We start from the raw sequence: 230,686 nt of genomic DNA on the forward strand, positions 1-230,686 counted from the left end.
GATCAAAATAGCCCTCACTTTCATTAAAAATCTTTTGAGAGTATTTAAAAACCTGCTGGAAATGGCTATCAACCTCAATATCTTCAGCCCCTGAATTTATTCTGGAGATATCAGAATCGGTTTGATAAGTACTCATGGAAGAGTTAATCATCTCAAAAATTGAATCTAAAGCTTTTTTAGTATTAAAGTCTTCTGAAGAAAAATATTTCACCTGGTACGTTGTTCCCAATGCTTTACCGGTTTCAGTATAGACTTGAGGACCATCACTCGTACAGGAAATAAAAAATAAAACGACAAGGAAACTAAGCGCAACTTTTTTCATGGAATAGGTTAATTCTATTTAATTAAATTTCCTGCCAGGATTCATAATTCACTACATATTCTTCCCCGTGCATCACAGGCTTCTCGTAATCTGCCGAGTTAGCCAATCCTACACCGGCATAGAAAGTTCTGGCATTAAATTTAAGGGCATGTTCTTTTATAGATTTTAAAAAGGCAATATCATAGTCCCTGGGGTCGTGTGGATATTCTATAGCCCTAACAATAACAAAATGAAGCTTTTTATCTTTTAAAGCTACAAACTGCGGATCTCGTTTAAACTCACTATTTACCCCAAGAAATTCGTAACCATTTTTCTCGAGTTCATTTCCAACAATATTCATTGCCAGGTTATGTAATTCCTGATCACTTAATTTACCCATAGTACAAAAATAAAAAATCCCGCTTTAGAAAGCGGGATTTAATTTTTTATCCTCCAAAATCATCAAATCTGATGTTCTCATCTGGTACGCCAAAATCTTCGGCCATTTTCTGTACCGCTTTATTCATAAGTGGCGGCCCACAGAAGTAAACTTCAATATCTTCAGGTTCTTCGTGATGGCTTAAATAGTTGTCTATTACTACCTGGTGAATAAACCCTACAAAACCGTCTCCTTCCGCATCAAGGCTATCCTTCACTTTCCAATTATCTTCCTCCATAGGCTCAGAAAGCGCTAAATAGAATTTAAAGTTTGGAAAATCTCTTTCTAATGCTCTAAAATGTTCTGTATAAAATAATTCTCTTTTAGATCTACCTCCATACCAGTAAGTAACTTTTCTACCGGTTTGCAAAGTACGGAAGAGGTGATATAAGTGTGAACGCATAGGCGCCATTCCGGCTCCTCCACCTACATAAAGCATTTCAGCTTCACTTTGGTTTATAAAGAATTCTCCATAAGGTCCAGAGATAGTTACTTTATCTCCTTTTTTTCTTGAAAATATATAAGAAGATGCTATTCCAGGATTTACATCCATCCAACCATCTTTAGCTCTATCCCAGGGCGGAGTTGCAATACGTACATTAAGCATAATTTCACGTCCTTCTGCAGGATAGGAAGCCATTGAGTAAGCACGCTCCACTGTTTCAGGATTTTTCATAACTAGAGGCCAAAGCTTAAACTTATCCCATTCAGCTTTAAACATTTCTGGACTATCGTGCTCTTCCGGGTGAGCAGTAATATCCATATCTTCAAATTTAACCTCGCATTTAGGAATTTCAATTTGAATATATCCTCCTGCTTTGTAATCCATATCTTCAGGAATTTCTACTACAAATTCCTTGATAAAAGAGGCTACGTTATAATTTCTCATTACGGTAGCTTCCCATTTCTTAATACCAAAAACCTCTTCAGGAATGGTAATTTTCATATCTTCTTTAACCTTTACCTGGCAACCAAGGCGCCAACCCTGGGCGATCTCTTTTCTCGTAAAATGAGGTTCTTCAGTGGGCAAAATTGCGCCTCCACCTTCTTTTACGATACATTTACATTGCACACAGGTTCCACCACCACCACAGGCAGAGGGTAAGAATAATTTATTATCACCTAAAGTAGAAAGTAAAGTTCCTCCAGAACCTACTTCCATATCTTTTTCCCCATTTACGTTTATGGTAACAGGTCCCGATGGCGCTAATTTGGCCTTCGCTCCCAGTAATACAGAAACCAATATGAGTATTAATGCTAAAAATACTAGTACACTTGCTATTATAACTGTCATAATCTTTCTTTTGCGATTATAATTTAATTCCCATAAAACTCATAAAACCTAAAGCCATAAGCCCGGTGATAATGAATGTAATTCCTAATCCTTTTAAAGGAGCAGGCACATTAGAGTAAGCTATTTTTTCACGAATAGCTGCGATTCCAAGAATTGCGAGGAACCAACCAATACCACTACCAAAACCATAAGTTATAGCTTCTGTAATAACACTAAAGTCTTTTTGTTGCATAAATAAGGCTCCACCAAGAATTGCACAGTTTACTGCGATAAGTGGTAAGAAAATACCCAATGCACCATAAAGTGCGGGAGCAAATTTCTCAACAATCATTTCTACAAGTTGTACCATAGATGCAATAACTGCAATAAACATAATGAAACTTAGAAAACTAAGATCTACGTTTGCAAATTCATCTCCTAACCAGGTTAAAGCACCAGCCTTAAGAAGATAGTTATCTAAAAGGTAGTTGATAGGTACTGTAATTGTAAGTACAAAAATTACTGCGGCACCTAAACCAACAGCTGTTTTTACTGTTTTTGATACTGCCAAATAGGAACACATCCCTAGGAAGTAGGCAAAAATCATATTTTCTATGAAAATACTCCTGACAAATAAGTTTATATAATCCATTCTATATTTTTTAGCTGTTTATGCTTTTAGTTTTCCTCTATTAGTTTACGGTTTCTTGCACGTTGTACCCAAATAAGTAGGCCAACTACAATAAGCGCCATTGGTGATAACAGCATAAGCCCATTATCTACATATCCCAGTGCATATAAACCGGTAGATTCAGCATCGGTTACACCTTTGTGACCTAATACTTCAAAACCAAATAATTTACCAGAACCTAAAAGTTCACGAAAGAATGCTACAATGATTAAGATCAATCCATATCCGGCAGCATTTCCAACCCCATCAAGAAAAGATTTATAAACACCATTTCCTAAAGCAAAAGCTTCTAAACGTCCCATTACAATACAGTTCGTAATAATCAATCCAATAAATACGGAAAGTTGTTTACTCACATCATAGGCATAAGCCTTTAAAACCTGGTCTACAAGAGCCACAAGAGAAGCCACAACTACTAGCTGTACAATAATCCTAATTCTACTCGGAATCATATTCCGCAGCATAGAAACAATCATATTACTAAATGCCATAACCGCTACTACGGCAATAGCCATAACCACTGCAGGTTCTAATTGAACGGTAATTGCCAAAGCAGAACAAATACCAAGTACCTGTACCGTAATTGGGTTATTGTCATCCAATGGATCTGTCAATAATTTCCTGTTTCCTTTAGAGAGAAAATGTTCTTTTTCTTCTGAACTGGATAAGAACAGAATCATTTCTTTCTTCTTTTTTTCCTTTTCTTCGGAAATATTTAATTTTTCTTTATCCATAATTATTGAATTGCAACTTTAATATCTTTCTGCTGTTCAAAATAAGGCAGGTAATACTGAAGCCTATTTGAAATCATATCTGAAACCCCATCTCCTGTAATTGTAGCACCAGAGATAGCATCTACCTGATTATCGTCTTTATCTGAAGGATCTATATCACCTTTAACTACAGAAACTCCAACAAGATTTCCACTTTCATCAAAAATCTTTTCATCTGCAAAGCTTTCCTTAAACCATTGTTTGGTGATTTCGGCTCCTAAACCTGGAGTTTCCCCAAGGTGATCAAAAGTAGCCCCCTTAATAGTATTTACATCGTCCTTAAGGGAAATATATCCAAAAATAGCATTCCAAAGTCCATTACCACGAAGTGGTACAATGTAATACTTCTCACCCTCTACATCGGCAACATATAAGGGGAAAATTTGTTCATTATCTTCCCTCTTTATTTCCTTTGCAAGGTCTACTGTAAAAGCATCTACATCTTCTGCTACAGAGCCGTCATACATCAAAGCGACTTCTTCTGTAATATGTTTATCATATAATGCCTCGGCCCCGGCTCTATCGGTTTCAATACCAATAGTTGCAAGAATACTTTGCATTTTTTCCTGGCGTACATTCTCTCGTTGTATTGGTTGAAGAGAAGTAGCGGTAAATGATAATACAACGGCAACCACCAACACCATAACTATGGCGAATATAAACGTGTAGCCGTTACTGTTTGTTTTATTTACTGATTTTTCTTCCATAACTAAACTGCTGTTTCCACTTGACCGGTGGCTGTTTTTACTCTATTCCTTCTGCGCTTAACATTAGACTGTATTACGTAATGGTCTATTGTTGGAGCAAATACATTCATCAATAAAATAGCCAACATTATCCCTTCCGGATATGCCGGGTTAAAAACCCTGATCATTACTGCCAGAAAACCTATTAGAAAACCATAAATCCATTTTCCTTTTAAGGTTTGTGCTGCAGAAACTGGATCTGTCGCCATAAATACAATTCCAAAAGCTAAACCTCCAACAATAAGATGTTGGTACCAGGGGAAGTTGGTTAAATTATTACCCTCAATTCCCATAGATGGCAATGCATTAAAAATCAAGGCCATTGCTGCTGCACCTAAAATAGCACTTACAATTATTCGCCAGCTACCTACTTTAGTCAACACCAGAAGCAATGCTCCGGCCAGTATACATATCGTAGAAGTTTCGGCAATAGAACCGGGGATTACCCCAGAGAACATCTCCATTGCTGAATAGCTCGCATTTTCTCCAGCTGCTAAAGATCCTAATATTGTTTCTCCAGAAATTGCATCTACATTATAAGCTTCACTAACCCATACCTGGTTTCCAGACATATAGGTTGGATAAGCAAAAAATGCAAAAGCCCTGGCTGTTAAAGCCGGGTTTAAAATGTTCATTCCTGTACCTCCAAATGCTTCTTTACCAACTAAAACAGCAAATACTACTGAAAGTCCTACCATCCACAATGGGATATCAATAGGCATAATCATTGGGATTAACAAACCGGTTACCAAATAACCTTCGTTTACCTCGTGCCCTCTAAAAATTGCAAAAGCGAATTCAATTCCTAAACCTACCCCGTAAGAAACGGCTACCATAGGAAGAATCTTCAAGGCTCCGTGACCAAAAGCTTCCCAAAAAGTAAAAGCTTCCCCTAATTGGGAGTAATGCTGATATCCAGCATTCCACATTCCAAATAAAAGTGCTGGTATAAGTGCAACTACAACTGTAATCATAGTACGCTTTAAATCTACCGCATCTCTAATATGAGCTCCCTTTTGAGTGGTATGATTAGGAGTAAATAAGAAAGTATCCAGAGCGTTTACTGCCGGTGCATACTTCTCATATTTTTTCCCCTTCCCAAAGGGTTCTTTTATTTTATCTAATCTTTGTCTTATCCATTCCATATTCTAACTTCTTTTTAACCTACTTCAGTAATCATTAAATCCAAACCTAAACGAATAACTTCCTGAATTTCGATTTTGGAAGTATTTACATATTCTACAGCTGCAAAATCTTCAGGAGCTACTTCATAGATCCCAAGGTTTTCCATCTTTTCAATATCTCCCGCCATACAAGCTTTAATTAGCTGCATAGGAAAAAGATCCATTGGCAAAACCTCTTCCATTTCTCCAGTTACTACCAGGGCTCTTTCTTCCCCGTTTAAATTGGTAGTAGGTTTGAATTTCTTATTTGGAAACATCCAGGATAAAGAAGTTTTTGAATTTGAATGAATGTTATTATAAGTAAATGGTAACCATCCAAACATTCGGTAATTATTCCCTTCAGGAATAAGTGTTAGAGCGTTATCAAAAAATCCAATATATTGATTATTTGACAGTTTAGTACCCGTTAGTACATTCCCAGATATAATTCTAATATCATCTGGAACCTGCCCAATAAGGTCTGCAGCACTAGCACCAATTAAAGTATCGTAGTATTTTCTATCTTTTGCTTCACTTCCAGTTAAGGCAATGGTTCTTTTAGCTAGATATCTTCCAGTTAGGAACAAATCACCAATTACGCTAACATTTTCCGGATTAACCGTCCAAACGCGCTCCCCCTGATTAATAGGGTTAATTTTATGAATTTGAACACCAACATTTCCTGCAGGATGCGGTCCAGAAACGTGATGAAGCTCCACACCTTTAATATCTGAAAGATATTGAGCTGAAGATTTATCTACTGAAAGATGCACTTTACCCGGAGTTAATTTCTTCAACGCATTTATTCCTTCCTGAAAAGAAGCCACTTTATCTTTAAGAATAAAACCCCAGTCTGGAGCTAATGGCGCTGTACTAACAGCAGAAATAAATATCGCCTTTGGAGTATCTTTTGGATCAGCTACAATATCGTAAGGACGTTGATTAATAAAGGCACCACATCCACTTTCCAGGATACGAGCTTTAATTGCTTCTGCATCTGTAGAAGAAGCATCTAACTTACCAAATTCTTTATAGCCATCTTCAGGATCCGCCTCTATAATCACCTCCATTACTCTACGTTTATCACCGCGCTTAATTTCTTTAAGCGTCCCGCTAACAGGACTGGTAAAACGTACTTCTTCAGTGTATTTAGAAAAGAATATTTCATCGCCTGCAAGAAGTTTCGCTCCTTCTTTTACTACCATTTTTGGTACTACTGCATGAAAATCTGGCGGTTTGATAGCGTAGGTTTTAGATCTTGGAGCTTTTACAAGTTCCTTTTCTGCCTCTCCTTCTAATTGTAGAGATAAACCTCTTTTAATTCGAATGTCTTTTGACATAGGATGGAGTGTATGTTAAAAATTTTTTGTTTTAAAGTCGTGCAAATTTAAGAATTTTAACCGCACATATCCCAAGAAATCAAAGAATTTTCAACGACTGAAACTGTTAAAATGAAATGTTAAAAATTTCGGAATAAGATTTGTAAGTACATTTGCATAGATTCTACTTCTAATGAAAAACTATTTCCTGCTTCTTTCCCTTACAATGCTATCGCTAAAACTGGTAGCTCAGGCTGTTGAAGAAAACATTGCACCAAACTACATTAGAAGCATACAGTTATACGGGAACTCACAAACCAACACCGGAAATCCAGTATTGAGACTGGGGGAAGGTCTAACTTTGAAATTCGATGATATTATTGGTGACGAAGCCGATTATTATTACACTATAGAACATTACAACTACGACTGGACACCTACCCCACTTGCAAAATCTGAATATTTAACAGGCTTTGATGATATTAGAATCTTTAATTATTTGAATTCCTATAACACGCTACAACCATTTTCCCACTACGAACTCAAAATACCTAATGAAGATACTGGCGGATTCAAGGTAAGCGGGAATTACATGATCAAGATCTTTAACAGCGAAAAAGAACTGGTTTTCTCCCGAAAATTTATGGTTTACGAAAATATAGCCCAGGTTAGGGTTAATCTTCGGCGTTCCAGAAATCTTGAATTTATTGATGAAAAACAAGTGGTTAACTTTAGTATAGAATCTTCAGACCTAATTCTTAAAAATCCTGATAATAATGTTAAGATTCTTATCACGCAAAACCACAATTTAAAGACTGCGATCAAGAATATAAAACCACAATATAATATTGGGAATGAACTGGTTTATAGATACGATAATGAAACGGCCTTTTGGGGCGGCAATGAATATACTCAGTTCGACAATAAAGAACTAAGAGCCACTTCAGCCGATATCTCATCGGTTGCATTAAAGGAACTCTACCACCATTATTTATTTCCAGACCGTACTCGGGCTAACGAACCCTACACCTACAATCCAGATATAAACGGGCAGTTTGTAATAAGAAGCTTACCCGCTGAAAATCCCTCCATTGAAGCAGAATATGTTTGGGTGCATTTTAATCTGGAAAACTATTCAGAATTAGACGGCGGCGAAGTACATATTTACGGGGGTTTCAATAATTTTATTTTAGATAAAAGCACCCAGTTGGATTATAACGAAAATTCCGATCTTTACGAAGGCGCCAGACTTTTTAAGCAGGGGTTTTATAATTACAAATATGTACTGAAACGTACTGATGGAACGATTGATGAAGGATTTTTTACCGGAAATTTTGACGAAACCGAAAACTCCTACCAGGTTTTAGTCTATTACCGAAGTCCCGGCTCAAGATACTACCGATTAATAGGAACTGGCAGCGCAAATTCTACCGGAATAACCAACTAAGCGACTAACCAATTCATCACAATGATGACACGCAGTAGATACGATCTAAAGCATAGGGGCTCTAAATGTCTTAACTGTGAGCATCCGCTGGATAAAAGTGATAAATATTGCCCCAGCTGTGGACAATTAAACAGCACTAAAAAATTAAAATTCGACGATTTTTTTTCTGAATTTTTCTCAGGAATTTTCGCCTACGACTCCAGGTTTCATCGTACACTGCGGGTTTTGCTATTTTCCCCTGGAAAGATTTCCAAAGAGTATATTGAAGGAAAGAGGATGCGCTACGCCAATCCTTTTAAATTTTATTTAAGTGCCTCGATTATCTTTTTTCTAATTTGGGGTTTTGGAAATTCTTTTCAAAATTTAGAACCTATAGTCGATAATGCCGAATTAGAGCAATTTGCACAAGACAGCCTCGCCACACCAAACCTAATTCCCACCCCGGGCGGTGGTGAAATTAATTTAGATTCTTTAATTACCAATCAACAAAGAAATGCAAAACGTTCCTACAAAGAATTGTATGTGCCCACAGAAGATATAGATACCATGACCTACCTGGATGCGGGAAGTTTAAAATTCGATATTTATTCAAGATTTTATAAAGAAACGACTATTAGAAATGCGGAAACTGCGATGGACAGTCTTTCATATCGCCAAACCGCATACAACCATTGGCTCTACAAGAAAGCGGTAGATTGGAATACTTTAAAAGAAAACCCGGGAATCTTTTTAAACTATTTCATCAATAAAATGCCTTTTATTATTTTCTTCTACCTGCCGGTTTTCGCCCTCTTTATTTGGTTTCTATACATTAGGCGCCCTTTTAATTATATTGAACATTTAATTTTTACTTTTCACGTACAAACTACGTTTTTCATTCTTCTAAGTTTAGAGCTTTTTCTAGATTATATTTTTCCCGGAAACTGGGCCTTTACTCTTTTCAATTTTATTTTCGCTTTTTATTTATATAAAGCATTGCGTGGTTTTTATAACCAGGGACGTGTTAAAACGATTGTAAAGTTTATACTGCTAAACTTTATATTTTTTATTTTAGCAGGAATTGCAGCAATAATTTCAATTTTAGCATCTTTCGCTATATATTAATATATGATTCAGCAAGTTACAAGAGGCATAAAAATTTCGGTTAACACCAATTTTGAAGGTACTTTCTTAAAGAACCTTGGCTCTCGTTTTGCTTTTTCCTATCATATAACTATTGAGAACCAAAGCAACGACTCGGTGCAGTTAACTTCTCGTTTTTGGAAGATCAAGGATGCTTTAAATAATACCGAAATTGTACAGGGAGAGGGCGTAATTGGGCAAAAACCGGTTTTAAAACCCGGCGAATCGCACACCTATCAAAGCGGCTGCCTCTTAAGCTCACCTTTTGGCTCTATGAGTGGTTATTACAATATGATAAGTTTCACCTCAACCCGAAAATTTAGAGTTAAAATCCCAACTTTTAAACTAAGCGCTCCTTATGCTTTAAATTAAAGTCCCGGAAATTCTTTATTATTTATTTCTCCTTTTTGAAGATCTTCATATTTAAAATTTAATTTCTCAGGTAAAAATTCTATTTGCGAAATACTTTTCGTTTTCAGGAAACCACGGTCAATAATTAGATCGATTTCCTTATCCCCTTTCCCGGCGGAATGATGAAATTCCCAAAGATTCTTAGCCGAAAGATCTTTTTCCTTCTGAAAAGTAGAAAACCATTCTTCCCTAAGTTTTTTCATTTCTGCATCATATAAAGGTGAAGAAGACCAAATTTGTGGCTGAAGCGGTAATCTCTTAAAATGCTTCTTTCTACCATCCCACACAAATTCAGCAAAAAATAAATCGGAAGACCAATCGGCTATAACCACGGTAAAGGGTTCAATATTTTCCAGGTTATAGTTGCGAATTTCAGAATCAATATTATCAGCACTAAGCCAGTCCTTTAAAACAACACCCCTGCTTTTTCGGTAAGAATCTTCACGTTTATGCGCTAAAAAACCACCATTCATTAAGCATAATACTCTTTTCTTTTCACTTACCCCAATCCAGCTTCCTCCGGCCACTGCATCTTCAGGTAAAAGCAGGCGAGTATTATTTTCTTGCTTAAAATCGGGCAAATAGGTTTTTCTTTCAGTCGCTTCGTCGCGGTTAGATGTTAAGATAAATCCGTTAGTATTCTCAGGATGAGTTGTAAGGCTTATAGTGCACATAAAATTTTCTTAATAAAAATGCTTAATTTACAAAAATAGTTAAGCTTTCGTGAATGCGCTTTCTGAAGGAATAAAAATCACCTAATTTTTTTACCTTTATGCTCAGAATAATTAAAAACCAAAAAATATATAATTACTATGGGAAAAGGATTTTTTCACGTTCCACAGGCGGTTAACGAGCCAGTAAAATCTTATGCGCCGGGAACCCCGGAAAGGGAAGAAGTTTTACTCACTTATAAAGACTTATACAATTCCAATATGGAAGTACCTCTTTATATTGGATCTGAAGCTATAAAAACTGGAGATACGGCAGATATTCGTCCTCCACATGATCACAAACATAAAGTAGGAACTTACCATCTTGCCAAGAAAAAGCATATAGAGCAAGCTATAGATGAAGCTCTAAAAGCCAGAGAAAGATGGTCTAAATTGGAATGGGAACAGCGTGCTGCCGTATTTTTAAAAGCAGCCGATCTTATTGCAGGACCTTACCGTTCCAGAATTAATGCTGCTACAATGATTGGGCAGTCAAAAAATATCTACCAGGCAGAGATAGATGCAGCTTGTGAGTTATGTGACTTTTTACGTTTTAACGTAGAATACATGTCAGATATGTACAATGAGCAACCAGAATCTTCTGATGGAAACTGGAACCGCGTTGAATATAGACCGTTAGAAGGTTTTGTTTATGCAATTACCCCTTTTAACTTTACCGCTATTTCTGGAAATCTTCCTTCGAGCGCTGCCCTTATGGGTAATGTTGCTGTTTGGAAACCTAGTGACAGCCAGATCTTTTCTGCACAGGTGATTATGGAAGTATTTAAAGAAGCTGGCTTGCCAGATGGTGTTATTAATATGGTTATGGGAGATCCAGAGATGATCACCAATACTGTACTTGACAGCCCTGATTTTGCTGGAATTCACTTTACTGGGAGTACCAATGTATTTAAAGGAATTTGGGGTAAAATTGGAAATAACATCCAGAAGTATAAAACCTATCCAAGAATTGTGGGAGAAACAGGTGGAAAAGACTTTATCGTAGCCCACCCAACTTCAAACCCAAAACAAGTAGCAACTGCAATTTCACGTGGTGCTTTTGAATACCAGGGACAAAAATGTAGTGCAGCTTCTAGAGTTTACCTACCAAAAAGTCTATGGCCAGAGATTCAGGAATTTGTAAGAGAAGATTTAGAATCTTTTAAAATGGGATCTCCTGAAGATATGACGAACTTTATCAATGCAGTAATCCACGAGGGTGCATTCGATAAATTAGCTAGTTATATTGATAAAGCTAAAAAAGACAAAGACGCAGAAGTTGTAATTGGAGGAAATTACGATAAATCTGAAGGTTATTTTATAGAGCCAACTGTAATTCTTACTACAGATCCTCATTATACAACTATGGAAACCGAATTATTCGGTCCTGTAGTAACTATATATGTATATGATGATAAAAATTATAGTGAAGAAAAATGGAGAGACTTGCTAAAAACCGTTGATAATACAAGTATCTACGGACTTACAGGCGGAGTTTTCTCTGGAGACCGTTATATGGCCGCTGTTGCCACAGATGTATTACAAAATGCAGCAGGTAACTTCTACATTAATGATAAGCCAACCGGTGCCGTAGTAGGGCAACAACCATTTGGTGGAGCTAGATCTAGTGGTACTAACGATAAAGCCGGTTCTAAAATGAACTTGCTAAGATGGGCCTCAGTTAGATTAATTAAAGAAACTTTTGTTCCAGCAACAGATTACAGATACCCATTTTTGGGAGAGTAGTTTTGTAGGAAATTAACTTACAGTAAGCCACAGCTTCAAAAGCTGTGGCTTTTTTTTGTTTAATAGGCGCTTACTGGAATAATATTAATTTATTTAAGCTATTATTCCTGAAGTAAGTTTGATTCCTGGTAAACCAAAGATTTCAGATCATAGAGAGAATAGGATCGAAATTCCTATACCGGCTCCCGCCATTTGTTGTGATAGGCTATTATTAGATAATCCTAAGCTATTAAGTGGACTTAACACCCCGATTATTAGTAAATAACGCCCTTTTAATTGATGGTATCCCGGAAGATATATTTCGGTTAATTTAAAATAAGAATTTATAATAAAGATAATACCAACTTCAATTTAAAGCAAGTTCTAAAATTGGAAATCAAATTAAGGAAAAAGCTAAACTTAGGATTGAAATTGAACTCTCGAAGATTCCCGTCACCCAGCCCTTATATTGGAATGATAAGTTAAGTGATAGCATCAAAAATCTTAGGCAAGGTGGATACCTCGCAACGTCGAAATCGAAAACTGATAGGTTCTAAATAGTTTTAGCAATAAAAAGCTATGAATAGATTCTATCTGACTTAGGAGTAAGACTAATTCAAACTTAAAATAATATACCCCATCAAAAACAATATACAATCAATATAAGAGAAATGCATACTAACTTCTTTAAGGTAAAACTGATTACCGAAAATGGAAATAAGGAAAAGAAGTTTATTATGATCTAAGAAAGATTTTTCCTACAATAAATAATGACAGTATTATGAATATCGCCTTTAAACTGGTTTTTAGACATTTAAATCTTTATTTTGTATTTAAATTCTTGTTAAAATAGATTTTTTATATGTAATTTTACTCTCTAAAAGCAATTATTTGCCTATGGGTAAAATTACTCCCCGGTTTTTCTTAGCGGTTTTTATTTTCGGATTGTGCCTACTTTCCGCTAGTTCTTTATTTCCCAATATCAATTATGGGCCAGATAAACCTGTATCCGAAAAGCAAATCCAAAATAAATCATTTTTTGTAGGTTTTCTTTTGCAAGAAACACCAACGGTCTCTTTTATAGAAAATTCCCCGGCAACTTGTATCGATAAAAAAGATGGAGTTTTAAAGGTTAGTGCTTCTGGAGGTACTTCTCCTTACAGCTATTCCTGGTCAGGACCTAATGGTTTTACAGGATCAGGAGAAGAGTTCAACAATCTTGGACAGGGAACTTATACCGTAACGGTTACCGATGCAAATGATGAAACAAATTCAGATAGTTTTAATTTAGGCTTTGAAGATAATATAAACCCAGAAGTAATTACCCAAAACATTACTGTTCAACTAGATTCTAATGGACAGGCCGATATAACCGCTACTCAGATTGATAACGGTTCTAACGATGCTTGCGGCATTCAAAATCTTAGTTTAAATATCAGTAGTTTTGATTGTTCCAATATTGGAAACAATACTGTTACTTTAACTGCTAGAGATGAAAATGGAAATTCAGATTCAGATACCGCAATTGTTACCGTACAGGATAATATAGATCCTACTGCAAATGCCCAGGATATTACTATTCAACTGGATGCTTCTGGAAACGCAAGTATCACGGCAAATGATATCGATAATGGCTCTTCCGATAATTGTGGAATTTCAGACCTTTCTATTGATAAATCCAGTTTCGACTGTGATGATGTAGGAGCCAATACGATTACACTCACTGTTACCGATGAAAACGGAAGAACAGATTCAGATACCGCAATTGTTACCGTACAGGATAATATAGATCCTACTGCAAATGCCCGGGATATTACTATTCAATTGGATGCTTCTGGAAATGCAAGTATTACGGCAAATGATATCGATAATGGCTCTTCCGATAATTGTGGAATTTCAGACCTTTCTATTGATAAATCCAGTTTCGACTGTGATGATGTAGGAACCAATACAATTATACTCACTGTTACCGATGAAAACGGAAATACAGCTTCAGACACGGCTACCGTTACTGTGGAAGACAAAATAAATCCGCAAACACCAACCATACCTGATCTTGAATGGACGTGTGAAGATCAAATCACCAATTTCCCTACTACCGTCGACAATTGTAATGGAGAAATAACAGGAACTACCAACGATCCATTATCTTACGACACTTATGGAACTTACACTATTACCTGGATATTTACCGATGATTCAGAAAATTCTGTTACCGCTACGCAAAAAATTATTATCCCTGAACCCACGGTAGAAATACCGACTATAAATAACAGTACATTCTGCAATACAGAAACAGTCCCCGAAATTAATTTTTCAGGAGCAAATGCTACCTCGTATCAATGGTCTTACCAAAAAAGTAGTAATACAGATATTGGTCTGGCTTCAAGCGGGACCGGTAATATCTCGGCCTTTACTGCGAAAAACAATAGTAGCGACCCGGTAGTTGTTGAATTTACAGTAATCCCCTTTGGTGGAAACTGCCAGGGTGAAGAAAAAAATTTCCAAATAACTATTAATCCAACTCCTACTATTACAACGCCCAATGATATAGAAATTTGTGAGGGCGAAACCATTAATGCTATAGATCTTTCCAATTTTTCAGTAGATGGAAGCATTGTTGAATGGATCAATAACAATCCGGGGATAGGCCTCAATGCAAGCGGAAACGGTAATATCACCTCATTTACAGCTACCAATGAGACCAACCAAACACAAATTGCAACCATTTCCCTAATCCCTTCCGCAAATAATTGTACTGGGGAAACCCAAACATTCACAATTGAAGTTAAGCCTAAGCCTCAGGTTGAGGTTCCGCAAATTCCAGAATTTTGTAATGGGGCACCCACTCAGGCAATAGCACTAACCGGAAATTTTAGTGGAATTACCTATGACATAACCGGTGGTTCCTCAATTGGACTTTCCAATAAATCTGGAGTTTCAGAAATTCCGATTTTTACTCCGGCAAATAACACGAATTCACCTATAAATGCTACAATTAAAATAACCCCAAAAGCTAATGGCTGTATTGGAAAACCTGTTGAAATTCCTGTTACGGTAAAACCAAGTCCGGTGGTAAACTCATCCTATTCAAATCAAATCTGCTCAGGAGAAATCACGGACATTGCCTTATCCAGCCCTGTTACAAATACCGGTTTTAGTTGGACGGTTGAAGCACCTGCAGGGATTGAGGGTGCGATTAATGGAAGTTTAGATGCTGAAGGAATAATAGAACAAGAACTTATTAATACTACCTCACAAACTCAAACTGTAATTTATCGAATTACCCCGGAAGCAGATAGTTGTACTGGCGCGACAATTCCGGTAACAATTACAGTAAATCCCAATCCGGAGTTTGAAATAAACCTGCCAGAATGTGTTACGGCAGTTAACCTTATAGATACTTCTATAAAAAATAACAACTCATTAACTTACACCTATTGGGAAAATGAAGAAGCCACTATCCCCCTTTCCAATCCCTCTGAAGTAGGTTTAGGAATTTATTATATAAAAGGTAGCAGCTCTGCCGGTTGTTCGGTTGTTCAGGAAGTTACTGTAGATAAAATTCAACCTGTTATCACCAATATAGTGGAGGCACCTACAGAGATCTGTAGCGGCGAAGCTTTTGATTTTTTACCAGAGAGTAATTTGGAAGAAACTTCGATAAGTTGGTCCCGGGCCGCTCTTGGTGAAAATGCTGCTACAAATTCATCTGATAGGAATAATACAAATCCTAACGAATCACTAGTAAACAACAGTGGCAATACTATAACAGCCAAATACATTTTTACTTTAGAAAATAATGGTTGCACAAATAATTTTGAAGTTGAAGTTGATATTTTCCCAGCTCCGCAGTTAATTCAGGAACCCATTGAGGATATTTGTAACGGTAGCAGCATCAGTTACACACCGGAAAGTTCTTTACCAAACTCAAGCATATCCTGGCGGAGAAATGCGTTTGAAGGTAACGCAGCCTCCTCTGGTTCAGGAGCCATAAATGAAATTCTTTATAATGATTCAGGAGTTGAAATTGGTGTCACTTATTTTATAACGATTACTTCAGCGAAAGGATGTTCTGTTGAAGAAAGTGTTAGTTTTTCACTATTGTCAGGCCCTAAAGTAATAGCTACCGCTTCTAAAAATAATTTTTGCGCAGGGGAAACTATAGATTTGTATTCAACCTTTGAGGGCGAGCAATCTGTAGATCCAGTACTAATTGAAGAAAATTTTAATGGATCAGGAAATAATTGGACAAGTATTAATAATTCCACGGGAGGAAACTCTCAAGCACCCCAATGGCGGTTAAGACCTAACAATTATACCCCAAATTATAATGATATTATTCGCTCTAACGATGGAAGCCAGTTTTATCTCTCAAGCAGTGATGCTCAAGGTAGAAACACATATACGGAAACTATTTTACAGTATAATCAAAGTATAAATACAGTTGGTTACAGCAGTCTTGAATTTTCATTTTGGCAATATTATAGATTTTATAATAGTTTGGGTGAAGTTGAAGTTTCTACTGATAACAATAATTGGGAAAGAGTTTATGCCACCCCGGGAGCAACCAGAAAAGGCCTCGTTAGCTTTGATTTAAATGGCTGGACAGGAAATGAAAATTTATATATACGATTTAAATATAGAGCATATTGGGGATACTGGTGGGCAATAGATAATGTAAAGCTAACTGGTGAAGGCTCTACTGTTCCCGATGTAACTTGGACTTCCTCAACTAATCCAGACTGGAGTTCTAATGAACCTAACCCTACAAATATATCAGTATCTCAAAATACGGTTTTCACAGCCACCTATACCGACCCCGACATCGAGTGTCCAGGAGTAGGTACAGTTGAAGTTGAGGTAAAAGATCCATTGCAACCAGAAATTATTGCAAATTACTGTTCTTTAGATCAAACAAACCAGGTTCTATTATCTTCAAGTGAGGTTTATGATTCTTATAGATGGGTGGCTTCCGGACAAAATATTTCCACCGAGGAGTCTATACAGGTAAGCTTAGCGCAAACATACACTTTATACGTTACCAAGGAAGGCTGCGAAGCTTCAACTTCAATTACGCCCAATGAAAATTTAATAATCAATGGAGATTTTGAAGATGGAAACACCGGCTTTAACACTGTATATAATTATGTAGTGGATGATCCTAATTCTCGAAGAGAAATGTACCCGGAAGGCACTTATGCAGTTGGCGAAGATGCTTATAACTATCATAATAATTTTAGTGGATTAGGGCATGGTGGCCGAGGTAATTTTATGATTGTTAATGGAGATGTGTCTGTAGGTAATGTAGTTTGGGAATCTAATCCCCTGGAAATAATTCCAGATACCGATTATTATTTTAGTGCCTGGACAACCAATGTAAACCCAGCGAGCCCAGCTCGTTTAAGGATTCAGATATTAGTAAATGGTACTGTAGAAGTTGAAAGCACATTGGGCGACCTAACTAACGAACCCGTAGGAAATTGGATTAATTTTTATAATCCTGAATTATGGAATTCTGGTAATAATACAATAGCTACTGTAAGAATTGTTAATGAAAACCCTACCGCTGGAGGAAACGATTTCGGGATAGACGATATTTCTTTTGCTGCTTTTAGATCTTTCGATTTTGAATTTACGCCGGAAAATAATGGCCCTATTTGCGAAGGTGAAACTATAGAATTAACCGCAAATCTCGATGGTGGTCGTTTACCTATAACTTTTGACTGGACAGGCCCCAATGGTTTTAGCCACTCTACCACAATTACAGAACAAGAAGACTTAGCTGCAGCAGATACGCTAAGTATTCCCAATGCCACCCCAGAAATGGCAGGTGAATATTCTTTGGAAATTACTGATTTCTATGGCTGCAACCTGGAATCGAAAACCACTACCGTAGAGGTAATCGAAAAAGCGGTAGTTTTTGCAGGTGAGGACTTAGAAATATGTTCTAATGATCCTTTAATTGATCTTTCTCAAGCTTCTATTAGCCATCCGACTATTAATACAGGGGTTTGGACAACGGCAGATGGGGATAATTCCAGATTTACAGATTCTAATAGTATAAATACAACCTATAATCCAAGCCCAGAAGAAATTTCTTCCGGAGAGATTGAATTAATTTTAACTTCAGATCCTGATTCGGGGGCAATTTGTGAAGTTGTGAGTGACACTTTAAACATTATTTTCAATATTAGCCCGGAGGTAGAACTTGTACCACAAGATGTTACTTGCTTTGAAGGAAACAACGGAAAGATAGAAATTAACATAGCTGATAATACCGGCACAAGTCCTTTATCTTATTTATGGAGCAATGGGCAGACAGGAAGTGTGGCAGAAAACCTGGTAGCGGGAGATTATTATGTTGATGTTACAGATGCCAGGTCCTGCGTTGTAAGGTCAGATACCATAACAATCAATCAACCAGACAAATTGCTGGTGGAAAACCCAATACAGCTAGAGGAAGCTTCTTGTTTTGATGAATTTGGTACATTAGTAGCTATTCCTGTAAGCGGTGGACTGTTTACAGATGAAGAAATCGACGCTGATAGCATTCCATACCTGCTGGAAATATTGGATTCCGGAGGGAATTCAATAAGTTTAGGTCAAGATCAGGTGACCTATGATACAACTGCTGGACGTTTTGTGATATCAGGACTCCAGGGAGGAAAAGCATATACATTTCTAGTGAGTTCAAGTGAAAACTGTGCTGCTGAAGTTAAAACATTTACCACGCTTACTCCACCGGAAATCAATGCCGGGGAGGCTCCTGAAATTTCAGAATGCGGTGTAAAAACTTTATGGCTCTCCGCAACCCCTATAGATCCTGAAATTGGCACTGGAAGCTGGTCTTATAATAACGGAGAAACTGAATTATTGGGAGACCCAACTAATCCTAATACAAGTTTCACAGGACAGGCTGGCACACCTTACACTTTAACCTGGAGTGCTACATCAGTTGCAAATCCAGCCTGTAACGTTTCTAGAGATATTGAAGTAACTTTCCCACCATCTTGCAGCCAATTAAACTTTGACGGTATAGATGATTTTGTAGACCTGGGCAATCACTACAATATTAATTCTGCTTTTTCAATAGAAGCCTGGATAAAACCCCATTCAACTTCTGGAACAAAAACTATTTTTTCTAAAAGACCTACAGAAAATCTAAATGCAGGTTATGACATTTTTCTTAATAATGGTTCTCCTACATTTCGGGTAAACGAGAAAAGTGTAGTTTCGGGAAGTAAAGTCAATTCAAATCGTTGGTTTCATATTGCAGCTGTTTATAATCCAGGTTCAGCACTTAAAATTTATGTAGATGGTATTGAAATTCAAACCAATGCCAACAACATTCCAAATTCAGTTGGAACAACAGATACTCCAGCATTAATTGGAGCAGCTTATGCTCCAGGTGAAATTATAGAAAGCAAAAATCATTTTGAAGGCTACATTGAAGAAGTACGCATTTGGAAAGGAGCAATTTCATCCACACAAATTAGGTTTTTTATGAACCAGCGCCTGGAAAAAAATGGAACAAATGTAAGCGGTGCAATATTGGGCAATAATTTAAACCTCCCTAATGCCCCAGAACTTCCAACATGGGATAATTTACTAGGTTATTATCAGCTTCTAGCTCAGGATAATCTTATTTCTGATGGTTTCACTGATAATCTTGGAAGTATTGGCCAAAATGCCAATGGCTTACTAAAAAATATTCAGACTATGCAGGATAATACTGCACCAATGCCTTATGAGTCGACTAATGATGGGGCTTGGCACAATAAAAATAGCTGGGATCCAAGCTCGGCTAAATTCTGGACATTCCCTAATGACAAAGGTATTAACGGAGAGGAGATAAACTGGAATATTGCAATTCAAAAAGACAATTTAAACTCAAACAATAAAGACATAAAATTATTAGGCTTGTTTTCCGAAAATGGAACCCAAATTATAATGAATGGCACTAATAATAGTTCTGGAAACGAGTTACGCATTACGCATTACCTTGAACTAAACGGACATATAGATCTAAACGGTGAATCTCAATTAGTACAAACTGAAGGCAGTAAAATAGCTGGTTCAGGAAGTTTAGAACGCGATCAACAAGGAACGGCGAGTAGTTTTAACTATAATTATTGGAGTTCTCCTGTATTACCTAATGCTACAAGCACGAACTACAAAGTGAATCAGGTTTTATACGACGGGTCTACTGTGGGAACTAATACCTTTAAAAGCATTAATTTCCAGTGGGCTCATACTCATGCCGATGGGCAAAAATCTAATCCCATTAAAATTAGCGATTATTGGATAAATGCTTTTAGGAAAAAGATGGCTAACCAATATTCGGCTTGGGAACAAATTGGAAGCTACACTGCTATAAAACCCGGTGAAGGCTACACAATGAAAGGAACAGAAAATGTTGATATCGCTGAAGGAAAGCTACAAAATTATACCTTTAAGGGTTTCCCTAACAATGGCGATATAGAACTTACTGGAATTTTACCAAATCAAAATTATTTAATTGGTAATCCTTACCCCTCAGCTATAAATGCTTACGAATTTATTCTAGACCATATAAGGGCTGGAGAAGGCAATCATACCCAAAATGTATTTAATGGATCCTTATATTTTTGGGATCATTATTCAGGAAAAACACATTTTTTGGCTGAATATATAGGAGGTTATGCCACTTATAATTTGTCTGGTGGTTTAAGAGCTATTTCAACTGATGAAAGAATAAACAATCAAACTAGCCTTACAGGCACTAAAGAACCGGGACAATTTATTCCTGTGGGACAGGGATTTTTTATTAACACGGCAGCCGGGGATCCTAATGCAGAAACCAACAATAACATTGAGGGCGGAACGATAACATTTAAAAACAAATATCGTTATTTCTCATCTGAAGAAAATGCGAATAATTCTCAGTTTTTAAGGCCCGAGGAAATTAATAAAGAAAAGGATATCAAAAAATTATCTGAAGATTCAAGATATAAAATCAGGTTAAACTTTTATTCTCCTACAGGATATAATCGTCAAATTTTAGTTACGGCTGATGCCAAGACCACGAATCACTTTGATCTAGGTTTTGATGCACCTTTGTTAGATAATGCCAGGGAAGATATGTATTGGATGATTGGTGACCGAAAATTTGTAATCCAGGGTGTACCTCATTTCAATTTAGATCAAAGATTACCAATTGGTCTTAAAATTACCGAAGAAAAAGAATTCACCATAGAAATTGGGGAACTCGAGAATGTTCCTGACATTATTAACATCTATCTACGTAATAAAAGCGACAGTACATATTACAATTTAAGGAAGGATAATTTTAAAGCCAGTTTACCTGCAGGAGAATACCAGGATTTATATGAAATCGTTTTTCAAGATGTGACTTCTACGAGAAAAGATAAAGAACCCGGTGAAGGACCTATTGATTATTATTACTCCTTAGATAATAGGGAATTTGTAATTAGCAATCCAGAACTTCATAAAATTGAACACATCAATATTTATAATATCGCAGGCCAATTAGTAGATCAGCATTTTGGAATACCAGATATTAAGGAGATACATGTTCCGCAGGAAAAATCATTAAGCTCAGGCGTTTATATTGTAAAAATTTACACTAGCGCTGGAGATTATGCTAAGAAAGTGATTATTAGAAAAGATTAAGGCTTATATTTTAAAGGCAGGTAAACAACTTTTTTTGTATCGAAAAATTCCTCTTCAAAGTAATCGGGCAGATTATAGATCGTTGCTTTGGGATAATCTTTTAATTCTTCAGAAAGGTCTCCGCCTTTTAGATAAAGAATTCCATTCTTAAGCTCGTGCTCGCTTTTCTTTGCAATTTTGCCTTTTGTCCAATGCACAAAGGTTGGCATTGCTGCTACTGCCCTACTAACTATAAAATCATAGGTTCCAGAAATCTCTTCTACGCGGGCATTTGTGGTCTTTACGTTAGTAAGGTTTAAACCTTCCACAACTTCATTTACCACTTTCATTTTCTTTCCTATAGAATCAACGAGATGAAATTTAGTTTCAGGAAATAATATTGCTAATGGAATTCCTGGAAATCCACCGCCGGTCCCAACATCTAAAATTTTGGCTCCAGCCTTAAATTCCTGAATTTTCGCGATGCCCAGAGAGTGTAGAACGTGCCTAAGGTAAATTTCATCAATATCCTTACGCGAAACCACGTTAATTTTAAGATTCCAGTCTTTATAAAGACCCTCCATTTGCTCAAATTTCGTGTATTGGTCATCGGTTAAATTGGGGAAATATTTCTTTATTAATTCCAAAGTTTTCAAATTTGTTGTAAAAATACATAATTTGGTGCTGAAATTGCACCATAGATTAATTAGCTTATAGTATAGATTGATATTATAAAATTTTACCTTTACCACTTACAAAAAAAGAAATGGAAAATATTCAAAATCATATAAAATTCTCCCGAAAAGATTCTACCAAATTCTTTAGGATACTCAATAAAAGAGTAAATAGTTATTTTAAAGAAAATAACATTAAAAAAACCGGAAATTGGAAACTGCATCTAAAAGCAGTAGCAATGTTTTCTTTATTTTTAACCCCATACTTTTTAATTCTATCCCTTGATATTTCACAATGGTGGATGCTACTTCTTACCGTGGTAATGGGCGCAGGAATGGCCGGCGTGGGGATGAATATTATGCATGATGGTAATCACGGTTCTTATTCGTCTAAAAAATGGGTTAATAAATTTATGGGAGGCACAATCTATGTTCTGGCCGGTAATGTTTACAACTGGCAGGTTCAGCATAATGTTTTACATCATACCTACACCAATATCCACGGGCACGATGAAGACCTAGACGCTGGAAGAGTAATTAGATTTTCTCAACATTCAAAATGGTATAGTTTTCACCGTTTTCAACATTATTATTCTGTTTTTTTATATGGGTTGCTAACCTTTAATTGGGCATTAACTACAGATTTTAAACAGACTAAAAATTACTTAAAGCGGAAATTATCTTACGGAAAAATGCCAAATCCTGTAGCACAATGGAGTATTATCGCAATCACGAAACTGATTTATGTTTCTATTTGGATTGTGATTCCTATGTTAATTTTATCAATTTCCTGGTGGAAGATTTTAATTGGATTTTTCGTGATGCACTATACTGCAGGATTAATTCTTAGTATAGTTTTTCAGTTAGCCCATGTAGTAAAAGAAACCGAAATGCCCTTACCCGATGAAACAGGCTCTATGAAAAACACCTGGGCCATTCACCAGTTGTTTACCACCGTTAATTTTGCAACCAAGAATAGAATTGTGAACTGGTTTACCGGGGGATTAAACCACCAGGTAGAACATCATATTTTTCCAAATATTAGTCACATCCATTATTCAAGGATAGCCAAAATAGTAAAGGAAACTGCAGCAGAATGCAATCTTCCTTATCATGAATATAAAACCACACGCGCAGCTATAATTGCCCATTTCAAACATTTAAAAGAAATGGGTGCGAAACCTGCAATTTCGTCTTAATAACTAATTAGTAACCAATTAAAGAATGCAAGAACAATTATCCAACCGAATTAACAATTTAGCTACTTCCCAAACCCTGGCTATGGCTGCCAAAGCGCGTGAACTTAGAGCAGAAGGGAAAGATATTATTGGATTAAGTCTGGGAGAACCAGATTTTAATACTCCAGATTTTATTAAAGATGCCGCGATAGAAGCAATCAACGATAACTATAATTCTTACACTCCGGTAGACGGTTATGTTGAATTAAAAGATGCGATAATTAATAAATTTAAGCGGGACAACAATCTAACTTACAATCATTCTCAAATTGTGGTGTCTACGGGAGCCAAACAATCTTTAGCCAATGTGGCTATGGTTTTATTAAACCCTGGAGACGAAGTTATTCTACCTTGCCCTTATTGGGTTAGTTATGCTGAAATAGTGAAGCTTGCTGAAGGCGTTCCGGTAGAAGTTCCAACTTCTGTAGAAACCGATTTTAAAATGACTCCAGAGCAGCTTGAAGCAGCGATTACTCCAAAGACTAAAATGATTTGGTATAGCTCTCCCTGCAATCCAAGCGGGATGGTGTATAGCAAAGAAGAACTAAGAGGCCTGGCTGATGTATTGAAAAAACATCCAGATATTATAATTGTAAGTGATGAAATTTACGAACATATTAATTTTGTGGGTGGTCATGCCTCTATGGCTCAATTTGAAGATATGTATGATCGTGTGGTAACCGTAAACGGTGTTTCTAAAGCATTTGCTATGACTGGCTGGAGAATTGGTTATATTGGCGCCCCTTCCTGGATTGCCCGTGCCTGTAATAAAATGCAGGGCCAAATTACCAGCGGTGCCAATTGTATTGCTCAACGTGCGGTAATTACTGCCCTGGAAGCTCCGGTAAGCAAAATTAGTTTTATGGTTGATACCTTTAAGAAAAGGAGAAAACTTATCATAGATCTTTTAAATAATATTGAAGGTTTTGTAACCACAGAACCAGAAGGTGCTTTTTATGTTTTCCCGAATGTTTCTCAATTCTTCGGAAAAACAATTAAAGGTCATAAAATTGAAAACGCTACAGATTTCTCTATGTTTTTATTAGAAGAAGCTCTTGTAGCCACCGTAACCGGTGACGCTTTTGGAAATCCAGAATGTATAAGAATTTCCTATGCGGCCAGCGAATCTCAAATCGAGGAAGCAATGAAACGAATTAAATCTGTGCTTTCTGATGCGTAGAATTTCGGTTTAATAGGTCCATTTAAACTATATATATATAACATCATACTCGTCATTGCGAGGAACGAAGCAATCTTCAGTAATTAACTAAAGATTGCTTCACTCCGTTCGCAATGACGTTTTTTATCAAAATCACAGCTTATTTCTTTGTTTCAGAGCCTACTCCGAAATTTATCCAGAGATCTAAAATGTTGGAGAATTAAAAACATTTTAGAAACCCGAAAGGAAATTCGGGATAAAGTCTGAAATGAGTTCAGCTTGCCAGAAAGATATCTTTTCAGACAACTTTTCTATTTTCTAGAATTGAATATTAGAATTATCTATTCCTCCAGAAGAACGGAGTAAATAGGATAAGCACCGTAAATAGCTCCAACCTTCCTATTAGCATTAAAAAAGCACACCACCATTTACCAAGTGGCGGAAGAATATCAAAGTTATTTACAGGGCCAAGAGCTCCAAAAGCAGGCCCCACATTACCCAGCGAAGAAGCAGCGCCCCCAATAGCAGTTTCGAAATCAAGTCCAAGACCCCCTAAAACTACGGCGCCGATAATAAAGGAAAGCATATAAAGAATAAAAAAGCCAAGAATATTAAATGTCACTCCTTTTCCAATAGATTTTCGATTAAAACGTACCGGAAGGATTGCATTAGGATGAAGCGCACGTTTAAACTCTATTACGCCATTTCTAATCATAATAATATGGCGCATCACTTTTACCCCTCCTGAAGTGGATCCTGCAGAGCCTCCTAAAAAGAACATTCCGAAAAAGAAAATGGTTAAAAAAGGGGTCCACATGGTATAATCGGCAGTAACAAAACCTGTAGTGGTTATTATAGCTAAAACCTGAAAAAGACCGTGCCTAAATGCACTCTCAGCCTCACCCCAAACCATGGGATGGTCTATTTGCGACAGCGCAACATCAGCTTCAAAATAAATAAGCAAAGAGGCAACCACAGTAAACGAGCCTATAAAGTAGAAATACCACTTAAATTCATCGTCATGTAAGACTTTTTGAACTTTTCCTTTGAAACTATAATAGCTTAATACAAAGTTAGTTCCCGCCAAAAACATAAAAAGTATAATGATATATTGTATTACCGGCCTGTCGTTCCAATAGGCAACACTTATATTTTTAGTAGAAAAACCTCCGGTAGAAAGCGTACTAAGTGAGTGGTTTATTGCGTCAAAAAAGCTCATTCCTGCTACTTTAAGCAAGATAGTTTCTGCTACTGTATAACTTACATAAATCAACCATAAACGCTTGGCAGTATCTGTAATTCTTGGTTTTAATTTATCGGCACTTGGGCCGGGAGCCTCTGCAGCAAATAACTGCATCCCTCCTATTCCTAATAATGGTAAAATGGCAATTGCCAACACTATAATTCCCATCCCCCCAATCCAATGTGTTAAACTACGCCAGAATAAGATGCCTTTAGGAATGGATTCAATATCATTTAAGATTGAAGCACCAGTAGTGGTATAACCAGACATTGTTTCAAAAAAAGCATCGGTAAATGCAGGAATGGATCCGCTTAAAACGTACGGCAGCGTTCCACTCAAAGCCATGAAAATCCAGCCAAAAGTAACTATAATGTACCCTTCCCGCTTTTTAACTTCTTTACGGTGTCCTCTTGTAGTAAACATAAAAAGCACACCTAAAAACAGGGTGATAAAAGCTGCAGTTAGAATCTCCAGGGTAACCCCGTCTTCATAAAACCAACTAAATAAAACTGCTAAAAGCATAAAACCGCCGTTGCATAAAAGCAACAGCCCCATAACGTGCAGAATAATCTGATTGTTAAGTCTTGGCATTAGAGAAAGAGTTTTTCAACCTTTTTTATAGACCTTGGTAAGCAGCAAACCACAATACGATCGCCGCGGGTAATTCTAAAATCACCTAAAGCAATTATACCTTCTCCATCTCTAATAATCCCACCAATAATAGCCGATCTAGGAAAATCAAGATCTTTGATTCTTTTATTGCATACCTGTGAATTTGGTTTTACAATAAATTCCAGTAATTCAGCATTCATATTATTGATCTTGGTCATTGCCACTACTTCACCTTTTCTAACATATCTAAATATGTTATTGGCTGCCAGTAGTTTTTTATTGATCAAAGTATCAATTCCAATAGAATGGCTTAACTGGTAGTAATCCATATTCTCAACTAAAGAGATAGTTTTCTTGACACTCTTTGATTTTGCAACCAGGCAGGACATGATATTGGTTTCCGAATTTCCGGTAACTGCAATAAATGCATCCATATCATGAACATTCTCTTCTTCCAGTAATTCTACATTTCTACCATCACCATGGATAATAAGTGCATTTGGCAGTTCATCGGCCAGGTCATAGGCTTTCTCTTTATTTGTCTCTACCAACTTTACATTAAAGTTATTTCTGCATAAGTCTATAGCGGTTTTTTTACCAATTTTACTTCCGCCCAAAATCATTATATTCTTAATGGCATGTTTGGTTTTCCCCGTAAGCTTGTAAAGGTTTTCCACCCCTCTTTTTAGGGTGATAAAATTTACCTGGTCTCCTTCTTTAAATTGGGTATCTCCACGCGGAATAAGCGTGTACTGCGTTCCATAACGCTGAATTGCAATAGGTACAAAATTTAGATCTGGGAAAATATTTGCAGCTTCCTTCACTGTTTTGCCCACAAATAGGGCATTACGAGAAAGGCTTAGCCCGATCATGGTTAAAGCTCCATTTTCAAATTCATAGCTATCATTAAAAGCAGATTGATTTAAAAGCAGCGCAATCTCTCTTGCTGCTAGAGCTTCTGGAGAAATCAATTCATCAATCCCAAAACTCGTAAAACCAATTTCCTCCTTATTTTCAAGAAATTCAGTATTAGAAATTCGAGCTATTGTTCTCTTGGCACCTAATTGTTTCGCCAAAACACAAACTGTAATATTGGTGGCTTCACTAGAAGTTACGCTTATAAGCATATCTACATGCTTTACCTGCGCATCTTTTAAAATGCTAATTGAGGTTGCATCTCCCTTTATCGTCCTGATATCTAAATGAGTATCGGCGTAGGTAAGATTGTCCCGGCTGGTATCAATTAGAGTGATATCCTGGGACTCAAAAGAAAGCAATTTTGCCAAATGAAAGCCTACTTCACCTGCTCCGGCAATAATTATCTTCATATAACAGCTTGAAATTGAAAAGAAGAACAAAGGTACGGTATTTTCAACAAACCTAAAACCGAAGTCGCACTTAACAAATTCTAAAAGTTCAACCTCAATTATTTCATATCGTGTATCTTTGGCACAAAATTGTTATTATGAGTAAAAAGGTTACTCCATATCAGGATTCCGGATTAAATAAGAAAAAGCAGGTTGAACAGATGTTTGATAAAATATCTGGCAATTACGATGGTCTAAATCGGGTTATTTCTATGGGAACCGATGTAAAATGGCGAAAAAAAGTGATTGCGCTGGTTAAAGCGCAAAAACCAAAAGCGGTTTTAGACATTGCTACCGGCACAGGCGATCTTGCCATACAAATGGCCGATATTAATGCTGAAAGAATTGTTGGTCTCGATCTTTCTGAAGGTATGCTTAAAGTTGGGCGTAAAAAAATTGCAGCAAAACAATTAACCGATAAAATTGAAATGGTGCAGGGAGACTCTGAAGCGCTGCCTTTTGAAGATAATTCTTTTGACGCTATAACCGTGGCATTTGGGGTTCGTAATTTTGAAAATTTAAAAAAAGGACTATCTGAAATTCAAAGAGTTCTAAAACCCGGCGGAATTTTTGTAGTTTTGGAAACTTCTGTCCCTACCAGATTTCCGTTCAAACAAGGTTATAAATTATACTCAGGCGCAGTATTACCGCTAATAGGGCGTGTATTTTCTAAAGACCGGGAAGCTTATTCTTACTTAAGTAAAAGTGCAGCTGCATTTCCTTATGGAGAAGCTTTCAACAATATTTTAAAGAAAACGGGGTTTATAAATGTAGAAGACAAACCTCAAACATTTGGGGTTGCCACCATTTATACTGCTTCAAAATAAAACTATGAAGAAATTTTTTGTTATTGTCTTACTTTTTTGCGTTCAATTTGGTTACGCACAAATTTTTGGAGGAGATAAAATTATTAACAACGAGAACTTTGACAAACAACAGTGGTCCTGGGGATACTACCTTGGATTCAATACCTACGATTTCAAGTTTAAATATAATGATGAAGCAACACCTAATGGTAACGACCTCATTATAGAAAAAACTTTGGGCTTTAATGTTGGTCTGGTTGGTAATTTAAGATTAAACAACAATCTTGATCTTCGATTAGAGCCGGGAGTTACTTTTAATACTCGTAATTTTAGGCCACCGTATACTCAAGAAGTTTACGAGATTAATTCTACTTATGTACATATACCACTTTTGCTAAAATTCTCGGCAGATAGAAACAATAATTTCAAACCCTTTGTGGTTGGCGGTTTATCTACTTCTATCAACTTATCAAGTAATGAGAATAACCCCGATGAGCAATTTAGGTTTAAAACCAATAATTACCATTATGAAGTAGGTATAGGAGTAGATTTATACCTTTATTATTTTAAATTCTCTCCTTCCCTTAGAGGTGTCTTCACTATAAATAATGAGCTGTTTGAATCTACTAACGAAACTGCGTCAAGCATAGATGCTATGAGATCAAATGCGGTATTCATTAATTTCACCTTTCAATAAAATCTTTATTATTGTTAATGGAATAAATAGTAAATTCGACACCAACTGGAGTGGTCTCGATCGAAAATATAGCGCAATTACCCGGCAAAATCATTTCTCTTAAACTCACTGAAAAGAATTGCCGTTGCTGTTGCGACATTGAGGCTTTCAGTTTCCTGCACTTCACCAAAACGTGGAATACTTACTCTTTTCCCTATCATCCCTTCTATTTCTGCTGAAATCCCATTCGCTTCATTACCCATTACAAGAATGGCTTTCTCTTCAGTTTTACTTTTATAAATATTTTCTCCTTCCATAAAAGCACCATAAACCGGTAGTTCAGAATTTTCAAGAAAGGTTTTTAAATCGCAGTAAGAAATATTTACCCTCGCCAAAGATCCCATCGTGGCTTGAACCACCTTAGGATTGTAGCAATCTACCGAGTCCCTTGAACAAACAAGGTTTTTTATGCCGAACCAATCACAAAGGCGAATAATTGTACCTAAATTTCCTGGATCCCTAATCCCATCCAATGCTAGAATCAAATTTTCATCTTGTACATTAACTTCTTCCGGTATTTCAAATAATGCAAGTGCAGCTTGAGGTGTTTTCAAAAAGCTTATTTTCTTAAGTTCGCGCTCATCAATATTTTGAATTTTATCTGCCTCAATTCCAAAATCTTCTTTTAAAGTAAAAAGCCGATTCAGCTTAAATTTAGAATAAATAAGCTCGTTAATCGTTTTAAAACCTTCGGCTACAAAAAGTCCGTTTTTATATCGGTATTTTTTTTGTGCAAGACTGGTTATTAACTTAATTTGGCTTTTACTAACCATACAAAAAATGTAATTTTGATCTCTTAAAAATGTGTATTTGAATCGGCATTTCGCAAAAATATCATTATTTTTTTTAAGCCTGCTTTTTTTAATTTCCTGTAATGCCGTTAAACGCGTAGAGGGTAATGATAAACTGCTCACTAACAATGAAATTTTCGTAAATAACGAAAAGATCAATGAGGCCAGAATTTATAACCAACTCTACCAGGAACCAAATACCAGTTTCCTGGGGCTTCCCTTAAGACTTCATTTTTATAATCTTGCCCGTCCCGATATTGATTCTATTTTAACTGAAAAATATATGGAGAATGAAAGCAAGAAAAATACTTTAGTAGATATTCTTTCCTATAAACAGTTTGAAAAATATTTAAATTCCCGAAAATCTTTTAATACCTGGATTAAAAAAACTGGAGAAGAACCGGTAATTGTGAACGAAGAAGACACTAAAAAATCGGTTAATCGCCTCAACTCCTGGTATTGGAATAACGGCTGGTTTAATGTTGAAACCGATTACGAGATTATTACTTCAGAAAAAAAGCAAAAACGTGCCCGGGTGGAATATGAAGTTACTACCGGCCCTCCCTATCATTTGGATTCAATAACCACTGATATTGCTTCAAAGGTCATAGATTCCTTATATGAGTTAAATAAAGCTGAATCGATTATAAAGGAAGGAACACAATACAGAACATTAGACATTAATGAAGAAAGGGACCGGTTGACTTCACTTTTCAGAAATAATGGGGTTTATAATTTTGACCAGGAATATATAAGTTTTGATGCCGATACGATTAACACAGATAATAAGGTAAATACCACGCTAATTATCAAGAATAGATTCGCTTCAGAAGACGATACAACTTCCAGAGTGCCTTTTAAAATTCACGAAATTAGCAAGGTGAATATTTTTACCGATTATAAATATGCAAACCGAAATCAGCCAATAACCGATAGTATTACAACCGAAGATGGTTATACGCTTTATAGTTTTGAAGAATTACAGTATAAACCAGAGGCAATTACAGATGCCATTTTTATTAGACCCGGAAATACTTATAGCGATATTTCACGATCCCGCACATACAATAGACTAAACTCGTTACGAGTTTTTAAGTATCCAAACGTTCAATTTACCCCAGACCCCGCAGATTCTTTACGCACCGATTTAATTGCGAATATTTTTCTTACGCCTCAACCAAAATATTCACTTGGTTTCGATTTTGATATTTCGCAAAGCAACATTCAGAAATTCGGAATTGGTGGCGGCGGCTCCCTTTTAATAAGAAATGTTTTTGGTGGTGCTGAAAATTTTGAAATTTCCGGGCGGGGCAGTATAGGTTCTTCTACCGATGCAGCGATAAGTGGCGATGATGATCGCTTTTTTGATATTTCTGAAATTGGAGCCGACCTTAAACTTACATTCCCCAGGATATTTCTACCTTTTGATACCGAAAGTTTTATTCCTAAATATATGCAACCTTTCACTGCACTAAGTTTGGGGGTTAGTACGCAAAACAATATAGGGCTGGATAAAAGGAACCTTACTGGAATAATGAACTACCGTTGGAATCCTTCCCGGCAACTTTCTAACCGCTTAGATCTTTTAAACATTCAATACGTAAGAAACCTTAATACCGATAATTACTTCAACGTTTACCGTAACTCTTACAACGATCTAAATGAAATTGTACAATCGGGAAGTATTGTGACAGATCCTGCTTATTTAAACGAAGAAGGCCTGCTAAGCATTCCAACCGGTGCCGAAAGTTTTATTCGGGATATTTCTAATAATACTGGCGGAACTACCGGTTTAGATGAAGAACAAATTCAGCTTGTAAATAATATAGGAGAGCGTAAAAATCGTTTAACTGAAAATAACCTAATTTTTGCCTCTAACTATACGTATCTATGGAATACAAAAAAGAATCTTTACGACCAGGAATTCACGCGATTCAGGTTTAAAATAGAAACCGCAGGAAATGTTCTTGCCGCCGTCTCAAACATTGCTGGTTTTGAGAAGAATGAAAATGGCAATTACGATTTGCTAGGGGTTAATTTCTCACAATATATCAAAACTGAACTGGATTTTATTAAACACTGGGATATGGGCCAGAGTAATATTTTAGCTTTTCGTGCTTTTGGTGGAGTGGCTATTCCCTATGGTAACGCTAACAGTATTCCATTTGTTAGAAGTTTTTTTGGTGGTGGTCCTAACGATAATCGTGCCTGGAGAGCTTACGATTTAGGTCCAGGAAGTAGTGGCGGAAGAAATGAATTCAATGAAGCTAACATGAAACTTGCTTTCAATTTAGAATACCGGTATAATCTTTTTGGCGCCCTCAACTCGGCTGTTTTTGTAGATGTGGGAAATATCTGGAATGTACTGGATATTGTTGAAGATGAAGACGCTACTTTTGAATCGCTTTCAGACCTAAAAAATATTGCAGTAGGCTCCGGTTTCGGACTTAGATATGATTTTAACTTTTTCGTGCTTAGGTTTGATATTGGCTTCAAAACCTACGACCCTGCCCAGCCAGATGACAAACGCTGGTTCAGGAATTACAACTTTAATAACGCCGTGTATAATGTAGGGATCAATTATCCTTTCTAAGCCAACATATTTTCTTATTTTTGTAGTTCTAATTCAACTAAAATTATGAGTCACAACATTAAACCAGGCGTAGCCACAGGAAAAGAAGTACAGGAAATATTTAATTATGCCAAGAAAAAAGGCTTTGCCCTTCCAGCTGTAAACGTAATAAGTTCCAGCAGCATGAATGCAGTAATGGAAACTGCAGCAGAACTAAATTCACCCGTTATTATTCAATTCTCAAATGGAGGTGGCCAGTTTAACGCTGGAAAAGGACTTTCAAACGATAATGAAAAAGCAGCGATCGCTGGATCTATTGCAGGTGCAAGACATATTCACGAACTTGCTGAAGCTTACGGTGCAGTAGTAATTTTACATACAGACCACTGTGCGAAAAAATTATTACCCTGGATAGATGGTTTACTGGATGCCAGTGAAAAACATTTCGAGCAATTTGGAAAACCACTATACAGCTCGCATATGATAGATCTTTCAGAAGAGCCTCTTGAGGAAAACATTGCAACCTGCAAGAAGTATCTTGAAAGAATGAGTAAAATGGGAATGACACTTGAAATTGAACTTGGTGTTACAGGTGGTGAAGAAGACGGTGTTGATAATACTGATATCGACTCTTCAAAATTATATACTCAACCAGAAGAAGTGGCCTATGCTTATGAAGAATTAAGCAAAGTAAGCGACCAGTTTACTATCGCTGCCGCTTTTGGAAATGTACACGGAGTTTATAAGCCAGGTAACGTAAAACTTACCCCGGTAATTCTTAAGAATTCTCAAGAACACATTACTAAAAAATACGGTGTAGAAGAAAATCATATTGACTTTGTATTTCATGGAGGTAGTGGTTCTACGGTTGAAGAAATTCGCGAAGGAATTAGCTACGGAGTAATTAAAATGAATATTGATACCGATCTTCAATACGCTTACCTTGAAGGTATTCGTGATTATATGGGAGAAAAGAAAGATTATCTTGCTGCTCAAATTGGTAATCCTGAAGGTGATGGCGTACCAAATAAAAAATATTACGACCCAAGAAAATGGTTGCGTGAAGGTGAATTAACTTTTAAAGCCCGACTTAAAAAGGCATTTGAAGACCTTAACAACGTAAACACTTTATAGAATTAATTTTTGGAACAGCTGGAGTTTTTAAATTCCGGCTGTTTTTATTTTAAGTAAAACATTCGGTTTATTAAAGAAATGAACTGAAACCTGAAACCTGAAAATAAATGGCTTGGTTTAAAAGAACACAAAAAGGAATTCAAACACCCACGGAACATAAAAAAGATGTTCCTAAAGGGCTTTGGTATAAATCCCCAACCGGCAAGATTGTAGATGCTGAACAATTAGAAAGCAATTTTTATGTAAGCCCTGAAGATGGTTATCACGTAAGAATTGGCAGTAAAGAATATTTCAAGATCCTTTTTGACGATAATGAATTCAAGGAACTGGATAAAGACATGACTTCCAAAGATCCTTTGAATTTCAAGGACACAAAAAAGTACACCGATCGTTTAAATGCAGCCCAGGAAAAAACAGAACTTAAAGATGCGGTTCGCACCGCTGTTGGAAAGTCTAAAGGAAAAGATCTGGTAATTGCATGTATGGATTTTAGGTTTATTGGAGGTTCTATGGGATCTGTAGTAGGCGAGAAAATTGCACGTGCAGCAGATTATGCACTAAAAAATCAAATTCCACTAATGGTTATTTCCAAATCTGGTGGAGCTAGAATGCAGGAAGCAGCCTTATCCTTAATGCAATTAGCTAAAACCTCGGTTAGACTGGCACAACTTGCAGAAGCAAGAATTCCTTATATCTCTTTAGCAACAGATCCTACAACTGGAGGAACTACGGCTTCTTTTGCAATGCTTGGCGATATTAATATTTCAGAACCAGGAGCTTTAATTGGTTTTGCAGGACCAAGAGTAGTAAAAGATACTACCGGAAAAGACCTGCCAAAAGACTTTCAAACTTCAGAATTTCTTAAAGAAAAAGGGTTTTTAGATTTTATAACTAAAAGATCTGAACTTAAAAATAAAGTGAACCTGTATTTGGATCTTATTCAGAATCAACCAGTAAGGGCTTAAAAAAATATTTTCTTTCCGTAGGTAATTATATAGAAAGTAGTATCTTTGCCGACTGATGGAAAAACTGTCAATACATAAAAATCATTAAAATTAATATTGGAATGTATTTAGCCAAAGAAAGAAAAGAAGAAATTTTTGAGAAGCACGGAAAAAGTAAAACCGACACCGGTTCTGCTGAAGGACAAATTGCTTTGTTCACTTACCGAATCTCTCACCTTTCAGATCACTTAAAAAAGAATCGTAAAGACTACAACTCAGAGCGTTCTTTGGTAATGTTGGTTGGTAAAAGAAGGAGCTTGCTTGATTACTTAATGAAGAAAGATATTATGAGATATCGTGCGATCGTTAAAGAGTTAGGATTAAGAAAATAAATTTCAAAGGGGGCTATACGCCCCCTTTTTTTATATAAGATTAATTTGTAAATATTTACATTCCCAATATTTATTGGGTTTAAATCTCGATTATCGAGTAAAATTGTCGCTCAAAGAGAGTAGTTTTTCATTGGTCTACACAACACACAACAACACAACTCCCGGCCGCCCGGTATTATAGGCGGAGACCATTGTATAACAAAAGATCTGGTGAAGTTATTCAGATCAAACGAAGAATTCAAAATTATGATTCCACAAACATTTAAAGAGGTTATCGATTTAGGAGATGGAAGAGAAATCTCAATCGAAACCGGAAAATTAGCAAAACAGGCCCACGGGTCGGTTGTTGTTCAAATGGGCAACGCCATGTTGCTTTGTACTGTAGTATCTTCTTACAAAGAAAGTACTATGGATTTCTTTCCATTAACTGTAGATTACAGGGAAAAATTTGCTGCCGCAGGTCGTTACCCGGGCGGTTTCTTTAAAAGAGAAGCAAGACCAAGTGACGGTGAAGTTTTAACAATGAGAATTGTAGACCGCGTATTGCGTCCACTTTTCCCATCAGATTACAGAACTGAGACTCAGGTGATGATCCAGTTGATGTCACATGATGAAGAAGTTATGCCAGATGCTTTGGCAGGACTTGCTGCTTCTGCCGCTATCCAACTTTCAGACATTCCTTTTGAAACCGCTATTTCTGAAGCTCGTGTAGCCAGGATAGATGGTGAATTTGTAATTAACCCAAGCCGTAGCCAGTTACAAGAATCAGACATCGATATGATTATTGGTGCTTCTTCAGATTCTGTAATGATGGTTGAAGGTGAGATGAAAGAAATTTCAGAAGAAGAGATGGCCGAGGCTATTCAATTCGCTCACGAACACATTAAAAAACAAATAGACGCTCAATTGCGTTTAGCTGAAGCTTTTGGTAAAAAACCGGTTAGGGAATATGCCACTGCTGAAGAGAAAGAAGATATAGAGAAAAAAGTTCGCGATGCGGCTTACGATAAAATTTACGAGATCGCTAAAGGTGGTCACGGTAAAAAAGAACGTAGCGAAGCTTTTTCTGCAGTGAAAGATGAAGTTTTAGCTTTATTTTCTGAAGAGGAATTGGAAGAAAATGAAAAGCTGATCAAAAAATATTATAGCAAAACTGAAAAAGAAGCGGTAAGAGAACTTACTCTTGCTGAAGGTATTCGTCTTGATGGTAGAAAAACCGACGAGATTAGACCTATCTGGTGTGAAACCGATTATTTACCATCGGTACACGGTTCGGCTATCTTTACTCGTGGGGAAACTCAGGCTTTGGCAACGGTAACTTTGGGTACTTCCAGAGAAGCAAACACCATAGATATGCCAACTCACCAGGGGGAAGAAACTTTCTATTTACATTATAACTTTCCTCCATTTTGTACCGGAGAAGCTTACCCGATTAGAGGAACTTCAAGACGTGAAATTGGACACGGAAATCTTGCACAACGTGCATTAAAAGGAATGATTCCTGAAAATAATCCTTACACTGTAAGAATCGTTTCTGAAGTATTGGAATCTAACGGATCATCTTCTATGGCAACGGTTTGCGCCGGAACTATGGCAATGATGGATGCCGGGGTTAAAATGAAGAAACCAGTTTCTGGTATCGCAATGGGATTAATTTCTGATGGTGAGCGTCACGCTGTACTTTCAGACATTCTTGGAGATGAAGATCACCTTGGTGATATGGACTTTAAAGTAACCGGAACGGCTGACGGGATTACCGCTTGCCAAATGGATATTAAAGTAAAAGGACTTCCTTACGAGATTTTAGTAAAAGCACTAAAACAAGCTCGTGCAGGTAGACTTCATATTCTAGAAAAACTGACTGATACTATTGCTGAGCCAAACGAAAATGTAAAAGCTCACGCTCCAAAAATCATCACCAGAAGAATTCCTAACGAATTTATTGGTGCAATGATTGGACCTGGAGGAAAAGTGATTCAGGAACTTCAAAAAACTACAGGAACTGAGATCGTAATTAACGAAGATCCCGTAACCGAAGAAGGTATTATTGAAATCCTTGGAACTAGTCAGGAAGGAATTGATAAAGTTCTTGCTAAAATAGACTCGGTAACTTTTAAGCCAGAAAAAGGAAGTGTTTACGAAGTAAAGGTTATCAAAGTTCTTGACTTTGGTGCCGTAGTAGAATATCTTGATGCTCCCGGCAATGAGGTTTTACTTCACATATCTGAACTGGCGTGGGAACGCACAGATAACGTAACCGATATTGTAAACCTTGGTGATGTAATAGATGTAAAATACTTTGGTGTAGACCCTAAAACCCGTAAGGAGAAAGTTTCAAGAAAAGCTTTGCTTGAAAAACCTGAAGGTTACCAGGCAAGACCACCAAGAGACAACGATCGTAACGACAGAGGTCGTGACAACCGCGGTTCTCGAGACAATCGTGGCCGTGATGATCGAAGAGGTAGAGACAACAGAGATCGTAAAGACAACGATTAATTAGTCTTAAGCTTTATAAATCTAAATCCCCGAAAAATTAATTTTTCGGGGATTTTTTTATGCAGTTTGTTAGGAGTCTTTTTAATCGTCAAGCTGAACTTGTTTCAGCTTCTAGCATGATATTAAGTTAGATATCCGAATAAATTTCGGAGCAAGCTCTGAAACCATACCGAAGCTTCGCAAAAGGATGACGAAAAGATGATATTTTTATTTTTTTCTGCGTTAGGAATTATAGCGTAAAGCCCACAGCGAGTGGAACGAGCGAGGACTTGCAGCGTAAAACCCGACCCGCAGGGTAACGCCCAAATAAAATTAATTAAGATTTTTTGTAACATTTCGACTACTCCTTGCGTATAAACTAGTACAAGAGCTATTCATAATTAAAATCCAAGGAGACGATAGATGAGACAACTTAAGATTACGAAGCAGGTAACAAACCGTGAGACTGCTTCGTTAGACAAGTATTTGCAAGAAATTGGTAAAGTTGATCTAATTACTGCCGATGAAGAGGTAGAATTAGCACAACGAATTAAAGCGGGTGATGACCGCGCTTTAGAAAAATTAACTAAAGCGAATTTACGTTTTGTGGTGTCGGTAGCAAAACAATATCAAAATCAGGGGTTAACCCTACCCGACCTTATTAATGAAGGAAATTTAGGATTAATTAAAGCTGCGAAACGTTTTGATGAAACGCGTGGTTTTAAATTTATCTCCTATGCTGTATGGTGGATTCGCCAGTCTATTCTTCAGGCACTGGCTGAGCAGTCGCGTATTGTTCGTTTACCATTGAATAAAATTGGATCTATTAACAAGATCAACAAAACTTTTGCTTTCTTAGAACAATCTCATGAGCGCCCTCCAAGTGCTGAAGAAATTGCGAAAGAGCTGGACATGACGATTAATGATGTGAAGGAATCTATGAAGAATTCTGGCCGTCACGTCTCTATGGATGCTCCTTTGGTAGAAGGTGAAGATTCTAACCTTTACGATGTATTACGTTCCGGGGAATCTCCAAATCCTGATAAAGAACTTTTACACGAATCTCTAAGAACCGAGATTGAGCGTGCTTTAGAAACCTTAACTCCGCGTGAAGCAGATGTTATTCGTTTGTATTTTGGTCTTGGAGACCAGCACCCAATGACACTTGAAGAAATTGGTGAAACTTTTGATCTAACAAGAGAAAGAGTTAGACAGATTAAAGAAAAAGCGATTAGAAGATTGAAACATACTTCTAGAAGCAAAATCCTAAAAACGTATTTAGGATAAGATATTTAAGATGACAACAGTTAATGCCGGCGACGGCCGGCTAACATAACTGTTCGTTTTTTGATTGATGAATGACCCCGGCGTGATGAACCGGGGTTTTTTTGTTTAAGTTCTTTGATGCTATGCCTATTATTTTTAAACTTAACTTAAACAGTTATTAAAATTTATTATTTTTGCACGATCAACATCAAAATATAATATGCGATACGCCATAAGTTATGTTAGTACCGTAAACCCGGCACTTTCGGAAACTGAGATCCAGGAAGCTTTAGACTTTAGTAAAAAATGGAATAACGATAACCACGTGACCGGAGTACTTTTATATTCCCAGGGGAATTTTTTCCAGGTTTTAGAAGGCGAAGAAAAATTATTAAAAGATCTTTTTGAGAGAATTAAAGCCGATGAAAGGCATCATAATATTATTACTATCTTCCAGAAACAGATTCCTGATATCCAGTTTGATGGTTACGAAGCCGATTTTATTTCGCTTGACGATCGTTTTCAGCCAAAAAACATCAACACCTATACCAACCAGGTGAGTCTGCTTAATCCTGCTATTCAAAGCTCTGTAAAGTACATTTTAAATAAATTTACAGAAGGCATCAAATAAGTATAATCTTGTTATTTTTGCGTGCACACTTTCAATAGCACAACAACTATGACAACAAAACTTATTGCTCCATCTATTCTTGCTGCAGATTTTGGAAATCTTCAGCGTGATGTTGAAATGGTAAACCAAAGCGAAGCCGATTGGTTTCATATTGATATTATGGACGGTGTCTTTGTTCCAAATATCTCTTATGGAATGCCGGTACTTCAAGCTATTACCAAACACGCTGAAAAAACTATTGATGTTCACCTTATGATCGTAGATCCAGATAGGTACATTAAAGAGTTTGCCAGACTGGGAGCCGATAATCTTACCGTGCATTACGAAGCTTGCACACACTTGCATAGAACACTTCAGGCGATTAAAGCTGAAGGAATGAAAGCCGGTGTAGCAATAAATCCCCATACTAGTGTAGATTTATTGAAAGATGTCATCAATGATATCGACATAGTTTGTATAATGAGTGTAAATCCCGGTTTCGGCGGACAAAGCTTTATAGAAAACACCTATCATAAAGTCCAGCGCTTAAAAGAACTTATTGTTACCCATAATGCTACTACTTTAATTGAAATTGATGGAGGGGTAACTAACGAAAATGCTTCTCAGCTTATAAAAGCCGGTGCCGATGTTTTGGTGGCCGGGAGCTACGTTTTTAAAGCGAACGACCAACTTGAAACCATTAAAGACTTGAGACAACTTGCAAACTCCTAAAAATACTTACGATGTTATAATTATTGGTGGCGGCCCTATTGGAATTGCCTGCGCTCTAGAAGCCCAAAAGAAGGACCTTTCATATCTTATTTTAGAAAAAGGATGTTTGGTCAATTCTTTATACCACTACCCTACAAACATGACTTTCTTTTCTACTTCAGAAAAATTGGAGTTGAATAACATTCCCTTTATAAGTAATAACCCGAAGCCCAGAAAAGCCGAAGCTTTAGAATATTACCGCAGGATAGCTACTTCAAATAAAATTAATATTAATTTGTTTGAAAAGGTTACCGAGGTTCAAACTCATGAAGACTTACATATAGTTAAAACCATAAAAAACGAATACTCCACTAAAAATGTTGTGGTTGCTACCGGTTTCTATGATATCCCAAACTATTTAGAGATACCAGGTGAAGATTTACCCAAGGTGGCACATTACTACGGCGACCCTCATTACTATGCAACTCTAAAAACCATTGTAGTGGGCGCAAGTAATTCAGCTGTAGATGCTGCTTTAGAAATTTACCGAAAAGGTGGCGAGGTGACCATGATCGTTAGAAAAGAAGAAATTGGCCGCAGGGTTAAATACTGGGTTCGCCCAGATATTGATAACCGAATTAAGGAAGGCAGCATTAAAGCATATTTCAATGCTAATTTGAAGGAAATTAAAGAGAAGGAAGTTATTATTGAAACTCCTGAAGGGGATAAAATACTGGAAAATGACTTCGTACTAATGCTAACAGGCTATCGCCCAAATTTTGAGTTTCTAAAAAAAATGGGAATTGATCTCTCTGATGACGGACGGAAAATCCCGCAATATGATGAAAAAACCATGGAAACTAATATAAAGGGAATTTATCTTGCCGGAGTAATTTGCGGCGGGGTAGAGACCCATAAATGGTTTATAGAAAATTCAAGGGTTCATGCTGAAATGATTATGAAAAATTTAGATACCAAAAAAACTTAGTTTAAAGAGCTTCTAAAAATTCTTTGAGGAGTACTGCGTGGTTTTGAGTTTTATTTTTTGAACCATAAAGAAGAATTAGACTTTTTCGCTTATCTAATTCCTCAAGATCGTTAAGAATCTGATCCTGTTTATCATTCAATTCCTTTCTATATTCATCGCGAAATAGCTCCCAGGATATGTTGTCCTGATGAAATTTTTTTCGTAAATCTTCCCCTGGCGCCCATTGTTTATGCCAGTAATCTAAATGTGCCTCTTCTTTAGAAATTCCGCGTGGCCATAGCCTATCTACTAAAATCCTTATATTATCTGAAACTTCTTTATTCTCGTAAATTCTCGATATCTCTATGTTCATCTATTAAAAAATAAAAAAAGCGATTTTAATTAAAAAATCGCTTTGCAAGGTTTTAATAATAAGTATTATCTACTCATTAAAACAACATCAGAGGAATTAAAAATTTCATTCCTATTCAATAACTTTCCGTAAAATTCTAGGTCATTTTGCTGACTTTTGAATGATTTATCTAACCATTTTGAAGCCTTATCAACCGGTATTTTATAAACTTTAATTTCAGGATAGGTCTCTGGAGATTCAGACTCATCAATGCCTATCTCTATTTGTCTTTTCGCCTTGTTGTAATAAACATACTTCGCAAGGAAGTTGTGCTTTATAAGGCTAATAAATTCCTCAGGCAGCGCCTGGCAGGTTTCGCATTCTTCAACATATTGTTTTACTAATTGTCTGAGGGAAACCCTGATTTCGTTCGTACTTAAAGTATTTAGATAAGATGCCATAGGTGTTAGGTTTTATTATATTTCTAAGGCTAAATTATGTGTAAAGTTGTCGGGCGAAAATTTTTTATGCGGAGTTTAACTCGAGTTTGTTAATATATCTAAATTAATTCTTTTTAACTTAATAAAAAAACATACGAAAACCTTTTCGTATTAAAGGCTTACGAGTAAAAAGTAAAATTCCTATTAACTTTCTATTAATATTATTTTGTAAACTATAGATAGTTCAGGATTTTAAACCGATTTTCTGTAAGGATTCTACTCTGCATTCGCCTACTTTTAAACATCAAATACGAAGCAACATGGTTTCAAAATTAAGTAATATCCCCTATTCAATTCTTGAATTAGCGACAGTAGCTAAGAATTCTAGTGTTAAAGAAACTTTTGATCGCAGTTTAGATCTTGCACAAAAAGCAGAAGAAATGGGATATAGCCGTTTCTGGCTGGCTGAACATCATAATATGGTGAGTATAGCCAGTTCTGCCACGTCGGTTTTAATTGGGCATATTGCTGAAGGCACCAGAAAAATTAAAGTAGGATCTGGGGGCATTATGCTACCAAATCATTCTCCCTTAATCGTTGCTGAACAATTTGGAACTTTAGGAACACTTTACCCTAATAGAATAGATCTGGGGTTAGGAAGAGCACCGGGTACCGATCAGGTAACTGCGCAGGCAATTCGGTCAGACCGAATGAAATCGGTTTTCAAATTTCCGGAGGAAATAAAAGAAATTCAACAATATTTTTCATTAGAGAATACTCAGGAAAAAGTACGAGCTGCTGTAGCCGAAGGAGTGAATGTTCCTATTTATATACTTGGCTCCAGTACTGATAGTGCACATCTTGCAGCTGAGCAGGGCTTACCTTATGTTTTTGCAAGCCACTTTGCACCGGCTCAGTTACATCAGGCATTGAGTATTTATCATAACAATTTTAAACGTTCTAAATTTTTAGAAAAACCCTATACCATTGCAGGAGTAAATATAATCGCAGCCGATACCACAGCAAAGGCAGAAAAAATATCAACTTCGCTCATAAAAATGATGCTCGGCGTGATGAGCGGGAATATAGATTATATGCAACCGCCAGAAGAATTTACGAATGAACATAGAGAAATTCTTGCCCACCCTGGATTTCAGCGTATGCTAAAATATGCTTTTATCGGGTCTCCTGAGCTTGTAAAAGAGAAGACTGAAACATTTCTTAAAGAAACAGGTGTGAACGAAATTATGGCTGTTTCTCATATTTATGATCACCAGGACAGGTTGAGATCTTTCGAGATATTCTCAGAAATTATGAAAGGGAAATTATAAATTTCCCTATGAAAAAATTGTTTGTCAAATCAAATTAATCAACTGGTATACTATAAAAATTTGAAGTTTGTCTCTTCTGAATCTAAAATAAAAATAGGTTAAGCTTAGAACTTTCTGTTCTATTGTTTTTTATGTTTTATTTTCCTTCCCCAAGAGGAGTTAGTTAGTAGCCCATTTTCCTTGCTACAGCTAAGCTATTATAGTAAATCACTGAATTCTAGATCTTCACATTTTCAACTTTTGCAGTTAAATGATAGGAAAGTTATATAAGTAACCGATATTCGGCAAAACATCCACAAACCTGGTCAGGTAATAATTAAACATCTTAAAGAATATTAATTAAGCATCGTCAGTTTCAAAATACAAATGATAATGATTACTGCAGCCCGGGTTAAAACTAGCTTTACAATTTGGGCAGGTATTGTCAGATTCCATATAATCTTCGATACTAAGTTCGTGGCCACAAACGCCACATAAAATGGCTTTTTCGGCAAAATCAGTTTTAGGCCATACCTCGTGGTCGTGGTCAGCCGCTTCTTCGTGACATGAAAAGCACGGATAGTATCTATCGCAACACTTAAATTTAATAGCGATTACATCCAGGGCTGAATGCCAATGTATACAACGAGTTTGTTTGTCTATAGATTGGCCGTAAACAGTAGTCCCGTTAAGCTGAAAAATATTAGTGGATTCCGGCATCTTTTCCTGGGCGTAAGTTGCGTTGAAACAAAACAATACTATTACGAAGTTGATTAGGTGCTTTATTTTCATTATTTGATAATTATTTTCAAATATTAAGTAGTTGTCGTTCCTCATAAAGTTTCAAAAGTAAGTATTTTGTGGGTTCTGTTTCAAGATTGAAAAATTACTTTTTCAAGAAATACTCTTAAATCGATCAATTATAAATTGGAGTAACAAAAAGCGTGAACCGAAACTTTGAAATTAATAACAGGCCAAAGAATAAAAGGTGCAATCTCAAACAAGAAATCCGCAAAACACAATATAATCAGTGTTTGCGGATTTATCTAGTGACCCTCACAATACAATTTCCAAATCATTTTTTAGAAGATTTAAAAAAATTAGTAGATGAAAATAGTCTATAAAAAACTCTTTAATAACCAATTACCAGAATCAAGACAATGATTAACAAAATTCCTAATTAAACCTAAGGTTTTGGTTCGAACTTTTTCAAAGCTTATTCAGGACTATCTCAAGGCTAAATCCTATCAGTTTAAAATTTTTAAGAGATCGTTGGACTCTTCAATAATCCATTGATCTCTTTCAATTAATTTCTTTAGTATACCTTGTTGGTGTCGGGTCAATAAACCGTTTATATTTCTATCTTTAATCGTCCATTTACTGTTATGCTCTGTCTCCTCAATTCCTTTTGCTATACCGTTTGGAGTAAGCAGTTTAATTGAAGGGATTTTTTGTTTTACTAACGGGTAAATAATAAACAGCCCATCATAATCCCAGTCGCAGGAATAATATACAGATAACCCTCTTGTATCCACATAGTCTAATTTATTCACATTCTTCCCTCCTGCGTACCACAATTCAATATTATTAGATCTGAATATAGTTGGACGCTTCAAAAAATCAATATTTTCACAAAGAATAATGCATTTTGGAGTCTTACACTCAAGCACGTACTTATACTGCTGATCTTTATCATCAGCTAATTTTTCAATTTGTAAGAGTGTTTTTATAGCATCAATTAAAGCATTCTTTCCTAATAGATATTTCTCATTTTTAAAAAACATAAGAGATACGACCCGCACAGTTGCTTCATTTTTAATTATTTGTTGTCGGAGAGGCTCTAGATTTCCTGTGTCCATATCCCTTTTTAGGCCCATAAGTTTTTTAATATCACTCTCTTCAAAACGAAGTTGAGGTTTTAATAGGCCATGATCTGATAAAAAGGCTTCATAACCGTTATAATTATCTAGATAATCATTTTCATATATTTCAGAATATCCGTCTAAAGTAAAGATTGTTTTATGTGACTTATCAAGTACCCTAAGTGAGTTAATTAGGTAGTTGATTTCACCACTCTTTACTAAAGTATTATTCAGTTTTACTTTTTTATTTATATATAAACAATTTAATGCCCTTAACTCAATCCAATTCATTTTGTATTTCTATTTATATAGATGTTCAGGTCTTTATTGCTCTCCTTTGTTTTAAAATAAGAAGCAGAAGGGCAATAATTGATATTATCATCCTCTTTGCCTTTAATCAAATGATGGGCATACCATTCATCAGACAACCCGATATTGAAAGTATGAGGAGCCATTGTTATAATTTGGTACTGGAACTCTTCGGCAATGGCAGGAAATGTGTTAAAGTTAGTATTGTCGAGACTTCCCAATTCCTCCAAAATAATAAATCTTAATCCATTACGTTTTTCTTTTTGTACGGCAGAAAGCCTAGCGATACCTAACAATGCAATAGCAGAGTAAGTTTCTCCCGTACTACCGGGAACCTCTTTACCATATTGATCCGTGAGTTTAGCTGACAGTTCAAAATATGTTTTAGGATTTAACAATTTATCAATAGGAACCTTGTTTTTAATTTTCGCTTGTTTTCTAAAGAAATCTTCAATGAAATCTACTATAGATTCCCCAAACTGCAATTCCCCTTTTGTAGCTGTATTACGTACTTCATATGCAATCTGCTTGATATAATCAATCTTTATTTCTTTATTACCATCAAATTCAAGTTTAAAATAAAACTTCCCACTAATTTTTCGATCAACAAAGAATGCGTTGATTCTTTTTACTTGATTATTATATTTATCATATCGTTCAGTAGTTTTACTAAATATTTTAATCATATTGTCCCTAATTCCATCAGCTATAGTCGTACGTGTTTGATTCGCTTCCTGTAAAGCGGTACCAATATCATCCGTAGATTTAATTTTATTACCCAATAATGCTTCTTCTAAAACCCTGAATGAAAAACTCTGGTCTTTAATCGCCAATTGCACTGCTGAATTCTTTTCATTCGCAGTTTCTTCAAATGAATTGGAAATACCAATAAATGCAGTTTTATATTCTTCCCATAATTCATCGTAGTTACTTTCCAACTCTTCAAGATTCTCAGATATTAAAGTAAGATCTGCTATATTTTCCTGAAAATACTCATAGTACGAATCATTGAGCTTATTAAATTCTTTTTGCTTCTTATACCGATCATTAATGATTATTTCCAAATCCTGTCCATCACGTATTATTTTGTTTTCAAGAGAGTCATACCTGGTTTGTTTAGTTCCTTTTTGTTCATAAAACATATCTTTCTTATTACTCCATTCTTTACGAACCTTCAGCAACTCTTTTCTTATAACTTCTGGATCATCATATTCAACATTAAACTGATTTCTAATTTTTAATAGTTCTTCCTCATCTCTATCTTTTTGTGCTTTTAATTGATTAATCTTCTCTTCAACCTGTAAGATAGTAGCTACGGCATTTTTTAGTTTTTCGATATTGCTGTTCTCAACAATAGATATATCAAAGGAATAGTTAAAAAGGTTAGTATCATAAGGCTTTGCATCTGTGATATTCTTCAATGCTTCAATCTTCCTATTTAAAGAACTGATTTCTTTGTTCTTTTTTTCAACTAACTTTTTTAAAGATTGTTTCAAATCTGCTCTATCCTCCAATAATTTTGCATCAGGGTTAAATTTGATAAACTGGTTTAGCGCGCCCAATTTTAGCCAAATCCCTCCTTTAGATTTAGTCATTTTAAAATCATTGATCAGCTCATCAGGATTGATATATTGAGAGGAATCCCTAGGATTTAATGTTTCAATGATAGGTTTGGTAGCGTAAAACAAAATAGCTTGTAATTGTTCATCTTCTAACGCTGGCAAATTTTTAATATACCAATGTAAAAGACCATTTCCATTATTGTCCTGTATTAATGATAACATCTTTTCTTTAGTTGCCTTTTTCTTTTTTAAGGATAATTTTAATTCATCCAAAATATCCGATTGCTCTTTTCTGATTTGGACAATATTTTCTAATGTTTTATACTTTTCCAAATAAGGTTTTGCAAAGGCGATGGCTCCTTTTATGTCCTGATTATTTCTATTTGAAATATCAACTTTTTGTACCTTATCTATCCAACTCTCATCTACTTCAGGAATTATGAATTTTTTAAGCTCATTAATATCATCACTCAACTTTTCTATGTTTTTGACTATGTCTTCATAACGGTTGAACATATTAAAGTTTGCATCTGCTTTATCATAGCTTTGATTTATCGCTTTTTCTTCCTTTGGCAGATTCTCGATAGCTATTTTAAGTTTATCAAGTTCGCCCTTTTGGGTTACTATCTGTTTCTTTCCTTCCGTTTCCTTTTTCTGTAGTTTTTTTAGTGCTATATGCATTTTTTGCAATTCAGCTTCTTTAAACAATTTAAATTTTGCTTTATAGGACTGTTCCAAGCCTTGCAAGCTTGTTAACCTTTTTTGCTTGCTAGATAGGCTTTTAATGTCTTGGCTCAAACTTTCATATTCTCTCAATATCTTTTCAAGTTCAGATTGCTCTTTCTGAAAGTTAGTGAGAATGTCTTCATCAGATTCTTCAAAAAGGAATTCTTTTAAATTTCTAGATGCCTGATTACCACTTAAATTCAGTGTTTTGGCTTTAGAAAAGGACTGTAAAACTTTGGCAAAAGCTTTTAGATTTTTATCCTGACTGAGTTTTAGAGGCAGTATGTTTTTGTCATAAAGAAATTTGTAATATGTATCAACACTTTCAATATTACTGAAGAAGTTTAATCGAAGATTCCGCTTTTCATAAAGGAATATTGCTAAATCCTGTATATCCAATATTTCTTTCTCTTTGGAGTTATTTTCTTTTAATATGTCTCTACAGAAAATTAGTGCTTCTTTTTCAATAGTTAAATCATTTATTTTTAGATTTAAATCTGCCTGCTTAGTGATAACAAAAGGGATTATACGCTTACCTTTCTGACTGTTTATTTGTATCCCAATGGTGATAAACTTACCGGCATTCATCTCAATGTTCAAAAAACAATAAGCGCATTTCGTTTTGTAGGGAAGTTTATTAATTTGTCTTTCTTCTTTTTTTACGCCATCTGTTCCAAATTTGATTAGGTTCTTATCATACACAAAAATCATTTGAAGCAAATCCGCAATAATGGATTTACCCACGCCATTGGAGCCAATAAAATCAGTTCTTGTGGAATGGAAAAGATAATCGTGCATATAGTGCTTTAAAATGCCGACAGTAGATAAAGAGTAAATCCGTGGATAATTCATATTATTTTATCATTTTTAAGTTGCCGGCTAAATGATTCAAAATCCTGAAGTTCTTGCTGGTATATTTGGGCTAAACGATGAATAGCCGGTCTTATTTCAAAAACCAATTCTTCATTTTTTCCTGAATGCTTTTCTACCCAGCCTAATTTATCAAAACTATCTACCGTCTTACCAAATTTTTTCTCTACTATTTTCCACTCTTTCTCATCGTAAGAGCCTCTTATATCATTGAACAATATTCGTTTGTATTCTTCCTGATGATCACTTTCCTGTATTTGTGTTTTTATATCATTCCAGTAAATTATCTTTTCTTCGTCAAAATACTTTTGATAATACATATCTAAAAGTGTTAACCCCACCAGTGTTTGCAATTCCGTAAGCTCTTTATTACGCCTTGCACTACCTAATTCTCCTTTGCCGTTTTCCGTGAAGTCGAGATAATAATATCGGCTTCTATCAAAAATATCAGTAACGAGATTAAGCCTATAAAGGTTGCTATAAAAATTTCTCCATTGTGCTTCATAGTTTTCCAATACGGTATACTCTGTATAATACTTGTGGTCAATATGTTTTCCTGACAACAATAAAATATTGATGTCTGCAAAATGTTTTTCAACACTTTCCTCTGTCAGAAAAGAATAATCGCTTATTTCATAATTTTCGCTTTCCATAGGGATAGGTTTTGTTGTGGTAAGGAAATAATTTTTTGTTCTACATCAATTAATATATTGCTATTTTCTGAAGCAAAGGCTATCATGCGGGATGCTACCTGATAGGCAATTGACAAATCTTTTTCTTTCTCTACAATATTATTCATCAATTCATCCACAGCCAATTGACCTTTACTTTCCAGGATATCTTTAGTTTTATCAACCCATTGATTGATAATTTGCTGATGATTGATTTCTTTCTCTATTTTCTGTTTCTCATTACGTTCATATACGCTATCGGTTTCAATATTTACAATAATATTAGGTTTTGGTGGCTCCAACTCGTAATATCTCGGATACAACATCCGAATAGGCTCACATACCAGTTGCTTTAATGGAAAATTGTTATTAAACCTGATACCTTCCACAGCGTATTCCGAACTTTCTAAAACTATCCTATGCAGCTTTTTTATTTGTAGCCTAAAGAATGCTCTGGCAGAAAACTGCTCTTGCAATTCAGTTAATTTCTCGCTTGCGTGGTTAATTTGTCTGCGAATGATATTTATTTTTTGATCTATGGAACTGAAAAACTCTCTGATATCTTTATATATTTCCTGTCCTTTTTCCCAATCGCTCTTACTTTTCCACAGATTGATTGTTTTAAACTTTCCATCTTCTTCCATTTTTCTATAAAAATGATCTACCACATTTAGTAGATCATTAAGAAATTTGTCTTTAGAAATAATAGCCTCCGTAATATCTTCTGCCCTTTCACCAAACTTTTTAAAAACAATTGTAAACTCTCTTACTAAAGAAGTGGCACTTTGTCCGTCCTCTTTGCGAAGGATATCATTTAGCTCTATATAAGCCTCCCGCAATTCATCTTCCAGTGCTTCTAAATGATCGGTAATTATTTTCTTTGAACCTTGAATAAATATTCTTCCAAATTTCCGTTCAAGTTCCTCAATAGTCTCGATTTCTCCCTGGTTTATAGTAAATGAATCTTGAACGCTTTTTTTCAGCGGATGGTTTTTGTATGGATTTTCCAATTTGCTTATCATCAAATCGACTACATTTTTAGCATAATCTGTCAAATAATATTTCCACGGTTCATCAGGGTGGCTTCTTAGAAAATAATGAAACAGCTTATCTTTAATACTACTCCATTGCCGTACTGAATCCAAGTTAAAATCAACCGCCATATCTTTTAAAATTTCATTGATTTCGCTTTGGGTAAAATATTCTTCAATTTCACGGTTTTTGATTTTTTCATAAAGTGCAATAACTAAATAACCTCCGTCAAATTTTGAAGGAAGAAGGAGGTCATATTTAGCGTATAGTTGTTGGTCTTTCATTATAAATATTAATCGTTACATATTTACTTTAACTTTCTCAACACTTTCAATTTCTATAAACTTAGATTTAAACTAATTAGATGTTTTTTTTCTTTTAGAAGATTATGGAAATTTTCATCGTTATTCATCAGGAATTCCAGCTCTTTTAATTGAAGCTCTTGATTAATTGAAAAGATCTGTTATATAAAAGTTCCAGTAGCCTTCAAATAGTAACTCCAGCGAATATTAAATGGATCTAATGTAGTCTGAAAGCCATTTTTAATATGTTCAAAATCCAATTTATCGTGGCAAGATAAGAATACAATCGGAAGACAAAAAAACTGATTGGGAGATGTCTGGGTTACTATTATTTTTTCTAAAAACATTTTCATATGCCCAAAAATAGATACCATCATTATTTTATTAAAGGTTTCCTCATAATCAATATAGATTAAATATTTATTTCTCTGATTAGAGAAATAAATTTTAAGTTGAATATATAAAATATTATTCACTTAAAAATTAACTTAATTATGAGAAATTCTATTTACAAAAATGCACTGACGCGCATCCAATCAGAAGAAAAAAATGTGAGTCTTTGCAGTAACAACATTATTAATGAAACGTACCGGATGATAATTTTCATCAAGGATTTACTTTGTGAACTGAAAACCCACATATTAACGCAGGGATTTTCAGACGAACAGGAAGAAATTAATTTTTTCAAGGAAATAAAACCCCAGATCCTGGGCAAGCTTGTTTATTACAACAAGCTCTCCCGAATAGAGACAACCCGGCCTGTAAGTAATGGGAAGTTATACAATACCTACTACTCAATCCATATGAGAAAGTTGAAAAAAGAATTTAAAGTCCATATTTTAAATTCCTTTTTTTATAGATACTATCGGTCCGGTCGAACAGATAAGGATGCAATCTATTTTAGGCTGGGCCATATCAATTTTTATGATGGGCTGAACAGTTTTGTCTTTGAGATTGACACCCATTTTTCGACATATTATGATTACAAAATAGCACGAATCATTGCCAATGAATTACTTTATGTCTATCTCCTTTCAAAAATAGAACCCTACAATCATACGGATAGGTTCTCCACGGTCTTGCCATTTGAAAACGAAAAAGTTCGTTGGACAGATTCAAAAAATGCCCTTATTGAATTACTCTATGCCCTTCATATTACTGGTTCAATTTCCAATGGACGTATAGGCCTAAAAAAATTAGGCCTCCTTTTTCAGGAATTATTCAACATTCAGTTGGGGGATATCCATCATGCTTTTCACCGCATGAAGGACCGCACCGGGGATAGGTCCATATTCTTAAATCATCTTAAAAAATCTCTAGAGCAATATATGGACAAAGGCCTATGAGCAATTATTTTTACTTTTTAATTCCTTAAGCAGTTATGTTTCTCATTAAATGCATAACTGCTTTTTTAATTTTTCCTTCCCCATAAAGTGCCCATTGGCAATACCTGTCCCTTGTCATTTTAATAAATCCTAGAAAGAAATAACCTACTCACCTACAGTTATTTGTATCAAAGTTAAATATTGTTAAAAATGTAAATTACTTGGTTATGGATTGGTCTTTCCTTGTAAGGATAATTTATAGCCTTTCTTCAATTTTGCCTTTACAAACACAAAACATTACTAAGAATGAAAATCAGGGTTGAAAGAGTTTGATAACCAAAGAAAGTAACACTAAAATCTTAACGGAATGAATATTGACAGAATGGAATTTATCAGTTGGATGGAACGCATTATGAGCCGGCTAGATATGTTGGATGACCATATGGAGGATATGCAAAAGCACCGGAGCAGTATTGACGGGGAAGAATTGCTGGACAACCAAGACCTCCTCCAAATGCTCAAAATAAGTAACCGCTCCCTGCAACGTTACCGCTCTTCCGGAAAGCTTCCTTATTACACCATCAGTGGAAAACTATATTATAAACTATCGGACGTCCATCAGTTCATCAGGGAAAGTTTTACAGCTCCACCATCTAGGAAAAAAGCCAACAAATGACAAAGACTACCAGAAAATTCCTATTCGTGTAAAGCTATAATGACATCTTTTACTTTGGTTCCCATAAAACTTTAAAACTTTCATCATGAGTGAAGATACTTCAAGTGACCATAAGTTTCCAGAACAATTATCGGATATCCTATTGGTGCTCGATAAGGAAAAGAAAAAAATTCGGGCTGTTAAGGGAATGAGTGAAGAGGGCGAACTGGAAACTGTTGCTCCCACAAAGAAGAACCAAAACCAATTTATGCGTGTGGATAAACACGGGGACTTCATCTCCAACTTCTTTTCAAACTTTTACAGTCAAATGAAGGACCCTACCCATTTTTCCTTTTTCAAAGTCCCAAAAGCTCTTGCCGTAGAAACCGCTAATAAAATTCAAAAGCATTTAAAGGTTCCTACTAAAGAAGGATCGCAATTAATGCAGCAATATGAGGCAACAGCGGGAAAAGATATCAAACAAGAAAATCACAAAACTATGAAAACAAAACAAAAAACAACACAAGCCGAAACCAATGGGTACCGTTACCAGCCGGAACAAATCGATTGGGAAACCATGTCCAACCTAGGATTGAGCAAAGAACACCTCGAAAAGAAGAATTTGCTCGAACCCCTTTTAAAAGGTTATAAAACAAATCAACTGGTACCTGTCAGTGTGAATCTGGGTACAGCGGTTTTGCGAATGGATGCCCGCCTCTCATTGCAACAAAACAAAGAAGGGAAAGTAATAGGCGCCATACACGGTATCCGTAAAGAACCTAACCTGGACTTTCCGTTCTTCGGCCACGAGTTTAGCAAAGAGGATAAAGAAAATTTGCTAAAGAAAGGAAATATGGGTCGTGTGGTGGACCTGACCAATCCCAAAACAGGGGAAACCATCCCATCCATTATCAGTCTGGACCGGTTGACCAATGAGCTGGTTGCCCTACGCACAGAGTGGATGAAAATCCCCAATGAAATTAAAGGTATCGCTCTTAATGAAGCTCAAAAACAAACCTTGCAGGAAGGTAAGTCACTCCATTTAGAGGGAATGATCTCCAAAAAGGGAACTCAATTTAATGCAACGGTACAGTTCAATGCGGACAAACGTTATGTAGAATTTCTTTTTGACAGGAACAATGTGCAGAAACAGGTACAAGATAATCAGCAGAACAGAACCCATGAAGTTCCAAAGACTTTCAGAGGAAAAGAACTTACCGATGGTCAATATGAAAAGTACAAAGATGGTCAAACGGTTTATGTAAGTGGCTTGACAGATAAAAAAGGGCAAAAATACCAGGGGTATATCACCTACAACAAAGAAACGAGCAAAACAGGCTTTTCGTTCAAAAAGCCGAACAAGATCAAAGAACAGGCACAACCCACCGAAGCCTATGAAACACAGAAAGCTGTTAATTCGGAAGGTAAAACCAACGAGACGACCAAGAATATCAAAAAACCTTTAAAATCGGGAGAAAAGAATCCTGATAGCAAAGAACCACAAGAACAACGGCAAACGCCAAAAGCCCCTGCAAAATTCAATGGTAGGAAAATGTAATCCCTAAAAACAGTATGCTATGAAAACAGTGATTGCAGAGAAGCCAAGCGTAGCTTGGGAAATAGCCCGTTTATTGGGAGCCCACGAAAAAAAGGAAGGTTACCTGAAAGGCAGTGGCTATCAAGTTACCTGGGCCTATGGACACCTGGTTGGATTGGCAATGCCGGAAGATTATAGGCTATTGGGATTCAGGAAAGAAAATCTCCCCATTTTGCCCGATCCTTTCCGGCTTACGGTACGGAAGCTAAAAAAAGGAAAGAAGTACACTATGGACCCGGGGGCGGTAAAACAATTAAAAGTTATCGGACAACTCTTTAATCGTAGTGATTCTATTATCGTGGCTACGGATGCCGGACGTGAGGGCGAACTGATATTCCGGTACATCTATGCATACCTTAAATGCAATAAGCCTTTTGAGCGCCTTTGGATCAGTTCCCTGACCGAAAAAGCCATTAACCAGGGGTTTGATAACCTAAAACCGGGAAGCGATTTTGACGGATTGTACCGGGCCGCACGAGGCAGGAGCCGTGCCGACTGGCTGGTTGGCATCAATGCCACACAAGCACTTTCCATTGCCGCAGGAAACGGGATCTTTTCACTAGGAAGAGTGCAAACACCTACGCTTGCCCTTATCTGCCAACGATATTTGGAAAATAAGGATTTTTCGGTACGCAAATACTGGCAGCTCCAATTAAAGCACCAGAAGGAATTTATCATCTTTAAAAGCTTTTCCAAAGCTAAATGGGAAGACAAAAAACAGGCGGAGAATGCGTTGAGGGCAATTGAAAAGAAAGGCAGGGCCACGGTTATATCCGTAGAGACAAAAAATGCCACGGAACAACCGCCCCTGCTCTTTGACCTTACAGGACTACAAAAGGAAGCCAATAAAAAGTTGAACCTTTCCGCCAAGCAGACCCTGAATATCGCCCAGAGCCTGTACGAAAAGAAGTTCATTACCTATCCCCGCACCGGAAGTAAATATATTCCCAAAGATCTATGGGTGGAAATTCCCAAGCTTGTAAGGGCATTACAGGATAAGGACAACTATAAAAAGATCATATCCAAAATGAAATGGGGGCAGTTCAATAAACGTATCGTAAATGATCTGCGCGTAACCGATCACCACGGGCTTTTGACCACGGAAAAAATCCCCTCTGCGTTATCCTCCAGGGAAAATGCGGTGTATAACCTGATAGCCTTTCGCTTACTGGAATCCGTATCCGAAGCTTGTCATAAAGAAATAACGGATATTATTTTAGAGGCGGGCCATAATGAATTTAAAATAAGTGGCTGCAAAATTTTGCTCCCCGGCTGGCGGGGCATAAAAGGAAATTTCTCCGATACCGATACCGAAATTGTACAGGAACTTCCCCTCTTGAAAATCGATGATGGGCTCAATATCAAAGAAGCCTCGGTACAGGAAAAGATGACCAGTCCGCCCGTACCCTATACCGAAGCCGGCCTGTTATCCTCAATGGAAACCGCCGGAAAACAAATCGGGAATACAGAAGAACGGAAAGTCCTGCAACATATTGGAATCGGCACACCTGCAACCCGGGCGGCAATCATAGAAACACTTTTCAAACGTCAGTATGTGCGTAAACAAAAGAAATCGCTGATCCCCACAGAAAAAGGATTGCAGGTCTATGGATTAATCAGGGATCAAAAAATTGCCGATGTAGCAATGACCGCCGAATGGGAACTGAGCTTACTGAAAATGGAAAACAACGAAGCTGATGGTAGGAATTTTCAAAAGGAATTAGAGGCTTATGCAAAGTCTATTACCAAGGACCTGTTGCAAATGCCCTTTGCCAATGACAACTTTCCCAAACTAATATGCCCCAAATGTAAAAGCCAACAACTCATTATCAGTGACAAAATTGTCAAGTGTCCTGATGAAGTTTGTAACTGGCTACAGTTCCGAAAGGTATGTGGGGTCCAAATAAGTATCCCTGATATAACAAGCCTTGTTAAAAACGGGAAAACCGCGCTGATCAAAGGGATGAAAAGCAAAGCCAGTAAAAAATTCGATGCGTACATTGTATTGAATGAGGAAGCCAAAAGTTCTTTTAAGTTTGAAAAACGAAAGAGGAAATAATTAATGTCGAGGTATTCCATATAAAAAATATTAATGTCGAATTTTTTACATATTTTCGTCATTAGACAAAATCTATGTCGAACAGCATAACATCAACATTAGGTAATGTCGAAATAAAACCAAATAATCAACATCAATGGCGTTTGATAGAAATAAACCTTATAACCAACTGCCTGATCTACCTCCGACCGGAATAGAGTTAGAGTCCCCTGTAATTCTAAAACAGTTGGCGAAAGCTTCGCGTTACTTAGGCGAATTAAAAGGTTTATGCGAAAGTCTTCCCGACCCGCAATTATTAATCAACACCTTGGTATTGCAGGAAAGTAGGGACAGTTCGGCTATTGAAAACATAGTAACCACGCAGGACGAACTCTATAAGGCCACACTCGCAGGAGACCCTATAGAAAACCATTCGGCAAAGGAGGTATTGAGCTACCGGGAGGCACTTTATACAGGTATTGAGTTGATGAGGGAACGACAAGGGCTTATTATAACCAATACTATGATTGAGATCGTCCAAACCATTAAACGGAACAACGCAGGAATACGTAATGTTCCCGGTACTAGCTTAAAAAACGCCATAAACGGGGAAGTAATCTATACTCCGCCAACGGGGGAAACCATAATCCGTGAAAAACTCAAAGCACTTGAACAGTTTACCAATGGTAAGGTTCCATTTGAGGCCGACCCGTTGATCAAGCTTGCCATGCTCCATTATCAATTTGAATCGATACATCCTTTTGCTGACGGCAATGGTCGTACCGGCAGGATCATTAATGCCCTGTACCTGGTACAGCAGGGCTTGCTGGATTATCCAGTTCTTTACCTGAGTTCCTATATTGTTAAATATAAAAGTGATTATTACCAATTACTCAGAGGAGTTACAGAAATGGAAAACTGGGAGGATTGGATTATGTATATCCTGACCGCAATATCGGAAACTTCCCAACTGACCATTTCCAAAATCAGAAGGATGTTGGTTTTAAAGGAGTCGCTTGAAAACTCAATGAAAGGGGTGCTGGGGGCATCCTATAAGCATGAACTGCTCCAACTGCTGTTTACCCTCCCTTATATAAAGATTGATATCCTGGTAAACCACCAGATAGCCCACCGCCAGACCGCTTCAGTTTGGCTTTCAAAACTTGTGGAGAATGACATCCTGCATACCAAGAAAATGGGAAGGACAACCTATTATATCAACCATCAGTTGTTGTCTATCCTAAATTAGATATAATAACCAGAAAGCTTCCGTTTGGTAGCTTTCTTTAGCCTTCCGGTGCTACCGCAAAAACTTTCCTGAACTCTTATCACGAATTTTTCAGCGATCATCATGCTTTACGTGCCATAGTGCCGACAGCTTGGTTCCCTTTTTTCGAATGTAGCTCTGAATCTGCTTTAAATGCTTCCAACGCAGTGCTGATCTTTCCGATGAGTTCCTTCATTTATCCTCATTTAAAATTATAGAGCTAAAAATAAACTTTGTTGGTTGGTGTAAAACCCCGTATGGTCAAAAACGCCCTTTTACCGCCAACCCCTACCATTTCCGAAAAGATATTTGCTGCCTGCTCTAATTTAGGTTTTAAGTAAAATTCTAAAACAAAATTATAACATGGATACACAAAAAGACCTGTCGTATTTCAGGTTACGCTTGCAGGATCTATTACAGGTTAGTTTTCCCGAAAAAGCATACGACCAAAAATTTATAGACCAGCGTTCCACCTGGGCCGCCAATGCCTATGAAGGGGCCTTTTTATCTGGAAACCCTATATCACAATGCGATGAGATCGCCAATTACATCCTCTTTGAAGGCCTGCACTTCTCCAAATTCGATACAGTTTTTCAGGTGGTCTGCAATGAGTTCGATACCCTAATGGCAGATGAAGAACTGCGCCTGTTAGCCCTTAAAATGTTCCCGGTCTGTGAACCGATTTTTGCCAAGTATAAACTAACCGATGACTTCGCCTACGGTTATGAGTTTGATGTCCTCTACACTGAACTTACCGGAACCATCGCCCTATGGATTGAGGAGAATGCGCTTCCGTAAAAAGCAACACCTCCAGCAAAATATTGATGCCCTGCGGATTGCTTTTCAATTGGAAAAGGGAAAACAGCAAGCTACCTTAGGCGAAAGAGGGTGTATGATGCAATACAGCGGCTTTGGCGGTCTTAAATTCGTACTGAACCCCGTAGCGGAAGAAATAGACATCAATCATTGGAGGAAGAGCGAACACGGGTTTTTTCCACTTACCAGGGAACTTCATCAGGTTTTAAAAGAGAATGCCACAGATAAAAAGCAATACAAACGTTATGTGGACAGTTTGCGGAGTTCCGTACTGACCGCTTTCTTTACACCTCCACAGGTCATTGATGCAATTTCGATAGCATTGCGGGATAGCGGTCTGCATTTTAATAAATTCCTCGAACCCTCGGCAGGTATCGGCTCTTTTGTTCAGTCCTTTTCAGAAGACCAGCAATCCAAAGTTACCGCTTATGAAAAGGATATGCTTACGGGCAAGATTTTAAAACAACTTTATCCCCAAAGCAAGATCTGTGTGAGTGGTTTTGAGGAAATCCCCGAAAAGGAACAAAACACCTTTGATGTCATCGCTAGCAATATCCCATTTGGCGATACTTCTGTGTTTGACCTTTCCTATTCCCGAAGCAACTCCCCTGCGAAGGTACAGGCTGCCAGAAGCATTCACAATTACTTTTTCCTCAAAGGAACCGATATGCTACGTGAGGGTGGCTTATTGGTATTTATCACTTCGCAAGGCCTGCTGAACAGCCCAAAGAACGAACCCATACGCAGGGCATTAATGGAAAACAACAATTTGGTATCGGCTATCCGTTTGCCCAATAACCTGTTTACCGAATATGCCGGTACGCAAGTGGGAAGCGACCTGGTTATCCTGCAAAAAAATACGTTAAAACAAAACCTAACCCTAGCGGAAGAACTTTTTTGCCAAAGCAACCGGACGCAATACGATACACCGGCCAATGCTATCTTTCAGGACAGCACAAGGATTGTGCATACCAACCGGAAATTGGACACCGACCCCTACGGACAACCTGCTTTAATCTATACCCACAAAGACGGCGTTGCCGGAATTGCCACAGATTTGAAGCACATGCTTTCCGATGACCTTGGCAAGCATCTGGACCTGGCTTTTTACAAGGGCGAACGCAACGATAAGCACATTCTGCAAATTCCAATGCCAAGGGTTACAACTCCTGCTAGTCACCGATCAGAAACCCGGCGTTCTACAACCCCGACCGCCATTCAGGAAAATCCGAAGGAACCAAAACAGTTAAGCATTTTTGACCTATTTGAAATTGCGGACCAACCCATAGCGGTTGCTGCTACCTCAAAAAAGGCCAAAACAGCCAAAAGGCAAAAGGTTAAAAACAGGAGAACCGCAAATGGTCGCCAAACCAACCTGTTCAGCGGAGCAATGCAGCCTCCGGTTTCCAATCTGACTACCATTGTGGCGAAGGACGAAAAACAGGAATCCCCCGGCGATCTGTTTTCGGCAGTAAACGGGAAGGACCAACCTACAAAACCTACCGTTTCCAATACCCTTTCCGAACCTGGTTTATATAGTCAAGAATTACAAGCGTTTCACCGTAACGATTGCCTGGTCGTGGATAACGGCTGGGTTGGCCATTTGCAAGATGTTGATAAAAGTGAGGCTACTGCAATGTTCCACCCTTTGCGCTTACCGCCCTTGCAAAAAGCAAGGGCCGAAGCCTATATCGGGGTGCGCGATGTCTACCAACAGCTTTATACTAAAGAGGCAGAGCTTCAGATAGAACATAAGGAAGAACGGGAGCAACTCAATAGTTTGTACGTCGCTTTTGTCAAAAGGTACGGCAAATTTAACAGTGCCAGGAACATCAAACTGATCAAGACAGACAGCGCAGGTAAGGAAATGCCTTATTTGGAGCGTATGGTCGGGGGCGTGGTGCATAAGGCGGATATATTCAGCCGTCCGGTTACTTTCCCGACCACGACCTTGGCGACGGACAATCCCCAAGAATCCCTAGCGGCATCGCTGAACAAATACGGAAGGGTGGATTTGGGCTATATGTCCAAAACCGGCAATATGACTTCCGATGTGTTAAAAGAAGCCCTGAACGGTCGTATTTTCTACAACCCAATCGAAAAAGAATACCAGATATCCGAACGGTGGATTGCCGGCAATGTTGTGGAAAAGGCCCAACAGCTCAGTACCTATCTCGAAAACAATCCCGGTAACGTGGAAGCCCGGGGAAGCTTAACAGCCTTGGAAGAAGCACGGCCAAGACGTATCGAATTTGAAGAGCTAGACTTTAACCTCGGCGAACGGTGGATACCCACCGGAGTTTATGCCCGATTTGCTTCGCATTTGTTCGATACGGAAGTGCGTATCCATTATTCGGACAGTGCCGATGATTTTTCCATTCAGTGCAACCAGAAGAATGTACAGATATGGGATAAATATGCCGTCCAATCGCAAAGCAGAAAATTTGACGGAATTGCCCTGCTCAAACACGCCCTTGTTAATACCACACCGGATATCACCAAGAAAATAACGGTTGATGACAAGGAAGTCAAGGTACGTGATATGGAAACCATTCAGATGGCAAACACCAAAATCGACGAAATCCGTACCGCCTTTACCGATTGGCTTTACGCTCAGAACGATGAATTCAAAACTCGCCTTACGGATCAATACAACGATACGTTCAATTGCTTTGTCCGCCCGACCTATGACGGGAGCCATCAGGAATTTCCGGGATTGGACAGAAAAAGGTTGGGTATCGAAGACCTCTACGACAGCCAAAAGGACACCGTATGGATGATAAAGCTCAACAACGGTACAATATGCGACCACGAAGTAGGTACGGGAAAAACCCTGGTAATGTGCACGGCAGCGCAGGAATTGAAACGTTTGGGCCTGGCACATAAACCGATGATCATCGGGTTGAAAAGCAATGTTCACGAAATCGCCGAAACCTACCAAGCGGCTTACCCACACGCTAAAATATTGTTTCCGGGCAAGAATGACTTTACCCCGCAGAAACGGCAACGGATGTTTGGGGACATCAAAAACAACGATTGGGATTGCGTGATCCTTACCCACGATCAGTTCGGGATGATACCCCAATCACCCGAAATCCAAAAGGAGATCCTTGAGATCGAACTGGACAGTGTGGAACGTAACCTTGATGCAATGCAATCGCAAGGCAATGAAGTAACCCGGGGGATGCTCCGTGGGGCTCTCAAACGGAAGGAGAACCTTGAGGTTAAACTCAAAACCCTGCAACACAATATTGATAACAGGAAGGATGATGTGATGGACTTTAAAATGATGGGTATTGACCATTTGTTCATAGATGAAAGCCACCAGTTCAAAAACCTGATGTTCAATACACGGCACAGCCGGGTGGCCGGATTGGGCAACGCGGACGGAAGCCAAAAAGCACTGAACCTGCTGTTTGCCATCCGTACCATTCAAGACCGTTTGAATAGCGATATGGGAGCCACCTTTTTATCAGGTACGACCATCAGTAATTCCCTTACGGAACTCTACCTGCTCTTCAAGTACCTGCGACCAAGGGCATTGGAAAAACAGGGCATCAACTGCTTTGATGCGTGGGCAGCGATATATGCAAGGAAAACGACGGATTATGAATTTTCGGTAGCCAGCAATATCGTTTCCAAAGAACGCTTCCGTTACTTCATCAAGGTACCGGAGCTTGCCCAGTTCTATTCGGAGATCACTGATTATAGGATCGCAAGGGATATAGGTATCGACCGCCCGGAAAAAAACGAATTGCTTTATAATATCCCGCCAACACCTGAGCAAGAAATATTTATCGACAAGTTGATGCAATTCGCCAAAAATGGAGATGGAAGGCTTCTGGGCAGGCCTCCCCTGTCTCCCAGCGAAGAAAAGGCAAAAATGCTCATTGCTACGGATTATGCCCGCAAGATGTCTCTGGATATGCGGATGATCAGCAGTAAATATGAAGACCATCCCGACAACAAGGCTTCGCATTGTGCTGCAAATATCGCAAAGTATTACAATCAATACAATACACAGAAGGGAACGCAGTTCATTTTCTCCGATCTTGGAACCTACAAGCCGGGCGAATGGAACGTCTATTCCGAAATCAAACGCAAGCTCGTGCAAGACCACGACCTTCCGGCACACGAAGTCCGGTTCATCCAGGAAGCTAAATCCGACAAACAACGCAAAGAACTCATCAAAGGTATGAACGAGGGTAAAACCCGTGTGCTGTTCGGCTCCACGAGTATGCTCGGAACGGGGGTAAACGCACAGAAAAGGGCGGTTGCCGTTCATCATCTGGACACGCCTTGGCGGCCAAGCGACCTGGCACAACGCGATGGTCGGGCCATCCGAACGGGAAATGAAATTGCCAGGCATTTTGCGGATGATAAAGTGGATGTCATCATCTATGCCGTAGAAAAATCATTGGACAGTTATAAATTTAACCTGTTGTTCAACAAACAACTTTTTATCGACCAATTAAAATCCAACAATCTCGGCAAACGTACCATTGACGAGGGTAGTATGGACGAAAAATCGGGAATGAATTTTTCGGAGTATTTGGCCATTCTTTCGGGAAATACAGACCTGTTGGATAAAGCCAAAATCGAAAAACAGATTGCCGGATTGGAAAGCGAAAAGAGGGCATTTAACCGATCTAAGTACGGTGCCAAGAACAAGCTAAAAGACTTTACCGAACTCCGTGAGGGTGCAAAATCCCGTTTGGACCGTATGGGTCTTGATTGGAACAACCTGCAAGGGCGCATACAAAAACGTAAGGACGATACTATTGCAAATCCTGTTCAGTTGGACGGTCTGTCGCCCAATGCCGGTGCAAAACAGAGTGGGGCCAAACTCAATCAACTTGCGGAAAAATCCCGTACAGGAGGCCATTATCAGGAAATCGGAAGCCTGTACGGTTTTCAGTTATTGGTTAAAACGGAGGTATCCGAAAAAAAGGGCGTGAATATACGGTTAAACCGCTTTTTTGTAAAGGGCGAAGGCAATATCAAATATACGTTCAATAACGGAGTAATAGCAAAAGACCCAGAAACTGCATCAATGAATTTTTTGAGGGCATTGGAAAAACTGCCCGGCTATATTGACCGGGAACAAAAGAAAATTGCGGAAATACAAAAGGATTTACCCGTTCTTCATGAGGTGGTGGGTGGTACGTGGTCTAAAGAAAATAGATTAAACGAACTCAAAACGGAATTGGCGGCGATTGACCGGAAGTTACAACTATCCACTACGCCAGAACCTGAAGAAGAGCAAAATAATGAAAAAAAGGAAGGGGTTGCTAAACCAAATAATACCCCCGAGAACTGTTCTGTAGGTATAAAAGTCAGATAACAATATATAATAATACCAAAAATTGACTTTTCAATTGGATATCCCTTCTTGCACTAAATGTTGCAAGTTCGGATCAGTTTTGATACGCTCCATTTCGTTTCCACAATGTTGAGAATATCCAGTTTTACCTGGCGGTAATTGCTTTCAATCTCCTTTTTTATATTGTCCGCTCCGTTTTTATCTGTAAAGGATAAAATCTGCTGTATCTTCTGATAGGATTTGGTTTCGGTAGCTACTTTTTCATTGTCTACGATAATTTCAGCGTGAAAAATCTTTTGCTCGATAGATAGGCAGCTAAGATTTAATTTTTAAAATTAATAACACACAACTCTCTTATTGGAGAAATAATTTGTTTTTCTTAATTATTTATTATTTCTTTGAGTGGAGAATTAAATATGACTTATGTTTCTAATCGTCTCGTAAAAACAATCTTATCCATAGTACTAATATTTAAATCATTATAATTTTGTAGCTCATTAAGATTGTCAAGATTTTACTAAACAAGTTCTTTTTTTCTAATGTTGTCAATTACCAGTAATATTTGGAAAATGAGTTGATATTGCGACTTGATTTCAGGTGAAAAAAAGCTATCAAAAAAACTCATCACATGAATATTCTTCTTATAAACAGTCCTAATGAAATGGATAATTCGCTTGAAAATGCAAATTATTCCTTATTTCCTCATATTGGAATTGTACAATTAGCTACTCGTTTGGAAGAAGATTTCGGTAACCAGATTAATGTTGAGGTAATAGATGGAGGAATAAAAACACTCTCAGAGATTAAGCGTAAAATAGTATCATTCGAGCCTTCAATAGTTGGAATATCTGTCCTCACCCCTACCTATGGCGAGGGATTGAAAATAGCCTCCTTTGCAAAGAAAAGGAATGCAATCATCGTTTTAGGGAATGATCATGCCATTTTTTTCCCCAAAGAAATTTTGAATAATCGCCCTGAAATAGATTATATCGTAACCAACGATATTGCTGAACAGCCATTTTCTGATTTAATTTCATGTATTATTCATGAAACTTCCGTTGAGAAAGTAGACTCGTTGGCTTATAGGAATAATGGTGAAGTATTAATAAATCCAGTCAAACAATATTCTTTAAAAGATAGAAATACTATTCCGGATCTTGATTTTATCAAAAATGATCTTGATAAATATTCGAAGAAATATTATTCCCAACATGGGCAACTTCATGGTGAAGAAGTTAATGTAATAACTATAAATAATGCGAGAGGCTGCGAAAATAAATTACGATGTTCTTACTGTAGTATTGCAGATTTAAGAGTAACTACGGGGGATCCAGTACAATTTTGGGAAACAGTAACTCACTATCACGACAAGTATAATATTAATCTATTTTTTGAGGTGTATGATAGTTTTACTGCCAGCCCCAGATATATTAAATCATTACTTGAGAGCATGCCTACTTATGTTAAGCGTAAAATAAAGAATGGTAATATAGAATTTATGATTTATGCTCGAACTCTTGGATTATTAGCAAAGGATAATGTGAATAAATTTAAAGAATTAGGAGTAAGAAGAGTTAATATCGGATTAGACTCAGGAGATGCAGATATTTTAGAAGCTCAAAGAAAAAATAAAACCACAGACAAAACCAATATTGATGCCCTAAAGCTGCTGAGTAAGGCTGACATGTCTGTACATGGATCATTTATGTTAGGAGCCGCCGGAGAAACCGTTGCCACCGTAAAAAAAACCACTGGTCATATCAAAGAAGTAATGGAGATAGTTGAATTTTCTTCAATTGAGGTTTCAAGATTATACCCATTGCCTAATAGCCCAATATGGGATATTTTGGTTGATTATTTTAATCCTCAATTTTATAAGAATAGTGAAGAAATTGATAGTGTCCTGGCGAAATTAAATCTTTCTGTTCCTGTTGAAAAACATATGGAATTGTCCTCTAAATACCAGAGTGCCGATTTATTTAATAAGGAGGAACTAATGAGTGACTGGTATCAAAATTTCACTCATATTGATCAAGATTTTGCAGTTTCTGAGATTCAGAAACTAGATGATTTCATTGAAATGAAAAATATTCAGACAGGGAAAAATGTAGGCTAAATTTTATAATTGCCTTATGATTTTCAATAAAAAAAAATTAAAGAGGTTAGATTTTCTAATTTGGCTCTAAGAGGGAGAATATACAAACTTAAAGTTCTTTAATTAAAATGATGATCTATATTGTTATTATACAAGAGCCTCGATACTAGACGTAGTTAAATATAAGATGGGAAAAGAAAAAAATATAGGCATACACGAAACAGCTTTTGTTACATCAGCTTTTAGATCTTTCGATGAAAACTTAAGTCAGGATAACTTTGCTAAATTATGGCAAAATAGTAAGACAGAACAATGGATTGAGGAGTACCTGGATCAGGTTTCTTCTGAAGAAACCTATACCCATTGTTTAAGAAATAGATATTTTCTAGATACTATCAAAAAACTTGTAACCTCTGGAGAAGTGGAAGTTCTGATAAACTTTGGTAGTGGATTTAGTATGTATCCATTTCTGCTTGATGAAAATACAATTCATATAGAAATTGACAAACCAGAGATTGTTGACTACAAAATGGATAAAGTTAATCATTGGCAACGTAATTATGTTCTTCCAAAAAGAAATATTCATTTTATTGGTGTTGATTTTAGTACAAATTATAAGGAAGGCTTACTTTCAAAAATAAATGCTATAAAGGGAAAAAAGTCCAGTTTTATTTTGATAGAAGGCGTGTTATTTTTTTTGAGTAGAGCCGAAACAAATAGTTTGTTTAACTTTTTTGATATGATACAAAAAAGTGGTGATTATGTAGGAAGTGCTTCCTTCCAAGATACTTTAAAGAATACCGCAGCCTTTGAAAATTTATTGAATTTTTTTAATCAGAATGTATCCAAAACAAGTAAAAATGATTATCAAACGATCCAAGATGGATATTATAAATCAATGGTCAATTATACATTAATGGATCATCAAGATTATTATAGTCTTTCAGCGCAGTATAGGAATAAAATTAATCAGGATAGGAAACTGATTTTAAATGAGAATTTCTATTTACTTAAAAAAATAACATAAGAATTCATTTTTTAGCTCTGTTACCTAAGAGTTCTATTAATCATAAAAAAATATCCGAAGCTAAAAAGACTAAAAGAACGTTTTGAAAGTTTGTAGAAATATTTGTATCTATAAATTTAAGCTAGTGAGTTAAATTGGATGTTGAATTAAATTTAAGAAAACTATCCCTGCCTTAGTCAATATTTACTGAATAAATCTAACTGATTCACCCTCCCCTTGTTTTTAGATATAATGGATTACTCCTGTCGCACCAAATGTTGCAAGTTCAGATCATTTTTGATACGCTCTATTTCGCTTTCCACAATGTTCAAAATATCCAGTTTTACGTGACGATAACTGTTTTCAATTTCTTGTTTCATATTGTCCGATCCGTTTTCATCTGTAAAGGATAAGATTTGCGGTATCTTTTGATAGGCTTTGTTTTCGGCAGTAACCTTTTCATTATCGACGACAATTTCAGCGTGAAAAATCTTTTGTTCGATACGTTCATTGAAGTTGTCAGATACGGCTCCTACAAATATTCCCTGTGTAAGTGTTGAAATCTTGGAGGCCGGAATAAGGCTGTCCAATTGGGTCGAAATGGAAGTGGATTTGTCGTTCCGATTGATGGTCATACTCTGGCGTTTTTGCAACACTTTTCCGAAACGCTCTGACAAGTTCTTTGCAGTTTCCCCAACAACCTGTCCGCTGAAAATATTACCTACTGTATTCTGAATTACCTTGCTTTCCTTGTCGCCATAATCACGGGTCAATTGCGAATAATCCTGGAAGCCCAAACAAACTGCTATTTTATTGCTACGTGCCGTTGCAATAAGGTTATCCAGTCCACGAAAATAAATTGTGGGTAGCTCATCTATGATAACGGAACTCTTTAATTGCCCTTTTTTATTAATGAGTTTTACAATTCGTGAATTGTACAAACCCAATGCGGCGGAATAAATATTTTGACGGTCGGGATTGTTCCCCACACAAAGTATTTTTGGCGCTTTTGGATTGTTGATGTCCAAGGAAAAATCATCCCCTGTCATTACCCAATAAAGCTGTGGGCTGATCATCCTTGACAAAGGGATTTTAGCAGAAGCAATCTGTCCCTGCAGTTGGTCCTGTGCCCCACCCTGCCAGGCATCCATAAAAGGCGATAGGTAATTTTCCAGTTCGGGGTACGAGGTAAGAATGGTAAAAACATCCGTGTATTTTTTGTTCAGTAATTCAATAGCGTGTGGAAAGGTGCAGTATTTACCGTTCTCATAGATTTTCAAGAACCAAATAATGGCAGCTAACAAAATTATCGGGCTTTCCACAAAGAAATCGCCCTGCTTTTGTATCCAGCTCCGGTTTAGATTCAGCATAATGGTATAGGCCGCTTCATAGGCATCAGAGATGTCCGTCATAAAATCGGGATTGAGGGGATTACAACGGTGGCTCCTTTGTGGGTCGTCAAAATTGATCACGTAAAACTTAGGTTGTACCTTATACTTATCACTGTGTTCCAGTAGATGATTATAGGCGATGGTGGAAAGGTCGTCAAACTTAAAATCGTATATATACATCGAGAACCCTTTTTCAATGTGCTGTTTGATATAATTGTTGATAATGGTATAAGATTTACCCGATCCGGGGGTTCCGAGCACTATTGAGGCCCTAAATGGATTGACCACATTGATCCAACCGTTGTTCCATTTGTTCTTGTAATAAAACCTGGTGGGCAGGTTAACCGAATATTCATTTTCCATTAATTTGGTTTCTTGTTGAAAACTCTCGTTTTCATTGTTAAAAACATCGTCCATAAGGTTGTTGCGGAGCAGTCGGCTCATCCAAGCCCCTGCAACCATTAAAGAGATGTAACCCAAACCTGTCGTTAAAATATAAAGAAATGTGGCTGTGTTTAGGGATAACTTTAACAGTGAAAAGTTCAGAAAGAACATGACAAAGCCAATACCCAAAGCCAAATATATCTTGCCCCAAGTAATTTTTTCGTCTTTAACTCCTTTTGTGCCCACACAGCTTAAAGCCAATAATAACAGCGCAAAAATTTTGGTATAAAGTGTATGGGAAAACAGTCCGGCAGTCCGGTTGAAATTGATGAGTATCTTACCTATAAGTTCCAATGTCCATCCACGTTCGGCAAAGAAGCCGTAACAGAACCAATAAAAGTTCATCAGCACAATAATAATGCTTACCGCCCGTAGAAAAGCCATTATTTTGGCAAGCCCCCTTAAATCATCCTCTCCCTGCATTTTTTGAAAGATTAAAGTTTGGGCGGGAATGTATGGGCTATTGTTTGTGATTAATCAGAATTGGAACTATTTGGCTTGGATTGGTTGTTTTTGGCATTTAACTCATAGTAAAAAAACTTACTCAACAAACCAGTTGTTATATAGATTACCTTTTACTGCATTTTATAGACTATCACACATAAAAATTCTCCACTCGCACCTAATTATTTTTAGTATTTCTCAATCATTTTCATCTTATAAATTATTCTGGAATTGAGAATTAAATGATAACTTAATTTGTATGCCTGTAAATATTCCTAATTAGCGAAAATATCCTTTATTTGAATAAAATAACTAAATTTAGTTATGGATATATTTTCATTTGGAGTTCATTTTACTGACGAAAAAGTTGTGGCTTACATTCTAAAGAACAGCGAGATAAAAAAGGAGTGGTATGCAATCGATGGGGATCTACCGAGCATTATTGGCTTCAAAACAAATGGCGTTACCAGTGTAAGTCTTGTACGGCAAGGATTTCTTTGCGTAGTGGTACTATCCTGGAGAGTTCTAAATTATCATTTATGATCTGGTATAAAACCATTTTTATTTTAAGCACTACCAAGAAGGGATTTCCCAGTAAGGAGATCCAGCGGCAAATTGGTCTGAAGCGCTATGAGCCGGTTTGGACAATGGTTCATAAACTCAGAAAAGCAATGAGGTAAAGAGATGATCGCTATACCTTGGAAGGTATGATTGAAATGGATGAAGATTATTTCACTATCTAGGCTAGTAAGCATGATCCAATGTTATGGTAATGGTTGAAAGCACTGTATTAGAAGACATCGATACTGGTGGATAGGCAGTGCAGATATTTTAAGGCAAGAGTCCTTGATAACCACAAAGCTGAAGGAACTGACCATACCTTGAAAAAGGCAATTGATAAGGAACAAGTTATTGTATTTACAGACAAAAGCACCTCCTACCTTGATATCGCAGATTATGTAGAACTCATATCTCTGAAAAATCCAATGAGACAACTACCAAAGAAATACTTAAATGGGTACACATTGCCATTAATAATGCAAAACGGAATTTCGCTGGAACCTACCATAAAATTAAGAAAAAACACCTGCAATTATATCTTAATGAGTTCGTTTACAAGTTAAATAGACGATATTTGGGGAACAAAATATTTGACAGGTTTGTGATAGCAAGCATTACAGCAAGTGGACACTAAGCCGATATACAAAAAACTTAATTTTCTAAAAACTTTATTATCTTATTTATAGATTTAGTTAAACTATTTCTCCGTCTTATATAATGCCCCTCATTCTTTAAGATTAATAATTCAACATATGATTCTCGTTGATAATTATCTATCATATTTATTTTCAAATCATTCAAAGCAAAATCCTTAATACCTGAAATGAACAAAAAATCCTTATCAGAAAAATTAAAATCAGAAGCTGTATTAAAAAGTGGTAATCCAGAGAAGTCAATGATTTTGCTTACAGAATTTGGATATTCTTTAAGATAAGAATGAGCTAGTTTTGCCCCATAACTTACACCTAAAATCACAAATTTTTCATCCTCAATCTTTAATTTTTCTTTAACGCTATTAATATTCTTGCTTATATCGTCAATTTGTAAATCTAATTTTAATTTTGAGTCTTCTATATTTCTCATTTCAAAACTATTCCCCATACCGGTTGAACCTAGATAATTAAGGGCTATAATTCCCCATCCAGCTTTATTGATATAATTCATCAAAACATTATATCTAGGCGAAATTTGTTCGTGAGGACCACCATGCAGCCAAACTACCCACCCTTTTATTTTTTTATGTTTGGGCAAGAATAAATAGTGATAAACACCTTCATCGGTTATAAAAGGCTGGATTTCACTACAACTATCTTCCTGTTCCAATTCTTCTTTTGATTTTTCTGGATAGCTTTCCCCATTAATTAAAAAATGTTTAGGCAAATCGATCCCAGCAAAAAGATTTATTCGTAAACTATCATTCGAATAAAACTGGTAGGATACACCATTCTTTTGCGGTATTTGTTTTCTGAGCTCTCCTTTTGAATTAAGACTGTAATCTAATATCGAACCTTTGGTATTCATCCTAAATTCCACAATTTTATTGGATTTTAAACTGGGTGAGTAGATATCACTATCAAAAGTTATGGAATCCAGTGTTTCTTTTGACAAAATATTCAATTTATAAATAGAGCTAATCCCTGAATGGTCAGAAATAAATGACAGTATTTCGTTTTTATTATCGAACATTTTGGGCACATAAGATTTTGAAGGAGAAGACCATATTTTATTATAACTAAATTTACCGACCTCCATCATCCATATATCCGAGTCACTATCTTCCAAGAAAACTAAATCTCCATTTTCACTCCAGCTAAAGCTTTTAAAAATTCTTTCGGATTTATACAAAAATTTCCTTTGTTCCACATCAAAAAGTCTGAGTCTCCCAGAGGATAAGAACGCTACAATATTATGTTTAGGGGAGAAAACCGGATTTCCATCGTCAATGGTCGGGCTTTTGGTGATATTAAACGCTTTATGATCCTTCAATTTATATATAAAAATATCATAAATTTGATTCCCATTGTCGTCTGAAACAAATGAAAGATAATTTCCATCTTGGGATACAGACCTTACAAAAACATCTTGCTCTAAATTAGTTTGAAGCTTTATCGATTTTTCTAACTTGTGGGTCAATCCTAACTCATATATATTGAATAAATTTTCCTTATTTGAAGAATAATATAACTTATTATTGATTTGAGAAAAAACAAAATGACTGTTAATTTCCTCGGGAATGTTTTTTATTTTTAGATCTATTTCCTCCTTTTCGGTACATGCAGAAATAATTAAGACAAGCGATAGAATAGTACAACAAGGAAAATATTTTTTCACTATAATTTTCATATAAAATCACAAATTCAATTTACTTCCTATAGACCAGTAGTGGCAAGTACAGGCATATTCCTATTAACGAAAACAATAACCCTCCAATGGACCCAGCCGCAAATGAGAACCAAAAAACCTCTTCCTGACCGCTCCACACAAATGGGATCAAGCCCCCAATAGTAGCCATAATAGTTATTAAGATTGGAATGATTTTATGGTTATAGGCTTTCAAGTACAAAAGGATGTATTGTTTTTTTGGGTATTTCTTTTTGAGTATGTTGAAATCATTGACAATATATAATGCTGCATTCACACTGATTCCACTTAACAAGATAAAAGATGCATATCCCCCTTGATCAAAATTGAAATCAAACATGTAAAAAGTGAGAAAAACTCCGATAAAAGAAATAGGTATCATACTTATAATAGCCAGAGGTTGTATCAGGGACTCCAGTAAAATTGAACAGATAAAAAAAATAATACCCACAATCACAAAGAGGTAATAATACTGTTTTTTGTCTTTTTTGTTCCAATACTCATAGGAAGGCAGAGTTACTTTATAACCAATAGGCAATATTTGGGAAAGTTCTTCTATACGTTCCTCTTTAAACTTTTGAGCCAATGGTCTTGGCCCTATAAAATCAAACTCTACGGTCAGTTGGTACTGCTGATTTTTTTTGCTTATAGTGTTCCCAGTTTTTTTTCGGGTTATAGTAGCCAATTTCCCAATCTTGTACTGATCCTCTCCAATTATTAATGGTTCATTATTTAGGTCCCAAACCTTCATATTTTCATATCTATTGGAAACCAGTTTTACATCCTGGAGGTCATTATTATTAATTACTGGTTGTAAAAGGCTATAATGTAATTGATTTCTTAAAGCATTGTACATTTGGGAAGCCCCTATATTGGACAAGGTCATTTTTTCGGGGTCGAATTCAAGATAATATTCCTGGAATACATCTGTATTCCGGCCGCCACTTCTAATTTCAATCTCTTTTACGCGGCCATTAGATTGGTCCAGGAGTTGTTCCCCTAGCAATTCTGCGTAATTGTAAAGATTATCATAATTATAGCCTTCTAAATGTATACGATCGCTTTTAAAGCTATTTCCCAAAGCATTTGAGAAACCGCGTCCTACCCCGGTTACACTCCAATCAAGCCCCCCTAAGCTAATCGCCTTCGATTCCAGTAAACTTTTTAGAGCGTAAGGGAAGCTACCTGTTTCGTCTTCCTCCTTAAAATAAATATTTATACTGGAGTTACGATAACTGTTTATCCGAGTCTCAAAAAGCTCCACTTCTTCAAAAGAACCAATATACCTTTCCATTTTCCTAATAACATCATTGAGCTGCTCTATAGTATGTCCTTCCGGCATCCTTCCGGAGACTCGAAGACTGGTGCGCTCTGGTTCGGCATAATAAGAGTTCTCGAAGACGTTTTCGATAAACAATCGCAAGCTTCCGCCAAGGTATTTCTCCAATCCTGGCCGAAGTTCAGCACGGAACCATTCCTCTCCCAGAGTATGGTTATAGATTTTGGCCACCACCCCTTTTCCTTCTATTTTGTCCGGGGCCAGATGCAAGGGAAGCCCAAATCCTAATATTACTATTAACAACATAGTCCATTTGATAAACGGTTGCCTGATATTTTCTAAAAATTGAGCATATTTTTTGGACACCCATAAGAGACGTCTTTTGCGTTTCCTTGAAAATCTATTATTTCGACCTTCCAATTGGAATTTTTGCATTAGGGCGGGAACCAAATAAAGGGCGACTAGAAGAGAAATTCCTAAATTAATAGCGATAACCAGCGCAAAATCCCATAAGTTGGCACGCTGCGATTCCTCTAGAAAGAAGATAACCATTACCGCACCAATAGTAGTGAGTGTTGCTGCCAGTATAGCGAGAAAGGCTCTCTTATCGCCATTTTTGCGCAAGTGATCCATCATAATAATGGTATTGTCTATGATGATCCCGAAAGATATAGTTATACCAGCAAAAGAATACAACTGCAGATCGATCTCAAACAGATAATAAAGAATCACTGCTACCAAAAGATTGATAAAAATACTTAGGAAAAAAATACCGATGTATTTCGCGTTTCGGTAAAAAACAATTGTAAAAATTAATAAGATAACCAGAGAAAAAAAGCTCCGCCATTTAATTTTCTGTAAGTCTTCTGAAAGTTTAGAAATGGGGTCATAGGTGAGTTTCAACTGATAGCTGGGGGGCATGGTCTGCTCAAGCTCCTTTACATATTCTTTTAATTCCCGGCTAAGGCGAATAGAATTCACCCCTTTTTCCGGAAATATAACCATATTGATTGTGTTTTTTCCGTTGATACGATAATATGCATTAACCGGTCCCTCCTGAAAACGTACTTTTGCTATATCTCGAAGATAAATTACCCGTTCACCAGAGGTTCCAATCACAATTCCCTCAAAATCCAGCTTTTGTGGGTCATGGTATTCCAAACTTACAGAGATTTCCTGAGAAAACTTTTTTTCATTTGTCGTTACCTTGGCTCTACCAAGTTCATTACGACTAAAGTGTATATTTATGGCCTGGGAGACTTCTGATGCAGAAATACCCAGTTCAAAAAGCTTATGAGCATCATAGGTAATCACCCATTCATAAGGTGCGGCTCCATAGACATTTACCTCACTTATCCCATCCATAAGGGAGAGTTTCGGCACTAAATTTTCATCCACATACTTTTTGATAAAATAGGGACTTCCGTTAGCATTGATACTATAGGAGAGAATGGAAGATTGGCCTTCGGATTCCAGGCCCATCGATAAATGAGGATAGCTTATCCCATGGGGAAGTTTTACGTAGGCCTGACGGATAAGGGTGGCTAGTTCAAAACGAACCGCATCCATATCAGTATTTTTTTTGAAATTTATACTGATACTGCCGCTACCTTTTTGGGAGGTAGAGCTAATGTCTTTTACCTCTTGCATTCTATTAAAAAGCCCTTCCAGCTTCGAAGTAACTTCTTGTTCGATTATTTTAGCCGATGCATCTGGCCAGGAAAAAGAAACCTCTATCGTTTCTACAGCCGATGAAGGCTTTAACTGGATACTTAACAAGGGAATGAGACTTCCTCCCACAATTGCCAGGGAAATAAAGATGGTAATTATACTGAAAGGAGACAGGCTAGTTTTCATCTTATATATGCTATAGGTTTTAGAAGCCTGTTCCATTGACTTTCATCCTCAGTAGTAGAAAATAGGATTAGCGGAACTTTTCCTATTATATTTTCTTTAGGAATAAAACCTACATATCGGGAATCAATAGAACCCTTACGGTGGTCTCCCATCATAAAGTAGTAGTCTTTAGTAAAAGTATATTCTTTTACCTGCTTTCCGTCAATATAATATTTGCCGGACTTCTCTACTAGTTTGACCTCCTCATATAAGCTTATTGCCTTAGCATAGAGTGCAAAGGTTTCTGGTTTTAATGAGAAGGTAGTCCCTTTTTTGGGAATTCTAAAAGGTCCCAGGTTATCGAGTGTCCAGGAATTTAAAGGAGGCTCTGCAAAAAGTTTCCTTTCCGGATGCAAGGTGTCTATAGCTAAATTCAGTTCATTCACCCCGGGTATAGTTTGAACCTTCTCTTTTTCCAAAATTGTAAAATCTCCCCTCAATGAGTTTGGAAAATTTCCACCTGGGGATACTGCAAACTCAAGGCCCAGAGAATTCAAGCTATCATACAAAACACTTCTTTCCGTTACCTGGAAGTCATAAATATTTTTAACCGTCTTGGGGTCATCATAAATTTTCTCATTGGTATAAACAACTCCATCAATTACCTGAAAATCATCACCTGCTACGCCCACACAGCGTTTTACAACAAAAAATGATGGCCTAAGCTCATAGACCAGAATATCACCCTGCTCTATTTCTTGTGCACCTTTGAGCCTGTGGTAAGACCACCACGGTTCATCAATTATTTCTTTAAAGTCCTCATTGATAAGTAAGAATAGGTTTAACCAGCGAATTTCACCGAGTTTACGAGGCATTATGGGACCATAAGCCAGTTTGTTTACCAAAATGACATCCCCAGGAAATATTGTTTTCTCCATTGAACTGCTGGGTATTCTATAGATGTCCAACAGAAAAACCTTTATGGAAGTAATCACAATAAAAAAATACAGAATTCCCACCAAAACTTCCAAAATTTGTTGCAGGCGGGTAAACTTTATTGCTGAAATAGCCGTTTGGATAAGCCAGTAACTACCCATTCCCAAAATTATAAGTGCTGACAGCCAGTACAACCCAAAAAGTAGTGGAAAAAGCACCAGTAATGTTAAGAGCAGGGATTTCCAGTAAGCTTTTATTTTATTGATTACACCTCCCATGCTAATCGATTTTTAACAGTTGATCAAAATCTTCGCTCAAGGGGGTTCCCTTAATAAAGTTATACAAGGTAATTTGTTGCACTTGGTAATAATATTCCCAATATAGTTGCAAGCTTTGAATATACTGCTCTGTTGCTGTTTGCCTGGCAGATCTGGCACTGGTAAGTCGTAAAACATCTACTTGACCGGAAAGAAAACGTTTTTCCGTGATCTGATATGATTCTTGAGCTATATTACGAGCCCTTAGCGCAGCCAGAACCTGTTCCTCTTGCAAGTTGAAATTGGCAACTGCCAGGCGAAGATTTCGCGAAACGTCATTTCTATCCTGTTCTACTTGGATATCAGCCAGCTCCCGTGTCATCTTTGCCATTTTGATATTCCCCTTGCGCTCGCCCCAGTCAACTATTGGCATACGGAACTGAATAGCAACAATCTGCTGGTCCAAAAAATGACCATATGCATTCTCAAAGTGCTCAGCTTGTTGGTTAAGTCCAAAACTTGCGTTTACAGACAAATTAAATCGGTTATTTTTTATAGCCTCGTCCAGATCCCGATCCGCGTGGATTTCTTGGATTTGAATATCTAATAAATCAGGGTTATTTTGCTTAGCCAAGTGCTGGGCCTCTTCCAAACCTATTTTAAGATTCGGAATCATTTCAGGAAGCGGAGGAGAATGTTCAGGAAGATTTTTTAGGTTCAAAAATAATTTTAAATCTGAAACAATCGTTTCAAGATCTTGCTCATAACGGGTTAAAGTTGTAGCAGAAGTAAAATTCTCAAGTTCCAGGTTCAGCAATTCGTCCTTTTCAATTGAACCTAAATCATACCTTTTTTTTCCAATTTTATATAGACGGGCTGCAGCCTTTTTATTTTCCTGGGCGATATCTACCTTTGTGCTGGCCAAAGCCCATTGAAAAAATAAAGAAACAGTATGCATATTAATTTCTTGCTGATTGACGATATATTCCTTTTTCGCTTTTTCTAGTTCAAGCATAGCTGTTTTTTTTTGCCATTTCAAAGCATTAAATGCCATAATAGGCTGCACAATTCCAAGCCTTACAGGGGTTATATTATAACTTTGCAGGCGGTTTTCTCCGTAATTTACCAAACGACCGAAACTGGAACTTAAATATACAGAAGCCCCAGTCAACAGGATATTTTGATTGACTGATAACCGGGCAAAGGAGTTTAAATTTTGTTGTTGTCTATATACATCTATATTTAAATCGTCATCGTAGCGTTCCACAAATGAGCGATTATATGAAAAAGGCTCTAATTCCAAGTCAAGGCTGGGCAATAGGCTGGATTTAAATGAGCGGTAACGCCAATACTCCAGAGCATATTGCCGTTTGGCTCGGAACGCCTGAAGCGAACGCTCCCTCCCACTTTTCAGTAAGTCAGGCAGACTCCAGCCATCCACCTCCTGTGCGTTTATGGATATCCCACAGAGCATAAAGAAAACAAGGTATAAAAGAATTTTTTTATGAAGCATGTTGCTTGTTTTTTGTCAAAAAATAATAGAGTAATGGAATAAAATAAAGACTTACCAGCGTACCTAGTAGCATTCCCCCGATTAGCGCAATGGCCAATGGAGCCTGTAATTCTCCCCCGAGCCCCCCTGCAAAGAGTACAGGAACCAAAGCCAGGATGGTGGTAAGACTAGTCATTAAAATTGGTTTAAGCCGTCTTTGACCTGCCACCAATAAGGCTCTTATTAACCCATAGCCATTTTTTTGTAACTGAATAATGGTATCTAACTTTAATATGGAATCGTTAATGATGATGCCACACATTACCACTATTCCTATCATAGACATCAAATTCAAGCTCATGTCAAAAAACCATAAGAAAGAAAAGGCGCCAGCCATGGAAAGTGGAATTTCCAATAAAATGATAAGGGGTAAAGTAAGAGATTCAAACTGAGTAGCTAATATAAAATACAAAAGGGCCAGAGTAATAGCCAGGACTAACATAAGCTCTTTTATAAGCTCACGGCTTTCAAAATAGCTACCTGTAAAGTTAACATCAAAACCCGGGGACGTTTTAAGAACTTTTTGAATCTTCTGGATTGTTTCTTGTTCCTGGTCATTTTCTGCTTGAAAATTAAAGGGATAATACATTCCTTCTTTTCCTGCGGTTATCGTTCTAAAGTCTTTAGTCAAACTCTCACTTAGAAAGTTCCCAACTTTATAGTACGTACTGTCATTAGCCCTTACCAGGGTATGTTCCAGTACCTGGTCAATGGCTTGTTCTTCTGCACCCAGAACAACCGGTACAAAGTCCTGGTTGTCCACTATCGTCAAGACATGTTGTTGATTAAAAGCATTCACCAGAGCGGTGTTAAGTTGCGTTGGAGTAATTCCATACAATTCCATTTTAGCAGCATCTCCTTTTAAGGTAATCTGCTCTTCCCAGGAAAGGGGCTCGATGGGAGTATTTGGAAAAGCTTTTTGAAGCTTCCCCCATAAGGTTTCTAATTGCCCATTAGGGTAACTAACATGTCCGGTGGGTTGAATTCTGGCAGTAATAGGAGCTTCCCCTGTCGTAAAAATCAGGTTGAAAATATTGTCGACTTCCTCCATTTCCATGACCGCCCCGGGATAACGCTGTAAAAAATGATTAACTTTTCGCTGAACCTCTTTGAGTTGTCCAGGAGAATGGGCCTGGACATAAATCTCAGCTTCTGAAGTTGTAGCCTGCGCCCCTTTGGTCATCAGGAATTGTTGTTGCCCCACCTGGGCATTGTAATTATCAATTTCTTCTTGCCACACACCGGCCATTTCCATTACTCTTTTTTTATTTTCCTCAATATTCAGAGATTCGTTCCAATCTATGGCAAATATTTTCTCAGTCGTGGTAAGCTCAGGAATTTTTTGTTTGGGAAGTAGTAAGAACAAGCCGACCGAAACCAGTAAAAATAGAACACACAACAATCCCATCATGGCTTGTCTTCTCATCACAAATCTAAACCCTTTCTCATAGAGACTTCCATAATCCCAGACATTCAGGTTTTTCGAGAATAAGGTCACCCCTCCACTTGCATTTTTCAAATGTAAAAGTCGATAAAGCACAGGAAGCAAGGTAGTAGAAACTAATAGGGAAACAACCAGTCCGATCCCTATAGCCAAGGCCTGATCGTAAAATAAAGCTCCGGCCATTCCACTAAGAAAAATAAGGGGCACAAAAACTGCACAGGTAGTCAATACAGCGCTCAACAAAGGTTTAAAAACCTCATTGGTGCCTTTTTCACAAGAAACGGAAAGAGAGTGTCCCCGTTCCCTGTACTGGGTTATATTATCTATCACAATAATCGCATTATCTATCATAAGTCCGGTGCCCAAAATAAGACCGGAAATGGAAATAATATTAATGGAAATGTCCAGTAGATAAAAGAACAACAGACTCACCACCAGGGATACCGGTACACTAATTCCGATGAGAAGAGGGGACCTAAAATCCTTGAGGAAAAAGAACATGATTAAAAATGCAAGACTAATGCCCCAAAACAAGCCTCTACCGAGGTTTCCAATAGATTCCCCCAATAGTTTGGTCTGGTCACGCCCTATGTTAAATGCAATCTCCGGGTAGTCACGCTCCATCTGGTCTATGGAAGTCTTGAGTGACTCCTTTAATGCAGACATTCGTATATCCCCTTGTTTTATGATGGCCATGCTAATGGCCTCCTGGTTGTTATAAAGGACAAGCCCACTACGTTTTTGGGGTTGCTCCCGAATTTGGGCTAGATCTTTTAGCTGAAATAGCCGATCATTGATATTAAGGTAGATGTTGCCAATGCCTCTTATGTTTTCCAGGTTAAAGGCCATCCGCAAATTGTACTGGTATTGGCTGTCTTTTACCAGGATACTGCCAATTTCTACATCTTGCCTTTTAAGAGCAGCTTCCAGGTCGTTAATCCCGATGCCCAGGGCCCGCATTTGGTTATGATCCGGGACTATAAGTATCTCAGGAGCGATAAGCCCATTAATATCTATCATGGCTACTTCTGGCAATTGCTCAATACGTTTCCGTATTACCCCACTAACAAAGCGATTAAAATCAATGTATTTTTGACTGATCTCCCCTTTTTCTTTAGTGCTCAAATCATCTTTCAAGGTTAAATTCAAATAAAAGACTGGGATGTCTGAAGCACTGGCCTTAATAACTCGCGGTCGTTCCATATCACGAGGTAAATCGGACATGGCTCGGTCTATTTTTTCATTAACTTCTATAAAGGAATAATCAATCTTATTTCCATGCTCGAAAATTAACCGAATGATAGCACTCCCGTTGTTGGTTTCGCTTTTGATATCTTCCAGATGGTTTACCCGCATCAGACTGTTACGCAAGGGGCGAACCACGGCACCTTCGAGTTCCCTGGCAGACATATCGGCACTTATCTGTACCGTTACCTCTGGAATATCAGCATCGGGCATCAGGGAAACCGGAATATAATGCCAGGCTACCAAGCCTAAGATAATAATGGCAAGGGTAGTCATCAAGACAGCAATGGGTTTATAGAGAAGGAAACGTACCATACAAACTGGGATAAGAGGGGACGGACTAATTTTTTTGTTTTATTTCCACTTCACTATCATGGGCTAAGTTTAGGTTGTCTGTGACAATTACTGTATCCCCTGCCTTTAAACTGGCACTACTTTTATCGGGATGAGCGACAACAGAATAAGATGTACTATTTTCTCCAGTAGTTTGTACATAAGTCCAAAAAGCTTTACCGCTGAAATATTTAAACAACACCTCCTGATTTTGGCGAAGAATTACAGCGCTTTTGGGTACTACCAGTTTATCAGAAATTGCTTTTTGTATACGCACCTTTACATTCATTCCTTCCAGAAGTTTACCATCATTCTTTATTTGGGCCTTTATTTTAACCATTCCATTTTTTTCCACAATCGGATTGATACTATTGATTTTGCCTTGATAAGCTTGCTCGGAATCAAAAGCCAAAATTTCCACATTTTCCCCCTCGCTTACCTGGTCTACCTCGGACTCGAGTAGGAAAAACTCAACTTCAAACACCCTGTCGTCAATTAATGTTAGTACCCGGCTTCCACTACTTACCTGCTCGTACTGTTTAAACTGAATATCTGCCACTTTCCCTGTAAAGGGTGCCCGCAAGCGAGTAGCTTCCAAATCGGCACTGGCATTTTCAAGTTGATTTTTTGCTTGCAAATAGCCGGAACGAATCGAGGCCATTTCATATATATTATTTGGAATACTATCGCGGTTGGACAGGTCATAGCCCCGTCCTACAAGCATATCTTCAAATTCTAGGTGCGCTTTTTTATACCCTATCTCCGCATTAGAAAGCGCCTGCTGGTATTCAAAGGGGTCCAGTTCTGCCAGCACCTGACCTTTTTGAACCAGATCTCCATTTTCCACAGCCAGACTTTGCAAAGAACCATTTACCCTAAACTTCATTAAAGTTTTTTGGTTGGCAACAAGTTTACCATTAGATAGAATTTCTTTTTTAAATAATTGGGGTTGCAGCACTTTTATTTCGACTTCGTTTTTCTCCGGTACGTATTGCTCTTTATCAATTATTTGAGAGTTATCCTTCTCAATATCAGTGCAATTAAAACAAGAAATAATTATAATAGCGATAATAATTTTTTTCATAGTAGTTAAAGTATGGAGCTAATTGGTTTGAAATTCCGATAAATGTTTTCTTTAAAAGATTTTGATAGGTTCTTTCTCAAGTAAAAATTTTTAATCCTTAAGTATTACAGCTTTTAAAAATTCTAGAATAAATAATTCACCTTGAAGCCTCTTCAAATAAAATACTGGCAAGTTAAATAATCCTATTAAGGGATTTAAAAATTATTCTGACACAAACTGTTTTGGCAATTTCCTTTTTTGATTATTGATTCTAATTAAACTTTTTTAAAAATCTTATGATCTAGCAACTAATCTAATTATTCCTTTTCGAATTAACAATCCAGGTCTTTGGTGGTATCAAACTTTTAAGTCATTCAAAATGGGTTTTTCCTACTTAGAAACTCTACTATTGATAAATAAACAAGCCAAATGAATATGCGTTTCCCAACCTGGCTGTCCTGTTCAAAATTTGCTGGCTTTAAATAAAAATTTTAAAAAAAAATCTTTCTTTATTTATCTATCTCTGATTAAAATATAATTGTATTACGCAAGAAATTATACTTAATAAACTTTCAAGAAATTTTTTAAGTGACTGATAATAAAAAACCTATAAATCCAAAACGAAATTGGAACGGTAAAGTTAAAAATTTTCCCGTTCACGGGATAATTAAAATAATTTTTTTACATTTAAGAAAATTTCCAACCATGAAAACAATATTTTTAATTTTTTCATTCCTCATTATCCATTCATCAATTAACATCAATATCAGTTTTAATCCTTCTAATTGTAGCGAATTTTACTTAAACGACAACCATGAAAAAATCACGTTTAAAGGAAAAATTATCAGTAAAAAAAAGTTAAAAAAAAGATTCATTATAAAGATTAAGCAAAACGAAGGAGACATTTTTAATCTTAATCTATATCCGAATAAAATTGGTGAAGAAATCTATGACCTTATTAAACTGGATGACATCGTTCAAAAAAGTAAAGATGAATATGGCTTTATTCTTATCAGTAAAATAAAAAATAGTAGCAAAAACCCAAAAGTTATAGTATTTAACAAATTATGTAGTGAAGAATAATAATAAGATAGTTATCTGTAACACCTTATATATCTAATAACCAAATATTTTACGTATGAAATAAAAAATAGAAAACAATTTTCAGAAATTACACAGATCCCTTGTAAAGGTTACCAATGCCTTTAATATTTCTTCTAATTAGTTTAAAATTTATAAAATGAAAAATAAATATTCAAAAATAATTACAGGCATTGGTCTATTAATGGCAATGGCAGTGGTTTACACAGTTAATTTTGACACACAAAATTTATCAAATAATAAGAGTAGTAATGTTCATTTATCGAACATTATTGCATTACAACAAGCTAATGCCGAACATCCCCATGGTATTTGCTGCGCCTTAGTAAGTAATGCAGTATGTTATACAATACACGATGGAGGATATCCAAGAGATGTTCTGGGATGGTTTAACGGTGGCGGTTGTTAATTTTAATTAAGGCTGTCAGTATTCTGGCAGCCTTTCATAACCGTTTACTTAATACTAATAATTAAATACCATTTCATTTTATGAAAATAAAATACCTCCTTTTAATTGTTATTTTATCCGCTTGTAAAGAACGAGGTGATAATCTCAAAAAGTCATTCAAGGAAATTGAAACAATAGCCATTGAATCACAGCCAGTGGATATCGAGGAGAATGTATCATTCTCGTCCATGTTTAAAATGGTAAGTGTGGATAATTTAATTATAGTAAGTGAAATTCGAGATCCTGAATACGATTTAAAAATTGTAAATCTTAATAACGGAAAGGTTCGAAAATTTGCTAAACGTGGTAAGGGGCCTGACGAAATAAAATATCGAGGAGTTAATTTTTCAATAGATTACCATACCAATCAACTATACCTAATTGATGGCCAATCTTCCCTAGTGTATGCCGTAGACAGTTTGAAAGAAGGAAATAATGTGCCTTTTAAAAAATTTTCTATTGACAAAAGTGCCCCAAGAATGAGAGAAAATATTTATTGCCAAAATAATATTGTTGGAATGTTGGCGGATGAACCACAACCTGGTTTCGGAATTTATGATATTGATAGTGAAGAAATGTCAAGGATGAAAATTCCCTCTCAAGACTCCTTACCTAAAGGGACCTTAAATAATCAAGCTTTTCTTATAAATCATCCTTCTGATAGCTTGGTTGCATACTTCCATTACACCTCTGGAATTTGCGGCATTTTGGATCTAAAAAATAAGGAAAAAATCGATATTAAAAGCAACTTCTATTGGGCCACAACAAATAAGGAAATTAAATCAGGAAATAAAACTATTACCGCTCATAATAAAGAAGATGAACGTAACGGATTTATTGCTGCAACATCAGATGAAAACTACATCTATACGCTCTATAGCGGCAAAAGTATGAATGTGAATTCTGTAAAAGAACTAACAAATGCTTTTTTATCCAATGTAGTATATGTATTTGACTGGGAAGGAAGACCTATAAAAAAATACCAACTAGATGAAGAAGTCAGATCCATTACGATAGATCAAAAAGATAACGTTTTGTATGCAGCATCTTATAAAAATGATAATCCTCAACTAATTAAATTTCAGCTTTAGGATGAAAAAGCTATTCATTCTTTTTTTATCAGGTTTCTTGACTTTTTGCAATTCAAAGGAAAGACCAGCAACGGAAATGGTCAATAATTGGAAAGCAAAAAGGTTAGAACTACCTCTTGATAGTATAATTTTTAATGCCCAGGGAGTTCTTACTAAACCTCACGAAAAAGACCTTAAAATTCTTTCTTTAATCAATGGAGGATGCGGTTCATGCATTGAAGATTTGGCAAAATGGAAAACTTTTATGGGAAATATCGACACTTCAAAGGTCGGTTTTATTTTCCTAGTTTATTCAGAAGATGGAACAGTTTCTAAACAAGAATTTAAAAATAAGGATAGTTTATACATTAATTTAAAATATCCTTATTACGATGATTTAAGTTATACCCTTTTCTTAAAAAATAATTTTCCTTCAAAAAAATTATTTCAAACATTTTTAATAAATCAAGAAAACGAAGTTCAGGTAATAGGGAATCCTTTAATGTCTTCTGAAATATCAAATCTATATAAAACTGCAATAGACTCACGAAAGAGGGGTAATAATGAATAAATGTATGCACAGATAGGTTGCAAAAGTAAGACTCGAATTAATCAAATTGTGTGGTGATAATAATTATTTGATATACATATAATTGCTGATAATAGAAGAAAAATTAACTGACTGAATATTAATTAAAAACGACTCTGTATGACATAAAATCCGAAACACTATTGGAGGGAGGGAAATATAACACTCTTACAAATTTCTAATAAAAGAAATTTGTCATATTCCTAAAGTAGTATGCCTCTTTTCAGACTTTAAAAAATCATTGAAACGAAATATTAATTTAAAAGAATATAAAAATGAAAAAATTAGTAGGAATTATAGGAATCCTTGCACTAGGAGGTACTATGTTTATTAATAGTAATACCACAATCACAGCTAATGAAAATTTAGATTTGGCTAGCGTGGTTACAATGAATACGGCAAACGCAGAATGTTCTGAGTGGTCATGGCCTATGAAGTGCAATGCTTTTGATAGGTGCTCTCAATTCGGATCCGGAGGTGGTTGTGATATTCGTTGATTGTTAACTAATAATCATCAGAATGCTATTATTAGAAAAGAGATGGTCCGTTTTGTATTATCCTGTTTAAAATTAATGAAGCAGCAACAGAACGGGCCTTCCTTAAATTTTGATAAAATATATAACTAAGAATATTAGTAATGAAAAGGTTTATTTCAATTTGTATTATTACGTTTATTTCCGTTTCCTGTAATGAGAATCGTAAGACCATAGTAAACGAAAAAAAAGGAGAATTGCATCCAACCATGGAACTCCAACAAGTAGCTTCAAAATCTTTTTTACTGGATGACGAGACCGCTCCTAAACCTCTTTATGTAGAGATCTTCAAGGATTCATCGAACGTAAGATTACTTACTTTTCTAAATAATTATAATAATTCAATATATTTCTACGACTTTAATAAATTAAATTTTATTAAGAAATTATCTCTGGATAAGGAAGGTCCAAACGGTATTAATATGCCAATGGGGTTCCATATCAAAGAACAAGATTCCATATATATCTATCATAATTTATTTGAAGTCGCACTCTTAAATAAAAGTGGAGAAGTCCAAAACAGAATATCGTTAAACGGAGGGCACGATATCAGAAGAAATGATATAAGTTGGGCATATGTCTATCCCGAATTTTCAGTTCAAACCGTTATTCCATTTATGGAACGCTCAAATGAATTGTTGTTAAGTGGTTATTTTAGCGGGAGTATGCCGGACTCTATTGTGGATAAATTTAATTTCTTAGCGCGAATGGATTATGATTTAAATGAAATAAATTATAGCCATTCATACCCCTCCTCTTTGTTTGGGGAAAATGTTAACTGGGGAGAAGGCTTATTTAAAGAGGTATTTCCTGAGCTTCACCCGGATGGCAATAAATTAATTTATAGTTTTCCTATTTCTCATGATTTATATATAACAGAGTTAAATGGACAGAATTATGAAAAAATTTATGCGGGTAGTAAGTCTGCTGGTACCATAAAATCTATTAATAAAAAACCCGGCAAAGCATCAGCACAAGAAATTAGATCCTCGTTCGTGAGACAGGATATGTATGCAGCGATCCTCTATGACAAATTTCGTAAAGTATATTACCGATTTTTAAGAAAGGCTCTTCCAGACGCTCCCAAGCATACATCCTGGAAGGAAAAAAATATCGCAATAATAATTTTAGATCAAGATTTTAAATATCTGGGTGAAACCACCTTAGGACCAGAAACAATTTGGCATTGGCAAAATTCATTTGTAACAGAAGAAGGCCTTAATATTGAATATTTAGATGAAAATAATATTAATGAAGTAAATCTTACTTTTAAAATATTTACTCCTAAAAAACTATAATCCATGAAATACACCATTTTAATACTAGCAGTTTTAACTTTACTTGTATCGACTTCATGTGATAAAAAAGTAAAAGATGTTGAAAAAGATTATATAACTAAGATTCAGGATAAAAGTCAATTGAACGAAACTACCGAATGGCTTGTAATATTACCCGGTCTGGGTTGTCATGGTTGTATAAAAGAAGGGGAAGTATTTATGAGAGATAACATAGATAACGAAAAAATTTTCTTTGTTTTAACTAGGGTAGAATCTCTCAAAATATTGCAGCATAAGATTGATATTAATTTAAAAGATCATAAGAATATATATGTTCAGAAAGAAGGGGGGGTAAATATGCCGACAAATAATAGAATTTATCCCTGTATCGTCTACCTAGAAAAAGGAGAAGTTAAATCTTACGAATTTCAAGAACCTGGCAATAATGCTTTTGAAAAGCTTAGAGATCAAATTGCATTAGCGCAATAGTAATTTCACCCCAGCGCTCAACAGGTACAATTTCCCTTTATTATAAATAAAGAAATTAAATTAAAAACTATCCAGCCCCCTATTCCATATCTGATAGAAGCAAAAAAGCTTTACCTATATATTCAAAATGTAAGTATATGGGGTTTTTCGTTTCTAAAAATTAATTAATGGAAAAATTATTATTTATCCATATTCCCAGGACGGGAGGATCCACAATTGTATCACATGCGGCGCAACTGGATGTTTGCATTAAGGGACACAATATTAGAGAAAAAGGTTTTCAGCATTTACGTGAACTTGATAAAAATTTATTATCTGATTATCATCTCTTTACGATTATACGAAACCCCTGGGAACGGGTTTTATCCGCCTTTTTATACTTAAATAATGGTGGTATCAACTTAGAAGATGCTATGGATGGAAAAAAATATGTAGAAAAATACCAAGGAGATTTCAATGAATTTATATTTTATGAATTTAACAAAAAATCAATATTGAACCAATTACATTTTATTCCTCAACTTTTGTGGATAGAAGGTCCTGGATATGAGATAAAAGTGGATACAATTTTAAAATTCAGAAGTTTTACCACCAACTTAAAAGATTTTTTCGCTCTTCATGATAGAAATTTTCAATCCCTTCCCAAAATAAATAGCACTCAACATACCTTTTATACCAAATACTATTCGCTCGATTCTAGAGAAATTGTAAGAAATGTTTATAGAAAAGAGATCTATCTATTTGATTTTAAATTCGGAGATTAAATATTAAATATATTCTGTCCTGGCTGAAATTTCGTACAACCCAATTTTATAAGATATGCGAACAATCATTCTAGTCTTCTTTTTAGTTATAATATTCTCAGGATGCGAAAAAACGCCATTAGAAGTTCGCAACGCTCTTGAACTAGCAAAGAATAATAAATATGAGCTAGAGAAAGTTCTTTCTCATTATCAGAAGCCGGAGGATAGTCTCAAACTTAAGGCCGCCTATTTCCTAATTTCAAATATGAAATATAAATATGCGCTCACGGGTGAAAAATTAGAGAAATATGATACAATTTTCAATTATCTGAAAACGCTTCGAAATAATGGAATTTCCCAAGGGTCAGTTCGGTCTAGAACTATATTATCCAAAACTGATAGCCTATGGGAACAGCTTCGAAAAAATGAAGGTATTTTATTAAAGGAGCGATTACTTTTAAAACCGGATTTACTACATATCGATGCAAAATACTTAATAGAGAATATAGATTACGCCTTTAAAGCATGGGAATTACCCTGGAGTAACCATTTAAGCTTCGAGGAGTTCTGCACATATATACTCCCCTACCGATTCGGAAATGAAAGGCTTGAGCCTTGGAGATCAAAAATATATAATTCTTTTTCTAAAAAAATTGATTCCTTGATCGAGGAAGATATTACTGATCCGAAGTTAGTTTGCAACTTAATCAATCGTGAATTATCAAAAGTGTGGCTATATAGCCAAACTATGAACAACTATCCGGTGGATATGAGTTATTCCTCTTTATTTAATGGCTTAATAGGTTCTTGTAGACACCAGGCAGAACTAGGGGTTTATGTTATGAGATCTATAGGTATTCCTACCGTACATGAGCAAATACCACATTATGGTAATAGAAGTGTAGGTCATGATTTTAACTCAATGCTTCAAAAAAATGGAAAGTTCGTGAATTTTGAAGTGGGAAACACTGAAATAGCATCTGTAATTGAGAAACGTGAAAAATGGGGATTTAAAATTCCTAAAGTTTATCGACAAACATTTGAAATAGCACATAACTTTGAACCTGAAAAAAAAGGGGAAATGTTATCACCTCCTTTTAAGAATCCATATTCATTAGACGTTTCAGATTTATATTTAAGCGTTTCAGACTTATCCCTGGATTTAAAATTCCCCAATTATAATAAATCAAAATATGCGTACTTATGCGTTTTCGACAATCAAAACTGGAAAGCAATAGACACAGCATTAATAGATGCAAATCAAAAGGTAGAATTCAAAAATGTAGGCAAAGGGATAGTATATCTACCCATGGTTTTTACCAATAATACTTTTAAACCAGCAAGTTACCCTTTTATTCTTCATAAAGATGGATCGGTTTCTGAACTTGCCCCAATAGAAAAGAAAAGAAAAATAATCCTGGATAGAAAATATTGGTTTAAACCCGATATTTCTACCAAACCTTTAGTGAATACCGTGATACAGGCATCAAATAGAAAAGATTTTAAAAATGCTACTACCCTCTACACCATCGAGGATACTCTCAATTATCCTATACCACAAAAGATTAATACTAATACAAATCAACCATATAGGTATGTTAGATTTCTCTTTCCTTCTAAAAGTACTGGGAATATTGCCGAAATGGAATTTACATCAGAAACTGGAAAAAGATTAAATGGAAATTTAATTAGCAATCCAGAATTACAAAAGAATTCAACGCTCAAAAATGTGAGAGATCAGGATGTGGCAACTTACCTTAAAATAGAAAAAAAAGAGAAATCTAGTAATTGGATAGGATTAGATTTCAATACAAAAAAATATATTAAAGAAATTTCTTTCTGTCCACGTACTGATAAAAATAATGTATGGCCTGGATTAAGCTATGAATTGTTTTATTGGGATAAGCAATGGAAATCATTAGGGATCAAAAAGGCCAACTCATATCAGTTAAAATTTGAATCTAATATTACACAAACTCTTTTTTTATTAAAATGCCTTGATGAAGGTAAGGAAGAGAGGATATTTACTTATGATCAGGCACTTGATAAGCAAATTATATGGTAAAAATTATCTGTTTTCTAGTGCTCTTATTATTTTTATTAAATGAAATTCATAAGATAACTGAGTGGACGGGCATAAATAAATATAACATAAAATCTTTAGACTCAATGTCGGGATGACTGGAAATCCAAATCTATATAATGCAATAAAATCTCTAAATAGAATTAAAAACTGATTAAATCAATTTTTAATTCGGTATTTTTTTTCCTGATAACCTATTTTTCCATTGCGGGTTATGCCCTCAATAATTATTATATAATCACCCGGAACATCAGGATTATAGAATTGCACAGATGCTTTCCCATTTCGATTCACCTCCAAACTGGGCATCCAATGGACTAATGATCTAAAATCTGTCTTTTTCTCACCTGGAGTTAATACACGCTCATAGGTAGGGGAGTAAAATTCTTTAACTTGAGTAAATCCTTGAACGGAAGTACGTAAACTCCCTACCGCAGGTTTACCTTGACCAAATATGCCCCCACCACCTTTGGTGGTGATAGAGATAATATGGCCTAACGATGGGGCCTTTAGTGGATCTGTTTGTGGAAAAACTTGTAAATACCTGTTTTTGAAAAATTTTGCATATTTAATAAGTTCTACCTTTTCCACCACTCCCGGGTCCATATGGGGCACAAGCTCATACTGGTGTTTTTTCAAGAGTTGACCGTCTATTAACAGTAGTGTTGGTTCGCCTCGGCCTGCCCGAATGTGAGCTAACATAAACCCGTCTGAAAATTTTTCAATTTCTATTTCATCTCCATAGTTGAATAGTAAAATACTATAAAGTCCATACGACCATTTTTTCTCCTTTTCCCTTATTTCCTCGCCAGAAATTATTACATCGGGATCACCATATTTTTTATAACGTTCCAATTCTTCCGAAGTTGCCCCCTTTCCGGTCAGCAAAACTTCATCCAGTTCGTTCACCCCTTGAGTTGAAAAAGCTTTAGGGGCACTATTTCTTAGTTTACGCATTTCCCTTACAGGTTGAAGAAGCGTATCAATTTCATTTCCCCCAGGAATACTATGATATATTATATTTGGCGATTGAAATTTTTCAATTTGGATTTTAAAATCAATCTTATTTTTAGAAGTGTTTCCCTCAGTGCTCACCAAAACTGGAATCTGCCCATATTCATCCTCTAGCAGGAAACGAAACCTGGCTAAACTATCAGTTCTTCCTGTATAAAAAGTGGAATTTTTACCAAAAGCCGCTACATTGATATTTACATTTTTAGCCAATTTTTCATCTTGAAAAGGAAAGCGTATCCTTCCATTTAATTCTATTCCCTTTTCTGGAAAAACCAGAGAGTCAGATTTTCTGGTCACAGGAAATTTATAATTTCGCCAACCCTGTGTAAGTAACAAAGCATCTAAATCTTTCGAATTATTAAAGTTATTCTTTTGGAAATAATAACCCGGTTGTTCAATTTCACCACGAAGTTCAGAACTTAAAAGAAAATAAGTAAATATATTATCATCTTCCCCCTGATGCCAATGATCTTCCTTTATAGCTGTTACAGAAAGATTTATAGTAGAAAGATCTATTTTTTCATCAGTAACATTAATAGTTAGGTTAGTTTTCTCTCTAAAATCATATTTATCTTTATTAGTTCTTATTTCTATATCAAACCGGTCTTTTGCGGAATCATTAAAAAACAGGCGTTCTCCAATGGACATTCCATTTTTATCTATAAGTGTGAATTTTAGAATGCCCGGGGGTAAATCTTTGGAAGGTAAAGCTTTGGTAAGATAACCATTCTGTAAAGGACCTTCTACTAAAAAATAATCATGTCCTCTGCAGGATATTTTTACAAATGCATAATCATCCATTATATTATTTGAAGCTACTTTAACCTGAACTTTCTCATTTATTTCTGAGATGGAAAGAATACTTCCTTTTGGGTAAACTTTGGGAAGTTGATAACTGTTTTCAAAATCCGAATCCTCTATAGAATCAAGCTTGGCATAATAAGATTGGGTACTATCAGCTTTAATTGTAACCACACCCATTCCTAAAGAGTTACTACGAAAGGTAGTAACTTTTTCTCCACGGGAATTAAAAATTGTTCCCTGTACTTCTACTCCTTTACCATCTTGCCCTAAAGCTTTAAATCCTATCTTATTTTGAAAACCATGTATTAAACGACCACTCTCTGGCAAAAACTGGAGATCGGGGGCTACTTTTTTCAACAAAATTGTTTGAACGTAATTTAAACTGTCAGTTCTTAAGCTAAGATTCAATCGGCTAACATCATGGGGAACTTTATAACTAAATGAGAAATTATTATTAATTTTCCTCATTACTATAGTATCTTTTCCAGCCTTCCTGTTTAGGTAGAGAGTAATTTCTTTTTTACCTGCCAGGTTATCTAAACCATCTTTGATAGAACCATAAATTTGGGCCGTGCCATCACCTGTTAAATTATAAGATACGCTGTCCAAAATCTCTTTAGGAATTACTTTTCCTGCCGTAACTATATCTACGTAATTTTTATATGAAAAATTGTCTTTAAAATTCAGATTCCAACGTGTATATGCTCTCAATAAATAACGGCCTTCCCTTAAATTATTTTCAATATCTAAAGCGCCGTGACCTATTCCTTCTAAAAGTTTAATCTTTTGGTGGGATATTTTTTCTCCCTCCGGATTAATTAACTCGACGTGAAGGACATTGCTTTTCTTAGTTAGGCTATGGTTTTGGTCATTGATAACAATAGCTTTGAACCAAATTGACTCCCCTGTGTTATAAGCCCTTGAGTTTAATTGTAGATAAACTTTTTCGTCATTTATAATCTCCGTTTCACTTTCCTGACTTTGAATGAATAAAGGAATTAAAAATAACAGAACAAAGAATAAAGTTCTTTGAGACAAGCCCGAGTGCAGAAAACAGACATTTTTCCTGGTCATAATTATAACTTTTCAAGAAAAAACTTACTAAAGAGAGGAATTTAAATGCTAAATAAGTTCGCTAATTCTAATACTGAGCTAATAAAAAGCACATATTCCAATACTTAAAAAATAAGAAATTTTCATTTTTAAAATTTTCAATAATTCACTCCGCAAGGAGCTTCTAGTTAATTTTAAAATTTCATTTACTAGTTCTTCGTAATGAATTTCAAATTTCAAAAAATCCAGAATGATCGAATCAATTTCATCAATGCGAAAATTATAATATTTACCATCTAAATACTGATATTCTAAAAATGTGGAATTGCCCTGATTTTTAAAACGATAATTACAGATTGTTTTCAAACAGTTATTATTTTTAACTTTTGAATTGAATGATTTTAAAGAATTTGCCATTATCAATTTCCGCTCTAGTAAATTAAAATTGAGTTTACCTCCAGAAATATTTTTTTTCTTTGTCCGAAAATAAATTTCTTCATTATCCGCTATGGTGAAATTATATGACTCTGGGAAAACTCTGTCATAATTCAAAAAATTCTTGTCTATCGTCTTAATTAATCTTTCCAGATACATAGGATACTCCAGTAATACATAATTTTCCATCATTTCACAGGTACGTAAATCTCTTTTATAATCTCCTAATAAATGTAAATATGTTAATTCATCGGGAATTTTTTCAAAGTCTCCGAATCCGGTATATTCATTATCATTTATTACATTTGGAAAGAATGTGGAAATTTTTTTTTCTTTCCTATGACAATATTGATAAAACAAGACCTGTTCAAAATATAGACAGAAAGAGGTATATTCCAAATCACTCCACACTTTCCTATTTTTAGTAATAAAATCAAAAGATCTGGCAGAGAAAGAATTGATAAATTTATAATCCATTCCTCCTACTATTCCCATATTACATGATAATTGCAAATCAGTATTTAAGTCGGGAGGTATGAATAATAATTTTTTTTCCAAATTATGCCAAATACTGTGAGAATATTCTGTAAGACGTTCAATATTCTGTACTATCAGGTTTTGTACAAGTAATTTTTCTGAAAACTTTTCCCAAATGAAGACATCAGAATCAACATGTAAAAAGGGAGAATCCTGGAGAGCATATACCTTTATTTTCGAGAGCACCCATAAGTGATGAGGGTATTTATCCAGTTCATTTAAATTATTAGTTACCGAATTGTAAGGAAGACCCAGTTTATGAATTAGAACTTCATAACCATTCTTATCGGTATAAAGTTTTAAATTTTCATGATGCTTATGAAGTTGGTTTGAACTTAATATCCAACCAAGCATATGATAATATGAATTATACCATCCATAGCCATATTCCAAAACTTCCTTTCGTCCACTCCAAAAGGATTGAATCAAATCCATATATACGTCTTGATTTATTTTCTTAAATCAAATTTACTGGTATTTCCATCCCTCCTAATTTCAATAAAATTTTCAGCCGATTCTTTGGTATAATCAGGAATCTTATAACAGTAGGGAGTATTTTCAATAAAAAAGTAAGAGGGCATTAGAAGAAGTCCAAATACAGAGTACTCCTCTCTTTCTCTAATTATGGTGTTTGTTTTAATATTTTTTTTAACCTCCAAAATGGTCTCTCCTAAAAAAAAAAGACCAGGTTTTAATCTATTAAACGGTTTTTTATAAATCGCAACTGAAACAGCCCTATTTAACTTTAAAAAGTTGATAAATACACTTGGCCAAATAACATTATTCCATTTACTTTTCATTACGCTCCAAAGATTTCTTTTTTTACAAAATGTATAGGAGTCAATAAAGTAACTATTAGGAATTTCTTTCCAGTTTGGAACTTTTGTGAAAATGTTATATTTCAAACTAACGAAATGGTATAGCAATACTTCATATGAATTATTATAAACCAACTTTCCGTTATCATAAAAAAGTTTGCCTGGTGTACCTTCAATAACTAAAAAATCAAAAAATGCCCGGATATTCCCCTTTATATGCTGCTTTATAATTACTTCCAGCATACTTTCAATTTCACAATCAATATGGATTATATCTTCGGGACTTTGGATGTATTCATACTTGTAATTGCACTCATCAAAGCAGAAGTTATCATTTGAAAGAAAAATTTTTTCATAATCTTTACTTTCCCGAAAAAGGTTATTGACTTTAGGAATATTTCTAAAAAGCATGAAAAACCCTGATGTATAGTCATGTCGTACCGATATCACGTCATTATTATCAAGTATTTCTTTGGTTATAAAATTAGTAACCTTACCTAAAACGAGATCAATATCACAAAAGCCCCAAAACGTATATCCTTCCAGGTAGTCTTCAAAGATAACCCCAAACGATGGTTTAAAATCACAAAACTTATAAGGGCGTACTACGTTGATTTTTAAATTAATTTTTTTTTCTGCTAAATCATTGAAATCCTTTAAAGAGGTTGGAATTAATTTCACATTTTCAGGTAGGTCAAACGTATTTTTATTATCCGAAAACAAAAGGAAATCAATATCCGGATTATGCGTACAACTCTTTAAAAAAAAATTAAAATACCAGGGGAATTCACCGAAGAAAAAATTTACTAAAGCAATTTTTTGTTGCATATATTAAAAATAAAAACCAAGAACCATATTGATAGGCTCTTGATTTTATCTGAAAATATTATTCATTTAAGCTCTCTTTTCCTCAGTACTATTCAAATTAAAGGAGTTTCTAGTATTCCACCATCCTCCACATTTTCCCATAATACTTTTACGTTCTTGTAACTTAAGGCTTTCCTCAATGGTTTTTAAACTGATTCTTTCCATAATTCAATTAATTAGAGTTAAAAAATTTATTATACAATATCTGCAAAAGTTTTTTTAGAGCACCACCTTTGCCAAATGCCTTGTCATCATATCCTGGATATATAACAATTCCTTTCCGTTGAACTATTTGTCTTTCATAAAATTTAATTTTTAGTTAAACACTCCATTAAAATTCAGTAAAAATTCGTTTGTAAAGTGTTGTATAACTATTAGATATATTAAAACTACAAAATTTTCCCACAAAAGGGAAAATTAATTGAAGGTTTTTATGTTAAAATAATATTACGGTATATCTATAATTTTTTCTATTCGATTTACCATATACTTTTCCAGGCGGATTAAGCTCTGTGAAGGTATTTTAAACTAATTTTACATTTAAATAGGAATTATGGAGTAATAAGACATTTTCGGATATTGTGATTGGACACTTCCTGCTTAGGTGGGCAAATCCTAATTCACGGTTTAAATCATTTATCCCCCGATCTTAATATTTTATAGAATACTTTTCATTTCTTCTTTCATTTCCTTAATGGCCGGGGATGGCACTTTCACCGGTTTGTTTAAAATCTCTCTGGCTTTTGCTTTAGCTTTTTCAGGTTCGTTTGATACTTGATACAACTTGGCAAGAAGATAATGGGGGTAAAAGCGGTTTGGGGCCATAAAGGCGGCTTTTATATAGGCTTCTTCGGCTTTTCGAAATTCTTTTAATTCTTTATAAGCATTACCGATCGAAGTTTGTATGACGGTATTATTAAGATGTATTTGTGCCTCCGTTAAGATCTTGATGCCTTCCCGGTTCTTCCCTTCCATAATGAGACTTTTCCCATATTGCATTAAAAATTCCCCATTTGCATAAAGAACTGGCATGGCTTTTTTAAATTCGGCAGAACTTTCATCATATGATCCGTAATTATAAATAACCAAAGCCCGCTGCCAGTGCTGATATGACTTTTTAGTGGATGAAATTTGGTAAAAGATAATCCCTGAAAAAATTAGAATAAGAATTACGGAGAATACTTTAAACATCAGGTTTTTACCCTTCCATGTGGTCTTAGGTAAAGTGAATACAAAGTTTTTACTGGTAATACGTGCTAATAAGGCGACAGCGGTGACCATAACAATTTTTATAGGTAAAATCTGGGAAGGATAAGAGAACAGACTAAAAATAAAACCGGATATCAGAATGGAGATAGCGAGTATTTTTAGCCAATTGTCCTTCTGGGGGACCTTTACGCTCAGGAGAGTTGTTACTAAAACCAATAACAAAATAAATCCTATTAACCCGTTTTCTACCAGAAACTGTAAAGGCTCGTTAAAAGCATACATCGTATTATCGGCTAAATTTGCTTCACTTGTATTTATATTACCTTTAAAATACTGTGCCTGTGCTTCCATATAATGTGATTGAAACCGATCATAGCCTGTACCGGTAAATGGGTTTTCTTTTATAATATTTGCGCTGGTCTTCCAAACAAGTAGCCTGCCGCTAGCAGAAGCTGTTTTTAGATGGATCAACCCGTACAAACCCAAACTGAAAATGACTGAAACTGAAAATATCAATATTAGCCTGGTAAATCGGCTCAAAGAAAAAAGCCTCTCTTTTAAGTGAAAAACTACCTGACTGTATTTGTATACTATTAAATAAATTAATCCTGAAAGAAAGGCTAACCAGGATGCCCGTGACTGGGTGGCAGGAACGACAATAAGGATGATCCCCACCCCCATGAGCGGGAGATAGGAGAAAAATTGTTCTTTCACCTTATTAATAATGGAAATCTGACCATTTTCTTTGGATTTCATTACCAAACTGGTCATCTCTTCTTTAAACAAGTACAACCCAAGACCGCAAATACCGGTTACTGCCAAAAACCCACCGTAAGGACCGGGATTTATAAAGTTACCTGTCATTTTAAACGCAGAGTTCATGGAAGAATGGTAACCAAATAATTGGAGCATCCCATATAAAGCTTGAAAACACCCAATTAGTGTAATCCCCAACAGTAGATAACCGAAATAGCTTGTAGGTATCCCCCGCAGCACGAAGTAAAATACATTTAAAGAGAGGAATTCAATAAAACGTACAGAAAATCCATAATCAGGAGCAATGGCATAACGGTTTATTATTATAAAGAATACCAAGAGAATAATTGCCAAATCTAACTGAGTTAAAGCAATTTCTATTCTATCCTTTCTGAAAATCAAAAATATTAGTTGAAGGCATAAGGCTATTATAATTAGCCTTAAAAAGGGAATTGTTTTGGAAATGAATAGGGGTTGCGCCAGAGAAGCATCATATGCAATAGCGGGAAGTATTATGGATGCTAATAATGTACAGATTATCAGTAACCGGAAAAATCTGATTATTTTCATACTCGACCACCCCTTCCATTTTTTCAATTTTACCACCATCTTTGATTACTCTTTACAACCCTATTCATCTTTTTACATTGAACTCTATATTTTTCACACCTAACAAGCCGTTGCCATCAATACCTTCTATATCAACTATGAAAGTGCTATTAAGGTCGGAACAAAAAAATTCTAAAGTAGCCTCCCCTTTTTCGTCAGTTACTATATGTGGTTTCCAAACTAGCGTATTTCGGTAGTCGGGCATTAAATCTTCATCCGATTTCCTGTCATAATTAGGTTCATAAAATTCTTTATCGGGGTAATAGCCCTTTAGTCTCGATAAATTGTACTTCTCCAAAAGCTCTTCTTCGGTAAATTTTGGATATTCATAAACTATTTTTTTTACTTCGTGGGCACTAAAAGAAAAAGGATGTCCGGTAATTCTCCTATTGCCTATATATTTAGTATATGTTTCCCCCTCCACGGGTTTTTCACCAGAGCATACAGGACAGTTCAACCATCCATGAGCTACATAATCATTATTCCCTTCAAATTTTGCGAGACTATCGAGTTTGCCCATATATTTATCCCGGAAGGTACTTCTCTTCTTCCCTTTTAGCAATACTTCATCCAGGGCGATGGTACCTGGTGGGGAAGAAAAATTCTTCGAATTTTTTCCTTTGTTACTTTGCTTTGCGGGCAAAGAATAGGATATTTTTTTTGACTTCATTGCCTGGTCAATTTCCTTAAAAGGTTTGTTCAGTGTAATTTTAGTTTCAGCTTTTGAACTTGATTCGGCTTGTCCAAAGGGCTTGAGGTAGAGGTAGCCCCCATCTGCCATCTTTAAGTCGTAAGGAAGAATTTTAAAAGTCTTGGATGCTTCTATGATCCTATTATAGCCATCTTCTTTATCACTGGTAAAGAGCATCACAATATTCTGTCCAGAAGTATCAGCCTTTCGTTTTTTACTGGAGCTTATGGTTCCCCTTATTTGATTGAAAACAACTTGATCGCCCTTCGCTGCTTCTTCCAGATTTTTTTTGTTCCATGTATACTTTCGCCATCCCTGGGTGAGCATTAACAAGTCGAGGGCCTCCTCCCGGTCGTCATTTCCTTCAATAAAATAATAAGTGGGATCATAGAGCACCCCTTTTAACTGTGAAGACAAATGGGTGTAGGTAAGGATGTTTTTGGGATCTTCCCCGTTTTTATACACTTTATCAAATATGCTAAGGCTAAGGTTTGCTGTTACCGGATTATGATTATGATCCGTTACTTTTATTTTTAGTTTCGCTTTCTCCCGTGTTGAATAAATATCTTTTGACAGTTCGGCTTCAATATTGAGCTTTTTGTCCGGATTAATAAAAACCAAACGTTCTGCCACCGGCTCTAACACTTCATTGTAAAGGGTAACTTCGGCAATGCCCTGAGGAAATTCCTCTGTGGGGATATCCACAATTAGTTCACCTGTCTTTGCCTTCCCACTGAACATCGCGCACATAATCCCCCTGATTTGTAAACTAAGATGTACTTTTTCATCCCTGGTATTTTTGTTTTTGGCTATGGTAAAACTTAATTGCCTTCTTTCCCTTTTCGATAATTGGAGGGATAATCCTGTCTTCTGAATTTCGGGAAAGGAGTAAATAGAATCATTTTCCGCTAATTTTATTTGATATTGTTTGTCGGGTTTCGGGGTAAACCGGAAACTCCCCATTCCGGCATGAGCACTTTTAAATTCCTTCAAAGGTTCTTCGTTTTCATATAAGGTTCCCGAAACATCTGCGGGTTCCCCTCCTTCATTAACGGCTTTAAAAGCAAGATTGTTCTCTATTCCCACCACCAAATGCCCACCTTCGGGAAACATATTGAACTGTATTCCCCCCTCATTTTTATAAGGAACGGGTAGCATAAGATTTGTTTCTTTATCCTTATGAACAATTCTAAGTTTTACCTGTAGATCGGACATGACTTCCCGTGAAGGAAAATGGATATCGGCTTTTCCATTCCTATCGGTTTGCGTATTTACAGTTCCAAGGCTTTCACCCTGACGGAAAAGTTCGGCCTTTAAGTTTGCGCGGGAAATTCTTTCTTTATCTTTAGAACGGGCCATTATCTCTAAATTGACTGATTCTCCATCGGTATAAAAAGATTGATCGAATTCTGATTCCAGTTCGAGTTCCGGCTCAATGCTTTTCCTTACCCTGATTTTTCTGATGGCTCGGAACTCTCCCCTGCCCGTATAAAAGGAATGTGGCGAATAAGCTGCAAGGATGTACCCTCCCGAGGGAAGGGTGTCCTGGATATAGATATGCCCATCGGCAAACCCATTTTGCACCTCGTATTTCTCCTGCCATACCACTTGATGACTACCTTCTTGAAAGAGCTGGACGTAAAGGGTAGTATCAACTACCGTAGGAACGAGGTATTGGGCATCCATTAAATAAGTTTTGAACCACAGGTCCTCTCCTGTCTCATAAAAGCCTTTGCTAGTCTGTATATAGGTCAGTTGTGATGACCTCCCTTCTACCGAGGCATGTAATTCTCTGGTAAGCTGAGCCGGTCCCGGCTGAGGGATAACCGGAACAGAAAAAAACAAGAACAAGCCCCATACAACCCAATTATTACCGGTAAAGTTTTTCCCCTGTATCATTTTTCGTTTTTCACCTTCAATCCAATCTCTTAACAACATTCTCTTCCATAAATAACAGGTTGAATTACATTACTATACCTCCTTCTAATTTAAAAAAAGCCAAACAGTTCCCGGGAGATTAAAATTGAGGATTGTTGTATGTTGTACTTCTTTATACTAAGACTGATTTTTGTTTTCGGATCTAAATTGATAGAACTTCATATAAAAATTATTTTTTGCATAATTCACTTCAAAACAAAACCTAAACAAGGTGTATTACCTTCTAAAATATTTGAAATATTTATTATTTACATTTTAAAGTAGCAGTACTTTAAATTTCTTCCGGCACGAAAATATGTAAAGAAAGATACACTTCATTAATGTCGTTTTCATGTAAGTATTCAATATTTAGACCCTCCTTGGAAACAAAAGAATTTTCCCAATTGTAGTTTTTTAATGTTCCAATGTTAGTCTCCCCCAGATAATTAAAATCCTTATCCATTATGATCACCGACAAAGGTTTTTCTTTCCAATTACTGTCTTTTGATACATCACTCATTGCATTTCTTAGAAATCGATAATATACCTTACGGTATTTGTCATATTTTATGCCTCCGTACAAGTCGGTTCCAGCTATATGAACTCCCATTTCTGCATGTGATGGGCTAGATTTTTTTTCTTCCAAGGAACTAATAGTTCCTGCAAAATTACTACCTCCATAAAAAGTTTTATATAAACTTGAATCCAAATTTGCGAGATACAAATCGTGTGATACAGGAAAACTATAAATTAACTTATTTCCATCTGGATGTAAATCAGAATAAACAGCAGTATAAATCGGATCGTCCCAATTAAACTCAGATCCATATAATGTTGCTGGATAACCGTGACCAAATGAAACTTTACTACTACTCAAATCTATACGTGAGGTGAAATGAAATTTTTCTAATAATGAATCAGGGATAGCCCAAGCGTACATGCCAGTGAATAAAAGTTCTTGTGTGGTTTCAATGAGGGGGGCAACAGTAAGCGGATAATATTGCGGGTAAGAAAGAGACCATTCGGTATTTTTTGGATCTTTATCACCAATTAAGGAGATTTTATTTTTAACCTTTCCATCATCATTACTAAGTATTAAACTATTTGTAAGCTGGTCAAATATGTAAATGGAATCCAAATTTTTTATTAGATATCCCATTGGCCTTTGGATACCGTTAGGTCCTTCCTTATCATAGGAGATTTCTCTAATATATTCCGCGGTCTCATAATCGTAAATATAAATCGAATTGGTATAGGTATTTAAGAATGTAAATTTCCTTTTATAGCTACTGTCCTGGTATAATTGAGTGTACTGTGGTTGTGGGGCAGTATTGCTATCTAGAATAAATTTTTTTTCTTCTACTTTTATTAATTCTACTGTAGGATTTAACTCTCCTTTTCGAATGTTTTCAATTTTTCCATTTTTAAGATTACAGGAAATGAAACTTAAACCTATCAGGCTCAGGATTATTAATTTATTTTTTATCATTACCTATTTGGGATTAATGACAAGCCCAAAAAATATTTCGGGCCTATCATGATTAAATTTACTTTTAACTACCCTTGGTACTATCACAATTATTATCAGTTCCTCCAGCATCAGGAAAACAATTACCAGTAAAGCTACATCTTCCATTATTAATTGGAGTACTCTGGCATTCAGCATTCGCAGAATTCAATTCAATTAAAGAAGCTAAATCCAAACTTTGATCAGCTTTAACTTCATTGGATATAAATATTCCCGTGGCCATTGCAGCCATTCCAAAAATTGTTATTACTTTTTTCATAATATATTATTTAAATTATTATGGGCTTTTAGCCTTATTAATTTTTATGCAAAGTCTCATAGAAGGTGCTACTTTTGCTAAACACCAAAACAGCCTTAATTTATCAAGCCATTCTCATTTCAAATTTCAAAATGTCCTATCTTAAGTGTCGTTATGTCATAAATACTAATTTTGGATTTTAACTAATACTATTTTATTTTTAAATCTTTTATATCAAAGTTTTATACGATTTGATTTACCTCCTACTTCTATATAAAGTTGAGTTTGTTTTAATTTTCAATTAGCCATAATATCGGTTTAGGTTTTAGTAATTATTTTTCTATTCACTAAAATTTATATCGTTCAATATAATATATTTTCCCGTTAATGGGAGTTTTCAATTAAGTTTTTATTAAAATGGTTTTGGTTACAAAGCTATTTTCAACCGTTTCAATTAGGGTCAGGGTGATTTAACGATCATTGAAAATTACCACCCATTATCAAGAATTTTTTTATTAATCCAAAGAACTCAATCTGCTTTGAAACGCTTAACTTAGTATATGAAACGGAGTGATTGCTTGAAGTGGGATTTATTCCAATTCCAGTGTACCTGTTTACGATAGTTTTTCATTAAGAATTCAAAGTTAGACACACCTGAGCGAACACCCAATCAGGACAAGTTATAACGATTTAATCGGGAGGGGTTAATTTCAAGATTAGTTATTCCGTAATAGACAATTGTTTTTGACACAAATATTACTTTTATTTATAGCAATATTTAAATTTTAAATCGAGCACATAAATTATCATGACCAGGAAAAGATATCAAGGAGAATTCAATAATAAAGAGCGATCAAAAGAAAAACTTATTTGTGCAGTCGGCAAGGTATTGACATCTAAAGGTTATACTGGTTTAACAGCTACGAATATTGCCAAAGAAGCTGGTTTAAGTCGTCGTCTAATAACTATTTACTTTAATTCAGTTGATGAACTAATAGAAACCTACATAAGAAATAAAGATTATTGGACCAGTATATCTGGAAATGCCGGTGTGCCGGTTAAAGAAGCAAAAATTGGGGATCTTAAAAAGGTAGTCGAAAATCTTCTCCATAATCAACTTGATTATTTTTATAACAGTGCGGAAATGCAGAAAATCATTTTATGGGAAATCAGCAAAAAAACAGATATTTTATATGAAATAAGTAATGAGAGGGAGCAAATGGCTTCCAAGATTTTTGAATTAATTGATAGAGATTTAGAAGACAGGACTGTTGATTTCAGAGCTGTATCAGCATTATTAGTTGCAGGAATTTATTATTTGGTTTTACATGCCAAATCTACAGATACATTATTTTGTGAAATAGATATAAATCGCCCCGAAGGAATGGAAAGGATTAAAAATGCAATAAACCTAATATTGGAAAAAGTATACCATAATTAACCTTTTCCAAAGATTAATTGCATCTATAAAAGAATTCTCTCCGCTATGAGGAGGGATCTGTTATGAAACATTCTAATTTGATTAATCCGCGGCGTCATAGCTTCCATAGAATGGTAAAAGTGATAAATGATACAATATTTCTAATACCATAGTTTAACAAAAAAAATTTACTAAATAGAAAAACTTTTATTATAATTCACGTCTTTCCAATGAAATCATTAAAATTTTTTTGATAAAAGTTATTTATTCATAATTCACTCTAATAATTTCCCTTATCCGGGAAATTATTTATATTTATATTAAATGATAAATTATGAAACAAACTTACATACAATCCAGTTTTAAAGATTATGAAGATATTCCGGGATTTGATATCTATCAAAGGGCAACTGCACATCAAGGATATCTCCATTACCTAAAGGATAATAATTTTATGAATTACCGTCTTCTGGCTACTTCAGGTTGTGGGGCGGATATTAATTTAGCAGAAGATGGTTATATTAAGGAGGGTAATTATATCAGCTTTGTTTGCAACGACTATTTGGGGTTTACCCAACATCCTGAAGTAAAAAAAGCAGCCATTTCAAGTATTGAAAAATATGGTACAGGTGCAGGGGCCTCCCCACTTATTGGTGGCTATTTTGAGTTCCACAAGGAATTGGAAGATAAAATCTCAACTTTCTTTAAGCGGCCTTTGGGCTCCGCTATTACATATACCACTGGTTATACTGCAAACAGTGCCTCCTTATTAAGCCTATTAAAAAAAGATGACATCGCTATTGTTGATATGGCGGTACACGCTAGTGTATATGAAGGTATTCTGGGGACTACCACAAAACGTTTTCTACACAACAACACGGAAGCACTAGAACAAATACTCTCCGTAGCGCAAGATAAATATAGAACCAAGATGGTTATCGTAGATGGGGTATACTCACAAGATGGCGATCTGGCAAAGCTTAAAGAAATACTGGAAATTACACATAGATATGGGGGCGTACTATTGGTGGATGATGCCCACGGCATCGGTGTAATTGGGAAAACCGGTCGAGGTGCAATGGAATTTTTTAATATTCTTGAAAAAGTGGACATCATTACCGGAACCTTCAGTAAGACCTTTGGGAACGTAGGGGGCTATCTGGTAGCCGATCCGGAACTGATCACCTACCTGCAATTTCAATCCAGACAGTATGCTTTTTCCGCCGCTGCCACCCCCATTGTAGCCGGGGTAAACAAAGCCATTGACCTTATAGATGAAGAGCCCCATTGGCAAGAAAAATTATGGGAGAATATTGAATATTACCGAAAAGGGCTTCAAGATATTGGGTTGAATATCGGAATAACAGAATCCGCTATTATCCCGGTAAAGATTGGCAATATTCAAAAGAACTCTGAAGCAGGTAAGTTATTACTGGAAAATGGTATTTATACCAATCCTATTATGTATCCGGCAGTATCCATGAAAGACTCCAGGATACGCATGAGTTTAATGGCCACTCATACCAGAGCACAACTGGACAAGGCTTTAAACGTGTTTGAATATGTTAATAAAAAGTTGGATATTGCAAAGCCCATTTAATGTTTGCTATGTCAAAGAATACCACAAATAGAACGAAAAAAGTAAGGCCTAAAAAAGAATCTCGAAAAACACATTCCGGCCCAATCAGGGATAAGTCCCGAACCAAATCACGTCTTGTTGAAGCCGTAGGAGAGGTCATTAAGAAAAAAGGGTATTCTGCACTTAGTGGTCCTAATATTGCCAAAGAAGCTGGACTGCATAAAAAATTAATTTGGACTTACTATGGAGGTGTAGACAACTTAGTGGAAGAATTTCTCCAACAAAAAGATTTTTGGATGGTGGCAGAAAAAGAGGTTGCAAAGGAGTTACAGGAATCCTCAAAAAATATTAGCCAGAATGAAATATATTGCTTGCTTGAAAGTCAGTTCAAAAGTCTTTTAAGTGATGAGTTGTTACGGAAAATCATCCATTGGGAATTAGAAAGCGAGAATAAAACCCTACGCAAGATTTCGGATCAAAGGGAAGCCTTTGGAGAACAATTGTTTAAAATTATAGAACCCGATTTCCAAAATTGCAATATGGATGTGAGGGCAAACCTAGCCCTACAGATTGGGGGAATTTATTATTTGGCTTTACATGCCAAATCAAATGGGAGTACTTTCTGTGGAATAGATGTTAATAAAAAAGCCGGAGAAGATCGTATTTTAAACGCTTTAAAAAGTATACTGAATTTCACCTATAATGATGCAAAGGCTAAAAAATAAAGACATTAATAAAAATATTATTGTTTCCGTCGGTGCTTCTTCTTTTTCTTCATCCGATTGGCAAACTCCTGTTCTTCGTAATTTTCGCCCAAAGCGTCGGGCAATAACCCGCCCAAGCTTTCGATAATAATATCGGCTTTATCCGTTCCGAACACAGTCTCATTATTCAAGAAACCAAAAATTTCGTGAGGTTTTTCAGCAGACACATCTTCCAGAACATGATGTGGGGATACTTTCTGTTGTGACTCATTAGGTTCATTTATTTCCAGTGGAATGTTATGGTTCCAGTAATTATTAAATACATTGGCAGAAAACATTTTGCCCAATCGGGAACCGTTCCAGACCGTTTTAGAATTGTGATCAATAAACGTTATGCCATATATCCGTCCAGTATCATTCCTACGTACCACCACATTGATCCCCATATCCGTCAGTTGTTTTAGAAACCCTTGTTCATCGTTGGATGCTATCATACTAATATTGATGGCTGACTTTATGGTGTTTTTTGCATTACTATTCTTTAGGCTTTCCGAGCATTTTTCAAAACGGTCTTCTAATGCCGGAAGTCCTGCATTATTTCCGAACAAGGAAGACTTGAAAGGATGGCTGGCTTTTTTACCCTCTTCATTTAATGGAAAGTACAGCAAACCTCCCTTCATTTTCCCCCGTACCTGCCCCTCTACCCTTTCCGTGGTAATATTGAACAGGGACAGCAGGGCATTGTATTCACCCAATGTCCGGAATTGGTAATATTTCGGTAAATGGCGGATCACCGAGGCTAACTGGCTTTTCACATCCCCTTTAATATAATTTACTGGGCGGAAAATTTTATCGTTTTGTCTTTGCTGCTTATCCGTTGCCGGCATCAAATTGTATTGCTCTTCCAGTGCGCGGCATACCTTCATCGATCGCCTTTTTTCAAAACTGTCTGAAATCTTTTTACCGGCTTCATCAACACAAACCGATACGATATGGATATGGACGCGGCCAATATCGGTATGTTTGAATACCACAAAAGGCTGCTGCCCATATCCCATTTCCTGCATATACTGCCCTGCCATCTGACGGAACTTTTCATCACTTACCTTGTCCTTGGGGTCAGGGTTCAGTGAAATATGCAATACGGGCTTTTCCGTTCTTTGGTTGGCTATCAAATAAAGGGCAAAAGACTGAGCCAGTTGACCAGCGGAATACTGTCCGTTAGGGGTTTCTATCATCTTATTTGCCAACAGGATTTGTCCTTTTTCGTTCTCCATTTTGAGCAGGTTATATGCCAAGGCTCCATACAAATTACTTCCCCGTCCAATTTTTACTATCATTTAAACCTACTTTTTCAAATGCTTTGTTTCAAATTCTTCGGTAAGCTGGATAATTTTTTGACATAAAGTTGCCATTTCAGCCGTTTGTTTTTCCAGTTTATAGAGGTAAGCCGCTGCCTTTTTTTCTGAAAAATAACGGTACAAGAGTTTCACCACCTGATTGTAATTCACTCCTACCGAACGAAATTGGCTGTAAAATGAAGTCAGCCGCATATAGAAATCAAGCGTTCCCTTATCAATTTTGACCGTTTTTATTTCCTTTTCAAACAACAAAGAAGTAATAAACCTAGCTTTGTTATCCAAGCCCGATCCTTCAAAAAACGATAACAATTTGGCATTTTCCTTATCCGTAAGCCTAAAAACATGACGGTGGGTACGGGGATTGAGTTTTGGATTACGCCCGCCCTTCTTTCCTTTTCCGATGCTATTTTCATTCATCCTACATTTATTTTTAATTTTCATAAAACCCCGACTTTGGAGGGTGTTTTTCTGCCCCCTGCAAGGGCAAGTTGTTTTGAGGCACTATTTTAGTTTATAGTGCCTCAAAACACAACTTGCCGTGTTCTGGTGAACACAAAAATCCGCCCTCCGGAACGGACTAAAGTCAGCAGGGAAAAACGACTTTAGGTCATTCAACTTATTATCCGATAAGGCAGTTTAATTTTGCATTCACCTGTTACTAATAATCTCTACAAAGTAAAGCCCTGTTCAGAAGAATAATACTATCTCCTACCCCGTCAAACATTGCCTTTGGGTGCCATTGAATACCATATTGATACCGACTTGTAGGTACCTGCATTTCTTTGTACCCATAAGCAGCGCAGTACTTATGGGAATAGGTACATACCTGTTTACGGCAATAATCAGGTAACTATTAATGTATGGAGGCAGATAGGTATAGCGATGAATATTGGCTTATGCAATTACATTAAGGACCTACAGATATGCAGCGGTAGAAAAGGACTCAAAGACGCACATAAGCTCTTCTATATTTCTGTAATTACTTAAAGCTCTAAATATTAATTATGGTATATAGACCATGGATTATCTCCCTATATAGAAACTTATTTATATAGATAGAAATGACTGTACAAACCTAATTATGAGTGTATAATGAGAATAGATAAATAACTTCATAAAATCCTTAAAAATGAAAAGAGAACATAAAACCATTTTTATTGCTTTTTCTTCCCAAAAGGGAGGGGTTGGCAAAAGTACTTTTACTACACTTGCAGCGAGCACAATGCACTACCGTATGGGCTATAATGTTGCTGTATTTGATGCGGATTTTCCGCAACACAGCCTAATGAACATGAAAAACCGTGACCTGGCTATGGTTATGGAAAATGAGGTAATGAAAAGGAAGGCTTATAAACAATTTACAAGCATTAACAAAAAGGCTTATCCTATCATCCGGCATAAAGCAGAAGGTGTTTTAGAGGCTGCAAATGATTTTTTGAAGTCTTCAAGCATTCCCGTTGATGTTATTTTTTTTGACCTTCCGGGAACCGTTAACACGCCCGGAATATTAAAGGCCCTGACAGGGATGCATCATATTTTCACCCCAATCACCGCCGACCGTGTAGTGATGGAAAGCACCCTGATTTTTACGCAATTAATGAAGGATGTCATTATGAAAGAAGGAAATACCACTATTGAAACCATTAACTTGTTTTGGAGCCGGGTCGATGGCCGGGAACGAACTCCCCTATACGATATCTATGACAAGCTCATTGCAGAATTGGGTTTAAGCCTGATGCAAAGCCGTATCAAGAACAGTAGCCGTTTTAGAAAAGAAAGCGAAGTGAATGCCAAGATCATTTTCAGGTCAACGGTAATGCCTCCTGATAAACGCTTGATGAAAGCCTGCAAACTGGATCGGTTTATAACAGAATTCTTAAACATTATAAAACTATAACCCTATGGAAGATGACAGTAACAAAAAGAAGGTTTCCGAGATCAATGAAGAATTGATGATGGACCTGATAGTGGACGGAGTAAAAAAAGAAGGCTTGGAACTCCCACCCAAACCATCGGTTGGGCCAGTAAAGAAAGGCAAGAAAAAAATTCCAGACAAGAGTTCTGAAATTAAAGAAAAAAAACGTACTAAAAAGAACAATAAAGCAGACTATGAAATCCTATTTTTTAATAAACCCGACACAAATGCCCGGGATGGCAAAACGGTTTATATCCGCCCGGAGTTCCATGAAAGGCTCACCCGTATCGTAAGGGTAATAGGGGAAGATAAGTTAACTATATATGCCTATTTAGATAATTTGCTTGAATATCATTTTAAGGAATTTGGGGAACAAATTATCAAGAATTTTAACGATAAATATAAACCTATCTTATAGCTATGGAAACGATAATTGTAATATGCCTACTCATCGTAATTGGCCTGCTCTTACAGGACAAGATCATCATCAAAAAAAGACCGGAAGAAAAGCCTAAAAAGGAAAAAGCCAATCCGAAGCTGCCCGATATTATGGGACAGCCCAAACCATTGAGAAGACTTTCGGTGCCAAGCCCTGTCAATGAAAGCCAAATGCCGGATCCGGAGGTCAATCCAAGTAATTTAGACCTTGAATACGACGAAAATGAAGAGGTTGGTATTCAAATTCCGCAGGAAGAACTGGAGGCTGTTTTCAAGAGCATACCCGATCTGGAAGAAGAGGAAGAAGAATGGCGGGGGTACGCAACTGCAGGCAATGATAATGGTTTAGCCACAGGGGTTACCTTTGAAGAACTAAGCTCCGTGGGGATGCTGCTCCAAAAAGAAAAACTGGGGCCTTCCCAAAAAGAAACAGCGGCTGCCATAGTTCAGAAATTACATGGAACCGAATTATTCAGCTTGCTTGAAAATTCAATGGAAGGGGCTTCAAAAAAGATAGCCCTGCTATTGGATAAAAGCCTTTCCTCCGAAAACAATTCCAGTTCTTCCATTTTGCGGAAAAATAATTTGGAGGATTTTGATATTGGGGAGTTTGTATAAGCTAGTCCCCTCAAAATTAAAAAGTGCTTATTTTTGATAAAGTTCTTAAAAACTCTTTACCACTTTCATCTTTATCAGATAATGCTGGGCGATCAATAAGTCCTAAGCTTTCCAAACGATACTCAATACTTATTTTACTAACTCCAAAGAAGGTGGCCAATTTCTCAACTATGCTCCTAAAATCTATCTTATTAATGCTTTGGTTATCTAAATATATCCTTCCTTGTTTGCTTATACCCATTTTAGTTTGAATATCAATTAATCTAGCTATGATGGTTTCTTCAGGCATAAGTAAGCTTGCTGCAAAACAATTGGCCTGCCATTCGATCCAGTTTTTGTCATTCACTAAAATATTTTTTTGAATAAACAAACTATATTCTGAATCTTTAAAGTTGTCGTATGTAAATTGATTGGCTTTTAATTCACTATGTAAAATAAAATGGCCTATTTCGTGCGCTAATACAAATGGAAAGCGAACTGTATTTCGAACTTTTGGGCTTATATATATCGCCTTCTTTTTAACATCATAAAAACCTAGTTGTTCACTTCCACTATCATCAAATAAATAATTACTGTCGTTTATTTTTAGTGAACTTTCTTCTTTTAGGTAGGCCGTTACTTTATCCAATGGGGTTTTCTCATATCTTTCGGTTATATTGCTATCGATTTTTTTCAAAAATTCAACAACAATACCATTGATCCCTTTTGCCGATAACTTTTTGAGACCTTCAATTTTATCAGGTAGTAAAGCTTTCCTTATTGCATTCTCTAATTCCTCTTCAATTTCAAGTTGCTTGGTGTCAATATTAAACTGCTTTTCAGGTTTATAAAGAACAATAGTGTAACCCTCTTCATCAACATCGATCAACGTGATCCCAAGGGTTTTAGCGGTATCAAATGCCCCGCTTTGAAAACCGTTTTTGGCTATGACTATTTTTTTGGTTTGAAATTCCTGAATGCCATCTACCTTACTCTCAAATTCTTCAATATCATCTACAGGAACAGGCTTGTTCAAGTTCTTACATTCAATGATACAAACGAGAAATGGTTTATTTGCTTTAGGGTGCCTTACTTCAATGGATAAATCAAAAATAATCTCCTTTTTCCTTTTTACAGAATGGTACTTTACTTTTTCCTGAACTATACAATGAGCCGGATTTATACTTAATTCATGATTATCGATAATCTTGCGAATTAGTGTCTTGGTCCTGGCTTCAAAGGCATCCCCTATTTTAACGGTATTCACTTAAAATGCTATTTTTCAAGCAATTTATAATGAATTAATTAAAACGGTATCTAATTGGCCTTAAACTTATTAACCGGTTAGTAACAATAAACATGCACTTTTCACTTACCATGCCACTTTTTAAGAGCAAATAGTCTGTACGCTTCAGTTGTTTTTAAACAAGTGCCACTCCCTGCCAAAGCCCCCCCTTGACTTCCATTTTGTTATAAATAGACGGTTTTCCCTTCATCTTTGACCACAAGCCCGAAAAATAGACGGGTAAAACTAACACATATATGCCTTTATAATTATGGAAAAGCAAAGGAAAAAAATTTGGTTGGCAGCACTGGCAATGCTGTCAGGAGTTAGAATGTTCGCCCAAGGAAACGGTTCTGCAGGTATCAACGAAGCTACCCAGATGGTAACTTCTTATTTCGATCCCGCCACACAATTGATCTACGCCATAGGGGCTGTTGTAGGTCTCATTGGAGGGGTTAAGGTTTACAACAAGTTCAGCAGTGGTGATCCCGATACATCAAAAACAGCGGCTTCGTGGTTCGGTGCCTGTATTTTTTTGATCGTAGCGGCTACTATCCTACGTTCATTCTTCCTTTAAACCTATGGTCTTATGAAGACGTATAATATTAACAAAGGTATCGGAAGAACGGTAGAATTTAAAGGGCTGAAAGCACAGTACCTGTTCATTTTCGCAGGAGGGTTCCTTGGAATTCTTGTTCTTGTGATGGTCCTGTATCTGGCAGGGGTGAATTCCTACATTTGCTTGTCTATTGGGACGGGAGGGGCCTCACTGATTGTTTGGCAAAGCTTTTTACTAAACAGGAAGTACGGCGAACACGGATTGATGAAACTAAATGCCAGGAAAAGGCATCCCAAATACATCATTTGCCGCAAAGCCATACGCCGTTATTTGAAGTTTATCCCTAAATCTCCAGCCGTATGAGAAACACAGCAAAAACCGCTACCCTGGAAAGTAGGTTCCCTTTACTTGCGGTGGAGAACAACTGCATCCTTTCCAAGGATGCGGACATTACCACTTGCTTTCGGGTAAATCTACCAGAACTTTTTACGGTGGCTTCGGCAGAATATAAAATAATCCATTCGACCTGGAACAAGGCCATTAAAACACTTCCGGATTATACGCTCGTCCATAAACAGGATTGGTACATCAAGGAAAACTATGCCCCCGATATCCCCCAGGAAGGACGAAGTTTCCTTTCCAAATCCTATCAGAGGCATTTCAATGAACGTCCGTTCCTCAACCATTACTGTTACCTGTTTTTGACCAAGACCACCAAGGAAAGGATGCGGATGCAGAGCAATTTTTCATCGCTTTGCAAAGGTAGGCTCATCCCAAAAGAAGCCAGGAATAAAGAAACCGTTCACCATTTTATGGAGGCAGTAACACAGTTCGAGAGGATCTTGAACGATTCTGGTTTGGTAAGCATAGAGCGGTTGAGTGAAGAGGACATCATCGGAACGGCCCACAAGCAGGGACTGTTGGAACAATACCTTACACTTTCAACGGAAGTTGGAACACCAATGCAGGATATCGCATTGGGGGCCGAAGAAGTCCGTATCGGCAACAAGAGGCTGTGCCTGCACACGCTTTCCGATACCGATGACCTGCCCGCAACCGTTGCACCCCATTCGCGCTACGAGAAACTTTCCACGGACCGGAGCGACTGTTTATTGTCCTTTGCCGCTCCCGTGGGATTATTACTTAACTGTAACCATATCTACAACCAATACCTGTTTTTGGACAACAGTGAGGCCAACCTGCAAAAATTTGAGAAATCCGCCCGTAATTTGCACTCCCTTGCCAGGTACAGCCGAGCAAACCAGATCAACAAAGAGTGGATAGAGCGCTACCTGAACGAAGCCCATTCTTACGGGCTCTCCTCCATCCGGGCTCATTATAATGTCTTGGCCTGGTCGGAAGACCCTTATGAACTAAGGCAACTCAAAAGCGATACCGGAAGTGCACTGGCACTAATGGAATGCAAGCCGCGACACAACACTGCGGATGTAGCTACTTTGTATTGGGCAGCAATGCCCGGCAATGCAGGGGATTTTCCAAGTGAGGAAAGTTTTTACACCTTTATAGCACCTGCGTTGTGCTTCTTTACCGAAGAAACCAACTACCACAGTTCCCCCTCCCCTTTTGGTATCAAAATGGCCGACCGGTTGACCGGAAAGCCCATCCATCTGGATATTTCCGACCTGCCGATGAAAAGAGGTATTATTACCAATCGGAACAAATTTATTTTAGGGCCTTCCGGTTCAGGAAAATCTTTTTTCACCAACCATATGGTTCGACAATACTACGAACAGGGGTCGCACGTATTGCTTGTGGACACCGGAAATTCCTATCAGGGATTATGTGAGCTGATCAAGGGCAAGACCAAAGGCAAAGACGGGGTTTATTTCACCTATACCCAAGACAATCCCATTGCCTTTAACCCTTTCTATACCGATGATGGCGTTTTCGACATCGAAAAACGGGAAAGTATCAAGACTTTGATACTGACCCTGTGGAAACGGGATGATCAGCCGCCCACCCGTTCGGAAGAGGTTGCACTCTCCAATGCCGTAAGCGGTTATATCGAACGCACCAAAAAAAATGATGTTCAACCATCTTTCAACAGTTTTTATGAATACGTACAAGGTGATTACCGAAAAGCACTCGAAGAAAAACAGGTCAGGGAGAAAGACTTCGACCTTGCCAACTTCCTAAACGTATTGGAACCCTATTATAAAGGTGGCGAATATGATTTCCTGCTCAATTCCGATAAGCAACTGGATTTGCTTGCTAAACGATTTATCGTGTTTGAGATCGATGCCATTAAAGACCACAAAATCCTCTTTCCCATTGTTACCATTATTATTATGGAAGTTTTTATCAACAAGATGCGCAGGCTCGAGGGCGTCCGCAAACTCATCCTGATCGAGGAAGCCTGGAAAGCCATTGCCAAAGAAGGTATGGCAGCGTATATAAAATATTTGTTTAAGACCGTCAGGAAATTCTTTGGGGAAGCCATTGTGGTCACTCAGGAAGTGGACGATATCATTCAATCGCCGATAGTAAAAGAAAGTATTATCAATAATTCCGATTGTAAAATCCTACTTGACCAACGCAAATACATGAACAAATTTGATGCTATCCAGACCATGCTCGGCCTTACGGAAAAAGAGAAAGCACAGGTGCTTTCCATCAATATGAACAATGACCCTTCCCGGCTTTATAAGGAAGTATGGATAGGTTTGGGAGGCACCCATTCGGCTGTCTATGCCACAGAGGTCTCCCAAGAAGAATACCTCGCCTATACCACCGAAGAAACCGAGAAACTACAAGTAAAACAGCTCGCATCCGAATTGGACGACAATATAGAGCTTGCCATCAAGCATATCGCTATGCAAAAGCGAGACAGAACAAATCAAAAGTAAATCAAGAACCTTGATACAAGCATACGAGGTATAAATATGAAAATAATTTAAAAATACGAGGTAAGTCTTCGGGGAATTAAACCCTCAATGAGGGATTAACAATTTAAAATTTTAAGAAAATGAAAAAAACTATTTTAATGGTGTGCACGGCAATGATGCTTGCCGTACCACCGACTGCAAAAGCACAATGGGTCGTGACGGACCCTGCAAATTTAGCACAAGGAATCCTTAACAGTGCCAATGAGATAGTACAGACCTCTTCCACCGTTTCCAACGTGATCAAGAATTTCAAGGAGGTGGAAAAGGTATATAAACAGGGCAAAGAATATTACGACAAGCTCCAAGCCGTAAACAACCTGGTAAAAGATGCCCGTAAGGTGCAACAAACGGTACTTATGGTGGGCGATGTCTCGGAAATTTATGTGAATAATTTCGGAAAGATGATGAACGACCCCAACTTTTCCTATCAAGAACTGACGGCAATTGGTAATGGATATTCTGCGCTTTTAAATGAAAGTACCCAGCTGCTCAAAGAACTCAAACTGATCACTACCGCTTCTAGCCTTTCCTTGAACGACAAGGAACGTATGGATATTATTGACCGGGTGTATAAGGAAGTGAAAGAGTACCATAGCCTGGTGCGATACTATACAAACAAAAATATTTCCGTAAGCTTTTTAAGGGCTAAGAAACAGGGCAATACGGAGCGGGTTTTGGAACTCTACGGGACTGCCAATCAAAAATACTGGTAAGCTATGGAATTTGAAAACCTTCATGAAGTCCTGCGTTCTTTGTACGATGAGATGCTCCCACTGGCCGCAGATATGGCAGCTGTGGCAAAGGGCATTGCGGGCTTAGGTGCCCTGTTCTATATAGCCCTGAGTGTATGGCAGGCGTTGGCCCGGGCAGAGCCGATAGACGTATATCCACTTTTGAGGCCCTTTACGATCGGACTTTGTATTATGTTTTTCCCGACTATGGTATTGGGAACCATCAATGCCGTATTGAGCCCGGTGGTAAAGGGGACCCACGAAATGCTGGAAGGTCAAGTACTTGACTTGAACGATTTACAGGCAAAAAAAAGCCTTCTAGAACGCGAAGCCATACTCCGAAACCCCGAAACTGCTTACCTGGTATCGAATGAAGAGTTTGATAAGAAACTGGAGGAATTGGGATGGTCGCCGTCCGATTTGGCTACCATGTCCGGCATGTACCTCGAACGTGGTATGTACAGTATGGAACAAAGTGTAAAAAATTGGTTCCGGGAACTTTTGGAAATCCTTTTTCAGGCAGCCGCCCTGGTCATCGATACAATACGTACATTTTTCCTTATCGTCTTGTCCATACTCGGGCCGATAGCCTTTGCCATTTCCGTTTGGGAGGGTTTCCAGTCCACCCTTACCCAATGGTTGACCCGGTACATCAGTATTTACCTATGGTTGCCCGTTGCCGACCTGTTCAGCACCATGCTGGCAAGGATACAGACCCTCATTATAGAACGGGATATCGAAATGCTGGCAGACCCAGCCTTTATTCCCGATACCTCCAATACGGTCTATGCGATTTTTATGATCATCGGCATTGTAGGGTATTTTACCATCCCTACCGTAACGGGTTGGATCATCCAGGCAGGAGGTGCAGGGAACTTTATGCGCAATGTGAACCAAACGGCCAGAAAAGTTGGAAATGTGGCAAGTGCCGGGTCGGGTTCCGCAGTTGGGAATATCGGAGGAAGACTACTCAAAAAATAACGTAAACAAATAATCTTTGAAAGATGGAATTTAAAACCTTAAGAAATATAGAAAACAGCTTTCGGCAAATCAGGTTGTACGCCACTGCGTTTGCCATACTCTGCACAAGTGTAACGGGGGTCGCCATTTGGAAATCCTACCGTTTTGCGGAAGAACAGCGGCAAAAGGTTTATGTGCTGGATCAGGGAAAATCGCTGATGCTGGCACTTTCCCAGGACGCCAGTATCAACCGTCCCGTGGAGGCTAGGGAACACGTCAGGCGTTTTCATGAACTGTTCTTTACCCTTGCCCCCGATAAGAACGCCATCGAAAGCAATATAAAAAGGGCATTTAACTTGGCTGATAAATCAGCTTTTGATCATTATAAAGACCTTTCCGAGAAAGGTTATTACAACCGTATCATATCGGGCAATGTCCAACAACGCATTGAAGTGGACAGCGTGGTGTGCAATTTCGAGGCTTACCCTTATACAGTTCGTACCTATGCCAAACAGTTTATCATCCGTTCCAGCAACCTGACCAAACGTAACCTTGTTACTTCCTGTTACCTGCTCAATTCCGTAAGGTCGGACAACAACCCACAGGGATTTACCATTGAAAAATTTATCGTACTGGAAAACAAGGATATAGAAAGTATAGCGCGCTAAATACAGGGTATGAAAGCCCATAATGGACATTTGATAAACAAAAGCCATAACCTCCCGATAATTATCGGGACAATATAACTCAAATCAAGTCAATAGTTTATAAAATTTTGTATAGATGAAAAATATAAGATCTCATAGAGATACACTCGAGGGACGCTGGCGGACGTTGCCCATAAGAAAACAACGCAGGTGCACCCTATACTTTTTTGTAGGCTACTTGTTGTTTACCACAGTGGTAGTTTTCAAAATTTCGTACGATGCCGAATCCCCTGACAAGAATATGGTCATCGAGCATATCGAAAATCCCCTCCTAGAAAAGAACGAAAGTCCTGCATTTCTCCAGGACACTTTACAATAAATTTTAAAGCATAAACGTAATGAAAGAAAATAAAAAAAAGAGTATTAGGATCACAGAAGGAAGCCCGAACGAAACCGCAGGGGTATTACTAAATCACACTCAGGAAAAAGTCGAAAAACTAAGAAAACTACTGATTTTTATTTTGATGGGGGTGGTTTTTATCGGCTGTATGTATTTGATATTCAAACCCTCTTCCACTAAAGAAAACATCGAAAAAACAGGTTTAAACAAGGCTGTCCCTCAAGCTACCAATGAAGGCTTACCTACTGATAAAGGTAAAGCTTATCAGCAGGAAATACTCCAAAAGAAAGTTCAGGAAAAGCGTGATGTCATGAGGTCCCTTTCTGATTACTGGAACAGTGAAGTGGAAAAGGAAACCCCTGAAATGGACCAGGAAGAAAGGAGAACAACCAGATATGGTACCAAAAAGGATAATCAGGCATTAAGCAGTTACCGTAATGCCCAACGTACATTAAATTCTTTCTATGAAGATAATGATCACCAAACCCATAAACTTCAAAAACAGATTGAAGAACTGAAAGAACAGTTAGCAGAAAAAGAAGCCCCCCAACACCATAGCGTTGAAGAACAACTGACCTTAATGGAAGAATCTTATAAAATGGCCGCCAAATACCTTCCGACCAGTACCCAAGCCAATCAAGGTACGGAACCATCGGGCACAAATCAAGGCATTCCGGTTTCATCTTCAACACCACAGGAATACTTTGTTGCCTTTACCCCGGCTCGAAAAAGTCCTGTTTCCACCTTGTACAGGAAGGCCTCGGATAGTATATCTATGGATTACCGGCCGGAGCACAGCAAGCGTGGTTTTTATACCGCAGGATTGTCTGAAGAGTTGGTGTACCCTAAAAACAGTATTAAAGCCTATATTGCGGAGTCACAGACCGTTATTGGGGAAACAAGGGTACGGTTGCGTTTAATGGATCTTGCCAAAACTCCAAACCGTACCATTCCACAAGGCACGATGCTAACGGCCAATGCAAAGTTTCAGGGAACTCGTTTGCAGCTTAAAGTCACGTCAATTGAATTGCAGGGCAATATTATTCCGGTTGACATAAGCATATATGATTTGGACGGACAGCAAGGTCTGTACGTTCCCTATTCTCCGGAAATAAGTGCTTTTTCCGAAATGGTCGGCAATATGGGACAGACCTCCGCCACAAGCCTTATGCTCAGCCAATCCGCAGGGCAGCAAATTACCGCAGACCTTGGCCGTGGGGCGATGCAGGGCGTCTCGGGATATTTCTCCAAAAAGGTCAAAACACCCAAAGTTACCCTAAAGGCTGGTTACCAGGTCCTTCTTGTTTCTAAAAATAAATACTGAATTCAAATAAATACACCATGAAAAATCATTTTAGAACTTTTTGGGCATGCGCCCTGATGATCGGCTTTGCCATACAAGGTTTTGCACAGAAAAGCACAAGAGACCCACTTGTTTTGGGCAAGATAGCACCTTACCGAATAGAAGTTACCTACAATAAAACCTCGCACCTGATTTTTCCAACCACTATCCGTTATGTGGATCTGGGCAGTGAATACCTGATTGCCGGAAAAGCAGAAGATGCAGAAAATGTATTGCGTGTAAAAGCTGCGGTCAGGGATTTTGAACCGGAAACCAATTTTTCCGTGATTACCGATGACGGTCGTTTTTACAGTTTTAATGTATTTTACAGTACTGATCCTTTAGTTTTGAGTTATGACCTCTTGAACACATTTAAGGCTTTAGACAAACCCAAAGGCAATGCTGTATTCTTTGAAGAATTGGGGAATAGTTCTCCTTCGCTTATAAGTTTGATAATGGAAACCATATACAAGCAAGACAAAAGAACCTTAAAACGAATCAGTGATAAAAGTTTCGGCATTCAATTTACACTTAAAGGGATTTATATACACAATGGAAAATACTATTTCCACACGGAATTAAGTAACCAGACCAATGTGCCTTTTGAGATTGATTTTATCAATTTTAAGGTAGTGGACAAGAAGAAGGCGAAACGTACTGCAGTACAGGAAAATCCTTTAACAACACTTAGGACGTACAAGCCCCTGGATAAAATTAATGGAAAAACGACCAACCGGAATATATTCCTTATAAACCAGTTTACCATTGCCAATGATAAAATGTTGCTAATTGAGGTTTTTGAGGAAAACGGTGGCAGGCATCAAAGGCTCAAGGTGAAAAATTCTGATTTAATCAAGGCTCAATTGATTAAGGATGTGCACCTAAAGTTTTAAACCACTCTAGGAAACAAAAGAAATAAAGTGATGCTCGCTTTTTCAGGTGCAAATTTATACAGGCACCCGGATGGATACTTTTCAAACAAATGGTATTGAGAGTAAATGCGAGGGTTTTTGTCGGCATCGGTAAAGTAAAAGTCTTTTATCAGCTAGCCCAAGTAATGCTGGAATGGATTTGCTAATCCTTCAGCTTAAACCTTTTGGAATATGATTAGTTCTAAAGCCCTTACACCACTCACTTCATACTTTAATTGACTTTCAACTTTTTTCTTAACAGGCTGAAAATTTTCATTATTTGCTATTAGGTGCATTTCTTTTAAGAACAGTAAATAATTCTGTGGGTCCTGAATTCCATAAATCGTCTTTTTACCTGACCAAAATCTATATATTTTACTATCCCAAATTGGGTATATTTCCGGATTTATAAAATGAAGAAGTTTAGATACTCCAACTAAGGAATTATTAATACAATGTTTAAGCTCTTGTAATTCTGAAACTTTTAGAATATTCTTGGCTTTCACTTTATTTAAAATTCGAAGTACTTCTTCCAAATTTTGCAATCTTAAATTTATAATTGTTGGCATCCAGCCATATATAAAATGTGCCGATATTATTAAATGATGTTTTTCAATCCTGGAAATATTATCAAAATATTTTATGAACTCCTGATAGCTGTTCAAATAAGAATTGTTTTCCTGAACCTTAAATTCCTCTACTTCCTTTTCTAGTAAATTAATGGTTATTCTACCCACTATCTTATTTTTAAATATTCTAATACACTGCAAGATAGGAATTTGAAAAATGAATTAAAGTGGCTCGAGCAAAATAAAGTTGCATCATAAGAATTAAACCTCCGCCCTATGCTATATGGGTTTTCTTATCCTCATATACCAAAACCATATGCATAATGTCATTAATAAAAGGATGAATTTTAGTGCTAGTGCATATTATCTCATTATTGCTGGATAATTTTGAACACAATTTTTTAATATCTGGTGGTAAACAATTTTCCTTTGATAAGAAATCTTCTATCTTTTTATCTTTTAAAATTGGAGCGGTGGTAGTAAGACTAGATTTCCAATAAAAATGCACTCCTACCGGGCAACATCTCTCACTTATATTTTTGTCAAAAAATACATTGTTTACTTCCCAGTCACCAACATTTTTAATGCCATCTATAGCTTGTTCAAAGTCTCCAATTTTTCTAAAAATAAGACGTGGATCTATTTCAATAAACCGCTTTATCAATTGTTGTTTAATCTCATCAAGGTTTTGGCTTTTAGACATGTGCTTAGGTTATTTACTTAGTGGTTTTGGGGGGTGAATGAAAAATATATTCTGACCGAACCCAAATTGGCCAGATTTAAGCTAATAGAACGCTAAACCCAAAAGTATTGGAAAATCCCCCCCTACCGATAATTAATCCAGTAACCTGTACTATATGATGGTTTGCAGGATTAGATATAAGGGATGGTAAATTTAATATTTTTTTTGGTTTTTAAGATTACTATAATTCAATTGGTATGCTAAAATAAAGCGTTTATATTTTCGGTGGTATTTTGGCAAAATTAAATCTCAAATACATAAAATAATTTTAAACAAAAGCTAAAGACAGCGTTTAAAATTACGTTTCCTAACTTAATACAATTTGTATACCTCGGCATTTTCTTTCAATTTGCCCCCCCTTTAAAAGAAAATCAAAAGCGTTGTTTAGAAATGTTTCTGTGGTGACCATCCTAAACGATAATATTTTATTCCAAAAGTTTTAAAATTGTCTAAATTTATTAAATACAAAAATTATTGGTAGATTATTGTAAAAATCATCCATACTAATGCATTGGCAAGACCTCCCAAAACAGCCGAATATCCTTATTTCTCATTGGAATGTCAACAAGTTGCTCTACAGTACATTGCTCCTGTTCATTTTTGAAACGGTCTATTACTATTATGGGCTTTCGGGTGCCCTTCAAAATGATAATATAGCAATCATCTTATTTTGGACGTGGTGCCTCCTGTTTTCATTTGTACATATATTCTTGGTATTGATGGATAGTTGGTCGCGCTTTCAAAATTATAAGCGCATAAAAGACCATTTGTTTCAGCATGGCTTTACGCAAAAAATAGCGAAGCACTATAGCGGTAGCAAATGCCAACGTATGACGGTTGCTGCGGCTGCAAAAGAGTTAGGTGTAGAACATAAAGTGAAAGTATATTACGATAAAATGGGCATTAGATGGTATAATTTTATCCCACAGTTCATGCTTCGGGATCCTCTTTTTCTTTTTAAGGGATATTTTTGGTCCCGCACATTTATGGAAAAACACTACGAGCCTAAATTTAATTACAGGCGGTTTAAAGAACTCTCGGCCTCATGTTGAATGCTGGTTAAATCTATGGAAAAGTGCGGGACACGGTTTCCTTGTCTCTTAAAACAGGACCATAAGCCGACTTCTGGGCAGAATGGTAGAAAATCCACGCTTTTCTAAATTCTTTGTGGTCATTCCAGATTCCAGCGAGGTAATTCTTATATTTGATATTAAGTTGAAGATAGCGGTTAAGGAGTGGCCAACACCTGGCAGATGATGGGGGCAACTTTCGGCTGATAAGGACGGCGTTATCTGATATTAATCTGCAACTAAGCTCCGTGTGAGGCGGGGCTTAATTATATTTGCCGCGGAGGAGCGTGTTTCCAGAATACTCCAAGATACAAGAAAATCTCCCCGAAAAGATGTTATGCAAGCATTCACTTTTTAAATTGAGCAATTGAAAGTTTAAGTCTTATATTCAGCCTCGGATGGCATTTCCCTGGTGATGGTATAAGACTTATTTTATATGCCTTAAATGCGACTATGAATTCCCTCCTTTATGCGACAGTTTAAGGTCTTAAAAGCAGCTTTAGATAGTTTTGTAGATTTTAAAAATCAATTCTATCTGGTGAACTGCATTTTTATTAGCCTACTGTTACCAAACTATTTCCGGGTAATCATCGTAATTTAATTGGTCTACTCTACAATCTAATTCCTTGGCTCTACTTACCATATCAGACTTCCACATTTTATAAGCCGGTGAAAATTGGGAGTAAGCAATGAACAAATCCGGTATACCCCGAAATCTTCTTTTTCCCGGGGTCTTGCTCAAATATTCTATATTAATACCCTGCAATACTAAAAAAACAAGGTCATTATGTATATCAATCTTTCGACCTATAAAATTTTGAATTTGTTGTGCGCCCTGGGGATCATATTCAAATAAGGCTTTTTTACAATTATATTCCAGGATATAAAGGTTTGCCTGATCCAGGGCATCCAACACTACATAACCTGCATTATAGCGAAGAACAGAAATCAAATAGAGTAAGTCTGTCCATAGGTATCTAAAGCCTAAATATTCAACCTTATTTTCCGAATCAAAAACAAACTTTTCTTTTAACCTGGAATGCTGGAAAGCTTTTCGAACCTCATAAGCAAAGCCCATTATGATATCTGATTGCCCCTTTTCTTCCTTTTTATATTCATTTAACCGCTCTCCTATTTTGTGGATGGTTTCATACAGGCTTGTTAAGTCACCGTAATCACCCCATAATTCTATTCCTGTCCCTTTCTTGGTTGGGTTACTTTGAAGCATAAAAAAGCATTTAAATTATATATTCTTTTTCAAATATCATCATTTAAATCAATTTAGTATATTTAGTAATCACCAAATTTTTTGATATTTATGGAAGAGCAGGGAGCACTTAAAGAAGTACCATTTCACGATGAATTCAGGAGAAAGGTCCTTGACAACTTACTTGAATTACACCGTCAATTAGTTTTACTTGAACAACTTGAAAGGGGATCAAGAATGCCATTTTTGAGAAAGATAGCGATTCTTCGTGATTTTTTTTGGGATTCAGATATTGAAGAATATTTGTACGATAATGAGGATCTTGGTTACATCTATGATAAGCTTGAGAATCTAATGATATTAATTAAAATTCACGCGCCATTACCTCAAAAGACACATTGAAATCAAAAGTAAATGATTACTATTTAGTGTCTTTTTAGGCAACGGTTATTATTGTTGCAAACTGTACTTTTTTTAAAGTACCATTCTCAATCAACTAATTCACCATTTTTATATTGGAGAACATCCGTTAAGTTGCCATCTATATCATAAAATTTAACCGTTCCATTTCCGTCCTCAATGGTACCCTTGTCCACCTTATTTCCTGCTCCATCAGAGGTCGAAATAACTTCCTTAAGTTTGCCATTATTCCAAATTCTCACTGTATAAAGCTGCCCACTTTCATGGTACCAAATCCATTTTCCTATCCTTTTTCCATTGTCTAAGGTACCAACGCCCTGTCTATTACCATTTTCGTAAAAAAAAACCCATTCACCATCTTGTTTACCCTCCTCGAAATGGCCGATTTGCCAAAGAGTACCGTTGGAATGATAATATTTCCATTCTCCGACCTTTTGTCCATCGATGGTTTTTCCTTGGCTCTTCAAGCTGCCATCGTCATAAAATTGTTTTGGGACACTGCAAGATTGAAAAAAAATTAGAAGGAAAAATGTTGAAAATACAGATTTTACTTTATAGTTCATTTTCATCAAAATTCAAACTTACAAAATTTTGTATTTTGCACCGTCTCGTTTTATAAAACAAGATTTTGCTGTATAGATACGAGTTCCGAATCAAAGCTAAAATTAATATTAATTTGTTTTTATTTCAGTTCGTAATTTCCTTTAGCCCATTCTATGGTCGGTTTAATCCATTCCTTTAGTGGTTTAAACAAAAATCCGTATCTCAATCCAGTATTCAATTATACTTCTTTAAAATGCTTGATCTTACAACTTGAGTTTTCTTTTCTTTTAATTGCTGAAACACCAAAGGGGTCGGTTCTTTCATAAATGGTCAAAATATTACCACAATAATTAATTTCCGGTATGGCTTTAAAACCGGTTTTTTAAATTCTTCTACGATTCCTTTATACTCGGTCCTCCCAAATTCTGGATGCGATTCATCAAGGCCGTGTTCCTCCAAAAAGCGGTTATGTAGAAAAAAAATAAAACCTTTATCGTATGATTGTCCGCTAGCATATAATGTGGAGCAAAAAAGAAATCCAATTAATAAGATGCTTTTCATTAAATGATTTTTGAAATTTCCCACAACTATCCCACCTAAAAAAGCTATTTAATAAAAAGAAAACGGATAAAGCTAATAATCATTAAAACTGATTCAAGAAAAGTCGTAAACCCTGGCACAATTCAAAAAATCTCTCCTAAACAAAAATTAATATCTGCCAACTAAAGTCGGAGTCCTGCTAGCAATATATTTTATTAAATGACAATAAACTTACTTGTATATACATTTTTACCTAAAGTATATTTTGCAATATGTAGGCCTTGTTTTAATTTTGAGAGATTAATCTGATGATTACCAGTTTTTAACGAGTTAGAATGGATGATATTTCCATAAAAATCAAATATCTCGACCTTTAATTTCTCCTGACCTTTAATTATCGAAATAATATTTTCAACGTCGGAATCTGATAAATTTTTGTTTGAATAATGCCTGTTTAACCATTCATATTTGTCTAAAAAATTCACATTTAACATCTTATCATCTTGAGTATAAAACTCATTTAATGGTAAATTCTTGTTGGAATAATCCAATTGAAAATCACCAAGTTTATTATGACTTGAAGCAAATTCGGCGGAACTCAAACTAGATACTGTCCCATAATACCTTGAGATATCATTTGACCAACTTGAGGTCGATCCACAACCATTAACCGTTCTAACTTTAACACTCACTATTAATGGAGAAGTCGTATGTTTCTGTACCGCAATTAAAGCAGTTTTATCTCCGTCGTCATAAAAGGTATAAAAGTCATTAGGGTTTTGGTATTGTACATCCCATTGCCATTCCAAATCATAAGAACTAGTATAACCACTTTCTAATATTGCATGTTCAACGTCATAATACCCAGAAGTATTACAACAAACAAGATTTTGAACAGTATTTGGTGCAACTGATATTACTGGATCATCATTGTTGGAAGCAATAGAATATACATATTTATCAAACTCCAATACGATTCCGCTATCTAAAGTGATCTCAACTTTAATTATAGCACTACCAGGGCTAAAAAAAGAAAAGTGTAACTCTTCAGTACCTTGACCTGATCTTATATATGTGGGATGACTGGGTACTATCCACTCAATACTTGAAATATTATTTAAAGTGGAGGGAATGGTTAATATACCTTCAAATGAACTTCCCTGACAAACTGCATTTGGACCTGCTATAATTAAAGTATTTAGTGTTTCTTCAATTGCCGCCTGAGCATTAACACGACCATTTCCAAAATTATTATCAAACCCGTTTACTCCCATATCAGTAGCTGTATTTGTAAGAATATCCCTTACTTCCTGTTGGGTAAGATCTGGGTTTATAGAAAGAACTAGTGCAGCTACTCCAGAGACAACAGGACAAGAAGCAGAAGTGCCACCGAAACTATCCTCATAGTCCCCTGGATGCCTTCCCTCTCCCCCCATTCGGTCTACAGTTCTAACGTTACCCACATATCCTGTTTCTCCAGAGGGCGCAACAAGATCCAATTCGGCTCCTCTTGAACTATAATTAAATAAATTTCCCTGATTATCTATTGCTCCAACAGATATAACATTTGCATTTGTAGCAGGATAATTAACGCATCCTCCGCCATTTCCAGAAGAAAATACAACCACTGCACCATTCCCATTTCTTCCATTTGTTACCGCATCTTGAATTGCATTATCTATATCGATATTAGTAAAACCACAAGGTGCAAGGGGAAAAGACCAAGAATTACTTAACACGTCCGCTCCATTATCAACAGCCCATTGTATTCCGTCAGCAATATCACCATTAGTAGTCCCTCCAGCAAAAATATTTACAGAAAGCAGGTCGACCTCGGGTGCCACACCGCGTAATCCTATATTATTATGTGAAGCTCCAATAACTCATGCGCAGTTCATCCCATGGGTTTCATTATTCACTTCAGGTTCTCCATTGCCATTGTTGGCGGGTGTAACCCCCCCAACCAATCGACCTTCAAAGTCATCATGCTCTTCAAGACCCTGGTCAAAAACAGCCACAGTTATATTACTGCCCAACGTTATTTCCCAGGCTTCTGGCGCGTTGCAATCTATATCATTAACTCCTGCAACTCCGTCAATAACCTGTCCGGTATTGTGCAATTGGAATTGAAGGGGATAAAGAGGGTCATCTACCTGGTTTACTTCTTTTGGAATATAAAAATCGGGAATAGAAAATTCCGCAATCCCCGCTTCATAAATTTTATTGGCAATTTCTAGAACTTTATCAACATTTTTTATAGAAATTCTCAAAACACCATACTTTTCTTCAATTCCATTTAAATTACCTTCTCTTAAAATATCAAATAATTCTTCTTTTTCCACCCCCTTGCGCAACTTGACTCTAACCATTTTGGTGGGAAACATTTTAAAATCTTCATCAGAATTAATTTTATAAGCTGGGCTTATCTGAGTTTTATGCTGCTCCACATCTTCTTTCATCGAAAAATCTTTCTTCTTTTTTTCAAGAATGAAGAATCCTTTTCTAGAAAATGATTCTGTTTTCTCAAAACCGGATTTTACTGTCATTGAAGGTTCTTCAAAAAGTATATAAGATTCCTCTGAAAAATGAATTTCAATTTTCTCACTACCATTATAATAATAATTTTGTCCATTTATAGTGATAGAAAAAAACACAAATAAAAGAATGTAAAAATTTTTCATATTTTGAGATTTAAGATTATAAAGAAGGTTATTTTTTTTTAATTGAAGTCAATACAATTTCACCATGAGCATAAATAACAGGAGTAGCTTTTATATCACATATTTGTTTAATATTACCTGAAAACTCTATCTCAATTGAGTCTCTGACATCTTCCTTTTCTTTTAAATAATCAAATTCCTCTCCTATAAAATTGTCATTACAAACAATAAAATAGGTCTCACACATAGAGCATCCCATAGTTTCACGGAAGATCCAAAAACGATTTTTATATTCTTCCTCATCATAATATTGAGCAGATTCATCAGGATGTTTAAAAAATAAGGTGCCACCTGTTTGTTCTTCCATTGGTATAGCATTTTCTTCACTTGGCACAGTAAGTATCGTTTCTGATTCACAACCACATTCTGGCACGGCCGCATCATCTTTTTTACAGCTATTAAACAGGATAATCATAACACAAAAAATACTATAGTAAAAACCTCTCATATAATTAAATTAGATTGAACAACTAAGGTTGATTTAAAAAATAAAACCGCCTAAATCACATTAAATATATATAATTATCATGTTTTTTACACTATAAATAAAGATTGCAAAAGGATTAAAAATCCATCTCTTTCTAAAACTATAGAAGAAATTCCCTAAAATAATGTTCAATATAAAACCTTGTCTTGGATTTAAACAGGGGAAAATTCCCCTTTTACTATATGACACTTTACGAATTCAAATCATTACCAGAGCAAGAGCAATATCCAAAACTTTTTAATGAAGGTGAATTTACAACCTATAGGCTTGAGCCAAACGCTAGATTTGCCTTGTATGATTTAGAAAAATTCTTTGTAGAAGTTGAGTATGAACCTAAGAGTAATAAAATTGTAAATAAGTTTTGTAGATGGTCGAAAATTGGAGTTATATTCTAAATTTAAACCATTACACTGGAAGGAAAGTTTATGAAACTCTATTTTAGTTTATATGAATCGTCCAGTTCACGACCATATAGCCTTTCAACTTCTTTAAAAAATTGGGAAAGCTTCATACCTTTATAAAAACATATAGTGCTTAAAGTGTATACCGGAATGTGATAACCATCCGGTCTTCCCAATATTTTTTCTACAGTATGATAATGTATACCAAATTTATCTGCTATTTTCATAGGCTTTTCCTTATCAAAACCTTTAAAGATATTTTCTCGGATATACTTACACACGTATTTATCAACGTTATAAACCCTCTTTTCTTTTTTAATACGTTTTTTATCAGGCATCAATACAAAAGAAAAGAGATTTATATAATTTTTACAGCACGATAGTGCTATTAAAATAATTTATATTATATTTGATTTTATAAATTATTTTTGCGAAACTTCTTAAAGTAAAATATTAGAAGCATTCGCTTTGAATCTCGAATCGAAAACTGGTAATTTTTAGTACACGAGATGATAAGTGAAGTGCTCACGACCCGGGCGTGGGCTCACTTATTGTGTACAAGGTATACCAGTACCGCGATTCGATAAGTTGAGACACGCCTTTTTTGTTTTAGCAAACCAGGCCGTTTCTCTTCATAATTTTCAAAGTGATTTTCTACAATTTTTTTATGTATCGCAGTACTAACACAATGTTTGGTGGCCAAATCTTATGTCTAATCGTAAGCTTATTGCGGGATAAGCAAAAAATTTCATAATCCCGTGGGTGCTGTGATACCCTATATTTTTTTACAGCTTTGGGTTGGGAAACCGTCCCCCTAGCCCCCAAAGGGGGAACAAAGGGTGGCTGGTTTGGGAAAATGAGTATTAGGTTTACAATTTCGGCTATAGGGAGCCGGGATTCCCCATAATTTTTTTATAAAAATTACTTCCCCCTATGGGGAAAGGGGCAATTTGAATTAAGCCAAAAAGCCTTCCCATACTAAAGATTGGCGTCTGAGTGGGGAAGGCCTAAGCTTAAGTAAAACAATGTTTCACTTAAATCACACGTAAAATTATGAAAAATAATTACTCGCGCCTTAAATGGGTGGCGCTAATTATTATTGGCGGGATACTCTTCTTTCTGTCCAAAGCTGCACATGCAGCAACTACTACCCTGCCCTTTCAACAGGAAATCTCGGGTATAGTACAAGATCAAAACGGCCTTCCCATTCCGGGCGTGAGCATAATAGTAAAGAATACCACACGAGGTGTAGTCACCAACCTGGACGGGGAATATAGCATTACCGCCGCGGCAAATTCCACGCTGGTATTTTCATACATAGGCTCTAAAAAACAGGAAATGGCCGTAGACGGCCGGACGGAAATTAATGTTCAGCTTGAGGAAGATATTGCCGCCCTGGGCGAAGTGAAAATAAACGCCGGGTATTATACCACAACGGAAAGGGAAAGTACGGGTAATATTAGTAAGGTAACTGCCGAGGAGATAGAGTTGCAGCCGGTGGTGAGCCCTATACAAGCTTTGCAAGGGAGAATGGCGGGGGTTGAGATAATTCCCGGTGGCAGTAATCCTGGTACAGCTTCAACTATACGTATAAGGGGTATTAACAGTTTAAGGGAGGAAGGTAATTTTCCTTTATATATAATAGATGGGGTGCCTATTAATTCAACTCCCATAGAAACCAATTCAATAATCGGAAATGCCGGGTTAGACCCCCTCAATAATATAAACGTTTCCAATATTAAAAGTATCGAAGTATTAAAGGATGCCGATGCTACTGCAATTTATGGTTCTAGAGGAGCGAATGGTGTAGTTTTAATTACAACCAAAACAGGTCAACATACAGGTACTGGTTTAGAAGCCAGTATTTATACTGGAGTCGCAAGAGTGCCTAATCGACTGGATTTATTGAATACCCCAGAATACCTTAGTGTGCGCCGCAGAGCTTTTGAAAATGATGGTGTGGAACCTAACGAAAGAAATGCTTATGATTTATTACTGTGGGATCAAAACAGTAATACAGACTGGCAGGAATTTCTTTTTGGGGGTACCTCAGAGACTACTAATGCCAACCTGGTTTTTTCAGGAGGGAGCGATAACACTACTTTTAGAGTAGGAGGATCTTATTTTTCCCAGGGAACAGTTTATCCTGGAGATTATGATTACGAAAAAGTTACAGGAAACTTAAATATTAACCATACCTCAGAAGACGGAAAGCTTAATATAAATGCAAGTCTTAATTATGGTGTAGACGTTAATAATCTAGTAGGCAACTTAAACCTAAATTCAGCTATACTTACTTTACCTCCAAATGGCCCAGAAATTTTTGATTCTGACGGAACATTAAACTGGGAGGATTGGGCTTTGGCAGGTTTAAGTAACCCATTAGAGGGATATTATAACACAAGTACGACCCAAACAAATAATTTAATATCAAACCTGGGACTTAACTATGAGTTATTAGAGGGGTTAAAATTTCGAGCCAACCTTGGTTATACTTATTATAATAGTGAAGAATTGTGGAAGTTACCGAGTAGATCTTATAGTCCGGATGCTAATTTTCCAAATAATTCTATTCATTTGGATTCCAATCTGAAATCGTGGGTTGTAGAGCCACAGTTAATTTATAATTTCAAATATGGGAAACTAGATGTAGAATCCATAATAGGAACAACATTTCAAGAAAATTCAGGTACAAGAACGAACTTTCAGGGAAGCGGTTATGCCTCTGAAGCATTGATAGGAAATATCGCAGCAGCTGAATCTATAACAAACGGAAGAATTGATAGGACACAGTATCGATATAGTGCTATTTTTTCGCGAATAGGAATCAATTGGGATAAGAAATACTTTTTAAATTTTACAGGAAGGCGGGATGGTTCTTCCCGTTTTGGACCAAACAATCGTTTTGCAAATTTTGGTGCAATTGGAACAGCTTGGATATTTTCTGAAGAATCCTTTATCAAAGAAAACCTAAGTTTCATTTCGTTTGGTAAATTTAGGGGTAGCTATGGCACAACCGGGAATGACCAAATTGGAGATTTTGGTTACTTAGATGCTTATGAGGCAACAGTAGGGCCCGGCGGGTTATATCCTACGAACCTGGCGAATCCAGATTACTCCTGGGAAGTCAATAAAAAGCTCGAATTCGCTATTGAATTAGGCCTGATTCAAGATAGAATTAGATTTGGATTAAGCCGCTATCAGAATCGCTCCTCCAATCAACTTGTTGGGTATTCGTTACCGTATATCACCGGTTTTACATCCGTCCAGGCCAATTTACCGGCAACAATTCAAAATAGTGGTTGGGAATTGGAAGTAAGTAGTCAATTAATTAATAATAACAATTTTAGTTGGCAAACCTCACTTAACATAAGTTTCCCTAAAAATGAATTAGTAAGTTACCCTGGCATTGAACAATCTTCATATGCAAACACTTACAGGGTGGGACATCCAGTAAATATTTCCTTATTGTATGATTATACAGGCCTAGATCCTGAGACAGGTTTATACACTGTTAGAGATGTAAATGAAGATGGAAGTTTCGATTACCGCGATCGGATAGTTGTTTTAGATAGAAATAGAGAATTTTTCGGAGGCATCAATAATAACCTCGCCTATAAAGATTTTTCATTACAATTCTTATGGGAGTTTGTAAAGCAAAATGGGAGAAGGTCATTATTTAATGCAGGTCCCAGCAGAAACACAACAAATGATGTTTTAGATAGAAATGCGTATCAAAGATTTTCTCAATCAGGGTTAGCTACTAATGCTTTCAATAATGTGCTTAATTCTTTATTTCCCGTTCAGGATGCCTCTTTTCTAAGGCTAAAAACAATTTCTTTAAACTATAACCTTCCCACCAGTATTACAGAGAAGACTGGCTTACAAAGTTGCCGTCTTTTCCTCCACGGCCAAAATTTGATCACGATAACCCCTTATGACGGATTAGATCCGGATCAGCCCTTTTCTGAAGGTGCTTTTAATAGTTTGAGAACTGTTACAGCAGGATTACAAGTTAACTTATAAAAACAATATTATGAAGCTTAATAGAATAACCAAACGGGCAATAATGATGCTTTTCATAATTACATTATTCTCCTGTGAGGATTTTGTTGAAATAGATACACCAAATAATAAACTAGTGAGGTCTGAAGTATTTAATAGCAATGAAACCGCTATTAGTGCTATGACGGGAATATATAACCAACTATATATGTCCTCATTTAGCAATGGTTCCCGAAGTAGTGTTACTTTTTTATGTGGGTTATCCGCTGATAATCTATCGAATTTAAATACTACAAATCTGCCAAGAATGCAATTTCAAGAGAACGAAATTTTCCCTGATAATCAACACAACCTAGATTTATGGGCTAGTGCCTACAATATCATTTATTTAACTAATTCATTTCTTGAAGGTCTTAAAAATTCTGAAGGGATAGAACTGGAAGTTAATTTACAATTAGAAGGGGAGGCAAAGTTCGTGAGAGCCTTTACCTATTTTTATCTTACAAATTTATATGGGGATGTGCCTCTTATTCTAACTACTAATTACCGCAGTAATGAACTAGAACCCCGCAGTCCAGCATCAGAGATTTACCAACAGATCGAGAATGATTTACTAAGCGCTATTGACCTTATGGGTATAAACTACCGTGAAGGAGAACGTACTGTTGCAAATAAATCTGTTGCCACTGCATTTTTAGCAAGAGTTTACCTCTACCTCGAAGAATGGGAACTGGCTGAAAACTATAGTAAAATGCTAATTGAGGGGGACTCTATGTATGAAATTTTAGATGATCCTAATGCGGTTTTTTTAGCAAACAGTAAAGAAGCTATCTGGCAATTATCACCCCTGGGAAGCGGCGGTATCGTCAGTCATACTAACGAGGGTAATATTTTTATTATTGACCCCGTGTTGTCCTTTTTTGCTACTGTTAAACTGACAAGTAATTTCTTGGAAAGTCTGGGAAGTGAAGATCGCCGTCTTATTGAATGGACAAGCTATAATAGTAGTAGAGATGCTGCTTTCCCCCATAAATATAAAATTAGAAATAGTAGTGAATTTCCTATAGAAGAGTATTCTATGGCCTTGAGACTGGCTGAACAATATCTAATTAGTTCTGAAGCAAAAGCAAGACAAGGTGATCTTTCTGGAGCTATAGAGGATTTAAATATTATAAAAAACAGGGCGGGAACAGCCTTAATTTCTGAAGAAAGTTTGGGGATTACAAGGGATGAACTATTAGAAAAAATCATGGAAGAGCGAAGAAAAGAATTGTTTACCGAGTGGGGGCATCGCTGGTTTGACTTAAAACGTACAGGCCAGGCAAGTGCTGTTTTAGGAGATAATCCCTCTTGGGAAGATACAGATGTATTTTATCCAGTTCCCGCTGAAGAAAGAATGAAAAATCCAAATCTCTCCCAAAATTCGGGATATTAATTATAAATAAAGAATAATGAAATCTATTCTCAAATATTCAGTAATTATTTATATGATTTTCGCATTCACGATTTTAAGCGGTCAAACTCCTCCTGGAGAAGCTCCTGATATTGCATTGAATCCCACTGTAAAGTACGGTGTTCTTGAAAATGGTTTAACTTATTTTATAAAAAAAATTGAAACTCAGGATCCTAAATTAGAAATGGGGTTTTTAGTTAGAACAGGTTCTTATAAGGAAGAAGCACACGAATTAGATTTTGCACACCATATAGAACATTTAGCGTTTAGAGAGACTAAAAATTTTCCAAAAGGATTAAATCAAAATTCGGAGTTGTTATCTAGTTTGGATATGGATACTTATGATGTCCACGCCAAGACAGGTGGACTGCTTACATACTATTTTTTCTGGCCTAAAAGAGAGAATCTAAAGGCTATTAAAACCGGGGTGGATTGGTTTAGAGATATCGCGGATGGTTTGGATGTATCCCAAAGTAGTACAGAAAGGGAAAGAGGGGTATTACTTCAGGAATATTTGGCTAATGAGGCAAATCAAGATGTTCTGATAGCCGAAAGCAAATTAGAAAGTCAATTATTCCCTTGCTTAAATAGTTATGAAAATTTTATTGCCCATAATAAGTCTTACCCCCATCAAGATGTTAAGGATTTCTATAAAAAATGGTACCGTCCTGATCAGATGGCCGTATATATAGTAGGGAATATTAAAAACATCGATGACTTAGAGGGGATAGTAAAAGAAAAGCTTTCATCACTAATAAACAGCAAAGAGCCGTTAATGGAAAGAATCTGTAATAAGGAATATTATTCCAATAAACCAAAGTTTGAGATTGTATTTAGCAAAGCAAATTTACCTACCTACCTAAATCCTATATCAATACATCTTATTTACCCGGATTCCGAAACCATTGAAAAGATAAATAGCCTGGCTGGCATGAAGAAAAAGCTTAAGAATGAACTGATCGCTCGGGTACTGAATTTACGTTTCAAAGTAAAAGAACAAGTTTACAATAAAATTTCAGACAAATATGCGGTGCATACATACAAATCAAATAATAAACACTCAGGCAAACCTAAAAGCGCTTTAAAAATTGTTGTTAATACCGGTCTTAATAAGGAAAAAGATGCCTTGAAGGAGACTGTACAAATAATTAAACAGTTAAAAGAATATGGGATCCGTAAAGATGAAATGGAGAAAGTAAAAAATATTGTAGTAGATAAAATCCTAACAAAAAATGAAGAATCAATCACCTACTGGAGCACAGAAATGATGAATCACTTTGCTTATGGGGAGGTTTTTTCCGATCAAAAGAATTCAAAATTGAAAAAATACCTTGAGAATTTGACAAAGGAGGAAGTAAATGCCACTATTGACAGTGTTTTTTCCCAGATTCCGGATGATATTGGAATGATTTTTCCTAAAAACTATGAATCTGAATTGCAAATTGAGCAAACGACTAGAAAATTCATAAAAAAAGTTTTAAAAGAATCGGTCGTACCATTTGAAGTCATAAACGGACCTAATTTAATTTTGACGAATAATGAGGTAGCTGCTCTTAAAATTAACCAGGAACATAAGGCAAGAAACGGGATAAATGGTACCAGGGAGTATCGTTTAGAGAACGGAATAAAGCTTATTCTGAAATCCTTAAAATCAAATCCAAGTGATCAAATTATTTTAAAGGGATTTAGACCTCAAGGAGCTGCAAGTTTTCCCAAAGAAAAATTATATTCTGCTCTTTATGCCCCGGCTGTAGTATCTTATGCAGGGGTTGGTAAATTTTCCAAATTTGAATTAAGCAGGTTTTATAAAAATACAAGTTCTTTAAAATTGGGAGTTAAACCATATATCACGTTTGATGAAGCAGGTATAAAGGAGAAAGTCTCTGTGGACGAATTGGAAACACTACTTCAAATCGTGTATTTATATTTTACCAACCCCCGTCAGGATAAGTTAGCATTTAAGGACTGGAAAAAAACTTATTTAAAAATTGCTTTGAAGGGAATAAACCCAAGAAACGACCTGATAGATTTTATGGGACAAGTAACGGGAGATTATTCGAATTTGCCACAAGCTACTAAAAGTATCTCATCTATTAAAAGTGTGAATTTTGAAGATGCACATAAGATTTACCGTAGCCTTTTTTCTAATCCAGAGGAATTTACTTTTATTATAACGGGTGATTTTGAAGAAGATAAAATTCTTCCAATGTTAAAGAAGTATTTAGGTAATCTTCCTGGTAAGAACTCACCGGACCTTAAAAGGAAATGGCAGGTGTCTTTCAATAAGGGTCCTGAAAGACATCAACTTAAACCTTCAAAATTTTATGAAACGATAAATTCTTACTATGCCTTAAGTTTTATAAAACAACGTGAGAATTCTAATTGGAAAGAAGATATCAAACTGAGATTATTGGGCCAGGTTGCCAATAGGATGTTATTTAAACTCCGGTCTGAAAAAGCCTTGAAGTTATATTACTTTTCGGCGGGTACTTATACAAACAGAATCATGGATCGCAATGAATTGACCTTTCTTGTCAATATTCATCCAAACGAATTTCCTATTGTAAAGCAGTCGATTGCTGAATATATTGAGACTATTAAGAATGGTGATATATCGGATAACATATTTGAAGAAATCATGATCCATAATCAACCATATTTTCTGGTAAAAACATTAAACAGCCAGGCTAATATCTTAGAGAAACTATATTATTATTACAGGTACAATGAACCATTCATCAATCCGGTTGAGATACACGATTTTTTTGAATCCTTAACTAAACAAGATATTCAGAAAATTGCGAGAGAATACTTTCGGGATAAATATTTACACGAAATACAAATCGAAAATGAAGAGTTAATGAACTAATATAAAAAACCGCATCGCTAATAAAGTGATGCGGTTCACCTATAGTTTTTAATTAAAGATTTAAAACAGTGGGATCCGGCGTACTACTGTTTTTTTTAGTTTGAAGATCCATTTCATCATACACATCATAAATGGGACCTCCCTGTCCGAACTGTACCCGACAGGTATTGCTTCCCTGCTCGCAATTCTGCTCTGGTATAATTTCCCAGGAGCCATCAATAAGTACATAATCGTTGTTTTGAACCTTAATTTCAGGTTCTAGGTTTGTGGTGGCAAAAGCCATTCCGATGGCGCATATAAATGCCAACATTGGTAATAAAACTTTAGTTTTCATAATATTGAATTTTACGTTAATAAATAATGCCGTTGTAAAACAGGTACTCGGCTTCACCTGCATCATCGCGCAATAATATGTTTAATTTTTTTTCTTTTTTCAGACAGCGCATAGGCTTTAAAAGCACTTTACCACAATTAATAGAACTTTCCTGTAATCTTACTCCTTTAACTGTTGTACCAAAGTTCCTAAACCAAAAGCAATTAAAAAATGGCTAAAAGCGTAAATTATATGGTAAATCCTGTAAATTATATGGAAAAAGACGTCAATTATATGGAAATAATTTAACCATGGTTAAAAGTCTTTTGAAAACCTGGGGATACCATGCAAGGGTAGTTTATCATACTTTTTGAAAATTTTGTACATCCCATTATAATCAGTAAGCCCATTTTTATGGGCAATTTCCTTCAAACTCAATACGCTAAATAAGATATCCTTTACGCAATCAATCATTCTCATCTTGTTATAAAACTGATAAAACGTGTCCTCAAAATATTGTTTACAATCCTTTTGGAACTGATGGTAGTTTTTTTCATAATGCTTTAATAATTTGCCAATGGACTGTTTACCTTCATTTTGGACATACTGCCCTAAAAACTTGTGAAGGTATTGAAGATAATGGGGTGTTGGGTTAATAAGGTTCCTGGCAACGCTAAACTCATGAAGGATAAACCGGGCTGTATTATTACCTTTTTCAAACACGGCTACCCCGGTCAATAATAAAATTGCTTCTACTGTGGAACAACGAAGATGAATAGGCAGGATATCATCCTGTAAAAATGGAGTTTCTTTCTTTTTGATTTTCCCAATAGCAAGCAATTTCTTGGAAATTGCATCGAATTCCAAAATTTCTGGCTTTTCCAAATTGAATTCCATTATCAATTTTCCTTTATAATAGGTATGATTGAGAGGTAGGAACCCTATTTCTTTAAAAAATTTCATATAAAAATTTACTATTTTCCGGGTATGGCGTAACAACAATTTATCCTGGTTATAATAGAATGTAGACTGTCCCCTTGGAAACTTTGAAAATTTAATCATAGCTTCCTCTAGTGTTTTATCTATTATGGATAGTAAATAAAGATTCATAATCACGGGTATGAATGTGGGACAGCATGTATAAAAATTTGGCTACATTATACCTGTCAATAGAATCTTATAACAAACTGAATGACAGGTTCTAATCCAAAAGAATAAATTTATTAAAAATTCTCCAATGAGAGAAATAAATTAGAAGCCCCGGGGAAGGCCACAAACGAGGGTGGGCATTAACCATCTTATAAATTGAGAGAAGCTCGTGGAATAAACGCTTTGAGGGATTAAAAAGCAGCGGCCTTGAGAAAGCCTAAAAAAGCTACTTTAAGATTGATTAACTGAATAGCCCACGCAAAAAATCTAGCAACCTATTTGATAAAATGTAAGGAAGGGCATTGTGGAGCGGTACATTTTGACAAAGGGGTTGCCTCGTAATTAAGCGCAAAAAATGCGTTTCCGAAGGATTAAGGAATTGCATTTTTGTCCAATTTTTTGAATATCAAGCGACTCCTATTGGATGGGCCTGGAAATCTTTCAGATTATGAACAAATACTCTCTATTCGGTCATTCCCCTTCGGAACAAATTCCACAATACAGAACAGCCCATTTAGGTCAAAGAGGAATTGATAAACAAGTCTTGTTTTTCCAATGCTTCGGCCAAACTGCAACTTGGCGTGTCATCCCCTTGTTCGGATTGTTTTAATAACTCTCCAAATTCTTCGGTAAGCATTGGCAGGTTTGCCACCGTTTTGTAATTTTTCGAACCGGGTTGCTGTACCTCCCTGATTGTGGATAGTAATACTTGTCCTGTATGCCTGCTTTTGGCGAAGCCCAACCAATATTTCGGGTTATCCCTGTAATTCCTGCAGTCGTTTATTTCTTTTAGAATTTCAACAACATCAAACCTTGCCCATACATAGTCCACACAAGTGATGGTTAGATTGCCCTTGTCTGCAATCTTCCTAAATTTTCCTTTTCAAATTTCCGTTTTTCGGCTTTCCAGTTGCTCCCCGAAAAGCGGTTACCTCTGTTTAATAGTGCCACGAATTTGTACAAACCAGCTTCGCATTCAGCAAAACGCTGTCTCCCCAAATTGGCTGTCGTGATAATATCATCATCCCAAAGACGGATTTGCAAGCCTGCGTGTCCCAATTCCATTAACCTGTCGCTTGCGGTCGAGATCTTTGAGCCTGTACCGCCTGCCACGATTAAATTTACCGTAATGGGATTATTTACGCTATTTGGTCAATCCTGCCATATACGAGTGGTCCAATTCCTCACAGTCCCGTACCAGGTTCAAGTTGTACTGTTCTGCAATTTTTTTCAAGATTCCCATAGCTGGTTCTTATGCATTGTAAAAAACCCCGTTGCTATAATAGCCTATAAACCGTTCCCATAACCGTACAAAACCATTGGTATCTACATAGAAATAGTCCGTTCGATTACAGTAAATGATGTATATAGCCACATCCTTGAAATCCTTGCCAAGGCTTTGTGCCTTGGCCAATTTTTTTGCTTCATCTATTAATTTCGCTTTCATATGGCTTGTTTTTTAACAGGCTACCACCTTAATCGGTGGTAGCCTGTGGTTATTTAATTAAGGTTTAGGGTTTCCGCACCGTCCAACGCAAAGGCAGTACACAAGTCAAATGCTTTCTGTGATTTGCTTTTAGCTGTTCCACCCATTACAATACTCTGCAATTTGGCTTCATCGTTCCTATAATTGCGTACGTTCTGGAAGTAGCCCGTAACGGCATTATAAGCCCCGAACAAGGTACCTTTTGTGGTTTCCGTTTGTTGGCTGTCGCTTACCATTGCGTATGCAAATGCATCCTCCACGGTGTTTTTGAACACGGTGGAGAGTTCATCCTCTGCACCTTTTTTGATATGCCCCAATGCTTCCCTGTTTGGGCAAAGTGCCAACTGTATCAGCTTTCTGACCTCTTGGTCTGTTGCCTTTACCTTTGCCCACTCATTGAAAATGTCCTCTAACTGGTCGCTCAAGGTGTTGGCAAGTCCCATAATCTTGTGGGCATTTTCGATACGCTGTTTTGCCCCCGAAGTATGCTTGATACGTACGACATTGGTCATATTACGAAGTGAAGCATTCAGGGTATTCTGGCAAACGACACGGATAGGCGTGAACGCTGCGGTAATACTCCCGCTACCGTCGTGCGAAGTGGTTAGGAAAATGTACTTTTCCGTAATGTCATCGCCATTGCCCACACGGATATAACCGGGCAGTTTTGCCGTAATAAAGATTCGTTCCCCTTTGCCCAATACCCCTGCGGTTTCGTAGAGGATTCCCTCGCCACCGCCTACAATGCTGTCAAAGAAATTAAAGGCTTCACGGTTTTGTACGATATGGTAATCCTTGCCCACTACGCCCAAAACTGCATTGTTATCGGTGCGGATGTTGGCGAAATAGTTGGGTACTTCCAATTCGCTGTTACCTATCTCTATACCATCAGCCGTTTCGATAACACCCGAGCCTTTGGTAAATAGCGGGGATTTTACGACTTCATAATCCAGACCTGCCTGTTCAATAGCTTCCCCGCTTGTGGGGTACTCTTCCACGATTTGCCCTAAATCGTGCCACGCTTTTTGTTGAACGCTAAAGAATGAATAACGTCCTGTTCTCTCGTTAAAATTAATGTTGTGTGCCATAATAGAATGATTTAAAATGTTTAAAAAATGGTTGAATACCCGTTGTTAAAATGGGAGGTCTTCCTCGGTTTCTTGTACTGCAACCCTATTGTTTTCGGTTTGTTCAGTAGCATGCAGGGTTTCTGTTACCCTGCTACCTTCCCACCCTCCACGGTACAATCCATGCAGTTTGATTTGTGAGGTATGAAAATTCAGCCCTGCACGCGGTTTGCCGTCCATACCTGTCCACGCCCTTACACTTACCCTACCCGTGAGTTCCACCAAAGCGCCTTTGGTGAGTATCCTGGCTACGTTCGGGGTTCTCCAATAAGAGCAGTCGAAAAAGACGGTTTGTTCCACACGCTCTCCCTGTTTGTTTTGGTAGCTGTCGTTCACCGCTATGGAGAAGTTGACTACCTGTCTGATGTCGTTAAGGGTCTTTACTTCCGCATTCCTTGTCAGTCTTCCTGTGATATCCATGATTTCTACGTTTTTAATTATTGATTTTTGATTTTGAATTTTTGTTATTCGGCAATGAGGGGAGGTGCTTTCGTTTCACCTTTTGGCCATTTTCAATTTGTATGTTCCTTATTGCCGACATTTTTTTATTCGTTTAAAGAGCCGGAGTATGCTTTGTCTCGTTTCACGAGAATAAAAGGTTCGTGTTTAGCAGCACCAAGGTTTTGAAGGGAAATACTACCCGGCGGGTGGAGATTTTTCACCAAACTTGTCTTGACCTTGGGGCTGGGTCAAGAACACGTAAATACCTTTGCTCTTGAAATGGGATAAAATAGCATACTGGCGCTTTGATTAAAAGAAATCGTGGAAGCCATAAAGACGGTATGGTATAAATGGTATACTGAGGTTAAGGATGTAGTATTACCATTACTTGCATTTAACTGTGCCTGTTTATTAGTTTGGCCACAGCAGCCACGAAAAGGCTATTGAAAAAATGATTGGTGCGGCTATACCAGGCATTTTTCAATAGTCTTTCTTACAGCATCCAGGCAAAGCTCTTTTATGGGCGGGGATGGCGGAGGTCATAAATGTGCTTTGCGGATTACAAGGAAAAAAATGAGGTCAAATACTTCCATTTACCGACAAGGGGTTCCTTAAAAAAAATATACCCCCTTGTCTGCTTAAATTCAGGTTGCTGACCATATTTAAAGAAAAACAATATGAAAAAGGAGCTGTACCATATACAGAAGAAAATGACCCCGGATAAAGTCGTGGAAACGCTCCAAAAGGAAAATCTTTCTATAGATGAAAACGAAGCTATAATGCTCCTGGTTTTTTTAAGGAAAATAGCCAGGATCAAGATAACTGCATATTTGGAAAACCATGAACATGGAAGGGAGAAAAATAGCTGACCTTTATATCCGGGTGAGTACAGATGAACAGGCCGATAAGGGATACTCACAACGAAACCAGGAAGAGGTGCTGCGTAAATACTGCCTTCATCATTCCATTGCAATCCGGAACGTGACCTATGAAGATCATTCCGCCAAATCCTTTGACAGGCCACAATGGAAGAAATTGATTGCCGCCCTTAAAAGGCACAAAGGTGAAACTGAGCTTATCCTCTTTACCAAATGGGACCGATTTAGCCGAAATGCAGGGGATGCCTACCAAATGATCGGCATCCTGAGACGATTAGGTGTGGAACCACAGGCCATTGAACAACCTTTGGACCTTTCCATCCCGGAAAACAAAATGATGCTCGCTTTTTACCTGGCCGCACCGGAAGTGGAAAACGACCGCCGGGCGCTCAATACATTTCACGGCATGCGGCGTGCAAGAAAGGAAGGGCGGTATATGGGATTGGCCCCCATAGGATATGTAAACAAAATAACGGAAGACGGAAGAAAGTATATTGCCCGGGAAGAACCAGGTGCTACTATACTAAAATGGGCCTTTACCCAACTTTCCAGGGGGGACTTCAATACGGAACAGGTTTGGAAAATGGCAAGGAAAAAAGGTCTGGATTGCAGTAAAAATGCTTTTTGGCAGGCTATCAGGAATCCACTGTACTGCGGAAAGATTTTTATTCCACGATTTCAAGACGAACAAAGCTATTTTGTTAGGGGGCAACACGAAGCAGTTATTGCCGAGGAATTGTTCCAAAAAGTTCAAAACGTCCTGGATGGGCGTGGAAGGGAATACCGTACCAAATTGCAGTCCCATCCTAAATTCCCGCTCAGGGGCTTCCTGCTCTGTCCCAGATGTGGGCGAAAATTAACGGCAAGTACATCAAAGGGCAGGAACAAATATTACAGCTATTACCATTGCAGCAAAGGATGCCCACATCGTATTAAAACTGAGAAGCTAATGCTTGCCTTGCAGATGGAATTAAAGAAGTACGTTCCCCGTAAGGAAATACTGGGGACCTTTGAAAAAATACTCATAGAAACATACTACGACCTTACAGGAAATCTCCAAATGTTGAAAAGACAAAAATCGACCCTGCTTAAAGACTACAAGCAAAGGATAGAACATATCATGGACTTATTGGCCAGGGAAAAAATCGATGCCTTGGATTACCAGAGATTCAAATCGAAGTATGAGGGTTTAATCAATCAATTGGATGAGGAATTAAAAACCCTCAAAGGTAGGGTTCCCGATATTGATGGCTTATTGTCCCGGAATATTCAGTACCTCTTACAGTTGGACAAGATAATCAAGGAAGAAGACCATGAAAATATCAGGTCAATAGTACATTTAATGTATCCACACAAATTGATGTTCCACGGTCATAATTTAAAAGCAGAAAAGAGCAATGAGATCCTAAAATATGTCTACCACTATAAACACACCGGCTTTTGGGAGGACTAAATATGTCTACTAAATAGACGTTTACTAAGTGTACCAAAACTATTATAGGAATCAAACCTGTTTTTCAACATAAGCATTTTTTTTTTGCCGGGGAAAAGAAAAAATATCATAGATCATAATAAACTGTTTATTCCGGTATCTTCATTTACTTTTTCCAGTGTCATTCCATTTTCTTTTGATGCCCCTTCTTTTCAGCATCATAATTATTATAGAAATAATCGATCTAACAAATCTAAAGGTGCGTTAATTTCAAAGCTTATTTTTTGGCGACAAAAGGGAATGTGAGGTAAGAGAAGGATTTTAAAAGAAACTCTGAAATCCTGATCTGTGAATTTTAGTCACTATCAAGACGGACTTGAGTTAAAAAGCTTTTCCATTATAACTCTTATAATATTTAATATTTAAAGCTTTTTGGCTCGTGTCCAAGACAAAATGTAATGAACCCTTTTTACTGAAATGAAGCTTTTGCGCAGTGTAGGTAAAAGTGGTGAAGGAGTGTGAATTTCAGTTTTTGCGTGAAAAGATTACCGGTATTACTGGTCTGAATCAAAATTTCCGTGAAAAAATTTATAGAGCTTTTTTAATTCAATATCAAACAAGCTCAAATAGCATTCTATTATAGAAAAATGACGACCCAACATCGCGTAGCATATTATCAAATTTTAATTATCCTAATCTATTCAATAACTGGATTCTCCAATAAATAGAAATCCCACAAATTATTAGTATGACGACCATGTGCTCCTGTAGCACAATTAAGAATCGTTCCTTTTATCTTTACATCCCTACCTTTTTCACCCAAATCTACTCCTGAAACAAAAATTTTTATTGTAGTTAAATTAAATTCGTCCGCTAAGCTCACCAAATATTTCTCGGCATCAACTTCTAAATATTTCTTGTTACCATTAAAAAAATAATCACCATCTTCAATAACTTCTACTCTTGCAGGTATAGAATTTTCTAAAACCTTTCTAACTTGAATACTGGAACATTTTTCCATAGCATCTTCGTAGTTATCTTCTTGGTTATCAGAATTAGAACAAGCACCGAGTAAAATCATAATAAAATATACAAAAAATTGTCTCATTATATTGGTATTTTATTGTTAGATGTTAATTTTAAAAAAAGGTTGCGTTCATTTATGTTAAAAAACCTTAATTAATTCTTTTTTTCAATTTATGAAAATCCTCTGAAATTTTAGAATCAATTACCTTAGCATAGATCTGGGAGTTGATAATTTTGTATGCCCAAAAAGTTTTGATACTGTTTCTATGGGAACATCATTAGCTAAGATTACCGTTGCTGCGAATGCATGCCTGGCCGCGTGGGACCAAGTTCCTTAATGTTTACCTCTTTAGTGATTTCACGGAAGTACTGATTGGTTTTCTGGTTGGAATATACTGGAAGTAAAATATCACTGGAACAAACTTTTGGAAGATCATGGTATTTTTTAAGAATTCTTTTGGGCTTCCTTCAATAGTCGTTTTGGTTTTGATCCTTAGGGTGTAAATCCATTTATTCCCATCCACACCAATGGTAGTTACCAGCAGTCCTTCCTTATAAACGACAATTAAATGTTTTACAGAATTGTGTCTTGCTTTCATCATTTTTTTATTGATTAGTTGACTTTTCGAACTGCCTCCAATAATTTGTTAAAGTCGGTCCAGCAAAATTTATCCTAAATCTCACTATTTAGACTATTCTATCGGATAGCCTGCTAGGCTCCATCATCCCTTCTCGTTTTAGACTGTTTGATTTTTTTCGCTTTTGAACCAAAAGATTTATGGTCTTAATAGGGGTTCAATTGTTTTAAAGGGTTGTTAAATCTCTAAAAAACATTAAATTAGGTGTTCCTTATCAATAAACCCTCTATATAATGACCCTAAAAAGTGAAAGAAAAATAGCGAATATAGCAGATTTATACATCCGTGTAAGTACAGATGAACAGGCTGATAAAGGATACTCTCAACGCAATCAGGAAGAAGTATTGCTCAAATATTGTAATGGTCGGTCAATCAAGGTTCGCAACATCATCTATGAGGATTATTCCGCTAAATCCTTTGAGAGACCACAATGGCAGAAACTTTTGTTAAAGCTGAAGAAACGGGGAAATAATGTTAACCTAATATTATTCACCAAATGGGATCGTTTTAGCCGAAATGCTGGGGATGCCTACCAAATGATCGGCATCCTAAGACGATTGAGTGTGGAACCACAAGCCATTGAACAACCTTTGGACCTTTCCATCCCTGAGAACAAAATGATGCTCGCCTTTTACCTGGCTGCCCCGGAAGTAGAAAACGACCGTCGAGCGCTGAATACCTTTCACGGCATGCGGCGGGCAAAAAAAGAAGGAAGGTATATGGGAGGTGCCCCCGTAGGCTATGTGAACAAAATAACGGAAAATGGGAAAAAGTATATTGCCCCGGAAGAGCCTAATGCCGCTTTGCTGAAATGGGCCTTTACTGAACTTTCCAGGGGGGACTTTAATACGGAACAGGTATGGAAAAGGGCAAAGGAAAAGGGGTTAACGTGCAGTAAAAATGCATTTTGGCAGGCCATCAGGAACCCCCTGTATTGCGGAAAGATTTTTATTCCTAGGTATAAAGATGAAGACAGCTACCTTGTAGAAGGACAGCACGAACCAATAATCTCGGAACATCTTTACAATAAAGTACAGGAAGTATTGGATAACAGGGGAAGAAAATACCGCTCAAAAATAAAAACCCTTGAAGACTTTCCGGTAAGGGGATTTTTAACCTGTCCTGAATGTGACAGGGTATTGACCGGAAGCAAATCAAAAGGGAGGAGCCGTTATTATTATTACTACCATTGTATTTCACCTTGCAAGTACCGTGTAAATTCAGGTAAGATAAATGAAGGCATTGAAAAAGACATTATGGCGTTCATCCCCGAAATCGATAATTCAGTATGTTATGAAAAAATAATAATGAAGGACTATCTGAAGAGGCAGGACAATAAAACTTCAAATGAAAAAAACCATATCCTTCAGCAGATCAAAGATTACGAAGAAAGACTTTCACACACCAGGGATCTTTTGGCAACCCAACAGATTGATGTTTCCGATTATCGTGAAATAAAATTGAGATACAGTGTAAAAATACAAGACCTAGAATCGAAGCTTACCAATATCAACCATAGCACAAACAATATTAAATCACTAATAAACAAAGGATTACAAAAAACTATAATGATCGGAAATTCCTTAAAAGGCGGCAGTATAATGGATATCAGAAAAGATATTGGTTCGATTTATCCTGAAAAAGTGAGTTTTCAGGAAAACCAAGTTCGAACCGCACGGCGTAACGAATTTATGCAGTATATCTTCTTGATCAACAATGAATTACAACAAATAAAAAACGGGACAAAAGTAGATATTTCTACCTTGTCCCGTCAAGTGACCCCGGCAGGATTCAAACCTGCAACCCTCAGAGCCGAAATCTGATGCGCTATTCAGTTGCGCCACGGGGCCTTATTTAGTTAGCAGTTAGCAGTTAGCAGTTAGCAGTTAGCAGTTAGCAGTTAGCAGTTAGCAGTTAGCAGTTAGCAGTTAGCAGTTAGCAGTTAGCAAAACTAAAAATATTTCTTTTCAAACTTATTTTGAAAATTACTTACTCAATTTCTTCTTAACAATGGTAGAAATGGTTTTACCATCGGCTCTACCGGCTAATTCAGCACTCGCCATTCCCATCACTTTCCCCATATCCTGCATTCCGGTGGATCCGGTTTTAGCGATAACTTCGTCTACTTTAGCTTCAATCTCAGCTTCGCTTAATTGTTCCGGTAAAAAAGACTCGATCACAGCGGCTTGCTTTTCTTCAGGCTCTGCCAGGTCTGGTCTATTTTGCTCCCGGTATATCACGGCGCTGTCTTTACGCTGCTTTACCAATTTTTGCAGAAGCTTTAACTCCTCATCCTCGGTTAAACCATCTTTTGCAGAACTTTCGGTATTTGCCAATAAAATAGCTCCTTTTACCGATCGTAAAGCTTCTAGCTTTTCGCTGTCTTTAGCCTTCATAGCAGCCTTCATCTCTGCCATTACTTTATCCTGTAAACTCATAGCTTTTAAGTGTCATTTTCGCGCAGGCGGAAATCTAATTTCAGCAGCGAAGATAAAATATTAAAATTAAATTCCCCACTTATTCTCCCTTCAAAATTAAGTATCTTGAGACTTCAAACATAGCTTTTATTATGAAAAAACTCTTTATTTGCATCCTTCTTTTCCTAAGCTTTTCAATTTCAGCACAAGAGAGATTTATTGACGATTCTTTTCAGTTAAAAGAAACTGAAACCCGAACCTATGCCACAAAAAACGGTGAAGCCCTTCAACTGGATATTTATCAGCCGAAAAAGGATAGCATGCAGCAAAGACCTGTAATTATTTTTATGCACGGTGGTGGATTTGCAGGCGGTACCCGCGCCAATCCCGCCGAAGTTAAATTTGCAGAAAACGCCGCCAAAAAAGGTTATGTAGCCGTACAGATATCTTACCGCTTAACACGAAAAGGACAATCTTTTGGCTGCGATTATGAAGCCTCCGGAAAAATAGAAACCTTTAAACTGGCTGCTGAAGATTTTATGGATGCCGTTAGTTTTATGGTGAAAATTAAGGATGAATACGGCATAGATACTTCCAAAATAATTGTGGGAGGAAGCAGCGCCGGGGCCGAAGCTGTACTTAATGCAGTGTATAACGAGCGACTTATGTTTGAAAACTTTTCTAAATATGAAGATTTCAATTTTGCCGGGGTTTTCTCTCTTGCCGGCGCCATCGTAGATGCGCGATATATTACTGAAGAAAACGCCGTTCCCGGGGTATTTTTCCACGGAACCGAAGATAATCTGGTGCCTTATGCAACCGCACCTCATCACTGGTGTGATCCAGGCCAGCCGGGATATATTATGCTAGACGGGTCCAGAACAATTACCCAAAAGCTGGCAAATTTGAATACCGCTTATATGCTCTATAGTTTCGAAGGCGGAAAACACGAACATTCAGGGATGCCTTTTAACTATTTACCGGAGGTTTTTAAGTTTTTCAACGAGGTATTTCTGAATGGAGAAAATCAACAAATTGAAGTCTGGAAATAAGAAACCTCGTTTAAAATTATTCCTATGAAATCTGCTTACTTTCTTTTTATTATAAATCTGCTATGCAGCCTTAACCTTGCTGCGCAACGAAATATCCAAACCATAAATTCTGCTTGGGAGTTTTCTTCGGAAAAAAATGAAAAAACCGAAATTGTAAATATTCCGCATACCTGGAATGCCGAAGATGCTTTTCTGGATGGAAAAGAATATTTTCGCGGAAAGGGAACTTATAAAAAGTCGCTTTTTGTTCCGCAGGAAGGGCAACAAAAACGTGCTTTTTTAAAATTTGAAGGCAGCAATCAAATCACCACTGTCTATGTTAATGAGAAAAAAGTAGGCGAACATCGCGGCGGATATACGGGTTTTGTTTTCGATATTTCTGAAGCGCTAAATTATGGAGAAGCAAACCAGCTAAGAATTGTAGTGGACAATGCTCATAATACAGATATTCCCCCACTGGATGCCGATTTTAATTTTTACGGCGGAATTTATCGCGATTTACAACTCATTCTCACCAACCAAATCCACTTTGAACTCGAAAATGAAGCCACCGGGAATATGCTGATTAAAACCCCTAAAGTTTCGAAAGAAAAAGCGAGTATAAGTTTTGAAACCAAAATTGCAAATCATTCAAAAGTTTCTAAAAACCTAAAAGTAAGTGTGGATATTTTTAATCCTGAAAAACAGAAAATCGAAACTTTAACCAAGCAGGTTCAGCTTTCGCCGGCTGAAACCAAATCGGTTAATTTCAGCAAAGAAATTACTGATCCTGAGTTATGGTCGCCAGATTCTCCAAAATTATATGAAGCAATAGCAAAGATTTCTGAAGAGAATTCCGAGGAAATTTTAGATGAAATAGACTCCAAATTCGGACTGCGATGGTTTGAAGTGAGCACCGAGAAAGGTTTCATTCTAAACGGGAAACCTATAAAACTTATTGGCGCAAACCGCCATCAGGATTTTGAAGATTTAGGCAATGCTTTACCGAATAAAATTCATAGATCAGATTATAAAATCATTAAAGAAATGGGCGCTAATGTGATTCGTACCGCTCATTATCCGCAGGATCCCGAAGTTTATAGAATTTGTGATGAACTTGGTTTATTGGTATGGACAGAAGTACCTGTAATCAACGATGTCACCGATACGGATGCTTACCACAAGGTTTCGCTTAAAATGCAACGCGAGCAGATCCTGCAGTTTTATAATCATCCTTCTATAGTAATGTGGGGATTAATGAATGAGATCTTCATTAGATTGGTTTTTAATAACCAGATGACCGAAGAAGAAAAGAAAGCCAAAATAAAAACTACGGTAGCACTGGCTGAAAAACTCGAGAAAGAAACCAAAAGCCTTGATCCCGATCGTTTAAGTGTGATGGCTTTGCACGAAAACGAATTATACAACGTAACGGGCATTGCCGATATCCCCGATGTAATAGGTTGGAATTTATATTTTGGCTGGTATTCTCCCGGCCTGGAAAGTTTTGGGGAATTTTTAGATGAGCAACATAAACGTTATCCAAACCGACCCTTATTTATCTCGGAATACGGTCCCGGCGCCGATTCCAGGATCCAGACCAACGATCCAAAACCATGGGATTATTCTGAAGCTTATCAGCTAAAATTACACAGAAGTTATATAAACCAGGTGCTGGAACGCGATTATGTATTTGGCATGACCGCCTGGAATTTCGCCGATTTCGGTTCGTCTTTCCGTCAGGATTCACGGCCTTATATCAACCAGAAAGGTTTGGTGAATATGGACCGGAGCAAGAAGGATATATACCATTATTACCAGGCCAGGCTTTTGGAAGAACCATTTATTTATATCGCCGGGAAAAATTATGAAAAGCGATATCCAAAGAATGAAAACGAAAGCATAGAAATCACCGTATTTTCTAATGCCAAAGAAGTGAAATTGAAAGTAGATAATGCCGAATTCACTTCAGAAGTTGAAGATGGTATTGCCCTTTTTAAACTTTCGCTTCCGGAAGGAAAACATCAACTAGTCGCTACAGATGAGAAGCTTTTTCATTCTCGTGAGATAATTGTAAAATTCAGAAAAAATCTTGTTGCTGAAATTGATCAAAATGCGATACTGGTTAACGTAGGTACCCACGTTAATTTTACCGATGAAACAACCGGCGAAACCTGGATTAGCGATCAGGAATATAAAGAAGGAAGTTTTGGATATGTTGGTGGCGAGGTTTATCAGAAAAGCAGCAGTAAATTTCAGGGAACTGCCTCAGATATTCAAGGCACAGAAAACGATCCGTTATTTCAAACTATGCAGGAAGGCATTGAGGCTTATAAATTCGATGTAGAAAAAGGAAAGTACCGTGTGACGCTTCTTTTCGCTGAACCTGAATACAATGCTTCCGAAGAAAATATTTACAACCTGAGTGAAGCAGAGAAAAAGAATATAACAGATTTAAGAAGTTTTGATATAAAAATTAATAGAAAAACACTTTCCAGAGACCTCAACCTGGCCCGAGATTATGGAAGGCTTCAGGCTGTTGAAATTTCTTATGAAATAAAAACCGATGCGGGGATCGAGATTAAATTTGACGATAATTCTGGCAATGCATTGTTATCGGGAATTAAATTGGAGAAGTTGTAGTAAGTATTAAAACAAAAAATCCCGCCGAAGCGGGATTCAATAACCCAGAAATAGTAGGGTATCTCAAGGTTGTGCATCAATAAAAACTACTCCTCTACCGTAAATTCATTGGTAAATTCGTGGTCTGAACTTCCGGCAACGAAAAACTCGAATTCGCCGGGTTCTACTACAAATTCCAGATCTGCATTATAAAATTTCAGGTCTTCAGCGGTAAGCTCAAAACTCACTTCTTTTGTTTCACCTTTCTTTAAACTTATCTTTTTAAAGGCTTTCAACTCCTTCATTGGCGGCGTAATACTTCGTACTTTATCGTGCGTATATAACTGCACCACTTCTTCCCCATCAAAATCACCGGTATTGGTAACCGTAGTGGTAATGGTAATACTACCGTTTTCGCTTAATTTATCACTACTTGCTTTTGTCTCCCCATATTCAAAATTGGTGTACGAAAGTCCGTAGCCGAATGGCAATTGCGGGGTGTTTTCCACATCTAAATAATTAGACTTGAATTTCTGAAATTCAGAAGGTGATGCGGCTGGTCTACCTGTGGTTTTCATTCGGTAGTAAATTGGAATTTGCCCAACATTTCTTGGCCAGGTAGCAGTTAACTTTCCTGAAGGATTATAATCTCCAAAAAGCACATCGGCTATGGCATTTCCGGCTTCTACACCTGGATGCCAAACCTGAAGGATACTTACCGGCATTTCCATTTCTTCGGAAATCACCAACGGACGGCCACTCATTAATATTAACACTACGGGCTTTCCGGTTTTTACGAGTTCCCTGATCAATTTTTTCTGACTATCAGGAATATTTAAATTGGTACGGCTGGCAGCTTCCCCGCTCATTTCGGTAGCTTCTCCAACTACGGCCACAATTACATCGGCATCTTTAGAAACCTGTAAAGCTTCTTCTATCATTGCTTCAGGAGTTTCTTCCGAAATCTCGATACGCGGCCCAAAAACATTTACATTTTTAGCAAATGTAGTATCGTTACTAATATTGGCTCCTTTTGCATAAGAAATTTCAGCATTTGGAGCTACATTTTTTATTCCTTCCATCACCGGAACTGAAAGCTGAGGATTCCCGGTTGGTGCCCAGGTTCCAAGCATATTATTCTTATTATTTGCCAATGGTCCAACCAATGCAATTTTTGCATCTTTGGCCAATGGAAGTGTGTTTTCATGCTTTTTCAAAAGCACAAAAGAACGTTTTGCTGCTTTCCTGGCTACCGCCCTATTTTCTTCGGAAAGAATATCTTTTTCTGGCCTACTTTCATCTGAATATAAATAGGGATCGTCTAAAAGACCCAATTTATGTTTGGCTTCAAGAATTCTGCGAGCCGCTTTGGTGATCTGTTCTTCGGAAACTTTGCCTTCTTCCACAGATTTCTTCAGGGTAGTAAACCCTTCTCCAACCATATCCATATCAAGTCCGGCGTTTATAGCCAAAGCCGAAACATCCTGCAGGTCTCCCATTCCGTGGGCAATCATTTCGTTTACCGAAGTATAATCTGAAACTACAAAACCTTCAAAACCCCAGCGCTCGCGAAATAAATCGGTAATTAACCATTTATTTCCTGAAGCAGGAACGCCGTGAATATCATTAAAGGAAGTCATTGCGCTGGCAACACCTGCATCTACCGCAGCTTTGTATGGCGGTAAATATTCATTGAACATTTTTATTTTACTCATATCTACCGAATTGTAATCCCGGCCGGCCTCAGAAGCTCCATATAGCGCTAAATGTTTTACGGTAGCGATCATTGTATTAGGCGCAGTAAAATCATCTCCCTGGTAACCTTCTACCATTGCTTTTGCAACCTGGGAACCCAAATAAGGATCTTCCCCGGCACCTTCAGCAATACGACCCCAACGCGGATCGCGAGCTATGTCTACCATTGGCGAGAAATTCCAGTTAATCCCATCGGCCGTAGCTTCTTTAGCCGCAATTTGAGCGGTTTCTTTGATCAAATCCATATCCCAGCTGGAAGAAAGTCCCAATGGAATAGGAAAAGTGGTTTTATATCCGTGAATAACATCAGACCCAATTAGCAACGGAATTCCAAGTCGGGAATTCTCTACTGCAAGCTTTTGTGCCTGTCTTACTTTTTCGGGGCTGGAAACACCAAAAACACCACCAACATTTCCTTCTTTTATTTTGGTTTCTACGTCTTCACTTACTACAGATCCTGTAGCAACGCCACCACCGGGAGTAAGCAGGTTAAGCTGGCCAATTTTTTCTTCCAGCGTCATTTTCTTTAATAATTCCTCTACCTCCGGAACTCTTTCCTGGGCATTTAGGAATGAAATTCCCATAAAAATTATGAGGCTCATTGATAGATAAATTCTTCTCATTTTTCCTAATCTTTAGATTTTATAATTTGGTTTTTCGGTTATTCTGCTTGTAATATTTCAGATCTTTTAGATATGCCATTTTCATTGAATGCTTCAATACTGAAATAATACTCTGTATCACGGTCCAGGCTGCGCATAAAATGTTCATTTTCATCATAAATTAACCATGAATGGTATAATTTATCCGGGGCGATTCCCCAGCGAATATTATAACCCTGGGCACCTTTCACCGGCTTCCACTCCAGGGAAATATCTCTCCTGTCTTCCTTTCGAGAAATTTCGAATCCCTTAACCTTAGCAGGCTTTTGACCTAAACCTTTCCCAAAAACCCTAATTTCAGATAGAGCGAGATTATTCCCCGGAACTGCAATATTATTATAGCGCACGTATTTAGCCTTTACTGGCTGATTAAGCGGAATGTAGGCATTTGGTGTATCTTCAAAACTCTTACTTCTATCTACAACAGTTTTCCAGTTTTCACCATCTTCTGAAACCTCTAAGGTATACCGGTGTCGTAAACCTTCGGTACGGGTATAAATACCAGATTCCTGGTCGTGAAAATTCAGCTGAAAAGCATAGATATTTCCGGGCGCCAGCATTTCTATCTCCACCCATTGCTTATCGTCATTAGCTTCAGCAACCCAAAAAGATTTCGGACTTTCATCGGTTAATAGCTTGGAAATAATTTCACCTTCACCATTCTTTTCCAAAGGCATTTCGGTAATATCAAAATCACCATCTGTGGCAGTGCTTTTTCTAACCTGCATTTGTGAAGAAGAAACGGTTGTTTTTCCTTTATAGGAAAGCAACATCCAGCCATTGTGCAGTCCTGCTTTCGTAGGATGATCTGGACCGTACAAAGGATAATCGCCATAGCTGGTAATGGTGTACATTAAACCTTCGTCATCAAAATAGGTTGGAAACATAGCCAGCCTGCGTTCCCAATGAGAATTAGAAGCGAGGGCCATGGTGGCAAAATGCCAGTATTGTCCGTTGGTTTGTTGCATGGTAATCCCGTGGCCGGCACCATTGGTAAAGCCGCCCGGCTTTAAACTCATAGGATTGTTTTTCATGTATTTAAAAGGACCAAGTGGTGTTTCGCCTACGTAAGCGGCATCGGCATAAACATTAAATTGTGTCCCGGGCGCTGCATATTGCAAATAGTATTTTCCATCGTGTTTGGTCATGGAAGCACCTTCCATATATCCTTCTTTCAAGGTTGGGTGGTAATTGTTTTCGCCAAAGCGTTCCCAACCGTGTTCTTCTTCTACCAGGTTAATAAGTTCCTTTTCGACCCCGGTTTCAAGAAAACGATCGTCTTTATCCAGCATTTTAACCTTAAGTGGATGTACATTAGACGAACCCCAATACAAATAGGTTTTCCCGTCATCATCAATAAACAATTCTGAATCCTGGATGTTATTAGAAATTGAAGCCGTTGGTGTCCACTTACCACTTTTCGGATCATCGGTGTACAAAATACTTCCATAACCTGCAGGATCTCCGGCAAAATAAACTAGGGAGTCATTATAATTAAAAGCGGTTGGGGCATTGGAACCTTCAAAATACCATTGTTCTGGTTTAATAAATTCCCAATTGATCAAATCTTTAGAATACCAGTACCCAAAAGAACGGGTAACAAACATATAATATTCGCCCTGAAATTCAATTACGGCAGGATCGGCACCCGAACGATAAGAAATATTCTTACTGGAATTATAAACCATATAGGTATAATCAATATCAAGGGGATTGATATAGGTTTCCGGCACCACTTCCTGTGCATTTAACATTGCACCACAAAGTATGGTGGCAATTGCAATTAACTTTTTGAAATTTTTCATCTACTAATTATTTTTCATTTTCCAGGCTATGCGAGAATAACCAGGGCAATAAATTAGGTTCTGCAAATGCTGAATCCCAGCTATTATGATTGTCGTCTGGGTATAAAGAAAGCTTGGCATTGCCACCATAGTGATTAATAGACCGAGCCATTGCTTCAGAATATTTTGGAAGTACTACATCATCTTTTTTTCCGTGGAAAAGCCAAATATTAAAACCTTCCGGATATTCTTTTGCTATTTCCGGATTGGCCCCACCGCAAATAGCAAAGGCTGCTGCAAACATTTCAGGCTTTTTATAAATTATCTCGAAGGTTCCCATTCCTCCCATTGAAAGTCCGCCCACGTAAATTCGATCTTTATTGACGTAATCTTTGGAAGTCATTTTATCCATAAGTTCCATGACTAATTGTAGAGATTTCGTTGCGGGCTTTTCATTCATAAAATCGAATTGAAAAGGAACCGTATCCCGATTCACTTCTACCTTTGCCCAGTAATCATCTTTTGGTGCCTGCGGAAAAATAACTATTGCGGAAAATTCTTCCTGATGCTCTAAAAACAAATCACTGCCGTGGGTTAATTGTGACTGGTTATCACTACCTCTTTCTCCAGCACCGTGCAGAAACAAAACCACAGGATATTCCTTTTCTTCAGAAAAATTCTTTGGAAATAGAATGCGGTAATTTAGAGTATCAGCATTTTTTATAAAATGTTCCTTTTTAAAAGCTTCATTCTCCTGTGCTTCTACTGAAAATGGTACTATGAGTAAAATCACCAGTAAAACCGCTAAGACGTATAAGAATCTCTTTTTCATATTTATTTTTTTGATGCTATTATTTTAATTGAATATTTTCAAAAGTGAAATCGTGTGCTTTTTCTGTCTTAAACTCGTCAAGCCAGGGCGAGTAGGTTTTTACTTCAATTCTTTGATTTTCGGGATTAACTTTAATAATTCTTAAAAAACCATTTCCACCATTTTCTGAGCCTTCCACCCCTTTTTGATAATTGGCAAGCATCTGGTAAACCTTATTCCCATTTTCACCTTCGCTTACTAAAGTTCCAACGCCAGATTTAAGAATATGCCCGGAAAACACCATTGAAATATTATGGTGCTTTTTAATTAGTTTTTCCCAGAGTTGACCACCATTATTTGGAGCTTCTTCGCCGGCATCCTCCCCTATTCCGTAGTTCTCAGGAAGCCACCAATCCTCACCGTCGTGCAGTGTGCTATCTTCGTAAACATAAGCGTGGGTTGCTATGATGAAATTATGCTCCGAATATTTTTCTATCATCTCATCTGCCCACTTAATAGTTTTATTTCTGGGACCAAACTCCAACGACAAAACCATCCAATTTTGATCCCCGATCTTAAACTCACTCAAAAGATTATCAATTTTTCCTTCGGGAAATGAAGCTACAAGATTAGGAATCTCATTTGGTGAAAAGTAGGCATTGGCCATAGCGGTATTCCGGGTATCGGCAAATTCCCCGCTTTCACTTCCCATATCGTGATTTCCTAAAGCGAAAGAATATGGAACTTTTCCCTGGATAAGATTGAAGCCTTTTTTAGCAATATCCCATTCTTTACCGTTGTTATTCTGGGTAATGTCTCCCACGTGCAGGGCAAAGGAAAATCTATCTTTATTATTGGCTAACCAACGCATTTGATGCAAATAGATTTCTGGATATTCTTCAACATAAGTCTGGGTATCCGGCAGTACTACAAATTCAAAAGACTTCTGTTGAGCCAATGAGAAACCTGTAATCAATACTGTGCCAAGTATCAGAATAAAACTCCGAATACGGTTAAAATATGTTAGCTCGTAATTCATATAAATTAATCAGAGGTATTAAATCCTAATTTTTCGAGACCGTTTTGTACTTCGGGAGCGCCCATAAATAGATCCCAGATCAAGCCTGATCTGTAATTTTCTATCATTACAACCTGTGGTCCCTGGTCTATTGCCAGATATTTTGGAGCTACCCAATCTTCACCTTCAAGGCTATAAGCATCGTAAAATCCGGCTGGTCCCCAAAGCAATTCGTTTTGATCCTCAAAGAAATACCTCATCGCATTCATAGAAAGTTCTGGAGTATAAGGGATAGAACTAATCGCCGCAGTTGGCGAAACCACTCCTTTATCATCATCTGGAGAATGAGCGGTATAGCCAATACCATCATCTTCGTTACGGGTATAACTTGCAGTTAGACCCCAGGAATTTTCATTGTAGGTTTCAGAATTATTCGGGTTTTCCTGGGTGTACTCATAATTGATTTTGGTATGATTTACATTCAGATCCCAGTAATTAGCATATTTATCTTCAAGACCTTTCGGATTCAACCCTAAATAAGAATAATGGGCCCAAAAAAGTGGTCCGGCTTTATCGCCGCGAGTGTTATGCTTTAGTATTAAAGGAATTCCATAAGCCTCTTTATCACTTACTATATTCCCGCTACGAGCCCAACCATCGTGATAAGCTTTGGCATCAATCGCGTGATCTGGAGAAGAAGCAGCCATTACGTAAGTGATCAAACACTCGTTATAGCCTTCTATCATAAAGTCCATTTCCCACTGGTAATCTGGTGACCAGTGCCAGTAGAGTCCGTTTTTGTTGTTGGTGTACCATTCCCATTCAATGCCTTTCCAAAGCTCATCATATTTTGCTGCTACGGCTTTTTCTTCTTCATTTCCATTTTTTAAATATTCACGAACTACAATAAATCCCTGCGCCAAAAATGAAGTTTCCACAAGATCCCCTCCATTATCTTTATCGCTAAAAGCCTGTACATCGCCTGTTTCACCGTTTAACCAGTGTGGCCATACCCCGTGAAATCTCGGAGCATTATTTAAAAAATCAGCAATTTTATCCAAGCGGGCAACCGCTGAATCACGCTGAATCCATTTCCGTTCCATTCCTGAAACTATAGCCATAAGTCCGAATCCTGAGCCTCCTGTGGTTACTACGTGCTCATCGTTTTTCGGGTAATCCCCGTCAGGATGATAGCGTTCTCGTGCCATTCCGGAATTTGGTTCAGCGTAATCCCAGAAATATTTAAGGGTTTGCTTCTGAACCGTATCTAATAATGCTTCTTCTGAGAGTGTTTCAGTTTCTGACTTTTCTAGCTCATTTTTATTTTTTTCTGATTCGCTTTTGCAGCCAAAAAGTAGTAGGCTGATGATGAAAAAGCTTAAAATTGATTGATAGTTAGTCATTATATATAATTTTTGATTTTCGGTTTTAAAATTATTTTTGTGCCTGGAAATGAAAAATTCTGACCTAATAAAATTGGTCTTTCAGATTAACATACAAAGTCTTCAAGAATTAGTAGTTAAAATCAAGTTTATCTAATCCTGCTTTAATTTCTTCATCCTGCATAAAAAGCTCCCAAAGTAAACCAGTTCGATAGTTTTCTATCATTGCGATGATAGGCCCCTGATCTATTGCCAGATAACCATCGGCAAACCAACCTACTTCTTCAGAAAAAGCATCATAAAATCCATAATCTCCCCAAAGATCATCGCCTAAATCTTCATAGAAATAGCGCATAGCACGCATAGACTCTTCAGGTGTATATGGAAATGATGAGATCGCAGCAGTTGGAGCAATTATTCCTTTATCATTTGTAGGGCTATGGGCAGAATATCCATCGTAGCCTGTACTTGCAGTTAAACCCCAGGAATTTTCGCTATACCCCTCATAGTTATTAGGGTTACTAACTACATATTCATAATTAATAAGGCTATGTGACACATTTTGTTGCCAATAATCAGCATATTGATCGCTTAGATTTCTGGGATCTAATCCTATAAAAGAATAATGTGCAAAGAATAATGGCCCACCTAACTCGGGTCCCATTGGTAAGGAATTACCGTAATAACTTCTGCCGGTTTGAATGCTTCCATTAGAAGCCCAACCCTGGTGATAAACCTCTGCATCTACGGGATGGGTTGGAGAGGCAGCTGCAAGAATATATACCATTAGAGATTCATTCCAGCCTTTTACCTGTAAGTTTTTTTCAAATTCAAAATTTGGAGACCAGTGCCAATAAATTACATTTTCACCCTGGGTGTACCAATCCCATTCTACAGCTTCCCAAAGTTCTGTTATTCGATTTTTAATTTCTGTTTCTTCAGCAAAATAACTTCTATTAATTAAGAGTCCCTGAATTAAAAAAGCTGTTTCTACAATATCTCCACCATCATCATTTGCAGAAAATGGCTGCGTTGCACCTGTATCATCTCTATACCAGTGCGCAAAAGCTCCATGGTAGGTAGAAACGTTTTCTAAATAAGTTAATATTTTATCGAGTCGTTGTATTGCTTCTGTTTTGCTAATCCAACCTCGTTCTACTGCAGCAGGAAATGATGCCAATCCGAAACCAGATCCACCCGTGGTAATTATATTACTGTCATTAGATCTTTCTTTAGCAAGTCCTGAATTTGTGGCTGCAAAATCCCAAAAATATTTGAACGTTTGCTGCTGTACATTATCCAGTAATTCTTCATCTGAAAGTGAAGGAATTTGTTCTTCAGGTGCTTCAATTTCTTCTTCTGAAATTTCTTCAGAAGTGTCATCAGAAAAATCATTTTCATCATTAGATGAACTGCATCCAAATAGAAAAATTGAGAGGATAAATATGTATAGAAGTTTTATTTTCAAAAGAAAGAGAATTAAAAAAAGAGAAAAAATTAGCCCCGCGGCCCTCAAAGAGTCGCGGAACTAATAAAATTTAAGTTTTACTACCAACCTGGATTCTGCTCCATTTCCGGAGTCTGAATTAATTGATTTTCTGGAATTGGGAATAGATAGTGTCTTTCCTGAAAACTTTTTCCATCTGCAGCCATAGCTTCTGGAGCTTGTCTTGTTCTTATCAAATCAAACCAACGATCATGCTCAAAGGCTAGTTCCAATCTTCTTTCGTTCCAAATCTTCTCAAGAAGTTCTTGCTGGCCAAGACCACTAACAGCAGCAAGATCTACCCTATTACGCACCTGGTTAAGGGCCGCTTCTGCTGCCCCAATATTCCCGAGTTGTGCCTCAGCCTCAGCTTTGATTAAAAGGACCTCTGCATATCGCAACATTCTAACGTTTTTATCACCATGAGAATCTCCTGCGTTAGCACTGGAATAAGCTTTCTCATTATAACGAGGATTTTCTACAGATGGATCAACCACTCTACCATCCCATAAAGTTTCTCCTGCAAAAATAATAGTAGCATTTTTACGAATTTCATCTCCTTCTGCATCAAAAGCATCTACCAGGTTTTCTGAAGGCACATTAAAGCCCCAGCCCCAGCCACTGGTTCCTCGAGCTCCCTGAACTTGTGAGTACTGCTGTACACCTTTAGCTATAGGCTCACCCCTGGCCTGAATTTCAAAAATTGATTCTACCCCATTCTCTGAATATTCTCTCCAAATATCTTCGAAATTAGGTTCTAAACCATACTCGCCAGAACTAATAACAGCATTAGCCATTTCTGCAGCCATAGTCCAATTTTCCTGATATAAGTATACTTTGGATAGTAAAGCTTGGGCAGCTCCTCTTGTAGCGCGTCCTAAATCCTGACTTGAATATTCACTTTTAGCGGGTAATACATCAATAGCATCAAGTAAATCCTGCTCTATATAATCATAAACTTCATCGCTTGGAATTCTTTCCGAAAGATCGGCATCAGAATCTATAACTGGTGAGCCGTCTTCTAACGTCATCTCTCCCTGAATAGTAACATCACCAAAAGAGCGTACTAAAAAAAAGTAGTTTACAGCACGTAAGAATTTAGCTTCTCCAATTAGCCTATTCGTATTCTCACCATTTTCTTCTTGAGCAACGGCGATTGCGTAATTGGCACGACCAATCGTTTTATACCAGGTTTCCCACATTGCACGTAATGATGCTATAGTACTTGAAAAAGTAAGATCATCTAATACATGTTTGTCTCCACCAGTATCACTATCAGCACTTCCTTTATCTGCATTATCTGAAATAATTTCAGTGATCCCTAGATAAGAAAATGCATAAGAGAACCCTGTGAAGTTACCATATACACCTGTTACGAAGTCTTCTGCCGTAAAATTTTCATCTCTATCTTCTGCTGTGATACGATCTCTAGAATCTACGTCTAAAAAATCTTCGCTACAGCTAATTAAAACACTAATTGCAAACAGTGTAATAAATATTTTATTTAAGTATTTCATAATAAATTTTTTTTTGATTATAGCGAAATATCAATTCCAATTAAGTAAGTACTGGTAAGCGGATATGCTCCCAGTTCAATACCGGTGGTTCCATAAGGATCGCCATTTGAGTTAAGCTCTGGATTAAAACCACTATAATTTGTAAAGATTAATGGGTTTTGAGCAGACCCATAAATTCTTATTTTGTTTATAAATTCAGAGAATTCTGGAAGTGTATATCCTAAGGTTATATTATTAATTCTAAAGAACCCACCGTCTTCAAGGTAATAACTTGAAGCTTCAATATCTCTATTTGCACCAGGATGTAAATTCGTGGTACCAGGACCCGTCCACCTATTCGCAAACATTTCGGAAGTAACATTTTCACCACCTAAACGCATTGCTTTAAGTGCATTATATATTTTGTTACCTCCTACTCCATAGCCATCAAGATTAAAATCTAAATTTTTGTACCTAAATCCTAAAGAGATTCCATAGTTATACCTAGGAATATAGGAACCTTGATAAGTTCTATCCCGTTCATCGATTACACCGTCGTTATTTTGATCTGTATACTTTAGATGACCCGGTAAAGCGCCACCTATTGATGGATTATTGGCAATTTCATCTTCAGTTTGCCACACTCCCTCAGCCTCATACATCCAAAATGATCCTAATGGCTGTCCTTCTGCTAAACGTTTAGAAATTATGCCACCAAAACCAAGGTCTCCTCCTATCTGTCCATCATAATTATTCCTAACATTTCTAACTTCGTTTTTATTGTAAGAAAAATTTGTAGATATATTGTAGCTAAAATCTTCAGATAACTCATCTGACCAATTTATAGCGAATTCCACCCCCTGATTAAGCACTTCTGCTCCGTGATCAAAAAAATCTGTAGCAAAAGTAGAGTTTAGTAGTGGCTGTACACGTAAGATTGTATTTTCAGTATTCCTGCTATAAACATCTAAAGAACCAGTCAATTTATAATCAAATAATTCATAATCTATACCTGCACTCCATTCTCTTACTATTTCCCAGCTGAGGTTTCTAGCCGGAGTTCCCACATAAGCTCCAAATACAAGTCGTTGATCTGGTCCAAAAACATAGTTGGAAGTACCCGTATTTTCACTAGTTTGTATTTGAGTAGCATTAAAAGGTACATTTGAATTTCCAAGTTCTCCGTAAGACCCTCTTAATTTTAAGAAATTAATGATTTCACTATCCCTAAGAAATTCTTCCTGGGTAAGAGTCCATCCCAGACCAATAGATGGGAAAGTGCCCCAATAATCGGCATTGTTTTGAAAGGTACTTGAACCATCTCTTCGTAGTGTTCCGCTTATATAATATTTACTATCAAAATTATATTGAATTCTACCAAAGAAGGACATAAAATTTGTTGGAGTATACTCAAACTGTTCAACTATATTATCGTATGATCCACTAGCGTGACGCAAACTCCAATATTGTTCCTGTTCTGGAACTTCAAACGTGGTGTAGTTATCTTCAAAACCAATACCTATTTGCTCTTTAGAGCCACCAAGAGTTACATCGAAATTATGATTACCGAAACTCTTTTTATAATTTATAAAGTTATCCCAGTTATACTTATAGGTTTCAACGGATTCGAAACGTAGTTGATTATAAGCATAAGATGTATTTTCCGGATTTTGAGCTTTTAGACGCTCAAACTCTTCCCGGGTTTGATTAGGATCCCCATTAACCAAATATCTATCCAGCCTGGGGGTAAAAACCCTTTTTCTTGAAAAGCTTTTCCTGGCACCAAATCTGGAAGTATAGGTTAGATCATCTGTTATTTCCAATTCTGCAGTAACGCTACCTTGTAAATTGATAGAGTTTAATTTTTCATTGAAAAAGTCTACCGCTTCCACAGGGTTCCCATGGCTGGTTAACCTTCCTATAGTTTCACCTTCGGCTCCCATATTAGTGGCAATACCGGTAGAGCGATTATAAAATGGCCCACCATATCTCCCACTAGGATAAAATACAGGAACGAGCGGCGATTGCCTATAGGCCACATTAAAAGATCCCAAAGGCTTAGGTGTTTCGTGCCTAATTGCCATATTGAAATTTTGGGTGATCTTTAAGCGATCATCAAATAATTTATAAGTGTTATTACTGGTAAGCGTAGAACGCTGAAACTTTTGTTCCTGCAGCAATCCTTCTTCTTCGTAAAAATCGAAGCTAAAGTAATAGTCAATATTCTCTCCTGCTCCCGAAACATCGAAGACAGTATTATTAATACTCCCTACTTGTGTTAATTCATCATACCAATTAGTATCATAAGGTTGGTTATTTACTAATCGGTTTTCACTTCCAATAGCTGCATTTTCTTCATTGAAGTATTGTACATATTGGCTAGCATTCGCCATGTCTACCTGATTAAGGATTGGTTTAACCCCATAAAAGCTCCTCATATTAAAGCGAGTTTTACCCGATTTACCTCTTTTTGTAGTAACAATTACTACCCCATTAGCTGCCCTAACACCATAAATAGCAGCAGATGAAGCATCTTTTAAGAAATCCATAGATTCTATACTAGATGGACTTATATTATTAATATCGTTAACTGGCACCCCATCTACAACATATAGAGGATTACGACCCCCAAGGGCAGTTCCTAGTCCCCTAATAGTTACCGTAGGTGTAGCTCCAGGTTGATCACTATTAACAATATTTACACCTGCAACTTTTCCCTGTAAGGCTTGAGTAGCTGTAGACGCAGGCTGTTGTGTAATTTCTTCAGAAGAAACCTTACTAATTGCACCGGTTACATCCTGTCTTCGCTGGCTACCATAACCAACTACCACAACTTCATCAAGTTGATCGGTGTCTTCCTCTAAAGCAATAGTATATTCATTATCCTGCGCCACAGTAAACTGCTGCGGAAGAAATCCAAGGAATGTAACTCTTATGGCGTCGCCAACTTCAACATTCTCTAAAGTGAAATTTCCATCAAAATCGGTAACGGAAAAAATCTCTTTATCAATAACCTTTACTTCGGCTCCTGGTAAAGGCATTTCATTTTGATCTACAATTACCCCTGTAATAGTTTTGGTTTCCTGCGCGAACCCAAAACCGGATAAAAGGACCAGACAAATGGAAAATAATTTTAATTTCATACGGTTGAATTTTACTGAATTTTAACAGAAAGATACAACCAACAAGGCATTTAACGCAAACGATGTAGTACACTACTGCTACATCATAATTCATAAGGTCATATCTAATTGATTTTCAGCATTTTAAAATATTTTTGAAGTAAAATTTTAACAGGCTTTTAAAAGACTGATGTAGTAATGATGTATTCCTATTTTGTTAATTTAAGTTCTATATATTAATAACTTAGAAATTTTTTATTAGAAAATTTGTAAGATTCTCCTTTTTATCCAGATCCATTTTTTTACGTAAACGATAGCGATGTACTTCAACTCCTCTTACAGAAATTCCCATTAAAGGAGCGATCTCTTTTGAGGTTAAATTCATTTTTAAATAAGAACATAGTTTCAAATCTTTATTCGTCAGCTTAGGGTAGCTGTCTAAAATATCTTTAAAGAAGTCTTCGTGTAATTCATTGAAATTAGTTTCAAAAACCTTCCATTCATCTTTATTTTTTATTGCTCGGTTTATCTTATTTAGAATGTGTTTCATTTTAAATTGATTCGAAAAGCTGTTTTTATCTTTATTTAATTCGTTTTGAATTTCCATAAGCATTTCATTTTTCTTGGCGGCAACCATAGTTGTATTAGCCAATTCTTTTCGTTTTAGATTTATTTGATTCATCAACCTTTCCTTTTCAAGGTTATTAAGGCGTTCTTGATGTTCTTTTTCAAATTTCTCTTCCAACATTAACTGGTGTTTTCTAAGTTTTAATTGATTCACCCAGTAAACAAGAACAACCAAAGAGAGAATAAAAAGGATATAAGCAAGTTTCATTAAATTGGAGAGATACCAGGGAGGTAGTATTCGAAAATCAAAACTATTCTTTTTAACAATTTGGGCCTGAGGGCCTATTGCTATTAGTTCAAGTTCATAATCACCGTGATTAAGATTCTGGAGATTTATTAGTCCGTCTTTAACTTCACCACTTAGGGTATCTTCGCCGTTTAAGCGATATCGTAGACCCATTGCTCCCGAAATCGGGAAAGAAATATGAATATTTAAATCCCTGGATGCCTTAAATGGCACCTCTGGATTCTCAGCTAAATTATAGCGCTTTTCAAGATCCTGGAAACCTTTTACCGAGGGCTTACTTACATAAACATTGTCAAGATTCTTTATAAATCTGGTAAGATCAATTCGCGCGAAACCATCGTTTAATGCTATATAATAAAGGGAATCTCCATTCTTTAAGATCTTTTCGTAGTTCTTAACTACACGATTGTTTAAGCTCGCAGGCCCAATCACTATATTATTATCATCAAAACTGGTGAATTTCAGAGCATTGTTTTCAGTATGACTAAACCAATACGAATTACTATCCTTCAGCAACATTTTATGTTTCCGAAAAGGCTCTAATTCCTCAAATATCTGCAATGAATTTTTAAAGGAATTGTACTTAAACCAATTATCCCCATTAAAAATAGCTAATTGATTATTTATCCTAAACACATCTGTATTAATACTATTACCGCCATCTGGGATACGAATTTTTTCAATGCTTTGGGTGTTTTTAAAATGATTCCCAAATTCAATTCTATAAATGCCTTCATAAGGGTGGGCTGCCCAGAGCGTATTTTCATTTTCAAAAACTATATTTTTAACAGGAAAATTTAAACTATCAAGCTCATAAATGCTATCTACATTTCGGTTGAGATTTCGTATTCCTGTATAACTACTAATCAAATATTCATTGGTCTTAGAAGGAAGTTCAATAATTTTAAAACTACCGGTAGATGTTTCTACGGGCTCCAATTTATTGCCTAGCAAACGGTAGGTACCGGTGTTATGGTTTACATAAAGTGTATCGTTTAATATTTCAAGATTCCATGTATGCCCTTCAGCTCCTTCAATAATTTCAAGCTTATTATCTTCAAAGGTGTAAACCCCTGTATTACTGGCCAAAAACATTTTATTTTCATGAAATTCGAGATCATAAACGGCTCCCAACTCCCCTGTTTCATCGGTATAGAACTCCACAGGAGAATCTAACTCCAATCTATCAATCCCGTTATCCAGACTTAACCAAATATTCCCATACTTCTTTACAAAGCCTAATACAGTATTATTTTGTAAGCCATTTTTTCGATTAAAAACTGTATAGTTTTTATTTTTTATATCATAATTAATGATTCCGTTTTTAACGGTACCCAGCAATAAATTTTCATTTTCTAAATCCAGAATATGGTTTAGTTCTGAACGCTCTAATTCTTCCAGTAATTCTGTATCATCAAACAATTGGCAAACTTCGCCGTCATATTTAAAAAGCTTCTCTCGGGTACCAATAATAATTTCTTCACCCTTAACTGCCATATCTATAATCACCTCATCTTTTAAAATATCCTGATTAGGTAATTTTTCTAGTTCATTATTCTCATCGAGGGAAAATATGCCATCTTTTCTAACTGCCAAAAGAAGTTCATCTTTATAAACAATCATTTTATTACTTACCACATTTTGAATGGGTTCAATGGTTTTATGATCATATTTATATATGGCTCCAAAAGACCGGAAATAAATATCATCTTTAAAAGCCAGAATTTCCCAAAACTCTTCGCTTTGCATAGCGTATTTCCCTAGTTTTGGTATGAGCGATGTGTAATATAACTTTCCTGTATTGTCCTTTTTCCAATATCCAAATTCCTTATAAGAACCAGTAAAAATCTTATCCTTATACACAAATACTGACCGAATAATACTTCCGTTAGGCAACGGAAATAGCTCCCAGGATTGGCCGTCAAAACTTAATAGTCCCTGGTTATTTGCTGCATAAATAATACCCTCTTCGTCTACATCAATACTCCAGTTTTGACTTGCAGCATTATAAACATTAGAAGAATAATTATGTATGGGTGGATTAAGCCTTTGGCTACATACGATAGTGGCTTGAAATACAAGAATCAGGAGGCAAAAATACTTTCTATTAAAACAAAACATAAAATACAATTGAGCAGTTTTTGTATAGGTCTAATTTAAAACAAAAATACATACTTTTTGTACCTTAGGTCTTTCTCAATTAGATAAACAATTCTTTATGGTTTCTAAAAAATCTTTTTTCGTTATTCTAAGTCTTCTTGTTGGAATCTCCAGTCTTTATTCCTGTAAAAGTAATACCGATGAAAAAAAAGGAGAAAAAGATCCCGAAAAGAAGCGACCTAATATTGTTTTTATAATGACCGATGATCATGCTGCACAGGCCATTAGTGCTTATGGTCATCCCGTAAGCCAACTTGCTCCAACACCAAATATTGACCGTATTGCGCAAAACGGGGTTAAATTCAATAATAATTTCTGTACAAATTCTATTTGCGGGCCGAGCCGAGCTGTAATTTTAACGGGGAAACATAGCCACCAAAATGGCTTTAGAATGAATGGTGATGTTTTTGATGGATCACAACCTACCCTTCCCAAATATCTTAAAGAGGTGGGCTATCAAACTGCACTGTTTGGAAAATGGCATCTCCATGGATTACCGGAAGGTTTTGACTACTGGAATATTCTTGTAGATCAGGGAAATTATTACAATCCAGATTTTATAAAAGGAAAGGATACCACACGAATTAAAGGTTATGCGACCGATATAATTACCGAAATGGGATTAGATTGGTTAAAGAACGATAGAACTAAGGAAAAGCCTTTTATGCTAATGGTGCAACATAAAGCGCCTCATAGAAACTGGATGCCGGCTCTTAGACATATAAATAAATATGATTCTACAGAATTCCCATTACCTGAAAGCTACTTTACAGATCACAAAGGGCAAATAGCGGCACAGCAACAACAACAAACTATTTACGAAGATATGTATGAGGGCCATGATCTTAAAATGACCGTGGCAAAAGGCAGTGACTCTTTAAGACATAATCCCTGGAAAACTGATTTTGAAAGAATGACTAAAGAACAAAGAGCAACCTGGGATAAAGGCTACCGTCCAAAAAATGATGCTTTTCACGATGCGAATCTTGGTGGAGAAGAATTGGCAAGATGGAAGGGCCAACGCTATTTACAGGATTATTTGGCTACTATAGCTTCAGTAGATGAAGGCGTGGGCGAGATTTTAGATTACTTGGAAGAAAGTGGTTTAGATGAAAATACCCTCATTATTTACACTACAGATCAGGGTTTTTATCTTGGGGAGAAAGGATTTTTTGATAAACGATTTATGTATGAAGAGTCTTTAGCAATGCCTATGCTTATGCAATTCCCGGCAGAAATTGAGGCAGGCAGCGAAATTGATGCGCTTACTCAAAACCTCGATTTTGCGCCTACGTTTTTGGATTTCGCACAAGCCGAAATTCCGGCAGAAATGCAGGGAAAATCTTTAAGAGCTCTAATGAACAACTCAATTAGCGATGCAGACTTTAGAAATGCTATTTATTATCATTACTACGATTTCCCGGCATTTCATATGGTAAAGCGACATTATGGTGTTAGAACTGATAGGTTTAAACTTATGCATTTCTACGACGATATAGACGAATGGGAAATGTACGATCTCAAGGAGGATCCTAAAGAGATGGACAATATTTATAATCATCCAGATTATGCTTCAGTAAGGGAGGAATTACATAGCAGTTTAGATTCCCTTCAGCAGAAATATAAGGTTACCGAAAAAGAATTTGAAACTACTCCTGAAGAACAGGTAGAACGAAGCTATCGTAATTTCGAGAGATTAGCGGGAGAAAGCCCGAGAAACTAGAAAAATCACAAAATTTAGTATTTAATCCAACTTATCGGAATTTTTCCTATTTTTGAATCAAACTTCAAGAATTATGATGTTTGATAGAATTAAGGAAAAGCTAAATATTTTGGCTGATGCAGCAAAATATGATGTTTCCTGCTCCAGTAGTGGAAGCAAGAGATCTAATAAAAATAAAGGCCTTGGAAATTCAGACGGGATGGGAATTTGTCATTCTTATACCGAAGATGGGCGTTGCGTTTCCTTACTTAAGATTTTACTTACCAATCATTGCATTTTTGATTGCGCCTATTGTGTTACCCGCCGCAGTAATGATATAAAACGAGCCGCCTTTAAAGTCCAGGAAGTGGTAGATCTTACTATTAATTTTTATCGAAGAAATTATATAGAAGGTTTATTTCTAAGCTCAGGTATTTTCAAAAATGCCGATTTCACTATGGAGCGCTTAATCCAGGTGGCCAAAAAATTGCGTTTAGAAGAAAATTTTAATGGCTATATTCATTTAAAATCTATTCCCGGCGCCAGCGACGAACTTATGTATGAAGCAGGACTCTATGCCGATAGATTAAGTGTAAATATTGAAATTCCCACAGTTTCCGGTTTAAAAAAATTGGCTCCCGAAAAAGAACATTCCGATTTTATTAAACCAATGGAAAAGGTTAAAAATGAAATTATTCAATATAAATCTGAGAGAAAAATAATTAAAAGCACTCCAAAATATGCACCGGCCGGGCAAAGTACCCAAATGATTGTAGGAGCTACAGGAGAAAGCGACAGGGAAATTATGCTTTCCGCTAATCATTATTATACAAATTATAATATGAAGCGGGTATATTATTCTGGCTACGTGCCCATAAGTAATGATCCCAGGTTACCTTCGCTAGGATCACAGGTGCCCATGTTACGCGAAAACCGACTTTACCAAACCGATTGGCTCATGCGTTTTTATGGTTATAATGTTAATGAATTACTCAATCAGGAATTTCCAAATTTAGATGTAGAGGTTGATCCTAAATTAAGCTGGGCGCTAAGAAATCCGCAGCATTTCCCGGTAGATATTAATTTAGCTGAAAAAGAAATGTTACTTAGAATCCCGGGAGTTGGATTAAAATCGGTAAGCAAAATCTTAAATGCCAGAAGATACAGAAAACTAAATTTCGACCATTTAAAAGCTATAGGCGTGGCATTAAACCGGGCGCGCTATTTTATGATTTGTGATTCCAGGGGTTGGGAAAAGCGGGATTTGGGTTCTGCGAAAATTAAATCTTTGATTCTTCGGAATTCTGTAGGAAAATTTAGAAAGGAATATAGCAGTCAATTAAGCTTATTTTAATGAAAACCACCTCCCTCAATTACGATGGTACTTTTAATGGTTTACTAACCAGCATTTTTATAAGTTATGAAGAAAAGTTAAATGTGGTATCCATTAAACCGCCAGATGCGATTAATGTAGATTTATTTAGTGAGAATATTCAGATAGTTTCCGATTCCAAGAAAGCCAATCGTGTATGGCAGGGTTTTAAGAAATTCGCAAACACGCGTGGTCAAAATGCAATTTACTACGCCTACTTAAGTGAACAACCTGGAATTGAATTAGATATTCTAAGATATTTTCAACATACTTTTGAAAATAGAGAAAGTATAGATGGTGATTTTTCTAATCCAGCGATTTTAAGAGTGGCGCAAACTGCAAAAAAAGTAGGACGTGAAAAACATAGAATGGAAGCCTTTGTTAGATTTCAGCTTACCAAAGACAAGATTTATTTTGCTACCATAGCGCCAGATTTTAATGTAATACCTATCCTTAATAAGCATTTCACTTCTAGATATAGTGATCAGCAATGGATAATTTATGATACTAAACGTAAATATGGACTTTATTACGACTTACAGAAAGCCCGGATAATAAGTATTGATTTTTCGAGAAATTTAGAATCTTCAGAAGAAAAGCAAGGAATTTATGATGATACCGAAGAAGATTTCCAGAAATTATGGAAGAATTATTTTGAATCTACAACCATCAAATCCCGCATAAACAGAAGGCTTCACCACCAACATGTTCCTAAACGCTACTGGAAATATTTGATTGAAAAGAATCCCTTGCATAATTAAAAAATAGTTTAAATTTGCTCCTTCAACTAATTAAACAAATTCTAAAATGAAAAAATTATTTTTACTTTTTGCTGTAGCAACAATGTCTCTTTCTATTTACTCTTGTAGAGAAACTACTGAAGAAAAATCTGAAGACGCTATGGAGTCTGCAGGTGAAGATATCGAAAATGCAGGTGAAGAAATGGAAGCTGAAGCCGAAGAAGCTGAGCAAGAAATGGAAGACGAAATGAACGAAAACGACGATATGTAGTCGTTTCTTTCAAAGAAATTTCAAAGCCGCTTTCTTAGCTGAAAGTGGCTTTTTTTTATTATACCCAAAATCAATAAATTATGAAAAAAGTAATTTTGTTATTGTTAGCGACTTTCTCTCTTAGTTTATATAGCTGTAGAGAAAGCACCCAGGAAAAAACTGAAGATGCAGTAGAGGCTATTGGCAAAGACATCGAAGATAATGTGAATAAAGCTGGCGAAAAAGTAAAAGAAGGTGCCAAAAAAGTTGAAGAAGGCGCTAAAGATGTAGAAAGGGAAATAGATGAAGAAATTCACAACACCGATGATGTGAATGATAACTAGCCAGAAACCTGATGAAAAATAGTCTTGTTTTTTAATAAGTAATTATTAAAAAACAAGACTATTTTTTGCGTTCTATTACATAGTTCACCATTAACTCTAAAGAATCTCGATAAGATGAATCTGGGTATTCTTCTAAGAGTACCATAGCTTCCTGCTGAAATTCTTCCATACGCTTTACCGCATAATCAAGCCCCCCTTTATCTTTCACAAACTGGATTACCTCTTTTACCCGCTTTTTGTCCTTATTGTGATTTTTAACCGAATTGATCACCCAATCTTTTTCTTTTTTAGTCGAATTATTCAGGGCATAGATCAAAGGCAAGGTCATTTTTTGTTCTTTGATATCAATACCGGTAGGTTTTCCTATCTTTTCATCCCCATAATCAAAAAGATCATCTTTTATTTGAAAAGCCATTCCTATAAGTTCTCCAAAACGTCGCATTTTTGCGACAGCATCAGATTCCGGTTTTACTGAAGCGGCACCCAAACTGCAACAAGCGGCAATAAGTGTAGCTGTTTTTTGCCGAATAATATCATAATAAACGGTTTCGGTAATATCTAAACGCCTGGCTTTTTCAATTTGCAAAAGCTCACCTTCGCTCATTTCCCTAACGGCTACTGAGATAATTTTTAGCAGGTCAAAATCATTATTGTCTATGGAAAGTAATAAACCTTTAGAAAGTAAATAATCGCCCACTAAAACGGCAATTTTATTTTTCCACAATGCATTTATACTGAAAAATCCACGACGGCGGTTAGAGTCATCTACCACATCATCGTGCACTAAAGTGGCAGTATGAATAAGCTCAATAACTGCAGCCCCGCGATAAGTACGCTCGTTCACATTCCCGTTTGAAACCATTTTGGCTACCAGGAATACAAACATAGGACGCATTTGTTTCCCTTTACGGTTTACAATATAATGCGTAATTCTATTAAGCAGCGCAACCTGGGAAGACATAGATTCCAGGAACTTTTTTTCAAAAAGTTCCATCTCTTTCTCAACCGGAAGTTTTATTTGGGAAATTACTTTCATAAAGCCACCAAAGATAATTATTTATAGACAATATTCAGTGGTGGTTTGTCTTTCTAAATAAAGTAATTAAAGAGCAGTTAAGCCGATTTATTAGCCAACTGGCCACAAGCAGCATCAATATCCTTTCCACGAGAACGTCTCACGGTTACTGTAATACCATTTCGCTCTAAAATTTGCTGGTACATATCTGTAGCATTAGAAGAGGCTTGTTGGAAATTCCCGTCGTCTATAGGGTTATATTCAATCAAATTCACCTTACAGGGCACATAATTGCAAAAGCGCACCAGGGCTTCAGCATCCTTGCGGGTGTCGTTAATATCTTTCCAAACAATATATTCGTAAGTGATTCGGCTTTTAGTTTTAGAATACCAATATTCTAAAGCTTCCCGAAGATCATCTAAAGGAAAAGTTTCATTAAATGGCATTATTTGCGTTCGCACTTCATCTATTGCCGAATGCAGGGAAACTGCTAATTTTATTTTAGCCTCATAATCAGCTAATTTTTTAATCATTTTTGGAACTCCTGAGGTAGAAATAGTAATTCGCTTGGGAGACATACCCAAACCTTCTGGGGAAGTGATCTTTTCTACCGCTTTCATTACGTTATTGTAATTCATAAGCGGCTCTCCCATTCCCATAAAAACAATATTGCTAAGCGGCCGGTCAAAATACAGGCGGCTTTCATTGTCTATTGCAACTACCTGATCATAAATTTCATCTGGATTCAGGTTTCGCATTCTTTTAAGCTTAGCCGTAGCACAAAATTGGCAATCTAAACTACAACCTACCTGTGAAGAAACACAAGCGGTGGTCCTACTCGCTGTGGGAATTAAAACCGATTCTACTGTGAGTTGATCGTGTAACTTTACGGCATTTTTAATTGTGCCATCGCTACTACGTTGCATCCGGTCTACCCGAATATGATTAATTACAAAATTCTCGTCCAGCATTTCACGGGTAGCTTTAGAGATATTGGTCATAGCCTCAAAACTATGCGCGCCTTTATTCCAAAGCCATTCATAAACCTGACTTCCGCGGAAAGATTTATCGCCATTGGATACAAAAAATTCCTGCAGTTGTGCTTTGGTAAGTGCCCGTATGTCTTTCTTCTTATTTTTCACGCTGCAAAAGTATGAAGAATTAAAGGATTTTTAAGTTAAGCTGAAGCTAAGTGTTTTAATTTCTGAACTTAAGCTAAAGAAAAAGCCACAACTTAATCTTATAAGCTGTGGCTTTTTAATATAAATTCTTTTTAGAAACTAGATAATCAACATCGCATCTCCATAAGTATAGAAACGGTATTTTTCTTTTACCGCTTCCTCATAAGCACGTTTCATAAAATCGTGACCAGCAAAGGCCGAGATCATCATAAGGAGTGTAGATTTTGGGGTATGGAAATTAGTGATCATACAGTTTGCAATACTAAAATCGTAAGGAGGAAAAATGAATTTATTGGTCCAACCACTAAACTCATTTAAAGTATGGTTTGAAGAAACTGCGCTTTCCATAACACGCATTACGGTAGTACCTACAGCACAAACTCTCCTGTTTTCGCGTTTCGCTTTATTAATAGTTTCAGTGGCTTTCCTTTCAATAAAAGCCTCTTCGCTATCCATTTTATGTTTGCTAAGGTCTTCTACCTCAACCGGGCTAAAAGTTCCTAAACCAACATGTAAGGTAACTTCAGCAAAATCTACTCCTTTAATTTCTAAACGCTTTAAAAGATGTTTAGAAAAATGAAGTCCAGCCGTTGGTGCCGCTACAGCTCCTTCTTCCTTGGCATAAATTGTTTGGTAACGTTCCTGGTCTTCAGGTTGTACCTCACGTTTTATATATTTTGGAAGTGGAGTTTCCCCAAGTTCCTTCAATTTCATTCTGAAATCTTCGTAAGAACCGTCATAAAGAAAACGAAGTGTTCTTCCGCGAGAAGTAGTGTTATCTATAACTTCAGCTACTAAACTTTCGTCATCACCAAAGTAAAGTTTATTCCCGATTCTAATTTTTCTTGCAGGATCTACAAGTACATCCCAAAGTTTAGTTTCAGGATTTAATTCTCTTAATAGGAATACTTCAATCCGCGCACCGGTTTTCTCTTTATTTCCATATAAACGTGCCGGAAAAACCTTGGTATTGTTCAATACCATAACATCTTCTGGCTCGAAATAATCTAGAATATCTTTGAATTGTTTGTGCTCAATTGTTTGTTCTTTTCGGTTAAGAACCATAAGCCTTGCTTCATCCCTGTTCTCTGAAGGATACTCGGCCAAAAGTTCATCCGGAAGTTCAAAATTGAAGTGTGAAAGTTTCATTCCCATAATTGAATTTTTAGAAGCGGCAAATATACAATCTCAAGGTAGGGGTTGTCAAGTATTTAACGGTTTATTTAAAAAAGTCTTTTAAATTGAAGTTTTTTCAACCTCGAAATTGAGTTTTTGAAAATCTTCCCAAAATCCGGGATAGGATTTTGAAACAACTTCAGCCTCTTCTATTTCAAAGGGAACTTTAAGTGCAAGTGGCGCAAAAGCCATCGCCATACGATGATCATTATAAGTAGCTACCGAAACATTCTTTGAAAAATTTTCCTCTGGAAAAAGTTCCAGGCTATCCTGATTCACCTCAACTCTACTACCAAATTTTTCAATTTCGGTTTTTAAAGCTTCCAGCCTATCTGTCTCCTTAATTTTTAAAGTGTGCAAACCGGTTAAATAACAAGGCACGTTTAAAGCTAAACAGGTCACCGCTATAGTTTGAGCGATATCGGGAGAGTTTTGAAGGTTTTCTTCTATCTGTTTTGGTTTACTACCCGGGCGTTTTTCTAAAATAATATGATCGTCTTCAAATTTAGTAGTAACTCCAAATTGCTTATAGATTTCAGCAAGACAGGAATCACCCTGCAAACTTGTTTTCCTATAAGTACTCAACCTAAGATCGGCAGATTCACATATTGCTGCCAAACTATAATAATAAGAAGCAGAACTCCAATCTGATTCTACTGCCAAAGTTCGTTTTTCTAAGCTTTGAACGGGCTGAATTTTAATTGAATTTCCCTCAAAAATGCCTTGCACACCTGCGCGTTGTAGAATTTCTAAAGTCATTTTTATATAAGGCGTAGAAGTGATCTTACCTTCCAGATTAATTTCGAGACCCTTTGGCAAAGAAGGCGCGATAAGCATTAATGCTGAAATATACTGGCTGCTAATATTGGCTGCTAAACTTACTGATTCAGTCTCTAACTTTTTCCCTTTAATTCTAATTGGTGGATAACCTTCGTTCTTTTCATAAGAAATATCGGCTCCCATTTTTCTTAACGCATCAACCAATAATTTTACGGGACGCTCGGTCATTCTTTTACTTCCGGTTAAAACTACTTCCCTGCCCTGTTGGGTTGAGAAATAAGCAGTCAAAAACCGCATTGCAGTACCGGCGTGATGAATATCTATTAATTCATCTTCGCTCTCCAGTGCCTTTTGCAAATAATGTGTATCATCACTATTAGAAAGGTTACTAATCTTTAAGCCAGGATATAAAGCCTGAAGAATTAGCAAGCGATTAGATTCACTTTTAGAACCGGTAACTTTAATATTACCCTTGAGATGCTTTTTTGTATTTAATATCTTTAAATTCATTAATTGCCTTTATTAATTTCCAGCATCTTTCTTCTGTTTTGCCCTAAACTGCCCAAAGGAAATAATGAATCCATAAGCAAAAGCGGCAAGTAACTGCCCCGCAATAAACCGAAATAGCTTTCCATCTTCGGTACGTTCAGCAAAAAAGGTTTTAAAATGAAATCCGCCATATTCAAACAGCATACTTACTACATCATAGACAATAAGAAAGCTTATACCAAGCAACAAAACCGACTTCCAAAAAGCTCTTTGCGAAATCATCTCTTTGAACTTCATTATTTTAACTTTTGGTTATTATGATGCCTGTCGTGATCTCTTTTTGTTTTAAGATCTAATTTTTTATCAAAAGCTTCCTGCAAATTAACCCCGGTTTGATTGGCAAGACATAGCACTACAAACATTACGTCTGCAAGCTCTTCTCCAAGATCTTTTTCTTTATCAGATTCTTTTTCGCTTTGCTCCCCATACCGGCGTGCAATAATCCTTGCCACTTCGCCTACTTCTTCGGTAAGCTGTGCCATATTGGTAAGCTCATTGAAATATCGAACTCCGTGTTCTTTGATCCAGTCGTCTACAGCTTTTTGAGCGTTTTCTATGTCCATTTTCCGTCTTAAGATTTTGACAAAACTATAGCTTCTGAATGTTTATTTACCATTTCACCGTAGAAATTTTTAAGCCCTTCATAATCTTGTGAAGTGTAAACCATATTATTCATATCTAAAGAAGATTCTATCCTTAAGAATTTTCCGTTTAAGGCAACTACAAATTTAAATACTCCGGTTCCATTTTTGAGCTCTACTATAGCACTCTCGGGTAAAGACTCTACTTCGTAACCATCGGGAATAAGCAGATTTATTGTTTTACTCTCGGTGGAAGGAAAATCGAAAAATATAGGATAACTGCGTTCCTCGCCCTTAAAAGGATTTTCGTTGAGCCCGGCAAAAACCATAGGTTTAAAATAGATTTTGCCATTTATCGTTTCCATCGCATCTTTTAATTCGAAGTTATAACTCTGCTTAATGGTTTTTCCAATAGCCTTCTCATTTGAAATAGCTACCTCAGAAATAAGAATATTTCCTTTATCTTTTTCAAGAACCTGCACATATTCCTTAGGCGCTAAGCCCAGGTAATTATCTCTAAAGTTTTTAGCATACAAACCATTGATATTCCTTACAGATTTTCCTTTTATAACCATCTGCTCATCAAATTGCATATTAAGCATGGTGTTATTCTGTGATTTTACGGTAGGCATCAAATTTACCCAATCTGAAGATCCATCTTCTCTTATAATTCTTCCCTGCCAATTCATAGCTCTCTCTGGCAGCTCGCCTATAGCCACGTTTTTATCGGTTGCATCAAGTAAAATAGTATTATCCTGATTTTCAACCGCTGCTATTACATAATTAAACCCGTTTCTGGTAGGGTATATCGGGATACCGTGAGACCTGGTACTCACAAGAACAGGATTGGCGTTAAAACCAGCATATCTTAACATACTCACTAACATAAGATTTACATCCCCGGTATTTCCTTCTCCATTTTTATATGCTGCTTTTACCCCGCTTTCTGCCTGGAAACCTATAAAATCGTTCCAGGTCATTTTACTTTTTACATAGTTAAAAAGCTTTTGCAATTTCTCTGTATTATTCTGTGTTTGCGCAAGTAATTCGTCAATATCCTTATCAAAAAAATTGCTCCTATTCACCTCTTGTTTGAGCCCAGCATCATTATAAATGCTTTTTGCCACTCCCTCCCAGGTTTGTGAATAGTTTTCAATTGGATCATCTGGAAACTTGGTATATTGTAATTCCCAACGTAAATAAGCCGCGTAATTTTGAAGATAATCTACATATATTTCCTGCTTTAGAGGAGGTATCTCATCTCGCTTAAAGCTATAAATATCCTGCATATAATTCACACTTCTTTCGTTGTAATTGGTTTTTACCACGCGATCACCAGTTCTGCTTTTTTGCATATACCTATAGGTGAAATTTTCCCTTGTTTTATCTATTGGAAAAACAATTGGGGAATAGGGGTTATAATGCATTCTGAAACCAAAAAATTCAGGTATTTTTAATTCTGCCTCTAACCTGTTCACGGGGATATCAAATTGAAGCGGCACATCGTCTATCGAGGTAAGAAAAGGGGAACGTATAGTATACGTATATTCTATCACACTACCTTCAGTTACCGCTGGCATTGTGAATTTGGTTTTTAAAGTGTATTTATTGGTTTCCTCATGAAAAATCCCATTATTTTTAAGTTTTTCATCTACAAGTTTCCCTTCAATTAAATTATAAGTATAGCCTTTGATATTTCCTATCTCTTCCTTCTTCATCCCATTAGTGTAGGCACTAATAGTTTTATTAGCCCAATCAAAACCTTCTTTATTATAAATCTTAATTCGCTCGTGAATTTCGGTAACCAGGGTTAAACCTTTGTTTTTAGTTATCTCATAAAAAACATTATGCTCTCTGAACAATACTGCTGCATTGGCTTCTTTAAATTTGGGATGTTCTTTTTCAAGCACTTCCTCTTTGGAAACCTTACCGAATTTGAAATCCTGTGCCTGAAGCAAACACACTGAGAATAAACTGATGATAAAAAAGTAAAAATGTTTCATAATAGATTAATTACTGGCTAATACTGCTTTTTGATTTGAATAAGATTTTATTTGATGCATAAATTTGCGATAGGAATTATATTTTGTGCTATCCCAATTCCCTTCGTTTAAAACCAAAAGTCTTTCTACATTTAGCCCCGTGCCGTCAATCGTGGTTTTAATAGTAAAGTTTCCGAATTCATTTTCAATGTTAACCGGCTCCGGAATGGACTCAACTATATAACCTTTCGGTAATTGAAATTTGAAAGCATCTTTAAAAGTTTCTCCTCTTTCTATTACTAGCGGAAGAATTCTGTTTTCATTTCTAGGTAAATTGAAGGTTTTTGCCTGTAGAAAATTAACGGGTAATAACAATCTTTTCCCAGCCTTTGAAGCTAATTTGTTTCCTTTAATTTCTAAATTTTCAGTAAAAACAATTGAATCTCTATTATTTTCAAAAGCAATTTTACTGAACTCCAATTCTTTTAAATGCCCCCAATTTTCACGATAAAATATTTTTTGATGCTCTTCTTTCATATTGCTAATTCCATAAGAATCTCCATAAGGAACGCCAGAATTTTTTCGAATAACTGCTGCAGTGAATCCTCCACTCTCGTTTAACTGAATTTCAGTTATGCTCTCCTTAAGATTTGATTGGGTGTTATAAATAGGAGTACTCGTAATTTCGCCGCCTTCAGGGGTTATTTTTAGTACTTTTCTATTATCGGTAAAATCGCCTAAATAGTTAAATGGTGTAGATTGGCTGGTACATTCCAGCCATATTTCCTCTTCTTCCAGGGGTAAATTTAAAATCACATGGTTTCCTTGCATTGAAGCAAAATCGGGATCTATATTTTCTTTATCACCTCCATAAACCACCGTATAATATGATGAGATATTTTGAGATTCCAGAAGGGCTTTAGTATAATTGGTAAGCGCTTTACAATCGCCATAGCCAAGCTCATCAACCTGGGTAGCATTCATTGGTTCCCAACCACCAATTCCCAATTGCACGCTTATATAACGCGTATTTTCCTGAACGTAATTATAAATTATTTCTGCCTTTTCTCTATCGGTATCGGCACTTGCGGTAAGCTCATTTATTTTTAAAATGGTTTCCTGCGGAAGTTCAGTTTTTCCATTCAGCAAATAATCATATTGCCATTTCCCTAATTCTCTCCAATTTGAAGCTTTCCCAGTCACGCCAACCAAAGCAAACTCATTTAATGCCACTAAAACCTGCGGACTATAGTTGGAAAGATCAGGGCTCAAATATTCATTTTTAACTGCAGAAATATTCTTTGCTTCATAAAATAATTCTGAATCTGAATTATTCTTTTTTAGATCTAAATCTTCAAGATTCCTTTCTTCATATCTTAATGGGATGGCCTTAGGATTCAGCAATTTATAAGAAGTATTTTCTATGCTAAGGTTATAACTCCCTAGAGGTTTCCAGGGTTGAAGAAAAATGGTAGAATTTGTCTCTACCTCACTTTCGTAAGCGATGGTGATTGGATAATCTTTAATTGTATAATTTAAATGACTAAGCCGATTATCACTATACAATGTCCCTGAACCAACCAGACTGCGATCCTGAAAATCTCGTTTTTTTATTTTATCAATTTCTTCTCCCAGGCTATTGTAAACCACAACTTGCTGATCCTTAATTTTTATATTATCATCATAAAAATCGTAGGCTTGCGCGTGTTGTTCCCCATATTTATTCAACACGGTAACTACACGCTGCGTCTTGATCTTCATCTTATCTATAGAAAGAATAGATATTTCTATAGATTCATTTCTAACAATAGCATTTGCATTGGAAAGTAAGTTGGGATCAATGGAGAAAATAGCATAATCCTGACTATAAATAATGGTAGTACCTATTTGAAAAAATAAAAATAGGGCTAATAAAATCTTGCGCATTTATCTAAAGAGATGAAGTTTAGGGTCGCAAGATATAAATTTTTAACTAATTTTAACTTTTATCTTTAGAATCTATTAAGATTGTTACCGGCCCATCATTAATTAATTCCACTTTCATATCTGCACCAAACTCTCCAGTCCCTACCGGTTTTCCTAAAGATTTTTCCAGTTTTTCAATAAATTTCTTATAAAGCGGAATAGCAATATCAGGTTTTGCTGCTTTTATAAAACTTGGGCGGTTTCCTTTTTTTGTAGACGCGTGCAAGGTAAACTGACTCACCACAATGGCATCACCATCTATGTCTAATAAAGAAAGATTCATGGCATCATTTTCATCATTAAAAATGCGCATTTTCACTATCTTATTACAAAGCCAGTCTATATCTTCCTGTGTATCTTCTGTCTCAATTCCCAGTAAAATTAAAAGACCTTCACGCATTACAGCATTAATCTCGTGATTTATTTGCACTGAAGCTTTTGAAACCCGTTGTAAAACTACTCTCATTTCTTAGGATAAATATCTGTTCTGTAATGGTCTTCTTCTCCTTCCAAAATCTGCAAATAACTTTTATAACGGCTCCAGGCAATCTCGCCTTCTTCCAGGGCGTCTTTTACAGCGCATTTTGGTTCCTCGAGGTGTAAACAATTATGAAATTTACAATCTTGTTTTATTCTGAAAAATTCAGGAAAATAATCACCCAATTCTTCACGCTCAATTTCTACTACCCCAAAACCTTTAATTCCCGGGGTATCAATAATTCTTGCATCAAAAGTAAGATCAAACATCTCAGCAAAAGTAGTGGTATGTTGACCCTGTTTATGCTGTTCAGAAATCTGAGAAGTTTTCAAATTTAAGCCGGGTTCTATGGCATTGATTAAGGTTGATTTTCCAGTACCGCTATGGCCGGCAAACATACTGGTTTTACCCAGCATCATCTCCTTAACTTTATCTACATTTTTACCGGTAGTTGCTGAAATTCCTATACAATCGTAACCCGCACTTCTATAAATGGCCGCCAGGTATTTCACCTCCACCAATTCATCTTCATTATAGCTATCAACTTTATTGAAAAGCAAAACCGCTTTTACGTGATAAGCTTCAGCTGTAACTAAAAAACGGTCTATAAAAGTGGTAAGCGTAGGAGGATTATTAAGTGTAACCAGTAAAAAGACCTGGTCTATATTGGAGGCGATAATATGGGTCTGCTTTGAAAGATTAACCGATTTTCGAATAATATAATTCTCGCGTTTATCAATTTTCTTGATCACTCCCTGCTCTGCGCCTTCCTTATCTTCAATATCAAATTCTACGCGGTCACCCACAGCAACAGGATTGGTACTTTTAATACCTTTAATCCTGAATTTTCCTTTAATTCGGCAGTCATAAAACGTTCCCGCTTCACTTTTCACCTGGTACCAGCTTCCGGTAGATTTATAAACGGTTCCTTTCATTCACATTATGGTTTTTTAAGTGGCTGTTTGAAGTTTTAATCCTCGTCAAGCTGAACTTGTTTCAGCTTCTAATATGTTAACAACCTAGATCCTGAAACAAGTTCAGGATGACGGTTAAAAAAATCAAACAACCACTTTGCTAAAATAGCAAATGCAACATTCACTACTTGCCTTTAAACCAAAAATCATGGAAAACAAGATTCTTAAGCTTTCATAATTTTCTCCTGGTGGTTAATAGATTCCTGGTGAACCGCTTTAAATAAACGCAGAATAAATTCCTCGCTTAGTCCGTGTTGCTCTCCTTCCAAAACCATATTTCCAAGAATTTCGTTCCATCTTTTGGTTTGTAAAACCGAAACGTTCTGTGCCTTTTTCACCTGGCCAATTTCATCTGAAATTTTCATTCTTTTTGAAAGCAGCTCGATTAGTTGATTATCAGCCACATCAATTTTAGCTCTTAAAGTGCTTAATTTATTCTGAAATTCTTCACTTTCTGAAATCTCTTTTCTAATCTTCAAATCTTTCATAATCTGAACCAGTGTTGCGGGGGTGATTTGCTGTGCAGCGTCACTCCAGGCATCATCGGGAGTGTGATGGGTCTCAACCATTAGTCCGTCGTAATTAAGGTCTAAAGCAGTTTGACAAAGATCAAAAATAATGTCTCTACGTCCTGCAATGTGCGACGGATCTAAAATTAGCGGAAGATCTGGAAATTTATTCTGAAGCTCAATAGCGATCTGCCACTCAGGATTATTTCTGTATTTCGTTTTTTCGTAAGCTGAAAATCCACGGTGAATTACTCCTAAATTTTTGATGTCGGCAGTATGAAATCTTTCAACAGCTCCTAACCAAAGTGAAAGATCTGGATTTACAGGGTTTTTCACCAATACAGTTTTATCGGTGCCCTTTAGAGCATCTGCGATATCCTGAACAATAAACGGTGAAACCGTTGTTCTGGCGCCAATCCAAAGAATATCCACATCGTTTTCTAAAGCAAGGTCTACGTGGTGTGCATTCGCAACTTCAGTAGTGGTTAGCATTCCGGTTTCTTCTTTGGCCTTTTTTAACCATTTTAAACCTAGCGCTCCAACTCCTTCAAAATTTCCCGGTCTGGTTCTGGGTTTCCAAATTCCGGCACGTAAAACCGTGGCATCGGTATCTTTTAACTGGTGAGCGATCTTTAAAACCTGTTCTTCGGTTTCAGCGCTGCAAGGTCCTGCGATTACTAACGGATGATCTAATCCGAAATCGTCAAGCCACTTTCTTTGTTCTTTGTTGTTTTCCATAATTTAAAATTTAATCCTGATTTTTAATTTATTCCGTTTAAAATTGATTTAATATGATTGGTGCGTTGCATTTCATTATAAACTTCCTGGAAATCATCATTTTCCAGCAAGTCTTTAAAATGCGTAAGGTTATTGATATATTCAGTTAAAGTTTCCAGCACATTCTCTTTATTTTCTTTGAATATTGGCGACCACATTGCCGGGGAACTTTTTGCCAGTCTCACCGTAGAAGCAAATCCACTGCCCGCCAAATCAAAAATATCACGCTCGTTACGTTCTTTTTCCAATACTGTTTTTCCCAGCATAAATGAACTTATATGCGATAAATGCGAAACATAAGCGATATGCCTGTCGTGCGAAACCGGATCCATATATCGAATTCGCATTCCCAGTTTCTGAAAAATATCAAGCGCTCTTTCCTGAAGTTTAAAAGCAGTTTTTTCTACCTCACAGATAATATTTGTCTTATTCCTGTATAGATTAGAAATTGCTGCTTCGGGCCCCGAAAATTCGGTTCCTGCAATAGGATGAGCCGCTAAAAAATTCCTACGGTTTTGATGATTAGCGATTTCCTTACAAAGCCCGGATTTAGTAGAACCGGCATCAAAAACCAGCGTATTTTCATCTACCAAATCTAAAACTTCAGTTATCACTTTGTTCGCTACGTCTACCGGAACAGCCACCAAAACAACATCGGCGTGTTGAACATCTTCCATTTTCGAAAAATGATCTATAATCCCGAGTTCCTTTGCTTTTTTTAAGTTTTGCTCATCGGCATCACTTCCAAAGATTTCCGCTTCGGGAAAAGCCGATTTAATATCCAGCGCGAAAGAGCCTCCTATAAGTCCTATTCCTATTATTTGAACTTTCATGATGTTACTCTTTTTATAGCACGGGTAATATTTTCTTCGGTCGCGCAAAGTGAAAATCGAATGTAACCTTCGCCATTACTTCCAAAAATGAAACCCGGCGCGGTAAAAATGTGATATTTATTCAGCAGAAAATCTACAAAAGCTTCTGCGTTTGTTCCCTTCGGAACCTTTGCCCAAACAAACATTCCGGTTTGATCTTTTTCAGGTTCACATTGCAAAGCTTCAGCTAATTTCAATACTTTTTCTTTTCTGCTTTGATAAACCTCGTTTTGAGTTGAAAACCAATCTCCGTTTAAGCGTAAGGCCGCTGCAGCTCCTGCCTGCAGCGGATAAAACATTCCGCTATCCATATTGGTTTTTACTTTTAAAACCGTGTTTAGGTTTTTCTCGCTTCCGCAGAGCATTCCTATTCGCCAGCCGGCCATATTAAAGCTTTTACTTAAAGAATTCAGCTCTAAAACCACGTCCTTAGCTCCTTCGGCTTTTAAAATACTTTTTGGATTGTCGTTCAGGATAAAACTGTACGGATTATCGTTTACAATGAGGATGTTGTTTTCCTTCCCAAACTTTACCAAATCAGCAAAAAGCTTTTCATTCGCAGAAGCTCCGGTTGGCATATGCGGATAATTCACCCACATAAGTTTCACTTTGCTCAAATCTTTTTTGGCCAATTCTTCCAAATTCGGCAACCAGTTTCCTTCTGCATTTAGATCATAATAAACCGCTTTTGCGCCTACAAGTTCAGTAACCGAAGAATAAGTTGGATACCCGGGATTTGGGATAAGTACCTCATCGCCTTCATTTAAAAAAGCCATAGAAATATGGGTGATTCCCTCCTTACTTCCCATAAGCGGCAGGATCTCAGTTTCAGCATCCAGGGAAACCTGGTAATGATTTTGGTGAAATTCAGCGATCGCATTTCTAAAATCTGGCGTGCCTTTATACGGCTGATATTGGTGTGCACCGGTATTTACCAAAGCTTCGTTTAAAGCTGAGATAACCTGCTGCGGTGGCGCCAAATCTGGGCTACCAATACCAAGATTTATAATATCTTTCCCGGCAGCTGCCATTGCACGCACTTCCTTCAATTTTGTAGAAAAATAGTACTCTTTTACGTTGCTCAACCTTTTTGCCTGCTCTATCATTACAAACTATTTTTGTAGGTTCCTAAAATTGTTAATCGCTCGGTCATTACTTGAAGAATATCCATCGCTTTTTGAAATTCTGAATAATCTTCAAAGATCACATCGATAAAAAATGAATATTTCCACGGAAATTCTATTATGGGCATACTCTGTATCTTAGTCATATCAAGATTGAAATCCCGTAAAATATTCAATACTGAAACCAGGCTGCCACGCTTACTTTCCAGTTCAAACTTTAAAGAAGCTTTATCTATTTTATCGCCGTTTGGCTCCTTCTTTTTAGTGCTAATAATTAAAAAACGAGTCGCATTGCTTTTCTTGGTATGAATACTTTCTGCAAGAATTTCCAGTCCGAATAATCCCGCCGCGGCTTTACTCGCCACCGCAGCAACTTTTGTGCTTCCTTTTTCTGAAATTCTTCGAGCTACTTCGGCCGTATCACTGTCTTCAATTAATTTAATATGCGGGTGTTTTTTAAAGAATTCCTTGCACTGCAAAAGTGCCATAGGGTGCGAATAGACCTTTTTAATATTCTCTATTTTTTGTCCCGGCATCGCCATAAAATTCATATCTATCGGGATATAATGCTCGCCAACCACTTTTAGATTATTTTCATCTATCAAAGCATAATTTGGCAAAATTGATCCGGCGATAGAGTTTTCTATAGCCATTACACCTTCGGTGGCATCACCGTTTAAAAGGCTTTTAGTGAGTTCAGCAAAAGACATGCACTCTAAAACCTCAACCTCCTGGTGGTAATATTCCTGGGCCACCAAATGATGAAATGAACCCTGCACTCCCTGAATTGCAATAATTTTATCCATTAATTTTTATAATAAATCTCGATTATCGAGTAAAAAAAAAGTCCCGATGTTTATCGGGACTTTTTTATATAATTTCTTACTTAATTACATAGCATTCCCGTTCCTATCTCTGAAATAGAAATAAAAAAAGTAAAATGCGTTCCAGCTAATTAAGTGATTCATTGTTTCGTTGTTATGGGGCTAAATTAGAATATTATTACCTAAACAAAAACCATTTTTTAGATTTTTTTAAGCTTTTATAAGCTTTTTACAGACTTGATTTTTTTTATAAAGATTCATCGAAAGATTTATAATAGCTTTTAAAATAATCACTTAGTAATTCCGAAATTCCTAATGAGATGACTTTTCTGAAACCCTTTAGATCTAATTTTGAACTATTATTGGCGAGTTAAAAATCCTTACTTTTGAAAAAATGCTTGCTATGTCTATTTATGTTGAAGGAATTTCAAAATTTTATGGCGAACAAAAAGCGCTGGACTCCGTTTCTTTTAAGCTGAACAAAGGAGAGATTGTTGGTTTTTTGGGGCCTAACGGCGCCGGAAAATCCACTTTAATGAAAATCCTTACCGGTTATTTAACGGCGTCTGAAGGAAAAGCGGAAGTAAATGGAATTTCCCTTGAAGACGATTTACATAAAATCCAACAGCAAATTGGGTATTTACCGGAACACAATCCATTATATACTGAAATGTACGTTCGGGAATACCTGGAATTTAATTCCAGGATCTTTAAAACCGATAAATCAAGAATTGAAGAAGTTATTGAGCTTACAGGGCTAAAACCCGAAGCCAATAAAAAAATAGAGCAGCTTTCTAAAGGCTATCGCCAACGAGTTGGATTAGCCACCGCCCTGCTACACGATCCCGAAGTTTTGATTTTAGATGAGCCAACCACTGGCTTAGATCCTAATCAATTGGTGGAAATCAGGAATCTTATTAAAAACATTGGGAAGGAAAAATCGGGAAAAACCATATTTCTTTCTACTCATATTATGCAGGAAGTTGAAGCCGTTTGCGACCGGGTAATTATTATTAATAAAGGAAAGGTAGTTGCCGATAAGAATTTAAAAGATTTAAGGGAAGAAAATGAACAGGTAATTTTAGTGGAATTCGATTACCGGGTGGAGCAAGTTGCCCTCCAGAAATTACCACATCTTATTTCAGCTAAAAATGTAGGCGGATTTGCCTATGAACTCACCTTTGACACCAAAAAAGATATGCGCCCCGCAGTATTCGATTTTGCCCATGATAACGGATTGAAAACTTTACAGTTGAATCAAAAAACAAAGAATTTAGAAAGTTTATTTGCTGAACTCACCGCCCCCCGGGCCCCCGAAGGGGGAGTTTAGTTCGTTTTTATTTTCAGAAAGTCCTTTTAAAAATTGAAATATTTCCTTTTCAGAAAATTACATCCGAAGCGCTAAGAGTTCCCCCTTTGGGGGTTAGGGGGCTTCAAAAATAAGTCGGCCGGTGTAGTGTTCTTCAATATCGACTTCCGGTGGACGGTTTTTTGAAATTATATCTCCAAATCCAAAAATATCACCTCTTAAAGACTGCTGCGGATTGACAATTAACTTATTGGTTCCGCGGTGTAGAATATCGTAGTGCTGCACTACAAAATCTCCGGCTTCCAGCCTGCCGTCCCCATTGGCAAAGAAGAGATTTACATTTTCTGCATTTCCGGTGAGAAAATAATTGGAAATGTTATCATTGGTAATTCTTAGATTTTCAACCTCAAGATCAAGGATAAAATCACCATTGGTATGAATTTCGGGATCTCGTTCCTGGTTAAATGAGCGCAACCAAAGTTCAGGGAAATTAAGCGTGCCAACACTTTCAATCGCGCTGCCACTGCTATTCTGTAACCAGTTTAAAGTTGGTGTAGTAACATAGATTTTTGTGATCTCATAATCCCGAAAAAGATTACAGGAATTTTCATTTCGAAGTTGAAGTCGGTTATTTTCTACTTCAGCATAAACATCTTCTTGAAGATTTTCCCCGGTTTCGATCTTCACTTTATATTCATCGCCCTGTTCAATAAAAAGTTTTACACGTTCATAAACGATAATTCCTTCAAAAACTTCAACGCTAAATTCTTCAGTAATAATTTCCCCGGAAGTTTGTAAACAAGTTGGCGCTTCCTCAGAATCACATCCTAAAAAGACAAAAATCAATATCGCTATTCCTAAAACCTGCTTTTTCATAAACGATAGCCAATTGAAAATTCTACAGCTTCGGCATTCGCATAATGAGAGCGAACAGTAAGCGATGCCCAAAGATCTTCCGTGATTTTTCTTTGCAGACCAACCCTGTTATAAAGCTGATCTACAAAATGCTCGTATGGATAATACGCATAATACCCCAGATGGGTGATCACAGATAACTTATTGAAATTTAGCTGGTGCCCAACAAAAACTCCTACTCGCTTGGAATCTTCATCTCCGGTGGTATTTCCCGAAGGAAAAGCTACCGACTGGTAATAAATACGTTCTTCCATAGCTTTGGAAAAGAAAACTTCGGTTCCCGCCTGCAGCGTACTTTTATGATTAAGCACCTTATCGGCATAAGCTGAAAAAGTTAAAAAAGGATACTGTTTGGAACCGATAATTCCCATAGTATTTACCCCACTTCGCAACACAAAATTAAAATGAATGGGTTCTGTATATTTTTCTTTAGGTCCTTTCGGAATATAATCAGGCAGGTTTTGATGGTCCAGCAAGTAATTTAGTCCCAGGTTAAAGGTGATCGTATTAGTACTGGCATTGGGCGATTTAAAATCGGCGTTGGAATAATGAATTAGAGAAAGCCCGGCCTGTAATCCCAAACCTTTAAAAATGTTTTCCTTTTTATAATTCGCCATTAGGTAAGTTGAACTAAGTAATCGCGAACCGTAGGCATTATTCTTATAATTATCATCTGGATGGTATGGATTGGAAGCATACGCCAGCCCCTGCCCTATTCTAAACATTAAATTCCTTTTAAAAAGGTAGAAATTCATATGCGCATAGAGGCCGTAATTCTCACCTAAACTGGGATTTTTCATATCCTGGTAGGTAAAAGAAGCACCAACATCGGGGTAATTATAGCGTTTTTCCCAATCTTCAAATCCGAAGCTTTTTTTATTAAAACCAAGAATTAAACCCGTTGGATGCCCCGTAATTAAATGGGCAATATCAGGATTGTGTTCGGCGATGGTTCCGTAGAAATAACTGGCATCAAAAGAATAATAGTTCTTCCCGAACTCCTGGGCAGAACTATTAAAAATGCTGAAAAGAAAAATAAGGGCAGTAATTTTCTTCATTACCCGCAAATGTAGCCTAATATTTTAAAAAACCGCTTTCGCAATTTTCTGAATATTGGTGCTTTTTCCCATGGAATAATAATGCAAAACCGGAACACCCGCTTTTACCAGTTCTTTGCTTTGCTGAATCCCCCACTCTATACCAACCTGGCGAACTTCTTTGTTATCCTTACATTTTTCTACTTCGCTGATAAGATCTTCGGGCATATCTACGTGAAATCTATGCGGAATTATACTTAGTTGCCTTTTTGTAGCCAAAGGTTTCAACCCCGGAATTATGGGAACGGTAATTCCACTTTCGCGACACTTATCTACGAATTCAAAAAATTTACTATTATCAAAAAACATCTGTGTCACCACATATTCAGCGCCAGCTTCAATTTTCTCTTTCAGCCTGCAGATATCTTTATCAAGACTTGGGGCTTCCATATGTTTTTCTGGATAACCGGCCACACCAACACAAAAGTTGGTATTATGACCTTTTTCAATCACCTCATCCTGGTAATTCCCCTTATTCATTTCCATAATTTGTTCCACCAGGTCTTTCGCAAATTTATTGCCTTTTGGTTCCGGGGTAAAATAAGTTTCACTCTTAATGGCATCACCTCGCAAGGCTACTACATTTTGAATTCCGAGGAAATCAAGATCAATGAGAAAGTTCTCGGTGTCTTCTTTGCTAAAACCTCCGCATAGAATATGAGGCACGGCATCTACGCCATATTTACTCTGTATAGCTGCACAAATCCCAACTGTCCCGGGACGTTTTCTTACAATTCTCTTTTCCAGTAATCCGTTTTCTTTTTCATTAAAAACGTGCTCTTCCCGATGATAGGTGACATCTATAAATGGCGGTTTAAATTCCATTAAAGGATCTATTCCGTCATAAATTGATTGAATATTTTGCCCTTTCAAGGGCGGCAAAATTTCAAAAGAGAATAAAGATCTTCCTTTAGCTTTTTCTATATGTTCGGTAATTTTCATTCTTTTTAATTCACTTAAGTTTTTAAAATCTAAAGTTTACAAGTTTTAAAATCATCCAACTCCTCCCGATTGGTAGACCATATTGGGCTTTTTAATCTGCAATATTTGGGTTAAGCCATTTTTCGGCTTTTTTTAATGGAATTCCTTTTCTTTCGGCAAAATCCCTCACCTGGTCGTCTTTTATTTTTCCAAGTCCAAAATAACGTGCTTCGGGATTGGCAAAATAATAACCGCTTACACTGGCTGCCGGCCACATCGCTAAACTTTCGGTTAGCTCAACTCCAATTCGTTCCTTTACCTTTAAAATTTTCCAAATGCTTAGTTTCTCCAAATGGTCCGGGCAGGCAGGATAACCCGGGGCCGGGCGAATTCCCTTATAAGTTTCCTTTATTAATTCTTCATTGCTTAAATTCTCTTCGGGCGCGTAGCCCCAGTCTTCCCGCCTTATTTTCTTATGTAAATATTCAGCAAAAGCTTCCGCAAGTCGATCGGCCAGGGCTTTGATCATTATTGAATTATAATCGTCGTGATCTTCTTCAAACTTTTTAGCTAATTCTGCGGTACCAAAACCGGTGCTCACGCAAAAACAACCAACATAATCCTGGATTCCTGTTTCCTTTGGCGCAATAAAGTCAGAAAGTGCAAAGTTTGGTTTTGCCCCGTGCTTTTTTAATTGCTGGCGAAGCGTTCTGAAAATAATTATTTTTTCTTCGGAATTTTCTTGAAATCCAACTTCAATATCATCATCATTAAGCGTATTCGCCGGAAACAATCCGTAGACAGCTTTCGCCTTTAGTAATTTTTCATCCAGAATCCTTTTCAGCAAAACTTTAGCATCTTTAAACAAAGAAGTGGCCTGTTCACCAACTACTTTATCGGTTAGAATATCCGGATAACGCCCGTGGAGATCCCAGCTTCTAAAAAATGGGCTCCAGTCTATAAATGCTTCCAGTTCTTTTAAATCGAAATCATCTATTTGCTGAATTCCTATTTCGTTTGGTTTTGCAATCTGACTAGTTTTCCAGTCTATGGAATACTTATTTTTTCGAGCTTCTTCAATTGAAAGGAAAGATTTCACTTTACTCCTTTTCTTAAAATTAAGCCTGAATTTATCATATTCGGCTTTAAGATCGCTCATATATTTAGTGCGCGTTTCTTCTTTTAAAAGATCGCCAATTACCGTGACTGCACGCGATGCATCGTTCACGTGGGCCACCGCATTTTTATACTGAGGATCTATTTTTACCGCCGTATGCGCTTTTGAAGTTGTGGCACCACCAATAAGTAAAGGCACGTCAAAATTTTGGCGTTCCATTTCCTTAGCCAAAAAAACCATCTCGTCTAACGAAGGTGTTATTAATCCGCTTAAACCAATGGCATCAACGCCTTCTGCTTTTGCAGTTTCTATAATTTTTTCCGGAGGCACCATTACACCCAGGTCAATAATTTCGTAATTATTACAACCCAATACTACACTCACAATATTCTTCCCAATGTCGTGCACATCTCCTTTAACGGTTGCCATAAGGACTTTTCCAGCCCCCCCCGCCCCCGATGGGGGAGCCTTTTTAAGTGTACGCAAAATTTTATCCTGTACCTGATCTAAATTGCCAAGCACTTCTTCATTGGTAAACCTAATCACACGGAATTCGTGTTCTTTTAACCAAGCCGTCCTCTCCTTATCACTTTTTTTATTTTCGGGTAATTGATGGATTAAGCCATCTACTTCTACTACAAGTTTCTTTTTAAGACAAACAAAATCGGCTATATAGCTTCCAATAATATGCTGTCTTCTAAACTTAAATCCTTCAAGTTGCTTATTCTTTAATGACTCCCAAAGAACAGTTTCAGCTTCGGTGGATTGGTTATATCGGTTCTTTTTGGCAAATTCCTTCATTAAACCGTAAAGTGCCGGTTCAGCCGTCTGCCAGTAGCGCTCCCCCTTTGGGGGTTGGGGGGCTTCTTTTGCTGCTTCAATATATGGGAGAAGGTAGGCCACCGCTTTTTTCATTACCCTGGCCGACTTTACTACCTGCGGAAGAAACATTTTTCCGCTTCCAAATAGATCGCCAACCACGTTCATGCCAATCATTAAATGACCTTCAATTACTTCAATAGGTTTGCTGGCTTCCTGGCGGGCCTGTTCTATATCCTCTAAAATATAAGCGTCTATTCCCTTTACCAAAGCGTGAGTAATCCTGTCCTGAAGCGGATTTACCCTCCACGAAAGATCTACTTTGCTTGTTTTTTTAGAACCCACTACAGTCTCAGCGAATTCAAGTAAACGCTCTGTAGCGTCTTCTCTTCTATCGAGAATTACATCTTCTACGTGTTCTAAAAGATCTTTAGGAATATTATCATACACTTCTAAAAGCGCAGGGTTTACAATCCCGATATTCATTCCCGCTTCAATCGCATAATATAAAAACACCGAATGCATCGCTTCCCGCACCGGATTATTTCCGCGGAAAGAAAATGAAACATTACTCACACCACCACTAATACTGCAATGCGGAAGGTTTTCTTTTACCCAACGCGTTCCTTCAATAAAATCTATGGCATTGCGTTTATGCTCGTCCATCCCCGTTCCCACCGGAAAAATGTTTAGGTCAAATATGATGTCCTCAGGTGGGAAGTTGACTTTATTGACAAGGATGTCATAAGAACGCTTTGCTATTTCAATTCGGCGCTCATAATTATCGGCCTGTCCAACTTCATCAAAAGCCATAACAATTACGGCTGCACCGTAACGCTTTATTTTTTTAGCGTGTTCAATAAATTCCGCTTCGCCTTCCTTAAGGCTTATAGAATTCACCACACATTTCCCCTGCACCACCTGTAAACCGGCTTCAATAATTTCCCACTTAGAACTATCTATCATAATGGGTACACGGGCAATATCGGGTTCAGCAACAATAAGATTCAGGAATTTAACCATGGCTTCTTTACCTTCAATAAGACCATCGTCCATATTGATATCGATAATCTGCGCGCCGCCGTCAACCTGGTCTCTTGCTACTTCCAGGGCTTCTTCAAATTTTTCCTCTTTAATTAACCGAAGAAATCTTTTGGAACCTGCCACATTGGTACGCTCCCCAACATTTACAAAATTGCTGTCGGGAGTAATTATAAGCGGTTCAAGGCCAGATAATTTTAAAGGCCTTACTGTTTTTTCTACTCTCGTAGATTTTTCCTGATTTTTTTCTTTATTCATCGTTTCTATCATAAAGCAGTCGAAAACTCAGGTTTAACTATTTTTCTTGGATCGTATTCTTTAGCGATTTCAGCGATAGCTTTTATATGCTCTGGCGTGGTACCACAGCAGCCACCTAAAATATTCACTAATCCTTTCTCTAAATATTCTCTGATCTGTCTTGCCATTTCTTCAGCATCCTGGTCGTATTCCCCAAAGGCATTCGGTAAGCCTGCGTTGGGATAAGCAGAAACTCCAGAGCTGGCAAAACGGTTTAAAACCTCGAGGTGAGGTGTTAATTGTTTAGCACCCAGGGCGCAGTTAAAACCAACACTTAATAAGGGAATATGCGATACTGAAATTAGAAAAGCCTCAGCCGTTTGCCCCGATAAGGTTCTGCCCGAAGCATCGGTGATTGTCCCGCTTACCATTATTGGGATATCTAATTGCAATTCTTCCTTAAGTTCCTCCAAAGCAAAAAGTGCGGCCTTAGCGTTTAAAGTATCAAAAACGGTTTCTACCAGAAGAATATCCACGCCGCCTTTTATTAAAGCGCTGGCTTGTTGTTTATAAGCTACCCGCAATTCTTCAAACGAAATTGCCCGAAAGCCGGGATCGTTAACATCGGGGCTCATACTCGCGGTTTTATTGGTAGGCCCAATAGCGCCGGCAACAAAACGTGGTTTTTCCGGATTTTCTGCCGTCATTTTTACGGCGACTTCTTTGGCTATCCTGGCCGACTCATAATTGAGTTCGTCTACCAGTTCTTCCATTTTATAATCGGCCATTGCGATAGTGGTTGCAGAAAAAGTGTTGGTTTCCACAATATCGGCACCGGCTTCAAAATATTTGCGGTGTATTGTTGCGATTGCATCAGGCTGGGTAATGGATAACAGGTCGTTATTTCCCTGTACGGAAACCGGCCAATCTGCAAAACGTTTTCCACGGAAGTCTTCTTCAGAAAATTTGTATTCCTGAAGCATCGTGCCCATGGCACCGTCTAAAATGAGTATATTTTTTCGAAGTTGTTCTTCTAATTTCGACATATAATTTTATCTAAAATCACTATCAAAAAAAGAAGCGGGAAAGAATTCTTTCTTGTTATCTATCTGCGCCCAAAAAGCGAAGTAGAATGTAGCACCTTCTCCCATTACAGGAGGGTTGCCAAGGTTTCAACGGGTCTATTCCCTCAACCTTTCTTGATAACGATGTTATAAACAATGAACTTGAACCAACAAATATACGGCACAGCCTTTTAAATGCAAGGCATACCGGTTATTTTTATGGATAATTTATTTTAAGTGCTCTTCTGTAATTTATTTCTAAAAAACAGGTGATCTTTACTAATTTCGCTGAAATAATAGAAATTAATAAGGCGAATAAATAGAATCTTTTAATTAATAAGCTCCCCGTTTAAAGTAATGGCATAGTTGATCTCGGCTGCCTTTTCCAGCATTTTAGAAACCGAACAATATTTCTCCATAGAAAGATCTACGGCACGTTTTGCTTTTGCTGCGGGAACATCTCCTTTTAAAAGAAAATTAAGCTGAATTTTCTTAAAAACATTGGGTACCGCACCATCTTCCCTAAAACCTTCAACCTCTACCTGAAGATCGTCCAGTTCCAGGTGTTGTTTTTTAAGAATCATTACAATATCTATGCTGCTGCAACCGGCAATGGCGCGCAATAGAAGGTCCATTGGGCTGGCACCCTTTGGCGCGGCATCGGTTTTATTGTCTAAGTGAACAATGTCTCCACGCTCGTTTACGGTTTCAAAATGATAATCTTTATTGAGTCTTTTAAGGCTGATCTTCATAATAAATCTTGTTTTAAACAAATTTAGTTAAAGCTTATTAAAAAACCTCACAGTTCTAAAGCTTATAACGGGTTAGGGTTTCCCGTAAACGACATTAACAATTTTTTAATAGATTTACAGAAAGCTAAGAATTAAAAATGCTTTTATCCTGAATACGAACTTTGCTATAGTTTGGAAAAATGGAAATATAAGGGGTTAGGCTAGATATTTTATTTTAATTAGATTTGACACACAAAGACACCAGAGAAATATTGATTATGCATTGCGATATCGAAATGTAAACTCTAAGGTGAGGAATTAGATTAAAGTTATTTAAAACTTATTTATTCTAAACATTTATATCTTTATATAATAAACTCTTTATAAATGCTCTCGCCCTCACTTCTTATAGTTGATATTAATACTTTTATGAAATATGACCTAACAAAGCTCATACACAAGTGAATATGTCTGGTGTCTTTTTAGATAAACTTCTGATTGAGAACACGAAAAAAAGGTTTGATCAAATGACTAATTTGACCGACTTCGTTTCTCTATTAAATTATATAGAACAAAGAGTTTTTAAGAATAAAAAAAAGCCTTTAACTGTACCGCACCTATATTACCTCTCGAAGACAAAAAATACCAGATATGAAGAATTTGAAATTCCCAAAAAAAATGGTAAACCAAGAAAAATCAAATCACCCGAAAACAGACTAAAAAGAGTACAAAGTTTAATAAATATTCTTCTACAAATTATCTTTGAAGATCATTCTCATTATTCAGCAAACGGTTTTTTGTTTGGAAAAGATATAAGAAGAAATGCGTTACCACACATAAATAAAAATTACTTATTAAACATTGACATAAAAAATTTCTTCCCCTCTATTCCTTTTAGAAGAGTAAAAGTTGTCCTAGAATTTGCTCCATTTAACCTTATCGATGATAGAGAAAGAATTGGTTTTTTAATTGCTAATTTAGGTACTTTTAAAAATGCACTCCCACAAGGTGCTCCCACTAGTCCAATTCTCTCCAATATTGTAACACAAAATTTAGATAGAAATATTTTAAAATATTGTTTAAACAAAAAAATAAAGTATACAAGATATGCTGACGATTTGAGTTTTTCTTCAAATTGGAACATATTCGATCAACAAGTTATTAAAGAAATTGAAGCCATTATTATAGCAGAAAATTTCATTCTTAATCCCAAGAAAACTCGGGTAAGAAATTTTATGCAAAGACAAGAGGTTACTGGACTTATTGTTAACACCAAATTAAATGTCAAAAGGGAATATTTACAAAAGGTTAGGGCAATGATTAATAATTGGGAAAAAGGAGGTCTTTCATTTGCTATATCCCAATTCCGTAAACACCAACCTCCTGAAAAAGTCAATTACAATTTTAAAGAAGTTTTACTCGGCCATATTTCTTTCTTGAAACTTATAAAGGGTGACACGAATTCTGTAGTTCAAAATCTCCAAATTAGATATAATTTCTTAGTGAACCTGCTAGACTATAGCTTCATTGAAGAAGACAATGTTAGATTAAAACTGGAAGAGGATGATCAGAAAATGGAGAAGATTGCATTTGAAAATGACCAAACCAAAAAAGAAACTTTTATTTCATTCTGCACTTCCGCTTTTCATCAAATTGAAAACCTTTTAAACTATTATTTTTGGAAAAAATTCCCCGAAATAGATGATTTAAAAGATTATATGTGGCATAATAATCCACTTTTCCAGGATAGATGGAAGAAATTGAAAAAATTAGATAAAAAAGAAAGGCTCAACCGATTAAATAATTTTAAAACTGTAAGAGATTTTGATATAAATACCCTCGTTTACCTATTCGAGAAAGAGTTCTATTTTGATCAACATTTATCATATGGAAAAAAACTAACTCATTTAAGAGAAATAAGAAATGATGAATCTCACAGGTGTACAGTTTTAGACACAAATGAACAAGTGATAATAAATCAGTTCGAAGAAATAAAAAAAGAAAGAAAAGCTAAGAAAGAAAAAGGAAAACAGTTTATCCTATCTCCAAAACAGAAAAAAGAAGAGATGAACTACTTGACCCTTAAATATATTGAAGAAAAAAACTATAAAAACGTAAGAAATATTCTTCGTGAAGTAAAAAATAACATAAAAAATACTTTGCCTAATATCGAGCCCTTGCAAATAACGGGTAAAGTTGAGCAAAAAGAAATTTTAGAAACTAGTGAGGTATTTAATTAAGTCAAAATTTCGCGTCCCTACTCCCGCAACTTGCGATAACCGGGACCGTTAAATTTTTAAACCTCCTTCCCTTCTCAAGGGAAGGTGGCATTCCGGAGGAATGACGGAAGGGTTCAACCACCCCGACCTATCGGCCACCCCTCCTTTTAAAGGAGGGGAGCTAATAATCTTATAAAACATTTCTTTTATTCCCCCCTTTGGAGCTTTTCCTGAATTTACTTCGGGAGGCAAGGAGGCTTATCCAATACTCTGTACCACTTCTTTTTTGGCTTCTTTTTTACTACCGTCAAATCCGGTTACGCCGCCAACCGTGGTATATTTAAGTACATATTTCTTATCAGGGAAAATTCTTTGATAAGCGCTTTGACACATAATTGCAGCTTCGTGAAAACCTGAAAGGATCAGTTTTAATTTTCCTTTATAGGTGTTTACATCACCAATAGCATAAACTCCGGGAATATTGGTTTGATAATCGTAAGAATTATCTACTTTAATCGCGTTTTTCTCTATTTCCAGTCCCCAGTTTCCAATTGGGCCAAGTTTTGGCGACAATCCGAAAAGCGGGATAAATTCATCTACATCTTTAAATTCTTCTCCGCGGGCTTCATCTTTATGCCTAATTACTACTTGCTGAAGATTATCTTCACCTCTTAAACCAACCACCTCAGCATTAGTGATCATTTCTATCTTACCGAGTTTTGCCAATTCAGAAACTCTTTCTACCGAATCCAAAGCCCCACGGAACTCCGCTCTACGGTGTACCAAAGCAACTTCTGAAGCAACATCGGCCAGGTAAATTGCCCAGTCTAAAGCTGAATCGCCACCACCGGCGATCACTACTTTTTTGTCGCGGTAAACTTCAGGGTCTTTAATAAAATAAGAAACGCCTTTATCTTCAAAATCGGTAATATTGGCGATTGGGGGTTTTCTGGGTTCAAAAGAACCTAAGCCACCGGCAATTGCCACCACCGGCGCGTGGTGTTTAGTGCCTTTATTTGTGGTTACTATAAAAGTACCGTCGTCCAGTTTTTCTAAAGTTTCGGCGCGTTCGCCCAAAGTGAAGCCCGGTTCAAAAGGTTTTATTTGTTCCATGAGGTTTCCAACCAAATCTCCCGCTAAAATTTCAGGAAATGCCGGAATATCATAAATCGGTTTTTTAGGATATATCTCAGAACATTGCCCGCCGGGTTGCGGCAACGCGTCTATTAAATGCGTTTTTAGTTTTAATAATCCCGCTTCAAAAACGGTAAACAATCCGGTTGGGCCGGCCCCAATTATCAGGATATCTGTTTTAATCATCACTCTTGTTTTTAACTTTTAAAGATTCGGTTATAGAATTCATTTGATCAACTTTCGCCTCAAAATCACCTTTTATATTACTTCGGTATTCATTTAAATTTTCTACCATTTGGTTTACATTTTCGGGAATTACTTCCTCAAAAAATTGCCGTAAACGTTTTGCCGCGGTAGGCGACTTTCCGTTGGTGGAAATCGCGATTTTCACGTGACCTTTATTTACAATTCCGCCCATATAAAAATCGCAGAGTTCGGGCGTATCGGCTATATTAGCCAGTAAATAACGCTTTTTGGCGTGTTTGTAAACGCGTTTATTCAATTTCGCATCGTTGGTGGCGGCAATTACAAAATGCCTGTTTTTAAGGTATTTTCTTCTATACCTGCCTTTGGTTAATTTTGCGCCGTGTTTTTTTGCCAGTTCTTCTGTTTCCGGTAAAAACCATTTTGCGACCACTTCTACATTCGCATTCGGACTCGATTTAAAAAGAAAATGAAGTTTTTCGTGACCAACCTGTCCGCCGCCAACGACCAGGATATTCAGTTTATTTACTTTTAAAAATACCGGATATAATTCGTTTCTTTCTTCCATAGGCCCCCTAGCCCCCAATGGGGGAATTTTTAAGTTCGTATTCTACGAAATTTTCAGTAACCGCTTTAAGCTTTCCGCTTTCACGAACTACCTCACCAATAACAATGATCGACGGGGCGGTTAATTGTTTTTCGGCAACTACTTTTTCTATACTTTTTATAGTTCCGAAACCTGATTTCTCATTTTCAGTAGTTCCATTCTGAATAATTCCAACCGGAGTATTTTCTTTCCCGTAGTAGCTGAAAATATCCACGATTTCAGTGAGTTTCGCCATTCCCATCAGGATCACCACCGTTGCGGTAGATTGTGCCGCGAGCCTAACATCTTCTGAAAGTTTCTTTTGGGTGGTGGTTCCGGTAATTACCCAAAAACTCTCGGAAGTTCCGCGTTGCGTAAGCGGAATTCCAATATTTGCAGGAACTGCAATTGAAGAAGTGATCCCTGAAACTACCGCGGTTTCCAAACCTTTACTTTTGGCATAATTTATTTCCTCAGAACCTCTTCCGAAGATAAAAGGATCGCCTCCTTTTAAACGAACCACGTGACCTCTTTCCAGAGCATATTTTACGATGAGCTCGTTGATCTCATCTTGAGAATATCTGTGTTTATCCTTTCGTTTTCCAACAAAAATATGCTCGGCTTGAGGCGCATATTCTAGTAATTCGCGATTAATAAGCGCATCAAAAAGCACCACTTTGGCATTTTTTAAAGTATTTAATGCTTTAATTGTGATCAATTCCGGGTCTCCGGGACCGGCGCCAACCACGCTTAGTTTTGGTGAATTATACATTTTGTACCTCCTTTGTTCTAAATGCATCTACCCTTTTTAAGAATAGTTGCGCGTCTTCTAAATATTTATTGGCAAAAGCTTCGGTTGGCTCGTGCTCGTTCATTTGATAAGCAAATTCTTTGAAGGATGTCGATAATTCGATTTTACCGGTGTCTACAAACAACTCGTCAAACTGTGCAATTATTCCCGCCTGGGTATTGGTTTTTACATCCTCAGCAAGTAATAAAGCCTTAGCAGAATTTACGATTGAGGTATAGGAATGATAAATACTATCGGCCCAGGCTTTTCTTTCCAGTGCACTTTTTGCGTTATCAATTTTCTCTTCACTTTCAAATAAAAGTGTTGCGATAAGATCTATAACCACGCCGGCACATTCGCCTACTCCTACAGCTTTTATATAAGGTTTCTCGTGTCCCCAATCCACAAATTCGTTTTCTGTTAAGTTGGAAGTATCGGCTAAATCTTTTAGCAAATCATAGAAATAGGTTTTTCCCTGTCGATCGTAATATTCAGCAAATTTTCTTTCGGAATTCGCGTTTGCTTCAAAATCGTTTAGCAATACTCGCAAAGCTTGCGGCCCGCGTTTACTGGGCACTTTTACCACTTTATCAGCAAAACGACCCTGCCCATCGCCAAGTGTTCCGCCACCCAACAATACCTGAAGTGCCGGTGCCACAGTTTTCCCGACTTTAACTGACATTCCCTGGAAACCGATCTCGGCCATATTATGTTGCCCGCAGGCATTCATACAACCGCTTATTTTTATGGTAATATCTTTCCCGTTTATAAACTGCGGGTATTCTTCTTTTAAAACATCTTCCAACACATCGGCAATTCCCGTACTACTGGCAATTCCCAGGTTACAGGTATCTGTTCCCGGGCAGGCCGTAATATCTACGGTTTTATTATAACCGGCTTCGGCATAATCAAGTTTCTTTAATTCTGAATAGAAAAATGGCAAAAACTCCTCCCGAACGTGGCGAATTAAAATATCCTGCCTTAAACTTAACCTGATCTCATTTCCGGCGTATTTTTTAACCAAATCGGCTAATTTCCTCGCACCACCGGTGTAAAAATCGCCTAGCGGAACCCGAATTCCGATAGCAAATAATCCTTCCTGTTTCTGCGGAATTACATTCGTGCTTTTCCAGGTTTCAAAATCTTTTTGATTTTCAATTTCTACCGAAGGCACCTCAACTTCCTGAAGTGGTGGTGCGACTTCAAATTTTTCAACCTCAAATTCCGGATGGTTTTTAGAAAGCGCCGTGCTTTGTTCGGAAACTAATTCCATAAAGGCATCTTTGCCAATATCTTTTATTAGAAATTTCATTCTGGCTTTTAAGCGTTTTGCACGTTCCCCGTGTCGATCAAAAACTCTTAATACACCTTCTATCAGCGGCAGTAATTCTTCCGCAGGAAGAAAATCATACAGTTCATCGGCGTGTCTAGGTTGAGAACCGAGTCCGCCGCCTAGCATTACTTTAAATCCGCGCTTTCCATCTTTTAATTTTGCGATAAAACCAAGATCATGAATATAGCTTAGCGCCGTATCATCATCAGATGAAGAAAAGGATATCTTGAATTTTCTTCCCATTTCCTGGCAAATTGGATTCCGAAGAAAAAATTGGAAAGTTCCGTGGGCATAAGGAGAAACATCAAAAGGCTCATTTTTATCAATTCCAGCCGTTGGGGAAGCGGTAACGTTTCTAACGGTATTTCCGCAGGCTTCACGTAGAGTGATATCATCTTTTTCCAACTGCGCCCAGAGTTCTGGTGTTCTATCGAGACTTACGTGGTGAATTTGGATATCCTGGCGGGTGGTGATATGCAATCGACCTTTAGAATATTCATCTGAAACATTGGCAATTCTATGCAGTTGTTCTGAAGTTACTTTTCCAAACGGCAGTTTTATACGAACCATTTGTACTCCCGCCTGTCGTTGTCCATAAACCCCACGCGCCAAACGCAGGCTTCGGAATTTTTCTTCATCGGCTTTTCCTTCACGAAACAGCCTGATTTTTTTCTCTAAATCCAGGATGTCTTTCTCTACAACTGGGTTTTCTATTTCGGTTCTAAAACTTTGCATTGCTAATAGTATTTAAAATGAAGCCTGGAAACAGGCATTAATAAAAAAGGTCCTTTTCGAGTTTACACTTAAAAGGACCTTTTATAGATTTTATAAAAAGAGCTTTTAAGTGTTTTGATTCCACATAACACGGCGCATATTCGTATTTGATTTTTGTTTATTCAATTATTTGAAATTAAGCGTGAAGACCACATTCACGATTTTCTAAGACTTTTGTAGGGTCAAAATATTTGAATTCGTTTGGCAAATCATTTTGCTCCAGATAAGCATCCAGTTTTTCGTCACTCCAGTGGTAAAATGGACTCACCTTTAAGATCCCATCTTTACTATAGCTTAAAATATCGATACTATCTCGAAAACTGGTTTGGCCTTTTCTTAAATTGGTAAACCAAACATCTGGGTTTTGTTGACGCATAGCGCGTAGAAAAGGTTCTAACTTCACCTGTTTTGTAAAATCCTCGTGCTGCGGATTATTGATATCAGGAATTCCGCCAAAAAGTGCATCACGGTAGGCAGCGGTTTGTTTTGGGGTATAAAGTTTTACATTGAGCTTTAACCTATCTATTACATGCTTTGCGTGTATATAGGTTTGCGGGGTATTGTAACCGGTGTCGCACCAAATTACTTTTATCACCGGATCTATTTCTGAAACTGCATGTAAAATTGCGGCTTCATAAGGTCTAAAGTTAGTAGTGACCACCGGTCTTGCCGCATTGGAAATCACCCATTGTACGATCTCAGCCGGCGTTATTCCTTTAAATTGCTGGTTGAGGATTTTCAATTCTTTTTCGCTGTACCGTTTCATTATTTAAAAGTTTATGGTCGTTTCCGACATAAGTATTCTTTATATTCTTTTGCTAAAACAAATTTTATTCTTTTCCAAAACTGATCATATTCCAAAGGCGCTCGTGGCCAAAATAAAGGATCATTTTCGTCACTAATTCTACCGACCCGATGGCCAGGGCAGTTTCAATCTCTCCAGTAAGCACCCAGGAAATAACGATCGTATCTACAGTTCCTACAATTCTCCAGCTCACTGTTTTCAAAATACTCCGTAAGGGTTTCTCTGAAGTAGTGTCCTTCTTATAAGTGCTTTTTGATTTTACCTGATCCAGTATCATACTGCTTACTAATTTTGAAATTCTATTAACCTATCGGATTACTAGGTTATAAAACAAAAGTAACTTTGTTTTTTATACAGACCAATTAATATGAGCTTAAATTTAAGTATTTAACATTTTGATTTTCAACCTATTTTCTAAATGCGAGATCGGCCAAAGTGTTATCGCCCAACACCTTTAGTGTACTATCCCTAACCTGTATCATTAAACTATGAACTGAGCAGGTTTCTTCGCTGGGACAATCATCACACTTTTCATAATAGTTAAGACTTACACAGGGCACCATTGCAATAGGGCCTTCCAAAACCCTAATTACTGAAGTCATCTGGATATCTCCAGGTTCTTTGATTAGGTAATAACCACCACCTTTTCCTTTTTTAGATCCTAAAAATCCCGATTTTCGTAATTCCAGAAGAATGCTTTCAAGGAATTTCTGCGAGATATTTTCACTTTTAGAGATCTCTGAAGTTTGCACAGGTTTTCTATCTGTTCTCTTAGCGATAAAGGCAAGGGCTTTAATACCGTATTTGGTCTTTTTTGAAAGCATATGGCGAATATACTTAAAGTTTGACTTTTTCGCATTTATTATTAAATTCTCTACGGAAAAATCAAAAAGTCCGAATCCTGCTGAAATTACCATACCTAAATTGAATTTAAAGCTTGTTTTAAATCGTCTATCACATCATCTACATGTTCCAAACCTACTGAAACTCTTACCAAACCCGGTTTTATGCCTGCTTCTAAACGGTCTTCTTCACTTAACTTACTATGTGTTGTAGAAGCAGGATGCGTAACAATACTTCTCGTGTCTCCCAGGTTTGCCGATCTTGAACAAAGCTTGATCGCATCTATAAATTTTCTTCCCGCTTCAATGCCCCCTTTAATCTCAAAAGCTACGATATTTCCTCCTTTTTTCATCTGTTTTTTCGCAATTTCATATTGCGGATGCGACTTCAAAAAAGGATATTTTACATTTTCAGCATTGGCTTCAGTCTCTAAAAACTCGGCTACTTTTTCAGCATTTTCACAATGCTTGTCCAGCCTTACCGAAAGTGTTTCCAAACTTTTAGAAAGCACCCAGGCATTAAACGGCGACAAAGCCGGTCCCGTATTCCTTGAGAACAGGTAGATTTCCCGAATTAAATCGGCATTTCCCACTGTTACACCGCCCAGAACGCGGCCTTGCCCGTCTATTAATTTTGTAGCCGAATGTATTACCAAATGCGCTCCGAATTTTATAGGATTCTGCAGCCAGGGCGTGGCAAAGCAATTATCAATTATTAAAATAAGATTATGCTTTTTAGCAATTTCTCCCAGTAATTCTAAATCCAAAATATCTACACCGGGATTTGTAGGAGTTTCGGCGAAAATAATTTTTGTTTCCGGCTTTATTAAACTTTCAATTTTATCGACTTCATTCACATTGAAATAGGAATGCGAAATATTCCATTTTGGAAAAAACTTGGTAAACAAACTATGCGTTGACCCAAAAACCGATCTTGCCGAAATTATATGATCCCCACTATTCAATAGCGCAGCAAGGCTGGAAAACACAGCGCTCATTCCCGTTGCAAATGAAAACCCGGCTTCTGCGCCTTCCATTTTCGCTATCTTCTCAGTAAACTCTGAAGTGTTTGGATTGGTAAATCGGCTATAAATATTGCGCTCTTTTTCTTCAGAAAAGGAAGCTCTCATATCTTCAGCATCATCAAAAACATAACTGGACGTTAAGTACAGTGGAGTAGAATGCTCCTGGTACTGGGTGCGTTCATTTTGTGTTCTAATGGCTTCGGTTTCAAAATGCATAATTGTTGGTTTTGTTGGATTTTTAATTAAGTCTTTGTGATAATTTGAGCACATCGCTAACTACACCGCGAGCGGTTACCGCTGCTCCTGCCCCGGCTCCTTGAATCACCAGCGGTTGATCGCCATAAGATTCAGTGTAAATTTCAAAAATATTATCGGCGCCTTTAATTTGGCCCAGCGCGGTATTTTTGGGTTCAGAAATAAGTTTTGCCTCCAGGTTGGCGCTTCCTACTTCAATTTCTCCAATGTACCGTAGCACGTGATCTTTGTTTTGTTCTTTTTTATACTGAAAAAATATTTCATCCAGCTCCCCTATTCTACGCTGAAATTCTTCCGCGGACGTTTGTCCGTTTAACTGCTCCGGAATTAAAGATTGAATTTTCACTTCCTGAAACTCCTTTTCCAGCTGAAGCTCGCGCGCCAGGATCAATAATTTTCTTCCCACATCGTTTCCCGAAAGATCTTCACGGGCATCGGGCTCGGTATAACCCAGGTTTCCGGCTTTTTGCAAAACATCAGAGAATTTCTCTTTATTTTCAGAAAAAGTATTGAAAATAAAACTTAGCGAACCGGAGAAAACTCCGCGTATTCTAGTGACTTTCTCCCCGGCCTGGTGCAAGCCCTGTACGGTTTGTACAATTGGCAAACCGGCACCCACATTGGTTTCATAGAAAAAATGTTTCCCGTGGTAATCTAATTCTTTGCGCAATTTTTTATAGAAATCGGCAGAAAGTGTATTCGCAACTTTATTGGCGGCTACCAGGTTAAAGCCGTTTTGAATTAACCGAATATAAATCTCTACAAACTCCTTGCTCGCCGTAGCGTCTATAGCAATAAGATGTTCCAAATCGTGCTCTTTGGTAAAATCGAGAATGTCTTCTAGTTTATACTTTTCAGCAGATTTCTTGAAATCTTTTTGCCAGCTTTCAGAAATTCCATCAGCATTGAAAAGTGCTTTTTTTGAATTTGCAATCACAGGAATACTTACAGAAACTCCGGAATGCTCTTCCCACTGCTTTTTTGCACTTATTAGTTGCTGGATCAAGGTACTGCCTACGTTACCGATTCCAAACAAGATGATGTTTACTTTTTTCATCTATTATATTTTAACCCCAAATTTGGGAATTTGCCTGTTTGTTAAAACTTTTTGCTTCCAGAACTGCGCTGCTTTCATTTTCTATAGTCCTGGTTTTAAATACAGGATTTAAAAATCTGGACAATTGCGAAGCTTCAATTAAAAAGGCATCATGCCCGTGAATTGATCTTATTTCGTAGATATTTACATTATTTTTTACCAGCGAAAGGTTTACATACGTATCCCAATTCTCATCGGCCAGGAAAAACCAGTCAGAATTCACAGTTACAATATGAATATTGCCCTTAATTTTCTTTGCGGCTTCCAGGTAATTACCGCTGCCTTTGCTAATATCTATGGTAGTTAACAAGTGGTTCATAAACTTGTATGATGCCAATTGAAAACGCTCTTCCAGTTTATCTCCGTGATATTGCAACCAACCTTCTACTTTATAACAAGGCTTCACATCTTCTTTAGTACGATTAAATTTCTTACTTAAAGATTGTGGGGTGCGGTAGAAAGTCATCGCGTGCATTCTGGCATCTTTTACCGGCTCTTTGGAATTATTCAGAATTTGTTCCTGCACTTTACAATTTGCCAACACCCAATCGGTCGCTTTATAATCTGTAGCGATGGGAATAATATTTTCGGCTAAATCTGGTTTTAGAGCCGCGAGTTCCCAGGCCAAAGCGCCACCAATAGAGCCACCAATTATGGCAAAGAGTTTTTTAATTTTTAATTGCTGAAGTGCCAACGCCTGAATTCTGGCAATATCCCGAAGCGTAAATTCTTTATAGTTTTCAATTAAATGTTCCTTTTTTCCGTTGAAACCATTTCCCGGAATATTAAAAGCCAGGATGCTAAATTTTTCGGTATCAATACACTTTTGAGGTCCGACAATTTTTGTCCACCACCCGAGTTTTCCTGTAATTTGGGAATTTCCGGTAAGCGCGTGATTTATTAAAACCACCTGAGCAGTTTCCGGATTTTGCCCAAATTGTTGAAAGCTCAAATAAATATCCTGCACCGTTCCCGCGGAATTTTTAAAATCTTTTAAACAGAGTTCCTGTAGCATTTTCTTATTTTTTTGAATTAGAAAGAGCAAAAGGAAAAAGACTTAACCTGGCTGCTTTTTCCTTTGCCTTTCCACCAACAATAAATTATACCAGTGCTTTTTTATCAATTTTAGCAAAAGCTTCTTTTAAATCTGTTTTTAGGTCTTCCACATCTTCCAGGCCTACCGAAAGACGAATTAGATCTTGTGTAACCCCGGTGGTAGCTTGTTGCTTTTCGTCCAGTTGCTGATGCGTAGTACTGGCAGGATGAATAATCAAAGATTTGGTATCGCCGATATTAGCAACCAGGGAGAAAAGTTTCGTTTCATCTGCTACAACTTTAGCCGATTCAAAGCCTCCTTCAACTCCAAAAGTAACCACACCACTTTGCCCTTTTGGAAGATATTCTTTCGCAAGTTTATTATTCTTGCTGCTCTCTAAGCCGGGATAATTAACCCATTTTACTTCTTCCTGCTGCTCCAGCCAGGTGGCAAGATTCAAGGCATTTTCACTATGCTGCTTTATTCTGATTTCCAGCGTTTCCAAACCTTGTAAGATCTGAAAAGCGTTGTACGGACTTAAAGCCGCGCCGTGATCACGAAGACCTTCAATTCTCACTTTCGCGATAAAAGCAGCTTCCTTTAGAGCTTCGTGATAAACGAGCCCGTGGTAACCCGGCGAAGGTTCTGTAAATTCGGGGAATTTTCCATTTGCCCAGTTAAAATTTCCGGCATCTATAATGGCTCCTCCAAGCGAAGTCCCGTTTCCGCTAATATATTTGGTAAGGGATTCAATAACAATATCGGCACCGTGTTCTATAGGTTTTAGCAAGGAAGGCGTAGCAACTGTATTATCTACTATGAAGGGAACTTTTAGCGCGTTGGCTTCTGCAGCTATAGCTTTAAGATCTAAGACATCCAGTTTTGGGTTTCCCAGCGATTCTACAAAAACGGCACGGGTATTTTCCTTAGCAGCCTTTTTAAAATTCTCAGGATATTCCGGGTCAACAAAAGTGGTTGTGATTCCAAACCTGGGTAAAGTTACACTTAGCAAATTGTAAGTTCCGCCGTATAAACTGCTTGAAGCTACAATATGATCTCCAGATTTTAAAAGCGTTAAAAGTGTAGTATTGATGGCAGCCGTTCCTGATGCTGTCACTACCGCAGCGATTCCTCCTTCCAACGAAGCAAGGCGTTGTTCCAAAATATCGTTGGTAGGATTGTTTAAACGGGTGTAGATGTAACCCGGTTCTGCAAGTGAGAAAAGATTGGCAGCGTGATCTGAATTATTAAAAACATAAGAAGTTGTTTGGTAAATAGGCACCGCTCTTGTTCCTCCGTTAGTTTTTGTATCGTGACCGGCGTGTAATGCGTTTGTTGAAAATTTTTGAGTACTCATAATTTCTAGTTTTTTTAAAGTTGCGCTTCATTTTTAGAAGCTTGATTTTGTTTTTTGATAGATTCCCACCTTCGTGGGAATGACTTATTTAAATAAAAAAAGCCCCCTTAAGTAGCTATTACCAAGGGGACCTTTTAATTGAACTCTAAACAAACTAAGTTACATTCGGTTTTGGCAATAGCGTTTCATGTGTCGCATAGACATACACATCATCATAGTGCGCATCATCTTATTATTTATTGCCTTTATCATATTTTAATTTTTGTCATTCCCGTGCAGACGGGAATCTAATTTTTACTAACCTATTTTCTTATTCTGAATTTCCGCCTCCGCGGAAATGACTAAGTTTTTAAACAAAAAAAGCCGCTGCGGTGGCAGCGGCTTTTGCAATTTATATCTTTTCAGAATTAAGCAATAGAGCGCGCTGCGGAATTTCTTCCCATCATCATACGCATCATATTGCAAATTACCTGATTCATTTCGTTGTTTTGTTGGTTACAAAGATAAGGGCAGAAATTTTTAATATCCAAACCCAAATTCAATTTTTACGAAAAAAAGTTTTTTATCAGTTTAAAATAAATATTCAGGAATAAAATTGATTAAAAATTATTTATTATTCATTTTTAGTTGAAAATCTATTTATAAACATCTATTTTTCAGGATTATAAATTCAGCTTTACATTTTTATACGTTTAATTCTAATTTGAAAAGTAATTCAACAGGACGAAAAAGAAAGTTAAAGGAAGTATGAGTTTAGGTTATTTTTATACATTTGTAATCGAATTATTAAAGGGAAGGATTTGACTGATTGCAACCCTTTTATGCTTTTTAAGAAGTGTAAGAAAAATGCTAAAGCAGTATCACTACTCCCTTAGCTTTCCTGTCAAATTCAACCCGTATTTTTTAAAAACTAATTTAAAAATATGGCTTATTTATTTACTTCAGAAAGTGTTTCTGAAGGACACCCAGATAAAATCGCTGATCAGATTAGTGATACTTTACTCGATAACTTCCTTGCATTTGATGAAAATTCTAAAGTCGCCTGTGAAACTTTGGTTACTACGGGCCAGGTGGTACTTGCCGGTGAAGTTAGAAGCAACACCTATCTAGATGTACAAAACATTGCCCGCGAAGTAATCAATGATATTGGTTATACCAAAGGAGCCTACAAATTTAGTGGGGATTCCTGTGGGGTTATTTCTTTAATCCACGAGCAATCCCAGGAAATTTACCAGGGTGTAGATCGCGAAAATAAAGAAGAACAGGGCGCCGGGGACCAGGGAATGATGTTTGGCTATGCAACCAACGAAACCGAAAACTATATGCCTCTGGCTCTGGATATTTCCCATAAGATCTTAATTGAACTGGCAAAATTAAGACGTGAAGGCAAGGATATCCCTTACTTACGCCCAGATTCTAAAAGCCAGGTTACCATAGAATATAGTGACGATAATGTTCCGCAGAAAATTGTGGCCATTGTGGTTTCTACCCAGCATGATGAGTTTGATGAGAATGATGATGAAATGCTGAAAAAGATCAAGAAAGATATTCTTGAAATTCTTATTCCACGAGTAAAAGAACAATTACCTGATTATGTTCAGAAACTGTTTAATGATGATATTACTTATCATATAAATCCTACCGGAAAATTTGTAATTGGTGGGCCTCACGGTGATGCCGGACTTACCGGAAGAAAAATTATTGTAGACACCTACGGCGGCAAAGGTGCCCACGGTGGTGGTGCTTTCTCAGGAAAAGATCCGAGTAAAGTAGACCGCTCGGCTGCTTACGCATCGCGTCACGTTGCCAAAAACCTTGTTGCTGCGGGACTTGCCGACGAAGTTTTAGTGCAGGTTTCTTATGCTATTGGAGTGGTAAAACCTACTTCAATTTCAGTAGAAACTTATGGAACTTCCAAAGTAGATATGAAGGATGGGGAAATCGCTAAAAAAGTTGCTGAAATTTTTGATATGCGTCCCTGGGCTATTGAAAACCGTTTAAAGCTTAGAAATCCTATTTATAGAGAGACTGCAGCATACGGGCATATGGGCAAAGAACCAAGAACGGTAACCAAAATCTTTAAAAGCCCATATTCTGGAGAAATAAAGAAAGAAGTAGAGCTATTTACCTGGGAAAAACTTGACTATGTAGATAAGGTTAAAGAAGCTTTTAGTTTATAAATTATCATCTCTAATTACCACCTAAAATGCCGCTGAAATCAGCGGTATTTTTTTTTGACGTTTTCTTCGGAAAGCTTTAACAACCGGACGCAGTTTTAATTCCTAATTTTAGGACTACACCAATCAAACATTTTATGTCCGTTTTTAGAAAAGTAAGAAACACCATCAACCTATTAAAGTCGGTTGATATGGATCAACTCGCCAAAATAAATGAGCAAATAGATCTTTCAGCAGCGATGAAAAGTTTAGGCCAGCTTGATGAACGCCAACTCAAGGGGTTGATGAAAATGTTAAAAACCAAGCAGAAAAAAGGACAAAGTGACCTTCCTCCTATTACCGGTGATTTTTACAATCTAGACCTTAAACTTAACGAGGAGCAGCGAAAGCTTCAAATGGATGTGCGAAATTTCATGGAAGATGAAGTTCGCCCACTGGTAAATGATCATTGGAACCGCGCTAAATTTCCACACGAGATCATAGAGAAATTCAAGAAACTAAATATCACGGGTGTTCCTTATGAAGGTTATGGCTGCCCAAATCTTCCGTTTTTGATGGAGGGTATCATCGCCCAGGAAATTGCCCGGGTAGATGTTTCCATTTCAACTTTTTTCGGGGTTCATAGTGGGCTTGCTATGGGATCTATTTATCTCTGCGGAAGCGAAGAACAAAAACAGGAATGGCTTCCGAAGATGCAAAAATTAGATGCTATTGGCGCTTTTGGACTTACAGAACCTAATGTTGGATCTGGTGTTGCGGGGGGACTCGAAACTACCTGCAAGTTTGATGGTGAAAACTGGATTTTAAACGGCCAGAAGAAATGGATTGGTAACGCGACTTTTGCTGATGTAATTATCATCTGGGCGCGAGACGAAGATAGCAACCAGGTAAAGGGATTTTTGGTAAGGAAAGGAAATCCTGGTTATAAGGCCGAAAAAATGGAAGATAAAATGGCGCTTAGAATTGTTCAAAATGCCATTATTACCTTAACCGATTGTCAAATTCCTGAAAGCGATAGGCTACAAAAGGCAGATTCATTTAAAGATACCGCAAAAGTATTGCGAATGACTCGAGCTGGAGTTGCCTGGCAGGCCGTTGGTTGTGCTCGTGGAGCATACGAAAGTGCACTTAAATATACCCGAAAAAGAGAACAATTTGGAAGGCCAATCGCCTCCTACCAGTTAATACAAAATCATTTGGTAGAAATGGTTTCCAATCTTACAGCAATGCAAACACTGGTTTTTAGACTTTCTGAAATGCAGGATGCCGACTTACTTACAGATGAACACGCTTCTTTGGCGAAAGTTTTCTGTAGTATGCGAACCAGAGATGTAGTAAGCCGTGCCCGTGAGGTTATGGGTGGAAACGGAATTCTACTTGAACACGATGTAGCGCGCTTCGTGGCAGATGCTGAAGCCATATATAGTTATGAAGGAACAAAAGAAATTAACTCGCTTATTGTAGGCCGTGCCATTACTGGATACAGTGCCTTTGTAAGCTAAATATTAACCATTCAAAAAAATAATTAAGAATGTCATTTTTAGTAGTTAGTCCGGGAAAAGACCCGAAAGCTTGGGTTGAAGCTTTAAAAAATCAACATCCAGGTATGGATATCTATGTATATCCTGAAGATCACGATAAGGAAGAAGTAGAATTTGCCTTAACCTGGAATCACCCGCGTGGGATATTTCAAAATTACCCTAATCTAAAAGTTATTGCATCTATGGGTGCCGGGGTAGACCATATAACCAGTGATGAAGAGCTCCCCGAAAACGTGAAAATCACCAAAGTTGTAGACGATCGCCTGGCGGAGGATATGGGAACTTTTGTGTTAAGTCTTGTTTTAGCACATCAAAGAAACCTGCTTCATTACCGCGAAAGTCAAATTAATGAAAAGTGGGAGCCAGTTCCATATACCCGAAATAATGATGTTAAAGTTGGGATATTAGGATTAGGTAATCTGGGACAAAGTGTAGCCGATAGCTTATTAAAGAACGGTTTCCAGGTTATAGGCTTTTCCAAGCATAAAAAAGATTTTGAAAACGTAGAAAGCTTTGCCGGAGAAAATGAGTTTGATGAATTCCTGGAGCAAACGAATATTTTGGTGAATATGTTGCCATTAACACCAGATACCGAAGAAATACTTAACCTAGATTTATTTGAAAAATTGCCCAAAGGAGCTTATGTAATTAATGTAGCCCGTGGCGAACATTTAGTAGAACAGGACTTATTGGCTAAAGTAGATGATGGTCATCTTTCTGGCGCGGCATTAGATGTTTTCTGGGAAGAACCGATTAGAGACGAACACCCGTTTTGGAAACATCCAAAAATTAGAATAACTCCACATATTGCCAGTGTAACACATCCAGACTCCGTGATTCCTCAAATAATTGACAATTACGAAAGAATGAAGGATGATGAGGAGCTTAAGAATGTGGTTGAAAGAGATAGAGGTTATTAATTTATAAATTTCAGCTTATGAAAGTTTTCAAAAACATTCTTGTCGCCATAGATTTTAACGACGCTGTGGGAGAACTCTTGTCGTATGCTGAAAGTATAGCTGAAAAATTCGGGGCAAAAATATGGGTGGTCCACGTGGCCGCCCCAGACCCCGATTTTGTAGGTTATGATACTGGCCCCCAATATATAAGAGATATGCGAGCCGATGAATTAAAAGCTGAACATAAAGAATTACAGCAAATTCGGGAAATGTTCATAGATAAGAATATAGAATCTGACGCACTCCTTATTCAGGGTTCTACGGTAGAAACGGTGCTGGAGGAAGCTAAAAAGCTTAAAGCTGATATGTTGATTGTGGGAACCCACAAACATAGTTTCTTTTATAATCTCTTTGCTGAAAGCGTTTCGGTAGAATTATTTAAAAATTCTGAAATTCCAGTATTTTCCATTCCTTTCGGGGAAGAAAAATAAGCGCTTATTTAGGCTAAACTTTAATTTAATAATAAAAAATTCTATTAATTTTAGGGTCATAAATTGGTTATAATGATCACTAAGAAAGAATTTACTACACTTCATTTACAAATTTCACCATACATTCACCGTACTCCAGTTTTATCTTCAGGATTATTAAATAAAATCGCTGAAACTGAAATCTTTTTTAAATGTGAAAACTTTCAAAGAATGGGCGCATTTAAAATGCGTGGTGCAACTGCTGCAATTTTAGCTTTAAGTGAAAAAGAACAAACAAAAGGTGTGGTCACTCATTCTTCAGGTAATTTTGCACAGGCGGTTTCGCTTTCTGCAAAAAGCCTGGGAATCCCGGCCTATATCGTGATGCCTTCTTCTGCCCCTCAAGTTAAAAAAGACGCTGTAAAGACCTATGGCGGAGAAATTACAGAGTGCGAACCTAACCTAAAAGCCAGGGAAGCGGCTGCCATTAAAATTCAGCAAGAAACCGGTGCCAGCTTTCTTCATCCATCCAATCAATTAGAAGTCATTTACGGGCAGGGAACCGCAGCGATAGAATTACTCGAACAGAAACCCGATTTAGATATTATCATTACACCGGTTGGCGGTGGCGGACTTGTTGCCGGAACTGCACTTGCTACAAATTACTTCGGAAATAATTGCAAAACAATTGGTGCTGAACCATTTGAGGTTGATGATGCGTACCGGTCTCTAAAATCTGGTAAAATTGAAACTAATTCCAGTACAAATACAATTGGCGACGGATTAAAAACTCAGCTAGGAGATAAGAATTTTCCAATTATTCAAAAGTTTGTTTCCGAAATTATAAGAGTTGAAGAGGAAGAAATCATCGCGGCTATGAAACTTATTTGGGAAAGAATGAAAATTGTAGTTGAACCTTCTAGCGCAGTTGCATTTGCCGCCGTTTTACGTGAAAAAGAAAAATTTCGAGAAAAAAAAGTGGGAATTATTATTTCAGGGGGGAATGTAGATTTAAGCAATTTGCCTTTTTAAATCCTTGAATTGCTTCTCCTGCGAGGTTTTTTTATACCTCGTAGGTATAATTTTTAATTAATCATAGACCTACAAGGTTTGCTAAAGCTTGCAGGATTTAAAATTCTTCTTTTTCCTTTAAAACACTCACCGTTACCAAAAGTTGCCCAATATGCCGCTGACTATGTTCTGCAGCATGGAAAAGCAAACCGATAACCGTTGAAGGGAATTCTTTTCTCCCCACAGGTCTATATTCGGTTAGAATATTTTCGGGGGTGTTTTTTAAAAATTCTATTGCTTCATTTACTTTTTTCTGAAACTGTTGCACCAAAAATTCTAATGAAATTCCCTCATCCGGTTTTCCTTCGTTTTTTAAATACTGGAATTGAGCATCCGATAATTTTTCAGCTTCGGCGTAGGTCAGCATTCTATCTATTACTCCGGTTAAATGTTGAAGATGAAATCCTACCGAAGCGCGCCCTGCTGGATTTTCCCACAGTAATTTCTCTGGGAAATCCTTCATATATTCTTCTACTTCTTCCCGGGATTGTAATAAAGCGTGGGCGGCGGGTTGCAGCAAATTGGGAACATCAGCTACTTTTCCTCTTAACCAGAATTCGGGTTTATTTTTATTCATTTTTCAGCAAATTTTATCCAGAGAAAATATTCAAAAACAAACTTAATCGAAAAGCTTAGAATTAAAGAAAATAATCTTTTAAAAGGATGCAGTATTTAAATCTGAGCGAGCAATTAGAGCTTTTAAGCTTTTCATAGTATATTTAGCCTCGTTAAAAAACCGCACTATGTTTAAAAAATTCCTCCCGGCCATCTTTATACTTTTGGCCACTCCAAATCTAATTTCACAAGAAAAAGGAGAAGAAAAAAAATGGGATGTCAATGATCCATATTCAGATGACTGGAATATTAAGGAAGTTCCATTGCAAACCGATGAAGGTACCTGGATAAACCTGGATGTTTCTCCCGATGGAAAAACAATTGTTTTTGATCTTTTAGGTGATATTTATAAAATGCCAATTAGCGGTGGAAAAGCCGAACTTCTAAGAAGCGGAATGGCCTATGAAGTTCAGCCGCGTTTTAGTCCCGATGGTTCTAAAATCTCATTTACCAGCGATGCCGGAGGTGGTGATAACATTTGGATTATGGATGCCGATGGCCAAGATGCCAAACAACTTACCAAAGAAGATTTTCGACTGCTAAATAATGCGGTTTGGATACCTGACGGTAACGCAATCGTAGCCAGGAAACATTTTACTTCAGGCCGCTCTTTAGGTGCCGGCGAAATGTGGTTGTACCATATTGGCGGGGAAGGCGGATTGCAGCTTACCGAGCGTAAAAACGATCAGCAGGATGTGAATGAGCCAAGTATTTCTCCCGATGGACGCTATCTTTATTACAGCGAAGATATGTACCCGGGCGGAATGTTCCAGTACAATAAAGATCCTAATAAGCAGATCTATGTAATTAAACGTTACGATTTTGAAACCGGGGAAAACACAACAATAACCGGCGGTCCCGGTGGTGCTGCAAGACCACAGGTTTCTCCTGATGGGAAAAAACTTGCTTTTATAAAGCGAATAAGGACAAAATCGGTTTTATACATTCATGATTTGGAAACCGGGGAAGAATGGCCGGTTTACGATAAATTGAGTAAAGACCAGCAGGAAGCCTGGGCTATTTTTGGCGTTTATCCCGGATTTAGTTGGATGCCTTCAGGAGAAGAAATTGTATTCTGGAGCGAAGGAAAAATCAACAAGGTAAATATTGAAAATTACAATGCGGAAGTGATTCCGTTTGAAATAGAAAATACAATAGAAATTGCCGAAACTCATCGCAGCGAACACAAAGTATTTTCAGAAGAATTTAATCCGAAAGTGATTCGTCACGCGGTGACTTCACCTAATGGAAAAACCCTGGTTTTTAATGCTGTAGGCTACCTGTGGAAAAAATCCTTACCAAACGGAAAACCTCAGCGTATTACCAGTGGCGAAGATTTTGAATTTGAACCCGCTTTCTCCCCTGACGGAAAAGAGATTGTATATGTAACCTGGAATGATGCTGAAATGGGAGCCATTATGAAAGTTGGTTTAAATGGAAGAAATTCCGAAAAGCTCACTTCAGAAAAAGGAATTTACAGAAATCCTGCTTTTTCCAATGATGCTGAAAATATTGTTTTTATAAAGGAAAAAGGAAACAGCGACCAGGGACAAACCTTTAGTAAAAATCCAGGAATTTATACGATGAGTGCTTCCGGAGAAAATATTGAAAAAATCTACGATTCGGGAGATTTCCCGATGTATAGCAAAGACGATTCCCGAATCTTCTTTCAAACCGGTGGCGCACTTATGGGCAGCCTGGAAAAAAGTTTAAAAAGTATAGATCTAAGCGGAAACGACGAGCGTACTCATATTAATTCAAAACACGCTAACCGTATAGTGCCAAGCCCAGATAATAAATGGGTAGTTTTTAGTCATTTGCACCAGGCTTATTTGGCGCCACTTACTATGACGGGAAGGACTTTAGAATTGGATAATAATACCAAAACTATTCCTGTGACCAAAATCACAAAAGATGCAGGAATGAACCTACATTGGTCGAACAACAGCGAAAATGTGCACTGGACTTTGGGTGATGAATATTTTACAAATGAAGTTTCAGAACGTTTTACCTTTCTGAAAAACTCACCCGATTCTATTCCCGATATTACTGAAAAAGGCACAAAAATAGGACTTGGGCTAAAAACCGATGTTCCGGAAGGGCAAATTGCTTTTACCAACGCCAGGATCATCACCATGAATGGCGATAAAGTAATCGAAAACGGAAGTATTTTAATCGAAGAAAATAAGATTGTTTCTATTGGCGAAGCTTCCGAAGTAAAGCTTCCGAACAATGCGAAAGTGTATGACCTGGAAGGAAAAACCATCATGCCGGGAATCGTAGATGCACATGCCCACATTGGCGCTTTTAGATATGGTTTGACCCCGCAAAAACACTGGCCTTTATATGCGAATATGGCTTTTGGAGTGACGACGGTACACGATCCTTCAGCGTTAAGTGAAAGTATTTTTAGTATGGCAGAAATGGTAAAAGCCGGTGAAATGGTTGGACCCAGAATTTATTCAACAGGAATTATTCTTTACGGGGCTGAAGGCGATTTTAAAGCGGTGATCAATAACCTTGACGATGCCAGATCGGCCTTAAGAAGAACTAAGGCTTTTGGGGCGACTTCGGTAAAAAGTTATAATCAGCCGCGCCGGGAGCAGCGTCAACAAATTATGCAGGCTGCAAAGGAACTGGAAATGAATGTAGTTCCTGAAGGTGGAAGCACCTTTTTACACAATATGAATATGATTGTGGATGGGCATACCGGGATAGAACACAACATCCCAATTGCCCCGGTTTATAAGGATGTAAAAACACTATGGGGAAATAGCAACACCGGATATACACCAACCCTTATTGTAAATTACGGCGGGATAAACGGGGAATATTATTTCTATGACAAAGATAAAGTCTGGGAAAATGAGCGTTTATTGAATTTCACTCCGAGACAAATCGTGGATTCCCGTTCCCGAAGAAGGGAAACTTTGCCTGAAGAAGAATATGAGCAGGGACCAATTTTGGTTTCAGAAACTGCTAAAGAACTTTCTGATATTGGTGTAAAAGTGAATCTTGGCGCCCACGGACAATTACAGGGACTTGGTGCTCATTGGGAACTATGGTTACTACAAATGGGCGGAATGACCAATATGGAAGCTTTACAGGCCGCAACAATTAATGGCGCTGAATATATTGGAATGGGCAGCGAAATTGGTTCTCTAGAAGAAGGTAAATTAGCCGATTTAATTGTTTTGGAGGAAAATCCGCTGGAAGATATACGCAATTCAGAATCTGTAATTTATACTATGGTTAATGGAAGATTATACGATGCTGAAACGATGAACGAAATTGGCAACAACCCAAAAGAACGCGGTGAATTTTATTGGGAAGATAATAAATACAATGCGGCATTTCCGTGGCACGAAAGTACACAAAGCTTTACAGCACCGGGTTGCACCTGCCACAGATTGACTAATTAAAAAACCAGAACTCAAGCTGGATAGTTAGATTTTAGTTCTTAAATTGGCTTAAACAAACCTAATTTGGTAACTTTTAAAACAAAATAACTATCCAGTTTTCTTTGCTGAAAAATGAAATTTTATGAGAAGGGTTAAATTTGGAAGGCTTTTCACTCACAGAAAGATAGATGAAAGTATCATTCGTGAACACCTTGCGCTGGAAAGAACTAAACTCGCCAATGAGCGCACATTGTTATCCTACACCCAGGCGGCACTTTATTTTTTGCTCGGGGGTTTGGCCTTGATTCAGTTAAAAGAATATGAGGAGATGCATTATATTGGTTACCTGGCCCTGGTATTCTCTGTGCTCTTTGTCACTGTAGGCATTTGGCGGTTCATCGTACTTAGAAATAAGATGAAAGATCTTTTAAAGGGTAAAATAGAGTCTTCAGCTGAAGAGGAAGAAGAACCGGAGAATAATTAATAAGTTTATTAGAATACACAGTTCGATATTTTTTTGAAATCATTAAACCTTCAATTTTTATTAAGTCCAATTGCAAACTTTCACCCATTATTTTCTTCATTTTATAGCTATTGGCGCTATTGCCTGGTTTTGCGATAAAAGGAACTGGAAAAAGAACTGGCTTATTTTACTCGCCACTATGGCCGTAGATCTTGACCATGTTTTTGCTACCCCTCTATTTGACCCTATGCGCTGCGGTATTGGCTATCATCCTTTACATTCCCAACTTGCTATCCTCACTTATTTTTTAGGAATGATCTTTACTAAAAATAAAATCTTAAGACTCATTTTTATCGGTTTACTATTTCATATGCTTACCGATTTTATAGACTGTCTGTGGATGTTTTCTAAATGCGGGGAGTGCTATACTTCTTCTGAAATTTATAAATGGTTTAATTAAATTTTTCAGAAAAATTAAAAATGTCAAATTTTAGAGTCAAGCCTCGGAGCATTAATTATCGAGTAAAAAACCTGAAAAACTGAATATTTAGGGTATAAACAGTTCCCAGGCTTCTTCTGCTTAAGCAACAATTTAAGGGTTTAAATTCTTGTTTTCTTCATCATTTAGCATTCTTGATTTTATTAGAAAACGGTAACCGGTAGGAATATCGAGCGAAAAACTTCCGCCTCTACCTTTTACAATATCCACAGTTAAATGGGTATGTTTCCAATATTCAAATTGGTCGTGGCTCATATAAAAATTTACGCCGCCAACTTCCCCCATTAAAATATCGTTCTCGTCTATATAAAAATCTTCTTTTGCCAATAACATTGGTGTAGAACCATCGCAACAGCCACCACTTTGGTGAAAGATCACCTCGCCGTGCTGTTGCTTAAGTTCTTGCAACAATTTATTTGCATCAGGAGTTATTTCTACTCTTTTATAGTCCATTTCTAAAAGAATCCCAGTTTATTCTTATCATAAGAAATTAGCATATTCTTGCTTTGTCTATAATGATTAAGCATCATTAAATGGTTTTCCCTACCAAAACCGGATTTCTTATAGCCTCCAAACGGTGCGTGCGCAGGATAATCGTGATAGCAATTCACCCAAACTCGTCCGGCCTTTATCGCGCGTGGAATTTGATACAGTTGGTGCGCATCCCGCGTCCAAACTCCGGCTCCAAGACCATACATCGTATCGTTTGCAATTTCAATGGCTTCCGCTTCATTTTTAAAAGTACAAACCGCAACCACAGGACCAAAAATTTCTTCCTGGAAAACCCTCATTTTATTATGGCCTTTTAAAATAGTTGGCTGAATGTAAAATCCGTTTGCTAAATCTCCATCAAGTTCTGCTGCACCACCGCCGGCTAAAACCTCGGCGCCTTCATCCTTCCCTATCTTAATATATTCAAGGATTTTCTGATGCTGATCACTGGAAGCCTGTGCACCCATCATCGTAGATTCTTCAAACGGATTACCCATTTTTATAGCTTTGGTACGCTCAATCACCCTTTTAATGAATTCATCATAAATATCTTCCTGAATTAAAATCCTGGATGGTGCAGTACAAACTTCACCCTGGTTAAATGCAAAAAGCACAGCGCCTTCAATACATTTATCAAGGAAAGCATCGTCGTGATCCATAATACTATTAAAGAAGACATTCGGTGACTTCCCACCAAGTTCCATCGTTACGGGATGCAGGTTTTTTGAAGCATACTGCATAATTAATTGCCCGGTAGTGGTTTCTCCCGTAAAGGCCACTTTATCTACATTTGGGCTGGAAGCCAAAGGTTTCCCTGCTTCAGGACCAAAACCGTGAATAACATTAAAAACTCCCGGAGGTAAAAGATCTGCAATCTTTTCAGCTAAAAATGTTGCAGAAGCTGGGGTTTGTTCTGCGGGTTTTAAAACTACGCAGTTTCCGGAAGCCAAAGCCGGAGCAACTTTCCAGGCTAGCATTAATATTGGAAAATTCCACGGAATAATTTGCGCTACTACTCCAAGTGGCTCGTTGATAATTAAAGAAAGGGTATTTTCATTCAATTCTGTAGCCGATCCTTCTTCGGCTCTAATGGCTGAAGCAAAATATCTAAAATGATCTGCCGCTAAAGGTACATCGGCATTCATTGTTTCACGGATGGATTTCCCGTTATCGGCAGTTTCCATTTGCGCAAAGGTTTCCAGGTTTTCGTGAATAACATCAGCTATTTTATGCAGAATCGCAGCCCTTTCAGAGGCCGAAGTTTTTCCCCATTCGTGTTTTGCATTATTAGCAGCTTCAATGGCGCTTTTTACATCTTTCTCGTTAGATCTTGGATATTTGGCTAATAACTTATTATCTACCGGCGAATGGTTTTCAAAATACTTGCCGTCTATGGGATCCTGGAATTTCCCGTTAATGAAATTGCCATATTTTTCTTTAAATTTTGGTGCTGAATAGCTCATAGAAATATTTTTTTAATTTACCTCACTAATATCTTTAATTTTAAGACTAATTAATTGAACTTTTCTACAAATAAGTATTACATTACTACTAACTTCTTAAATTAAACCGGCTTTGAATACAAATTTATCAAACTATAATCGCAATTTAAAGCTGAATACCACTATTGAAAACAGAACAATTTACAGCGCAGATTATGCCGAATTAAATGTTTTTGAAACCCAGCAGATAGCAGAAAAAGTGAATCTTCAGTTTGGTTTTCCAATTATCGCGAGTATGCTTACAGGCAAGAAAGTGATGCATTTAGAGGGAATGAAATCTTTTGATTTTTATCCCGGAGAATCTGTAGTGTTGCCTTCAGACAAGAAAATGATCATCGATTTTCCTGAAGCGAATATCAAAAATCCTACGCGATGCCTCGCTCTTGGAATTGACCCCGAAAAAATTAAAGAAACGGTTCAAATTTTTAACGAAAATACGCGAATTGATTTCGAGAATGACAATCATAGTTTTGACGCCAGCGCTGTTCACTTAGCCAATAATCAACAGGTACAGTTTGTATTAGATCGCATTTTTAGTACTTTCCTGGAAGATGGTAGAGCCAAAGATGCGTTACTAGACCTAATGGTAAAGGAACTTATTATAAGGTTACTTCAAACTAAAGCAAAAGTAATGCTCCTGGATAATGAAACGCTTTTTGATAATAATAGAATGGCATTTATAGTTAAGTATATGCGGGAACACTTAACCGAAAATATAAATGTAGAAAAGCTTGCAGACAAAGCCTGTATGAGCACTTCTAATTTTTACCGAAGTTTTAAAAATACACTGGGAGACACACCCATAGATTACTTAAACGGTGAACGAATTAAATTTGCCAAGAAACTTATTCAAAGGACAAATAGCAAGTTTGCTGATATCGCATATAAGAGTGGATTCAATAACACAAGCTACTTTAACAGGCAATTTAAACGCTTTGAAAAGATCACTCCAAATCAATATAGAAAACTGGTAAAAGGTAATCTCACTTAATATTTTGCTGCATTTTTACTAAGAGTTTCCAGTGCCGTATTCATTTTTTCTAACTGCGGAATATTTGTGGTTAGTTTAAAGCGTTGCGCTAAAAATGCCGGATCGTTATAAGAGATTTTTACCACTCCGGCTTCGTCGCGCCATACCAAAATTTTTACCGGTAATTCTAAAGCTATTTTTGCACTTTCAAGCATAATTGGAGTTCCTATTTCTGGATTTCCGAATACAATAAGGCGTGTAGGACGCAAGCCTATATCTACGTTTCCTCCATTTTTAAAATGATCTATTTCTGAAAAAATTCTTAGGTTTGGATTATCTTCTAAAGCTGAAAAAAGTCTTTTATAAGTGGTTTCAAAATCGAATTCACTGATCTCAGATTTAATTCCCTGGTGCTTATCTAAACTAAATTTTCCAGATTTTTTCACTTTATTACCCGATACTTTAGAAGCAATTTCATTAAGCGCTCTTTCTATATTTTTAAGATTTTTAGCCTTTTTCAGCTCATATCTTTTTTTAAGATAATTGGTGCTACTATAGGTGATTATAGTTTTATCGTCTTCTTTATGAACCAACATTTTAAGCGGTAAATCCAGCCCTGCCACCTGGTCCATTTGCATTAAAAGTGATCCCTGCTTTGGGTTTCCGAAGATAAAAACAGTTTTTTCTGAAAGTTTTAGCCCGGCTCGCTTAGCATTTTCATGATGTTCTATCTTGGCAAAGATACTAATGCCATCTTGCTGATTAAGCTGTGCTTCCAGTCTTGAAACCGTACTATCAAAATCATACTTACTTTCGCTTATCATAAGATGATCTTCTTGTTTTTCCTGTGCTAGACCAGAAAAAATTCCGAGGAAGAAAACGAAGTAATAAAATTTTAACAGGAGTTTCATAAGCTTAAAATCTAGCTTTAAATTAATCAAATTTAGGGAGATATGGAATCAAAAATTTTAAGTTTTCAAGATTTATGAGTAATTTGAGAAGGTGTAAAATTTGGGCTATATTAATTCTTGTATCTTTACACCCTCGCTTTTTAAAGCGGTCCTAACAACTATCTAATTTTAATGAATTTATGCACGTAGCGATTGCAGGGAATATAGGAGCTGGCAAAACCACGCTTACTAAATTATTAGCAAAACATTACAACTGGGAAGCGCAATATGAAGATGTATTGGAAAACCCCTATCTAGAGGATTTCTATAATAAAATGGAGCGTTGGTCTTTTAATCTCCAGATTTACTTCCTAAATAGCCGGTTTAGGCAAATACTCCAAATTCGTGAAAGCGGAAAAAAAATTATCCAGGACAGGACTATTTATGAAGATGCTCATATTTTTGCCCCTAACCTTCATGCGATGGGTTTAATGACGAATCGTGATTTTAAGAATTACAGTTCACTTTTTGATCTTATGGAAAGTGTGGTGCAGGGACCAGACCTTCTTATTTATTTAAGAAGTAGTATTCCCAATTTAGTCTCCCAAATACATAAGCGAGGCCGTGACTATGAAAATTCAATCTCTATAGATTATTTAAGCAGGTTAAACGAACGTTATGAAGCCTGGGTGCACAATTATAGTAAAGGAAATCTGTTAATAATAGATGTAGATAATATTAACTTTGTAGATAATCCCGAGGATTTGGGAGATATTATAAACCGAATTAACGCTGAGATTCACGGGTTATTTTAAATTTTAGAATTATGGAATCAACTAAACTAAAAAGGCCAAAACATAAGGGTTCTCCTAAGTTATTTGAAAACCCAATTTTAGAAAAGCTTACACATACACATATATCGCTTCCGTTAATTATATTCGGATTAATTGCGGTAGCTTTAATTTATTACGGAATTATAGAGAAAGGTTTTGAAGCACCTGTAATGATAAGCCTTTTTGCCGCCGGACTCTTCTTTTTCACTTTCGTGGAATATATTATGCACCGATATCTTTACCATATCCCGGCTACCAGTGAAAGCAAGAAAAAGATCTCTTATACCATGCACGGAGTGCATCATGATTATCCAAAAGATAAATCCAGATTGGCGATGCCACCAGTGTTAAGTCTAGTGATTGCTACCGTTCTTTTTATAATTTACAGAGCGTTCCTGGGGGATTTCGTATTCGGATTTTTAGCAGGTTTTCTAATTGGCTACGCTGCATATCTCGCTGTTCACTATTCAGTACACGCTTTTAAAGTGCCAAATAACTTCTTAAAAACTTTATGGCTGCACCATAGTATTCATCACTATCGTGAATCAGATAGAGCATTTGGTGTATCTTCTCCCCTATGGGATTATATTTTTCAAACTATGCCTAGAAAAACTCCTGCCAGCAGAAGAACGGCTGTAGGGCAAAGTATTGATGATTAACTAAATAAACCCGTGCTCTTTAGCGTGCTCCACAGCTTCCTGGGAAGTTTCAACCATTAGAACCGGGGTGGTTTCAAAATCATCAATAATACTGCGCACCCGGCTCATCTGTTTCTTATGCTTTACACTTCTAAGATAAATAGCAAGAATCCTATCAGGATATTGGGCCGCAATTTCTGTATAAATCGAGGCATCGTGCTCTCCACTATCTCCAATAAGAATAAAATTCATGTCGGGATAGGTTTTTAAAATATTAGCGATCTCCTTTTGTTTATGTGGCTTTTCAGGCTTTATACTACCATCAAAGGGTGTTCTAAACTGTCGCAACAAAATTGGTCCTTTTGGAAATGCATTATGATCTAGAAATAATTTAAGGTATTCATATAGATTCCAGGGGCTGTTACTTAAATAAAATATGGGATTATTGGGGGTACCGTCCCTACCCGTATGCAGTTTTTGATAAAATTCAGAAGCTCCTTTTAAGGGAATTCTGTTATAAGCGTTGGTAAGCAAAGAGTTTTTTAGCAGCCTAAGTTTCAAAAACGAAGTAACTCCGGTTTGTAAAATAGTATCGTCTATATCACTAATCACCCCATATTCTGCCGTGGGATCGGGAATTAAAAACTCTCCCTTAAAAGGATCTTCCAGTAATTCCGTTTTCTTACCCATGGGTCCTTTATAATAAAGGTCATAATTCAGCCAGCCTTCTTCATCAGCATGTTCTGCCAGGTCTTCCTGAATAAAATCATCAAATAAAAAGAAACCCTCCGCATCAGTTTTAGTGCTCGCCTGCACTTTTCCTGGTAAACTAAGATCTATTTGTGCATCGGGAATTTCAAAAGTGTCAAACTGCTTATAAGTGGTTTTTATGGTTTTAAAAATATTGGCATCTTTAGTAATCTTAAGCGGCTCATTATCTAAAATGCGGCCTTTTATATAAAGGTGAGATTTGGTTCCATAGCTTCTGTAAGGAGTAACTAAAACCTGTTCTATTAATTTATACCTACCGGCGAGTTTTCGTATTCTTTTCTTCATTAATTTCCACTTTGGGTCAAGTTAAAAATTATGCTGAAGCTCCACCCTGCTTTTAAATAAACTTTAGGAAGATTCCAGGTTTTTCATCGCGAATTCCATATCAACTCCTTTCCCTAAAACCGTTTTAAATAAATCGCCTTTTTCCTGAATTCTATCTGGCATATTTTTAATATTGAAATCTAATATTTTGAGTCCGCTTTTCACTTCTCTCCATTCCAAAGGGGCTGAAACAGGCGCACCAGGTTTTGGCCTTGAGCAATAAGCTGAGGCTAAAGTTTGCCCTCTACGATTCTGTAAATAATCGAGGTAAATTTTATCTTTTCGTTTCTTTTTAGCCCTATCCATGCTGGTTAATTTTGGTACTTTCTCAGCAATATAATAACAAAGTAATTTGGTAAAATCCCGGGCCTCTTCATAAGAATATTTTGATTCCATGGGTATATAAATATGAAGTCCGTTGCTACCCGAGGTTTTACAAAAACCTTCAATTTCGGCTAAATCCAGCACCTCTTTTGCAGCCTGTGCAACTTCAATTACCTCATCAAAAGAATTTTTTTCGGAAGGGTCTAAATCTATAACGGTATAATCTGGAAATTCGAGATTTTGAATGCAGGAATTCCAGGGATTAATTTCTATACAACCCAAATTCGCCATATATAATAGTGTGGCTTCATTTTGACAAAGCAAATACTCAATATTTTTTTCTGAAGATTCCGAATAAATTTTGGTGGTTTCTATCCAGACGGGCAAATTTCCTTCGTTGTCTTTTTGATAAAATCCTTGCTTTTTAATTCCGTTTGGGTGTCGATGTAAATTCTGCGGACGATCTTTTAAATAAGGCAGCATCACTTCTGAAACCTGTATATAATAATCAATAAGATCATATTTTTGAAAGCCGGAATCTGGCCAGTAAATTTTATCCAAATTGGTAAACGGCACATTTATACCATCAATTTCCAGGCTTTCACCAGATTTTTTCCCGGAATCAGATTTATTGATCTTCTTTGCTTTTGAAGCCTTATTTTCGGGGTTTTCTTCTGCTGAAATTTCTTCGGGTTCTTTATCTTCTCGCAAAGCCTTAAAAACCGGATGACGTAATTTGCCGGTTTTAGTGATTTCTGCATATTTAATTTCGGCAATTAATTTGGGGGTCATCCAAATAGGTTCCCTGCCCTTTAAATTGATTTTTTCTGAAAAAGGAGATGTTTTTCTTTCAATCCTTTTGAATTTTTTCAGTAATTCTTTTTGCTCCGAACTTGAAAAACCCGTGCCGCAGTTTCCTATATATTTTAAATTCTCACCTTCATAAGCGCCCATAATTAAAGAACCAAAAACCGATCCTTCTGAAGTAGTATACCCACAAATAATTACCTCCCGTGTATTTTCGGCCTTAATTTTTAACCATTTTTCGGTTCTATAACCGGGAGAATAGGTTGCATCGGCTTTTTTGGCGATGACACCTTCCATCCCTAAGTCCATTGCTTTTTCATAAAAAGCGGTACCCATACCTTCAATATGGTCGCAATACTGAACGAATTCAAGATCTTCCAGAACTTCAGGCAATAAACTTTTTCGCTCTAAAAGTGGTAAATCCAGCATAGAATGACCATTTAGAAAAAGCATATCAAAAACGTAAAACCTTAAAGTGCCCGGGGTACTTTCATCGTAATTCTGTAAAGCCTGGAACTGCGGAACTCCCTCTTTATTCAGCACCACGATTTCCCCATCAAGGATCACGTCGTGTTCAATTTGTTCTAAATCTTTAATTAATTTTGAGAATTTTGAATTAAACGAAACCCCATTACGGGAATAGAGATCTACTTTTCCTTCTTCAATATTAGCCAAAGCGCGATATCCATCCCATTTTAATTCGTAAATCCAATCGGGATCATTAAAAATTTTATTGCCAGTAGTAGCCAGCATAGGCTTTATAAATTCTGAAGGCTTTATTTTTCTTACTTTTCCCCCTACTGTATTTTTTGAAAGCTTATCAGTAAAAACCTCGGCATCATAATCTAGATCGGTTGAAAAATCGTCTTTCTTTTTAATCAGTAACCATTGATTCTTTTTATCGCCTCGATTGGTTTTCACCAGGGCAAATTCTCCTTTAATTTTAGCTCCTGCAAATACGATTTTTAGATTGCCATCTTCCCATTGTTTTTCAAGATTTTCTTTGGTTTTCGGGGCAGCTTTAAAAGTTCCCTTATCCCATATTTGCATTTTCCCTGCGCCATAATTTCCTTTAGGAATTGTTCCTTCAAAATCTAAATATTTTACAGGATGATCTTCCGTTTCAATCGCCAGGCGTTTATCTTTGGGATTCATTGAAGGGCCTTTGGGAACCGCCCAGCTTTTTAGAACGCCTTCCATTTCCAAACGCAAATCATAATGC

General features: G+C 37.0%; 180 protein-coding genes, 1 tRNA gene, 3 pseudogenes and 1 riboswitch (2 of these 185 cut by a window edge). Of the genes and pseudogenes, 79 read left to right on the forward strand and 105 right to left on the reverse strand.

Translation table 11 applies throughout. From position 1 onward, the window contains the following. The 8 genes in view from FG27_RS03975 to FG27_RS04010 are tightly spaced (at most 46 nt apart) and all read right to left on the reverse strand, a layout consistent with a single transcriptional unit that may run on beyond the window. On the reverse strand, nucleotides 1–322 hold the 5' end (the start) of the coding sequence (locus tag FG27_RS03975) for an FAD:protein FMN transferase (protein WP_037315801.1). It extends 689 nt beyond the left edge of the window; only the first 322 of its 1,011 coding nucleotides appear in the window; the start codon lies at nucleotides 320–322; its stop codon lies off the left edge, out of view. Nucleotides 323–344: 22 nt separating this feature from the next. Beyond that, a complete protein-coding gene (locus FG27_RS03980) occupies nucleotides 345–701 on the reverse strand; it encodes a hypothetical protein (RefSeq protein ID WP_037315804.1) in 357 nt (118 codons plus the stop codon). Between the two features lie 46 nt (nucleotides 702–747). After that, complete coding sequence (nqrF, locus tag FG27_RS03985) at nucleotides 748–2,034, reverse strand: NADH:ubiquinone reductase (Na(+)-transporting) subunit F (protein WP_037315807.1); 1,287 nt, start codon at nucleotides 2,032–2,034, stop codon at nucleotides 748–750. 16 nt (nucleotides 2,035–2,050) lie between these two features. Next, nucleotides 2,051–2,665 (reverse strand): NADH:ubiquinone reductase (Na(+)-transporting) subunit E, encoded by a 615-nt coding sequence (gene nqrE, locus FG27_RS03990; RefSeq protein WP_037315810.1) that lies wholly within the window; start codon nucleotides 2,663–2,665, stop codon nucleotides 2,051–2,053. A 26-nt stretch (nucleotides 2,666–2,691) separates the two neighbouring features. Continuing rightward, nucleotides 2,692–3,438, reverse strand: coding sequence for an NADH:ubiquinone reductase (Na(+)-transporting) subunit D (locus FG27_RS03995; protein ID WP_037315812.1), 747 nt, complete (start codon nucleotides 3,436–3,438; stop codon nucleotides 2,692–2,694). 2 nt (nucleotides 3,439–3,440) lie between these two features. Continuing rightward, nucleotides 3,441–4,184: a Na(+)-translocating NADH-quinone reductase subunit C gene (locus FG27_RS04000; protein ID WP_037315816.1), complete on the reverse strand. Its 744-nt coding sequence runs from the start codon at nucleotides 4,182–4,184 to the stop codon at nucleotides 3,441–3,443. 2 nt (nucleotides 4,185–4,186) lie between these two features. After that, nucleotides 4,187–5,368: an NADH:ubiquinone reductase (Na(+)-transporting) subunit B gene (locus FG27_RS04005; RefSeq protein WP_037315819.1), complete on the reverse strand. Its 1,182-nt coding sequence runs from the start codon at nucleotides 5,366–5,368 to the stop codon at nucleotides 4,187–4,189. A 14-nt stretch (nucleotides 5,369–5,382) separates the two neighbouring features. After that, nucleotides 5,383–6,726 (reverse strand): Na(+)-translocating NADH-quinone reductase subunit A, encoded by a 1,344-nt coding sequence (locus FG27_RS04010; RefSeq protein WP_037315822.1) that lies wholly within the window; start codon nucleotides 6,724–6,726, stop codon nucleotides 5,383–5,385. 172 nt (nucleotides 6,727–6,898) lie between these two features. Here FG27_RS04010 and FG27_RS04015 point away from each other — a divergent pair, with 172 nt between their 5' ends. From FG27_RS04015 to apaG, 3 genes are read left to right on the forward strand one after another with little or no spacing between them, the layout of a single operon-like run. Then, nucleotides 6,899–8,152, forward strand: a complete 1,254-nt coding sequence (locus FG27_RS04015; protein WP_037315825.1) for a DUF5103 domain-containing protein — start codon at nucleotides 6,899–6,901, stop codon at nucleotides 8,150–8,152. 21 nt (nucleotides 8,153–8,173) lie between these two features. Beyond that, nucleotides 8,174–9,256: a DUF3667 domain-containing protein gene (locus FG27_RS04020; protein WP_231563254.1), complete on the forward strand. Its 1,083-nt coding sequence runs from the start codon at nucleotides 8,174–8,176 to the stop codon at nucleotides 9,254–9,256. A 3-nt stretch (nucleotides 9,257–9,259) separates the two neighbouring features. After that, nucleotides 9,260–9,646: a Co2+/Mg2+ efflux protein ApaG gene (gene apaG / locus FG27_RS04025; RefSeq protein ID WP_037315829.1), complete on the forward strand. Its 387-nt coding sequence runs from the start codon at nucleotides 9,260–9,262 to the stop codon at nucleotides 9,644–9,646. On the opposite strand, the gene FG27_RS04030 is transcribed toward apaG, so the two are convergent. Continuing rightward, complete coding sequence (locus FG27_RS04030; protein ID WP_037315832.1) at nucleotides 9,643–10,359, reverse strand: NRDE family protein; 717 nt, start codon at nucleotides 10,357–10,359, stop codon at nucleotides 9,643–9,645. The two genes, apaG and FG27_RS04030, sit on opposite strands and share 4 nt — an antisense overlap. Before the next feature lie 138 nt (nucleotides 10,360–10,497). On the opposite strand from FG27_RS04030, the gene pruA reads away from it, so the two are divergent. Beyond that, the gene (pruA, locus tag FG27_RS04035) at nucleotides 10,498–12,141 is read left to right on the forward strand and encodes an L-glutamate gamma-semialdehyde dehydrogenase (RefSeq protein ID WP_037315835.1); all 1,644 of its coding nucleotides are present in this window, start codon (nucleotides 10,498–10,500) and stop codon (nucleotides 12,139–12,141) included. An 876-nt stretch (nucleotides 12,142–13,017) separates the two neighbouring features. After that, on the forward strand, nucleotides 13,018–21,795 hold the full coding sequence (locus FG27_RS04040) for a LamG-like jellyroll fold domain-containing protein (RefSeq protein ID WP_037315839.1): 8,778 nt from the start codon (nucleotides 13,018–13,020) through the stop codon (nucleotides 21,793–21,795). Here the strand turns inward: FG27_RS04040 and rsmG are convergent. Further along, nucleotides 21,792–22,421 carry a 16S rRNA (guanine(527)-N(7))-methyltransferase RsmG gene (rsmG, locus tag FG27_RS04045; RefSeq protein WP_037315843.1) on the reverse strand — a complete coding sequence of 210 codons (630 nt, stop codon included), beginning with the start codon at nucleotides 22,419–22,421 and terminating at the stop codon, nucleotides 21,792–21,794. The genes FG27_RS04040 and rsmG overlap by 4 nt on opposite strands. Before the next feature lie 119 nt (nucleotides 22,422–22,540). Here rsmG and FG27_RS04050 point away from each other — a divergent pair, with 119 nt between their 5' ends. Both FG27_RS04050 and FG27_RS04055 read left to right on the forward strand, forming a co-directional pair. Further along, complete coding sequence (locus FG27_RS04050) at nucleotides 22,541–23,647, forward strand: acyl-CoA desaturase (RefSeq protein ID WP_037315846.1); 1,107 nt, start codon at nucleotides 22,541–22,543, stop codon at nucleotides 23,645–23,647. Between the two features lie 25 nt (nucleotides 23,648–23,672). Further along, nucleotides 23,673–24,866, forward strand: a complete 1,194-nt coding sequence (locus FG27_RS04055) for a pyridoxal phosphate-dependent aminotransferase (RefSeq protein ID WP_037315849.1) — start codon at nucleotides 23,673–23,675, stop codon at nucleotides 24,864–24,866. 316 nt (nucleotides 24,867–25,182) lie between these two features. Here FG27_RS04055 and FG27_RS04060 read toward each other — a convergent pair whose 3' ends face one another. Beyond that, nucleotides 25,183–26,679, reverse strand: coding sequence for a TrkH family potassium uptake protein (locus FG27_RS04060; RefSeq protein WP_037315852.1), 1,497 nt, complete (start codon nucleotides 26,677–26,679; stop codon nucleotides 25,183–25,185). Beyond that, on the reverse strand, nucleotides 26,679–28,028 hold the full coding sequence (trkA, locus tag FG27_RS04065) for a Trk system potassium transporter TrkA (RefSeq protein ID WP_037315854.1): 1,350 nt from the start codon (nucleotides 28,026–28,028) through the stop codon (nucleotides 26,679–26,681). Before trkA ends, FG27_RS04060 begins: the two co-directional genes overlap by 1 nt. A gap of 137 nt (nucleotides 28,029–28,165) precedes the next feature. On the opposite strand from trkA, the gene ubiE reads away from it, so the two are divergent. Beyond that, entirely contained in the window at nucleotides 28,166–28,894 is a 729-nt protein-coding gene (gene ubiE / locus FG27_RS04070; RefSeq protein WP_037315857.1) for a bifunctional demethylmenaquinone methyltransferase/2-methoxy-6-polyprenyl-1,4-benzoquinol methylase UbiE, read from the forward strand. Nucleotides 28,895–28,898: 4 nt separating this feature from the next. Continuing rightward, the gene (locus FG27_RS04075; RefSeq protein WP_037315860.1) at nucleotides 28,899–29,570 is read left to right on the forward strand and encodes a porin family protein; all 672 of its coding nucleotides are present in this window, start codon (nucleotides 28,899–28,901) and stop codon (nucleotides 29,568–29,570) included. A 77-nt stretch (nucleotides 29,571–29,647) separates the two neighbouring features. Here the strand turns inward: FG27_RS04075 and FG27_RS04080 are convergent, their stop codons facing one another. Next, nucleotides 29,648–30,382, reverse strand: a complete 735-nt coding sequence (locus FG27_RS04080; protein ID WP_037315863.1) for an RNA methyltransferase — start codon at nucleotides 30,380–30,382, stop codon at nucleotides 29,648–29,650. A 37-nt stretch (nucleotides 30,383–30,419) separates the two neighbouring features. Here FG27_RS04080 and FG27_RS04085 point away from each other — a divergent pair, with 37 nt between their 5' ends. The 9 genes from FG27_RS04085 (at nucleotide 30,420) to FG27_RS04125 (ending at nucleotide 41,492) form a co-directional block, all read left to right on the forward strand. Next, entirely contained in the window at nucleotides 30,420–32,993 is a 2,574-nt protein-coding gene (locus FG27_RS04085; RefSeq protein WP_037315866.1) for a BamA/TamA family outer membrane protein, read from the forward strand. Between the two features lie 45 nt (nucleotides 32,994–33,038). Continuing rightward, nucleotides 33,039–34,106: a class II fructose-bisphosphate aldolase gene (gene fbaA / locus FG27_RS04090; protein ID WP_037315869.1), complete on the forward strand. Its 1,068-nt coding sequence runs from the start codon at nucleotides 33,039–33,041 to the stop codon at nucleotides 34,104–34,106. Between the two features lie 107 nt (nucleotides 34,107–34,213). Further along, on the forward strand, nucleotides 34,214–35,071 hold the full coding sequence (gene accD, locus FG27_RS04095) for an acetyl-CoA carboxylase, carboxyltransferase subunit beta (RefSeq protein ID WP_037315872.1): 858 nt from the start codon (nucleotides 34,214–34,216) through the stop codon (nucleotides 35,069–35,071). A 101-nt stretch (nucleotides 35,072–35,172) separates the two neighbouring features. After that, nucleotides 35,173–35,442, forward strand: coding sequence for a 30S ribosomal protein S15 (gene rpsO, locus FG27_RS04100; protein ID WP_037315875.1), 270 nt, complete (start codon nucleotides 35,173–35,175; stop codon nucleotides 35,440–35,442). A gap of 246 nt (nucleotides 35,443–35,688) precedes the next feature. After that, nucleotides 35,689–37,938 (forward strand): polyribonucleotide nucleotidyltransferase, encoded by a 2,250-nt coding sequence (locus FG27_RS04105; RefSeq protein WP_037315878.1) that lies wholly within the window; start codon nucleotides 35,689–35,691, stop codon nucleotides 37,936–37,938. A 402-nt stretch (nucleotides 37,939–38,340) separates the two neighbouring features. Further along, on the forward strand, nucleotides 38,341–39,204 hold the full coding sequence (locus FG27_RS04110; protein ID WP_011708302.1) for an RNA polymerase sigma factor RpoD/SigA: 864 nt from the start codon (nucleotides 38,341–38,343) through the stop codon (nucleotides 39,202–39,204). A gap of 199 nt (nucleotides 39,205–39,403) precedes the next feature. Beyond that, nucleotides 39,404–39,814, forward strand: coding sequence for a BLUF domain-containing protein (locus FG27_RS04115; RefSeq protein WP_037315884.1), 411 nt, complete (start codon nucleotides 39,404–39,406; stop codon nucleotides 39,812–39,814). Nucleotides 39,815–39,862: 48 nt separating this feature from the next. Further along, a complete protein-coding gene (rpe, locus tag FG27_RS04120; RefSeq protein WP_037315887.1) occupies nucleotides 39,863–40,525 on the forward strand; it encodes a ribulose-phosphate 3-epimerase in 663 nt (220 codons plus the stop codon). Beyond that, the gene (locus FG27_RS04125; RefSeq protein ID WP_037315890.1) at nucleotides 40,512–41,492 is read left to right on the forward strand and encodes a YpdA family putative bacillithiol disulfide reductase; all 981 of its coding nucleotides are present in this window, start codon (nucleotides 40,512–40,514) and stop codon (nucleotides 41,490–41,492) included. The genes rpe and FG27_RS04125 overlap by 14 nt, the downstream gene beginning before the upstream one ends. 1 nt (nucleotide 41,493) lies before the next feature. Here FG27_RS04125 and FG27_RS04130 read toward each other — a convergent pair whose 3' ends face one another. After that, the gene (locus FG27_RS04130) at nucleotides 41,494–41,844 is read right to left on the reverse strand and encodes a DUF488 domain-containing protein (RefSeq protein WP_037315893.1); all 351 of its coding nucleotides are present in this window, start codon (nucleotides 41,842–41,844) and stop codon (nucleotides 41,494–41,496) included. Nucleotides 41,845–41,909: 65 nt separating this feature from the next. After that, nucleotides 41,910–42,284, reverse strand: coding sequence for a hypothetical protein (locus FG27_RS04135; protein ID WP_037315894.1), 375 nt, complete (start codon nucleotides 42,282–42,284; stop codon nucleotides 41,910–41,912). A gap of 299 nt (nucleotides 42,285–42,583) precedes the next feature. Between FG27_RS04135 and FG27_RS04140 the strand changes: the two genes are divergently transcribed. Further along, nucleotides 42,584–43,594 carry an LLM class flavin-dependent oxidoreductase gene (locus FG27_RS04140; protein WP_037315897.1) on the forward strand — a complete coding sequence of 337 codons (1,011 nt, stop codon included), beginning with the start codon at nucleotides 42,584–42,586 and terminating at the stop codon, nucleotides 43,592–43,594. Between the two features lie 339 nt (nucleotides 43,595–43,933). On the opposite strand, the gene FG27_RS04145 is transcribed toward FG27_RS04140, so the two are convergent. From FG27_RS04145 to FG27_RS04165, 5 genes are all read right to left on the reverse strand, one after another. After that, complete coding sequence (locus FG27_RS04145) at nucleotides 43,934–44,365, reverse strand: CHY zinc finger protein (RefSeq protein WP_081912650.1); 432 nt, start codon at nucleotides 44,363–44,365, stop codon at nucleotides 43,934–43,936. Between the two features lie 455 nt (nucleotides 44,366–44,820). Continuing rightward, nucleotides 44,821–45,726, reverse strand: coding sequence for a hypothetical protein (locus FG27_RS04150; protein ID WP_037315900.1), 906 nt, complete (start codon nucleotides 45,724–45,726; stop codon nucleotides 44,821–44,823). Then, nucleotides 45,723–48,884 carry a hypothetical protein gene (locus tag FG27_RS18620; protein ID WP_156101201.1) on the reverse strand — a complete coding sequence of 1,054 codons (3,162 nt, stop codon included), beginning with the start codon at nucleotides 48,882–48,884 and terminating at the stop codon, nucleotides 45,723–45,725. The genes FG27_RS04150 and FG27_RS18620 overlap by 4 nt, the downstream gene beginning before the upstream one ends. Then, nucleotides 48,881–49,555, reverse strand: a complete 675-nt coding sequence (locus FG27_RS04160; protein ID WP_037315903.1) for a hypothetical protein — start codon at nucleotides 49,553–49,555, stop codon at nucleotides 48,881–48,883. Before FG27_RS04160 ends, FG27_RS18620 begins: the two co-directional genes overlap by 4 nt. Then, nucleotides 49,531–50,889 carry a hypothetical protein gene (locus FG27_RS04165; RefSeq protein WP_037315906.1) on the reverse strand — a complete coding sequence of 453 codons (1,359 nt, stop codon included), beginning with the start codon at nucleotides 50,887–50,889 and terminating at the stop codon, nucleotides 49,531–49,533. Before FG27_RS04165 ends, FG27_RS04160 begins: the two co-directional genes overlap by 25 nt. A gap of 512 nt (nucleotides 50,890–51,401) precedes the next feature. Between FG27_RS04165 and FG27_RS04175 the strand changes: the two genes are divergently transcribed. The 5 genes from FG27_RS04175 (at nucleotide 51,402) to FG27_RS04195 (ending at nucleotide 57,771) form a co-directional block, all read left to right on the forward strand. Next, complete coding sequence (locus tag FG27_RS04175; RefSeq protein ID WP_037315912.1) at nucleotides 51,402–52,253, forward strand: RteC domain-containing protein; 852 nt, start codon at nucleotides 51,402–51,404, stop codon at nucleotides 52,251–52,253. A gap of 346 nt (nucleotides 52,254–52,599) precedes the next feature. Continuing rightward, nucleotides 52,600–52,908 carry a helix-turn-helix domain-containing protein gene (locus FG27_RS04180; RefSeq protein WP_037315914.1) on the forward strand — a complete coding sequence of 103 codons (309 nt, stop codon included), beginning with the start codon at nucleotides 52,600–52,602 and terminating at the stop codon, nucleotides 52,906–52,908. Between the two features lie 85 nt (nucleotides 52,909–52,993). Beyond that, entirely contained in the window at nucleotides 52,994–54,445 is a 1,452-nt protein-coding gene (locus tag FG27_RS04185; RefSeq protein WP_037315917.1) for a DUF3945 domain-containing protein, read from the forward strand. A 19-nt stretch (nucleotides 54,446–54,464) separates the two neighbouring features. Continuing rightward, the gene (locus FG27_RS04190) at nucleotides 54,465–56,543 is read left to right on the forward strand and encodes a type IA DNA topoisomerase (RefSeq protein WP_037315920.1); all 2,079 of its coding nucleotides are present in this window, start codon (nucleotides 54,465–54,467) and stop codon (nucleotides 56,541–56,543) included. Between the two features lie 136 nt (nucleotides 56,544–56,679). After that, the gene (locus FG27_RS04195) at nucleotides 56,680–57,771 is read left to right on the forward strand and encodes a Fic family protein (RefSeq protein WP_037315923.1); all 1,092 of its coding nucleotides are present in this window, start codon (nucleotides 56,680–56,682) and stop codon (nucleotides 57,769–57,771) included. 100 nt (nucleotides 57,772–57,871) lie between these two features. Here FG27_RS04195 and FG27_RS19585 read toward each other — a convergent pair whose 3' ends face one another. After that, a complete protein-coding gene (locus tag FG27_RS19585) occupies nucleotides 57,872–57,985 on the reverse strand; it encodes a hypothetical protein (protein ID WP_369794091.1) in 114 nt (37 codons plus the stop codon). 167 nt (nucleotides 57,986–58,152) lie between these two features. Here FG27_RS19585 and FG27_RS04200 point away from each other — a divergent pair, with 167 nt between their 5' ends. Then, nucleotides 58,153–58,587: a DUF1896 domain-containing protein gene (locus FG27_RS04200; RefSeq protein ID WP_037315926.1), complete on the forward strand. Its 435-nt coding sequence runs from the start codon at nucleotides 58,153–58,155 to the stop codon at nucleotides 58,585–58,587. Further along, nucleotides 58,574–63,949, forward strand: a complete 5,376-nt coding sequence (locus FG27_RS04205; protein ID WP_037315928.1) for an N-6 DNA methylase — start codon at nucleotides 58,574–58,576, stop codon at nucleotides 63,947–63,949. Before FG27_RS04200 ends, FG27_RS04205 begins: the two co-directional genes overlap by 14 nt. 30 nt (nucleotides 63,950–63,979) lie before the next feature. Here the strand turns inward: FG27_RS04205 and FG27_RS19335 are convergent. Then, nucleotides 63,980–64,233, reverse strand: a pseudogene (locus FG27_RS19335) (conjugal transfer protein TraG); the annotation flags it as partial. 323 nt (nucleotides 64,234–64,556) lie between these two features. On the opposite strand from FG27_RS19335, the gene FG27_RS04210 reads away from it, so the two are divergent. Both FG27_RS04210 and FG27_RS04215 read left to right on the forward strand, forming a co-directional pair. Next, nucleotides 64,557–66,044 carry a radical SAM protein gene (locus FG27_RS04210; protein ID WP_037315931.1) on the forward strand — a complete coding sequence of 496 codons (1,488 nt, stop codon included), beginning with the start codon at nucleotides 64,557–64,559 and terminating at the stop codon, nucleotides 66,042–66,044. A 166-nt stretch (nucleotides 66,045–66,210) separates the two neighbouring features. Beyond that, nucleotides 66,211–67,050 carry a class I SAM-dependent methyltransferase gene (locus FG27_RS04215; protein ID WP_037315934.1) on the forward strand — a complete coding sequence of 280 codons (840 nt, stop codon included), beginning with the start codon at nucleotides 66,211–66,213 and terminating at the stop codon, nucleotides 67,048–67,050. Between the two features lie 236 nt (nucleotides 67,051–67,286). Here FG27_RS04215 and mobC read toward each other — a convergent pair whose 3' ends face one another. Continuing rightward, nucleotides 67,287–69,287: a conjugal transfer protein MobC gene (mobC, locus tag FG27_RS04220; protein ID WP_037315937.1), complete on the reverse strand. Its 2,001-nt coding sequence runs from the start codon at nucleotides 69,285–69,287 to the stop codon at nucleotides 67,287–67,289. A gap of 345 nt (nucleotides 69,288–69,632) precedes the next feature. Here mobC and FG27_RS18895 point away from each other — a divergent pair. Then, nucleotides 69,633–70,503 (forward strand): annotated as a pseudogene (locus tag FG27_RS18895) (IS1595 family transposase). A 17-nt stretch (nucleotides 70,504–70,520) separates the two neighbouring features. Here the strand turns inward: FG27_RS18895 and FG27_RS04230 are convergent. Genes FG27_RS04230 through FG27_RS04255 form a run of 6 tightly spaced genes read right to left on the reverse strand, consistent with a single transcriptional unit; the run spans nucleotide 70,521 to nucleotide 82,196 of the window. Further along, nucleotides 70,521–72,212, reverse strand: coding sequence for an alpha/beta fold hydrolase (locus tag FG27_RS04230; RefSeq protein ID WP_037315943.1), 1,692 nt, complete (start codon nucleotides 72,210–72,212; stop codon nucleotides 70,521–70,523). Between the two features lie 19 nt (nucleotides 72,213–72,231). Beyond that, complete coding sequence (locus FG27_RS04235; RefSeq protein ID WP_037321940.1) at nucleotides 72,232–75,366, reverse strand: efflux RND transporter permease subunit; 3,135 nt, start codon at nucleotides 75,364–75,366, stop codon at nucleotides 72,232–72,234. Further along, a complete protein-coding gene (gene lepB / locus FG27_RS04240) occupies nucleotides 75,363–76,559 on the reverse strand; it encodes a signal peptidase I (RefSeq protein WP_037315946.1) in 1,197 nt (398 codons plus the stop codon). Before lepB ends, FG27_RS04235 begins: the two co-directional genes overlap by 4 nt. Before the next feature lies 1 nt (nucleotide 76,560). Next, a complete protein-coding gene (locus FG27_RS04245; RefSeq protein WP_037315949.1) occupies nucleotides 76,561–78,051 on the reverse strand; it encodes a TolC family protein in 1,491 nt (496 codons plus the stop codon). Next, nucleotides 78,041–81,094: an efflux RND transporter permease subunit gene (locus FG27_RS04250; RefSeq protein WP_037315953.1), complete on the reverse strand. Its 3,054-nt coding sequence runs from the start codon at nucleotides 81,092–81,094 to the stop codon at nucleotides 78,041–78,043. Before FG27_RS04250 ends, FG27_RS04245 begins: the two co-directional genes overlap by 11 nt. Before the next feature lie 25 nt (nucleotides 81,095–81,119). Further along, nucleotides 81,120–82,196, reverse strand: a complete 1,077-nt coding sequence (locus FG27_RS04255; protein ID WP_051935756.1) for an efflux RND transporter periplasmic adaptor subunit — start codon at nucleotides 82,194–82,196, stop codon at nucleotides 81,120–81,122. A 567-nt stretch (nucleotides 82,197–82,763) separates the two neighbouring features. Here FG27_RS04255 and FG27_RS04260 point away from each other — a divergent pair. The 8 genes from FG27_RS04260 (at nucleotide 82,764) to FG27_RS04300 (ending at nucleotide 90,490) form a co-directional block, all read left to right on the forward strand. Then, nucleotides 82,764–83,258 carry a hypothetical protein gene (locus tag FG27_RS04260; RefSeq protein ID WP_037315956.1) on the forward strand — a complete coding sequence of 165 codons (495 nt, stop codon included), beginning with the start codon at nucleotides 82,764–82,766 and terminating at the stop codon, nucleotides 83,256–83,258. Between the two features lie 157 nt (nucleotides 83,259–83,415). Further along, nucleotides 83,416–83,685: a hypothetical protein gene (locus FG27_RS04265; protein ID WP_037315959.1), complete on the forward strand. Its 270-nt coding sequence runs from the start codon at nucleotides 83,416–83,418 to the stop codon at nucleotides 83,683–83,685. A gap of 80 nt (nucleotides 83,686–83,765) precedes the next feature. Continuing rightward, nucleotides 83,766–84,815 (forward strand): BF3164 family lipoprotein, encoded by a 1,050-nt coding sequence (locus FG27_RS04270; RefSeq protein WP_037315961.1) that lies wholly within the window; start codon nucleotides 83,766–83,768, stop codon nucleotides 84,813–84,815. Between the two features lies 1 nt (nucleotide 84,816). After that, complete coding sequence (locus FG27_RS04275; protein WP_037315965.1) at nucleotides 84,817–85,365, forward strand: hypothetical protein; 549 nt, start codon at nucleotides 84,817–84,819, stop codon at nucleotides 85,363–85,365. A gap of 655 nt (nucleotides 85,366–86,020) precedes the next feature. Continuing rightward, nucleotides 86,021–87,214 carry a DUF4221 family protein gene (locus tag FG27_RS04285; protein ID WP_037315971.1) on the forward strand — a complete coding sequence of 398 codons (1,194 nt, stop codon included), beginning with the start codon at nucleotides 86,021–86,023 and terminating at the stop codon, nucleotides 87,212–87,214. Nucleotides 87,215–87,217: 3 nt separating this feature from the next. Beyond that, a complete protein-coding gene (locus FG27_RS04290; RefSeq protein ID WP_037315974.1) occupies nucleotides 87,218–87,682 on the forward strand; it encodes a hypothetical protein in 465 nt (154 codons plus the stop codon). Between the two features lie 167 nt (nucleotides 87,683–87,849). Then, on the forward strand, nucleotides 87,850–88,446 hold the full coding sequence (locus FG27_RS04295; protein WP_037315977.1) for a sulfotransferase family 2 domain-containing protein: 597 nt from the start codon (nucleotides 87,850–87,852) through the stop codon (nucleotides 88,444–88,446). 244 nt (nucleotides 88,447–88,690) lie between these two features. Next, nucleotides 88,691–90,490 (forward strand): hypothetical protein, encoded by a 1,800-nt coding sequence (locus tag FG27_RS04300; RefSeq protein WP_231563256.1) that lies wholly within the window; start codon nucleotides 88,691–88,693, stop codon nucleotides 90,488–90,490. A gap of 177 nt (nucleotides 90,491–90,667) precedes the next feature. On the opposite strand, the gene FG27_RS04305 is transcribed toward FG27_RS04300, so the two are convergent. The 8 genes from FG27_RS04305 to FG27_RS04335 all read right to left on the reverse strand — a co-directional run bounded on the left by FG27_RS04305 (nucleotide 90,668) and on the right by FG27_RS04335 (nucleotide 103,005). Further along, nucleotides 90,668–93,400, reverse strand: a complete 2,733-nt coding sequence (locus FG27_RS04305; protein ID WP_037315982.1) for a hypothetical protein — start codon at nucleotides 93,398–93,400, stop codon at nucleotides 90,668–90,670. 78 nt (nucleotides 93,401–93,478) lie between these two features. Further along, on the reverse strand, nucleotides 93,479–94,786 hold the full coding sequence (locus FG27_RS04310; protein ID WP_037315985.1) for a DUF6734 family protein: 1,308 nt from the start codon (nucleotides 94,784–94,786) through the stop codon (nucleotides 93,479–93,481). A 14-nt stretch (nucleotides 94,787–94,800) separates the two neighbouring features. Further along, nucleotides 94,801–95,997 (reverse strand): DUF6625 family protein, encoded by a 1,197-nt coding sequence (locus tag FG27_RS19340; RefSeq protein ID WP_051935757.1) that lies wholly within the window; start codon nucleotides 95,995–95,997, stop codon nucleotides 94,801–94,803. Between the two features lie 66 nt (nucleotides 95,998–96,063). After that, the gene (locus FG27_RS19115; protein ID WP_156101203.1) at nucleotides 96,064–96,201 is read right to left on the reverse strand and encodes a hypothetical protein; all 138 of its coding nucleotides are present in this window, start codon (nucleotides 96,199–96,201) and stop codon (nucleotides 96,064–96,066) included. A gap of 492 nt (nucleotides 96,202–96,693) precedes the next feature. After that, on the reverse strand, nucleotides 96,694–98,403 hold the full coding sequence (locus FG27_RS04320; RefSeq protein ID WP_197051658.1) for an O-antigen ligase family protein: 1,710 nt from the start codon (nucleotides 98,401–98,403) through the stop codon (nucleotides 96,694–96,696). A 232-nt stretch (nucleotides 98,404–98,635) separates the two neighbouring features. Beyond that, nucleotides 98,636–101,239, reverse strand: coding sequence for a hypothetical protein (locus FG27_RS04325; protein WP_051935758.1), 2,604 nt, complete (start codon nucleotides 101,237–101,239; stop codon nucleotides 98,636–98,638). Between the two features lie 271 nt (nucleotides 101,240–101,510). Then, a complete protein-coding gene (locus FG27_RS04330) occupies nucleotides 101,511–102,707 on the reverse strand; it encodes a DUF4221 family protein (RefSeq protein ID WP_037315992.1) in 1,197 nt (398 codons plus the stop codon). Between the two features lie 64 nt (nucleotides 102,708–102,771). After that, nucleotides 102,772–103,005 carry a hypothetical protein gene (locus tag FG27_RS04335; protein WP_037315995.1) on the reverse strand — a complete coding sequence of 78 codons (234 nt, stop codon included), beginning with the start codon at nucleotides 103,003–103,005 and terminating at the stop codon, nucleotides 102,772–102,774. 787 nt (nucleotides 103,006–103,792) lie between these two features. Between FG27_RS04335 and FG27_RS04340 the strand changes: the two genes are divergently transcribed. From FG27_RS04340 to FG27_RS04350, 3 genes are all read left to right on the forward strand, one after another. Next, nucleotides 103,793–104,425: a TetR/AcrR family transcriptional regulator gene (locus FG27_RS04340; protein WP_037315998.1), complete on the forward strand. Its 633-nt coding sequence runs from the start codon at nucleotides 103,793–103,795 to the stop codon at nucleotides 104,423–104,425. 313 nt (nucleotides 104,426–104,738) lie between these two features. Beyond that, entirely contained in the window at nucleotides 104,739–106,004 is a 1,266-nt protein-coding gene (locus FG27_RS04345; RefSeq protein WP_037316001.1) for an aminotransferase class I/II-fold pyridoxal phosphate-dependent enzyme, read from the forward strand. 8 nt (nucleotides 106,005–106,012) lie between these two features. Continuing rightward, nucleotides 106,013–106,708, forward strand: coding sequence for a TetR/AcrR family transcriptional regulator (locus tag FG27_RS04350; protein ID WP_197051660.1), 696 nt, complete (start codon nucleotides 106,013–106,015; stop codon nucleotides 106,706–106,708). A 17-nt stretch (nucleotides 106,709–106,725) separates the two neighbouring features. On the opposite strand, the gene mobB is transcribed toward FG27_RS04350, so the two are convergent. Both mobB and mobA read right to left on the reverse strand, forming a co-directional pair. Further along, nucleotides 106,726–108,027: a conjugal transfer protein MobB gene (gene mobB, locus FG27_RS04355; RefSeq protein WP_037316007.1), complete on the reverse strand. Its 1,302-nt coding sequence runs from the start codon at nucleotides 108,025–108,027 to the stop codon at nucleotides 106,726–106,728. Between the two features lie 6 nt (nucleotides 108,028–108,033). Next, nucleotides 108,034–108,465 carry a conjugal transfer protein MobA gene (mobA, locus tag FG27_RS04360; protein WP_037316011.1) on the reverse strand — a complete coding sequence of 144 codons (432 nt, stop codon included), beginning with the start codon at nucleotides 108,463–108,465 and terminating at the stop codon, nucleotides 108,034–108,036. A 712-nt stretch (nucleotides 108,466–109,177) separates the two neighbouring features. Between mobA and FG27_RS04365 the strand changes: the two genes are divergently transcribed. Genes FG27_RS04365 through FG27_RS04375 form a run of 3 tightly spaced genes read left to right on the forward strand, consistent with a single transcriptional unit; the run spans nucleotide 109,178 to nucleotide 111,019 of the window. Continuing rightward, nucleotides 109,178–109,945 carry a ParA family protein gene (locus tag FG27_RS04365; protein WP_037316014.1) on the forward strand — a complete coding sequence of 256 codons (768 nt, stop codon included), beginning with the start codon at nucleotides 109,178–109,180 and terminating at the stop codon, nucleotides 109,943–109,945. Between the two features lie 4 nt (nucleotides 109,946–109,949). Continuing rightward, entirely contained in the window at nucleotides 109,950–110,381 is a 432-nt protein-coding gene (locus tag FG27_RS04370) for a DUF3408 domain-containing protein (RefSeq protein ID WP_037316017.1), read from the forward strand. A gap of 2 nt (nucleotides 110,382–110,383) precedes the next feature. Further along, entirely contained in the window at nucleotides 110,384–111,019 is a 636-nt protein-coding gene (locus FG27_RS04375; protein WP_037316019.1) for a hypothetical protein, read from the forward strand. A gap of 16 nt (nucleotides 111,020–111,035) precedes the next feature. On the opposite strand, the gene FG27_RS04380 is transcribed toward FG27_RS04375, so the two are convergent. After that, the gene (locus FG27_RS04380) at nucleotides 111,036–112,265 is read right to left on the reverse strand and encodes an ImmA/IrrE family metallo-endopeptidase (RefSeq protein ID WP_037316022.1); all 1,230 of its coding nucleotides are present in this window, start codon (nucleotides 112,263–112,265) and stop codon (nucleotides 111,036–111,038) included. Nucleotides 112,266–112,554: 289 nt separating this feature from the next. Between FG27_RS04380 and FG27_RS04385 the strand changes: the two genes are divergently transcribed. The 8 genes from FG27_RS04385 to traN all read left to right on the forward strand — a co-directional run bounded on the left by FG27_RS04385 (nucleotide 112,555) and on the right by traN (nucleotide 120,721). Continuing rightward, nucleotides 112,555–112,860, forward strand: coding sequence for a DUF4134 domain-containing protein (locus tag FG27_RS04385; protein ID WP_037316025.1), 306 nt, complete (start codon nucleotides 112,555–112,557; stop codon nucleotides 112,858–112,860). A gap of 12 nt (nucleotides 112,861–112,872) precedes the next feature. After that, a complete protein-coding gene (locus FG27_RS04390) occupies nucleotides 112,873–113,205 on the forward strand; it encodes a DUF4133 domain-containing protein (RefSeq protein WP_037316028.1) in 333 nt (110 codons plus the stop codon). After that, nucleotides 113,202–115,709 (forward strand): TraG family conjugative transposon ATPase, encoded by a 2,508-nt coding sequence (locus FG27_RS04395; protein WP_037316031.1) that lies wholly within the window; start codon nucleotides 113,202–113,204, stop codon nucleotides 115,707–115,709. Before FG27_RS04390 ends, FG27_RS04395 begins: the two co-directional genes overlap by 4 nt. Before the next feature lie 119 nt (nucleotides 115,710–115,828). After that, the gene (locus FG27_RS04400) at nucleotides 115,829–116,461 is read left to right on the forward strand and encodes a DUF4141 domain-containing protein (RefSeq protein ID WP_037316034.1); all 633 of its coding nucleotides are present in this window, start codon (nucleotides 115,829–115,831) and stop codon (nucleotides 116,459–116,461) included. Between the two features lie 3 nt (nucleotides 116,462–116,464). Beyond that, nucleotides 116,465–117,460: a conjugative transposon protein TraJ gene (gene traJ / locus FG27_RS04405; RefSeq protein WP_037316037.1), complete on the forward strand. Its 996-nt coding sequence runs from the start codon at nucleotides 116,465–116,467 to the stop codon at nucleotides 117,458–117,460. 23 nt (nucleotides 117,461–117,483) lie between these two features. Next, nucleotides 117,484–118,107, forward strand: a complete 624-nt coding sequence (gene traK / locus FG27_RS04410) for a conjugative transposon protein TraK (protein WP_037316040.1) — start codon at nucleotides 117,484–117,486, stop codon at nucleotides 118,105–118,107. 377 nt (nucleotides 118,108–118,484) lie between these two features. Next, nucleotides 118,485–119,810, forward strand: a complete 1,326-nt coding sequence (gene traM, locus FG27_RS04415; RefSeq protein WP_037316042.1) for a conjugative transposon protein TraM — start codon at nucleotides 118,485–118,487, stop codon at nucleotides 119,808–119,810. Between the two features lie 17 nt (nucleotides 119,811–119,827). Next, nucleotides 119,828–120,721, forward strand: coding sequence for a conjugative transposon protein TraN (traN, locus tag FG27_RS04420; RefSeq protein ID WP_037316045.1), 894 nt, complete (start codon nucleotides 119,828–119,830; stop codon nucleotides 120,719–120,721). Nucleotides 120,722–120,915: 194 nt separating this feature from the next. Here traN and FG27_RS04425 read toward each other — a convergent pair whose 3' ends face one another. The 3 genes from FG27_RS04425 to FG27_RS04440 form a co-directional block, all read right to left on the reverse strand. Beyond that, nucleotides 120,916–121,476 carry a hypothetical protein gene (locus FG27_RS04425; protein WP_037316048.1) on the reverse strand — a complete coding sequence of 187 codons (561 nt, stop codon included), beginning with the start codon at nucleotides 121,474–121,476 and terminating at the stop codon, nucleotides 120,916–120,918. A 106-nt stretch (nucleotides 121,477–121,582) separates the two neighbouring features. Beyond that, on the reverse strand, nucleotides 121,583–122,011 hold the full coding sequence (locus tag FG27_RS04430) for a hypothetical protein (protein ID WP_037316051.1): 429 nt from the start codon (nucleotides 122,009–122,011) through the stop codon (nucleotides 121,583–121,585). Nucleotides 122,012–123,685: 1,674 nt separating this feature from the next. Next, a complete protein-coding gene (locus FG27_RS04440) occupies nucleotides 123,686–124,348 on the reverse strand; it encodes a hypothetical protein (protein WP_037316057.1) in 663 nt (220 codons plus the stop codon). A 90-nt stretch (nucleotides 124,349–124,438) separates the two neighbouring features. Here FG27_RS04440 and FG27_RS04445 point away from each other — a divergent pair, with 90 nt between their 5' ends. Further along, nucleotides 124,439–124,729 carry a hypothetical protein gene (locus FG27_RS04445; protein ID WP_037316061.1) on the forward strand — a complete coding sequence of 97 codons (291 nt, stop codon included), beginning with the start codon at nucleotides 124,439–124,441 and terminating at the stop codon, nucleotides 124,727–124,729. 86 nt (nucleotides 124,730–124,815) lie between these two features. On the opposite strand, the gene FG27_RS04450 is transcribed toward FG27_RS04445, so the two are convergent. From FG27_RS04450 to FG27_RS04470, 5 genes are all read right to left on the reverse strand, one after another. Further along, complete coding sequence (locus FG27_RS04450) at nucleotides 124,816–125,310, reverse strand: toxin-antitoxin system YwqK family antitoxin (RefSeq protein WP_197051661.1); 495 nt, start codon at nucleotides 125,308–125,310, stop codon at nucleotides 124,816–124,818. Nucleotides 125,311–125,620: 310 nt separating this feature from the next. Then, nucleotides 125,621–125,851 carry a hypothetical protein gene (locus FG27_RS19590; protein ID WP_369794093.1) on the reverse strand — a complete coding sequence of 77 codons (231 nt, stop codon included), beginning with the start codon at nucleotides 125,849–125,851 and terminating at the stop codon, nucleotides 125,621–125,623. A gap of 194 nt (nucleotides 125,852–126,045) precedes the next feature. Next, on the reverse strand, nucleotides 126,046–127,710 hold the full coding sequence (locus FG27_RS04460) for a S8 family peptidase (protein ID WP_255351553.1): 1,665 nt from the start codon (nucleotides 127,708–127,710) through the stop codon (nucleotides 126,046–126,048). Between the two features lie 3 nt (nucleotides 127,711–127,713). Continuing rightward, entirely contained in the window at nucleotides 127,714–128,511 is a 798-nt protein-coding gene (locus FG27_RS04465) for a hypothetical protein (RefSeq protein WP_037316071.1), read from the reverse strand. A 28-nt stretch (nucleotides 128,512–128,539) separates the two neighbouring features. After that, the gene (locus FG27_RS04470; protein WP_156101204.1) at nucleotides 128,540–128,998 is read right to left on the reverse strand and encodes a hypothetical protein; all 459 of its coding nucleotides are present in this window, start codon (nucleotides 128,996–128,998) and stop codon (nucleotides 128,540–128,542) included. A 221-nt stretch (nucleotides 128,999–129,219) separates the two neighbouring features. Between FG27_RS04470 and FG27_RS04475 the strand changes: the two genes are divergently transcribed. Continuing rightward, the gene (locus FG27_RS04475) at nucleotides 129,220–129,432 is read left to right on the forward strand and encodes a hypothetical protein (protein WP_037316077.1); all 213 of its coding nucleotides are present in this window, start codon (nucleotides 129,220–129,222) and stop codon (nucleotides 129,430–129,432) included. Nucleotides 129,433–129,470: 38 nt separating this feature from the next. Here FG27_RS04475 and FG27_RS04480 read toward each other — a convergent pair whose 3' ends face one another. Further along, nucleotides 129,471–129,779: a hypothetical protein gene (locus FG27_RS04480; RefSeq protein WP_156101205.1), complete on the reverse strand. Its 309-nt coding sequence runs from the start codon at nucleotides 129,777–129,779 to the stop codon at nucleotides 129,471–129,473. A 712-nt stretch (nucleotides 129,780–130,491) separates the two neighbouring features. Between FG27_RS04480 and FG27_RS04485 the strand changes: the two genes are divergently transcribed. The 3 genes from FG27_RS04485 to FG27_RS04495 are packed head-to-tail and all read left to right on the forward strand — an operon-like array spanning nucleotide 130,492 to nucleotide 137,765. Further along, the gene (locus tag FG27_RS04485; RefSeq protein ID WP_037316083.1) at nucleotides 130,492–133,464 is read left to right on the forward strand and encodes a SusC/RagA family TonB-linked outer membrane protein; all 2,973 of its coding nucleotides are present in this window, start codon (nucleotides 130,492–130,494) and stop codon (nucleotides 133,462–133,464) included. 10 nt (nucleotides 133,465–133,474) lie between these two features. Next, on the forward strand, nucleotides 133,475–134,878 hold the full coding sequence (locus tag FG27_RS04490) for a RagB/SusD family nutrient uptake outer membrane protein (protein ID WP_037316086.1): 1,404 nt from the start codon (nucleotides 133,475–133,477) through the stop codon (nucleotides 134,876–134,878). Between the two features lie 16 nt (nucleotides 134,879–134,894). Further along, a complete protein-coding gene (locus FG27_RS04495) occupies nucleotides 134,895–137,765 on the forward strand; it encodes a pitrilysin family protein (protein ID WP_037316088.1) in 2,871 nt (956 codons plus the stop codon). A 52-nt stretch (nucleotides 137,766–137,817) separates the two neighbouring features. On the opposite strand, the gene FG27_RS04500 is transcribed toward FG27_RS04495, so the two are convergent. From FG27_RS04500 to FG27_RS04525, 6 genes and pseudogenes are all read right to left on the reverse strand, one after another. Beyond that, nucleotides 137,818–138,099, reverse strand: a complete 282-nt coding sequence (locus FG27_RS04500) for a DUF6520 family protein (RefSeq protein WP_231563257.1) — start codon at nucleotides 138,097–138,099, stop codon at nucleotides 137,818–137,820. Between the two features lie 294 nt (nucleotides 138,100–138,393). Beyond that, entirely contained in the window at nucleotides 138,394–139,041 is a 648-nt protein-coding gene (locus tag FG27_RS04505; protein ID WP_156101206.1) for a hypothetical protein, read from the reverse strand. 649 nt (nucleotides 139,042–139,690) lie between these two features. Then, nucleotides 139,691–140,364 (reverse strand): annotated as a pseudogene (locus FG27_RS04510) (PRTRC system ThiF family protein); the annotation flags it as partial. Nucleotides 140,365–140,479: 115 nt separating this feature from the next. Next, the gene (locus tag FG27_RS04515) at nucleotides 140,480–140,674 is read right to left on the reverse strand and encodes a hypothetical protein (protein WP_037316094.1); all 195 of its coding nucleotides are present in this window, start codon (nucleotides 140,672–140,674) and stop codon (nucleotides 140,480–140,482) included. A 53-nt stretch (nucleotides 140,675–140,727) separates the two neighbouring features. Continuing rightward, nucleotides 140,728–141,801: a DUF932 domain-containing protein gene (locus FG27_RS04520; protein ID WP_037316096.1), complete on the reverse strand. Its 1,074-nt coding sequence runs from the start codon at nucleotides 141,799–141,801 to the stop codon at nucleotides 140,728–140,730. A gap of 45 nt (nucleotides 141,802–141,846) precedes the next feature. Continuing rightward, nucleotides 141,847–142,260 carry a single-stranded DNA-binding protein gene (locus tag FG27_RS04525; protein ID WP_037316099.1) on the reverse strand — a complete coding sequence of 138 codons (414 nt, stop codon included), beginning with the start codon at nucleotides 142,258–142,260 and terminating at the stop codon, nucleotides 141,847–141,849. 698 nt (nucleotides 142,261–142,958) lie between these two features. Between FG27_RS04525 and FG27_RS04530 the strand changes: the two genes are divergently transcribed. Together FG27_RS04530 and FG27_RS04535 are read left to right on the forward strand one after the other, a co-directional pair. Further along, entirely contained in the window at nucleotides 142,959–143,150 is a 192-nt protein-coding gene (locus tag FG27_RS04530; protein WP_037316102.1) for a hypothetical protein, read from the forward strand. Beyond that, nucleotides 143,128–144,612, forward strand: coding sequence for a recombinase family protein (locus tag FG27_RS04535; RefSeq protein WP_197051662.1), 1,485 nt, complete (start codon nucleotides 143,128–143,130; stop codon nucleotides 144,610–144,612). Before FG27_RS04530 ends, FG27_RS04535 begins: the two co-directional genes overlap by 23 nt. A gap of 676 nt (nucleotides 144,613–145,288) precedes the next feature. Here the strand turns inward: FG27_RS04535 and FG27_RS04545 are convergent. Both FG27_RS04545 and FG27_RS04550 read right to left on the reverse strand, forming a co-directional pair. Continuing rightward, entirely contained in the window at nucleotides 145,289–145,699 is a 411-nt protein-coding gene (locus tag FG27_RS04545) for a hypothetical protein (protein ID WP_037316111.1), read from the reverse strand. A gap of 259 nt (nucleotides 145,700–145,958) precedes the next feature. Then, the gene (locus tag FG27_RS04550; RefSeq protein ID WP_037316113.1) at nucleotides 145,959–146,219 is read right to left on the reverse strand and encodes a hypothetical protein; all 261 of its coding nucleotides are present in this window, start codon (nucleotides 146,217–146,219) and stop codon (nucleotides 145,959–145,961) included. Nucleotides 146,220–146,488: 269 nt separating this feature from the next. On the opposite strand from FG27_RS04550, the gene FG27_RS18910 reads away from it, so the two are divergent. Then, complete coding sequence (locus FG27_RS18910) at nucleotides 146,489–148,078, forward strand: recombinase family protein (protein WP_081912651.1); 1,590 nt, start codon at nucleotides 146,489–146,491, stop codon at nucleotides 148,076–148,078. Here the strand turns inward: FG27_RS18910 and FG27_RS04555 are convergent. Further along, nucleotides 148,032–148,105, reverse strand: a tRNA-Arg gene (locus FG27_RS04555). The genes FG27_RS18910 and FG27_RS04555 overlap by 47 nt on opposite strands. 135 nt (nucleotides 148,106–148,240) lie before the next feature. Then, nucleotides 148,241–148,693, reverse strand: coding sequence for a GatB/YqeY domain-containing protein (locus FG27_RS04560; RefSeq protein ID WP_037316116.1), 453 nt, complete (start codon nucleotides 148,691–148,693; stop codon nucleotides 148,241–148,243). A gap of 131 nt (nucleotides 148,694–148,824) precedes the next feature. On the opposite strand from FG27_RS04560, the gene FG27_RS04565 reads away from it, so the two are divergent. Both FG27_RS04565 and FG27_RS04570 read left to right on the forward strand, forming a co-directional pair. Continuing rightward, entirely contained in the window at nucleotides 148,825–149,724 is a 900-nt protein-coding gene (locus FG27_RS04565; protein WP_037316119.1) for an alpha/beta hydrolase, read from the forward strand. A gap of 24 nt (nucleotides 149,725–149,748) precedes the next feature. Beyond that, nucleotides 149,749–152,346, forward strand: coding sequence for a glycoside hydrolase family 2 (locus FG27_RS04570; protein ID WP_037316122.1), 2,598 nt, complete (start codon nucleotides 149,749–149,751; stop codon nucleotides 152,344–152,346). Nucleotides 152,347–152,432: 86 nt separating this feature from the next. Here the strand turns inward: FG27_RS04570 and bglX are convergent, their stop codons facing one another. From bglX to FG27_RS04615, 9 genes are all read right to left on the reverse strand, one after another. Beyond that, nucleotides 152,433–154,682, reverse strand: coding sequence for a beta-glucosidase BglX (gene bglX / locus FG27_RS04575; protein ID WP_231563263.1), 2,250 nt, complete (start codon nucleotides 154,680–154,682; stop codon nucleotides 152,433–152,435). 59 nt (nucleotides 154,683–154,741) lie between these two features. Then, nucleotides 154,742–156,547: a family 43 glycosylhydrolase gene (locus FG27_RS04580; protein ID WP_051935760.1), complete on the reverse strand. Its 1,806-nt coding sequence runs from the start codon at nucleotides 156,545–156,547 to the stop codon at nucleotides 154,742–154,744. Between the two features lie 7 nt (nucleotides 156,548–156,554). Next, the gene (locus tag FG27_RS04585) at nucleotides 156,555–157,358 is read right to left on the reverse strand and encodes a prolyl oligopeptidase family serine peptidase (protein ID WP_037316128.1); all 804 of its coding nucleotides are present in this window, start codon (nucleotides 157,356–157,358) and stop codon (nucleotides 156,555–156,557) included. Nucleotides 157,359–157,377: 19 nt separating this feature from the next. Continuing rightward, nucleotides 157,378–158,376: a metallophosphoesterase gene (locus FG27_RS04590; RefSeq protein WP_037316131.1), complete on the reverse strand. Its 999-nt coding sequence runs from the start codon at nucleotides 158,374–158,376 to the stop codon at nucleotides 157,378–157,380. A gap of 5 nt (nucleotides 158,377–158,381) precedes the next feature. After that, nucleotides 158,382–159,758 carry a glucoamylase family protein gene (locus FG27_RS04595; protein ID WP_037316134.1) on the reverse strand — a complete coding sequence of 459 codons (1,377 nt, stop codon included), beginning with the start codon at nucleotides 159,756–159,758 and terminating at the stop codon, nucleotides 158,382–158,384. A gap of 109 nt (nucleotides 159,759–159,867) precedes the next feature. Further along, nucleotides 159,868–161,205 (reverse strand): glucoamylase family protein, encoded by a 1,338-nt coding sequence (locus FG27_RS04600; RefSeq protein WP_051935941.1) that lies wholly within the window; start codon nucleotides 161,203–161,205, stop codon nucleotides 159,868–159,870. Nucleotides 161,206–161,285: 80 nt separating this feature from the next. Continuing rightward, entirely contained in the window at nucleotides 161,286–162,740 is a 1,455-nt protein-coding gene (locus FG27_RS04605) for a RagB/SusD family nutrient uptake outer membrane protein (RefSeq protein ID WP_037316138.1), read from the reverse strand. Nucleotides 162,741–162,757: 17 nt separating this feature from the next. Beyond that, nucleotides 162,758–165,862, reverse strand: coding sequence for a TonB-dependent receptor (locus tag FG27_RS04610; protein WP_037316141.1), 3,105 nt, complete (start codon nucleotides 165,860–165,862; stop codon nucleotides 162,758–162,760). 223 nt (nucleotides 165,863–166,085) lie between these two features. Further along, entirely contained in the window at nucleotides 166,086–168,836 is a 2,751-nt protein-coding gene (locus FG27_RS04615) for a LuxR C-terminal-related transcriptional regulator (RefSeq protein ID WP_037316144.1), read from the reverse strand. 97 nt (nucleotides 168,837–168,933) lie between these two features. Between FG27_RS04615 and FG27_RS04620 the strand changes: the two genes are divergently transcribed. The 5 genes from FG27_RS04620 (at nucleotide 168,934) to FG27_RS04640 (ending at nucleotide 173,283) form a co-directional block, all read left to right on the forward strand. Beyond that, the gene (locus FG27_RS04620) at nucleotides 168,934–170,598 is read left to right on the forward strand and encodes a sulfatase (protein ID WP_037316147.1); all 1,665 of its coding nucleotides are present in this window, start codon (nucleotides 168,934–168,936) and stop codon (nucleotides 170,596–170,598) included. A gap of 73 nt (nucleotides 170,599–170,671) precedes the next feature. After that, nucleotides 170,672–171,931: a putative DNA modification/repair radical SAM protein gene (locus tag FG27_RS04625; protein WP_037316150.1), complete on the forward strand. Its 1,260-nt coding sequence runs from the start codon at nucleotides 170,672–170,674 to the stop codon at nucleotides 171,929–171,931. Next, nucleotides 171,931–172,710 carry a TIGR03915 family putative DNA repair protein gene (locus FG27_RS04630; RefSeq protein ID WP_037316153.1) on the forward strand — a complete coding sequence of 260 codons (780 nt, stop codon included), beginning with the start codon at nucleotides 171,931–171,933 and terminating at the stop codon, nucleotides 172,708–172,710. The genes FG27_RS04625 and FG27_RS04630 overlap by 1 nt, the downstream gene beginning before the upstream one ends. Before the next feature lie 46 nt (nucleotides 172,711–172,756). Further along, the gene (locus tag FG27_RS04635; RefSeq protein WP_037316156.1) at nucleotides 172,757–172,960 is read left to right on the forward strand and encodes a hypothetical protein; all 204 of its coding nucleotides are present in this window, start codon (nucleotides 172,757–172,759) and stop codon (nucleotides 172,958–172,960) included. A gap of 80 nt (nucleotides 172,961–173,040) precedes the next feature. Further along, a complete protein-coding gene (locus FG27_RS04640; RefSeq protein ID WP_037316159.1) occupies nucleotides 173,041–173,283 on the forward strand; it encodes a hypothetical protein in 243 nt (80 codons plus the stop codon). Nucleotides 173,284–173,341: 58 nt separating this feature from the next. Here the strand turns inward: FG27_RS04640 and FG27_RS04645 are convergent, their stop codons facing one another. The 14 genes from FG27_RS04645 to FG27_RS04710 all read right to left on the reverse strand — a co-directional run bounded on the left by FG27_RS04645 (nucleotide 173,342) and on the right by FG27_RS04710 (nucleotide 188,052). After that, nucleotides 173,342–174,319 carry a polyprenyl synthetase family protein gene (locus FG27_RS04645; protein ID WP_037316162.1) on the reverse strand — a complete coding sequence of 326 codons (978 nt, stop codon included), beginning with the start codon at nucleotides 174,317–174,319 and terminating at the stop codon, nucleotides 173,342–173,344. Between the two features lie 77 nt (nucleotides 174,320–174,396). Next, nucleotides 174,397–175,440, reverse strand: a complete 1,044-nt coding sequence (gene rlmN, locus FG27_RS04650) for a 23S rRNA (adenine(2503)-C(2))-methyltransferase RlmN (RefSeq protein ID WP_037316164.1) — start codon at nucleotides 175,438–175,440, stop codon at nucleotides 174,397–174,399. Between the two features lie 138 nt (nucleotides 175,441–175,578). Next, entirely contained in the window at nucleotides 175,579–176,634 is a 1,056-nt protein-coding gene (queA, locus tag FG27_RS04655) for a tRNA preQ1(34) S-adenosylmethionine ribosyltransferase-isomerase QueA (RefSeq protein WP_197051663.1), read from the reverse strand. A gap of 81 nt (nucleotides 176,635–176,715) precedes the next feature. Beyond that, nucleotides 176,716–177,945 (reverse strand): 3-phosphoshikimate 1-carboxyvinyltransferase, encoded by a 1,230-nt coding sequence (gene aroA / locus FG27_RS04660; RefSeq protein WP_037316167.1) that lies wholly within the window; start codon nucleotides 177,943–177,945, stop codon nucleotides 176,716–176,718. Nucleotides 177,946–177,957: 12 nt separating this feature from the next. Next, nucleotides 177,958–178,221: a hypothetical protein gene (locus FG27_RS04665; protein WP_037316178.1), complete on the reverse strand. Its 264-nt coding sequence runs from the start codon at nucleotides 178,219–178,221 to the stop codon at nucleotides 177,958–177,960. Continuing rightward, the gene (locus FG27_RS04670; protein WP_037316180.1) at nucleotides 178,221–178,547 is read right to left on the reverse strand and encodes a nucleotide pyrophosphohydrolase; all 327 of its coding nucleotides are present in this window, start codon (nucleotides 178,545–178,547) and stop codon (nucleotides 178,221–178,223) included. The genes FG27_RS04665 and FG27_RS04670 overlap by 1 nt, the downstream gene beginning before the upstream one ends. A gap of 8 nt (nucleotides 178,548–178,555) precedes the next feature. After that, nucleotides 178,556–180,568 (reverse strand): transglutaminase domain-containing protein, encoded by a 2,013-nt coding sequence (locus FG27_RS04675; protein WP_081912590.1) that lies wholly within the window; start codon nucleotides 180,566–180,568, stop codon nucleotides 178,556–178,558. A 6-nt stretch (nucleotides 180,569–180,574) separates the two neighbouring features. Then, complete coding sequence (locus FG27_RS04680; RefSeq protein WP_037316182.1) at nucleotides 180,575–182,473, reverse strand: DUF3857 domain-containing protein; 1,899 nt, start codon at nucleotides 182,471–182,473, stop codon at nucleotides 180,575–180,577. A gap of 52 nt (nucleotides 182,474–182,525) precedes the next feature. Beyond that, nucleotides 182,526–182,978: a D-aminoacyl-tRNA deacylase gene (gene dtd / locus FG27_RS04685; RefSeq protein WP_037316184.1), complete on the reverse strand. Its 453-nt coding sequence runs from the start codon at nucleotides 182,976–182,978 to the stop codon at nucleotides 182,526–182,528. After that, entirely contained in the window at nucleotides 182,975–183,925 is a 951-nt protein-coding gene (gene rsgA, locus FG27_RS04690) for a ribosome small subunit-dependent GTPase A (protein ID WP_037316186.1), read from the reverse strand. Before rsgA ends, dtd begins: the two co-directional genes overlap by 4 nt. Before the next feature lie 203 nt (nucleotides 183,926–184,128). Then, nucleotides 184,129–185,211, reverse strand: a complete 1,083-nt coding sequence (locus tag FG27_RS04695; RefSeq protein WP_037316189.1) for a bifunctional 3-deoxy-7-phosphoheptulonate synthase/chorismate mutase type II — start codon at nucleotides 185,209–185,211, stop codon at nucleotides 184,129–184,131. 23 nt (nucleotides 185,212–185,234) lie between these two features. Continuing rightward, entirely contained in the window at nucleotides 185,235–186,083 is an 849-nt protein-coding gene (locus FG27_RS04700; RefSeq protein WP_197051664.1) for a prephenate dehydrogenase, read from the reverse strand. Continuing rightward, nucleotides 186,080–187,228: a pyridoxal phosphate-dependent aminotransferase gene (locus tag FG27_RS04705; RefSeq protein WP_037316191.1), complete on the reverse strand. Its 1,149-nt coding sequence runs from the start codon at nucleotides 187,226–187,228 to the stop codon at nucleotides 186,080–186,082. The genes FG27_RS04700 and FG27_RS04705 overlap by 4 nt, the downstream gene beginning before the upstream one ends. Continuing rightward, the gene (locus tag FG27_RS04710; protein ID WP_037316193.1) at nucleotides 187,228–188,052 is read right to left on the reverse strand and encodes a prephenate dehydratase; all 825 of its coding nucleotides are present in this window, start codon (nucleotides 188,050–188,052) and stop codon (nucleotides 187,228–187,230) included. The genes FG27_RS04705 and FG27_RS04710 overlap by 1 nt, the downstream gene beginning before the upstream one ends. Nucleotides 188,053–188,473: 421 nt before the next feature. On the opposite strand from FG27_RS04710, the gene gldA reads away from it, so the two are divergent. Continuing rightward, complete coding sequence (gene gldA, locus FG27_RS04715) at nucleotides 188,474–189,400, forward strand: gliding motility-associated ABC transporter ATP-binding subunit GldA (RefSeq protein ID WP_037321950.1); 927 nt, start codon at nucleotides 188,474–188,476, stop codon at nucleotides 189,398–189,400. A 93-nt stretch (nucleotides 189,401–189,493) separates the two neighbouring features. Here the strand turns inward: gldA and FG27_RS04720 are convergent, their stop codons facing one another. The 6 genes from FG27_RS04720 to FG27_RS04745 all read right to left on the reverse strand — a co-directional run bounded on the left by FG27_RS04720 (nucleotide 189,494) and on the right by FG27_RS04745 (nucleotide 197,342). Next, on the reverse strand, nucleotides 189,494–190,255 hold the full coding sequence (locus tag FG27_RS04720) for a head GIN domain-containing protein (protein WP_037316195.1): 762 nt from the start codon (nucleotides 190,253–190,255) through the stop codon (nucleotides 189,494–189,496). Beyond that, entirely contained in the window at nucleotides 190,252–191,352 is a 1,101-nt protein-coding gene (locus FG27_RS04725) for an acyloxyacyl hydrolase (protein ID WP_037316198.1), read from the reverse strand. The genes FG27_RS04720 and FG27_RS04725 overlap by 4 nt, the downstream gene beginning before the upstream one ends. Before the next feature lie 24 nt (nucleotides 191,353–191,376). Next, entirely contained in the window at nucleotides 191,377–192,333 is a 957-nt protein-coding gene (gene metF / locus FG27_RS04730; RefSeq protein WP_037316200.1) for a methylenetetrahydrofolate reductase [NAD(P)H], read from the reverse strand. A 91-nt stretch (nucleotides 192,334–192,424) separates the two neighbouring features. Further along, nucleotides 192,425–195,547 (reverse strand): vitamin B12 dependent-methionine synthase activation domain-containing protein, encoded by a 3,123-nt coding sequence (locus FG27_RS18630; protein ID WP_197051665.1) that lies wholly within the window; start codon nucleotides 195,545–195,547, stop codon nucleotides 192,425–192,427. A gap of 8 nt (nucleotides 195,548–195,555) precedes the next feature. After that, a complete protein-coding gene (locus FG27_RS04740) occupies nucleotides 195,556–196,572 on the reverse strand; it encodes a homocysteine S-methyltransferase family protein (protein ID WP_037316203.1) in 1,017 nt (338 codons plus the stop codon). A 52-nt stretch (nucleotides 196,573–196,624) separates the two neighbouring features. Beyond that, a riboswitch (SAM riboswitch) is annotated at nucleotides 196,625–196,735 on the reverse strand. Between the two features lie 184 nt (nucleotides 196,736–196,919). After that, the gene (locus FG27_RS04745; RefSeq protein WP_037316208.1) at nucleotides 196,920–197,342 is read right to left on the reverse strand and encodes an OsmC family protein; all 423 of its coding nucleotides are present in this window, start codon (nucleotides 197,340–197,342) and stop codon (nucleotides 196,920–196,922) included. Nucleotides 197,343–197,788: 446 nt separating this feature from the next. On the opposite strand from FG27_RS04745, the gene FG27_RS04750 reads away from it, so the two are divergent. Then, a complete protein-coding gene (locus tag FG27_RS04750; RefSeq protein WP_081912591.1) occupies nucleotides 197,789–199,561 on the forward strand; it encodes a reverse transcriptase family protein in 1,773 nt (590 codons plus the stop codon). Between the two features lie 237 nt (nucleotides 199,562–199,798). Here the strand turns inward: FG27_RS04750 and FG27_RS04760 are convergent, their stop codons facing one another. The 11 genes from FG27_RS04760 to FG27_RS04810 form a co-directional block, all read right to left on the reverse strand. After that, complete coding sequence (locus FG27_RS04760) at nucleotides 199,799–200,860, reverse strand: NAD(P)/FAD-dependent oxidoreductase (protein ID WP_037316216.1); 1,062 nt, start codon at nucleotides 200,858–200,860, stop codon at nucleotides 199,799–199,801. After that, complete coding sequence (locus FG27_RS04765) at nucleotides 200,853–201,446, reverse strand: bifunctional precorrin-2 dehydrogenase/sirohydrochlorin ferrochelatase (protein WP_037316217.1); 594 nt, start codon at nucleotides 201,444–201,446, stop codon at nucleotides 200,853–200,855. Before FG27_RS04765 ends, FG27_RS04760 begins: the two co-directional genes overlap by 8 nt. A gap of 7 nt (nucleotides 201,447–201,453) precedes the next feature. Next, nucleotides 201,454–202,236, reverse strand: a complete 783-nt coding sequence (gene cobA / locus FG27_RS04770; protein WP_037316219.1) for a uroporphyrinogen-III C-methyltransferase — start codon at nucleotides 202,234–202,236, stop codon at nucleotides 201,454–201,456. Next, nucleotides 202,229–204,322 (reverse strand): HEPN domain-containing protein, encoded by a 2,094-nt coding sequence (locus FG27_RS04775; RefSeq protein ID WP_037316224.1) that lies wholly within the window; start codon nucleotides 204,320–204,322, stop codon nucleotides 202,229–202,231. The genes cobA and FG27_RS04775 overlap by 8 nt, the downstream gene beginning before the upstream one ends. A gap of 175 nt (nucleotides 204,323–204,497) precedes the next feature. Further along, nucleotides 204,498–205,127 (reverse strand): phosphoadenosine phosphosulfate reductase family protein, encoded by a 630-nt coding sequence (locus tag FG27_RS04780; protein WP_037316227.1) that lies wholly within the window; start codon nucleotides 205,125–205,127, stop codon nucleotides 204,498–204,500. 64 nt (nucleotides 205,128–205,191) lie between these two features. Continuing rightward, entirely contained in the window at nucleotides 205,192–205,443 is a 252-nt protein-coding gene (locus FG27_RS04785) for a DUF2061 domain-containing protein (RefSeq protein ID WP_037316229.1), read from the reverse strand. A 130-nt stretch (nucleotides 205,444–205,573) separates the two neighbouring features. Next, nucleotides 205,574–205,990 (reverse strand): Rrf2 family transcriptional regulator, encoded by a 417-nt coding sequence (locus FG27_RS04790; protein WP_037321952.1) that lies wholly within the window; start codon nucleotides 205,988–205,990, stop codon nucleotides 205,574–205,576. Nucleotides 205,991–206,085: 95 nt separating this feature from the next. Beyond that, nucleotides 206,086–207,249 (reverse strand): PLP-dependent aspartate aminotransferase family protein, encoded by a 1,164-nt coding sequence (locus FG27_RS04795; protein ID WP_037321953.1) that lies wholly within the window; start codon nucleotides 207,247–207,249, stop codon nucleotides 206,086–206,088. A gap of 22 nt (nucleotides 207,250–207,271) precedes the next feature. Next, a complete protein-coding gene (locus tag FG27_RS04800) occupies nucleotides 207,272–208,345 on the reverse strand; it encodes an aspartate kinase (protein WP_037316231.1) in 1,074 nt (357 codons plus the stop codon). Between the two features lie 10 nt (nucleotides 208,346–208,355). Beyond that, nucleotides 208,356–209,399 carry an alpha/beta fold hydrolase gene (locus FG27_RS04805; protein ID WP_051935763.1) on the reverse strand — a complete coding sequence of 348 codons (1,044 nt, stop codon included), beginning with the start codon at nucleotides 209,397–209,399 and terminating at the stop codon, nucleotides 208,356–208,358. An 85-nt stretch (nucleotides 209,400–209,484) separates the two neighbouring features. Continuing rightward, a complete protein-coding gene (locus FG27_RS04810) occupies nucleotides 209,485–210,777 on the reverse strand; it encodes an O-acetylhomoserine aminocarboxypropyltransferase/cysteine synthase family protein (RefSeq protein WP_037316232.1) in 1,293 nt (430 codons plus the stop codon). Between the two features lie 923 nt (nucleotides 210,778–211,700). On the opposite strand from FG27_RS04810, the gene metK reads away from it, so the two are divergent. The 5 genes from metK (at nucleotide 211,701) to FG27_RS04840 (ending at nucleotide 216,896) form a co-directional block, all read left to right on the forward strand. Beyond that, nucleotides 211,701–212,957 (forward strand): methionine adenosyltransferase, encoded by a 1,257-nt coding sequence (metK, locus tag FG27_RS04820; protein WP_037316238.1) that lies wholly within the window; start codon nucleotides 211,701–211,703, stop codon nucleotides 212,955–212,957. 134 nt (nucleotides 212,958–213,091) lie between these two features. Further along, nucleotides 213,092–214,456 carry an acyl-CoA dehydrogenase family protein gene (locus tag FG27_RS04825; protein ID WP_037316241.1) on the forward strand — a complete coding sequence of 455 codons (1,365 nt, stop codon included), beginning with the start codon at nucleotides 213,092–213,094 and terminating at the stop codon, nucleotides 214,454–214,456. Between the two features lie 29 nt (nucleotides 214,457–214,485). Further along, on the forward strand, nucleotides 214,486–215,415 hold the full coding sequence (locus FG27_RS04830; protein WP_037316248.1) for a glyoxylate/hydroxypyruvate reductase A: 930 nt from the start codon (nucleotides 214,486–214,488) through the stop codon (nucleotides 215,413–215,415). 17 nt (nucleotides 215,416–215,432) lie between these two features. Beyond that, on the forward strand, nucleotides 215,433–215,885 hold the full coding sequence (locus tag FG27_RS04835) for a universal stress protein (RefSeq protein WP_037316253.1): 453 nt from the start codon (nucleotides 215,433–215,435) through the stop codon (nucleotides 215,883–215,885). A gap of 72 nt (nucleotides 215,886–215,957) precedes the next feature. Continuing rightward, on the forward strand, nucleotides 215,958–216,896 hold the full coding sequence (locus FG27_RS04840) for a pyridoxal-phosphate dependent enzyme (protein ID WP_037316256.1): 939 nt from the start codon (nucleotides 215,958–215,960) through the stop codon (nucleotides 216,894–216,896). A 97-nt stretch (nucleotides 216,897–216,993) separates the two neighbouring features. On the opposite strand, the gene FG27_RS04845 is transcribed toward FG27_RS04840, so the two are convergent. Continuing rightward, the gene (locus tag FG27_RS04845) at nucleotides 216,994–217,512 is read right to left on the reverse strand and encodes a DinB family protein (protein WP_037316259.1); all 519 of its coding nucleotides are present in this window, start codon (nucleotides 217,510–217,512) and stop codon (nucleotides 216,994–216,996) included. 166 nt (nucleotides 217,513–217,678) lie between these two features. Here FG27_RS04845 and FG27_RS04850 point away from each other — a divergent pair, with 166 nt between their 5' ends. The 3 genes from FG27_RS04850 to FG27_RS04860 all read left to right on the forward strand — a co-directional run bounded on the left by FG27_RS04850 (nucleotide 217,679) and on the right by FG27_RS04860 (nucleotide 221,874). Continuing rightward, nucleotides 217,679–220,972 carry an amidohydrolase family protein gene (locus FG27_RS04850; RefSeq protein ID WP_037316262.1) on the forward strand — a complete coding sequence of 1,098 codons (3,294 nt, stop codon included), beginning with the start codon at nucleotides 217,679–217,681 and terminating at the stop codon, nucleotides 220,970–220,972. 121 nt (nucleotides 220,973–221,093) lie between these two features. Next, the gene (locus tag FG27_RS04855; protein ID WP_037316265.1) at nucleotides 221,094–221,435 is read left to right on the forward strand and encodes a DUF202 domain-containing protein; all 342 of its coding nucleotides are present in this window, start codon (nucleotides 221,094–221,096) and stop codon (nucleotides 221,433–221,435) included. A 70-nt stretch (nucleotides 221,436–221,505) separates the two neighbouring features. Beyond that, nucleotides 221,506–221,874: a DUF6122 family protein gene (locus FG27_RS04860; RefSeq protein ID WP_037316268.1), complete on the forward strand. Its 369-nt coding sequence runs from the start codon at nucleotides 221,506–221,508 to the stop codon at nucleotides 221,872–221,874. 132 nt (nucleotides 221,875–222,006) lie between these two features. Here the strand turns inward: FG27_RS04860 and FG27_RS04865 are convergent, their stop codons facing one another. Continuing rightward, nucleotides 222,007–222,366, reverse strand: a complete 360-nt coding sequence (locus tag FG27_RS04865) for a DUF779 domain-containing protein (protein WP_037316271.1) — start codon at nucleotides 222,364–222,366, stop codon at nucleotides 222,007–222,009. Between the two features lie 2 nt (nucleotides 222,367–222,368). Then, nucleotides 222,369–223,868: an aldehyde dehydrogenase family protein gene (locus tag FG27_RS04870; RefSeq protein WP_037316278.1), complete on the reverse strand. Its 1,500-nt coding sequence runs from the start codon at nucleotides 223,866–223,868 to the stop codon at nucleotides 222,369–222,371. A 112-nt stretch (nucleotides 223,869–223,980) separates the two neighbouring features. Here FG27_RS04870 and FG27_RS04875 point away from each other — a divergent pair, with 112 nt between their 5' ends. Beyond that, nucleotides 223,981–224,898, forward strand: coding sequence for an AraC family transcriptional regulator (locus tag FG27_RS04875; RefSeq protein WP_037316281.1), 918 nt, complete (start codon nucleotides 223,981–223,983; stop codon nucleotides 224,896–224,898). Here the strand turns inward: FG27_RS04875 and FG27_RS04880 are convergent. After that, the gene (locus tag FG27_RS04880) at nucleotides 224,895–225,788 is read right to left on the reverse strand and encodes a DUF302 domain-containing protein (protein ID WP_051935764.1); all 894 of its coding nucleotides are present in this window, start codon (nucleotides 225,786–225,788) and stop codon (nucleotides 224,895–224,897) included. The genes FG27_RS04875 and FG27_RS04880 overlap by 4 nt on opposite strands. Nucleotides 225,789–225,967: 179 nt before the next feature. On the opposite strand from FG27_RS04880, the gene FG27_RS04885 reads away from it, so the two are divergent. Beyond that, entirely contained in the window at nucleotides 225,968–226,582 is a 615-nt protein-coding gene (locus FG27_RS04885) for a deoxynucleoside kinase (protein ID WP_037316284.1), read from the forward strand. 11 nt (nucleotides 226,583–226,593) lie between these two features. Beyond that, nucleotides 226,594–227,259 (forward strand): sterol desaturase family protein, encoded by a 666-nt coding sequence (locus FG27_RS04890; RefSeq protein WP_037316289.1) that lies wholly within the window; start codon nucleotides 226,594–226,596, stop codon nucleotides 227,257–227,259. Here FG27_RS04890 and FG27_RS04895 read toward each other — a convergent pair whose 3' ends face one another. Both FG27_RS04895 and ligD read right to left on the reverse strand, forming a co-directional pair. Further along, complete coding sequence (locus FG27_RS04895; protein WP_037316291.1) at nucleotides 227,260–228,294, reverse strand: App1 family protein; 1,035 nt, start codon at nucleotides 228,292–228,294, stop codon at nucleotides 227,260–227,262. It abuts the gene before it with no gap. A 63-nt stretch (nucleotides 228,295–228,357) separates the two neighbouring features. Further along, a protein-coding gene (gene ligD / locus FG27_RS04900; protein WP_037316296.1) for a DNA ligase D crosses the window boundary here: on the reverse strand, nucleotides 228,358–230,686 show its 3' portion. 119 nt of this gene lie beyond the right edge of the window; the window shows 2,329 of its 2,448 coding nt (coding positions 120–2,448); its start codon lies off the right edge, out of view; its stop codon occupies nucleotides 228,358–228,360.

It is taken from the genome of Salegentibacter sp. Hel_I_6, assembly GCF_000745315.1.
Taxonomy (GTDB): Bacteria; Bacteroidota; Bacteroidia; order Flavobacteriales; family Flavobacteriaceae; genus Salegentibacter.

Coding starts and splice junctions, on each gene's coding strand:
- FG27_RS04330 (WP_037315992.1), bottom strand. CDS start 102,707: ATGATAAAAAATAAATTAATAATCCTGAGCCTGATAGGTTTAAGTTTC.
- FG27_RS04740 (WP_037316203.1), bottom strand. CDS start 196,572: ATGTCGAAATTAGAAGAACAACTTCGAAAAAATATACTCATTTTAGAC.
- FG27_RS04230 (WP_037315943.1), bottom strand. CDS start 72,212: ATGAAAATTATAGTGAAAAAATATTTTCCTTGTTGTACTATTCTATCG.
- FG27_RS04700 (WP_197051664.1), bottom strand. CDS start 186,083: ATGAAAGTTCAAATAATAGGAATAGGACTTATAGGAGGCTCTTTCGCG.
- nqrE (WP_037315810.1), bottom strand. CDS start 2,665: ATGGATTATATAAACTTATTTGTCAGGAGTATTTTCATAGAAAATATG.
- FG27_RS04590 (WP_037316131.1), bottom strand. CDS start 158,376: ATGAATTACGAGCTAACATATTTTAACCGTATTCGGAGTTTTATTCTG.
- FG27_RS04680 (WP_037316182.1), bottom strand. CDS start 182,473: ATGCGCAAGATTTTATTAGCCCTATTTTTATTTTTTCAAATAGGTACT.
- FG27_RS04835 (WP_037316253.1), top strand. CDS start 215,433: ATGAAAGTTTTCAAAAACATTCTTGTCGCCATAGATTTTAACGACGCT.
- traJ (WP_037316037.1), top strand. CDS start 116,465: ATGGAATTTGAAAACCTTCATGAAGTCCTGCGTTCTTTGTACGATGAG.
- FG27_RS04290 (WP_037315974.1), top strand. CDS start 87,218: ATGAAATACACCATTTTAATACTAGCAGTTTTAACTTTACTTGTATCG.
- FG27_RS04760 (WP_037316216.1), bottom strand. CDS start 200,860: ATGATTAAAACAGATATCCTGATAATTGGGGCCGGCCCAACCGGATTG.
- FG27_RS04130 (WP_037315893.1), bottom strand. CDS start 41,844: ATGAACATAGAGATATCGAGAATTTACGAGAATAAAGAAGTTTCAGAT.
- apaG (WP_037315829.1), top strand. CDS start 9,260: ATGATTCAGCAAGTTACAAGAGGCATAAAAATTTCGGTTAACACCAAT.
- FG27_RS04530 (WP_037316102.1), top strand. CDS start 142,959: ATGAAAAAGGAGCTGTACCATATACAGAAGAAAATGACCCCGGATAAA.
- traK (WP_037316040.1), top strand. CDS start 117,484: ATGGAATTTAAAACCTTAAGAAATATAGAAAACAGCTTTCGGCAAATC.
- FG27_RS04400 (WP_037316034.1), top strand. CDS start 115,829: ATGAAAAAAACTATTTTAATGGTGTGCACGGCAATGATGCTTGCCGTA.
- cobA (WP_037316219.1), bottom strand. CDS start 202,236: ATGTATAATTCACCAAAACTAAGCGTGGTTGGCGCCGGTCCCGGAGAC.
- queA (WP_197051663.1), bottom strand. CDS start 176,634: ATGGGAATGAAACTTTCACACTTCAATTTTGAACTTCCGGATGAACTT.
- FG27_RS04270 (WP_037315961.1), top strand. CDS start 83,766: ATGAAAATAAAATACCTCCTTTTAATTGTTATTTTATCCGCTTGTAAA.
- FG27_RS04300 (WP_231563256.1), top strand. CDS start 88,691: ATGAAATATAAATATGCGCTCACGGGTGAAAAATTAGAGAAATATGAT.
- FG27_RS04725 (WP_037316198.1), bottom strand. CDS start 191,352: ATGAAGAAAATTACTGCCCTTATTTTTCTTTTCAGCATTTTTAATAGT.
- FG27_RS18620 (WP_156101201.1), bottom strand. CDS start 48,884: ATGAATTATCCACGGATTTACTCTTTATCTACTGTCGGCATTTTAAAG.
- FG27_RS04855 (WP_037316265.1), top strand. CDS start 221,094: ATGAGAAGGGTTAAATTTGGAAGGCTTTTCACTCACAGAAAGATAGAT.
- FG27_RS04285 (WP_037315971.1), top strand. CDS start 86,021: ATGAAAAGGTTTATTTCAATTTGTATTATTACGTTTATTTCCGTTTCC.
- FG27_RS04325 (WP_051935758.1), bottom strand. CDS start 101,239: ATGTTGTTAAGAGATTGGATTGAAGGTGAAAAACGAAAAATGATACAG.
- FG27_RS04745 (WP_037316208.1), bottom strand. CDS start 197,342: ATGAAGATCAGCCTTAAAAGACTCAATAAAGATTATCATTTTGAAACC.
- FG27_RS04145 (WP_081912650.1), bottom strand. CDS start 44,365: ATGAAAATAAAGCACCTAATCAACTTCGTAATAGTATTGTTTTGTTTC.
- traM (WP_037316042.1), top strand. CDS start 118,485: ATGAAAGAAAATAAAAAAAAGAGTATTAGGATCACAGAAGGAAGCCCG.
- FG27_RS04640 (WP_037316159.1), top strand. CDS start 173,041: ATGAAAAAAGTAATTTTGTTATTGTTAGCGACTTTCTCTCTTAGTTTA.
- mobA (WP_037316011.1), bottom strand. CDS start 108,465: ATGAATGAAAATAGCATCGGAAAAGGAAAGAAGGGCGGGCGTAATCCA.
- FG27_RS04490 (WP_037316086.1), top strand. CDS start 133,475: ATGAAGCTTAATAGAATAACCAAACGGGCAATAATGATGCTTTTCATA.
- bglX (WP_231563263.1), bottom strand. CDS start 154,682: ATGAGCCTCATAATTTTTATGGGAATTTCATTCCTAAATGCCCAGGAA.
- FG27_RS04825 (WP_037316241.1), top strand. CDS start 213,092: ATGTCCGTTTTTAGAAAAGTAAGAAACACCATCAACCTATTAAAGTCG.
- FG27_RS04395 (WP_037316031.1), top strand. CDS start 113,202: ATGAGAAACACAGCAAAAACCGCTACCCTGGAAAGTAGGTTCCCTTTA.
- FG27_RS04020 (WP_231563254.1), top strand. CDS start 8,174: ATGATGACACGCAGTAGATACGATCTAAAGCATAGGGGCTCTAAATGT.
- FG27_RS04195 (WP_037315923.1), top strand. CDS start 56,680: ATGGCGTTTGATAGAAATAAACCTTATAACCAACTGCCTGATCTACCT.
- FG27_RS04180 (WP_037315914.1), top strand. CDS start 52,600: ATGAATATTGACAGAATGGAATTTATCAGTTGGATGGAACGCATTATG.
- FG27_RS04535 (WP_197051662.1), top strand. CDS start 143,128: ATGGAAGGGAGAAAAATAGCTGACCTTTATATCCGGGTGAGTACAGAT.
- FG27_RS04310 (WP_037315985.1), bottom strand. CDS start 94,786: ATGGATTTGATTCAATCCTTTTGGAGTGGACGAAAGGAAGTTTTGGAA.
- FG27_RS04625 (WP_037316150.1), top strand. CDS start 170,672: ATGATGTTTGATAGAATTAAGGAAAAGCTAAATATTTTGGCTGATGCA.
- lepB (WP_037315946.1), bottom strand. CDS start 76,559: ATGGGAGGTGTAATCAATAAAATAAAAGCTTACTGGAAATCCCTGCTC.
- FG27_RS04305 (WP_037315982.1), bottom strand. CDS start 93,400: ATGACCAGGAAAAATGTCTGTTTTCTGCACTCGGGCTTGTCTCAAAGA.
- FG27_RS04620 (WP_037316147.1), top strand. CDS start 168,934: ATGGTTTCTAAAAAATCTTTTTTCGTTATTCTAAGTCTTCTTGTTGGA.
- FG27_RS04215 (WP_037315934.1), top strand. CDS start 66,211: ATGGGAAAAGAAAAAAATATAGGCATACACGAAACAGCTTTTGTTACA.
- FG27_RS04675 (WP_081912590.1), bottom strand. CDS start 180,568: ATGAAACATTTTTACTTTTTTATCATCAGTTTATTCTCAGTGTGTTTG.
- FG27_RS04250 (WP_037315953.1), bottom strand. CDS start 81,094: ATGGTACGTTTCCTTCTCTATAAACCCATTGCTGTCTTGATGACTACC.
- FG27_RS04895 (WP_037316291.1), bottom strand. CDS start 228,294: ATGAAGAAAAGAATACGAAAACTCGCCGGTAGGTATAAATTAATAGAA.
- FG27_RS04885 (WP_037316284.1), top strand. CDS start 225,968: ATGCACGTAGCGATTGCAGGGAATATAGGAGCTGGCAAAACCACGCTT.
- FG27_RS04500 (WP_231563257.1), bottom strand. CDS start 138,099: ATGAAAACTAAAGTTTTATTACCAATGTTGGCATTTATATGCGCCATC.
- FG27_RS04030 (WP_037315832.1), bottom strand. CDS start 10,359: ATGTGCACTATAAGCCTTACAACTCATCCTGAGAATACTAACGGATTT.
- FG27_RS04135 (WP_037315894.1), bottom strand. CDS start 42,284: ATGGCATCTTATCTAAATACTTTAAGTACGAACGAAATCAGGGTTTCC.
- FG27_RS04365 (WP_037316014.1), top strand. CDS start 109,178: ATGAAAAGAGAACATAAAACCATTTTTATTGCTTTTTCTTCCCAAAAG.
- FG27_RS04845 (WP_037316259.1), bottom strand. CDS start 217,512: ATGAATAAAAATAAACCCGAATTCTGGTTAAGAGGAAAAGTAGCTGAT.
- FG27_RS04470 (WP_156101204.1), bottom strand. CDS start 128,998: ATGAGAGGTTTTTACTATAGTATTTTTTGTGTTATGATTATCCTGTTT.
- FG27_RS04710 (WP_037316193.1), bottom strand. CDS start 188,052: ATGGATAAAATTATTGCAATTCAGGGAGTGCAGGGTTCATTTCATCAT.
- nqrF (WP_037315807.1), bottom strand. CDS start 2,034: ATGACAGTTATAATAGCAAGTGTACTAGTATTTTTAGCATTAATACTC.
- FG27_RS04720 (WP_037316195.1), bottom strand. CDS start 190,255: ATGAAAAAGCAGGTTTTAGGAATAGCGATATTGATTTTTGTCTTTTTA.
- FG27_RS04255 (WP_051935756.1), bottom strand. CDS start 82,196: ATGAAAAAAATTATTATCGCTATTATAATTATTTCTTGTTTTAATTGC.
- FG27_RS04880 (WP_051935764.1), bottom strand. CDS start 225,788: ATGAAACTCCTGTTAAAATTTTATTACTTCGTTTTCTTCCTCGGAATT.
- FG27_RS04335 (WP_037315995.1), bottom strand. CDS start 103,005: ATGAAAAAAGTAATAACAATTTTTGGAATGGCTGCAATGGCCACGGGA.
- FG27_RS04780 (WP_037316227.1), bottom strand. CDS start 205,127: ATGAAACGGTACAGCGAAAAAGAATTGAAAATCCTCAACCAGCAATTT.
- FG27_RS03995 (WP_037315812.1), bottom strand. CDS start 3,438: ATGGATAAAGAAAAATTAAATATTTCCGAAGAAAAGGAAAAAAAGAAG.
- FG27_RS04000 (WP_037315816.1), bottom strand. CDS start 4,184: ATGGAAGAAAAATCAGTAAATAAAACAAACAGTAACGGCTACACGTTT.
- FG27_RS04670 (WP_037316180.1), bottom strand. CDS start 178,547: ATGGACATAGAAAACGCTCAAAAAGCTGTAGACGACTGGATCAAAGAA.
- FG27_RS04515 (WP_037316094.1), bottom strand. CDS start 140,674: ATGAAAGCGAAATTAATAGATGAAGCAAAAAAATTGGCCAAGGCACAA.
- FG27_RS04550 (WP_037316113.1), bottom strand. CDS start 146,219: ATGATGAAAGCAAGACACAATTCTGTAAAACATTTAATTGTCGTTTAT.
- FG27_RS04445 (WP_037316061.1), top strand. CDS start 124,439: ATGGAAGAGCAGGGAGCACTTAAAGAAGTACCATTTCACGATGAATTC.
- FG27_RS04465 (WP_037316071.1), bottom strand. CDS start 128,511: ATGAAAAATTTTTACATTCTTTTATTTGTGTTTTTTTCTATCACTATA.
- FG27_RS04615 (WP_037316144.1), bottom strand. CDS start 168,836: ATGTTTTGTTTTAATAGAAAGTATTTTTGCCTCCTGATTCTTGTATTT.
- FG27_RS04595 (WP_037316134.1), bottom strand. CDS start 159,758: ATGACTAACTATCAATCAATTTTAAGCTTTTTCATCATCAGCCTACTA.
- FG27_RS04775 (WP_037316224.1), bottom strand. CDS start 204,322: ATGCAAAGTTTTAGAACCGAAATAGAAAACCCAGTTGTAGAGAAAGAC.
- FG27_RS04115 (WP_037315884.1), top strand. CDS start 39,404: ATGCGATACGCCATAAGTTATGTTAGTACCGTAAACCCGGCACTTTCG.
- FG27_RS04295 (WP_037315977.1), top strand. CDS start 87,850: ATGGAAAAATTATTATTTATCCATATTCCCAGGACGGGAGGATCCACA.
- FG27_RS04565 (WP_037316119.1), top strand. CDS start 148,825: ATGAAAAAACTCTTTATTTGCATCCTTCTTTTCCTAAGCTTTTCAATT.
- FG27_RS04105 (WP_037315878.1), top strand. CDS start 35,689: ATGATTCCACAAACATTTAAAGAGGTTATCGATTTAGGAGATGGAAGA.
- FG27_RS04585 (WP_037316128.1), bottom strand. CDS start 157,358: ATGAAAAAGAGATTCTTATACGTCTTAGCGGTTTTACTGGTGATTTTA.
- FG27_RS04890 (WP_037316289.1), top strand. CDS start 226,594: ATGGAATCAACTAAACTAAAAAGGCCAAAACATAAGGGTTCTCCTAAG.
- FG27_RS04665 (WP_037316178.1), bottom strand. CDS start 178,221: ATGAAGTTCAAAGAGATGATTTCGCAAAGAGCTTTTTGGAAGTCGGTT.
- FG27_RS04275 (WP_037315965.1), top strand. CDS start 84,817: ATGAAAAAGCTATTCATTCTTTTTTTATCAGGTTTCTTGACTTTTTGC.
- FG27_RS04200 (WP_037315926.1), top strand. CDS start 58,153: ATGGATACACAAAAAGACCTGTCGTATTTCAGGTTACGCTTGCAGGAT.
- FG27_RS04705 (WP_037316191.1), bottom strand. CDS start 187,228: ATGATAGAGCAGGCAAAAAGGTTGAGCAACGTAAAAGAGTACTATTTT.
- FG27_RS04050 (WP_037315846.1), top strand. CDS start 22,541: ATGGAAAATATTCAAAATCATATAAAATTCTCCCGAAAAGATTCTACC.
- FG27_RS04520 (WP_037316096.1), bottom strand. CDS start 141,801: ATGGCACACAACATTAATTTTAACGAGAGAACAGGACGTTATTCATTC.
- FG27_RS04795 (WP_037321953.1), bottom strand. CDS start 207,249: ATGCATTTTGAAACCGAAGCCATTAGAACACAAAATGAACGCACCCAG.
- FG27_RS03980 (WP_037315804.1), bottom strand. CDS start 701: ATGGGTAAATTAAGTGATCAGGAATTACATAACCTGGCAATGAATATT.
- mobB (WP_037316007.1), bottom strand. CDS start 108,027: ATGATAGTAAAAATTGGACGGGGAAGTAATTTGTATGGAGCCTTGGCA.
- FG27_RS04005 (WP_037315819.1), bottom strand. CDS start 5,368: ATGGAATGGATAAGACAAAGATTAGATAAAATAAAAGAACCCTTTGGG.
- FG27_RS04015 (WP_037315825.1), top strand. CDS start 6,899: ATGAAAAACTATTTCCTGCTTCTTTCCCTTACAATGCTATCGCTAAAA.
- trkA (WP_037315854.1), bottom strand. CDS start 28,028: ATGAAGATAATTATTGCCGGAGCAGGTGAAGTAGGCTTTCATTTGGCA.
- FG27_RS04075 (WP_037315860.1), top strand. CDS start 28,899: ATGAAGAAATTTTTTGTTATTGTCTTACTTTTTTGCGTTCAATTTGGT.
- FG27_RS04370 (WP_037316017.1), top strand. CDS start 109,950: ATGGAAGATGACAGTAACAAAAAGAAGGTTTCCGAGATCAATGAAGAA.
- pruA (WP_037315835.1), top strand. CDS start 10,498: ATGGGAAAAGGATTTTTTCACGTTCCACAGGCGGTTAACGAGCCAGTA.
- FG27_RS04235 (WP_037321940.1), bottom strand. CDS start 75,366: ATGAAAACTAGCCTGTCTCCTTTCAGTATAATTACCATCTTTATTTCC.
- metF (WP_037316200.1), bottom strand. CDS start 192,333: ATGAAAATTACCGAACATATAGAAAAAGCTAAAGGAAGATCTTTATTC.
- FG27_RS04080 (WP_037315863.1), bottom strand. CDS start 30,382: ATGGTTAGTAAAAGCCAAATTAAGTTAATAACCAGTCTTGCACAAAAA.
- ubiE (WP_037315857.1), top strand. CDS start 28,166: ATGAGTAAAAAGGTTACTCCATATCAGGATTCCGGATTAAATAAGAAA.
- FG27_RS04210 (WP_037315931.1), top strand. CDS start 64,557: ATGAATATTCTTCTTATAAACAGTCCTAATGAAATGGATAATTCGCTT.
- FG27_RS04385 (WP_037316025.1), top strand. CDS start 112,555: ATGGAAAAGCAAAGGAAAAAAATTTGGTTGGCAGCACTGGCAATGCTG.
- dtd (WP_037316184.1), bottom strand. CDS start 182,978: ATGAGAGTAGTTTTACAACGGGTTTCAAAAGCTTCAGTGCAAATAAAT.
- FG27_RS04800 (WP_037316231.1), bottom strand. CDS start 208,345: ATGAAAAAAGTAAACATCATCTTGTTTGGAATCGGTAACGTAGGCAGT.
- FG27_RS04790 (WP_037321952.1), bottom strand. CDS start 205,990: ATGCTTTCAAAAAAGACCAAATACGGTATTAAAGCCCTTGCCTTTATC.
- FG27_RS04340 (WP_037315998.1), top strand. CDS start 103,793: ATGACCAGGAAAAGATATCAAGGAGAATTCAATAATAAAGAGCGATCA.
- FG27_RS04850 (WP_037316262.1), top strand. CDS start 217,679: ATGTTTAAAAAATTCCTCCCGGCCATCTTTATACTTTTGGCCACTCCA.
- FG27_RS04840 (WP_037316256.1), top strand. CDS start 215,958: ATGATCACTAAGAAAGAATTTACTACACTTCATTTACAAATTTCACCA.
- aroA (WP_037316167.1), bottom strand. CDS start 177,945: ATGAATTTAAAGATATTAAATACAAAAAAGCATCTCAAGGGTAATATT.
- FG27_RS04570 (WP_037316122.1), top strand. CDS start 149,749: ATGAAATCTGCTTACTTTCTTTTTATTATAAATCTGCTATGCAGCCTT.
- FG27_RS04545 (WP_037316111.1), bottom strand. CDS start 145,699: ATGAGACAATTTTTTGTATATTTTATTATGATTTTACTCGGTGCTTGT.
- gldA (WP_037321950.1), top strand. CDS start 188,474: ATGTCTATTTATGTTGAAGGAATTTCAAAATTTTATGGCGAACAAAAA.
- FG27_RS04390 (WP_037316028.1), top strand. CDS start 112,873: ATGAAGACGTATAATATTAACAAAGGTATCGGAAGAACGGTAGAATTT.
- FG27_RS19585 (WP_369794091.1), bottom strand. CDS start 57,985: ATGAAGGAACTCATCGGAAAGATCAGCACTGCGTTGGAAGCATTTAAA.
- FG27_RS04865 (WP_037316271.1), bottom strand. CDS start 222,366: ATGGACTATAAAAGAGTAGAAATAACTCCTGATGCAAATAAATTGTTG.
- FG27_RS04805 (WP_051935763.1), bottom strand. CDS start 209,399: ATGCTACAGGAACTCTGTTTAAAAGATTTTAAAAATTCCGCGGGAACG.
- FG27_RS04635 (WP_037316156.1), top strand. CDS start 172,757: ATGAAAAAATTATTTTTACTTTTTGCTGTAGCAACAATGTCTCTTTCT.
- FG27_RS04140 (WP_037315897.1), top strand. CDS start 42,584: ATGGTTTCAAAATTAAGTAATATCCCCTATTCAATTCTTGAATTAGCG.
- mobC (WP_037315937.1), bottom strand. CDS start 69,287: ATGCAGGGAGAGGATGATTTAAGGGGGCTTGCCAAAATAATGGCTTTT.
- FG27_RS04165 (WP_037315906.1), bottom strand. CDS start 50,889: ATGAAAGACCAACAACTATACGCTAAATATGACCTCCTTCTTCCTTCA.
- FG27_RS04765 (WP_037316217.1), bottom strand. CDS start 201,446: ATGGAAGAAAGAAACGAATTATATCCGGTATTTTTAAAAGTAAATAAA.
- FG27_RS04205 (WP_037315928.1), top strand. CDS start 58,574: ATGCGCTTCCGTAAAAAGCAACACCTCCAGCAAAATATTGATGCCCTG.
- FG27_RS04010 (WP_037315822.1), bottom strand. CDS start 6,726: ATGTCAAAAGACATTCGAATTAAAAGAGGTTTATCTCTACAATTAGAA.
- FG27_RS04580 (WP_051935760.1), bottom strand. CDS start 156,547: ATGAAAAATTTCAAAAAGTTAATTGCAATTGCCACCATACTTTGTGGT.
- rpe (WP_037315887.1), top strand. CDS start 39,863: ATGACAACAAAACTTATTGCTCCATCTATTCTTGCTGCAGATTTTGGA.
- metK (WP_037316238.1), top strand. CDS start 211,701: ATGGCTTATTTATTTACTTCAGAAAGTGTTTCTGAAGGACACCCAGAT.
- FG27_RS18630 (WP_197051665.1), bottom strand. CDS start 195,547: ATGAATAAAGAAAAAAATCAGGAAAAATCTACGAGAGTAGAAAAAACA.
- FG27_RS04440 (WP_037316057.1), bottom strand. CDS start 124,348: ATGCTTCAAAGTAACCCAACCAAGAAAGGGACAGGAATAGAATTATGG.
- FG27_RS04345 (WP_037316001.1), top strand. CDS start 104,739: ATGAAACAAACTTACATACAATCCAGTTTTAAAGATTATGAAGATATT.
- FG27_RS04830 (WP_037316248.1), top strand. CDS start 214,486: ATGTCATTTTTAGTAGTTAGTCCGGGAAAAGACCCGAAAGCTTGGGTT.
- FG27_RS04150 (WP_037315900.1), bottom strand. CDS start 45,726: ATGAATTGGATTGAGTTAAGGGCATTAAATTGTTTATATATAAATAAA.
- FG27_RS04870 (WP_037316278.1), bottom strand. CDS start 223,868: ATGAGCTATTCAGCACCAAAATTTAAAGAAAAATATGGCAATTTCATT.
- FG27_RS04475 (WP_037316077.1), top strand. CDS start 129,220: ATGACACTTTACGAATTCAAATCATTACCAGAGCAAGAGCAATATCCA.
- FG27_RS04505 (WP_156101206.1), bottom strand. CDS start 139,041: ATGAAATTTTTTAAAGAAATAGGGTTCCTACCTCTCAATCATACCTAT.
- FG27_RS04350 (WP_197051660.1), top strand. CDS start 106,013: ATGTCAAAGAATACCACAAATAGAACGAAAAAAGTAAGGCCTAAAAAA.
- FG27_RS04630 (WP_037316153.1), top strand. CDS start 171,931: ATGAAAACCACCTCCCTCAATTACGATGGTACTTTTAATGGTTTACTA.
- FG27_RS04450 (WP_197051661.1), bottom strand. CDS start 125,310: ATGAACTATAAAGTAAAATCTGTATTTTCAACATTTTTCCTTCTAATT.
- FG27_RS04175 (WP_037315912.1), top strand. CDS start 51,402: ATGAGAAATTCTATTTACAAAAATGCACTGACGCGCATCCAATCAGAA.
- FG27_RS04695 (WP_037316189.1), bottom strand. CDS start 185,211: ATGGAAAACAACAAAGAACAAAGAAAGTGGCTTGACGATTTCGGATTA.
- FG27_RS04110 (WP_011708302.1), top strand. CDS start 38,341: ATGAGACAACTTAAGATTACGAAGCAGGTAACAAACCGTGAGACTGCT.
- FG27_RS04645 (WP_037316162.1), bottom strand. CDS start 174,319: ATGAAAGTAATTTCCCAAATAAAACTTCCGGTTGAGAAAGAGATGGAA.
- FG27_RS04160 (WP_037315903.1), bottom strand. CDS start 49,555: ATGGAAAGCGAAAATTATGAAATAAGCGATTATTCTTTTCTGACAGAG.
- FG27_RS04245 (WP_037315949.1), bottom strand. CDS start 78,051: ATGCTTCATAAAAAAATTCTTTTATACCTTGTTTTCTTTATGCTCTGT.
- FG27_RS19115 (WP_156101203.1), bottom strand. CDS start 96,201: ATGGAAAGAATCAGTTTAAAAACCATTGAGGAAAGCCTTAAGTTACAA.
- FG27_RS04750 (WP_081912591.1), top strand. CDS start 197,789: ATGTCTGGTGTCTTTTTAGATAAACTTCTGATTGAGAACACGAAAAAA.
- FG27_RS04610 (WP_037316141.1), bottom strand. CDS start 165,862: ATGAAATTAAAATTATTTTCCATTTGTCTGGTCCTTTTATCCGGTTTT.
- fbaA (WP_037315869.1), top strand. CDS start 33,039: ATGAGTCACAACATTAAACCAGGCGTAGCCACAGGAAAAGAAGTACAG.
- FG27_RS04055 (WP_037315849.1), top strand. CDS start 23,673: ATGCAAGAACAATTATCCAACCGAATTAACAATTTAGCTACTTCCCAA.
- FG27_RS19590 (WP_369794093.1), bottom strand. CDS start 125,851: ATGAAAAGCATCTTATTAATTGGATTTCTTTTTTGCTCCACATTATAT.
- FG27_RS04430 (WP_037316051.1), bottom strand. CDS start 122,011: ATGTCTAAAAGCCAAAACCTTGATGAGATTAAACAACAATTGATAAAG.
- accD (WP_037315872.1), top strand. CDS start 34,214: ATGGCTTGGTTTAAAAGAACACAAAAAGGAATTCAAACACCCACGGAA.
- FG27_RS04190 (WP_037315920.1), top strand. CDS start 54,465: ATGAAAACAGTGATTGCAGAGAAGCCAAGCGTAGCTTGGGAAATAGCC.
- rpsO (WP_037315875.1), top strand. CDS start 35,173: ATGTATTTAGCCAAAGAAAGAAAAGAAGAAATTTTTGAGAAGCACGGA.
- FG27_RS04525 (WP_037316099.1), bottom strand. CDS start 142,260: ATGGATATCACAGGAAGACTGACAAGGAATGCGGAAGTAAAGACCCTT.
- FG27_RS04785 (WP_037316229.1), bottom strand. CDS start 205,443: ATGATACTGGATCAGGTAAAATCAAAAAGCACTTATAAGAAGGACACT.
- FG27_RS04040 (WP_037315839.1), top strand. CDS start 13,018: ATGGGTAAAATTACTCCCCGGTTTTTCTTAGCGGTTTTTATTTTCGGA.
- FG27_RS04265 (WP_037315959.1), top strand. CDS start 83,416: ATGAAAAATAAATATTCAAAAATAATTACAGGCATTGGTCTATTAATG.
- FG27_RS04060 (WP_037315852.1), bottom strand. CDS start 26,679: ATGCCAAGACTTAACAATCAGATTATTCTGCACGTTATGGGGCTGTTG.
- FG27_RS04185 (WP_037315917.1), top strand. CDS start 52,994: ATGAGTGAAGATACTTCAAGTGACCATAAGTTTCCAGAACAATTATCG.
- FG27_RS04495 (WP_037316088.1), top strand. CDS start 134,895: ATGAAATCTATTCTCAAATATTCAGTAATTATTTATATGATTTTCGCA.
- FG27_RS04605 (WP_037316138.1), bottom strand. CDS start 162,740: ATGAAATACTTAAATAAAATATTTATTACACTGTTTGCAATTAGTGTT.
- FG27_RS18910 (WP_081912651.1), top strand. CDS start 146,489: ATGACCCTAAAAAGTGAAAGAAAAATAGCGAATATAGCAGATTTATAC.
- traN (WP_037316045.1), top strand. CDS start 119,828: ATGAAAAATCATTTTAGAACTTTTTGGGCATGCGCCCTGATGATCGGC.
- FG27_RS19340 (WP_051935757.1), bottom strand. CDS start 95,997: ATGCAACAAAAAATTGCTTTAGTAAATTTTTTCTTCGGTGAATTCCCC.
- FG27_RS04375 (WP_037316019.1), top strand. CDS start 110,384: ATGGAAACGATAATTGTAATATGCCTACTCATCGTAATTGGCCTGCTC.
- FG27_RS04560 (WP_037316116.1), bottom strand. CDS start 148,693: ATGAGTTTACAGGATAAAGTAATGGCAGAGATGAAGGCTGCTATGAAG.
- FG27_RS04485 (WP_037316083.1), top strand. CDS start 130,492: ATGAAAAATAATTACTCGCGCCTTAAATGGGTGGCGCTAATTATTATT.
- rsgA (WP_037316186.1), bottom strand. CDS start 183,925: ATGAAAGGAACCGTTTATAAATCTACCGGAAGCTGGTACCAGGTGAAA.
- FG27_RS04810 (WP_037316232.1), bottom strand. CDS start 210,777: ATGAGTACTCAAAAATTTTCAACAAACGCATTACACGCCGGTCACGAT.